Annotated in this window: 204 protein-coding genes, 1 tRNA gene, 5 pseudogenes and 1 riboswitch (2 of these 211 cut by a window edge); of the genes and pseudogenes, 88 read left to right on the forward strand and 122 right to left on the reverse strand. The window is 58.7% G+C overall.

Annotated elements, in window-relative coordinates; genetic code table 11:
- Together FHX08_RS24175 and FHX08_RS24180 are read left to right on the forward strand one after the other, a co-directional pair.
- Positions 1-119 carry the end of an ABC transporter ATP-binding protein gene (locus FHX08_RS24175; protein WP_132655884.1) on the forward strand. 1,720 nt of this gene lie to the left of the window's left edge, so the window shows 119 of its 1,839 coding nt (coding positions 1,721-1,839); the start codon falls outside the window, past its left edge; the stop codon is at positions 117-119.
- A gap of 254 nt (positions 120-373) precedes the next feature.
- Positions 374-1,705, forward strand: a complete 1,332-nt coding sequence (locus FHX08_RS24180) for a glucoamylase family protein (RefSeq protein WP_184327709.1) — start codon at positions 374-376, stop codon at positions 1,703-1,705.
- 97 nt (positions 1,706-1,802) lie between these two features.
- Here FHX08_RS24180 and FHX08_RS24185 read toward each other — a convergent pair whose 3' ends face one another.
- From FHX08_RS24185 to FHX08_RS24210, 6 genes are all read right to left on the reverse strand, one after another.
- Positions 1,803-2,840, reverse strand: coding sequence for an ABC transporter ATP-binding protein (locus FHX08_RS24185; RefSeq protein WP_132655888.1), 1,038 nt, complete (start codon positions 2,838-2,840; stop codon positions 1,803-1,805).
- Positions 2,837-4,504: an ABC transporter permease gene (locus FHX08_RS24190; protein WP_132655890.1), complete on the reverse strand. Its 1,668-nt coding sequence runs from the start codon at positions 4,502-4,504 to the stop codon at positions 2,837-2,839. Before FHX08_RS24190 ends, FHX08_RS24185 begins: the two co-directional genes overlap by 4 nt.
- Positions 4,505-4,668: 164 nt before the next feature.
- Positions 4,669-5,694, reverse strand: coding sequence for an iron ABC transporter substrate-binding protein (locus FHX08_RS24195; protein ID WP_132655892.1), 1,026 nt, complete (start codon positions 5,692-5,694; stop codon positions 4,669-4,671).
- Positions 5,695-5,896: 202 nt separating this feature from the next.
- Entirely contained in the window at positions 5,897-7,435 is a 1,539-nt protein-coding gene (locus FHX08_RS24200; protein ID WP_132655894.1) for an aldehyde dehydrogenase family protein, read from the reverse strand.
- A gap of 25 nt (positions 7,436-7,460) precedes the next feature.
- A complete protein-coding gene (locus FHX08_RS24205) occupies positions 7,461-8,744 on the reverse strand; it encodes an NAD(P)/FAD-dependent oxidoreductase (protein ID WP_132655896.1) in 1,284 nt (427 codons plus the stop codon).
- A gap of 69 nt (positions 8,745-8,813) precedes the next feature.
- The gene (locus tag FHX08_RS24210; protein ID WP_184327710.1) at positions 8,814-10,238 is read right to left on the reverse strand and encodes a VOC family protein; all 1,425 of its coding nucleotides are present in this window, start codon (positions 10,236-10,238) and stop codon (positions 8,814-8,816) included.
- Positions 10,239-10,322: 84 nt separating this feature from the next.
- Between FHX08_RS24210 and FHX08_RS24215 the strand changes: the two genes are divergently transcribed.
- The 3 genes from FHX08_RS24215 to FHX08_RS24225 all read left to right on the forward strand — a co-directional run bounded on the left by FHX08_RS24215 (position 10,323) and on the right by FHX08_RS24225 (position 12,808).
- The gene (locus FHX08_RS24215; RefSeq protein ID WP_132655900.1) at positions 10,323-11,231 is read left to right on the forward strand and encodes a LysR substrate-binding domain-containing protein; all 909 of its coding nucleotides are present in this window, start codon (positions 10,323-10,325) and stop codon (positions 11,229-11,231) included.
- A 70-nt stretch (positions 11,232-11,301) separates the two neighbouring features.
- Positions 11,302-11,538, forward strand: a complete 237-nt coding sequence (locus FHX08_RS24220) for an Lrp/AsnC ligand binding domain-containing protein (protein ID WP_007825394.1) — start codon at positions 11,302-11,304, stop codon at positions 11,536-11,538.
- A 103-nt stretch (positions 11,539-11,641) separates the two neighbouring features.
- On the forward strand, positions 11,642-12,808 hold the full coding sequence (locus tag FHX08_RS24225; protein WP_132655902.1) for a glycosyltransferase family 4 protein: 1,167 nt from the start codon (positions 11,642-11,644) through the stop codon (positions 12,806-12,808).
- 117 nt (positions 12,809-12,925) lie between these two features.
- Here the strand turns inward: FHX08_RS24225 and FHX08_RS24230 are convergent, their stop codons facing one another.
- From FHX08_RS24230 to epmA, 9 genes are all read right to left on the reverse strand, one after another.
- Positions 12,926-16,237: an oligosaccharide flippase family protein gene (locus FHX08_RS24230; RefSeq protein ID WP_132655904.1), complete on the reverse strand. Its 3,312-nt coding sequence runs from the start codon at positions 16,235-16,237 to the stop codon at positions 12,926-12,928.
- Between the two features lie 87 nt (positions 16,238-16,324).
- Positions 16,325-17,503, reverse strand: coding sequence for a glycosyltransferase family 4 protein (locus FHX08_RS24235; RefSeq protein WP_184327744.1), 1,179 nt, complete (start codon positions 17,501-17,503; stop codon positions 16,325-16,327).
- A gap of 46 nt (positions 17,504-17,549) precedes the next feature.
- The gene (locus FHX08_RS24240) at positions 17,550-20,024 is read right to left on the reverse strand and encodes a glycoside hydrolase family 2 protein (RefSeq protein ID WP_132655906.1); all 2,475 of its coding nucleotides are present in this window, start codon (positions 20,022-20,024) and stop codon (positions 17,550-17,552) included.
- Positions 20,025-20,040: 16 nt separating this feature from the next.
- Positions 20,041-21,021 carry a DUF1839 family protein gene (locus FHX08_RS24245; protein WP_184327745.1) on the reverse strand — a complete coding sequence of 327 codons (981 nt, stop codon included), beginning with the start codon at positions 21,019-21,021 and terminating at the stop codon, positions 20,041-20,043.
- Positions 21,012-21,920, reverse strand: coding sequence for an amino acid--[acyl-carrier-protein] ligase (locus FHX08_RS24250; RefSeq protein WP_132655908.1), 909 nt, complete (start codon positions 21,918-21,920; stop codon positions 21,012-21,014). Before FHX08_RS24250 ends, FHX08_RS24245 begins: the two co-directional genes overlap by 10 nt.
- 4 nt (positions 21,921-21,924) lie before the next feature.
- A complete protein-coding gene (locus FHX08_RS24255; protein WP_132655910.1) occupies positions 21,925-23,106 on the reverse strand; it encodes an acyl-CoA dehydrogenase family protein in 1,182 nt (393 codons plus the stop codon).
- Positions 23,106-23,357, reverse strand: a complete 252-nt coding sequence (locus FHX08_RS24260) for an acyl carrier protein (RefSeq protein ID WP_132655912.1) — start codon at positions 23,355-23,357, stop codon at positions 23,106-23,108. The genes FHX08_RS24255 and FHX08_RS24260 overlap by 1 nt, the downstream gene beginning before the upstream one ends.
- Positions 23,358-23,622: 265 nt before the next feature.
- Complete coding sequence (locus FHX08_RS24265) at positions 23,623-24,675, reverse strand: lysine-2,3-aminomutase-like protein (RefSeq protein ID WP_132655914.1); 1,053 nt, start codon at positions 24,673-24,675, stop codon at positions 23,623-23,625.
- Positions 24,672-25,736 carry an EF-P lysine aminoacylase EpmA gene (epmA, locus tag FHX08_RS24270; protein WP_132655916.1) on the reverse strand — a complete coding sequence of 355 codons (1,065 nt, stop codon included), beginning with the start codon at positions 25,734-25,736 and terminating at the stop codon, positions 24,672-24,674. Before epmA ends, FHX08_RS24265 begins: the two co-directional genes overlap by 4 nt.
- A 149-nt stretch (positions 25,737-25,885) precedes the next feature.
- Here epmA and efp point away from each other — a divergent pair, with 149 nt between their 5' ends.
- Positions 25,886-26,455, forward strand: a complete 570-nt coding sequence (efp, locus tag FHX08_RS24275; RefSeq protein WP_132655918.1) for an elongation factor P — start codon at positions 25,886-25,888, stop codon at positions 26,453-26,455.
- A 118-nt stretch (positions 26,456-26,573) separates the two neighbouring features.
- On the opposite strand, the gene FHX08_RS24280 is transcribed toward efp, so the two are convergent.
- The 6 genes from FHX08_RS24280 to metA form a co-directional block, all read right to left on the reverse strand.
- On the reverse strand, positions 26,574-27,302 hold the full coding sequence (locus tag FHX08_RS24280; protein WP_132655920.1) for an SIS domain-containing protein: 729 nt from the start codon (positions 27,300-27,302) through the stop codon (positions 26,574-26,576).
- A 12-nt stretch (positions 27,303-27,314) separates the two neighbouring features.
- Entirely contained in the window at positions 27,315-28,466 is a 1,152-nt protein-coding gene (gene nagA / locus FHX08_RS24285) for an N-acetylglucosamine-6-phosphate deacetylase (protein ID WP_184327711.1), read from the reverse strand.
- Complete coding sequence (locus FHX08_RS24290) at positions 28,466-29,497, reverse strand: SIS domain-containing protein (RefSeq protein ID WP_132655924.1); 1,032 nt, start codon at positions 29,495-29,497, stop codon at positions 28,466-28,468. The genes nagA and FHX08_RS24290 overlap by 1 nt, the downstream gene beginning before the upstream one ends.
- On the reverse strand, positions 29,494-30,267 hold the full coding sequence (locus FHX08_RS24295) for a GntR family transcriptional regulator (protein WP_132655926.1): 774 nt from the start codon (positions 30,265-30,267) through the stop codon (positions 29,494-29,496). The genes FHX08_RS24290 and FHX08_RS24295 overlap by 4 nt, the downstream gene beginning before the upstream one ends.
- 116 nt (positions 30,268-30,383) lie before the next feature.
- Positions 30,384-31,406: an aldose epimerase family protein gene (locus FHX08_RS24300; protein WP_132655928.1), complete on the reverse strand. Its 1,023-nt coding sequence runs from the start codon at positions 31,404-31,406 to the stop codon at positions 30,384-30,386.
- Positions 31,407-31,543: 137 nt separating this feature from the next.
- On the reverse strand, positions 31,544-32,467 hold the full coding sequence (gene metA, locus FHX08_RS24305; protein ID WP_132655930.1) for a homoserine O-succinyltransferase: 924 nt from the start codon (positions 32,465-32,467) through the stop codon (positions 31,544-31,546).
- Between the two features lie 47 nt (positions 32,468-32,514).
- Positions 32,515-32,592, reverse strand: a riboswitch (SAM riboswitch).
- Between the two features lie 148 nt (positions 32,593-32,740).
- On the opposite strand from metA, the gene FHX08_RS24310 reads away from it, so the two are divergent.
- Positions 32,741-34,579 carry an ABC transporter ATP-binding protein/permease gene (locus FHX08_RS24310; protein WP_132655932.1) on the forward strand — a complete coding sequence of 613 codons (1,839 nt, stop codon included), beginning with the start codon at positions 32,741-32,743 and terminating at the stop codon, positions 34,577-34,579.
- A 65-nt stretch (positions 34,580-34,644) separates the two neighbouring features.
- Here FHX08_RS24310 and FHX08_RS24315 read toward each other — a convergent pair whose 3' ends face one another.
- From FHX08_RS24315 to FHX08_RS24335, 6 genes and pseudogenes are all read right to left on the reverse strand, one after another.
- Entirely contained in the window at positions 34,645-35,274 is a 630-nt protein-coding gene (locus FHX08_RS24315) for a hypothetical protein (RefSeq protein ID WP_132655934.1), read from the reverse strand.
- A 154-nt stretch (positions 35,275-35,428) separates the two neighbouring features.
- Positions 35,429-35,827: a VOC family protein gene (locus FHX08_RS24320; RefSeq protein WP_132655936.1), complete on the reverse strand. Its 399-nt coding sequence runs from the start codon at positions 35,825-35,827 to the stop codon at positions 35,429-35,431.
- Positions 35,828-35,932: 105 nt separating this feature from the next.
- Positions 35,933-37,756: an ABC-F family ATP-binding cassette domain-containing protein gene (locus FHX08_RS24325; protein ID WP_132655938.1), complete on the reverse strand. Its 1,824-nt coding sequence runs from the start codon at positions 37,754-37,756 to the stop codon at positions 35,933-35,935.
- A 3-nt stretch (positions 37,757-37,759) separates the two neighbouring features.
- Entirely contained in the window at positions 37,760-38,416 is a 657-nt protein-coding gene (locus FHX08_RS24330; protein WP_245508326.1) for a thiamine diphosphokinase, read from the reverse strand.
- A 60-nt stretch (positions 38,417-38,476) separates the two neighbouring features.
- Positions 38,477-38,675 (reverse strand): annotated as a pseudogene (locus FHX08_RS31620) (OmpW/AlkL family protein); the annotation flags it as partial.
- 1 nt (position 38,676) lies between these two features.
- Positions 38,677-39,204, reverse strand: a complete 528-nt coding sequence (locus tag FHX08_RS24335) for a MarR family winged helix-turn-helix transcriptional regulator (protein ID WP_132655942.1) — start codon at positions 39,202-39,204, stop codon at positions 38,677-38,679.
- 116 nt (positions 39,205-39,320) lie between these two features.
- Here FHX08_RS24335 and FHX08_RS24340 point away from each other — a divergent pair, with 116 nt between their 5' ends.
- Together FHX08_RS24340 and FHX08_RS24345 are read left to right on the forward strand one after the other, a co-directional pair.
- Complete coding sequence (locus FHX08_RS24340) at positions 39,321-40,862, forward strand: MDR family MFS transporter (protein ID WP_132655944.1); 1,542 nt, start codon at positions 39,321-39,323, stop codon at positions 40,860-40,862.
- A gap of 384 nt (positions 40,863-41,246) precedes the next feature.
- The gene (locus FHX08_RS24345) at positions 41,247-42,791 is read left to right on the forward strand and encodes a M48 family metalloprotease (protein WP_132655946.1); all 1,545 of its coding nucleotides are present in this window, start codon (positions 41,247-41,249) and stop codon (positions 42,789-42,791) included.
- Positions 42,792-42,845: 54 nt separating this feature from the next.
- On the opposite strand, the gene FHX08_RS24350 is transcribed toward FHX08_RS24345, so the two are convergent.
- From FHX08_RS24350 to FHX08_RS24370, 5 genes are all read right to left on the reverse strand, one after another.
- Complete coding sequence (locus FHX08_RS24350; protein ID WP_007825441.1) at positions 42,846-43,709, reverse strand: RNA polymerase factor sigma-32; 864 nt, start codon at positions 43,707-43,709, stop codon at positions 42,846-42,848.
- 378 nt (positions 43,710-44,087) lie between these two features.
- Positions 44,088-44,660 carry a CarD family transcriptional regulator gene (locus FHX08_RS24355; RefSeq protein ID WP_003543775.1) on the reverse strand — a complete coding sequence of 191 codons (573 nt, stop codon included), beginning with the start codon at positions 44,658-44,660 and terminating at the stop codon, positions 44,088-44,090.
- Positions 44,661-45,057: 397 nt separating this feature from the next.
- Positions 45,058-45,396 (reverse strand): ferredoxin FdxA, encoded by a 339-nt coding sequence (gene fdxA, locus FHX08_RS24360; RefSeq protein ID WP_132655948.1) that lies wholly within the window; start codon positions 45,394-45,396, stop codon positions 45,058-45,060.
- Between the two features lie 195 nt (positions 45,397-45,591).
- Positions 45,592-45,996, reverse strand: coding sequence for an RNA-binding S4 domain-containing protein (locus tag FHX08_RS24365; protein WP_132655950.1), 405 nt, complete (start codon positions 45,994-45,996; stop codon positions 45,592-45,594).
- Between the two features lie 2 nt (positions 45,997-45,998).
- Positions 45,999-49,115, reverse strand: coding sequence for a helicase-related protein (locus tag FHX08_RS24370; RefSeq protein WP_184327712.1), 3,117 nt, complete (start codon positions 49,113-49,115; stop codon positions 45,999-46,001).
- Between the two features lie 847 nt (positions 49,116-49,962).
- Between FHX08_RS24370 and FHX08_RS24375 the strand changes: the two genes are divergently transcribed.
- From FHX08_RS24375 to FHX08_RS24385, 3 genes are all read left to right on the forward strand, one after another.
- Positions 49,963-50,118 (forward strand): DUF3309 family protein, encoded by a 156-nt coding sequence (locus FHX08_RS24375; protein WP_017962528.1) that lies wholly within the window; start codon positions 49,963-49,965, stop codon positions 50,116-50,118.
- A gap of 25 nt (positions 50,119-50,143) precedes the next feature.
- On the forward strand, positions 50,144-50,398 hold the full coding sequence (locus FHX08_RS24380) for a YMGG-like glycine zipper-containing protein (protein WP_132655954.1): 255 nt from the start codon (positions 50,144-50,146) through the stop codon (positions 50,396-50,398).
- Positions 50,399-50,590: 192 nt separating this feature from the next.
- Positions 50,591-50,737 (forward strand): hypothetical protein, encoded by a 147-nt coding sequence (locus FHX08_RS24385; RefSeq protein WP_165911938.1) that lies wholly within the window; start codon positions 50,591-50,593, stop codon positions 50,735-50,737.
- Between the two features lie 145 nt (positions 50,738-50,882).
- On the opposite strand, the gene FHX08_RS24390 is transcribed toward FHX08_RS24385, so the two are convergent.
- A complete protein-coding gene (locus FHX08_RS24390) occupies positions 50,883-51,608 on the reverse strand; it encodes a beta-ketoacyl-ACP reductase (RefSeq protein ID WP_132655956.1) in 726 nt (241 codons plus the stop codon).
- Between the two features lie 63 nt (positions 51,609-51,671).
- The gene (locus FHX08_RS24395; RefSeq protein ID WP_132655958.1) at positions 51,672-52,853 is read right to left on the reverse strand and encodes an acetyl-CoA C-acetyltransferase; all 1,182 of its coding nucleotides are present in this window, start codon (positions 52,851-52,853) and stop codon (positions 51,672-51,674) included.
- Between the two features lie 233 nt (positions 52,854-53,086).
- On the opposite strand from FHX08_RS24395, the gene phaR reads away from it, so the two are divergent.
- Positions 53,087-53,659 carry a polyhydroxyalkanoate synthesis repressor PhaR gene (gene phaR / locus FHX08_RS24400; RefSeq protein WP_132655960.1) on the forward strand — a complete coding sequence of 191 codons (573 nt, stop codon included), beginning with the start codon at positions 53,087-53,089 and terminating at the stop codon, positions 53,657-53,659.
- On the opposite strand, the gene FHX08_RS24405 is transcribed toward phaR, so the two are convergent.
- The 5 genes from FHX08_RS24405 to mtgA all read right to left on the reverse strand — a co-directional run bounded on the left by FHX08_RS24405 (position 53,654) and on the right by mtgA (position 56,765).
- Entirely contained in the window at positions 53,654-54,061 is a 408-nt protein-coding gene (locus FHX08_RS24405; protein WP_132655962.1) for a hypothetical protein, read from the reverse strand. The two genes, phaR and FHX08_RS24405, sit on opposite strands and share 6 nt — an antisense overlap.
- Positions 54,062-54,204: 143 nt before the next feature.
- Complete coding sequence (gene rpmF, locus FHX08_RS24410) at positions 54,205-54,390, reverse strand: 50S ribosomal protein L32 (protein WP_026186748.1); 186 nt, start codon at positions 54,388-54,390, stop codon at positions 54,205-54,207.
- 156 nt (positions 54,391-54,546) lie between these two features.
- The gene (locus FHX08_RS24415; RefSeq protein ID WP_132655964.1) at positions 54,547-55,194 is read right to left on the reverse strand and encodes a glutathione S-transferase family protein; all 648 of its coding nucleotides are present in this window, start codon (positions 55,192-55,194) and stop codon (positions 54,547-54,549) included.
- A 12-nt stretch (positions 55,195-55,206) separates the two neighbouring features.
- Positions 55,207-55,929: a DUF1868 domain-containing protein gene (locus FHX08_RS24420; protein WP_184327746.1), complete on the reverse strand. Its 723-nt coding sequence runs from the start codon at positions 55,927-55,929 to the stop codon at positions 55,207-55,209.
- Between the two features lie 98 nt (positions 55,930-56,027).
- A complete protein-coding gene (gene mtgA, locus FHX08_RS24425; protein ID WP_132655966.1) occupies positions 56,028-56,765 on the reverse strand; it encodes a monofunctional biosynthetic peptidoglycan transglycosylase in 738 nt (245 codons plus the stop codon).
- Between the two features lie 133 nt (positions 56,766-56,898).
- Between mtgA and FHX08_RS24430 the strand changes: the two genes are divergently transcribed.
- Positions 56,899-57,813, forward strand: a complete 915-nt coding sequence (locus tag FHX08_RS24430; RefSeq protein ID WP_132655968.1) for a polyprenyl synthetase family protein — start codon at positions 56,899-56,901, stop codon at positions 57,811-57,813.
- An 18-nt stretch (positions 57,814-57,831) separates the two neighbouring features.
- Here FHX08_RS24430 and ispG read toward each other — a convergent pair whose 3' ends face one another.
- The 3 genes from ispG to FHX08_RS24445 form a co-directional block, all read right to left on the reverse strand.
- A complete protein-coding gene (gene ispG / locus FHX08_RS24435; protein ID WP_184327713.1) occupies positions 57,832-59,079 on the reverse strand; it encodes a flavodoxin-dependent (E)-4-hydroxy-3-methylbut-2-enyl-diphosphate synthase in 1,248 nt (415 codons plus the stop codon).
- Positions 59,080-59,174: 95 nt separating this feature from the next.
- Positions 59,175-60,368, reverse strand: a complete 1,194-nt coding sequence (locus FHX08_RS24440; RefSeq protein WP_132655972.1) for an MFS transporter — start codon at positions 60,366-60,368, stop codon at positions 59,175-59,177.
- Positions 60,369-60,428: 60 nt separating this feature from the next.
- A complete protein-coding gene (locus FHX08_RS24445; RefSeq protein ID WP_132655974.1) occupies positions 60,429-61,205 on the reverse strand; it encodes a DeoR/GlpR family DNA-binding transcription regulator in 777 nt (258 codons plus the stop codon).
- A gap of 144 nt (positions 61,206-61,349) precedes the next feature.
- Between FHX08_RS24445 and FHX08_RS24450 the strand changes: the two are divergent.
- From FHX08_RS24450 to FHX08_RS24465, 4 genes and pseudogenes are all read left to right on the forward strand, one after another.
- A pseudogene (locus FHX08_RS24450) lies at positions 61,350-61,610 on the forward strand (EamA/RhaT family transporter); the annotation flags it as partial.
- Positions 61,611-61,761: 151 nt separating this feature from the next.
- Positions 61,762-62,535 (forward strand): amino acid ABC transporter substrate-binding protein, encoded by a 774-nt coding sequence (locus FHX08_RS24455; RefSeq protein WP_132655976.1) that lies wholly within the window; start codon positions 61,762-61,764, stop codon positions 62,533-62,535.
- 103 nt (positions 62,536-62,638) lie between these two features.
- Positions 62,639-63,319, forward strand: a complete 681-nt coding sequence (locus tag FHX08_RS24460; RefSeq protein ID WP_132655978.1) for an amino acid ABC transporter permease — start codon at positions 62,639-62,641, stop codon at positions 63,317-63,319.
- Positions 63,316-64,077 (forward strand): amino acid ABC transporter ATP-binding protein, encoded by a 762-nt coding sequence (locus FHX08_RS24465; RefSeq protein WP_132655980.1) that lies wholly within the window; start codon positions 63,316-63,318, stop codon positions 64,075-64,077. Before FHX08_RS24460 ends, FHX08_RS24465 begins: the two co-directional genes overlap by 4 nt.
- 44 nt (positions 64,078-64,121) lie before the next feature.
- On the opposite strand, the gene FHX08_RS24470 is transcribed toward FHX08_RS24465, so the two are convergent.
- From FHX08_RS24470 to FHX08_RS24480, 3 genes are all read right to left on the reverse strand, one after another.
- Positions 64,122-64,691 carry an NADPH-dependent FMN reductase gene (locus FHX08_RS24470; RefSeq protein ID WP_132655982.1) on the reverse strand — a complete coding sequence of 190 codons (570 nt, stop codon included), beginning with the start codon at positions 64,689-64,691 and terminating at the stop codon, positions 64,122-64,124.
- A gap of 169 nt (positions 64,692-64,860) precedes the next feature.
- A complete protein-coding gene (gene pyc, locus FHX08_RS24475; RefSeq protein ID WP_132655984.1) occupies positions 64,861-68,325 on the reverse strand; it encodes a pyruvate carboxylase in 3,465 nt (1,154 codons plus the stop codon).
- Between the two features lie 117 nt (positions 68,326-68,442).
- Positions 68,443-69,183 carry a LuxR family transcriptional regulator gene (locus FHX08_RS24480; RefSeq protein WP_132655986.1) on the reverse strand — a complete coding sequence of 247 codons (741 nt, stop codon included), beginning with the start codon at positions 69,181-69,183 and terminating at the stop codon, positions 68,443-68,445.
- Positions 69,184-69,499: 316 nt separating this feature from the next.
- On the opposite strand from FHX08_RS24480, the gene FHX08_RS24485 reads away from it, so the two are divergent.
- The gene (locus tag FHX08_RS24485; RefSeq protein ID WP_184327714.1) at positions 69,500-71,263 is read left to right on the forward strand and encodes a glucan ABC transporter ATP-binding protein/ permease; all 1,764 of its coding nucleotides are present in this window, start codon (positions 69,500-69,502) and stop codon (positions 71,261-71,263) included.
- A 136-nt stretch (positions 71,264-71,399) separates the two neighbouring features.
- Here FHX08_RS24485 and FHX08_RS24490 read toward each other — a convergent pair whose 3' ends face one another.
- Positions 71,400-71,639: a hypothetical protein gene (locus FHX08_RS24490; protein ID WP_184327715.1), complete on the reverse strand. Its 240-nt coding sequence runs from the start codon at positions 71,637-71,639 to the stop codon at positions 71,400-71,402.
- 418 nt (positions 71,640-72,057) lie between these two features.
- On the opposite strand from FHX08_RS24490, the gene FHX08_RS24495 reads away from it, so the two are divergent.
- A complete protein-coding gene (locus FHX08_RS24495) occupies positions 72,058-73,023 on the forward strand; it encodes a magnesium and cobalt transport protein CorA (RefSeq protein ID WP_132655990.1) in 966 nt (321 codons plus the stop codon).
- A gap of 50 nt (positions 73,024-73,073) precedes the next feature.
- Here FHX08_RS24495 and FHX08_RS24500 read toward each other — a convergent pair whose 3' ends face one another.
- The 10 genes from FHX08_RS24500 to FHX08_RS24540 all read right to left on the reverse strand — a co-directional run bounded on the left by FHX08_RS24500 (position 73,074) and on the right by FHX08_RS24540 (position 90,452).
- Positions 73,074-74,303: an OpgC family protein gene (locus tag FHX08_RS24500; protein ID WP_132655992.1), complete on the reverse strand. Its 1,230-nt coding sequence runs from the start codon at positions 74,301-74,303 to the stop codon at positions 73,074-73,076.
- Between the two features lie 102 nt (positions 74,304-74,405).
- Positions 74,406-82,922 (reverse strand): GH36-type glycosyl hydrolase domain-containing protein, encoded by an 8,517-nt coding sequence (locus FHX08_RS24505; protein WP_184327716.1) that lies wholly within the window; start codon positions 82,920-82,922, stop codon positions 74,406-74,408.
- Between the two features lie 542 nt (positions 82,923-83,464).
- Complete coding sequence (locus FHX08_RS24510; RefSeq protein ID WP_165911939.1) at positions 83,465-83,629, reverse strand: hypothetical protein; 165 nt, start codon at positions 83,627-83,629, stop codon at positions 83,465-83,467.
- Between the two features lie 131 nt (positions 83,630-83,760).
- A complete protein-coding gene (locus FHX08_RS31625; protein ID WP_132655996.1) occupies positions 83,761-83,949 on the reverse strand; it encodes a hypothetical protein in 189 nt (62 codons plus the stop codon).
- Positions 83,950-84,110: 161 nt separating this feature from the next.
- Positions 84,111-84,860 (reverse strand): ABC transporter ATP-binding protein, encoded by a 750-nt coding sequence (locus FHX08_RS24515; RefSeq protein WP_132655998.1) that lies wholly within the window; start codon positions 84,858-84,860, stop codon positions 84,111-84,113.
- Positions 84,857-85,690: an ABC transporter ATP-binding protein gene (locus FHX08_RS24520; protein WP_132656000.1), complete on the reverse strand. Its 834-nt coding sequence runs from the start codon at positions 85,688-85,690 to the stop codon at positions 84,857-84,859. The genes FHX08_RS24515 and FHX08_RS24520 overlap by 4 nt, the downstream gene beginning before the upstream one ends.
- The gene (gene nikC, locus FHX08_RS24525; protein WP_132656002.1) at positions 85,687-86,622 is read right to left on the reverse strand and encodes a nickel transporter permease; all 936 of its coding nucleotides are present in this window, start codon (positions 86,620-86,622) and stop codon (positions 85,687-85,689) included. Before nikC ends, FHX08_RS24520 begins: the two co-directional genes overlap by 4 nt.
- Positions 86,619-87,686, reverse strand: a complete 1,068-nt coding sequence (locus FHX08_RS24530; RefSeq protein ID WP_132656004.1) for an ABC transporter permease — start codon at positions 87,684-87,686, stop codon at positions 86,619-86,621. Before FHX08_RS24530 ends, nikC begins: the two co-directional genes overlap by 4 nt.
- Before the next feature lie 21 nt (positions 87,687-87,707).
- Positions 87,708-89,348, reverse strand: a complete 1,641-nt coding sequence (locus tag FHX08_RS24535; RefSeq protein WP_132656006.1) for an ABC transporter substrate-binding protein — start codon at positions 89,346-89,348, stop codon at positions 87,708-87,710.
- A gap of 45 nt (positions 89,349-89,393) precedes the next feature.
- A complete protein-coding gene (locus FHX08_RS24540) occupies positions 89,394-90,452 on the reverse strand; it encodes a dipeptidase (RefSeq protein ID WP_132656008.1) in 1,059 nt (352 codons plus the stop codon).
- Positions 90,453-90,663: 211 nt separating this feature from the next.
- On the opposite strand from FHX08_RS24540, the gene FHX08_RS24545 reads away from it, so the two are divergent.
- On the forward strand, positions 90,664-90,963 hold the full coding sequence (locus FHX08_RS24545) for an NUDIX hydrolase (RefSeq protein WP_132656010.1): 300 nt from the start codon (positions 90,664-90,666) through the stop codon (positions 90,961-90,963).
- Entirely contained in the window at positions 90,956-91,225 is a 270-nt protein-coding gene (locus FHX08_RS24550; protein ID WP_132656012.1) for a hypothetical protein, read from the forward strand. Before FHX08_RS24545 ends, FHX08_RS24550 begins: the two co-directional genes overlap by 8 nt.
- Positions 91,226-91,250: 25 nt before the next feature.
- Here FHX08_RS24550 and FHX08_RS24555 read toward each other — a convergent pair whose 3' ends face one another.
- The 3 genes from FHX08_RS24555 to FHX08_RS24565 form a co-directional block, all read right to left on the reverse strand.
- Entirely contained in the window at positions 91,251-92,276 is a 1,026-nt protein-coding gene (locus tag FHX08_RS24555) for an ABC transporter permease (protein ID WP_132656014.1), read from the reverse strand.
- Positions 92,277-92,309: 33 nt separating this feature from the next.
- Complete coding sequence (locus FHX08_RS24560) at positions 92,310-93,851, reverse strand: sugar ABC transporter ATP-binding protein (protein ID WP_132656016.1); 1,542 nt, start codon at positions 93,849-93,851, stop codon at positions 92,310-92,312.
- Between the two features lie 69 nt (positions 93,852-93,920).
- Entirely contained in the window at positions 93,921-94,850 is a 930-nt protein-coding gene (locus FHX08_RS24565; protein ID WP_132656018.1) for a sugar ABC transporter substrate-binding protein, read from the reverse strand.
- Positions 94,851-95,239: 389 nt separating this feature from the next.
- On the opposite strand from FHX08_RS24565, the gene FHX08_RS24570 reads away from it, so the two are divergent.
- Positions 95,240-95,743, forward strand: coding sequence for a DUF1993 family protein (locus FHX08_RS24570; RefSeq protein WP_132656020.1), 504 nt, complete (start codon positions 95,240-95,242; stop codon positions 95,741-95,743).
- Positions 95,744-95,750: 7 nt separating this feature from the next.
- On the opposite strand, the gene FHX08_RS24575 is transcribed toward FHX08_RS24570, so the two are convergent.
- Together FHX08_RS24575 and galE are read right to left on the reverse strand one after the other, a co-directional pair.
- Positions 95,751-97,292 (reverse strand): alkaline phosphatase family protein, encoded by a 1,542-nt coding sequence (locus tag FHX08_RS24575; protein WP_132656022.1) that lies wholly within the window; start codon positions 97,290-97,292, stop codon positions 95,751-95,753.
- On the reverse strand, positions 97,270-98,253 hold the full coding sequence (gene galE / locus FHX08_RS24580) for a UDP-glucose 4-epimerase GalE (RefSeq protein ID WP_184327717.1): 984 nt from the start codon (positions 98,251-98,253) through the stop codon (positions 97,270-97,272). Before galE ends, FHX08_RS24575 begins: the two co-directional genes overlap by 23 nt.
- Positions 98,254-98,509: 256 nt before the next feature.
- Here galE and FHX08_RS24585 point away from each other — a divergent pair, with 256 nt between their 5' ends.
- Entirely contained in the window at positions 98,510-99,154 is a 645-nt protein-coding gene (locus FHX08_RS24585; RefSeq protein WP_132656026.1) for a ThuA domain-containing protein, read from the forward strand.
- 54 nt (positions 99,155-99,208) lie between these two features.
- A complete protein-coding gene (locus FHX08_RS24590; protein ID WP_132656303.1) occupies positions 99,209-99,778 on the forward strand; it encodes a GNAT family N-acetyltransferase in 570 nt (189 codons plus the stop codon).
- A 77-nt stretch (positions 99,779-99,855) separates the two neighbouring features.
- Here the strand turns inward: FHX08_RS24590 and FHX08_RS24595 are convergent, their stop codons facing one another.
- Together FHX08_RS24595 and FHX08_RS24600 are read right to left on the reverse strand one after the other, a co-directional pair.
- Positions 99,856-100,110, reverse strand: a complete 255-nt coding sequence (locus tag FHX08_RS24595) for a DUF2934 domain-containing protein (protein ID WP_132656028.1) — start codon at positions 100,108-100,110, stop codon at positions 99,856-99,858.
- Between the two features lie 177 nt (positions 100,111-100,287).
- Positions 100,288-101,817 (reverse strand): MFS transporter, encoded by a 1,530-nt coding sequence (locus FHX08_RS24600; RefSeq protein ID WP_132656030.1) that lies wholly within the window; start codon positions 101,815-101,817, stop codon positions 100,288-100,290.
- A gap of 170 nt (positions 101,818-101,987) precedes the next feature.
- Here FHX08_RS24600 and FHX08_RS24605 point away from each other — a divergent pair, with 170 nt between their 5' ends.
- From FHX08_RS24605 to FHX08_RS24625, 5 genes and pseudogenes are all read left to right on the forward strand, one after another.
- Positions 101,988-102,911 (forward strand): LysR family transcriptional regulator, encoded by a 924-nt coding sequence (locus FHX08_RS24605; RefSeq protein ID WP_132656032.1) that lies wholly within the window; start codon positions 101,988-101,990, stop codon positions 102,909-102,911.
- A gap of 78 nt (positions 102,912-102,989) precedes the next feature.
- Positions 102,990-103,310: a hypothetical protein gene (locus FHX08_RS24610; protein ID WP_132656034.1), complete on the forward strand. Its 321-nt coding sequence runs from the start codon at positions 102,990-102,992 to the stop codon at positions 103,308-103,310.
- Positions 103,311-103,514: 204 nt separating this feature from the next.
- On the forward strand, positions 103,515-104,648 hold the full coding sequence (locus FHX08_RS24615; RefSeq protein WP_132656036.1) for a PspA/IM30 family protein: 1,134 nt from the start codon (positions 103,515-103,517) through the stop codon (positions 104,646-104,648).
- Between the two features lie 6 nt (positions 104,649-104,654).
- Positions 104,655-105,304 (forward strand): annotated as a pseudogene (locus tag FHX08_RS24620) (OB-fold-containig protein).
- Positions 105,301-106,998 (forward strand): flotillin family protein, encoded by a 1,698-nt coding sequence (locus tag FHX08_RS24625; RefSeq protein ID WP_245508327.1) that lies wholly within the window; start codon positions 105,301-105,303, stop codon positions 106,996-106,998. Before FHX08_RS24620 ends, FHX08_RS24625 begins: the two are co-directional and overlap by 4 nt.
- 213 nt (positions 106,999-107,211) lie before the next feature.
- Here the strand turns inward: FHX08_RS24625 and FHX08_RS24630 are convergent, their stop codons facing one another.
- Both FHX08_RS24630 and FHX08_RS24635 read right to left on the reverse strand, forming a co-directional pair.
- Positions 107,212-107,625, reverse strand: a complete 414-nt coding sequence (locus tag FHX08_RS24630) for a hypothetical protein (RefSeq protein WP_132656038.1) — start codon at positions 107,623-107,625, stop codon at positions 107,212-107,214.
- 126 nt (positions 107,626-107,751) lie between these two features.
- Positions 107,752-109,383, reverse strand: a pseudogene (locus FHX08_RS24635) (ArnT family glycosyltransferase); the annotation flags it as partial.
- Positions 109,384-109,432: 49 nt separating this feature from the next.
- On the opposite strand from FHX08_RS24635, the gene FHX08_RS32105 reads away from it, so the two are divergent.
- Positions 109,433-109,708 (forward strand): hypothetical protein, encoded by a 276-nt coding sequence (locus FHX08_RS32105; protein ID WP_184327718.1) that lies wholly within the window; start codon positions 109,433-109,435, stop codon positions 109,706-109,708.
- A 131-nt stretch (positions 109,709-109,839) separates the two neighbouring features.
- On the opposite strand, the gene FHX08_RS24645 is transcribed toward FHX08_RS32105, so the two are convergent.
- A tRNA-Ser gene (locus tag FHX08_RS24645) sits at positions 109,840-109,929 on the reverse strand.
- 304 nt (positions 109,930-110,233) lie between these two features.
- Here FHX08_RS24645 and rplU point away from each other — a divergent pair.
- From rplU to FHX08_RS24665, 4 genes are all read left to right on the forward strand, one after another.
- A complete protein-coding gene (rplU, locus tag FHX08_RS24650; RefSeq protein ID WP_007824851.1) occupies positions 110,234-110,551 on the forward strand; it encodes a 50S ribosomal protein L21 in 318 nt (105 codons plus the stop codon).
- 34 nt (positions 110,552-110,585) lie between these two features.
- Positions 110,586-110,855: a 50S ribosomal protein L27 gene (rpmA, locus tag FHX08_RS24655; RefSeq protein ID WP_113429721.1), complete on the forward strand. Its 270-nt coding sequence runs from the start codon at positions 110,586-110,588 to the stop codon at positions 110,853-110,855.
- A gap of 125 nt (positions 110,856-110,980) precedes the next feature.
- The gene (locus FHX08_RS24660; protein WP_132656040.1) at positions 110,981-111,637 is read left to right on the forward strand and encodes a GNAT family N-acetyltransferase; all 657 of its coding nucleotides are present in this window, start codon (positions 110,981-110,983) and stop codon (positions 111,635-111,637) included.
- A complete protein-coding gene (locus tag FHX08_RS24665) occupies positions 111,634-112,221 on the forward strand; it encodes a GNAT family N-acetyltransferase (protein WP_132656042.1) in 588 nt (195 codons plus the stop codon). Before FHX08_RS24660 ends, FHX08_RS24665 begins: the two co-directional genes overlap by 4 nt.
- A 35-nt stretch (positions 112,222-112,256) precedes the next feature.
- On the opposite strand, the gene FHX08_RS24670 is transcribed toward FHX08_RS24665, so the two are convergent.
- Complete coding sequence (locus tag FHX08_RS24670; protein WP_132656044.1) at positions 112,257-113,123, reverse strand: endonuclease/exonuclease/phosphatase family protein; 867 nt, start codon at positions 113,121-113,123, stop codon at positions 112,257-112,259.
- Between the two features lie 83 nt (positions 113,124-113,206).
- Here FHX08_RS24670 and obgE point away from each other — a divergent pair, with 83 nt between their 5' ends.
- From obgE to modC, 7 genes are all read left to right on the forward strand, one after another.
- A complete protein-coding gene (obgE, locus tag FHX08_RS24675; RefSeq protein WP_184327719.1) occupies positions 113,207-114,277 on the forward strand; it encodes a GTPase ObgE in 1,071 nt (356 codons plus the stop codon).
- Entirely contained in the window at positions 114,270-115,439 is a 1,170-nt protein-coding gene (gene proB, locus FHX08_RS24680) for a glutamate 5-kinase (protein ID WP_132656048.1), read from the forward strand. Before obgE ends, proB begins: the two co-directional genes overlap by 8 nt.
- Complete coding sequence (locus FHX08_RS24685; protein ID WP_132656050.1) at positions 115,432-116,715, forward strand: glutamate-5-semialdehyde dehydrogenase; 1,284 nt, start codon at positions 115,432-115,434, stop codon at positions 116,713-116,715. The genes proB and FHX08_RS24685 overlap by 8 nt, the downstream gene beginning before the upstream one ends.
- A gap of 37 nt (positions 116,716-116,752) precedes the next feature.
- Positions 116,753-117,352 carry a nicotinate-nucleotide adenylyltransferase gene (locus tag FHX08_RS24690; protein ID WP_245508333.1) on the forward strand — a complete coding sequence of 200 codons (600 nt, stop codon included), beginning with the start codon at positions 116,753-116,755 and terminating at the stop codon, positions 117,350-117,352.
- 491 nt (positions 117,353-117,843) lie between these two features.
- On the forward strand, positions 117,844-118,632 hold the full coding sequence (gene modA, locus FHX08_RS24695) for a molybdate ABC transporter substrate-binding protein (protein WP_132656054.1): 789 nt from the start codon (positions 117,844-117,846) through the stop codon (positions 118,630-118,632).
- Between the two features lie 74 nt (positions 118,633-118,706).
- Positions 118,707-119,408: a molybdate ABC transporter permease subunit gene (gene modB / locus FHX08_RS24700; RefSeq protein ID WP_132656056.1), complete on the forward strand. Its 702-nt coding sequence runs from the start codon at positions 118,707-118,709 to the stop codon at positions 119,406-119,408.
- Positions 119,405-120,475 (forward strand): molybdenum ABC transporter ATP-binding protein, encoded by a 1,071-nt coding sequence (gene modC, locus FHX08_RS24705; RefSeq protein WP_132656058.1) that lies wholly within the window; start codon positions 119,405-119,407, stop codon positions 120,473-120,475. Before modB ends, modC begins: the two co-directional genes overlap by 4 nt.
- Here modC and FHX08_RS24710 read toward each other — a convergent pair whose 3' ends face one another.
- Entirely contained in the window at positions 120,476-120,853 is a 378-nt protein-coding gene (locus FHX08_RS24710; protein WP_132656060.1) for a winged helix-turn-helix domain-containing protein, read from the reverse strand.
- Between the two features lie 208 nt (positions 120,854-121,061).
- Here FHX08_RS24710 and rsfS point away from each other — a divergent pair, with 208 nt between their 5' ends.
- The 6 genes from rsfS (at position 121,062) to FHX08_RS24740 (ending at position 126,802) form a co-directional block, all read left to right on the forward strand.
- Positions 121,062-121,505 carry a ribosome silencing factor gene (gene rsfS, locus FHX08_RS24715; protein ID WP_184327720.1) on the forward strand — a complete coding sequence of 148 codons (444 nt, stop codon included), beginning with the start codon at positions 121,062-121,064 and terminating at the stop codon, positions 121,503-121,505.
- A gap of 118 nt (positions 121,506-121,623) precedes the next feature.
- Positions 121,624-122,106, forward strand: a complete 483-nt coding sequence (rlmH, locus tag FHX08_RS24720; protein ID WP_132656064.1) for a 23S rRNA (pseudouridine(1915)-N(3))-methyltransferase RlmH — start codon at positions 121,624-121,626, stop codon at positions 122,104-122,106.
- Positions 122,107-122,260: 154 nt separating this feature from the next.
- Complete coding sequence (locus tag FHX08_RS24725) at positions 122,261-123,667, forward strand: murein hydrolase activator EnvC family protein (RefSeq protein WP_132656307.1); 1,407 nt, start codon at positions 122,261-122,263, stop codon at positions 123,665-123,667.
- Positions 123,657-124,979 (forward strand): S41 family peptidase, encoded by a 1,323-nt coding sequence (locus tag FHX08_RS24730; protein WP_132656066.1) that lies wholly within the window; start codon positions 123,657-123,659, stop codon positions 124,977-124,979. Before FHX08_RS24725 ends, FHX08_RS24730 begins: the two co-directional genes overlap by 11 nt.
- A gap of 76 nt (positions 124,980-125,055) precedes the next feature.
- Complete coding sequence (locus FHX08_RS24735; protein WP_132656068.1) at positions 125,056-126,255, forward strand: divergent polysaccharide deacetylase family protein; 1,200 nt, start codon at positions 125,056-125,058, stop codon at positions 126,253-126,255.
- Between the two features lie 13 nt (positions 126,256-126,268).
- Entirely contained in the window at positions 126,269-126,802 is a 534-nt protein-coding gene (locus FHX08_RS24740) for an RNA pyrophosphohydrolase (RefSeq protein ID WP_132656070.1), read from the forward strand.
- 92 nt (positions 126,803-126,894) lie between these two features.
- Here FHX08_RS24740 and bfr read toward each other — a convergent pair whose 3' ends face one another.
- From bfr to FHX08_RS31640, 5 genes and pseudogenes are all read right to left on the reverse strand, one after another.
- Positions 126,895-127,380, reverse strand: a complete 486-nt coding sequence (gene bfr, locus FHX08_RS24745; protein ID WP_184327721.1) for a bacterioferritin — start codon at positions 127,378-127,380, stop codon at positions 126,895-126,897.
- Positions 127,346-127,696, reverse strand: a pseudogene (locus FHX08_RS31635) ((2Fe-2S)-binding protein). Before FHX08_RS31635 ends, bfr begins: the two are co-directional and overlap by 35 nt.
- A 132-nt stretch (positions 127,697-127,828) precedes the next feature.
- A complete protein-coding gene (locus FHX08_RS24755; protein ID WP_132656072.1) occupies positions 127,829-131,302 on the reverse strand; it encodes an error-prone DNA polymerase in 3,474 nt (1,157 codons plus the stop codon).
- Complete coding sequence (locus tag FHX08_RS24760; protein ID WP_312862186.1) at positions 131,299-132,846, reverse strand: DNA polymerase Y family protein; 1,548 nt, start codon at positions 132,844-132,846, stop codon at positions 131,299-131,301. Before FHX08_RS24760 ends, FHX08_RS24755 begins: the two co-directional genes overlap by 4 nt.
- On the reverse strand, positions 132,758-133,702 hold the full coding sequence (locus tag FHX08_RS31640; protein ID WP_245508328.1) for an ImuA family protein: 945 nt from the start codon (positions 133,700-133,702) through the stop codon (positions 132,758-132,760). The genes FHX08_RS24760 and FHX08_RS31640 overlap by 89 nt, the downstream gene beginning before the upstream one ends.
- A 162-nt stretch (positions 133,703-133,864) precedes the next feature.
- Between FHX08_RS31640 and FHX08_RS24765 the strand changes: the two genes are divergently transcribed.
- Positions 133,865-134,302 (forward strand): metallopeptidase family protein, encoded by a 438-nt coding sequence (locus FHX08_RS24765; RefSeq protein WP_132656076.1) that lies wholly within the window; start codon positions 133,865-133,867, stop codon positions 134,300-134,302.
- 51 nt (positions 134,303-134,353) lie between these two features.
- Here FHX08_RS24765 and FHX08_RS24770 read toward each other — a convergent pair whose 3' ends face one another.
- Together FHX08_RS24770 and FHX08_RS24775 are read right to left on the reverse strand one after the other, a co-directional pair.
- Positions 134,354-134,560, reverse strand: a complete 207-nt coding sequence (locus tag FHX08_RS24770; protein ID WP_132656078.1) for a DUF1737 domain-containing protein — start codon at positions 134,558-134,560, stop codon at positions 134,354-134,356.
- Complete coding sequence (locus FHX08_RS24775; protein WP_132656080.1) at positions 134,560-135,465, reverse strand: CoA ester lyase; 906 nt, start codon at positions 135,463-135,465, stop codon at positions 134,560-134,562. Before FHX08_RS24775 ends, FHX08_RS24770 begins: the two co-directional genes overlap by 1 nt.
- A 114-nt stretch (positions 135,466-135,579) precedes the next feature.
- On the opposite strand from FHX08_RS24775, the gene FHX08_RS24780 reads away from it, so the two are divergent.
- The 3 genes from FHX08_RS24780 (at position 135,580) to leuD (ending at position 137,082) form a co-directional block, all read left to right on the forward strand.
- Positions 135,580-135,810, forward strand: coding sequence for a hypothetical protein (locus tag FHX08_RS24780; protein ID WP_007824784.1), 231 nt, complete (start codon positions 135,580-135,582; stop codon positions 135,808-135,810).
- A 111-nt stretch (positions 135,811-135,921) separates the two neighbouring features.
- Positions 135,922-136,341, forward strand: coding sequence for a glyoxalase/bleomycin resistance/extradiol dioxygenase family protein (locus FHX08_RS24785; RefSeq protein WP_132656082.1), 420 nt, complete (start codon positions 135,922-135,924; stop codon positions 136,339-136,341).
- Between the two features lie 132 nt (positions 136,342-136,473).
- The gene (leuD, locus tag FHX08_RS24790) at positions 136,474-137,082 is read left to right on the forward strand and encodes a 3-isopropylmalate dehydratase small subunit (protein ID WP_132656084.1); all 609 of its coding nucleotides are present in this window, start codon (positions 136,474-136,476) and stop codon (positions 137,080-137,082) included.
- A gap of 61 nt (positions 137,083-137,143) precedes the next feature.
- Here leuD and FHX08_RS24795 read toward each other — a convergent pair whose 3' ends face one another.
- Positions 137,144-138,076, reverse strand: coding sequence for a pyridoxal-phosphate dependent enzyme (locus tag FHX08_RS24795; RefSeq protein ID WP_132656086.1), 933 nt, complete (start codon positions 138,074-138,076; stop codon positions 137,144-137,146).
- Between the two features lie 179 nt (positions 138,077-138,255).
- On the opposite strand from FHX08_RS24795, the gene leuB reads away from it, so the two are divergent.
- Together leuB and lpxE are read left to right on the forward strand one after the other, a co-directional pair.
- Positions 138,256-139,368 carry a 3-isopropylmalate dehydrogenase gene (gene leuB / locus FHX08_RS24800; RefSeq protein WP_132656088.1) on the forward strand — a complete coding sequence of 371 codons (1,113 nt, stop codon included), beginning with the start codon at positions 138,256-138,258 and terminating at the stop codon, positions 139,366-139,368.
- A gap of 186 nt (positions 139,369-139,554) precedes the next feature.
- Positions 139,555-140,289, forward strand: a complete 735-nt coding sequence (lpxE, locus tag FHX08_RS24805) for a lipid A 1-phosphatase LpxE (protein WP_184327723.1) — start codon at positions 139,555-139,557, stop codon at positions 140,287-140,289.
- Between the two features lie 82 nt (positions 140,290-140,371).
- Here the strand turns inward: lpxE and FHX08_RS24810 are convergent, their stop codons facing one another.
- The 5 genes from FHX08_RS24810 to FHX08_RS24830 all read right to left on the reverse strand — a co-directional run bounded on the left by FHX08_RS24810 (position 140,372) and on the right by FHX08_RS24830 (position 146,692).
- Positions 140,372-142,258 carry an MFS transporter gene (locus FHX08_RS24810; RefSeq protein ID WP_184327724.1) on the reverse strand — a complete coding sequence of 629 codons (1,887 nt, stop codon included), beginning with the start codon at positions 142,256-142,258 and terminating at the stop codon, positions 140,372-140,374.
- A 181-nt stretch (positions 142,259-142,439) separates the two neighbouring features.
- Positions 142,440-143,708: an ABC transporter permease gene (locus FHX08_RS24815; protein ID WP_132656094.1), complete on the reverse strand. Its 1,269-nt coding sequence runs from the start codon at positions 143,706-143,708 to the stop codon at positions 142,440-142,442.
- Positions 143,705-144,394: an ABC transporter ATP-binding protein gene (locus tag FHX08_RS24820; protein WP_132656096.1), complete on the reverse strand. Its 690-nt coding sequence runs from the start codon at positions 144,392-144,394 to the stop codon at positions 143,705-143,707. Before FHX08_RS24820 ends, FHX08_RS24815 begins: the two co-directional genes overlap by 4 nt.
- A 6-nt stretch (positions 144,395-144,400) precedes the next feature.
- Positions 144,401-144,862 carry a hypothetical protein gene (locus FHX08_RS24825; RefSeq protein WP_132656098.1) on the reverse strand — a complete coding sequence of 154 codons (462 nt, stop codon included), beginning with the start codon at positions 144,860-144,862 and terminating at the stop codon, positions 144,401-144,403.
- Positions 144,863-144,943: 81 nt separating this feature from the next.
- The gene (locus FHX08_RS24830) at positions 144,944-146,692 is read right to left on the reverse strand and encodes an alkaline phosphatase (protein WP_132656100.1); all 1,749 of its coding nucleotides are present in this window, start codon (positions 146,690-146,692) and stop codon (positions 144,944-144,946) included.
- A 69-nt stretch (positions 146,693-146,761) separates the two neighbouring features.
- On the opposite strand from FHX08_RS24830, the gene FHX08_RS24835 reads away from it, so the two are divergent.
- The 3 genes from FHX08_RS24835 (at position 146,762) to FHX08_RS24845 (ending at position 149,131) form a co-directional block, all read left to right on the forward strand.
- On the forward strand, positions 146,762-146,992 hold the full coding sequence (locus FHX08_RS24835) for a hypothetical protein (protein ID WP_132656102.1): 231 nt from the start codon (positions 146,762-146,764) through the stop codon (positions 146,990-146,992).
- A gap of 113 nt (positions 146,993-147,105) precedes the next feature.
- The gene (locus FHX08_RS24840) at positions 147,106-148,140 is read left to right on the forward strand and encodes an aspartate-semialdehyde dehydrogenase (protein WP_132656104.1); all 1,035 of its coding nucleotides are present in this window, start codon (positions 147,106-147,108) and stop codon (positions 148,138-148,140) included.
- Between the two features lie 169 nt (positions 148,141-148,309).
- Positions 148,310-149,131 carry a lytic transglycosylase domain-containing protein gene (locus tag FHX08_RS24845; RefSeq protein WP_132656106.1) on the forward strand — a complete coding sequence of 274 codons (822 nt, stop codon included), beginning with the start codon at positions 148,310-148,312 and terminating at the stop codon, positions 149,129-149,131.
- Positions 149,132-149,194: 63 nt separating this feature from the next.
- Here FHX08_RS24845 and FHX08_RS24850 read toward each other — a convergent pair whose 3' ends face one another.
- From FHX08_RS24850 to pdxY, 3 genes are all read right to left on the reverse strand, one after another.
- Positions 149,195-150,805 (reverse strand): GGDEF domain-containing protein, encoded by a 1,611-nt coding sequence (locus FHX08_RS24850; protein ID WP_184327747.1) that lies wholly within the window; start codon positions 150,803-150,805, stop codon positions 149,195-149,197.
- Between the two features lie 84 nt (positions 150,806-150,889).
- Complete coding sequence (locus FHX08_RS24855) at positions 150,890-151,537, reverse strand: carbonic anhydrase (RefSeq protein ID WP_132656108.1); 648 nt, start codon at positions 151,535-151,537, stop codon at positions 150,890-150,892.
- A gap of 60 nt (positions 151,538-151,597) precedes the next feature.
- The gene (pdxY, locus tag FHX08_RS24860) at positions 151,598-152,473 is read right to left on the reverse strand and encodes a pyridoxal kinase PdxY (protein ID WP_132656110.1); all 876 of its coding nucleotides are present in this window, start codon (positions 152,471-152,473) and stop codon (positions 151,598-151,600) included.
- A 277-nt stretch (positions 152,474-152,750) separates the two neighbouring features.
- Between pdxY and FHX08_RS24865 the strand changes: the two genes are divergently transcribed.
- A complete protein-coding gene (locus FHX08_RS24865) occupies positions 152,751-157,529 on the forward strand; it encodes an NAD-glutamate dehydrogenase (RefSeq protein ID WP_184327725.1) in 4,779 nt (1,592 codons plus the stop codon).
- Positions 157,526-158,944 (forward strand): MFS transporter, encoded by a 1,419-nt coding sequence (locus FHX08_RS24870; RefSeq protein ID WP_132656114.1) that lies wholly within the window; start codon positions 157,526-157,528, stop codon positions 158,942-158,944. The genes FHX08_RS24865 and FHX08_RS24870 overlap by 4 nt, the downstream gene beginning before the upstream one ends.
- 43 nt (positions 158,945-158,987) lie before the next feature.
- Here the strand turns inward: FHX08_RS24870 and purH are convergent, their stop codons facing one another.
- From purH to htpX, 4 genes are all read right to left on the reverse strand, one after another.
- Positions 158,988-160,604, reverse strand: coding sequence for a bifunctional phosphoribosylaminoimidazolecarboxamide formyltransferase/IMP cyclohydrolase (purH, locus tag FHX08_RS24875; RefSeq protein WP_132656116.1), 1,617 nt, complete (start codon positions 160,602-160,604; stop codon positions 158,988-158,990).
- 92 nt (positions 160,605-160,696) lie between these two features.
- Positions 160,697-162,364: a heparinase II/III family protein gene (locus tag FHX08_RS24880; RefSeq protein ID WP_132656118.1), complete on the reverse strand. Its 1,668-nt coding sequence runs from the start codon at positions 162,362-162,364 to the stop codon at positions 160,697-160,699.
- Positions 162,365-162,466: 102 nt separating this feature from the next.
- Positions 162,467-163,858, reverse strand: coding sequence for an RsmB/NOP family class I SAM-dependent RNA methyltransferase (locus FHX08_RS24885; RefSeq protein ID WP_132656120.1), 1,392 nt, complete (start codon positions 163,856-163,858; stop codon positions 162,467-162,469).
- Positions 163,849-164,811, reverse strand: a complete 963-nt coding sequence (gene htpX / locus FHX08_RS24890) for a zinc metalloprotease HtpX (RefSeq protein WP_132656122.1) — start codon at positions 164,809-164,811, stop codon at positions 163,849-163,851. Before htpX ends, FHX08_RS24885 begins: the two co-directional genes overlap by 10 nt.
- 111 nt (positions 164,812-164,922) lie before the next feature.
- Here htpX and FHX08_RS24895 point away from each other — a divergent pair, with 111 nt between their 5' ends.
- Together FHX08_RS24895 and FHX08_RS24900 are read left to right on the forward strand one after the other, a co-directional pair.
- On the forward strand, positions 164,923-165,147 hold the full coding sequence (locus FHX08_RS24895; RefSeq protein ID WP_132656124.1) for a DUF1674 domain-containing protein: 225 nt from the start codon (positions 164,923-164,925) through the stop codon (positions 165,145-165,147).
- 48 nt (positions 165,148-165,195) lie between these two features.
- Entirely contained in the window at positions 165,196-165,636 is a 441-nt protein-coding gene (locus FHX08_RS24900) for a thermonuclease family protein (protein ID WP_132656126.1), read from the forward strand.
- Between the two features lie 32 nt (positions 165,637-165,668).
- Here FHX08_RS24900 and acs read toward each other — a convergent pair whose 3' ends face one another.
- Positions 165,669-167,624: an acetate--CoA ligase gene (gene acs / locus FHX08_RS24905; RefSeq protein WP_132656128.1), complete on the reverse strand. Its 1,956-nt coding sequence runs from the start codon at positions 167,622-167,624 to the stop codon at positions 165,669-165,671.
- Between the two features lie 234 nt (positions 167,625-167,858).
- Between acs and FHX08_RS24910 the strand changes: the two genes are divergently transcribed.
- Complete coding sequence (locus FHX08_RS24910; RefSeq protein ID WP_132656130.1) at positions 167,859-168,560, forward strand: DUF1013 domain-containing protein; 702 nt, start codon at positions 167,859-167,861, stop codon at positions 168,558-168,560.
- A gap of 68 nt (positions 168,561-168,628) precedes the next feature.
- Here the strand turns inward: FHX08_RS24910 and FHX08_RS24915 are convergent, their stop codons facing one another.
- Both FHX08_RS24915 and FHX08_RS24920 read right to left on the reverse strand, forming a co-directional pair.
- On the reverse strand, positions 168,629-169,564 hold the full coding sequence (locus FHX08_RS24915) for a flagellin (RefSeq protein WP_184327726.1): 936 nt from the start codon (positions 169,562-169,564) through the stop codon (positions 168,629-168,631).
- A 418-nt stretch (positions 169,565-169,982) separates the two neighbouring features.
- Positions 169,983-170,642, reverse strand: coding sequence for a YggS family pyridoxal phosphate-dependent enzyme (locus tag FHX08_RS24920; protein WP_132656134.1), 660 nt, complete (start codon positions 170,640-170,642; stop codon positions 169,983-169,985).
- 197 nt (positions 170,643-170,839) lie between these two features.
- Here FHX08_RS24920 and leuS point away from each other — a divergent pair, with 197 nt between their 5' ends.
- Genes leuS through holA form a run of 3 tightly spaced genes read left to right on the forward strand, consistent with a single transcriptional unit; the run spans position 170,840 to position 175,034 of the window.
- Positions 170,840-173,470 (forward strand): leucine--tRNA ligase, encoded by a 2,631-nt coding sequence (gene leuS / locus FHX08_RS24925; RefSeq protein WP_132656136.1) that lies wholly within the window; start codon positions 170,840-170,842, stop codon positions 173,468-173,470.
- Positions 173,460-173,981, forward strand: coding sequence for an LPS assembly lipoprotein LptE (gene lptE / locus FHX08_RS24930; protein WP_132656138.1), 522 nt, complete (start codon positions 173,460-173,462; stop codon positions 173,979-173,981). The genes leuS and lptE overlap by 11 nt, the downstream gene beginning before the upstream one ends.
- 12 nt (positions 173,982-173,993) lie before the next feature.
- Entirely contained in the window at positions 173,994-175,034 is a 1,041-nt protein-coding gene (holA, locus tag FHX08_RS24935; protein ID WP_132656140.1) for a DNA polymerase III subunit delta, read from the forward strand.
- Here holA and FHX08_RS24940 read toward each other — a convergent pair whose 3' ends face one another.
- From FHX08_RS24940 to hemE, 8 genes are all read right to left on the reverse strand, one after another.
- On the reverse strand, positions 175,035-175,916 hold the full coding sequence (locus FHX08_RS24940; RefSeq protein ID WP_132656142.1) for a ParB/RepB/Spo0J family partition protein: 882 nt from the start codon (positions 175,914-175,916) through the stop codon (positions 175,035-175,037). It lies immediately after the preceding gene.
- A gap of 32 nt (positions 175,917-175,948) precedes the next feature.
- Complete coding sequence (locus tag FHX08_RS24945; protein ID WP_184327727.1) at positions 175,949-176,743, reverse strand: ParA family protein; 795 nt, start codon at positions 176,741-176,743, stop codon at positions 175,949-175,951.
- A gap of 19 nt (positions 176,744-176,762) precedes the next feature.
- Entirely contained in the window at positions 176,763-177,380 is a 618-nt protein-coding gene (gene rsmG, locus FHX08_RS24950) for a 16S rRNA (guanine(527)-N(7))-methyltransferase RsmG (protein WP_132656146.1), read from the reverse strand.
- A gap of 27 nt (positions 177,381-177,407) precedes the next feature.
- Positions 177,408-179,282 carry a tRNA uridine-5-carboxymethylaminomethyl(34) synthesis enzyme MnmG gene (gene mnmG, locus FHX08_RS24955; protein ID WP_184327728.1) on the reverse strand — a complete coding sequence of 625 codons (1,875 nt, stop codon included), beginning with the start codon at positions 179,280-179,282 and terminating at the stop codon, positions 177,408-177,410.
- 65 nt (positions 179,283-179,347) lie between these two features.
- Positions 179,348-180,670 (reverse strand): tRNA uridine-5-carboxymethylaminomethyl(34) synthesis GTPase MnmE, encoded by a 1,323-nt coding sequence (mnmE, locus tag FHX08_RS24960; protein ID WP_132656150.1) that lies wholly within the window; start codon positions 180,668-180,670, stop codon positions 179,348-179,350.
- Between the two features lie 99 nt (positions 180,671-180,769).
- The gene (rho, locus tag FHX08_RS24965; protein ID WP_029868909.1) at positions 180,770-182,035 is read right to left on the reverse strand and encodes a transcription termination factor Rho; all 1,266 of its coding nucleotides are present in this window, start codon (positions 182,033-182,035) and stop codon (positions 180,770-180,772) included.
- 195 nt (positions 182,036-182,230) lie between these two features.
- Positions 182,231-182,767 (reverse strand): protoporphyrinogen oxidase HemJ, encoded by a 537-nt coding sequence (gene hemJ, locus FHX08_RS24970; protein WP_132656152.1) that lies wholly within the window; start codon positions 182,765-182,767, stop codon positions 182,231-182,233.
- On the reverse strand, positions 182,767-183,804 hold the full coding sequence (hemE, locus tag FHX08_RS24975; RefSeq protein WP_132656154.1) for a uroporphyrinogen decarboxylase: 1,038 nt from the start codon (positions 183,802-183,804) through the stop codon (positions 182,767-182,769). Before hemE ends, hemJ begins: the two co-directional genes overlap by 1 nt.
- Positions 183,805-184,206: 402 nt before the next feature.
- Between hemE and FHX08_RS24980 the strand changes: the two genes are divergently transcribed.
- Genes FHX08_RS24980 through dnaQ form a run of 5 tightly spaced genes read left to right on the forward strand, consistent with a single transcriptional unit; the run spans position 184,207 to position 187,832 of the window.
- The gene (locus tag FHX08_RS24980) at positions 184,207-185,028 is read left to right on the forward strand and encodes a pyruvate, water dikinase regulatory protein (RefSeq protein ID WP_132656156.1); all 822 of its coding nucleotides are present in this window, start codon (positions 184,207-184,209) and stop codon (positions 185,026-185,028) included.
- A gap of 34 nt (positions 185,029-185,062) precedes the next feature.
- Entirely contained in the window at positions 185,063-185,662 is a 600-nt protein-coding gene (locus FHX08_RS24985; RefSeq protein WP_132656158.1) for a Maf-like protein, read from the forward strand.
- Positions 185,655-186,512 carry a shikimate dehydrogenase gene (locus tag FHX08_RS24990; RefSeq protein ID WP_132656160.1) on the forward strand — a complete coding sequence of 286 codons (858 nt, stop codon included), beginning with the start codon at positions 185,655-185,657 and terminating at the stop codon, positions 186,510-186,512. Before FHX08_RS24985 ends, FHX08_RS24990 begins: the two co-directional genes overlap by 8 nt.
- On the forward strand, positions 186,512-187,123 hold the full coding sequence (coaE, locus tag FHX08_RS24995) for a dephospho-CoA kinase (RefSeq protein ID WP_184327729.1): 612 nt from the start codon (positions 186,512-186,514) through the stop codon (positions 187,121-187,123). The genes FHX08_RS24990 and coaE overlap by 1 nt, the downstream gene beginning before the upstream one ends.
- A complete protein-coding gene (gene dnaQ, locus FHX08_RS25000; RefSeq protein ID WP_132656164.1) occupies positions 187,116-187,832 on the forward strand; it encodes a DNA polymerase III subunit epsilon in 717 nt (238 codons plus the stop codon). Before coaE ends, dnaQ begins: the two co-directional genes overlap by 8 nt.
- A 57-nt stretch (positions 187,833-187,889) precedes the next feature.
- Here dnaQ and secB read toward each other — a convergent pair whose 3' ends face one another.
- A complete protein-coding gene (gene secB, locus FHX08_RS25005) occupies positions 187,890-188,372 on the reverse strand; it encodes a protein-export chaperone SecB (protein WP_132656166.1) in 483 nt (160 codons plus the stop codon).
- Between the two features lie 95 nt (positions 188,373-188,467).
- Positions 188,468-188,986 (reverse strand): FxsA family protein, encoded by a 519-nt coding sequence (locus FHX08_RS25010; RefSeq protein WP_132656168.1) that lies wholly within the window; start codon positions 188,984-188,986, stop codon positions 188,468-188,470.
- Positions 188,987-189,114: 128 nt separating this feature from the next.
- On the opposite strand from FHX08_RS25010, the gene FHX08_RS25015 reads away from it, so the two are divergent.
- The 5 genes from FHX08_RS25015 (at position 189,115) to gyrB (ending at position 194,439) form a co-directional block, all read left to right on the forward strand.
- On the forward strand, positions 189,115-189,819 hold the full coding sequence (locus FHX08_RS25015) for a Tim44/TimA family putative adaptor protein (RefSeq protein ID WP_132656170.1): 705 nt from the start codon (positions 189,115-189,117) through the stop codon (positions 189,817-189,819).
- A complete protein-coding gene (locus FHX08_RS25020; protein ID WP_132656172.1) occupies positions 189,812-190,927 on the forward strand; it encodes a murein transglycosylase A in 1,116 nt (371 codons plus the stop codon). Before FHX08_RS25015 ends, FHX08_RS25020 begins: the two co-directional genes overlap by 8 nt.
- Positions 190,927-191,496 (forward strand): Smr/MutS family protein, encoded by a 570-nt coding sequence (locus tag FHX08_RS25025; protein ID WP_132656174.1) that lies wholly within the window; start codon positions 190,927-190,929, stop codon positions 191,494-191,496. The genes FHX08_RS25020 and FHX08_RS25025 overlap by 1 nt, the downstream gene beginning before the upstream one ends.
- A complete protein-coding gene (locus FHX08_RS25030) occupies positions 191,493-191,870 on the forward strand; it encodes a helix-turn-helix domain-containing protein (RefSeq protein ID WP_132656176.1) in 378 nt (125 codons plus the stop codon). Before FHX08_RS25025 ends, FHX08_RS25030 begins: the two co-directional genes overlap by 4 nt.
- Before the next feature lie 133 nt (positions 191,871-192,003).
- A complete protein-coding gene (gyrB, locus tag FHX08_RS25035; protein WP_132656178.1) occupies positions 192,004-194,439 on the forward strand; it encodes a DNA topoisomerase (ATP-hydrolyzing) subunit B in 2,436 nt (811 codons plus the stop codon).
- Between the two features lie 60 nt (positions 194,440-194,499).
- Here the strand turns inward: gyrB and FHX08_RS25040 are convergent, their stop codons facing one another.
- Positions 194,500-195,096: a nitroreductase family protein gene (locus tag FHX08_RS25040; protein ID WP_132656180.1), complete on the reverse strand. Its 597-nt coding sequence runs from the start codon at positions 195,094-195,096 to the stop codon at positions 194,500-194,502.
- 191 nt (positions 195,097-195,287) lie between these two features.
- Here FHX08_RS25040 and FHX08_RS25045 point away from each other — a divergent pair, with 191 nt between their 5' ends.
- The 10 genes from FHX08_RS25045 (at position 195,288) to FHX08_RS25090 (ending at position 205,309) form a co-directional block, all read left to right on the forward strand.
- The gene (locus tag FHX08_RS25045) at positions 195,288-196,241 is read left to right on the forward strand and encodes a glutathione S-transferase family protein (RefSeq protein WP_132656182.1); all 954 of its coding nucleotides are present in this window, start codon (positions 195,288-195,290) and stop codon (positions 196,239-196,241) included.
- A gap of 181 nt (positions 196,242-196,422) precedes the next feature.
- A complete protein-coding gene (locus FHX08_RS25050) occupies positions 196,423-197,265 on the forward strand; it encodes a fumarylacetoacetate hydrolase family protein (protein ID WP_132656184.1) in 843 nt (280 codons plus the stop codon).
- Positions 197,266-197,472: 207 nt separating this feature from the next.
- Positions 197,473-198,747, forward strand: coding sequence for a polyhydroxyalkanoate depolymerase (locus tag FHX08_RS25055; RefSeq protein WP_132656311.1), 1,275 nt, complete (start codon positions 197,473-197,475; stop codon positions 198,745-198,747).
- A gap of 144 nt (positions 198,748-198,891) precedes the next feature.
- The gene (locus FHX08_RS25060) at positions 198,892-199,326 is read left to right on the forward strand and encodes a DUF2852 domain-containing protein (protein ID WP_132656186.1); all 435 of its coding nucleotides are present in this window, start codon (positions 198,892-198,894) and stop codon (positions 199,324-199,326) included.
- Between the two features lie 88 nt (positions 199,327-199,414).
- The gene (locus FHX08_RS25065) at positions 199,415-200,173 is read left to right on the forward strand and encodes a M48 family metallopeptidase (RefSeq protein WP_132656188.1); all 759 of its coding nucleotides are present in this window, start codon (positions 199,415-199,417) and stop codon (positions 200,171-200,173) included.
- 73 nt (positions 200,174-200,246) lie between these two features.
- Positions 200,247-200,915 (forward strand): phosphoribosylanthranilate isomerase, encoded by a 669-nt coding sequence (locus FHX08_RS25070; protein WP_132656198.1) that lies wholly within the window; start codon positions 200,247-200,249, stop codon positions 200,913-200,915.
- A gap of 2 nt (positions 200,916-200,917) precedes the next feature.
- Positions 200,918-202,138 carry a tryptophan synthase subunit beta gene (gene trpB / locus FHX08_RS25075; RefSeq protein WP_184327730.1) on the forward strand — a complete coding sequence of 407 codons (1,221 nt, stop codon included), beginning with the start codon at positions 200,918-200,920 and terminating at the stop codon, positions 202,136-202,138.
- Positions 202,139-202,144: 6 nt separating this feature from the next.
- Positions 202,145-202,984: a tryptophan synthase subunit alpha gene (gene trpA / locus FHX08_RS25080; RefSeq protein WP_132656202.1), complete on the forward strand. Its 840-nt coding sequence runs from the start codon at positions 202,145-202,147 to the stop codon at positions 202,982-202,984.
- Between the two features lie 38 nt (positions 202,985-203,022).
- A complete protein-coding gene (gene accD / locus FHX08_RS25085) occupies positions 203,023-203,925 on the forward strand; it encodes an acetyl-CoA carboxylase, carboxyltransferase subunit beta (protein WP_132656204.1) in 903 nt (300 codons plus the stop codon).
- 31 nt (positions 203,926-203,956) lie between these two features.
- Positions 203,957-205,309 (forward strand): bifunctional folylpolyglutamate synthase/dihydrofolate synthase, encoded by a 1,353-nt coding sequence (locus FHX08_RS25090; protein ID WP_184327748.1) that lies wholly within the window; start codon positions 203,957-203,959, stop codon positions 205,307-205,309.
- A 45-nt stretch (positions 205,310-205,354) separates the two neighbouring features.
- Here the strand turns inward: FHX08_RS25090 and trxA are convergent, their stop codons facing one another.
- The 12 genes from trxA to FHX08_RS25150 all read right to left on the reverse strand — a co-directional run bounded on the left by trxA (position 205,355) and on the right by FHX08_RS25150 (position 222,968).
- The gene (gene trxA / locus FHX08_RS25095) at positions 205,355-205,675 is read right to left on the reverse strand and encodes a thioredoxin (RefSeq protein WP_132656208.1); all 321 of its coding nucleotides are present in this window, start codon (positions 205,673-205,675) and stop codon (positions 205,355-205,357) included.
- Positions 205,676-205,750: 75 nt separating this feature from the next.
- On the reverse strand, positions 205,751-209,296 hold the full coding sequence (gene addA, locus FHX08_RS25100; protein WP_184327731.1) for a double-strand break repair helicase AddA: 3,546 nt from the start codon (positions 209,294-209,296) through the stop codon (positions 205,751-205,753).
- Positions 209,289-212,474, reverse strand: a complete 3,186-nt coding sequence (gene addB / locus FHX08_RS25105; protein ID WP_132656212.1) for a double-strand break repair protein AddB — start codon at positions 212,472-212,474, stop codon at positions 209,289-209,291. Before addB ends, addA begins: the two co-directional genes overlap by 8 nt.
- Before the next feature lie 3 nt (positions 212,475-212,477).
- Positions 212,478-213,209 (reverse strand): nucleotidyltransferase family protein, encoded by a 732-nt coding sequence (locus FHX08_RS25110; protein ID WP_132656214.1) that lies wholly within the window; start codon positions 213,207-213,209, stop codon positions 212,478-212,480.
- Positions 213,210-213,221: 12 nt separating this feature from the next.
- On the reverse strand, positions 213,222-214,733 hold the full coding sequence (gene tsaE, locus FHX08_RS25115) for a tRNA (adenosine(37)-N6)-threonylcarbamoyltransferase complex ATPase subunit type 1 TsaE (protein WP_184327732.1): 1,512 nt from the start codon (positions 214,731-214,733) through the stop codon (positions 213,222-213,224).
- Entirely contained in the window at positions 214,730-217,315 is a 2,586-nt protein-coding gene (locus FHX08_RS25120; protein ID WP_132656218.1) for a PAS domain-containing sensor histidine kinase, read from the reverse strand. Before FHX08_RS25120 ends, tsaE begins: the two co-directional genes overlap by 4 nt.
- 202 nt (positions 217,316-217,517) lie before the next feature.
- Entirely contained in the window at positions 217,518-218,918 is a 1,401-nt protein-coding gene (gene ahcY / locus FHX08_RS25125; protein ID WP_132656220.1) for an adenosylhomocysteinase, read from the reverse strand.
- A 168-nt stretch (positions 218,919-219,086) separates the two neighbouring features.
- Entirely contained in the window at positions 219,087-219,362 is a 276-nt protein-coding gene (locus tag FHX08_RS25130) for an HPr family phosphocarrier protein (RefSeq protein ID WP_132656222.1), read from the reverse strand.
- Positions 219,363-219,371: 9 nt separating this feature from the next.
- Positions 219,372-219,773 (reverse strand): PTS sugar transporter subunit IIA, encoded by a 402-nt coding sequence (locus FHX08_RS25135; RefSeq protein ID WP_007813746.1) that lies wholly within the window; start codon positions 219,771-219,773, stop codon positions 219,372-219,374.
- Between the two features lie 154 nt (positions 219,774-219,927).
- On the reverse strand, positions 219,928-220,368 hold the full coding sequence (locus FHX08_RS25140) for an HPr kinase/phosphorylase (RefSeq protein ID WP_132656224.1): 441 nt from the start codon (positions 220,366-220,368) through the stop codon (positions 219,928-219,930).
- Entirely contained in the window at positions 220,365-222,155 is a 1,791-nt protein-coding gene (locus FHX08_RS25145) for a sensor histidine kinase (RefSeq protein WP_132656226.1), read from the reverse strand. Before FHX08_RS25145 ends, FHX08_RS25140 begins: the two co-directional genes overlap by 4 nt.
- 75 nt (positions 222,156-222,230) lie before the next feature.
- Positions 222,231-222,968, reverse strand: a complete 738-nt coding sequence (locus FHX08_RS25150; protein WP_207896885.1) for a response regulator transcription factor — start codon at positions 222,966-222,968, stop codon at positions 222,231-222,233.
- A 338-nt stretch (positions 222,969-223,306) separates the two neighbouring features.
- Here FHX08_RS25150 and FHX08_RS25155 point away from each other — a divergent pair, with 338 nt between their 5' ends.
- The 3 genes from FHX08_RS25155 to FHX08_RS25165 all read left to right on the forward strand — a co-directional run bounded on the left by FHX08_RS25155 (position 223,307) and on the right by FHX08_RS25165 (position 226,090).
- Entirely contained in the window at positions 223,307-224,917 is a 1,611-nt protein-coding gene (locus tag FHX08_RS25155; RefSeq protein WP_132656230.1) for a phosphoenolpyruvate carboxykinase, read from the forward strand.
- A gap of 122 nt (positions 224,918-225,039) precedes the next feature.
- Positions 225,040-225,477, forward strand: coding sequence for an alternative ribosome rescue aminoacyl-tRNA hydrolase ArfB (arfB, locus tag FHX08_RS25160; RefSeq protein ID WP_132656232.1), 438 nt, complete (start codon positions 225,040-225,042; stop codon positions 225,475-225,477).
- A 1-nt stretch (position 225,478) separates the two neighbouring features.
- Complete coding sequence (locus FHX08_RS25165) at positions 225,479-226,090, forward strand: alpha-ketoglutarate-dependent dioxygenase AlkB family protein (RefSeq protein ID WP_132656234.1); 612 nt, start codon at positions 225,479-225,481, stop codon at positions 226,088-226,090.
- Between the two features lie 12 nt (positions 226,091-226,102).
- On the opposite strand, the gene coaA is transcribed toward FHX08_RS25165, so the two are convergent.
- The 8 genes from coaA to FHX08_RS25205 form a co-directional block, all read right to left on the reverse strand.
- Complete coding sequence (coaA, locus tag FHX08_RS25170) at positions 226,103-227,098, reverse strand: type I pantothenate kinase (protein ID WP_132656236.1); 996 nt, start codon at positions 227,096-227,098, stop codon at positions 226,103-226,105.
- Positions 227,095-227,418 carry a phosphoribosyl-ATP diphosphatase gene (locus tag FHX08_RS25175; RefSeq protein ID WP_184327733.1) on the reverse strand — a complete coding sequence of 108 codons (324 nt, stop codon included), beginning with the start codon at positions 227,416-227,418 and terminating at the stop codon, positions 227,095-227,097. Before FHX08_RS25175 ends, coaA begins: the two co-directional genes overlap by 4 nt.
- 16 nt (positions 227,419-227,434) lie before the next feature.
- On the reverse strand, positions 227,435-228,223 hold the full coding sequence (hisF, locus tag FHX08_RS25180; protein WP_112970649.1) for an imidazole glycerol phosphate synthase subunit HisF: 789 nt from the start codon (positions 228,221-228,223) through the stop codon (positions 227,435-227,437).
- Complete coding sequence (gene hisA, locus FHX08_RS25185; protein ID WP_184327734.1) at positions 228,223-228,969, reverse strand: 1-(5-phosphoribosyl)-5-[(5-phosphoribosylamino)methylideneamino]imidazole-4-carboxamide isomerase; 747 nt, start codon at positions 228,967-228,969, stop codon at positions 228,223-228,225. The genes hisF and hisA overlap by 1 nt, the downstream gene beginning before the upstream one ends.
- Before the next feature lie 5 nt (positions 228,970-228,974).
- Positions 228,975-229,535, reverse strand: coding sequence for a hypothetical protein (locus tag FHX08_RS25190; RefSeq protein ID WP_184327735.1), 561 nt, complete (start codon positions 229,533-229,535; stop codon positions 228,975-228,977).
- Positions 229,535-229,714 (reverse strand): hypothetical protein, encoded by a 180-nt coding sequence (locus tag FHX08_RS25195; RefSeq protein ID WP_132656246.1) that lies wholly within the window; start codon positions 229,712-229,714, stop codon positions 229,535-229,537. Before FHX08_RS25195 ends, FHX08_RS25190 begins: the two co-directional genes overlap by 1 nt.
- Positions 229,715-229,782: 68 nt before the next feature.
- Positions 229,783-230,433, reverse strand: a complete 651-nt coding sequence (hisH, locus tag FHX08_RS25200) for an imidazole glycerol phosphate synthase subunit HisH (protein WP_132656248.1) — start codon at positions 230,431-230,433, stop codon at positions 229,783-229,785.
- Positions 230,433-230,686: the 3' portion of a DUF2628 domain-containing protein gene (locus tag FHX08_RS25205; RefSeq protein ID WP_184327736.1), read on the reverse strand. Its footprint extends 217 nt past the window's final position; only the last 254 of its 471 coding nucleotides appear in the window; its start codon lies beyond the right edge, outside the window; it ends in the stop codon at positions 230,433-230,435. Before FHX08_RS25205 ends, hisH begins: the two co-directional genes overlap by 1 nt.

Consider the following 230,686-nt stretch of genomic DNA (forward strand, 5'->3'; position numbering starts at 1 on the left):
GCAACCTTGGCACCGACGAACTGAAAAGCCCTGTCCGCCCCTTGGGTTACGTCGCGCCCAAACGTCAGTACCGCGAGGTCGTAGCGGGTCATTTGGTACGGATGGAGGAAGCCGCCTGACTTAGTCCGGGAGGCTTAGGCGACAGAACGCGAAAGACAATAATGCAGGAAATGGGCTGCACCCCAGGGATGCGGTTTAATCCATTTTGCTGCATCGCTTATATTATTTATTCCAGATATTATTTCACTGAGAATTATTAACGCCAACCGTCGTCGTTTGTGCTCTCTTATCCCTGCGAATCAAAAAGGTTTGATTTGCCTGAGGGCAGCCACCATGTTGAAGCATGGACGATACAACAGTTGGGCAGGAGCACATGCTGCAACGGATTGAAGACATTGATGCCGCGCTAATCGACAGGCTGCAGCATTCAGCGTTCAAGTATTTCCTGAAATATTCCAATCCGGAAAACGGCCTTGTGCCGGATACGTCGATTCCTGGCGTACCGGCGAGCATCGCTGCGGTCGGCTTCGGGCTTTCCTCCTACCCGGTTGGCGTCGAGCGCGGCTGGATCAGCCGCGGAGAAGCCGCCGAGCGTGTGTTCAACACACTGCACTTCTTCGCCAACGCCAAGCAGGGCACGGAACGTCACGCGACCGGGCATCGCGGCTTCTTCTACCACTTCCTGCATGTGGATACCGGCAATCGGGCCTGGAACAGCGAGCTTTCGACCATCGATACCGCTCTGCTCGTCGCGGGCATTCTGACCGCTGCGCAATATTTCGACGGCGAGGATGAAACCGAAACCGAGATCCGCGCGCTCGCAAAATTCATCTACGAGCGCGTCGACTGGCGCTGGGCCCTGAACAAGGGCGATTGCATCTCGATGGGCTGGAAGCCTTCTTCCGGTTTCCTACGCTGGCGCTATCATGGCTTTGACGAAGCGATCATCCTCTACACGCTGGCGCTGGCATCCCCGACCTACCCGATTCCGCAGTCGTCCTACGACGCTTTCACGGCAAGCTATTCCTGGATGCTCTTCAATGAGCAACCCTATCTCTACGCTGGACCGCTCTTCATCCATCTCTTCTCCCATGCGTGGATCGATTTCCGCGGCATCCAGGACAAGCCGATGCTTGAGCGGAACTGGGATTATTTTCGCAATACGCAGGTTGTCATCAACGTGCAGCGTGATTACGCGGAACGCAATCCCGGCCAGTTCGTCGGCTACAGCAAGGATATCTGGGGCTTTACCGCTTGCGATGGTCCGCCGCCGACGCGGCGCATGCGCGGTGGCCGCAGCCCGAAGGTGTTGGGTTATGCAGCCCGCGGCGCTCCGCTCGGTCCTGATGACGGCACGATCGCGCCCTGGGCCGCACTTGGCTGCCTGCCCTACGACCGGCAGGCAGCCCTAGACGGCACCAAGGCGTTGCTGACCACCTATCCGAACCTGCTCCTGGAAGGCGGCTTTCCCGGTGGCTTCAATCCAACGGTCCAGACCAAGCGGCCGGAGGGTTGGGTCGACGACCGTACTGTCGCCATCGATCAGGGCCTCATCGTCATGACGGTCGAGAATGCCCGCTCGGATTTTATCTGGAGGCTGATGCGCAAGAACCCGGTGATCCGCCTTGGCCTCGAGCGCGCCGGTTTCACCGGCGGCTGGCTGGCGGAAGAGGAACCGGAAGAGCTGGTTCTGAAGGCAGGTTAAGCAATTTCAGCAAAAGTGCGTAAGGGTTTTGCGTCCGGAATTGCATAAAAAGGAGATAGAGCGTTACCGTGTTCGAGAAGACGGCAATGCTCTGGATTCATCGGACGAAAACGTGCGCTTTGCCCGCGATATCGAGGCGAACAAGATCGCCTCGCGTCGGCAGCGCCACACTTGACGTCTTGATCAGGATCGGCGGAAGGGCGACAGCCGCGAGCGACACCGCTACCGTGCAGGTTGCTCCGCCAAATTCCACATCCACGACACGCCCGCCATATTTCGCGTTCGCCTCATCAACAACGACGCGGATCTGCTCTGGCCTCAGCATGATTTCCGCCTTGCCCTGATGGGCTCCGTCGACGGGCACGCTGCCGAGCGCGCAATCGGCAAAACCGTTCTTGATGATCGCGGGCAGCATGACTGCATCCCCAAGGAAAAGCGCCGTCTCGCGGTCACGCGGCTTGAGATAAAGCGTTTGCGGCGTGCCGGCCTGCACGAGCTTGCCCTCCCGCAATACCGCAACCTGGTCGGCAAATGACAGGGCCTCGCCTTGATCGTGCGTTACGAGGATTGCCGTGATGCCCGCTGCGTGCAGCACGCGGGCGACTGCCTTGCGCATATTTTCCCTGAGGCCGGTATCCAGGGCCGAAAAAGGCTCGTCGAGCAGCATGAGGCGTGGCCGGCGGCCGAGCGCACGGGCAAGCGCCACGCGCTGCTGCTGGCCACCCGAGAGCTGGTGTGGACGACGCTCCAGCATGCCGCGATCGAGCTCCACCATTTCCAGGAGATCGATGATACGCTTTTGGCGATCCGGCGCGCCGCGCTCGAAACCAAAACCGATATTCTCGGCCACGCTCAGATGCGGAAAGAGCGCGCCATCCTGCGAGACGATGCCAATACCGCGCTTATGAGCGGGGACGCTTGCCGGGCCGTCAGCCAGAACCTCGCCATCCAGCGTCACCCTTCCGACATCAGGCTGCTCGAATCCGGCAATGATGCGCAGCAACGTCGTCTTGCCGGAGCCGGAGGGACCAACGACAGCCGTGCGGCTGCCCGCCTGCACTTCAAGCGAGATATCCTTCAGTGCCTGAACCGGGCCGTAACGCTTGCTGATATTGTCGATCGTAAGCAGCGTCATTGGCCGGCAGTCCGTTTCGATTGGGTATAGAGCATGAGGGTGAGCGGAAACGACAGCACGACCATCATGAAGGCGTAAGGTGCTGCCGAAACATAATCAATCTCGCTGGTCAGCGACCAGAATTTCGTCGCCAGCGTGTCGACGCCATTCGGCGAAAGCATCAGTGTCGCCGTCAATTCGTTGGTGATGCCGAGGGCGGCAAGCGCTACACTCGCAGCAGCACCAGGTGCTGCAAGCCGCATGGTGATCTGCCGCACGGCCTGTCCCGGCGTACGGCCAAGCCCCATTGCCGCCCGCTCGAGCTCGACAGGCGCTTGCGCGATACTGGCGCGCAGACCGACCATGGCACGCGGCAGGAAGAGCAGCACGTAAGCGACAAGCAGCGTCGCGAAGGTCTGGTAGAGCGGCAGGATGAGTCGAACGGTGATAGAAACCAGCGCCAACGCCACGACGACACCCGGCAGTGAGCCGACATAATAATGGCAGGCTTCGAGAATGCGCTGGAACCGACCCGGCGCGCGGACCGAAAGCCACGCCATCGGGGCCGCGGCAATCGTCGTCAGGACCCCGCCAGCGATAGCAAGAACAATCGTCTGCACGAAAGCACTTACGACCTGGATGCGCCAGATGCCGAGCCCGCCGAGATAGAGCCAGCGGCCGAGCGTGATCAGCGGCACGCCAAGCGTCAGCACTGCCAGGATGATCGGCAACACGAGGGCCGGGACCACAAACCAGCCGAGCCGTCGGCGATCGGCTGGACGCGCAGAGCCGGAGCCGACGCGCGCATATCGTTCATTGCCGCGCAGCAGGATTTCGAGGCCGAGCAGGAACAGGCAGCAGGCGACGAGCACGCCGCCGAGCATGTTGGAAGCCGGGCTATTATAGGAAGACTGGAACTGGTCGACGATCGCAGTCGCGAACGTGTCGAAGCGGATCATTACGAACAACCCGTATTCCGATAGCAGGTGCAGCGCGACCAACAATGAACCACCGCAGATAGCCAGGCGAAGCTGCGGCAGGATCGTGCGGAAGAAAACGCGCCACGGATCGAGACCGAGCGAGGCAGCGGCATCCTCGATCGCCGGATCGAGCCGGCGCAACGCCGCCGCGACCGGCAGATACAGGAACGGATAATAGGCAAGAACCGAAATAAAAACGCCGCTCTGGAGCCCGTACATGCCCGGAAGCAGGCTCACCCAGGCATAGGAATGCACGAAGGCCGGCACCGCCAGCGGCGCAATGGCAAGCCACGCCCAGAGCCGCGCAAGCGGGATATCCGTCCGCTCCGTCAGCCAGGCGAGCGTCACAGCCAGCACGATCGACAGCGGAATGGTAATTGATTCCAGGAGAACAGTATTGACGAGAAGCTCGCCGACGCGTGGGCGGAAGACAAGCGTCTTTACCGTCTCCCAGCCGACATCATAGGTCACCCAGGCGATGAAACCGAGCGGAACGAGGCTGAAGATCGCCACAACAGATGCGAGAAGAACGACGGAAGCGTGCGGCATACGCCCGCGCGGCAAAACCATTCGTGCGGCCCCTGGCGCCACCGGCGTGTCATTGCCGGATACGAGCAATCTATTGTTCTGCAGCAAGGCCGATGCCTTCACACGCTGAAAAAGGAAGGCAACCGCCTTTGACGAGCGGTTGCCGGATTTTGTCATGCCCTAAGGTTTTCTTGAGCCAAAAGCAATAGTTTTAGACCGAAGAAGACTGCGGCAGAAAGACTTAAAGCGCACCGCGATCTTTCAGATCGCTTGCCAGGCTTTAAGTCTTTGTTTTACGCTCGCCGTTATCGCAAACCGCGACACAGTTTTGCGCGACAGGCTTAGATGAGGCCGGCTGCCGTCATCAGTTCCACAACCTTCTTGCTGTCGAGGGTCGAAGCTTCAACCTTCGGCGCATTGAGATCGGCCAGCGGAGTGAGCTTGTCGTTGGAGGCAGCGTCCTTGCCGATGGCATATTCATAGGAATCGCCGTTCTTGAGAACGGCCTGGCCGGTCTTGCTGGTGATGTACTTCAGGAAAGCCTGGGCTTCCTTCATGTGCTGCGTGGATTTCAGAATACCGCCGCCCGAAACAGAAACGAAAGCGCCCGGATCCTGGTTCTTGAAATAATGCAGGCCGACATTCTTGCTGTTCTCGCCGGTCTTCGCCTGATCGCCGAACCAGTAATAGTGATAGATGATCGCGCCTTCGACTTCGCCGGCATTGACGGCCTTCATGGCGACGCTATTGCCCTTGTAGGGGGTGGCATTGTTCTTAAGGCCCTTCAGCCAGGCCTTGGTGGCCTCTTCGCCTTTCAATTGCAGGAGGGCGGCAACGATGGCCTGGAAGTCGGCGCCGGCAGGAGCCGCACCCCAGCGGCCCTTCCAGGCCGGATCTGCAAGGTCGAGCATCGACTTCGGCAGCTTGTCTTCCGTCAGCTTCGTCTTGTCATAGGCAAAAACTGTCGTCCGGGCGGCGATGCCGGTCCACATACCGTCGGCGGGGCGATACTGTTCCGGAACTTGGTCCAGCGTATCCTTCTCGATCGGCGCGAACAGGCCGGCACCGTCGACCAGCGTCATAGCCGGCGAATTTTCGGTGAGGAAGACGTCGGCAGGCGAAGCATCACCTTCCTGGATGATCTGATTGGCGAACTGCATGTCGCTGCCCTGACGCATGGTGACCTTGATGCCGGTCTCCTTGGTAAAGGCGTCGATCCATTCGCGGCCGAGGCTTTCGTGCTGGGCATTGTAGACGACGATACCTTCGGACGCCTGCGCATTGGCGCTGCTTGCCAGCGCGGTGGCGGCGAGAAACGAGGCGGCAACCGCGAGCGCGCCGGAAAGACGGTTAAGAGCAATTTTCAAGATGGCCTCCATGATGATGTCACCCAAGCCCCAAGGGCGATGGCAGGCGTATATTTTTGTTGACTGAATATTTCAAGTTTCGCGATCAAAAATAAGTTCACAATATCTTGACTCAATCTTTCATCTTCGGAGGAATAAATTCAAATCTCATAAAAAAAGCGACGCTGGTAAGGCGTCGCCTATTAGATTCCAATGCGTTAGCCTATTCGACGTCGAACTTGACGCCCTGCGCCAACGGCAGGGTCTTTCCATAATTGACAGTATTGGTAGAGCGCCGCATGTAAGCCTTCCAGGCGTCCGAACCCGATTCACGACCGCCGCCCGTTTCCTTCTCGCCGCCGAAGGCACCGCCGATTTCAGCACCGGACGGGCCGATATTGACGTTGGCGATGCCGCAATCGGAACCGCGCGAGGACAAGAAGGTTTCGGCTTCGCGCATATTGTTGGTGAAGATCGAGGACGACAGACCCTGCGGCACGGCATTATGCAGCTCCAGAACGGCGTCGAAATCGCTATACTTGATGACATAGAGGATCGGCGCGAAGGTTTCATGCTCGACCGGACCGGTCTGCTCAGGCATTTCGACGAGTGCCGGGCGCACGTAGAAGGCTTCCGCCGAACCGCTGTCGACGCGCTCACCGCCGACGACAGCGCCGCCGGCAGCCTTTGCCTGCCCGAGCGCCGACTGCATCTTGTCAAAGGCTTGGCCATCGATTAGCGGACCGACCAGCGTGCCGATCTCCAGCGGGTTGCCGATCGTCACCGAGCCATAGGCTTTCTTCAGCCGCGGCACGAGTTGGTCATAGACGCTCTCATGCACGAAGAGACGGCGCAGTGTCGTGCAGCGCTGGCCGGCCGTACCCATGGCCGCGAAAGCAACCCCGCGAAGTGTCAGGTCGAGATCGGCCGTTGGGCAAACGATCGCAGCATTGTTGCCGCCGAGTTCTAGGATCGCACGGGCAAAACGCTGCGATAGGCGCGGACCGACGGCACGGCCCATGGCCGTGGAGCCGGTTGCCGAAACGAGCGGGATCTTCGGATGATCGACCAGCACTTCGCCGATCTCGCGGCCGCCGATCAAAAGCGTCGAGAGATTTGCCGGTGCCTGGCCGCCTTCGGCCACGAACCGCTTCAGCGCTTTTTCGAACAGCGCCTGCACGGCGAGCGCCGTCAGCGGTGTCTTTTCCGAGGGCTTCCAGACTGTGGAATTGCCGCAGACGATGGCAAGAGCCGCATTCCAGGACCAGACGGCAACAGGGAAGTTGAAGGCCGAGATGATGCCGACAGCGCCGAGCGGATGCCAGCTTTCCATCATGCGATGTTCGGCACGTTCGGTCGCGATCGTCAGGCCGTAGAGCTGACGGGAGAGACCGACGGCGAAATCGCAGATATCGATCATCTCCTGCACTTCACCGAGGCCTTCGGAGGTGATCTTGCCGACTTCGATCGAGACAAGCCGGCCAAGCGCCGCCTTGGAGGCGCGAAGCTCTTCGCCGAGCAGGCGGATCAATTCGCCGCGCTTCGGCGCCGGAACGGCCCGCCATTCGAGGAAAGCTTTATGGGCCGCGTCGATCGCGGCCTTGGCATCCCCAACGGAATGCTCTTTCAGCTTGCCGATTTCTTTGCCTGTGATCGGCGAGGTGACGGAAAGCGTACCGCCGGTATAGCTTTTGGCATCTACGCCGAGATCGGCGAGCAGTTTGGCGGTTTCGGTAGCGAGATCGAGGACGGCGATGGTCATTGTCGTGGTTCCAGTCTTGTTGTTCTCAGAAACGGGCATCGGCAAAATGGGCCACCTGAGCGCCGGCTTCGTACCATAGTTCCTTGAGCGCGCGGAAGCTCGGCTCGCGAGGATCGGTCAGCGGCAGAGGCAGTTCTGCCTCAGTCATGCGGCCGAGGATGTGCTCCGCCAATGTGCGGCCAAACACTGTACCGGGCGCAATTCCGCGGCCATTATAGCCGGAAAAGCCGATGACATTGGGAGCGAATTTGTGGAAGCGCGGCAGCGCATTATCGGTCATGCCGATCTGGCCATACCACTCGCATTCGAATTCGACGTCACCGATCTCAGGGAAAAGCCGTTTCAGCGACCGTTTGGCCCACGCCTTGTGGACGGAGAGGCCGGTATTGCGCAGTGCCCCGACGCTGCCGAAAACGAGGCGACCGGCCTGATCCATCCGGAAGGACGAAAGGATTTCCTTCGTATCCCAGACACCCTCGCGATTGGGCAGGATCGATTGGCGGAGATTATGGCCGAGCGGCACGGTGGCAAAATTGAAATAGGGCAGAAAAACCTGCTCGTTGCGCACCTGTTCCCAGGGGCCGATACTGTAGGCGTCAGTTGCGACAATGATCCAGCTCGCGGTCACCTGCCCGCGCGCGGTTTTCACCACCCAGCGGCTACCCTGCCGTTCCGTCGCGATAACCGGGCTCGCCGTGTAGAGCTCGACGCCCGCCTTCTGCGCGGCGTGAGCAAGCCCACGCGCATAGGCAAGCGGCTGCAGTGTGCCGGCGCGCATATCGAGCAGTGATCCGGCATAGGCATTCGTTCCGATGCGTTTCGCGGTCTCGTCTGCGTCAAGCAGCATGACGGGCGCCCCGCGCGCCGACCATTGCTTGTAGCGATCCTCGACTTCCTTCAAGCCATCGGCACCAACGGCACAATGCAGCGTACCCTGCTTTTCGAGTTCGCAGGCGATGCCGTGCTTCTCGATCAGCTCCATCACCAGTCGCGGCGCATTGCCCAGCAGATCGAGCAGCCGCTCGCCGTAGACAGGGCCGAGCACGCCAGGCAGGTCATCGGGCATGACCCACATGCCGGCATTGATCAGCCCGACATTGCGGCCCGCCCCACCAAAGCCGATCTCCTTCGCTTCCAGCAGCACAACGCGCGATCCCGCCTCTGCCAGATGAAGGCTGGAGGAAAGGCCTGTATAGCCACCGCCAACGATGACCACATCGGCCTCTATAGCGCCGGCCAGCGCAGACGTGACGGGCGGCTGAGGAGCAGTCTTTTCCCATAAGCCGTGGGAGCGAGGATCATCGAGCATCGGATAGTCCAGTCAGGATCGAAATCGGTACTCTAGCGCCGCCTCCGCGCTCGCGGAAGCGGTCAAATATCAGGCGACCGTCTTCAACTTGAGGCCGGAGAGGCCGAGTTCTTCCATAGCCATGTCGAGTGAGGCAGCCTGCCGATCGGCATAAAGCACGAGTTCGTCCTGCACATCAGCGCCGAGCGCTTTCTCGAATGCCGCTCGGTTCGAGCGCGTCGCATAATTCTGCTGCTGGTCCGTGCCGAGGTTCGACTGGAAGATACCTGCCGCGCTCACGGGGAGGAAATCCTCATAGATGACAGGATCAAAGCGAAGATAGCCCTTGGCGATCAGAGCGTCCGGATCGGAAGGAAGCTGCCCTCTTGCTGCGATGCCGGCAGGAGTCGCCGAATAGTGGAAGAAAGCGAGTCCGTCGCGCCGCATCTCGTCCCAGCTGTCCGGAAGCGCCCTGAAGCGCTCGGCGAGTTCGGCATCGTAATCGCCGGCCTTGGCGCCGGATGCTCCGACCTGCACTTCACCGCGCACCGACGCAAGCAGCTGATCATAGAGCGCCCGGCCCTTTGCCGTCAGCGCGACACCACGCTGCTCGATCTCGCCGAATCGGGCTGTATGTGTGCCTGACGTGATCCCGGCAACATCAGCAAAGGCAATGGGTTCTTCAAGGGCCTTGAAACTCGTCTGTCTCAGCAGGATATCGCAATTGCGCCGTGGCGGGCCTTCGATGACGGCCTTGGGCGTGATGCCGCGTTCCGGCATGCGGCGCTGCACTTCATCGATATCAAGCGTGCGCGGCGTCAGATGGTTGATATGCGGCCCCTTGAAACTGACGACATCGGCAATGAGCCGATGGGCATCATGCAGGCGCTTGTAGGTCTCGGCACTGACGGTCGCCTCGCCATGCCAGCGGAAGGTTTCCAACGCCTCGGCGACGAATTCCGCCGCTTCCGCTTCCGTCAGTCCACCCGCCTTCTCATGCTGCTCGATAAGTTCGATGGCGTGCGGCGAGTAGATCTGCCGCTTGGCAAGGATATCAGCGGCTTCGGCGCGCAACCCCTCGTCCTCGATCAATTCGAGCCGCAGGAGCGAGGTGAAGACGCGGAACGGATTGACGTTCAACGCCGCTTCATCCACCGGCCGAAAGCAGGTGGAGTGCACGGGAACGCCGGCGACGGAGAGATCATAGTAACCGACGGGCTGCATGCCCATGACGGCAAAGAGCCGGCGGATCGTGAAGAGTTCCTCGGTCGTTCCGAGACGGATCGCACCGTGGCGCTCGACATCAATGCGTTCAAGTTCGCCTGCACGCCGAAGCCGCTCGCTGAGTTCCTGGTCTCTTGCGAGCACTTCGGCGTTGACCTCACCCACAAGCTCGATCAGCGTGCCGTATTGCGGCACCTCCGTCCGGTACATTTGCGACATGGCTTCGGTGAAAAGCGAACGGATACGGTCCGTGGAGACGAAAGCGCCGGGCATGAAGAACTCCGCGTTCATTCCGATTTTGCAGGATGAACTTCTTTACAAGGGCCTTCAAGCGATGAATATCGACGTTTCGGAAACAGCTCATTCTGAAATGGAATGATTATGCTTGCACCAAGGCGCTTTCTGCCCTCGACTGCTCACCTGGCCGCCTTCGAGGCAGTCGCTCGCACAGGCAGCGTAACCTCCGCCGCCCGCGAACTTGACCTCACGCAAAGCGCCGTGAGCCGCCAGATCAAGGCGCTTGAGGAACAGCTCGGCGTCGAGCTCTTCCGTCGCGAACGCCAGACTGTACGTCTTACCCTCGCCGGCGACGCCTACGCCCGCGAAATCCGCGAGGCGCTGCGGCGCATATCCAGCGCCTCCCTGAACCTGCGTGCCAATCCGCACGGAGGTACGTTGAACCTCGCGATCCTGCCGACTTTCGGCACACGCTGGCTGGCGCCGCGGCTTGGCCGTTTCCTCTCAAACAACCCGGGTGTCACGATCAATCTCGTCACCCGACTATCCTCCTTCGATTTCCGCCTCGATTCGATTGATGCCGCCATCCATTTCGGCCATCCGCACTGGCCGGGCGCCGAACTCGCCTTCCTGATGTCGGAGCGCACTCTGCCTGCCTGCAGTCCGGATTTCTTCAAGCGCAATGAGATCACCCGGCCGGAAGATCTGCTGACGGTGCCGCTCCTGCATCTGACAACCCGCCCAGACGCGTGGGAGCGCTGGTTTTCCGATAACGGTGTCGTCTTCGAAAGCGTGCATGGCATGCTGTTCGACCAGTTTGCCACCGCGGCGCAGGCGGCAATCGCAGGCCTCGGCGTCGCCCTGCTTCCGACCTTCCTGATGCAGGAGGAGTTGAAGCGTGGTGATCTTGTCGCGGCCGTCGATCGCGAGATGGAGAGCCGCGAGCGCTATTATCTCGCCTTTCCGCCGGAACGTGCCGACTATGCCCCGCTTGCCGCCTTCCGCGACTGGATCATCTCCGAAGCGGGGTCGGCTTCTGAAACATAAGGAAGGCTTGCATCGCAGCAGCGGTTTCGAGCATTATGCGCGCCATCAGAATTCGATGCAGGAAATTCCCATGAAGCCGATCTTCGTCCAGCTCCAATGCGCCCCCGGCAAAACCTATGAAGTCGCCGACGCCATCTACAAGACCGAACTGGTCTCGGAGCTCTACTCGACGTCAGGCAATTACGATCTGCTGCTCAAGGTCTATATCGAGGAAGGCCAGGATATCGGCAAATTCATCAACGACAACATCGCCAATATCCCCGGCATCGTCCGTTCGCTGACGACCTTGACCTTCAAGGCGTTCTGAAGCGATTAACCCTCTTGCTAATAAAGGCTGCAGCGGCGCGCCTTCATAAACCACCCCTTAAGTACGGACATGGCTGATAATACCCACAAAAAACAGGTGGGAAATGTCCGTCTCCACAATAGAGACCTTTGAGAACAAGGCGCAACCGCAAGCCGCACCCATTATCGTGCACGTCGTCCGGCAGTTCCTGCCGAACCGCGGCGGGCTGGAGGATGTGGTCGCCAATCTGGCTCGCCAGACGTTGAAACGAGGATATCGGGTTCGCGTTGTCACGCTCGATTCGCTCTTCACAGCTCCACAAAACAAGCTTCCAGCACACGAAACCATCGACAGTATCGAGGTCGTCCGGATCCCCTGGTCCGGCACCAGCCGCTATCCGGTCGCGCCACAGGTCTTTCGCCATATCGGCGATGCCGACCTCATCCACGTCCATGCCATCGACTTTTTCTACGATGCGCTCGCCTGGGGCAGCTTCCTGCACCGCAAGCCCATGGTGGTCACGACGCATGGCGGCTTCTTCCACACCAAGAAATTCCTGATCATCAAGAAGATCTGGTTCAGTACGCTGACACGGCTGTCGGCAATGGCTTATCGACAGGTCGTATGCTGCAGCGCTTCCGATCTCAGCCAGTTTATACGGATCGCTCCGGACGGCATCACCATCGAAAACGGCGCCGATATCGGCAAATTTGCCGATATCGCTTCGCGCACGCCTAAGCGGCGTATCGTCACGATCGGCCGTTTTTCGGTAAACAAGCGGCTCGATCACCTGCTGGATGCCGGGGTCGCACTAAACAGACGCAATCCGGAATGGCACCTCGACATTATCGGTGCCGAGTCTGATCTCAATGGAGCCGATCTCCGGCGGGAGATCGCTGCAAGAGCGCTGGAGAAATCAGTCACACTCACGATCTCGCCGGATAACCAGACGATCCGCGATATCATCGCCAAGGCATCTCTCTTCGCTTCCGCTTCGGAATATGAGGGCTTCGGCCTCGTCGCGCTGGAAGCAATGAGTGCCGGCCTGCAGCCGGTCCTGAATTCCAACGAAGCCTATCGTTCGCTGGCTGCACGGCATAAGGCGATCATCCTCACCGACTTCACAAAGCCGGAAGCCGCCGCGGATGCGATCGAAGAAGCCTTCCGAAAAACCGCCACTGAGGGAGCCGCGCTGCGCAAGAACCTCATGGAGGCCGCCGACGCCTATTCCTGGGATACCGTCGCAGAGCGCTATATCGACCTCTACCGGTCCATCGGCATCAGCGCTTAAAGCATTTCCGTTCTTCCTCGAACAACGGAAATGCTCCATCCATTTGTTTTTACACCACTCCAGCCGTAGAGACACTATACGCTTTGGCTGGAGTTGCTCTGGAAGATCAGGAAGTTCTCAAGCCTTCGCCAGCCGGACGATTTCGTCCAGCACCAGCTTGCGCGATTCCGGCGGTGTCAGATTGTGATCGGCATCCTGCAGCATCACCAACCGCACGTTCGGGTGCCGTGCAAACTTGTGCCCGCGCGGACCAAAGTGGAAATACATGTGGTCGAGACCGACATCGCCTTCGCTATAGATCAGCGTCAGCGGCACTTTCCGCTTGCCGAGCGCGGCGAAAGAGCGGCGCACCTGCCGCGCAATATGGCGGCGACCTGGGAGGAGTTCGACGAGCGGCGCGATGCGCGGCGAAAGCCGGCGGCCGACCGCGATGAAGATGTTCTGCAGCGCCGCGAAGACGTCGACCTCGCCGCGGAACAGCCGCTTGACCGTGTCGAGCCGCATCATCCGCTGACCATAATCATCGACGCTGCGCGGAACGGAGACGACATGCTCGCGCCGCACCGGCTTCTCCGGATCCCAGTAGTAGACGAAAGGATTGATGGAAACGATCGCCTTTAGCCGCTCATCCTCGATACCTGCGCGCAGCGCCACATAACCGCCGCTGCAGCGCCCCGCGACCATGATCGGACCGGCGGCGAATTCTTCCAGGAGATCGAGCGAGGCAAGCGCATCTTCGGTCTGCGTCGCGGAATAGAGAACCTGCTCCGGTGCATCCGGCCGCGGAACGCTGTCACCGACATTGGCGGAATCGAAACGCAGCGAAACAACGCCCTGACGCGCCAACTCGCGCGCCATGTCAACAGTCGTACGACCCCAACCGGCATGCCGATCATAGGCGGTCGACATGAAGAGAACGGCATTCCCCTTGATCTCACCCTGCGGCCGGCTAATGACGCCGATGAGATGCTGGAAGGCGCCGAAGCGAACCGGGATTTCCTCGAATCCGTCACCCACGAGCAGCTGATTTTCGATCGATTGCGGTGAGTGATCGGCAGATGCTGCAAGTGTCGTCGTTTCGACGAGCCATTCGGTCAGTAGCTTCACGACCGCCATCGGCGTCCTGGCGAAAAGCGGATTGGTGACCAGCTCGTCATAACCTTCGAAAACACGCTGCTCGACATTGCCGCCGAGTGCCTTCAATTCGTCAGCAAAGGCCGTATCGTCGACGCGAACCGGCCGTTCGAGAATGAGGTAGTTTGGCGCCGCCAGGTCCTGTGGCGAACTGATCTTGAGTTTGCCGATCTCTGCAGCGATCTCATCCGGCAGGGTCAGGCCGGCAATCTGCACCTGCGCATTTGGCACATGCTCCTCGCCGAGGCCCAAATCGGCATGGATGATCCGCGACCACATATTGATCTCGCGAAGATGCGCCCTGCCACTCAAGACCGGTGCGAGCAAGACGACACTGTCGACGCCCTCGATCGTGTGGCCGGTCAGATGAGCAAGCGTGCCGCCGAGACCCTGGCCGATGAGGATGATTTGCGAGCAACCGCTGAGAGCCTTCAGCTTTGCAGCTGCCGCGCGAATGGAGTTCTTCCAGATTTCCAGGCTCGGTGCCCGGTCTCCGAAATCCAGGGCGTCGCCCGTGCCGGTATAGTCAAAACGCAGGCTCGGGACGCCAATGTCGGAAAAATGCTCCGCCGCGACACGATAGAATTTTCGCGTGCACATTTCCTCAAAGCCCCAGGGGCTGACGAAGAGAACTGCAGCCGAGCGTTTCGCGACATCAGGCTTTTCCGGCATGAAGAGGCCGATCGCATCGTCGAAGGCGAGAGGAAGAGCAGCAGCACGGCCGGCGCCTTCTGCCGGCTCACGCGAGAATTCCTCGTTCTCAAGCTTTTTCACGTCTCCTTCGGGCGCAGGCGCGGCGATGAAATTGACCGCGCGTCTTGCGGAACCCTGCAGCAGGGAAGGCATCTTATCAAGGATCGAACGCAGCACCTGAATATCCTCCGCCGGAACGGCTCGAAAGACCTTCAGCGCTGCAAAATAGGTGAATGTGCCTGCGATAATTGCGAGGACAAGGCCAATCGGCCCGTGAATAAGGTCGAGCACGACAATCGCGCCGCAAGCGCAGAACACTGCGGCAACAGTAATCTTTGTAAGGCTGAGATAAAGGCCCGAAAGTTGAGCTCCGAATCCGGTTTGTCTGACCATCATTACCGACATCGCAACAAATACGGCTATGCGCACAAGCGCGGCACCTTCGGCGGCCAGACTAGGTACGATGAGTAAACAACCCACTACCATGAGGAGGCCACCTATCACACTGATTTTCAACCTTACATTGGCTTTCTCGATGGAAAGCAGGTATAGGCTGAGAACCTGCATGAAGGTGTAGGCCGGGGCGACGAGTGCAAGCAGGGCAACGACCCCGCCGCTTCGGTCGAAGGCCTCGCCAAAGACCACATGCACCAATTCGCTGGAGATCGCAGCCAGCCCGAGGCTCATGGGCAACACGATATAGGCCATGCTGCGGATAACAGCGGTGAAGGCTTCAACCGGAAATTTCGAGTCGGCGCTGGTATGCCGCCGCTCCGAATAATAGGGCAGCAGGCTGCCGCTCATCTGGATCGGGAGCTGCAGCGCGATATTGGCGATCGACAGGCCCGCCGCATAAAAGCCGACCATTTCCACCGACCAGAACTGCTGCAGGAACAACAGTTCGATACGGTTGAGAAAGATCGAATCGATGATGAACTGCATCGACAGGATCACGGAAGAAGAGGCCAGGTATTTGAGCGAGACGCCGCAGCGATCACGCCGAGCAAAAAGAATTGGCAAGGTTGCAACGAAAAGTACGAGCTGTCCGAGCGCATAGCCGACAAGCACACCTTCCACCCCGTAGAAGACGGCGCCGATCGCCACGCCCGCAAGCTGGAAGATCGACACAATCAACGTCAACCGAAAGAATGTGTCGAGCCGCTTTTCGCCGATGAGGTAGAATTTGACGAAGGAGCCGATCGCCTGAATGAAAAAGAGAATGCCAGTCACGAGCGCCACCGATGGCGCGGTGTCCGCCCAGTGCATCTCCTCCGAAGTCAGGAAGAACATTGCGTAGAGCCCGAGCAGCACCAGCGTGGAACAGACCATGAAGGTGACAAGGATCGAGGCAAATCCCCTGCGCCGTTCGAGGTTGTAGCCCTGTGCCGAAAGCTGCGGCAGCGTCTTCAAAAGGGTGATACTGGAGCCAAGTTCGGCAATCGAGGCGCCGGTGACGACGAGCCATAACGAGAAGGCAACGATACCGTTGGCCTCTGGCCCGAGCAGGCGTGCGGTTATGATCGAGGACACGAACCCCGTCACCAGAAGCAGCATGCCCGCCGCTGCATTCATCACTGAATTTGCAATTATGCCCTTCGACATCCGTCCATCCGCCAGAAGCCGCGCCGCGGCCGAGAACAAGCCATCTCTAAAGTGAAACCGTTAAAATAAGGGGCTGGCACTCTCGGCTCAGCTCGCCTGCATCGCGGAGAGGCGCAAAAGCGCCTTGTCATAGCTGTGCTCTGCGAGATGGCGCAGCAGATAGTCACGAGCCCCTTCCGCTTTCCGCTTTGCGGCCTCGCGATCGGAATAGATGCCCTTAAGAAGCGCTGCGGCTGCCACGGGCGAAGGATCGGCCCAGACGGCATCCTTGAGATCGGCAAATTCTGGATGGTCATCGACCACGGGGATGAGCAAGGGCTCGACCAGCCAGGTATTGTCAGGGTCGCAGAAATCAGCCGTGCCCGACCATGCGGTGGAGACAACAGGCGTGCGATGCATGATCGCTTCCGCGACTGTCAGGCCGAACCCTTCCGAACGGTGCAGCGAAAGATAGACGTTGGACTCTTTGATAATGCCGTTGATCTCAGAGCTCGCCAGATTGTCGGTAATGACCCTGATATTCCGATCGCCTTCGACGGATTGCATGAGCCTGCGAAGCGCTTCATCGCGAGCCGGGCTGCCGCTCGCCTTCATCAGCAGGAAGGCATCGGGGCATTCGGCACTGAACTGCCTGAAGGCTTCGATAGCCGCCTGCGGATTCTTGCGGTTGATCGACGAGCCGCCGCTGAAGATGAAAGACACTAGGAAGGCTTCCTCGGCAATCCCGAATTTCTGCCGGATACCCTCGGCCGCCGGCCGCTCGGACACCGGATGCGGCACGACGATGACGGGAGCCGAGGTAAGCGGCGCGATCGCCCGCCGAGTGAATTCCGAGGGTACGAGGATGGCGTTCATATAGTGCATGGCATTGCGCCATTCGGCGGGCACCACTTCGAGCTCCCAAGCCCAGTAGCCGATATTGAAGGCGCGGGCAAAATTGCCGAGACCCATCTTCAGGATCGCGCGCGGCAGCATCGGCGGATTGAGGTGCCATATCCGGCTTCCCGGCTGACCGTCGGAAGCGAGCGCCGGCGCCCATTCCACTAGCTTGCCCTCGTCAGGATGCGTGCTGACATCGGCAAGCATGATCTGCCGGCCTGCCTTGGAAAGTGCAACGGCACAAAGCCGAGCGGATTCTCCTACACCCGCCACCATCGATAGATAGCCGACGACTTCGACCGGCCTGCCAGGATTGAAGGCATACCGTGATTTGACGATGAGACGCTGCAGCAGATGCCCGCGCACACTCCGATAGACGCCTCGCAACGCTTCTTCTGCCTGCACTCGTATCGTCATCGCCGCTCTCTAGTCCTCATAACGAGAAGCGCCGCGAGCTGCCGACGCTTCTGATTACGCCCGTGGGCAACGCATCGGCGTCCGTGCTCGAAGCCGCGATCAACTTCACCCGCTTGGCGGGACCTGGCGCCAGATGGAACCAGTCCTCTTCTGCGCGATAGCCTTCGACATCGATATGCACAGACTGGGCGAGCTTGTCGGACACAAGCGTCATGAACCAATCGTCGCCCTCGCGAATGAAAGATGCCTCGATCGTCGCATCGTGGAAGGCCTTCGCCCGCCCGCGCGGAAAGTGGAAAGCCTGCGCCAGCAATGCACCATCCATGGCCGATCGCAGCCATGCGACGCTCACGTCATGCGACGGCGCGCCGAAACGGAACGCATAAGTCGCATCGAAGAAGCCACCAAAGAGATCGGTGCAAGCAATGCGCTCCACACTCCTCGGTCCGAGATTGAAAGCCTTGCTGCCGCTTGCCACCTGCTGGCGCCCATCGCGCAGGCAGGCGACGTCGAGTTCCAGTGCAATGACCTTGTCCGTTTCGTTGATGATATGGACATAGAGACCGTTCGTGCCTTCATCGGTAAAGACTGCCTGAACCGGCCGGAAGGCGCGTCGCATCGCGTGCCAAACCGGCTTTGGTTCACCGGTAGAATCGATGACACCCCAACCGGCACCCGGCAAAAGATCTTGCAGGGTCCAGACGAGCGCGCCGTTGCAGGAGGATCCCTTGCGACGCCACTCGGCAAATGTCTCTTCTAGAACCTCGCCGGTCACGGCACGCGAGAGGTCGAGATAACGTTCGGGGTCTTCGCGGCGGAGCTTGGCCGGATCGAGATCGTAAAGAAGCCCTAGATAGAAGTCTCTGACGTCCTCGAAATCCCAGGAAGCGCCGCGATCGCGCGGCACGCGCTCTTTCCAGAGCGGATTGTGAACTGACGGGACGTCGAGATGCCGCTGCAATGTCCGCTGCTGCGGCACATGCGCAAAGGCGAGGCTCTCAGCCGCAAAGCGCAATTCGGCACGACGCGCATCATCAAGAGGCCGCATATAGGCGCCGACGCCGTAGTAATGTGTAACACCGGCATTGGGTGAAAAAGGCATGGCGCCGCCATAGGGGGAGTTCGGCACATAGGGCACATCGGGACGCATGCGCTGGCAGATCGCCGGGATGATCTCGTCCGTGATGGGCCCGCTCCAGAAATCTGCCGGCAGGCCGAACATCGCCGCCTGCTGGTGAATTTCGCTACCGCCGCAGAGCACGGTTAGCGAAGGCGAAAGTTGCACGCCATGCAGGAACTCTTCGATCTCAGCATGTACATGGCCGACAAAGGCCTTGTCGTTCTTCGGATAATCGAAATTCGCGAACATAAAGTCCTGCCAGACCATCAGTCCCAGTTCATCGCAAAGTTCGAAGAATTCGGGTGTCTCATAAGCCATGGTCCCGCCGATGCGGATCATGTTCATGCCGGCCTCGGCAGCCAATCGCAGAAAAGGCTCATAATCCGCCCGCTCGCCCGGCAGGCGCACGATATCGGCCGTCGTCCAGACGGCCCCGCGGCAGAAGATCCGCTCACCGTTGACGACAAGTGCGAAATCATTGCCATCAGCGCCGTGGTCGGCCTCGATCCGCCGGAAACCGGTCTTGCCGATAGAGTGCTCTTCGCCATCGAGAATCAACGTCACGTCATACAGATGCGGCGTACCATGCGTATGCGGCCACCACGCCTCGATATCCGGCAGTTTGAGAATTGCCGAATAATGTCGCTCGCCGATCTTCTCAAATCCCTGTTCGACGCCAGCGCAACGCAGCGCCATGACCGGCTCTTCGCCATCAGTATGGAGTGAGACACTGAGCCGTCCCGCGCCGTTTTCATCCAGCGCGGCGCGGACCGAGACATTGTCGATCGAGGCCACACCTCGCCGCACCAGCGAGATCGAACGCCATGGCCCAATTGCATGAATTTCCGGGCACCAGCCGGGCATATGTCCGAGCAGAGTCGCGCGGACATTCTTGAGGCCCTGTGGCGTGATCATCTGCGGTCGCCAGCGGGCACGTGGTCCCGGTTCGGTAAGGTGCGGCCCGAGCGCCCGGAAACAGAGCGCCAATTCGTCGCCGCCCGTCAAGGTCACCGGAATCTCATGCGCGGTGAACATGCTCTCGGAAAACAGGATTTCCTGGCCGTTCAGGAAGACATGGCAGATCGTCGCCAGCCCCCGAAAGCGTAGGATCGCCTCACCCGGCTCCACATCAAAGAGGCGGGTCAGATACCAGGCGTCCTTGGTGTTCAGGGCCTGTGGATTTTCCCGGTCGAAAAGATCAGCTCGTTCGAGCGCGCCAGCAACCGTGCCCGGAACGGGCGCCGGAATGAACTGCGCAGAAAGATGGATATCGTGCGGTGTCGCGCAGGCGTCAGGCTCCGTCAGAACCAGATTCCAGCCTTCGGAAAGCAGGCTTTCCTCAGCCCCGATACTTGCCAACCGCCCCCGCATGGTCAGATCTCCGGCTTCAGGCTCGCCCTGCGAGCGATGCCATCATCGAATCCCATGCATCGGCAGCTGGATCAAGAGCTGCTTTCAACGGCTCGAACTTGCGGCGGGTGACAGCGCGGGCAAGCTGGAACTGGACCGACTTCGCCACTTCCGAGATCCGACGCGCCTCTTCGACCGCCGCGGTAAATTCACCGGTCGAAAGCCAGCTCAGATGATCGGCCGCGAGTTCGAAGTTCGCCCCGACCTGCCGCAGCGTGTTGAACGCATATTTATGGAAGAAGCCAAAAGGCCTGTCGGCCACCGCTTCGACCTGAAGCGGGAAGACTTCCGCAAAGGCACGGATCGGATTGGCACTTGGACGGCGACCGAAATGGAAGCCGAGCAGCCGGCGGGAAACTTCGCGCAGATACGCCTCGCCGACAGGGCTCTTCGGGAATTTGGCAAACTCCGTATAGGGCAGGAACGGCGCGTCCTCATCCGCCAAATGGGACTGGAACAGCCCCTCGAAGTCCTCGCCCTCAACGCGGAAATAGCCGGCGTTGTGGAAATAGTCGACGCGCTTGCCCGCGAAATCCAAGCGGTTGATCGCAACCGTGGTCTTGCCGTGCTCCTGCCGGTAGGCAGTGCCGCGCGTATCCGGCATGTAGAAGGAATCCATCTCGATGAGGCAAAGCCGCCCGCGGGCGATCTGCACCTCGACATGCCGCTCAATGCGATCATAGATCGCCAGTTCGGTGGCGCGGATGCCATAGAGCGCTTCGAGATCTTCCAACGGCACCTTGAAGAAGGTGAACTGGTCGCCCTCGAAATCCTGTGTCAGCGTGAAACCCAGCATGGCCTCCGGCGCAACGCCAAAGGTCGACAGCACCTCGATCCAGAGGTCGATATAACAATTGGTCTCTGGCCACATGCGCTCGCCGGAATGCAGCGCATGTTGTTTGTAGGTATCAGGATCGATACCCGCAAAGACCGATGTCATGGAATCGCTCAGCCCCACAGCACTTTCCGCACGTTTGCCGGCCATGTTTCAACATCAAGGCCGTGAGTATGAAAGAGCGCGAGCGCGATGCGCTCCAGGCCGAAACCGACGCAGGCCGTATGGGCCACGCTGCCATCTTCGAGATTCAGGCCCCATTTCAAGCCGAAGGAATCCTGATGGTAGTTGAAGCTCATGCAAGCCGTCGGTTTTGCTGCCGACGTGATCGGGATCAGCAGTTCGAACTTCAGGTTCTGGTCACGCTGGTTGTTGACCATCATCTTGCCGGCGCGGCCGAAGAACGGATCGTTGGCGACGTCGATGGTCACATCGAGGCCGACCTGCTTCATCATTTCCACACCGCGATCCATCCAGCTCTGACGGAAATCGCTAACATGCTGCTCGGTACCCATGCAGACATATTCGCGCATGCGGAAGAGCTGCTGGCGGGCCGGATCCTTGGAGGGCTCATGGCGGAAGCAATAGGATTGAAGATCGAAGAGGCCGCCCTTGGCCGGCAGGTTGCCGCGCTTGGCAACGGTCGGATAGAGCGGATAGCAGGCCGCCGGCGTCAGCACGATATCGGTTGCTTCCTGACCTTTGGTCCAGTCCTCGCCGACTTCCATACACTGCAGCAGGCTCATATGGTCGAGCTCGCTGCCGCAGAAGCTGTGCACCGTGCCGGCAAGCTGCGGAAAGCTCTTCATGTAGCCGCTCTTTTCGAAGAGCGCGCGGTTCATGCCGGGCGGGAAACGCATCGCCTCGGCGCCGTCGGCGCCGCCGAATTTGTCGATCAGCCGTTCGAAGGCGGCGATCACGTCTTCGAACTGGCCGCTGCGACCATAAAGGCCGTCAACACCCGTATCGATCAGCAGGCCGGACTCGAAGAGCCGGTCCAGAAACGATGTCTGCATATCCATGACTTTACCCCAGTAGGCTAGTGTCCTGCTTATGGACGAGGAGCATGCTCGACGTATTGCCGAGGATGCGGTCGTTCGAGATCATGAGCTGCGCGGAATGGGCATCGCGCAGATGGCGACCGAGGCTGAAGGGCGTACCGTTCTTGTAGCCCATGATGCCGCAGATCAGCATGGCATGATTGACGATTTCCAGGATCGTCTCCGAGGAGGCGATCTTCACGTTGTTCATCGCCACCGCAAAGCCCATCGAGGAGAGCTTGTCGCCATCAGCCTTCGCACCTTCATAGGCCTTGAGGCCTGCAACGACGTTCGATTTCACCATCTGCAGGAGGTTGGAAACCTCTGCGAGGCGAAGTGCTCCGGGCGGTGTGGCATCGGGAGATTTGCGAGCGGCAGCGCGCACGAATGCCTGCGCACGGGAAACGGCATCGACCGCGATGCCATACCAGACACCGCTCCAGAGCAGATGCGAGGACGCGAGCATCGATTGTGCAGCGATTTCAGCGAAAGGCTTCGGCAGGATCTGTACGGCCGGCGCTTCGCCCTTGAAGAGAAAACCGTCGGAGCAGGTGCCGCGCATGCCAAGCGTGTTCCAGGCATGCGTCTTTTCGAGCGTGTACTGATCCCTGAGGAAAGCGGTCAATACCTGGTCGGAAGAGGCGGCCTGCGGATGGCTGCGCGAGGTAATGAGGATGGCATCGGCATGCGAGCCGTAGGAAATGACGGTCGCGTCCTTTTCCAGCCGGCAGGTATCGCCATCGATTTCAATCGCGCAAATGCTGTTGCGCAGGTTGCCGCCTATGCCGCCCTCGGTGGTGGCGGAGGCGATCAGGAGTTGTTCGGCGACGATCCGACGCATGAAGGCACTATGCCATTCGCTGTCGGCGCCATGCTCGACGAGGCTCGAAAGCTTGATCTGATGCATAGCAAAGACCATCGCGCTTGCCGCGCAGGCCTGGCCGAGCATCGAGCACAATTCGGCAATATCGGTGGTGGAAGCAGCCTCGCCACCAAGGTGACGGGGAATCTGGATGCCGAGCAGGCGCTCGGCCTTCATCGCGTCCACGGCTTCCTGCGGGAACCGGCCTTCGAAATCGACGGCATCCGCATGTTTTGCCGCAATTTCGGCGACGCGGGCAGCCCTTGCGACAAGGCTGTCTTCCGTGATCTTGACCGGGAAGTTCATCAGGCGACCTTTCGGCTATCCCGGATGAGATCGACAGTCTTGGCGATTGCCGAGATGCTCGCGAAGGACTTGCGGTTCAGGAGATTGTCGGGGAATTCGATGTCGAACGCCTCTTCGATGCCGAGCATGAGCTGCACAGAGGCGAAGGACGTCAGACCCGCAGCGTAGAGATCCGCATCATCGGCAATCTGATCAACCGGAACAGGAAGCTTACCGAACTTGGTCACGAGGTCGCGGATTGTCTTGTTCATCCCATTCACTCCAGATTTTTAGTGATCCTGAGCCGGCGTTCATTGCCGTTTCATGGGAGTGCTTTTAGTAGGGAAAACAGAACATTCCGCTAATGTAATTAGTTAAATATGACCAAGACTCATACTTTGCATTTTACGAATTATACCAGCGCGACGCCTGATACTTGATTTCTATCAACAGCTTGAAGCAGGCTGAGAAAACCGGCCGCAAATGGCTAGCGCGGTGTCGAGTGCAGAAATGGCACGCTGAGCGCACGCTTTTGCGTTAACTGGCGGGTGGATAGGAATGTTCGCTGCCGCGATAGTCCGAAATCGAATAACACCCCTCACCGGTTGCCCTGACTGCGCTCTCGCCGATCACCGCCTTCCCGTAGCCGCCGGGAATATCGAGAATATAGGTAGGCTGGCAAAGGCCGGAGATGCGGCCGCGAAGCGAGGCGACGATCTTTTGTCCTTCGTCTATAGACAGACGGAAATGGCTGGTGCCGGGCGCAAGATCGGGATGATGCAGATAATAGGGCTTCACGCGCGTCTCGACGAAGGCCCGCATCAGTTCTGCCAGCACATCAGGATCATCATTGACGCCCCGCAGAAGCACCGACTGGCTGACCATTACGATTCCGGCATCCACGAGGCGGGCGCAGGCCGCCCGTGCTTCCGCCGTCAGTTCACGTGGATGGTTGGCGTGGAGCGCGACATAAACAGTCTTGCCGCTCGCTTTCAGCGCCGCGATCAGATCCGCATCGATCTTCTGCGGATCGACGACAGGCACCCGCGTATGAAAACGCACGATCTTCACATGCTCGATCGTTGCAAGTTGGCCGAGAATTTCGCCAAGGCGACGTGGCGAAAGCACCAGTGGATCGCCGCCGGTCAAGATGACCTCCCAGATCTCTTCGTGCTCGCTTATGTAGTCGAAGGCTCCAGACAGCGCCGCCGGATCGAGCGTACCGAGCCCCTGCGGCCCGACCATTTCGCGTCGGAAACAGAAGCGGCAATAGACGGGGCACACATGCACCGCCTTCAACAGCACGCGGTCCGGGTAGCGATGCACGATGCCTTCGACGGGACTATGGGCGTGATCGCCGATAGGATCGGCCCGCTCTTCGGCCGTCACGACAAGCTCTGCAGCATTGGGCACGAATTGCCGGGCAATCGGATCGGCCGGATCGGAATGATCGATCAGCCTCGCGATAGTTGGCGTCAATGCGATGGCATAGCGCGCGGCAACCTCATCGAGCGCCGGTCGCTCGGCTTCTTCGATCACTCCGGCCCCGACGAGATCGTCGACGTTCTTGATTGGACGTAGGACGTTCACCGGCCATACTCCGCAACCGGCGCCCAGAGCACCTGATCGATCCGTGTCGCACCTGTCGCCAGCATCACCAGCCGGTCGAAGCCGAGTGCAATGCCGCTCGCTTCCGGCATGATGGCGAGCGCTGCCAGGAAATCCTCATCTAGGGGATAGGCTTCGCCATAGACCCGCATCTTCTCCACCATCTCGATCTCGAAGCGGCGGCGCTGTTCGGTGGCATTGGTCAGTTCCCCGAAACCGTTGGCGAGCTCGACGCCGCAGGCATAGAGCTCGAAGCGTTCAGCCACGCGCGGGTCCTGCGCCGAAGGCCGTGCGAGCGCTGCTTCGGAAACCGGATATTCGTCGAGTATGGTGACGCGGCCGAAGCCCAGATGCGGTTCGACCTTCTCCACCAGCACCCGGCTGAAGAGATCCGCCCAATGATCGTCATCGGCGACACGCATGCCGACCCGCCGCATTTCGGCGGCCAGGTGCTCGCGATCCGTAGAGCCGTCGGCGTAAACCGATCCCAGAAGATCGATGCCGGCATGGCGGCTGAAAGCCTCGGCAACGCTTATCCGTTCCGGCCCGGCGAAGGGGTCGCACTCGGTGCCGCGATAGACGAGCTTCGCCGTCTTTACCGTTTCGGCAGCGAGCGCCAGCATCCGCACGCAGTCCATCATCAGGCTCGCATAGCTTTCGGCCGCCCGGTACCACTCGAGCATGGTGAATTCTGGATGGTGCAGCGGCCCGCGCTCGCGGTTGCGATAGACATGTGCAAAGCAGGCAATGCGCTGCTCGCCGGCCGCCAGCAGCTTCTTGCAGGCAAATTCCGGCGACGTATGCAGGTAAAAAGGCGCCGCTTGACCGTCCGTCGTCAGCGCCTGTGTGGCAAAGGCATGCAGATGCGCCTCGTTGCCCGGTGATACCTGCAACGTGGCTGTATCGACCTCGATGAAGTCCTCGCGCGCAAAGTACCCGCGCAGCGCCGCCTGGATCGCATTGCGCCCCATAAGGAAGGGACGGCGATCGGCATGCACTGATGGTGTCCACCAGGGAGACGCTTTGGCGCTCGTGAGGGTCATTCAACGCTTTCCTTGCCGGATTCGGCCGGAATGGGGTGGCTATTTCCGCGATTTTAGGTTAGTGCGCCCACGAAGAAAAACATTTTGCGTCTTCAGGGCCATTCCGACAGTCCTCTACGACGCCGAAAGCCGACTTACAAGGAAGTCTTATGGTCAAGATCATCGCCTCTTCCGTCCGCAAGGGCAACGTTCTCGAGGTTGACGGCAAACTTTACGTCGTTCTCACTGCACAGAATTTCCACCCTGGCAAGGGCACGCCGGTCACCCAGGTCGACATGCGCCGCATCGTCGATGGCGTGAAGGTTTCCGAGCGTTGGCGCACGACCGAGCAGGTCGAGCGCGCCTTCGTCGAAGACGTGAACTTCCAGTATCTCTATGAAGACGGCGAAGGCTTCCACTTCATGAACCCGGCAACCTACGATCAGGTGGTCGTCAGCGCCGAAACCATGGGCGACCAGAAGGCCTATCTCCAGGAAGGCATGACCTGCGTCCTGTCGATCCACGAAGGCGTTCCACTGGCACTCGAACTGCCGCGCCACGTTACGCTGGAGATCGTTGAGACCGAGCCGGTCGTCAAGGGCCAGACGGCATCCTCATCCTATAAGCCGGCCATCCTCTCCAACGGCATCCGCACCTCGGTCCCGCCGCATATCGATGCCGGTACCCGCGTCGTCATCGCGACCGAGGACAATTCCTACGTCGAGCGCGCCAAGGACTGATCGCATCGGTTTCCAGACATTCGAACGGCCTGAAGCACCCGCTTCGGGCCGTTTTCGTTTGGCACCAGGGATGATGAAGCGACGCGATTAGACCGGCAAAATGCCGGCCTCTTTTGCGCTAAAGGTGGGGATTGCGCGGTCGGTACTTCTTGACCAGCCTCTGGTTGATTTCCGCAGCACCTGGCATATTGGCACTGAGATAGACAGGCGCATCACCAGATTTGGAAAGCTCGGAAGCGACTTCCGCAAAAATGGCGTTGATCACAGTCACGCCGACGGCCGTTGAAACAGGCCCAACCCGAAGCCCCGTTCCGTCAAGGTCGAGAACGGCATCACCCGGCGGCAAGCCGTTGTCCAATACCACGTCAGCGACATCGGCCAACCGCCGACGGCCATTGGCGATCGCCGTCGAATAGGCAATGGACGTGATGGCGATGACTTTTGCGCCGATCTCGCGCGCAAAATCGGCCGCTTCGATTGGCGCGGCGTTCACGCCGGAATTGGAGGCGATAATGATGACATCGCCCGGCTGCATGCCGTAACGCTCCAGCACCGGCCGCACCAGGCCCTGGGTACGTTCATAGACCGAGCTGATGACCGCGCCCTCGTGCAGCATGGCCGAACCGACGAGGACCGGCACCGTAAAGGCAAGCCCGCCAGCGCGATAATGTACCTCTTCCGCCAACATATGCGAATGGCCGGTGCCGAAGACGTAGACGCGCTTGTCGCCACGAGCCGCCTCCAGGATCGCCTTCGCTGCCCGCGCCATCGGTTCGGCAAGTGCCTGCTTCAGATTGTCCAGCCGACCGATGAGATTGGAGAAATAGGCATCCGTGATTGCAGTCATCCGCTGCTCTCCTTAAGCCGCTTCGCCGCCAAGCCAAGTCGCCTTCACTTCGATTGTATCAGCGAAATGCACGAGATCGGCGCGCGCGCCCGGCGAAAGATGGCCTCGATCGGCAAGCCGCAGGAAACGCGCCGGATAGAGCGTTGCCATCCTCAACGCTTCGGCAAGCGTCAGTTCCAGATAGGTGACGCCATAGCGGATCGTTGACGCCATATCGACATCCGAGCCCGCCAGTGTACCGTCCGAAAGCACCAGCTTCGAGCAGAATCCGCCTCTTTCGCGCCGCACGGTGCGGCCATTCAGTGTAAAGGTATCCTTCTCCGAGCCGACGAGCGACATGGCATCAGTCACAAAGAACAGCTTGCCCTCGCCGCGCTTGGCGCGCAGTGCGGTTCGCAGCGCCTTCGGATCGACATGGTGTCCGTCGGCAATGATGCCGCACCAGACTGCTGGATGGTCGATCGCGGCCCCAACGAGCCCTGGCGCGCGATGCGCCAACTGGCTCATGGCATTGAAGAGATGCGTCACACCCCGCGCGCCGGCATCGAAGCGGGCTTCTGCCACTTCGCTGGTGCTATCGGAATGGCCGATGCTGACGATGACGCCGGCTTCGCTGAGCTCGCGCACCTGCGAGACCGTGATCTGCTCCGCAGCAATGGTGACAAGCAGGGTCCCGATCGCCTCACGCGCGGTGATAAAGGCCTTGATATCCTTGCCCTCAACAGGGCGCATCAGTTCCGCAAGATGGGCGCCCTTGCGAGCCGGCGCCAGATGCGGGCCTTCGAGGTGCAAGCCGGCGACTCCGCGATTGGCCTTCACGGCGACTTTTGCCGCTTCGATCGCCGCAGCCGTTGCGTCGGCGGTGTCTGTGATCAGCGTCGGCAGCAGTGCCGTCGTGCCGTAAGGGCGGTGCCCATCGGCGATCATGTACATGGAGTCCGGCGACGGTTCATCGTTCAGCATACGACCGCCGCCGCCGTTGACTTGCGCATCGATGAAGCCGGCAGACAGGACGCCGCCGTCAAGCGCCACGATCTCGCCTTCAGGCAGATCGCTCCGGCCGACGATCGCCTCGACGCAGCCGTCCTTGACGATCAATGCCCGCTCGTCATGAAAGCGCTCGCCATCGAAGATACGTGCACCGGTGAAGATCTTGCGGGTCATCAGACGGTCTCCGTCACCTTCAGCAGATTTGCTGGCTTGTCCGGATCGAAACCCTTGCGGCGGGTTACGGACTCGATCAGGCGATAATAGACGAGCAGCGAAACCAGGGGATCGACAAGACCGTTGCCTGTCGTCGGAACTTGCAAATTGACGCCTGCAAGCGGTTTTGTCGAGAAGGGCACGGTCGTCGCGCCGAGTTTCTGCAGCCGTTCCAGCGCCTTTACGTTATTGTTGAAGGCGGCATCTTCGGGCACGAAGCCAACAATCGGAAAGCCCGGTTGCACGAGGCGCATCGGACCATGCATCAGCTCGGCGAGCGAGAAGGCTTCTGCATGAAGGCCGGCCGTCTCCTTGGCCTTCAGCGCTGCTTCGAGAGCAATGGCATAGGCCGTGCCGCGGCCACCGGTGTAAAGCGATGCGGCGTTGAACAAAACATCTTCGGCTCTGGTAGTGTCGATACCGGACGTCGCAGAAAGTGCAGCCGGCAGCTTCTCCAGAGCAGCCTGCAATTCAGCCTTGTTACCGATTGCCGCCGTAACGCCAGCAAGGGCGGCGACCGACGCGATGAACGACTTGGTTGCCGCAACGCTCTTTTCAGCACCGGCATTGAGGCCGAGAACGATATCGGCCTGCTTGGCGAGCGGACTGTCGATGACGTTGACAACGGCAATCGTTGTCGCCCCGCCTTTTTTGGCCGCTTCCTGCAGCGCAACGATGTCCGGGCTGGCACCCGACTGGGAGACGGTAAAGTGGATGCCACTCTTCAGATGCAGAGGAGCGCCATAAACGGAAGCGATGGACGGACCGATCGAGGCGACCGGCACGCCGCAGGTGATTTCAAAGAGATATTTGAAGAAGGTCGCGGCATGATCCGACGAACCGCGCGCCGCCGTTGTCACCACGCTGGGGCGAGCGGACGAGAACAGCCGGGCGATTTCGGCGAAGACCGGTTTTTCCTTTTCGAGCAGCGTGGCGACCACCTCGGGCGACTGGCCCGCTTCCTGCAACATCAGCGACTGGTTCTCACTCATAGGTCATCTCCAATTCTCAGTTCAGCGACGAAATCATAGGCGTCACCACGATAATGCGAGCGGGTGTATTCAACGACGCGCTGGTCTTCCAGGCGCGAAACGCGTTCGATCAGAAGGGCCGGTGCCCCGACCTTGACGTTCAAGATAGCGGCCGATGAAGGGTCGAGCGTGACGGCGGTCAGCCGCTGCATGGCGCGCACCGGCTTGTGACCGTGAGCAGCGAGCGCATCATAGAGCGAGCCTTCGCCGCCAGCTTCCTCGCCCAAAAACTTGACCGGCACGACGGCGCGCTCGATTGCGAGCGGCAGCCCGTCGGCAAGGCGCAGGCGATCGAGCCGCAAGACCGGTTCATCCACACCAAGACCGAGCAGAAAGGATTCTTCCGGAGAAGGGTTATTGACTGTGCGCGACAGGATCTTCGCCGCCGGCGAGCGTCCGCGCGAACGCATATCCGCTGAGAAGGACGAAAGCCGCCACAGCGGCTGCTCCATGCGCTCCACCTTGCTGGAAACGAAGGTGCCGCTGCCGTGGCGCGATTCCAGTGCTCCTGACGTCATGAGATCGCGATAGGCTGTCCGCACGGTTACGCGCCCGAGCTTCAAGGCTTCCGCAAGATCGCGCTCGCCAGGCAGCGCCGTGCCGGGCTTCAGGAGACCTTCCTGGATGAGACCGGTCAACGCCAGCGCCAACCTCTTGTAAAGCGGTCCCGTTGCTGCTTCATCCCGCAGCCCACGGCCATTCAGTTCCGCTATCAGACTGGTTCTATCCATGGCCCAACAATAGAACCTATTTAGAACCAGACGGCAAGCCAGATTCGTATCGGCAAAAGAAAAACCCTCGCGGGACGGCAGCGAGGGTTTCATTGATCCTGATTGGACGAGCGAGTTCAGTTCTTCGTGAAGATATAATCCGTTTCCTGACGCAGCACTTCGCCGGGGCGCAGCACGGCATTCGGGAAGCCCTGATGATTGATTGCGTCCGGCCAGATCTGCGTTTCCAGGCAAAAACCGGCAAACGGACCGTATCTGCGGCCGTCGAGGCCAGGCACCGGTACGCTGAGCTTGAAACCGGCATAAAACTGCACGCCCGGCTCGGTCGTACGCACTTCCAGTGAAACACCGGAATGCAGGCTTCGGGCAAGTACCACGGATCGCTTGGCCGTACGCTCGTTCGAAAAGCAGAAATTATGGTCGTAGAGCGCCTGCTCGTGCCCGGCGAAACGCTTCATCGGCGCCATCTCGCGGAAATCGAATTCATTCCCCGCGACCGAACGGATCTCACCGGTCGGGATCTGCTTCTCGTTCGTCGGCAGATAGTGGTCAGCGGCAATCATGATGTCATGTGCGAGCGCATCTTCGCGGCCGTCGAGATTGAAATACGAATGCTGGCAGACATTGGCGAGTGTCGGTGCGTCCGTCGTCGTTTCGTAATTGACGGAAAGCTCGCCGTTCCCATGCACACGATAGGTCGCCTGGATGGTGCAGTTACCGGGATAGCCGGCGCGGCCATCGGGATCGACAATCTTCAGCACCACACGGTCGGCCTCGTACTCGACGATCGTCCAGACGAGCCTGCCGATATTATCGCTGCCGCCATGGAGATGGGTGACACCGTTCTCATTAAGCTCGAGTTGGTAGTCCTTGCCATCGAGCGTGAACTTGCCGTCGCCGATGCGGTTAGCGCAGCGTCCCGGCGTCGCGCCGAAGAAAGGCGAATGGTCGAGGTAGTCGTCAAAATTCTCGAAGCCGAGCACCAGCGGCGCATCATGCCCTTCGAGCCTTGCATCCTGGATGACCGCACCCCAGCTCAATACCTTGACCGTCAATCCGCCGCCGCGGATGATGACGCGATGAACAGTCTCCCCGTCCCTCGTCTGCCCGAAAACTTCTCGTTCCAACTTGTCCACCATGATCGCCGCTACTCCATCCCAAGGTTCAGGAACCGGAAACTGCCCCCATTTCCCGCAAACCGCAACCGGGCGGGGCTGGAAAACAAAACGCCGCCGCAAAAATGCGGCGGCGCATTTCTAAACCCAACCGGTGACCCTCAGATGTCCGAGCCGATCTCCTCGATATCGTAGGGCGTCGTCTGGTAGATCTCATTGATCCAGTTGCCGAAAAGCAGATGCGCGTGGCTGCGCCAGCGGTTCTGCGGCGCAAGCGCCGGATCATTATGCGGGAAGTAGTTGTGCGGCATCTTGATCGGCACGCCGGCATTCACATCGCGGAAATATTCCTCCGAAAGCGATGTAGAATCATATTCGACATGGTTGAAGATATAGAGCCGCCGCCCCTTCGGCTCGTGGACGAGACAGACGCCCATCTCGTTCGATTCCATCAGGATCTCAAGCCCGTCGACCTTCTCGATATCCGCGCGGCGCACCTCGGTCCAGCGCGACACCGGGACCTCGAAATTATCAGAGAAACCGTTGAGATAGACGGAGGAGGGCTTGAGGTTGTTGTGGCGGTAAACGCCGAAAGCCTTTTCCTTCAGTTCATACTTGGGCACGCCGTGGAAATGATAGATGCCCGCCATCGCGCCCCAGCAGACATTCATGGTCGAGTGGACGTTTGTCTGCGTCCAGTCGAAAATCTGCTGCATTTCCTTCCAATAGGTAACATCCTCGTAGGGAAGCGTCTCGATCGGCGCACCCGTGATGATGAAGCCGTCGAACTTGCGATGCTTCACTTCCTCCCAGGTCTGGTAGAAGGCGAGCAGATGTTCTTCAGGCGTATTCTTGGCCTTGTGGTTTCCGACGCGGATCAGCGAGAATTCCACCTGAAGCGGCGAAGCACCCACCAGGCGCGCCATCTGAACCTCGGTCTTGATCTTGTTCGGCATGAGGTTGAGCAGCCCGATCTGCAGCGGGCGGATATCCTGACGGATCGCCACGGTTTCGGTCATCACCCGCACGCCCTCGTTCACAAGCGTTTCGAAGGCAGGCAGCGTATCGGGGATTTTGATGGGCATTGCGGTCAACTCGATCAAAATAAAAAACCGGCGGCGAAAGAATCGCTACCGGTCCGCACGCGGCCCTTTAGCGACTTATTTAACGTGGCTGCAAGCCGGCCGGCCAAATCACCACGAGGTATCCTAGATAGCGCCAGTCCGGCTGCGAATCAACTGTCAATGCAGATAGCTACAAAAGCCATCACGCTTTCTTTATAGATGGTGGAATCTGTTGATGGACCAGTAACGCCCCCATGTTATTAATGTCAGGATGGGCGGATTTGGAAATTTGAAATGGCAAACGACGTAAAAAGGGGGAGGGGCATCCAGAGTCAGGACCGCGTAGGATATGATCTCAGCCTGACATATCGGCTTGGAGTGATGTTCTCCGCATTCTGGAATTCGCAGGTCCGCGGCAAGGTGCTGCTGCTTGCGACATCGCTTGTCATCATCATCCTGGCGACTGCCTATGGACAGGTGATTCTCAACGAATGGAACGCTCCCTTTTACGATTCCCTCGAACGCCGTGATCTTGGCGAGTTTTTCCGCCAGCTCGAAGTCTTCGTGATGATCGCCGGCGCATTGCTGCTGCTCAACGTGCTGCAGGCCTGGCTGAATCAGATGACCGCGCTCTACATGCGTGAGGGTCTCTCACGCGATCTCGTCGATCAGTGGCTGAAGCGCAAGCGTGCGCTGAAGCTCTCCGCCATCGGCATTATCGGCGTCAATCCGGACCAGCGCCTCCACGAGGACTCGCGCAACCTCGCCGAAAGCACCACGGGTCTTGCGCTTGGTCTCCTGCAATCGACCATCCTGCTTGTAAGCTTCATCGGCGTGCTTTGGGAGCTTTCAAGCGGCTTCATCTTCCGTATGGGCGGCCATAGCTTCTCCATTCCCGGCTATATGGTCTGGGCGGCGATCTTCTATGCCGCATCGGCCTCGGTATTGAGCCAGGTCGTCGGCAGCAAGCTCGTCAAGCTGAACGCCGACCGGTTTTCCAAGGAAGCCGAACTGCGCTTCGCTTTGATGCATGCCAATGAGAATATGCCGGCGATTACGGTGGCGCACGGCGAGGAGAACGAGCGCAAGCGCATCAACGCCGACATCAGCAACGTTCTCTCGGTCATCAAGCGTCTCGCCATGGCCAACACAAACCTGACATGGGTCTCGGCAGGTTACGGCTGGCTGGTTATCGTTATTCCGATCATCGTTGCGGCACCCGCCTATTTCTCCGGCGGCCTCACCTTCGGCCAATTGATGGTATCGGTCGGGGCCTTCAATCAGGTCAATACGGCGCTACGCTGGTATGTCGCCAACTTCGGCCCGATTGCCGAATGGCGTGCCACGCTGATGCGCGTCACCGATTTCCGCCAGGCGCTTCAGGAGATGGATGACGGGTTCGATGTAAAGGACGCCATCATCTACGAGGAAACCGCGCCCGACACCCTCACACTGAAGGATATCGTCATTATCGCGAAGCTCGGCGAGGATATCGATGACTGTGGCGGCTTTCGGATGCGCGAGACGGACGTGACGATCAAGGCTGGTGAAAAGGTCATGATCAACGGTGATCACAGCGTGAACCGCCGCCTGCTCTTCCAGGCGATGGCCGGTCTCTGGCCCTCTGGCAAAGGCACTATGGGGCTGCCGCCTGCCGCCGACATGCTGTTCATCCCGCAGGTCGCCTATATTCCTGGCGGCTCGCTACGCGAGGCGATCGCCTTCCCCGAAAAACCTGAGACCTATGATAATGCGGCGGTCGAAGCCGCGCTTGAAGCCGCTGGCCTGCATTCACTGATCGCACGCCTCGATACGAAGGCGCGCTGGGACAAGATCCTTGATAGCGACGAGCAGAAAGCCATCGGTTTTGCCCGCCTGCTTCTCGTCAAGCCGCGCTGGGCCGTTTTCGACGAAGTGCTCGAAGGCATGGAACCCGAGTGGCAGCATACGATGACCAAGCTGCTCGCAACGATGCCGGATACCGGCATGATCTATATCGGACGTTCGGAAGCCTATATGGAAGCACTGCATCCGCGCACGCTGCACTTGCTGGCTCTGCCTTCAAAGCCGAGCGAGGAACCACCTGCAGCGTCAGCGGGATCGAGCGCCGTGGCCGCCGCCCCGGCGCTCTAAAGTAGTTCCAGCATAGTCTTTGCAGTTCTGTGTCCGGAATTGCGTGAAAACAAAGTCCGGAAATCCTACATCGGCGGCATCACGCCATTGACGCCGATGGTGACTTGCGCGGCCGAGATGTTGCCGTCGGCCGCCTTCTCCGCCATGACGATCACGCCGGCGCCGGGCTTCAGGTCATCCTTGGTTGCCGCCGCAAATGTGACAATCGGTGTACCGTCGGCAATCGAGATGATCTTTTCCTTGCCCTGATAGGTGAGCGTGATCGTATGGCCGTCGACGGCCTTGACCGCATTGCTGACGGTCGCATTCGTCATCGAGCTGTTCGGCTGAACATCCCACGGGCGGCTGCCTTCGCCGGTGCCCTTCATCGCGGCCGGGAAGATCAGCACTTCGATTGCGCCGTCGGGCCCAGTGCCTTTCGGCAGCGAGGCCACGCCTACAAAATCGCCGACCTTGATGTCGTCGACCGAGGCCTTCTTGATGCCGGCGACCTTCCACCCCGATTTTAGTGCGACTGTCGCATCGCTGCCTTCGCGGGTCTTGACGATCAGCATGTCGCCGTTGAGGCTCTCGATGGTGCCGCGCACACGCACGCGCTGGTTTTCCTGAGCGCTCGCCGCCTGCGAAAAGCCGATCATGATGAAGCTGCTGGCGGCAAGCGCCATGAATATTCCGGTATAGGATTTGCGAGACATGTGACTCTTCCTTCTTGCCCTGGTCGGCGCGATCCCTATTGCCGGAGTGGCACTCTAAGCCGCTTGACGCAGCATGGGCCAATCAAGGAAAAGTGAGGAAGCGGGCTTCCGGCAACCGCGGGAGGCCCGATAAATATCTTGTGAAAATACCGGTTTAGCCGGCCGGGGACATATCCATGTACATGATTTCCCAGACGTGGCCGTCGAGATCCTGGAAGCTGCAGCCATACATCGGTCCCATATCAAGGATCGGCTTCCAGGGCTTGCCGCCAGCTGCCAGCGCCTTCTTGAGGTAATCGTCCACTTCGGCGCGGCTGCCGGCCGAAAGGCAGGTCAGCACTTCCTTGCCCCTGGACGTATCGGCAATATCGCCTTCGATGAACTGCTGGAAATGGCCATGGGTCAGCAGCATCACATAAATATTTTCCTCAACGATCATGCAGGCGGCATCGTCGTTGGTGAAGGCAGGATTATAAGAAAAGCCGAGTGCCGAGAAGAATTCCTTCGACTTGCCGAGGTTCTTGACCGGCAGATTCACAAAAATCATGCGCATGAAAAAATCTCCGTTATGACGTGATGGCACCATGCCGTTGATCACGTTCGGCTCAAAGACGGAGGGAAACCGCCGGATCCGACATTTCAGGAGATTTTTATTGGATCAGCCCTCCAGCTCCTCGCGCAGCATTTCAAGCTCCAGCCATTCCTCTTCCATTTTGGTCATGCTTTCCCGCAGCTTCTCCATCTCCGAGGCCAACCGATTGAACGTTGCCGGATCCCTAGTGAAAAGATTTGGATCGGCCATTTTCTCCTCGCGCTTAGCGATTTCGGCCGCAGCTTTCGCCATTTCCTTCGGCAGGTTTTCAAGCGCGAATTTTTGTTTGTAGGAGAGCTTGCCCTTAGAAGCAGAAGGAGAAGCGGCAGCGGCCTCCTGCGCCTTCGGCTTTTCCGCCACCTTCTCCGCCCTACGGCGTTCTTCTGCCGCACCCTTGCGCTGTGCCAACATGTCCGAGTAGCCGCCGGCATATTCGATCCAGCGCCCGTCCGGCGCCTCCGGATTTGCAGGCGCGATTGTCGAGGTCACCGTCCGGTCGAGGAAATCGCGGTCGTGGCTGACGAGGATGACGGTACCGGCAAAGCCGGTGACGATCTCTTGCAGCAAGTCCAATGTCTCGATGTCGAGATCGTTGGTCGGTTCATCAAGGATGAGCAGGTTTGCCGGTCGCGACAGGATGCGCGCCAGCATCAGCCGTGCGCGCTCGCCGCCGGAGAGATTTTTGATCGGCGTGCGCGCCTGCTCCGGCTGGAACAGGAATTCCTTCATATAGCCGGTCACATGCCGCTGCTCGCCGTTGACCAGGAGGTTCTCGCCGCGCCCATCCGTCAGGTAGTTGGCAAGCGTGTCCTCCGGGTTGAGGTCCTCGCGCTTTTGGTCGAGGGTGGCAATCTCGAGATTGGTGCCGAGCTTTACGGTGCCGCTATCGGACGCAAGCTGGCCGGTCAGCATCTTCAGAAGCGTGGTCTTGCCGGCGCCGTTAGGTCCGACGAGACCAATGCAATCGCCCCGATGTACGCGGACCGAGAACGGCGCGACGATTGGCCTGTCGTCATAGCTCTTGGTGATCTTGTCGGCCTCGATCACCAGCTTGCCGGATTCCTGCGCGTCTGAGGTCGTCGCCTGCACGGTTCCCTGCGGCCCCTTATGGCCGCGATATTGCGCGCGCATGGTCTGCAACTCGCCGAGACGACGCATGTTGCGCTTGCGCCGCGCCGTCACGCCGTAGCGCAGCCAGTGTTCCTCGCGCTCGATCGCCTTGCCGAGCTTATGCTGCTCCAGTTCCTCGGCCTCCAGCACCTGGTCGCGCCAGGCCTCGAAAAACGCAAAGCCTCTGTCGAGACGCCGCGATGTACCGCGATCGAGCCAGACGGTCGCCGTCGATACCTTTTCGAGGAAGCGGCGGTCGTGCGAAATCAGCACCAGCGCGCTGCGCGTCTTCTGCAATTCGCCTTCCAGCCATTCGATGGTCGGCAGGTCGAGATGGTTGGTTGGCTCGTCGAGCAGCAGAATATCGGGCTCCGGCGCCATTACGCGTGCAAGCGCGGCGCGGCGCGCCTCACCGCCGGAAAGGGTCTTCGGGTCTTCTTCGCCGGTCAATCCGAGATGCGAGAGCAGGTAGGTGACGCGGTAGGGATCGTCGCCCGGCCCGAGCCCGGCTTCAGCATAGGCCTGCACAGTCTCGAAGCCGGCAAAATCCGGCGCCTGCTCCAGATAACGCACCGTGGACGCCGGATGACGGAACACTTCGCCCGACTGCGCGTCGACAATACCGGCAGCAATCTTCAGAAGCGTCGATTTGCCCGAGCCGTTGCGGCCGACAAGGCAGATCTTGTCGCCGGGCCCCACCTGCAGGGCGGCGCCTGCCAGAAGCGGCGTGCCGCCGAAGCTCAGGAAAATATCGTCGAGTTTCAGGATAGGAGGCGCCAAGTATCAGACTCCGGAAAGATCATAGGGCCGCGCGAGCACGATGGCTCTGCCGCTGGCAAGCGAGAAGCGCACGAGGCCTTCCGCGACATTGGAAATGGTGCGTGACGAGCCGAAGGGCAAATGGAAGTCGGCGAGCGGATAGCGAGCATTCTCGATGAAAAGCCCGGTGAGTTCGCTGAACCCCGGCACGGAAAACAGGCTACCCGGCGGAAGATCGATCTCCAGCGAACCGGGAAGCAGAGGCACGGCTTCCTCGCTGCCCGAGGTTAGAAGAACGTCGAAGCCTTCTTGCGCCAGTTCGACACCATAAAGCAGATGCTGAAGCGCATGGTCGGAGCGTTCGCCGCCCAGCGCACCGGCAAGGATCAAGCGTTTAGCGCCACGCTCGATCGCTGCGGAAACGGCGATTTCACCATCCGTTGCAGCCTTTGCGGCTGGATAAGGCTGGCGTGGCACATTGGGAAAAGCACCATCAAGATCGGGCGGCGTCGAATCGAAATCGCCGACCCACAATTCCGGCACAACACCAAGCGCGGCTGCATGGCGCATGCCGCCGTCAGCCGCGATGAACCGGCTTTCCCGCACGGCGTCGCGCAGACGATCCGTCAGGATCAAAGCGCCGCCAAGCAGAATGGTGAAGGTGGATTGGCTCATGGGCATTGCCCATAGCGCAAACGGGGGGTGAAGGGGAAGAGGCGCCGGATATCTGGCACCTTTCTCTTAGAAGCGGTAAGTCACATCGGCGCCGATCAGCCAGGGATCGAGCTTTGGCTTGCCGCTGACATCGGCACCGCCGCGATCGCATCAAAAATTCGGGCGCAAGAAAATCTTCTTCACATCAAGGTTCGCACCCCGATGTTCATCGAACATGTAGCTCGAAGCCTGCCTGCAACGCGACACCGAAGGTGTTTTTCACGTCCTCAGCCTGGAGTATCCTTGTCGCGGGATAGGAAAATAGCTTCGTAGCCACTGATGAATTTCTCAAACAACACCGAGAAACTATCAATCTCTTCCTGGGGCCACTCACGCACGACTTCGGAGACGAAAGAGAGCTTCTGAGCTTGGATTTCCGCTAGTAGCTTCTCCCCAATCGGAGTCATGACAACGACGATGCGCCGCGCATCTGCCTGCGATGCCTCGCGGCGCAGAACGTTGCGGCCAACCATATCGGACACAACACGGCTTGCCCGCGACGGATCGATACGCAACATCTCGGCGATCGCACCGACGGTCACCTCGCCATTTTCCTGCGCGCGGCGCACGGCATCAAGCACATCGAGATGCGAGAGCTCCAGATCCGGTGCCACGCTCTGAATTGCCAGACGGCCGATCAGCCGGCGGCCTGTCATCATCCGCATGCGCGTCATGGTGCGGCCGATGCGCGGCACGCTATCCATGGAAACATCCTTAAGCTCTGTGGTTCTTGTCTCGGTCGGGGTCTCAATCATGACGGAACCATAACAGATCGGAATCGAAAATAGAATATGCTAACGTCAATATTATGCCATTGACAAATACGTGCTATTAGCACATAAAGCCTCGACGTAACGACATTGGTCCTCCCATGGATATGCAACTTGCCCCCGCGCCGCTCGTGACAGACCCCCGTAAGCGGCTCATCCTCTTTTTCTTTCTGATGACCGCAATGTTCATGGCGACGCTGGACAACCAGATCGTCTCCACCGCACTGCCGACCATCGTCGGGGAATTTGGCCATCTGGACCGTTTCGGCTGGGTCGGCTCCGCCTATCTGCTGGCGCTCAGCGCCGTCATGCCTCTCTATGGCAAGCTCGGTGATCTTTTCGGTCGCAAATATGTGATGATGACGGCAATCGCGATCTTCACAATCGGTTCGGCGGTCTGCGGCTTCGCCGTGTCCATGAACACGCTGATTGCCGCCCGCGTGCTGCAAGGTTTTGGCGGTGGCGGCATCATGGTTTCGATCTTCGCCGTCAATGCCGATCTCTTCGAGCCGCGCGAACGCGCTCGTTACCAAAGCTATTCCAGTCTCGTGCTGATGGCCTCGGGCGCGATCGGCCCCGTCCTCGGGGGTACGATGAGCGATCTCTTCGGTTGGCGCTCGATCTTCCTCGTCAACGTGCCGATCGGCTTCATCGTGCTGACCGGCCTTGCTTTCATGCTGCCCTACCGCAAGCCGCATCGTCGTCCGAAGATCGACTATGCTGGTGCATTGCTCCTGGCTCTGACGACGACCAGCATCGTGCTGGCAACCGACAGCAGCGAACTTTTCGGCGCGCTGCTCTCTCCGCAGAGCATCGGCATCATAGCCTTCGGCGCGGTCTGCGCCGTCACCTGGGTTTTAGTCGAGCGCCGCGCACCGGAACCGATCGTGCCAATGCAACTGTTCCGCAACTCCACCTTCAGTCTGTTGTTGGTGATCTCAATCATGGGCGGCGCAATCGCCATCGGCATGGTGAATTACCTAGCCCTCTTCCTGCAGACGACGACAGGTCTTTCACCCTCGGGCGCCGGTCTCCTTTTCATCCTCCTGACAGGCGGTCTCGTCGTCGGCTCTTTGAATGCCGGCCGCATTATTTCGAAGACCGGCCGCTACAAGCCCTTTGCCATCGCCAGCATGACCTGCAGCGCCATGGCATTCGCGCTGATCTCTCAGGTTCATGCCGGCACCCCGATTGTCTTCATCGGCGCGATCATGCTGCTGCACGGCATCGGCATCGGCCTTGCCCAGCAGGTTCCGGTCATCGGCGTGCAGAATGCCGCACCGGCCCGCGACGTAGGCGCGGCGACGGGTTCAGTCACGCTATCGCGCATGGGCGGCGCTTCGATAGCCATTTCTATCTACGGCGCGATCATCGCCTCGCAGCTCGGCAAGATCGGCGCCTCCATTCCCGGTGTGATAAATATCGAGGAACTGACACCGAAAATGATGGCAGCACTTCCCGAGGCTAGTCGTCACGCCGTCGCAGATGCCTATTCTGCCGCCTTCTCGCCGCTGTTCCTGACTTCCTGCGGCATCGCGCTCATAGGTCTGGTTGCAGCAATCATGCTGAAGCCTGTTCAGTTGCCCCGCGCAAGCGAACAGAAGACTGGCCACGCCAGCGTCGCCGAAGCTGCAGCGGAATAAACTGAGGCGCGGGACTTTCGCGCGCCTCATCATTTCAGCCGAAGCAAAAGCACTACTATTAATTGCACTCCTCGCGCGAGCGTTATAGTTAGTCGCGTCAGTCGACCTCTTGACCAATTTTTTCCGCAGTGTGGCCGGAATCTGCCCTTGCGATGGAACTTTCGCCATAATTTCATTGGAGCGAGAAAGTGCCTCGACAGGCGGGGCATTGCCGAAATGCAACGGCGCCACATTTAGATGAAGTCTCGCTATGCAACCCACGCGGAAATCAGCTACAGCAAAGACTTGGATCGGCCGATTGTGCAGCGCGAGAACCGAGGCGGAAGCCTATTGAATTTTCCTGGCAACGGCCGGCCCGAAAATGCGGCAGACCGGCGACTTATAATGATGCGGAGAGACAGACTGGACAGCATGACGACGTGGAAATCGCCCGCGCTTCCCAGTGATGTCTTTCGTTCGCCGCGCCGCTGGGCGCGCCGATTGCTGTTGCTTTCGGCCTGTGCCGTCGCGCTGAACGGCTGTGAGTCGCTGATCGAGCAGTCCTATCAGCCGACCGTCGGCCCGTCGTCCAACCCGCAGATCGTCGATGAGGTGCAGAAGAACGACCCGCGCGCCGCCATGGGCGCCCGCGAGCATCCGCGCATTGTCGCGAGCTATGGCGGCGAATACAAGGACGCCAAGACCGAGCGCCTCGTTGCCCGCATCGCCGGCGCGCTGACGGCGGTATCGGAAAATCCGAGCCAGTCCTATCGCATTACCATCCTAAACTCGCCCGCCATTAACGCCTTCGCGCTGCCCGGCGGCTATCTCTACGTTACGCGCGGCCTGCTGGCGCTCGCCAACGATGCTTCGGAAGTGGCAGCTGTTCTTTCGCACGAAATGGGGCACGTCACCGCAAACCACGGGATCGAGCGCCAGAAGCGCGAGGAAGCTGAAGTCATTGCGAGCCGCGTCGTCGCCGAAGTTCTGTCGAGCGATATTGCCGGCAAGCAGGCGCTTGCCCGCGGCAAGCTGCGCCTAGCCGCCTTCTCTCGTCAGCAGGAACTGCAGGCGGACGTCATCGGCGTGCGCATGCTCGGCGAAGCCGGCTACGATCCCTATGCCGCCGCCCGCTTCCTTGATTCCATGGCCGCCTACAGCCGCTTCATGTCGTTCGATCCGGAAGCCGACCAGAGTCTGGATTTCCTGTCGAGCCATCCGAATTCCGCCCAGCGCATCGAGCTTGCCCGCAACCACGCCCGCGCTTTCGGCCAGGAAGGCTCGGTCGGAGACAAGGGCCGAGATTACTATCTCAACGGCATCGATGGTCTTCTTTATGGCGACAGCCCGGAAGAAGGTTATGTGCGCGGCCAGACCTTCCTGCATGGCGGCCTCGGCATTCGTTTCGATGTGCCGCCGGACTTCAGTATCGACAACAAGGTCGAAGCGGTCATGGCGACCGGCCCTAACGATATCGCTATCCGCTTCGACGGCGTCGCCGACAATCAGAACCAGAGCCTGACGAATTATATCTCCAGCGGGTGGGTTACCGGACTCGATCCCGCAAGCATCCAGCCGATCAACGTCAATGGCATGGAAGCTGCGACTGCACGCGCCACGGCTGACCGTTGGGATTTTGATGTCACCGTCATCAGAAACAACAACCAGATCTTCCGCTTTCTGACGGCAGTGCCGAAGGGCAGCCCATCGCTGGAGCCGACGGCAGACGTCCTGCGCGCGAGCTTCCGCCGTATGACGCCAGAGGAAGCCGCTTCGCTGAAGCCGCTGCGCGTTCGGGTGGTCACGGTCCGCCCCGGCGAGAATATCACCACGCTCGCCTCCCGCATGATGGGCACCGACCGAAAGCTCGATCTCTTCAAGCTCATCAACGCTCTGCCGACGGGTGCTGCCGTTTCTCCCGGCGACCGTGTGAAAATCATCTCCGAATAAAAGAAAGCCCGGCTTACACCGGGCCAGTTTGTGCTGCTGGGGAGTAATCCCTGGTCAGGCATAGGCTGCCATATGCGGATCGGCACTGACGAGCGCGGTGCGAAGCTTTTCCATTGCCCGGCTTTCGATCTGGCGCACGCGCTCCTTGGAAATGCCGAGGTCGGCGCCGAGCTCTTCAAGTGTCGCTCCATCTTCGGCCAGCCGACGCGCGCTGATGATCTTCATTTCGCGTTCATTGAGATGCTTGAGGGCAGATGCAAGCCATACACGGCGGCGTTCGCCATCGATCATGTTGGAGACCTGCTCATCCGGCAGCGGCTCATCGCTGACGAGGAAATCCATCTTTTCTGCGCTGTCGGCATCCCCTGAGACGGAAGGCGCCTGCAGCGATGCGTCGTTGCCGGAAAGGCGCGCATCCATGGTCTGCACGTCGGCAAGGCTGACACCGAGGGCGGCTGCGATCTCCTGGTGAATGGATTGCAGCGTCAGCTGCGTGTCGCCCTTGGCGAGCTTGGCGCGCAGACGGCGCAGATTGAAGAACAATGCCTTCTGGGCCGAACTCGTGCCGCCGCGCACGATTGACCAATTGCGCAGGATATAGTCCTGGATCGAGGCGCGGATCCACCAGCTTGCATAGGTGGAAAAACGAACATCGCGCGCCGGTTCGAAGCGAGCTGCAGCTTCCAGAAGCCCGACATAACCTTCTTGCACGAGATCGCTCATCGGCAGGCCGAAATTTCGGAACTTGCCTGCCATGGAAATGACAAGCCGCATATGTGCCATAGCGATCTGGTTGCGGGCGCCGCGGTCTTCATGGTCCTTCCAGCGGATGGCCAGATTGTGCTCTTCTTCACGGGCGAGATAGGGAGCCGCCATTGCTATTTTGATCATGCGCCGATCTGCAGACATGTTCTTCATATCGCTCTCCTGAATTAGCTCGTGCCTAAAATGAACAAGCAAACATCGTTTCCGAAACATCGCTGCGCCGGAGCAAACTGGGGTCCTGAATGCATAAAGGCCTCGCTCCTGGACTTTTCAGGAGGAGGCCCTATCTCTCATCGTATGCCGGTAAGGCGGCAGGAATGGATCTGTTTCTCTGCATTGCCGGAAAGGCAAATTCTGGAAATCATGATCCGCTCCTCATCGAACGCTGACATCTTAGCGGAGTTCAAACCGAGCTTTATTGGCTCCGGTTAATTCCGCATTATTGCGTTAGAACGTCGCAGCGGCAAAAAAGTTCCAATAAAAAACCCGGCTCGAAAGCCGGGTTTTTTAATTAGAGAAAACAATGCGTTATTAAGCGGCTTCGTCCTGCGAGTCGTCTTCCTCGATCGCCTTGCCACGCTTCGGACCTTTGTTGAGATTGGTCTCGACGAGGCGGACAGCTTCAGTTTCGGACATCTTGTTGACGGCAGCGATTTCGCGGGCCATACGGTCAAGCGCAGCTTCGTAAAGCTGACGCTCGGAATAGGACTGCTCCGGCTGGTTTTCAGCACGGTAGAGATCGCGAACGACCTCTGCGATGGAAATCAGGTCGCCGGAATTGATCTTGGCATCATATTCCTGGGCACGGCGGGACCACATAGTGCGCTTCACGCGAGCCTTGCCCTGCACGACTTTGAGAGCGCGCTCGACAAAGTCGGTCTCGGAAAGCTTGCGCATGCCGATGCTCATGGCCTTTGCGACCGGAACCTTCAAACGCATCTTGTCCTTTTCGAAATCGATAACGAAAAGTTCAAGCTTCATGCCGGCGACTTCTTGCTCTTCGATAGCGGTGATGGTACCGACGCCGTGAGCGGGGTACACGATCGATTCACCAGTCTTGAAGCCGTGACGTGCGGTAGAAGGTTTTTTCTGCTGGGTCGTCATTCTAATCAAAAACTCCCTGTTACGCTCCCGGCAATGGCCGGAGCCGGGTCAGTCAGGCCCGGATGAGACGGTTAGATCCGTCGGGTGACTTCACTCTGGTTCCACCAGACAGAAGCAAAAGATATCCTCGCGCGCGATCTTGGGATCCGACAGCTCAAGTTATTGATATGTCACGGAAGCCGCGTGCGGATTTGTTTTTACTTTCGTGATGGTTTTGGGCATGCGTCATGCCACAAATGGAACAGTGTGTGAAAGCTATCACAAAAATATGAGGAAATCAATAATTTGCTTAACGTGAGTCATGTGGGCAACACATAGCGCCCATGTAACTCACGCGTATTTGAAACGTTTAAGCTGCCGCTGAACCCGGCTTCATGGGCAGCAGCGAGCTACAATATCAGTCGCCGCTACCGGGCTTTTCGGAGAAGTATTTCTCGAATTTTTCTGTCTGGCCATCCATCTCTTTGGCTTCGGCCATGGGCTCTTTCTTGACAGTGATATTCGGCCAGATGCTTGCATATTCGGCGTTGATCTTCAGCCACTTGTCGAGGCCTGGCTCGGTGTCGGGCTTGATCGCCTCGGCGGGACATTCCGGCTCGCAGACGCCGCAATCGATGCACTCGTCCGGGTGTATGACGAGGAAGTTCTCGCCTTCATAGAAACAGTCGACGGGGCAAACTTCGACACAATCGGTATATTTGCAGCGGATGCAATTGTCGGTCACGACATAGGTCATGAAGAACTCCAGGATTTCCATGCGGGCGGGGCCGGGCAACCTGGAACGTCGCGCCTGTCCCCATAGCCGGAGATGATGCGTGGGCAAGCTTGGGAGGCAAGCACGCTACCCGGCAGGTTGTGTGTGACGTATCGGCTTTGTAGCAGGATTTCAAGGACAAACGATCTTAGAAAGGCTGAAGGCAGGAAGAGTTTTCTAATCCTCGTCCGACATCAACTTGTCGATTGCGCGTCGTTCCTTCTTCGTCGGTCTGCCGGAGCCGGTAGCCCGGATTGCCTGCTCGTAAGGGGTGAGGCGTTTTGCCTCATCCGGAGACGGTGACAGGTCCTCATAGAGAAGCCGCGCTTCCTCGTATGGACCACGCCGGTCGCCTGGCAGCCGGACGACGACGATGACGTCCCGCCGCTCCAACGTCAGTTCCACGCGATCGCCGATCTTCACCGTCTGGCTCGGCTGTAAACAACGCGCACCATTGATGCTGACATGGCCGGATTGGATATGGCTCTGCGCTAATGAGCGGGATTTCACCAGTCGTGTAAAGAACAGCCATTTGTCGATGCGCTGGCGCGAACCGCTTCCTGGCTGTATCTCCCCACCCATGATTACTTCTTCATCTGCTCCTTGAGCGCTGCGAGCTTGGCGAAGGGCGAATCCGGATCGATCGGCTTCTCCTTGCGTGGCGGCTTGGCCTCGAAGCGCAGCGGCTGCGAATTGCCGCGGTTGTTATTGTTGCGATCACCGCGATCCTTGCGTTCACCGCGATCCTGGCGGTCGCCGCGCTGTTCGTTGCGGTCGTTGCGTGCGTGCTGCGGCCTGCCTCCGTCACGATTGCCGCCTTCGCGGTTACCATCGCGGTTGCGGTTGTTATGGCGGTTGCCATCACGAGCCTCGCCGCCTTCACCACCGCCAGGACGGCGATTGCGGTCGCCACGCTCCTGACCTTGGCCATGACGCTCGCCCTGACCCTGACCACCACGGCGGTCGCCATGACCTCGCACTTGGCGCTGATTCTCGTTCCGGCCACCAAGACGCCAGAGGAGAACAGGCTTCGGTTCTGCAGCCTCAGCCTCGCCGGCCTCGGTCGAGCCTTCGGCGGCGACGGGCGTTTCCACTGCCGCAGTCGCGGCCTCAGCGGCAGGCGTCTCTTCAGAAGCGCCATCTGCATCGTCATGGTCGGCCTTTTCGGCGGCTTCCTCTGCCGGAGCTTCGGCCGTTGCCGCAGGGGCCGATGCCGCATCCTGTGTCGCGAGGAATGCTGCGGCCTCGTCGGCCTTCACCGGGTCAGCGCGATAGCCGAGACCTTTAAGAATCTCCTCCATGTCTTCCAGGGTCGCGCCGAGAATGGACAGCATCGCCGTCGTCGTCGTGAAGCGGCGACCGTCGTAAGCGCCTTCCGGACGGCTGGCCTGACCCGGCTTCCACTGCAAGAGCGGACGGATGAGGTCGGCCAGACGCTCGAGAATGTCGATGCGCACCGCACGCTTGCCGAGGAACCGGAAGCCGGCGAGCTTGTAGAACATGCGCTCGAAGCTCGGATCGGTAACGACGGAGGTACGGCCCGCGGCCAGCACCGGAATGAGATCACCATACCCCGGTTTGTCGAGCCCATCGTTCTTCAGCGCCCAAAGCAATGTGATGAGCTCCGCCGGCGCCGGCTTCAGAAGCGCGGGTACAAAAATGTGGTAGGCGCCGAAGCGGATGCCATAGCGGCGCATGGAGGCGCGCGCATCCTGATCGAGCGACTTCACTTCTTCCGTCACGTCGCGGCGGAAGAGCACGCCGAGATTTTCGACGAGCTGGAAGGCGAGCCCCTTGGCAAGACCCTGCAGGTCTTCAGCGCGCGACAGATCGTCGAGCGGCTTCAGTACCGTGCTGATATGATGATTGACGAAACGCTCGATACGAGCGGCGACGTGATCGCGCGCATTGCCCGTGAGCTGTTCGTCAGCCAACAGAATGACGCGCGGACGCATCACATGATCGCTGCCGGAAAGACGACCGACGGGGTCGCCGAGCCAACGTACCAGTCCATCCGAGCCGATCGCCAGATCGGCATTGCCTGCCGCATGCAGGCGTGCAGCACGAGCTTCGAATTCGAGCGCGAGCGCCTTCTGCGACGCAGCCTGAACCGCCTTGGCATCCGGTCCGTCCGTTCCACCAACAGGTGTAAAACGGAACCCGGTCAACTGCCCCACATGATGTCCTTCAACAAAGACATCGCCATTCACACTGATTTCAGCTTCCAGCATCGCATTCTCTCTCAGGCGCTTCATGAGCACAGATGTCCTGCGATCAACAAAGCGTTTCGTCAACCTTTCATGTAACGCATCGGACAATCGATCTTCGATTTCCCGCGTCTTTTCCTGCCAGTGTGTCGGATCGGCAAGCCAGCCGGGCCGATTCGATACATAGGTCCAGGTTCTTATCTGCGCGATTCGCGCCGAAAGCGTGTCAATTTCTCCATCTGTCCGATCCGAGCGGTGAACTTGCTCCGCGAGAAACTGCTCGTTTACCGTGCCATAGCGCACCAGATCGGAAAAGAGGGTAGAGATAAGATCGGCATGTTGCGCAGGCGTTATGCGCCGATAATCCGGTAGAGCGCAAGCCTCCCAGAGCTTTTCGACGCGCGCCGGCGTGTCTGCGAGATCAACGATTTCTGGATATCGCGACAGATGATCGAGTGCCTGCTGGTCGACCGCAGGCAGCGCCCGCGTCAGACCCGGCACGCGCGGACCAGTCTCGAGGCTTGCTCGCAAAGATTGTATCGAGGAAAAATCGAGATCCTTGGTCCGCCACTGCAGAACCTTGATATTATCAAGTTCGTGGCCCTCAATGCGCTGCACCAGCTCCTCGTCGAACGGCGATACCTGCCCAGTCACACCGAAGGTTCCGTCGCGCACGTGGCGTCCGGCACGCCCAGCGATCTGGCCAAGTTCGCCCGGATTGAGATTTCGGAACTGGTAACCGTCGAACTTTCGGTCCTGCGCGAAGGCCACATGATCGACATCGAGGTTAAGCCCCATGCCGATCGCATCGGTGGCTACGAGATACTCGACATCGCCAGCCTGATAGAGCGCCACTTGCGCATTGCGGGTCCGCGGGCTGAGCGCACCGAGCACGACAGCAGCCCCGCCGCGCTGGCGCCGGATCAGCTCTGCGATCGCATAAACCTCGTCTGCCGAAAAGGCGACGATCGCCGAGCGCTGCGGTAGTCGGGTGATCTTCTTCTGTCCGGCATAAAGAAGGTGGGAAAGCCGAGGCCGCTCCGTGACCGTTAGTCCCGGCAGAAGTTGCTGGAGGATCGGCCGCATCGTGGCGGCGCCAAGCAGGAGCGTCTCATCGCGGCCGCGAAGATGCAGGATACGGTCGGTAAAGATATGGCCGCGCTCGAGGTCCCCCGCGAGCTGCACTTCATCGATAGCGACGAAAGCGGCTTTGGTTTCCCGCGGCATCGCCTCTACCGTGCAGACGGAGAAGCGCGCATTCGGCGGCGAGATCTTTTCTTCGCCTGTCACCAGCGCCACATTCTGGGCGCCCACCTTTTCAACTACGCGCGTATAGACCTCACGCGCCAGCAGGCGAAGCGGCAGGCCGATGACGCCCGTACCGTGCGCTACCATGCGCTCGATCGCGTAATGGGTCTTGCCGGTATTGGTCGGCCCGAGCACCGCGGTCACGCCGCGCCCGCTCAATATCATCGGCTGCGAAGTCAGGGTCATAGTCCATGCAAGTGAGGCGGCGGCGCCCCGGGTCAAGTCGGCTCCTGCGGGTGAAGCACAGAACACATGGACAGCCGAAGCTTCAAACGCAAGGGCAGAATTGAAATTGAGCTCGGATTGAGCATCGAAGTCACAGTCTGCTAAGTCCCTGATTTAAGATTCGGAACAGTCTGAGAACGAATCGGAGACGAATCGCTGACTCAGGCAGATTCAGCTTTCGTTCACGGCTAAGTATTGATTTTGAATCGTTTTTTTACACTATATGCTGAATCGGAAGATCCACCGGCAAGCAGATTCCTTCAACCGCGATCACGGCATCTCGCTGAACTGTAAGACAGCAAGATCCGACTCAAAATTAACCCTTCGATCAAAGCCGGAACGAATCAGAGACGAATCGCTGATATCAAAACATTCCCTTTTCGTTCACGGCGAGATCTTGTGCGCCCTTTGCTGTCGCCACCAAGATGCAGTTCTACCGACTCGACGGAGCCGACCTAAAGCACCAAATGCGTTAATCTTTTACATGCCGAATTTACGATGCCTTAGCCCCGGACCGGTCCCAAACCGGTGGACGATCAAAGCCGGAACGAATCGCTGACGAATCGGAGACATCACTGTTTTCCCGCTTTGTTCACCACAACCCATTGTATTCAAATAGGTTTTTAACCATAGAAACAAAAGACGGCAGAATTCTTCGCCGACTTGGCTTTTGGCGAACCGGCTAAACTCATCTCTGGAGAAACGACTGATAACGTCGCCGTGATTTTCCGCGAGATTAGCCGGGAACAAAAATCGACGATGCGTGTTTCTAGTCCAGTTGAAATGAGGATGAGGCAGGACAAACACCATGCTCGGCACGATACTTCTTATTATCCTTATTCTGCTATTGATCGGCGCCTTGCCAAATTGGGGTTATAGTCGTGGTTGGGGCTATGGACCTTCCGGTGGTTTAGGGTTAGTTCTCGTCATCATCATCATTCTTGTACTGATGGGCCGAATTTAAAGGCCGGCAACCTGGGGAGTTAGACATGAAAAAGATCGTTCTTAGCTGCGCCCTTATCGGCGCTCTCGCCTCCTGCACCCCGACGGAGCAGGGCACGGCGATCGGCGCCGGCACAGGCGCCATCATCGGCGGCGCCGTTAGCAACAGCTGGGGTGGCGCAGCAGTCGGCGCAGTCGCTGGCGGTCTGACCGGCGCTCTCATCGGCCATTCAGTCGAGCGCCAGGGCTACTGCATCTACCGTGACCGCTACGGTCGCCGCTACGAGGCGCGTTGCCGCTAATCGACACCCGGTCCATCGGAAATTTGAACGGGCGCTTCTGCGCCCGTTTTCTTGCGTCGTTTTTATCGTCAACGTGGCGTTGACGATTGGTCGCTGAAGTCAAATCTACCACGCCGCCGAGGCTGGGCGCATATTTCCTTCAAGATTGTATGGGTGGAACATATGTCTGCCACAGATGAAAAGGAACGCGCTATGGCTCAGATTCTGCTGAATTTTGCCGTCGCCGTCTTGATTGCCACGGCCTTTCTCACGACGGCAATCGCTGCGCTTCGCGGTCAAGACCACGCTGTTCAGAAGGTGCCCATCAAGACCAATCGACGGCATCATCCAAACGCTTGATACCATCAAAACGTAAGCAACGTAGCGGCAGCTGTCTGAGTGCCGTTCGCTGGCTCTACGCCCTCAACACAATTGCTCTTGCCGCCCGTGGTGCGGTTGCAGGTTCCTGTGACGTCGCCGGCAACCCGCAGGCGGGGAAGCAAGCTCAGACGAAGAATTGTCCGCCGTTGGCCGTCAGCGTCGAACCGGTAATGAAACCGGCATCATCGGAAACGAGGAAGGTCACGCAGCGCGCGATCTCCTCCGGTTCGCCGAGGCGCCCGACCGGGATCTGCGGAATGATTTTCTCATTCAGCACCTTTTCCGGCACGGCAAGCACCATCTCCGTTCCGATATAGCCGGGGCAGATAGCATTGACGGTGATATTCTTGATAGCACCCTCCTGGGCGAGGGCCTTCGTGAAGCCGAGGTCGCCGGCTTTGGCGGCTGAATAATTCGCTTGCCCCATCTGGCCCTTTTGGCCGTTGATGGAGGAGATATTGACGATGCGTCCGAAGCTCTGGTCGCGCATGCCGCTCCAGACGTGATGCGTCATGTTGAAGAGGCCGGTGAGATTGGTATTGATCACTTCGTGCCACTGCTGCGGTGTCATCTTGTGGAACATCACATCGCGCGTGATGCCGGCATTGTTGACGAGGATCTCGACCGGGCCAAGCTCAGCCTGAACCTTCGCAATACCCTCACCACAGGCGACATAGTCGGACACGTCCCACTTGAAGACCGGAATGCCGGTGACATCGTGAAATGCCCTCGCCTTTTCGTCGTTGCCGGCATAGTTGGCGGCAACCCTATAGCCGGCATTCTTGAGCGCCATCGAAATCGCCGCGCCGATGCCGCGTGTACCCCCAGTGACCAGAGCCACCCTGCTCATGTTCCGCTCCCCTGTTATTGTTCCCCCGCTCTCAGGCGGGCCTCAATATGCATCGCACGCTATTTACATTGCCTCAAAGCACATCGCGACGCCCATGCCACCGCCAATGCACAGAGTGGCCAGACCCTTCTTGGCACCGCGACGCTTCATTTCGAAGAGCAGCGTATTGAGGACGCGCGCACCCGAAGCGCCGATAGGATGACCGATCGCGATCGCGCCGCCATTGACATTGACGATGCCAGGATCCCAGCCGAGATCCTTGTTGACGGCGCAGGCCTGAGCTGCAAATGCCTCATTGGCCTCGACGAGATCGAGGTCGCCAACAGACCAGCCGGCCTTTTCCAACGCCTTGCGGGAGGCTGGGATCGGGCCGGTTCCCATGACTTGCGGATCGACACCGGCCGTTGCCCAGGAAACGATACGGGCAAGGGGTTGGATCCCGCGTCGCGACGCTTCCGCTTCGCTCATCAGCAGGGCCGCAGCAGCGCCATCGTTGAGGCCGGAAGCATTTGCCGCAGTCACCGTGCCGTCCTTGTCGAAGGCGGGCCGCAGCTTGGCCATCGCCTCCATCGTGGCACCGTGGCGGATGTATTCGTCAGAATCGACGGTTACATCGCCTTTGCGTCCCTGAATGACGAAAGGAACGATTTCGTCCCTGAAGCGCCCGGCCTTTTGCGCGGCCTCGGCCTTGTTCTGCGAGCCGACCGCAAACTGGTCCTGGTCGTCGCGCGAAAGCTGCCATTGGCGCGCGATATTCTCTGCGGTAATGCCCATATGATAGCCATAGAAAGCGTCGGTCAGACCATCCTTGATCATGGTATCGACCATCTTCATGTCGCCCATCTTCACCCCGCCGCGCAGATGCGCTGCGTGCGGCGCCATCGACATGGATTCCTGGCCGCCGGCGACGATGATCTTCGCATCGCCAAGCGCAATCTGCTGCATGCCGAGTGCGACGGCACGCAGGCCGGAACCACAAAGTTGGTTGACGCTCCAGGCTGTCGCCTCGTTGGGAACGCCGGCCTTCATCGCCGCCTGGCGGGCCGGATTCTGACCCTCCCCGGCCTGCAGGACCTGGCCAAGGATGACCTCGTCCACCTCTTCTGGAGAAACATTTGCCCGCTCCAGCGCGCCCTTGACGGCAGCCGCGCCAAGCTCGTGAGCAGGAATTGTGCCGAAAGCACCGTTAAACGAACCGACAGCGGTGCGCGCTGCACTGGCGATGACGATGGATGAACTGCTCATGGGATGGTTTCCTCGTTTCTCGTCACACATATAAGCGGAAACTGACAAAGCTGCAGGCCCGAGTCAAATGCCAAGACTCTTCCACCGTTTGCTGCGGTGCCCTCGAATGGATTTATCCGTACAGGGAAAGGGCTTGCCGCATCGCACAAAGAGATTGTCACCGCCCTTCTTTTGCGTCTACAGTCACAGGTGGAGGAGTATCCATACAATCAGACGGGGTTCGGGAGACTGATATGGCGAAGACCGAGGGTCAAATCGTAATCAAGAAATATGCCAATCGCCGCCTCTATAATACAGGCACCAGCACCTATGTGACACTGGAAGACCTGGCGGAGATGGTGAAGAAGGGGGAGGAATTTGTCGTTCAGGACGCCAAAAGCGGTGACGACATCACACATTCGGTATTGACCCAGATCATTTTCGAGCAGGAATCGAAAACCGGTAACACGCTCCTTCCTATTTCCTTCCTGCGTCAGCTGATCACCTATTATGGTGACCAAATGCAAATGGTCGTTCCAAGCTTCCTGGAGCATTCCATGCGCGCCTTCACAGAGCAGCAGTCACAGATTCGCGAGCAAGTGAACCGCGCCTTCGGCGAAACGCCGCTCGGGAAAAACCTTCAGCTTCCCATGCAGATGATCGAGGACCAGGTGCGCCGGAACACCGAGATGTTCCAGCAGGCCATACAAATGTTCTCGCCCTTCATGACGCCACCGCCCAAGGAAACCCGCAAGGCCGAGGCCAAGGACATCGACGAACTGAAGGAACAGCTTCGCGCGCTGCAGAACAAGCTCGACAGCCTATAGGCCGATGGAGATGTCCCGGTCGGCGCTGCGGATTGACACCGCAAAGCCACCGACCACGCCGATCAGCGAAATGGTCATCAGAATGAAAAAGACTTGGGTCGCCGCATCCTGGACGAGAAGAAACTCGGCCAGGAAGACGATGAAGACCAGCATCGACAGCGTGTGATTGATCAGACTGCCGGAACCGTTCCGGGTCGCCTTCAGGATCTCGAGGAAGAGAACAACAAGCGCCACGACGATGAAGAGATCGCCGAGCGCCATGCTCCAGATGGCGCCCGAAAGCATCGACAGCACGATTACATCATGCTGGAGCGCGGGAATTCCGCCACCGCCCATCAGACCCAGCATCGCCAGATTGTAAAGAATAAACGGAATAACCATCAGCGGTGTTACGGTCATCATACAGAACAATCTCCCCCGGCTCTCGGGAATACTGCCTGACATTGCTGCCCCGCTTCAAGGCATCGAAGATTGCAATAACTTGAAAAGAAAAAGGCTGGCGTCGAGCCAGCCTTTGGAACGCTATCGGAAATACCGCAAAGAAATTATGCGTTTTCCTTCGGCGTCAGAACCTGACGGCCACGGTACATGCCGGTCTTCAGATCGATATGGTGCGGGCGGCGCAGTTCGCCGGAGTTTTTGTCTTCGACGTAGGTCGGAGCCTTCAGCGCATCAGCCGAACGGCGCATGCCGCGCTTGGACGGGCTCGTTTTTCTCTTCGGTACAGCCATTTCTCTTACTCCACTTGCGGGCAAAACATGTCCACGGCCAGACTGGCGGCCGAAACGGACATGTCGCGATTTCGGAAATTTTGCGCGCTTATACATGCAAGGGGCGGTCTTGACCAGTCCCCATATGTATTTTTTGCGATGCCGATGATTCCCTGTTCAAACTTCGTCTTCCGACACGATCCAGGGCTCGGCGCGGGCTGCTTCCTCCCACTTCCGCCAGGCTGGATGTACCTTCATCGTACCTATATAGGCCAGTATATCGTCGTGACTGACAAGATCATAAATGTCGAAGCGGTTGACGACAGGCGCAAACATCGCGTCCACTCCGCTGAATTCACCGAAAAGAAATGGCCCACCGGACGTCTGCAGCAGATCGCGCCAGATCGTCTCGATCCGGCTGATGTCCGCCGAAACCCCGTCAGGCAGCGCGATCTTGCCCCTCGGCCGACGGATGTTCATCGGGCAAGCGCTGCGCAGCGCCCGGAAGCTCGACATCATCTCCATGGAAACCGAACGGGCAAGCGCCCGCTCGCCACGATCGCCAGGCAGCAATCCGGCTTCAGGAAAGAGCTCCGCCGCATATTCGATGATCGCGAAGGATTCCCAGATCTTCAGCACGCCGTGCTGCAGCACCGGCACATGGCCACTCGGCGAGACAGCCTTGATGTTGGGATTGCCGTTTGGATAATCGAAGGGGATCAGCACTTCCTCAAAATCAATGCCGACGCCCGTCAGCGCCATCCATGGCCGGAAGGACCAGGACGAATAGTTCTTGTTGGCAATGTAGAGCGTAAGCTTGTCCATGATGCGTTCCTGTCAGGGTTCGAAATCGAAGATCAGCAGTTCGTGGAAATGGTTCAGATCTTCGTACACGCAGAAGGCCGGCGGGTTGAACTCCAGCACAGGAGCAGCGCGGCGGATATCTTCAACAACTTCGTTGAGCATCGCCTGCCAGCGTGGCAATGCTTCATCTTCCAGCCGCTCCATCGCATAGGCGAAGGTCATGTGGAATTTATACTCCTCATGGTTGGGCTGACGAAAACCCAGGAGTTTGGCGAATGCATCGCGCCAGGCGCGCATCACCCTTCGGTCACCTTCTGTTGCGCCCTCAAGCAGCAAACCGGAAGGACGGGCTTCAACGATAGCGACATTGAAAGGATCGAACATGGAGAAGCCTTCGAGCCGAGCCGCCAAAAGCTCCGTCATATCATTCATTGGCGTATCGAGGGGAATATCATGAGGCCAGCGATCCTGCTTGCGCTCCGTCTCGATTACCCCGTCGAAAAGCGTCATGTGGAGGCTTGTGATCGGCGTGAAGAGAAACTTTGGTGCCTCAGGCATCGTCAGATATTTTTCACGCGCCTCGATCAGGGCCTGCTGAGTTTCCGAGCCTTTCACCGGGTGGCAGACGATCGTGTTGCCCTGCTCCGGTAAAAATCCCCCGACCTGGCGATAACGAGTGCCTAAATGCGCTGGCGGAGCGGGATTATGGGTCTTCGAATATTGGAGAAGCTCGGGCGAAAGTATTGTGGTGGTCATGGGGCGACTCAAGGGCTCTCGTTGGTACTGCGCTCGCCCTTATGGCAGAACCAAGAATGTCAGATGACGCTTGCCGCTTCCAACGACAAGTTCTGATGTCAGTCATAGATGCACTTGATGTAATCGCCGGAGCCCTGTGCCCGCCGTTCGATGACGACGGCCAGTCGGCGTAGGCCCCGGCCGGGTTTTCCGGCATTGCGGCCGATCGGGTTCGGCAGCGAAACTGCCAAAAGCGATGCCTGCCGGCGCGTCAGCTTCGAGGCCGGCACCTTGAAATGATATTGCGAAGCCGCCTCGATACCATAAACGCCAGGCCCCCATTCGGCGATATTGAGATAGATCTCCATCAACCGCCGCTTCGACCAGACAAAATCGGAAACGACTGCGAGCGGCAGCTCCAGTCCCTTGCGAATGAAGGAGCGGCTATTCCACAAGAAGAGATTCTTCGCCGTCTGCATGGGAATGGTGCTGCCGCCGCGCGTTTCCTGGCCCTTTAGAGTATCTTCCACCAGCATACGCATTTCGCCCCAGTCGACGCCACCGTGGAAACAATATTGCCCGTCTTCCGACATCATGACCGACTGGACGAGAACTGGCGCGATGTCGTCGATCGAGACCCACTGCCGGTCGTAACCACGCAGAAGCACGAGATCGCGCAGCATCAGCGTCGAAACCGGATGGATGAAAGGCAGCAGGTAGAGAAAAATCAGGACATAAGGCAAAAGCAGCAGGGCCAGCACAGCAAGAACGATGCCCTTCAGCACCTGGCGGTCTCCAAACCAGCGCCGGCGAACCGGCGCCTCGGCGCTCTCCATTGTCTCCGGCACTATATCCAATGTCCCAGTCCGTTTTCGCCCTGCCGTTGTCATACCGCCTGAAAACCTGCATTGCCAGAGCGGAGCGGAAATCTTGGTGCAGTGATCTACAATTCCGTTGCCAGCAGCGGTTCCGCCGTGCCAAAGAGCGCGCATGGACGCGAAACGGGAAACATTCGAGATACGGTTGAAAAACAGCGCCACCGAGATCGAGGCGCTGCTCGACGCGCTGCTCTCTCCCACCGTTCTTTCAGATGAGATCGCCCGCCCCGACCTTTTGCGCAACGCCATGCATTACGCTGTGCTCAATGGCGGCAAGCGTCTGCGCCCCTTCCTTGTCGTGGAAGCAGCCACACTTCTCGGCGGCAATAGGCAGGCAGCTCTGCGGGTTGGTGCGGCACTTGAATGCATCCACTGCTATTCGCTCGTCCACGACGACCTGCCGGCCATGGACGATGACGACCTGCGCCGTGGCAAACCGACGGTGCATATCAAGTTCGACGAGGCGACCGCCATTCTGGCCGGAGACAGTCTGTTGACCTACGCCTTCGATATCATTGCTGCCCCGGAAACGGATCTGCCGGACCGGAGCAAGACGGAGCTCGTTTTGGCGCTTGCCCGCGCCGCAGGCCTCGGCGGCATGGCCGGTGGCCAGATACTCGATCTCGCAGCGGAAAAACACGCGCCCGATGAAACCGGCATCATCCGCCTGCAGGCGATGAAAACAGGCGCCTTGATCCGCTTTGCTTGCGAAGCCGGCGCCATCATTGCAGGTGCTTCCTCGGAAGAGCGGCAGCGCCTGCGCCGTTTCGGCGAGAAGATCGGCCTCGCTTTCCAGCTTGCCGACGATATCCTCGACTTGACCTCCGATACCAAGACGATGGGCAAGGCGACCGGCAAGGATGCCGCCCGCGGCAAGGGAACGCTCGTTGCACTTCATGGCATGGAGTGGGCGGAAAAACAGCTGCGCCAGCATGTCGAGGATGCCGAGGAACTGCTTCACCCTTATGGCGAGCATGCTGCGATGCTGAAAGCGACGGCCCGCTTCATCGCAGATCGCAAGAGCTGAGACGGAAAGGCGGCACGATTACTCCGCTGCCGTCTTCTGACCGAAACGCTTCTCGATATAGTCGATGACGAGCGCTTCGAAATCCGAGGCGATATTCGGGCCACGCAGCGTCAAAGCCTTCTTGCCGTCGATGAAGACGGGAGCGGCTGGTGTTTCACCGGTGCCAGGCAGGGAGATGCCGATATCGGCATGTTTGCTTTCGCCTGGTCCGTTGACGATGCAGCCCATGACCGCGACATTGAGCGCTTCCACGCCCGGATATTTCTCGCGCCAGACCGGCATGTTCTTGCGAATGTCGTTCTGGATGTTCTGCGCAAGTTCCTGGAAGACGGTCGAGGTCGTACGCCCGCAGCCCGGACAGGCCGCAACAACCGGCACGAACTGACGGAAGCCCATGACCTGCAGCAATTCCTGCGCCACCTGCACCTCGCGGGTGCGGTCGCCGCCAGGTTCCGGCGTCAGCGAAATACGGATCGTATCGCCGATACCGTTCTGCAACACATAGCCCATGGCGGCCGACGAGGCGACGATGCCCTTCGTGCCCATGCCGGCTTCGGTCAAGCCGAGATGCAGCGCGTGGTTGGAGCGTTCCGCAAGCATCGAGTTGACGGCAATCAAATCCTGAACCTGGCTCACCTTGGCCGACAGGATGATACGATTGCGCGGCAGACCGATCTCTTCGGCGAGTTGGGCAGACAGCAGGGCCGACTGCACGATCGCCTCGCGCGTTACCTGCCGGGCCGAAAGCGGCGAGCCTTCGGCCTGGTTCTTGTCCATCAGCTGCGTCAGCAATTCCTGGTCGAGCGAACCCCAGTTGACGCCAATACGCACTGGCTTGTCGTAGCGGATCGCCATCTCGATGATTTCAGCGAACTGCTTGTCCTTCTTGTCCTTGAAGCCGACATTACCCGGATTGATGCGGTATTTCGCCAGCGCTTCGGCGCAGGCCGGGTGATCGGCGAGCAGCTTATGGCCGATATAGTGGAAATCTCCGATCAGCGGCACATCCATGCCGAGGCGCAGCAGGCGCTCACGGATCTTCGGCACGGCAGCTGCGCTCTCATCGCGGTCCACAGTGATACGGACAAGCTCGGAGCCTGCACGATGGAGGGCGGCCACCTGGGCGACCGTAGAATCCACATCAGCCGTGTCGGTATTGGTCATGGATTGCACGACGACCGGCGCGCCGCCGCCGACGATGACGCCGCCGACATCGACGGCAACGGAAGCGCGGCGCGGTTTCGGATCGAAATCGAAAGCAGACATGAAGAGCTCTTACACCCGGAAAAAAGAGCCTTTCAGGTGGATCAAGCCTGCGAGCTTGTCAACCGCCCCGCATATCACTTTTGTTTGGAGGCGGTTCAGTGACCGCCTCCGGAGACGCCGTCGGCATAATGTGCGAGCCGGGAGAAGGCGAGAACCACCAGTAGCAGCACCGGCAGCGCCATGAAAACGGCCGCAAAGCTGACATGCTCGGCGACGAAGCCGATGACCGAGGGTGCAACCAGCATGCCAGAATACCCCATCGTCGTAACGACGGAGATGCCGATACCGGGCTTCAGGCCGGGAATATTGCCTGCCGCCGAAAAGGCGATCGGCACCATGTTGGAAATGCCGATGCCGCAGAGCGCAAAGCCAAGGATGGCGATCTCGGCATTCGGTGCAAGGCTCGCGAGCAACATGCCGGCGATCGCAAACAGCGTGCAGATGCGTAGTGTTTTCACACCACCAAGACGGTCGCGAACCAGATCTCCGGCAAAGCGCATGATCGCCATGGTCGCCGAGAAGGCTGCAAAGCCGAAGCCGGACAGCGCGACGGATGCCTCCATTTCCTGCCGAAGATAAAGCGCACCCCAGTCGAGCACTGCGCCTTCCGGCACCATGCAGAACAGGGCCATCAGACCGAGCAGCCATGGCAGCGGCACCATCGGCAACCGGGTCTTTTCCTTCTTATCTTCGGGATGCGGCGGGTCGGCCAGGATCATCGGCCAGGCGATGGCAAGAAAGATGGCAGCCAGAACAGTTGCCAGTTCCGCATGGCCGAGAATGCCAAGTTTGGAGATCACCAGGCCGCCGAGACCGGAACCAATGAGGCCGCCAAGGCTCCAGAAGGCATGGCAGGACGACATAATGGCGCGGCGCATGGATTTTTCCACGGCCACCGCATTGGCATTCATCGCCACGTCCATCGCGCCTATGAAGCCGCCGAACAGGAAGAGCGAAATCGCTCCGGCGATGACATTGGGCGCCAGTGTCAGTGCCAGGAGCATCGGCAATACGCAGAGGGCCAGCACCCGCACGACGACGCGCGAGCCATGCTTGGCGATTTGCGCGCCGGCGACCGGCATCATGACCAGCGATCCGAGACCGAAGACGAGGATCATCAACCCGAGCTCGAATTTTGTGAGCGCTAGCCGTTCTGCGAAGTCAGGAATCTTCGGCGCCCAGCATCCGACGACGAAACCATTCATGAGAAAGAGCAGCGAGACCGCAACCCTGCTTCTGGTGATGAAGCCACTCCGTACCCCTCGAGCCGCGTTCACATTAGTGTCCATTTCCTTGTCTTTCCTCTTGATCAGGCTACCTGCCCGATCCCCATAACAGGCGGAACGGCTTTAGACCGTCTTGTCCGCAATGATCGTCCGGCACCCGCGTGCACGGTATTCCCCAAGCATGACGGCATCTGCGTCATGCTCCACGATAAGGCACTCGCAATGCGCGACAGGCAAAACGCTATGTGGCGCTGCTGTACCGAATTTCTCCGATGTGGCCGCAACCATGACCCGCTTGCTCCTGGATGTGGCGAACCGCTTGAACTCCGCATCCTCGAAGCCGAAGGTCGTCAGCCCTGCCTCCAGATCGACACCACAGGCGCCGAGAATGCAGAGATCGGGCAAGATCTGCTCCATGTCGCGCAGGGCCTTGGCGCCCAGCGAGCCTCCGGTCTGGCGATCGACCAGACCGCCGATCAGGATGACGTTGACTCGAGGCTTTTCGATCAGCGCTGCAGCGATCGCGGGCGCATTCGTCGCAGCCGTCAGCGGAAGATCAGTCGGCAAGGCATTGGCGACCGCCAGATTGGTGCTGCCGGCGTCAAAGAAAACCGTCATGCCGGCGGCAATTTCGCCCGCCGCCGCACGCGCTAGAGCCTGCTTTCTGTCAGCGGCAAATCTCATGCGCTGGCTTAGGCTCCCGCGCGCCGGTGAAACGGGCAACGCCCCACCATAGACACGCTCGCAGAGGCCCGCCGCCGCCATCTCGCGCAGGTCACGCCGCACTGTGTCTTCCGAGACGCCGAATTCGAGAGCCAATTCCGTAGCCAGCACGCGGCCATGCGTCTTAAGCCTCTCGGAGATAACCGTCTGGCGTTCTCGCAGTAAGAAATCTTGCATGTTTATACCGGATCAGTGTTTCCAATCCCCCAATCAAGCATAAACACTGATAATCGTGCATGCAATGTGAGCGATTACACGATTTCTGACGCTTTGAGACAAGCCGCTACTGCCAGGGCGAAACGTGGCCTATGGACCGTCCGCATCATGACCGGCGTGGCCGTTATCTACGCCTGGCAGACCCCGACCTTGACGCAACGCGGCATGCTCATCGGCACGGGCGTCATCGCCGGCTGTGTCCAGTCCGCGCTTTTCGAAAGCATGCGTCAGGCACCGGTCTCGGTGCTTGCACCCTTTTATCTGAGCCGACATTCCGAGCATGATGTCGTCGTCGGAGCCATCATGATCCTCGGTGCCGGTTTGATCATCGTCAGCGAAAGACTGCACCATCGGGCCACTGCCTGATACCGGTTTCAGCTGAATTCGGTGTTCGAATGGCAGCTTGAGAAAAATATTCGCAGTTGCCGCTTTTATTTGCAGTTTTCTACGCTTCCGTAGCCGCAATTTTCTGCGATGTATCGGCGATTGAACACCTCTTCCAAGGATGGAAAGAACAATGAACTGGTTGAAAACCGTCGCCGCCGCTGCCCTCATTCAGGCTGCAGCTCTTCTGCCCGCCCATGCCGGCGAAAATCTCAGCGCCATTAAGTCTGCCGGGGTCTTCAAGATCGGCACGGAAGGCACTTACGCGCCGTTCACCTATCATGACGAAAGCGGCAAGCTCGTCGGTTTCGACGTCGAAATCGGCGAAGCGGTTGCGGCCAAGCTTGGCGTGAAGGCCCAGTTTGTCGAAGGCAAGTGGGATGGCCTGATCGCCGGCCTCGACGCCAACCGCTATGACACTGTTATCAACCAGGTCGGCATCACCGATGCGCGCAAGCAGAAATACGACTTTTCCGAACCCTATATCGCGTCCAAGGCTGTTCTGATCGTTCGCGACGGCGACGACAGCATCAAGTCCTTCGCCGATCTCAAGGGCAAGAAGTCGGCTCAGTCGCTGACCAGCAATTTCGGCAAGATCGCCACGGAAGCCGGCGCCGAACTGGTTGGCACCGACGGCTTCGACCAGTCGATCCAGCTCGTCCTGACGAAGCGCGCCGATGCGACGATCAACGACAGCCTCTCTTTCCTGGACTTCAAGAAGCACAAACCTGACGCGCCGGTGAAGATTGTTGCCCAGCAGGAAAATGCCGATTACTCCGGTATCATCATCCGCAAAGGCGAGCCGGAACTGCTCGAGGCGATCAATAAGGCGCTTGCCGACATCAAGGCTGACGGCACCTACCAGAAGATCGCCGACAAATACTTCGGCCAGGACGTTTCGAAATAAGCCTTGGCCCGGCGGTTTCGCGCTGCCGCCATATCATCTATAGCTGCATGGAAAAGCGTTCGGCGAGCCCTTGCCGGACGCGTCTTTTCTTGAGGACTCGCCCTTGCCGCACTGGCTCCAATTGATGGTGGAATCGCTGCCCTCACTCCTATGGGCTGGTTTGATCTTCACCATCCCCCTGACGCTGCTTTCCTTCGCTTTCGGCCTGATCTTGGGCCTGATCACCGCGATTGCCCGTCTCTTCGGCCCGGCGCCGATTGCAGTCATTGCCCGCTTCTACGTCTGGGTCATCCGCGGCACCCCGCTGCTCGTCCAGCTCTTCGTCATTTTCTATGGCCTGCCGAGCATCGGCATCTTACTCGATGCCTTTCCGGCTGCCCTAATCGGCTTCACGCTGAATATCGGCGCCTACAGTTCCGAGATTATACGTGCCGTCATCTCCTCCGTGCCGAAGGGCCAGTGGGAGGCGGCCTATTCGATCGGCATGAGCTGGCGTCAGGCCATGAGCCGCACTATTCTGCCGCAGGCCGCTCGCGTCGCCGTGCCGCCGCTGTCGAACACTTTCATCTCGCTGGTCAAGGACACTTCGCTCGCAGCCGCCATCACTGTGCCGGAACTCTTTCAGGCCGCACAGCGCATCGTCGCGACCACCTATGAGCCGCTGATCCTGTATATCGAGGCGGCCCTGATCTATCTCGTCCTGAGTTCCGTGCTCTCGGCGCTGCAGCAGCGGCTCGAACGCCGTTTCGCGCGTTACGGCGGTATGCTGGAGGCAAATGCATGATCGAGCTCTCCAATATCGAAAAGCGCTTCGGCGACGCCGTCATCCTCAAGGACATCAGCATCCGCATTCCGGAAGGCAGTGTCACCGCCCTCGTCGGCCCGTCCGGCGGCGGCAAGAGCACATTGCTTCGCTGCATCAACCTCTTGGAGATCCCGACCGCAGGCACCATCCGCCTCGGCGAAGAGACGCTCTCCTTCGCGCCCGGCAAGCGTGTGGGCTGGCAGGCGATCCAGAAGATCCGCCGCCAGACCGGCATGGTTTTTCAGAATTTTCAGCTCTTCCCGCATCAGACAGCGATCGAAAACGTCATGGAAGGTCTGGTCACGGTCCTGAAATGGCCGAAGGAAAGGGCACGCGAGCGCGCCATGGAACTGCTGACCAAGGTCGGCATGGCGCATAAAACCGACGCCTGGCCCTCGACACTTTCGGGCGGTCAGCAACAGCGCGTGGCGATCGCTCGCGCGCTGGCCCCCTCGCCCCGTGTCCTGCTATGCGACGAGCCGACATCGGCTCTTGATCCGGAGCTTTCGGCGGAAGTGGTCGATGTGTTGGGCCAGCTTGCCCGGGAAGGCACGACCATGGTCATGGCGACCCATGATCTCAGGCTCGCCTCCAAGATCGCCAATGACGTTGTCTTTCTGGAAGCCGGCAGCGTGGTGGAAACGGGCACTGCCAGAGCGATCTTCAATTCGCCGGAGCGGGAGCGCACCAAGCGCTTCATCTCGACGATCAACGCAGCCCATACCTACGATATCTGAAGCAATACCGGGTCGCGACCATCCCGGTATTGCTGGCATTTCGATCAGCCCGTTGCGACGGCGCGCGCTGCCTTCAGCGCATTGCCCCACCAGGTGAGCTGATCGAGCAGATTCTTGGCTGCTTCGTTGAGATGCGCGTAGTCGCCTAGGCTCTTACCGTCCTTGAGAACGGCAAGATATTCGCTGAATGCGATATGGACTCCGGTCTTGACGGAAGCCGCGCTCATTTCGACGAAGACCAGGCGAAGATGCTCGACCGCGCGTGCGCCGCCGACACCGCCGTAACCGACGAAGCCGACCGGCTTCTGGATGAATTCGCCGAGATCGATCGCGTTCTTCAAAACAGCCGTCGGCGCATGATTGTATTCGGCCACGGTGAAGATGAAGCCGTCGAATTCGCGCAGCTTCTTCTTCCAGCGTTCGGCGGTCTCGCTTTCCGCAGTAGTGGCGCGCGCTTCACCAAAGAAATGCATGGGGTAATCGAGAAGATCGAGAACCTCGACCTCAAGATCAGAGCGCTGGCTGACGAGCTCGGCGATCCACTTGGCGGGATACTCGGCGAAGCGGCCTATACGTGTGCTGCCGACGATGACGGCAATCCTCAACTTGCTCATGGAGATGTCTTCCTAAATGCTCTTGGGGCTGGTGGCGGGAACCGACATCTATGAGAAAGCCTCCTCGCCCGGCAAGGCGAGAAGGCTGCTAACTCTCAGAAAAACCAGCTTTTTAGACGTCAGATCGTACACAATCAGGTGATATCGAAGACAAACAACCGTCCCCTACTCAACCGGCATAGACGACGAGCAGATCCTTGGCGTCGATCTGGTCGCCGGCCTTGACCAGCACTTCCGAGATCGTACCGTCCTTCTCGGCATGCAAAGCCGTTTCCATCTTCATCGCTTCGATGGAGAGGAGGACGTCGCCGGCATTGACCACCTGACCGGGCGCAACGAAGACGCGCGAGATGACGCCCGGCATCGGCGCGCCGACATGGACGGCATTGCCAGCTTCCGCCTTGCGCCGGGCCGCGGCCCCCGAGGCGCCATGCGCCCGATCCGGCACCTTGATGCGGCGCGGCTGGCCGTTGAGCTCGAAGAAGACGGTGACCATGCCCTGACTGTCGGTACCACTCATCGCCTGATTGACGATGACCAGCGTCTTGCCTTTTTCGATGTCGGCAAACAGTTCCTCACCATCCTTGAGGCCGTAGAAATAGGAGGGCGTCGGCAGCACCGAGACCGGACCATAGGTGTCCGCAGCCAGTGCGAAATCGGTAAAGACCTTGGGATACATGAGATAGGAGGCGAACTCGAAGTCGCTCACCTCCCGCTCGAGCTTGGCTTCGATCGCCTTGCGCTCCGCCTCGAGATCGGCATCCTCAAGCAGTGAACCGGGGCGCACCGTGTACGGCTGCTCGCCCTTCAGCGCCTTCTTCTGAAGCGCTTCCGGCCATCCTGACGGAGGCTGACCCAGATCGCCTTTCAGCATCGAGACCACCGATTCCGGGAAGGAAACTTCCCTATCCGGGCTGACGACATCGGCAACTGTCAGGTCTTGGCTGACCATCATCAGTGCCATGTCGCCGACGACCTTGGAAGACGGCGTCACCTTGACGATGTCACCAAACATCTGGTTGGCATCGGCATAGGCTTGGGCAACTTGGTGCCAACGAGTTTCCAGCCCCAGCGAACGGGCTTGCTCCTTGAGATTGGTGAACTGGCCGCCGGGCATTTCGTGCAGATAGACTTCGGAAGCCGGTCCCTTGAGGTCGCTCTCGAAGGCCGCATACTGATTGCGAACCGCCTCCCAATAGAAGGAGATGCGGCGGATCCATTCAGGATCGAGGCCCGGATCGCGCTCTGAACCTCGCAGCGCTTCGACGATCGAGCCGAGGCAGGGCTGCGATGTATTGCCCGAAAGCGCATCCATCGCAGCATCGACGGCATCGACACCGGCATCCACGGCAGCGAGAACCGTGGCAGCAGCAATGCCCGACGTATCATGCGTATGGAAATGGATCGGCAGGCTGGTCGCCTCACGCAGTGCCTTGAAGAGCACTTTGGCCGCAGCCGGCTTCAACAGGCCAGCCATATCCTTCAGTGCAATGATATGAGCGCCCGCCTTTTCGAGCTGGACGGCAAGATCCGTATAATATTTGAGGTCGTATTTCGGCCTGGCCGAATTGAGGATATCGCCCGTGTAGCAGATCGCCGCTTCGCAGAGCTTGTTCTCCTCGGCAACAGCGTCCATCGACACGCGCATATTTTCCACCCAGTTCAGGCAGTCGAAGACGCGGAAGAGATCAATGCCGCCCTTGGCGGCCTGGCGGACGAAATATTTCACGACATTGTCGGGATAGTTCTTGTAGCCGACGCCATTTGCGCCGCGCAGCAGCATCTGCAGCAGCAGATTGGGAGCCGCCTCGCGGATCAGTCCCAGGCGCTCCCACGGGTCTTCCGTCAGGAAGCGCATGGATACGTCAAAGGTGGCTCCACCCCAGCATTCCAGTGACAAGAGGTTCGGCAGCGCATGTGCATAGGTGCCGGCGATCCTGGAGATGTCATAGGTGCGCATGCGGGTGGCAAGCAGCGACTGGTGACCGTCACGCATCGTCGTGTCGGTTATCAGCACCTGTTTCTGATCGCGCATCCACTCGCCGAATTTCTTTGGTCCGAGCTGATCGAGCAGTTGCTTCGTACCATCGGCAATCTTGCCGTGGTCTGCATAAGGCACGACCGGTTTGGCGGCGTCCTCTGACGGGCGCGGACGATCCTTCGCTTCAGGATGACCGTTGACGGTGACGTCCGCGAGGTAGGTAAGCAGCTTGGTGGCACGGTCCTGGCGTTTGACCTGCTGGAAGAGTTCCGGAGTCGAGTCGATGAAGCGCGTCGTGTAGCTATTATCCTGGAACTTCGGGTGCGTGATGATCGCTTCGAGGAAGGTCAGGTTCGTGGCGACACCACGGATGCGAAATTCCCGCAAGGCGCGGTCCATGCGGGAAATGGCTTCGAGCGGATTGGGCGCCCAGGCCGTCACCTTGACCAGTAGCGGGTCGTAATAACGGGTGATGATTGCGCCGGTATAGGAGGTGCCGCCGTCGAGGCGGATACCGAAGCCCGATGCCGAACGATAGGCGGTGATACGGCCATAATCCGGAATGAAATTGTGCTCCGGGTCTTCCGTCGTGATACGGCACTGCAGCGCGTGGCCGTTGAGCCGGATATCCGCCTGCTTCGGCACGCCGGATTCTTCAGTGCCGATCGCAAAGCCGTCGAGGATGTGGATCTGCGCCTTGACGATATCGATGCCGGTGACGACTTCGGTAACGGTGTGCTCGACCTGGATGCGCGGATTGACTTCGATGAAATAGAATTTGCCGGTATCGGCATCCATCAGATACTCGACTGTGCCGGCGCCAACATAGTTCGTCGCTTCGGCGATCTTCAGCGAGTAGGCAGCAAGTTCCTGCCGCTGCGCGTCCGACAGATAGGGCGCGGGCGCACGCTCGACGACCTTTTGGTTACGGCGCTGGATGGAGCAGTCGCGCTCGAAGAGATGGACGACATTGCCATGCGTATCGCCGAGGATCTGGCTTTCGACATGACGGGCGCGCTCGACAAGCTTCTCGAGATAGACCTCGTCCTTGCCGAAGGCGGCCATCGCTTCGCGCTTGGCCTCCGTCACCTCACGGGCGAGGTCGGCTTCGGAGCGGATGACGCGCATGCCGCGCCCGCCACCGCCCCAGGAGGCCTTCAGCATGATGGGATAGCCTATGGCTGCCGCCATCTTGGCGACTTCGGCCATATCATCGGGCAGCGGCTCGGTGGCTGGCACGACCGGAACGCCGACGGAAATGGCGAGATTGCGCGCTGCGACCTTATTGCCGAGCTGACGCATCGTATCGGCCCGCGGACCGATGAAAGTGATGCCCGCAGCATTGCAGGCATCGACGAACTCGGGACTTTCAGAAAGCAGACCATAACCCGGGTGAATGGCATCGGCGCCCGAAAGCTTGGCGACGCGGATTACTTCGTCGATCGAGAGATAACTTTCGATCGGTCCAAGGTCACGGGCAAGATGAGGCCCGCGTCCGACTTGATAGCTCTCGTCGGCCTTGAACCGGTGCAGCGCGAGTTTGTCCTCTTCTGCCCATATCGCGACCGTTTTTATGCCGAGCTCGTTGGCCGCGCGGAAGACGCGGATGGCAATTTCGGAACGGTTGGCAACAAGGATCTTGGATATGGGCAATGTACTCTCCTCAAAGCACGAAAAACGGGCCATGCTGCACCCGCGAAGAGAATTCTTAACGTGCTGTTACAGAAAGTTCAATTTCCTCCGTTATGGCGAAACAGAATTTCTCAAAATCTAGGTAATCAGGCCATAGCGAAAAGCAAGCGCCACCGCCTGCTGCCGGTTTTTGGCCTTTAGCTTGTCCTGCAGGCCATTCATATACCAGTCGACCGTATGATTGGAGATCTTCAAATGCTTGCTGATCTCCATCGAGGTCATACCCTCGGCGAGATAATGCAGAATTTCCATTTCGCGCCGGGTCAGCTGCGTATCGCTGATCGGCACTGTTTCCAGCACCGCGGCCTCACCTCGCATATCAAGCAGCCGCCAGAAGGCCCTGCGGGCGATCGTCTCGAAAAGCGAGATCTCTGCCGATGAAAGCTCGGTCGGCTTGCCGCCAATGCTGAGGCTGCCAAGGATGCCGTTTCGCCCATAGATTGGGAATATGTAACCGTCTTCCAGCCCGTGGCCATAGGCATCAACCATCATCTGCTCCATGCGGCGCCAATGCGGATCATCCCTGAACGCCGCCATACTGTCGCGCCACCGGAAGGAGCGTTGCGCATGCGCAAGATACCGTATGGTCGGATCGACAAGCACGTATTTCTTCGCGGCATAAACGTGCTGCCAGCTTTCTGGCCAGCGGCCGGCCAAGGTCACACCCCATGGGTTGTCTCCATGCTTGGGATGACGAAGCAGTCCATAGTAGTCGAATCCGCCGGCGAGGATCACCTTTTCGAGTTCACCGATCACACTTTCAGCGTCGAAGCTTTCTTCGAGAATGATAAGGAATTGAATTAAAGAATGAATTTGCACAAAAACGCCCCTTGCCCGAATCAACGAGGCCGTCGGAGCAGGCTTTATAACCCGCCGCTGAACGGTCTTTTTAAAAAGCTACAACTCACGAACTGGATGGTGCGCTAGACGCTCCAGGTAATGCAAGCGGAAATTGTCGCCCTGTATGCCTAAGCAACAATTTAGAAACGATGGTCACTTGTTGCACTTCCGATGACAGGATGCACAAATTTCGAAGCCGGATTCCGAATCTGAAGGCCTCGTTAATCGTCGGTTCAGGTAGCTTTTCGTAGCATCGCATCATCCCGTTTTTCGCAGATGCAAAAGAGGTTCCGACGTGTCGTTATTCAAGGTCTATGCAAGAGCCCTGCGCTATCTTGGCGCCTACAAGCTCCGCGTATCCCTCGTCGTTATAGCGAACATCGTATTGGCGGCGATCACCATCGCCGAGCCGATCCTGTTCGGCCGTATCATCGATGCGATTTCCGGCAAGGGCGAGGTCAAGCCAATCCTTATGATGTGGGCGGCTTTTGCCGTCTTCAACACCATCGCCTTCGTTCTCGTCGCGCGCGAAGCCGACAGGCTGGCCCATGGCCGCCGCGCGACACTTCTGACGGAAGCCTTTGGCCGCATCATCTCCATGCCGCTTTCCTGGCACCATCAGCGGGGTACGTCCAACGCACTTCATACGCTGCTGCGCGCCTGCGAAACCTTGTTTGGCCTGTGGCTGGAATTTATGCGCAACCATCTTTCGACGGCAATTGCGCTTGTCCTGCTCGTCCCGACGGCAATGTCGATGGACTATCGCCTCTCCGCTGTCCTGATCCTGCTCGGCATCGCTTACTGGCTCATCGGCCGCGTGGTCATGAGCCGCACGAAGGATGGCCAGGCTTCGGTCGAAAACCACTACCATACCGTCTTCGGCCATGTCAGCGATTCCATCAGCAACGTCTCGGTGCTGCACAGCTACAACCGCATCGAAGCTGAAACTCGCGCGCTGAAGTCCTTTGCCGATCGCCTGCTGCAGGCGCAGTATCCGGTGCTTGACTGGTGGGCTCTCGCTAGCGCGCTGAACCGCATGGCCTCGACGATCGCCATGATGGTCGTGCTCGTCATCGGGACCGTGCTGGTCCAGAACGGCGAACTGCGCGTCGGCGATGTCATTGCCTTCATCGGCTTTGCCAACCTGCTGATTGCCCGCCTGGATCTCATGCGCCAGTTCGCTACGCAGATCTTCGAAGCACGCTCGAAGCTGGAGGACTTCTACGTTCTGGAAGATTCCGTTCGTGAACGCGAGGAGCCTGCCGGCAACGGCGAGATCAAGGACGTCAAGGGTGACGTCGAGTTCAACGACGTCTCCTTCGGCTTCGCCAACAGCTCTCAGGGCCTGCACAACGTCTCCTTCAAGGTAAAGGCCGGCCAGACGGTTGCGATCGTTGGCCCAACCGGCGCTGGCAAGACGACGCTCGTTAACCTGCTGCAGCGCGTCTACGATCCGCAAAGCGGTCAGATCCTTGTCGACGGTATCGATATCAGCAAGGTCACGCGCAAGTCGTTGCGCCGCTATATCGCCACCGTCTTCCAGGATGCAGGCCTGCTGAACCGCTCGATCAGTGACAACATTCGCCTCGGCCGCGAAAACGCTTCGGAAGAGGATATGCGCCGTGCTGCCGAAGCCGCTGCCGCGTCCGATTTCATCGAGAACCGCGACGAACAGTACGACACCCATGTCGGCGAGCGCGGCAACAAGCTCTCCGGCGGTGAGCGTCAGCGTATCGCGATCGCCCGCGCCATCCTAAAGGATGCGCCGATCCTGGTGCTGGATGAAGCGACCTCCGCGCTCGACGTCGAGACGGAAGCCCGTGTCAAGGCTGCGATCGACAACCTGCGCCAGAACCGCACCACCTTCATCATCGCCCACCGTCTCTCGACGGTCCGCGAAGCCGATATGGTGCTGTTCCTCGATAATGGTCGCATCGTCGAGAACGGCAGCTTCGAGGAGCTCAGCCACTCCAACGGCCGCTTTGCTGCCCTGTTGCGGGCCAGTGGCATCCTGACGGACGACGAAGTCCGCAAGGCACATACGACCGAAGCCGCCTAATGGCTTCGAGCGGGACAAGGAAAAGCCGGAAGGGCATCGCTCTTCCGGCTTTTTGTTGGGTGAGATTCCACGCGTAACACCGGCGGATACCGACGGTGTCCCTTCGCCCTGCCAGTGCGGCCATGCCTAGGATGTTCTAGGCCGCTTTTTCGTAAACTAGATCAGGCGCAACGATCCATTCGCCCGGTTTGATCGACATGACTTCGAGCCTGCCGCGGTCGTCTCTGGCGGCGACGCCGACAAAGCGATAGCGGCCACCGTTCGGGTCGATAACCACGGAACCGATTGGTTTGGCGCGAAGATGGCCGACCACGGGACCGTCTGCCTTGGTAGCATCGAGCAGAAAATATTCGTGAGGAATGTTCCGGCTAACCATCAAGCGCCCTTCGCTTCGGATAGCCAAACCGACATTCGGTGTTGCCCCTGTCTGTATTGCGGTAGTTGAGCGATTGATGTCAGCGGGAATCGATTTGCGGCGGATGTCATAAGCGTCGCGATCGGAGGAAATCAGGTCGAGTGGCAGGTCGCAAACTTCGCTGTGCCGGCGGCTGTTGGCGAGGATATCGGCTGGCGTCCTTGAGTTCGAAGTACGGCTTCGTGCTCCATATCAGTGGCATTGCCCTCTGTGATCGCAAATGGATCGACGCAGGTAACCGTTCCATTCGTGATAAATGGCTAAAAATCAAAATCTCGCAGTGATCGCGAGGCCTTGTCGTCTTGGCCCGTAACTGCACATTCTTGCCTAAGCGTCGCGAGATGACCGGATCGCAGACGCAGGATTGAGCGGAGCGTAAATGAGCATTGTTGCATCATATTTGTACCGCGATGGTCGGCGGGCGGAATCCTTCGACATCGAAAACGGCATTGTTCCGACGACGAAAAACGAATTCGTATGGATTGGTCTGCACGACCCCGATGAGCGGGAACTCTTTGCTCTGCAGAAAACCTTTGGGCTTCATCACCTCGCCGTAGAGGATGCCCTTAACCCGATCCAGGTTCCAAAGCTCGATATTTACGATGGACAACTTTTCCTCATCACCAAGACCGCCCATCTGGATGGCGACGCTATCGAATATGGAGAGACGGCGATCTTCATCGGCGATCACCATGTCGTCACCGTCAGACACGGTTCCGATCGCGGCCACAGCACGCTGCGCAAGCAGCTTGAAGCAGCGCCCGAAACGCTGAAGAACGGCCCGGACTATGTGCTGCACGGCGTGCTGGATTTCATCGTCGACGGGTACCTCCCCGTTGTGCAGACAATAGAGGATCATGTGCTGGAAATGGAGCAGCGTATGCTCGATGCTTTCCTAAGCCGCGATCAAATCAAACGGCTCTTCCGATTGAGACGCCAGATCATACGCTTCCAGCGCGTCCTCGGCCCGATGTCGGAAGTGTGCGGAAAACTGGTCCATCTCGATCTGCCGTGCATCGATACGGAGACGCGCAAATACTTCAGGGATGTGAACGACCACGTCCGGCGCGTCGAGACCACGACGAGCGGTCTGAAGGACGTCATTACCTCGGTCTTCGAGGCGAGCAATCTCCTGGAGCAGCAGCGTCAGGGCGTGATCACTCGACAACTTGCGGCCTGGGCTGCTATTGCAGCAGTGCCGACAGCCATTGCCGGCATCTACGGCATGAACTTCGAGAACATGCCGGAGCTCAAGACGGAATATGGCTACTACGTCGTCATCGCGATCATTTTAGGCCTCTGTACCATTCTCTTTTGGCGCTTCCGCAGATCGGACTGGCTTTAAGGGTGCCTGCGCCGCATAGGACGAGATTAAGCCTCAAAGCAAGCTCTTGCCTATTTGCGTTTGCCCTGGCCGTAGGTGTCGGTCGCTCTGCTGGCATGGACCGCCACCGGAATGGCCCCGACGGCAAGGGGCCGAGCCTTTTCCTGCTCTCTCTTGTATTCGAGATGATAGGCATAGGCGAACTGGGCGGCGATACCCACAAGCACGAAGAGCGGGCCGATGACCTGATCGCGATTGGTGATGTAGAGCAGCACCTGGCCTACCATCGCAAGGATAGTGCCGGCAACGAAGATATTGAGCGAGTGTCGGCCGAGGATTGTCAGCGGATGGTCGGCCGGGCGGCGGAAAGCCTGCGATATCGCCGGAATATTGATCACCAGATAGGTGAGGGCCAGCACATGCAGAAGGCGCGGCAGCGACAGGAAGGTCTTGTCAAAACCGGTCAGCACCGCCGGTAGACCGAGCGCTGCAAGATAGTTTCCTATATCCCATAGCTGGGCCGTGACCCAGACGAACGAGACGATGACATAGGCCAATGCCAGCGCAAAGAGCACCGGATGGCGTGGAAGCTTGCCACCGCGCTTGACATGCATTATCGAGACGATGCCGATCGTGAACAGGAACTGCCAGGAGAAGGGGTTGAGGAACCAATCTCCCTCGAGCAGCATGTTCTGCGGCGCGATCTGATAGATGCCGGCAATCAGCCAGACGGTGCCGGATACAGCCAGCGCCAACAGCGTACTCTTCTCGTTCAGGAGCAGGATCAGCGGTACCATCAGCATCAACGCGCCATACATCGGAAGGATATTGTTGTAGCCGATCTGATGGCCGAGCAGCAGCAGGGCCGGAATGCCCTCCTTCAGGTTCATTAGCACCGCCAGAATATTGATCTCGACCAACAGCCCCGGCCGGTGGAACAACCAGGCACCGCAAATGAAGAGCGCCAGCGTCACGAAGGTGGTGATCATATGTGCCAGATAGAGCGTGAAGGCACGCTTTGCTGCCTTGATCGCTATCTCCAGCCGCCTGCCGGGCTCGAAGCGCGAGCCGTAAGCGAGACCGACCGCAATGCCCGAAATCAGCACGAAGGCTTCAGCGGCGTCGGAAAAGCCGAAATTCTTCGTGGTAATATATTCGAAAATCTGTCCGGGAACGTGATTGATGAAGATTGTGATGAGTGCGAGCCCACGTAATACATCGAGTCTCGTATCACGCTTTGGCGCCGCCACTGAGATGGAGCGTCCTTGTGCTCCAATGGCCTTGGTCGGCAAGCTTGCCATCGTGTCTCTCCTGTCATCCGATTTTGCAAACGCTACGCCGGCCAAAAGGGTTCCCCCCCTCTGGCCGTGCGAATCGCCGGACATTCAGCGTGGAGAACGCTGTTATCCGACCGGATACCCCTCTTTTGGATCGGCGACTTCGCTGCCGTTGACGGACAGAGTGTAGCCTTGAGCGTTGGACGCTTTTGAGACCGAAATGCGGTATTTGTTTCCGGCCTGCTCAATCTCTGCCGCAAACCCGTCCCAATTGGAAGGCAGCGACGGATCAACAAAAAGTTTTCCACCCTTTAGCCGGGTACCGAGAATGCCTTCGACTGCCGCACGGTAAAGCCAGCCGGCCGATCCCGTGTACCAGGTCCAGCCGCCGCGCCCGATATAGGGTTCGTGCCCATAGACATCGGCCGCCACGACATAGGGTTCGACGCGATATTTCTCGGCCGCTGCCTTGTCGAGCGAATGGGTGATCGGGTTGAGCATCTGGAAGCAGCGCAGTGCATCATCGCCGCGTTTCATCTCCGCCAGTGCCATGACCACCCAGGTCGCGGCATGTGTATATTGGCCACCATTCTCGCGAACGCCCGGCGGATAGGCCTTGATATAGCCCGGATCCTTTAGTGACTTCTCAAAAGGCGGCGTGAAGAGGCGGACGATCCGCGCCTCCTCGTCCACCAATTCGGCGAGCACCGCATCCATCGCTTTGGCAGCCCGCTCCGGATCGCCCTCACCCGAGAGCACACTCCAGGACTGAGCGATCGAATCGATCAGGCATTCCAGGTTTTCCTTTGAGCCGAGCGGCGTACCGTCATCGAACGTGCCGCGACGATAATGTCCACCATCCCAGGCAGTGCTTTCCAGCGACTTCTTGAGTTCGACGAGGTGGGTCTTCCAGCGTTTGGCGCGGGTCCGGTCGCCCCGCTCCTCGGCATAGGGAATGAAAGAGCGTAGCGTACCGGCAAGGAACCAGCCGAGCCAGACGCTCGTGCCCTTGCCATCGATGCCGACGCGGTTCATGCCGTCGTTCCAGTCGCCGCCGAGGAAGAGCGGAAGGCCGTTCTTGCCCTTGCGGGTGATGGCGAGATCGAGTGCCAGCGCCGCATGCTCATAGATGCTGACGGTATCTTCCGAAATCTCCGGCTTGTAGAAGAAGTCGTGCTGGCTCTCCAAAAGGGCGGGGCCTTCGAGGAAGGGAAGCTGCTCATCAAGCACGCTCTTGTCGCCGCTGACGCTGCAATAATGATCGATGGCATAGGCGAGCCAGACGACATCGTCGGAAATCATGGTGCGCACACCGGCGCCCGTTCCCGGCAGCCACCAATGCTGCACGTCGCCCTCACGGAACTGGCGCGAGGCGGCATTAATGATCTGGCGCCGTGCAAGCGCAGGCTCCTGCAGCACGAAGGCGAGCGTATCCTGCAGCTGATCACGGAAACCAAAGGCACCGCTTGCCTGATAGAAGGCAGAGCGGGCCATGATGCGGCAGCCAAGGCTCTGATAGGGCAGCCAGGTATTGACGAGATTGTTCATGCCCTGATCCGGCGTCGATATCTGCAGCTTGCCGGTGAAGTCCTGCCAGAAGGCGCGATTCGTCTGCACAGCGTCATCGAACGAGCTGTTGCGAATATCAGCCAGCATAGCGCGCGCCTCTTCTTCCGTTGGTGCATCGCCAAGAAAAAAGATGACGTCGCGCTCTTCGTTCACGCCGAGTTCGATATCGACAGTGAGGATCGCCGCCGGATCGCCATCGAGGTCCGTGGAACCTGAGAGCGCTGCTACCGACATCACTGCGACGGGCATCTGAATTGAGCCGGTCTTGCCGATGAATTCGCGGCGGCTCGACGAGAAGCCGGAGATTGTCTCGCTCGCGGCGAAAAAGGCTGTACGGCCAGAATAATCGATACTGTAGGGATTGGTTGCAAACAGCGCACCGGTTTCCTCATCGCGCTTCGAGAGGACAAAGGATGCAGTCTTCTGCGGATTGTTACCGAGAATCCATTCGACATAGCCATAAATCCGGAGGCTGCGCCTTGCCGGGCCGTCGTTCCGCAGATGCAGACGCTGCATCTTCACAGACTTCTCGCCATGCACCGTCTGCGTGACCTCCAGCGCAATCTCATGTTGAATACTTGAGAAGATGGAATAGCCGAGACCGTGGCGCGCGTCGAAGCGGATGTCGTTGCGGCGCGACAACACCGCAAATGGGGTCATGACCGCACCGCTCTGGAGATCCGCTATATACAGTGCCTCCCCAGGTCGATTGATTACCGCATCGTTTGACCAGGAGGTGAGCTGGTAATCGCGTGAATTGACGCTCCACGTGAAACCGGCACCTTCCGCCGATACGTGAAAGCCAAACCGCTCGTTGGAGATAACATTGATCCATGGCTGCGGAGTGGCATCGCCGCCCGGTAGACGCACGACATATTCACGGCCGTCACGAGAAAAGCCGCCGATACCATTCCAGAAGTCGAGGTCGTCCTCCTCTATAGCGACAGTCTTGAGCGCTGGGGCCGGCAAAGGCGCTATCCGTTTGACCGGCATCGCCGAGCGCTCGGCCTTTTCCATATCGTCCGGCGCCTCATTGCCCAAGGAAAAGAACGAAACAGCGCGGTTGATCTGATCGATGACCTTGCCATTCCTGGCATGCAACGTGACGCGGGAGGCGGCGATCAGCGCCTGATAGGTGCTCTCTTCCATCAAATCCTTGCGGACTGCGAAAATATGCTGGCGTAAGCCGTCGGCCTGGCCCATACGGCGCACGGTTTCGCACATGGCGTCCAGCGCATGCTGCATATCTTGCGCATAGGATGAAGCTCGTTCGTTCATGATAACGAGATCTGCGGCTACGCCGCGTGAACGCAGATACTCCTGCGCCAACAACGCTTCGCGGGCGATTTCGAGATCCATGTCGTCGTCAATGCGCAGCGTGAAGATCGGGAAATCGCCCGAAATCGCCAGCGGCCAGAGCGCCGACTGCGATTGCATGCCGGCTCGGACAACGGTTTGATCGCCACGAAGCTGCATATCCGGATAGACGAGATAGCGGCCGAGATGCTGGAAGGCGGCCGCCTGCTGCGAGCTGACGCCGACATGGCGCATCTGCACCTGCGTGCGCGTCCAAGCCTGGATGATCTCATGGTTGAAAGCATCCGGATGACGATAGCGATCGACGGCCTTGTCCACCTCTGCACGGCTCGGGGCTGCGATCGTCCAGAAAATCACGCTGACTTTCTTTCCGGCCGGGACGCGGACGGTTCGGCGAAGCGACAGCACAGGATCCAGCGTGAAGCCATCAGTGCCCGAAAGTCTCGCGCCCGGATCGAACGCGGCGGCATTTGCGAGGTTACGGCCGCGGCCGAGGAACTTGCGCCGCTCGGTTTCGAATTCTGTAGGACGTGTATCACCGGCACTATCGACGACCAGATGCGCAATGCTCATATTCGGTTCATTCGGATCGCGTTTGTTGCGCTCGGCGCGGATGACGTCGCCACGCTTGTCGATCTCCGTCTTGACGAACATGCGGGCGAATGCCGGATGTGCATTGTCCGTATCATCGGAAGTTATGACCGGTTCGAGATAGGAGGTCACTTCAATGAAACGGTCTTCCGCCCCCAGGTTGAACAGCGTCAGGCGACGGGCTTCCGCATCATGTTCGGTTGCGACGATGCATTCGACCTCGCTCGAGAGCTCACCGAGCACCTTGTTGAAGACGGCCTTCTCGTCAGCGAATTCCACTCTGACCGTCTCACCCTCGACACTCTTCGGCTCCGATGTCGCCGACCACCATTCATTGGTCATCACGTCGCGTAGGAAGATGAAATTGCCCCAGCGATCCTCGGTCGGATCTGGTTTCCAGCGGGAAACGGAAAGACCGTTCCAGCGGGCGTAACCTGCACCGGTCGCCGTTAGCATGACGGAATAGTGACCGTTGGACAGGAAAACGAGAGCGCGGTCGTGCGACGCTGGATCGGCTATCGTGCGGATGACAGGTCGCATCAGCTCATCCTGAATGGCAGCAGGCGTGTGGGACTGGTCCCTGCCGCTCATGATCGGGATATCGCGCGGAGCCTTTTCCTGAAGCAGCAGTTCAGCCGCTTCGATGACGGGATCGGAGTGGAAGAGCTCACGCAAACAACCGTTGAACGCGACATTGGCGACGGCAGCAATCGACATGCCGTGGTGGTGAGCATAGTAGTTGTAGACGACAGCACATTGTTTGCCTTCAGGCACGCGCGTCGGTGTGAAATCGACCGCGTCATGGAAACCGAACTTACCAAGTGCGCCGAGCTTGCGAAGTTTCTGCAGGTTTTCAAGCGACGCCTCGGGATAATATTGGCTGGCGAGCAGTGAGGCATAGGGCGCGATAACGGCATTGTGGCCGAGACCACGCTTCAGGCCGAGCGTCGGCACACCGAAGTTCGTGTACTGATAGTTGAGGTTATGATCGCGGGCATTGAACGCCGCTTCCGAGATGCCCCAAGGCGTACCAAGCTTACGGCCATAGTTCATCTGCTCGACGATGACGAGATTGTTGGTCTGGTTAAGAATGCCTCCGCCACGCTCCTGGATGACGAGCGAAGGCATCAGATATTCGAACATCGAACCGGACCAGGAAACCAGCGCCCCACGCGAACCGACCGGCACCACTTGGCGGCCGAGTTTGTACCAATGCTCCGTCGGCAGGTCGCCCTTCGCGATACCGAAGAGCGACGTGAGACGGCATTCAGACGCGAGAAGGTCGTAGCAAGCCGCATCGAGATCACCACTTTCCACACGGTAGCCGATCGACAGCAGCCGGCGCTCCGCACGGTAGAGGAAGCCGAAATCCATCGAGAAGGCGAGATCGCGTGCCTTGTCGCGAAGCGCAATCAGCCGCGGGCGCAAATCATCGATATTCGACAGGTCGAAAGTGCTGTCCGAGATATGCGCCTCGCAGATTTTAACCAGCGAGGCGGCCCAGAGTGTGACTTCTTCCGTCTGCTTGGATTTCACCTCGTGATGCAGATTGCCGGCGAGCTTCTGAACGTCGCGTGCCAGGACTGCAAGGTTGATGACTCGGATGGAGGCGAATTCATGCTCGCGCTTGACCGCAACAAGCGCATTCTGGAAGCCGGCAATGCGCTCTTCCAGGCGCCGGCGCAAAGGACGCACCGTTTTGCGATCATCGGGAAGATCTGCCAGTACTTCGCCGAGGATACCGGCCGTATCGCCGACGCCATCGAGATTGCCTTGGATATGCGCGGAGGGCGCTTCTGCCCAATTGCGGCACGCTGAGGAAATGGCAATCAGGTGGCCGGCAAGGTTGCCACTGTCGACGGCCGAGACGTAGCGGGGGCCAAGTGTCTGCAGCGTGTCCGTGTGATACCAGTTGAAGAGGTGGCCACGGAATTTCTCCATACGATCGATCGTCGTGATGGTCTTCTCCAGCCTCTCGATGGCTTCCTCAAAAGAGAACCACCCGAACTGCCGGCCGGAAACGACCGACAGCAGATAGACGCCGATATTGGTCGGCGATGTGCGCGTCGCCACGATGATGTGAGGCGTTTCCTGAACGTTGTCGGGCGGCAGGTAGTTCTGCTCCGCCGTCGTGAAGGTCTCGAAATAGCGCCAGGTGCGGCGCGCAATCTTGCGAAGCTCTCCGGAGACGACTTCGGACACGTCAAGCCGATCTTCCGTCTCTGCCGACTGGCTCACATACCAGGCGACGGCAGGCGAACAGATCCATAATAGCGCGAAAGGAACACCAACCAGGAAGGCATCGTTGCCTGACAGTGCCGCAACGGCAACCGAAAGGATCGCCAGAACCGGCGCATGCCACATCGTCCGATAATAGGAAAGGATTGTACCCTGCTTGCCGGCGCCGACGCTGGCAGCGGTGCGCCATTGCAACAGCAGCTTATGGCTAACGAACAGACGGTACAGCGAACGGCCGATCGCATCGGCCATCATGCAGGCAGCGTCGGCAATGAAGACAATCCGCAGCGCCACCTGCGCATTGGCCGCTGTAATATCCAGCCAGACGGTGTGAAGATGGGCGCTAGCGACGATATCGCTGCGGCGCGGAATGATGCCCTTGATAAGCGACAGGGTGGGGGCCACGAACAGGCAGAAGATCAGCAGGATCTGCCAGATCAGCGCGCCAGACGGCTCCATCAGACACCAACCGAGCACGGAAGCGAAGAACCAGGCGATCGGTGTCAGCGATCGGCGCAGATTATCGAACATCTTCCAGCGCGCAAGCGCGGTGACCCGGTGTTTCGGATTGAGCATGTAAGGCAGGAGCTGCCAGTCGCCACGAGCCCAGCGATGCTGCCGCGAAGCCTCAACCTCATAGCGGACAGGAAAATCCTCTATGAGTTCAAGGTCGGTGACGAGCGCGCAGCGCGCCATAGACCCTTCGAGAAGATCGTGACTGAGTACCGAATTCTCCTCGATGCGACCTTTCAGTGAAGCCTCGAAGGCATCGACATGATAGAGGCCCTTGCCGGTGAACGTGCCTTCGCCGACAAGGTCCTGATAGACATCCGAAACTGTGAAGACATAGGGGTCGAGACCGCGGTTGATCGAAAAGACACGCTGGAAGACAGAAGCATCCTTGCCTGTCGTCAGCGACGGCGTCACGCGCGGCTGCAAAATGCCATAGCCGCTTTCGACTCGGCCAGTATCCGGATTGATGACCGGGCGGTTGATCGGGTGATAGAGCTTGCCGACCAGTTTGGTAACGGTATCGCGCATCAGGCGGGTATCGGCGTCGAGCGTCATGACGTACTTGACGCCGATAGGTACGGTATTGGCGCTTGGCAGGTAGGTCGTGTCGCGGTCGCCCCGCAGCAGCAGGTTCAGCTCGTGCAGTTTGCCGCGTTTGCGCTCCCAGCCCATCCACACACCCTCGGATGGATTGTAGAGGCGACGGCGATGCAGGAGATGGAAGCGCACCGTACCGTCATAGGCATAGCGAGCCGATAGATTGGCAATCTCCCGGCGCGCATATTCCAGCACCTCCAGATCAGCAGAGCTTTCTTCCATATCGCTGTCCGGCCAGTCGCCGAGCAATGCAAAATAGATTTCGCCACGTGGATTGGCGAGATAATGAACCTCGAGATTGCGCACCATCTCGTCGACACTGTCACGATTGCAAATCAGACAAGGTACGGCGACAAGTGTGCGCGCGGTCTCCGGGATGCCCCGCTTGAATTCATAACCGACGAGCCGCACCGGCGTGACGAAAAAAGAAAGCACGGTGTTGAAGAGGCCGCTCGCGCCCTCGGAGGCCGGCAGCGAAAATAGGATGAGCAGCAGAGCGATTTCGATCGGCCTCATGCCGGCACCAACCATGAACCCGCCGACGACCAGCATGGCGATGATCGTGATCAGCACGACCGGAACGGCGATCGCCATCCAATTCAACTTCCGTACCGCGCGGATGACATGCTGCGCCGGCGTTGGATGGTAATCCGCGCGCGCTTCAAGCTTCGGGCGTTCAGCGCCCATAATGAAGCAGCCGATATTGGGTTCTCGCGGTTGCGCCTCGCCAGAATGATGGACCTCGGCCACCATGTCGACGGCAAGCTGCGCGATTTGCACCTCGCTCAACGGCGAGCGCCTCGCCAGCTTTTCGATCTGTTTACGATAGCTATTGCGCGAACCGGGATCGAGATCGCCGTAGTCGGATTGGTTCCAGAGCAGCCTGTCGACATGGCTGACCTGCTCGACCCACACCGACCACTCCGCGTCGTTGATCTCACGTAGACTCCTGACGATGTTGCCCATTGTGACGTTGCCGGCGGAGAGGCGGCCATGCTCCGTCATCGTCGCTTCCTCGCTATCGCGCCCGAGCCGCTCCAAACGCTGATCCAACCAGGAGATCGCTTGGCTTGAAGTCTGCGAGCCATCGCGCAAGCGGTAGAGGAACTGCGTAGAGAATGTGTTGTCCGCAGCAAGCTCTTCCAGGGTCTCCAAATAGGCGGCAGCCTTTGCGGTATCGGCCAAGCGGATTAGCTCGTCGGCAGCCTCATTGGCGCGGCGGCGCATGTGACGGCTGCGCTCGACACGGCTTGAAATACGGCGAAGGTTCTCGACCAGCACGTACCGCACCAGAGACGGCAGAGCCCATAACTCACCGATTCTCAGCGTCTCATGCTGCTGGAAGCCGTCGACGAGTGCAGTCAGGCTTTCCTGCGAGGTGGTGCTGTGGGTATGGGCGACATAGAGCCAGGCCAGCGCAAGCGTTCGCGGAACCTCAACATCGCCGATATCAGTCAAGGGCAGTTCACGATAAAAGCGGCGCGGGAAGTCACGACGGATCTCCTGGATAGCTTCTTCAACGATGTAATGGTTGTCCAACAGCCATTCGGCGGCTGGCGTGATTGTCCCCCCGGCCTCGACGTCGGCCGCGGTCGTGCGGTAGACGCGCAGGATTTCCTTCTCGTTCTCCCTATGGCGCGCGAAGAAATCGAACGGTGCGAAACCCGGCAACTCGCTCACCGTGCGACAAGCGACGCTTTCACCCACGGCCCTGATGTCCTCATTGGACAGATAGGTTGATCGGATCGAATCACCGTAGTCGATCTGCTTCTTCTCAGACTCGCGGGGCAGGCTCGGAGGAGGATTGGCAATGGACATAGATTCGGTTCTGGATCCAGACGAAATTATTGAATTTGTACGGGCTTTCTGCACCGCTTGTGACGCCTCTCGTATGAACGGAACGATCCTCATTGAGATCAGCGAAAACAAAATAAGGTGCGCGCCGAGAGCATTGCTGCAGGGGACCACCCATATTCATGCCGTGATTTCGCGAGGTCACGGATGCCCGCTCCCTCCCTTCGAAGCCATTCGGGAAAGTTGGACAGGCTTACGATAATTCAAGTCGCGAGAACTATTTCTAAGTTGTCCAGCCTGCCGGCATGAAAAAGTGCACGGATGGCATCCACGGCATGGACAGCGTTATCAGCGCTTCACGCCTACTTTCCGGATAAGCTGGATTGCGTGGAATAGGGTTCGTGAGGAGGATCGGGGTACCCGACCATCACCGCAGGGTGCGCCCCTGAGCATTCTCCAAATTGGACACCAAAGCGTCAGGAGAATGCTGTTGCACCCCAATTTTCCAGACAGGGAAACGATTGATCAGGCGAGCGCCACAAGTTAGCGCCCGATACACATCGGCATCAGCTGACGAGGCCGAAGACCATTGCGACGACGAAAAGGAAAGCCGCCGTAAAAAACGTTGCATGGATCGCGGTCTGAATTCTGTGCCGCGTGGTGACCGGCTTCTTCGCCGGTACGGATCCGTACTGGTTCACGTGAGTATTCGACATACCCAAATTTGCCATGTGTCGCCTCCGTCTGTTTGTGTGCGGCTGGTCTACCAACTCGCTTTTATTTTCTTATATACCCTATCAAGTAGGTAGAGATAAATTTCCGTCCAGAGCAGATGGAAAAGAAAATCCAACCAAACTTGTACTCAGCAGAGCGTGCGCCATGCCCAGATCCAGGAACGCTCGATGGCACAGTCGTTCTGGGGTGCGTTGGGGGATGTTTCGAGCAACCGGCGATCCTTTTCCGCCGGTATTTTCACGGAGGTAGTTTCCCTCCGATCGGCATTAACAGGAGGATCGAGGTAACCCATGGTCATCCCACCGAGAAAGAACATGCCTCAACCTCCATCGATCACGAAAGCTAACGGTCGTTAACGGGATCATGACAGAACTAAGGCAGCTGTCAATAGTCTAGTCGAATGGTCGTGTTTTAGGGAAGCGTTATCCTTAACGCCGCGCCGCACGAGGTTTTTCAAAAGCTTGAAAACATTGACTTTCAAGCCTTCACGAATCCCTTGCTCGCGATCATGAGATTTCTCGTATACTCTTCATGAACCTTGCCGCCTGCAAGTTCGGCCGATGTCAGCCGCTCAACAACAGCACCCCCTCGCATCACGGCAAGCCTCTCGCACATATGGGTGACAACGCCGAGATCATGACTGACCATGACGAAGGTCAGTTTCCGGTCGCGGCGGATCTGTTCCAGAAGGTTGAGAACTTCAGCTTGGACAGAGGCATCGAGCGCGGATGTTGGCTCGTCGAGTAACAGGATCGATGGTTCGACGATCAACGCGCGGGCGATCGCCACACGCTGTCTCTGGCCGCCGGAAAGCTGATGCGGATAGCGGAAGCGGAAGCCATTGCCAAGGCCTACCTCATCAAGCGCACGAGCAATGCGCTTTTCGCTGTCACCGATGCCGTGGATCACGAGTGGTTCAAGAAGCAGCCGGTCAACGGTCTGGCGGGGATGCAGCGAACCGTAGGGGTCTTGAAAGACCATCTGAACGCTTCGATAAAAGCCCTTGCTGCGCTTCGAACCTTTTACAGCCTCACCATGAACGCGGACCGTCCCCTCGCTGACGGGCGCAAGCCCGGCGACAGCCCGCAGCAGCGTCGACTTGCCCGAACCGGATTCACCGACGAGGCCGAAGGATTCGCCACTTTCAATGGAAACGCTGACCTCTTTCAGCGCGTAAAAATGGTCGTAGACGACGCAGAGATGTTCGACAGATAACGCCGTACTCATGCAGCCCACTCCGGCTTGCGGTCGAGAACCGGCAGCGGATGCCTGTTTTCACCAATCTGCGGCATGCAATTGAGCAGGCCTTGTGTATAGGGATGTTTCGCATTTCGAAGCTCGGATGCTGCGATCTCCTCGACAATGCGCCCGGCATACATGACGATGACACGGTCGCAGAAGGAGGAGACGAGCCTCAAATCGTGGGATACGAAGATCAGGCCCATGCCGCGCTGGGATACCAACCGGTCCATGATCCTGAGAACATCGAGCTGAACCGTGACATCGAGCGCGGATGTCGGCTCGTCGGCGATCAGCAGCTCCGGACCGGCGATCAGCATCATGGCAATCATCGCGCGCTGGCCCATGCCGCCTGAAACCTCATGTGGGTAGAGATCGAAGACCCGACCGGGATCACGGATCTGCACGGCCTCCAGCATGGAAAACGCACGGTCACGCGCCTCGCCTTTGCCGACCTTCTCATGGGTGCGCAGCGTTTCGCAGATCTGCTTGCCGATGGTCATGACCGGATCGAGCGAATATTTCGGATCCTGCAGGATCATGGCGATACGTTTGCCGCGCAGCCTGCGCCGTTCCGAAGCCGAGGCCTTCAGGAGATCGATGCCGCTGAAATCGAGCGTATCAGCGGTAACGATGCCATGTTTCGGCGTCAGGCCCATGATGGCGCGACCGGTCTGCGATTTGCCTGAACCGGATTCTCCGACGATGCCGAGGCGTTCCTTGCCGAGTGTGAAGGAAACACCGCGCACGGCCTCGATGACACCAGTGCGGGTCGGATAGCTGACACGAAGGTTCTTCACAGTCAGAAGCGAACTCATTGACCGGCCTCCTTCGGATCGAGCGCATCGCGCAGACCATCACCTAGAAGGTTGAAGCCGAGGCTGACGATGAGGATGGCGACACCGGGCATGGCCGCAACCCACCATTGGTCGAGGATGAAGCGGCGGCCGGAGGCGATCATCGCGCCCCATTCCGGCAGCGGCGGCTGCGCGCCGAGGCCGAGGAAGCCGAGGCCGGCTGCCGTCAGGATGATGCCCGCCATGTCGAGCGTCACCCGCACGATCAGCGAGGAGATGCAGAGCGGCATGATATGGCGCACGATGATGCGCAGCGGAGAGGCGCCCATCAGCTTGACCGCCGAGATGTAATCGGAACGGCGAACTGTCAGCGTCTCGGCGCGCGCGATACGCGCATAGGGCGGCCAGGAAGTGATCGCAATGGCGATGATGGCGTTCTGGATGCCGGGGCCGAGTGCTGCGACGAAGGCAAGCGCCAGCACCAGCTTCGGGAAAGCGAGGAAGATATCGGTGATGCGCATCAGCGTCGCATCCACCCATCCGCCGGCATAGCCCGATACCGTGCCGACGATGAGACCGATCGGCGCCGAGATGATGGCGACCAGCACCACGACGAGCAGCGTCAGCCGCGAGCCGTAAACGAGGCGCGAGAAGATATCGCGGCCCTGATCGTCAGTGCCGAGCAGATAGCCGGCACTGCCAGGCGGCAACAGGCGCGCATTTTTGAGATCGCCGACAACGGGATTATGCGTGGCGATGACGTCGGCAAAGGCGGCAATCAGCAGCAATGCCACGATGATCAGCAGCCCGACGACAGCAAGCCGGTTGGCGGTAAACTGCCGCCATGTGACATAGGCGCGGCCGAGTCTCGCCTGCATGCGCGACTGCGGTCGGTCTGACAGCAGCCAATCGCGGCGGCTCATAGGTGTAGAAAGCGTGGTCGGAACCGTCATCGGTTGCGCGTCCTCGGGTCAAGTATCCGATAGAGAAGATCGGAGATGAGGTTGATGCCGACAAAGACCGTGCCGATGACGATCGTGCCGCCGAGCACGGCGTTCATATCGGCGCTTTGCAGCGAATTGGTGATGTAAAGGCCGATTCCGGGCCAGGAGAAGACTGTCTCGGTCAGAACGGAACCTTCGAGCAGGCCAGCGTAGGAAAGCGCAATGACGGTCACCAGCGGCACCGCGGCATTCCTTAGCGCATGGCCCCAAATCACCCGCGTTTCCGAAAGCCCCTTGGCGCGCGCGGCAACCACATATTCCTGCGACAGCTCATTCAGCATGAAGCTGCGGGTCATGCGGCTGATATAGGCAAGTGAGAAATAGCCGAGCAGCGAGGCCGGCAGGATGATATGGCGGAAGACGTCATAAAAGACGTCCCACTGCCCCTGCCACGCGCTGTCGAGCAGGTAAAAACCGGTGACCGGCGTGAAACTGTATTCGTAGACGATGTCGATGCGGCCGGGAAAAGCTACCCAGCGCAGCTGCGCATAGAAGATGACGAGCGAGATCAGAGCCAGCCAGAAGATCGGCACCGAATAACCGACGAGGCCGATGACGCGCACGATCTGATCGGCGATGCTGCCGCGGCGCACAGCTGCCAGCACACCGAGCGGCACGCCGATGACCGATCCGATGATCGTGCCGACGGTCGCAAGCTCCAGCGTCGCCGGGAAGACGCGGCGAATATCGACCATGACCGGATTGGTGGTCAGCACCGAATTGCCGAAATCGCCGGAGAGAATGCCTTTCAGGTAGATATAGAACTGCTCGTAGAGCGGCAGGTCGAAGCCCATTTCGTGGCGTACGCGTTCCACCACATGGGTTGGCGCGCGATCGCCGAGAATGGCGAGCACGGGATCGATCGGTACGACGCGACCGATGAAGAAGGTAACAGCCAGAAGGCCGAGATAGGTGGTTACGGCGGCAAAGAAAAAACGCCCAACCGCCTTCGCAAAGGAAACTGCACGGCCCTTGCGGGGCCGCGCCTCCTGTCTTGTTTCGACGATACTCACTGGATCAGCCTAGCCGGCTCATCACTTCGAGATCGGACCTACATAGTTCGTATCGAAGCTCGGCCCCAGTTTGAAATCCTTGAGGTTCTTGCGATATCCGGCCACTTCGATCTGCTGGAAGATGATGACGAAGGGGCTGTCGGCCAGGAACTTCTTCTGGACATCCTCGTACATGGCGGCGCGCTTTGCAGCGTCGCGTTCGAGCAACGCAGCCTTCGTCTCCTTGTCGAGCTCAGGTGCTTCCCAAGTATTGCGCCATGCAAGCGTCTTTACCGTGCCGGCATCGGAATTGTCCGGATTGGAGGTGAATGTATCCGCATTGGAGTTCGGGTCGAAATAATCCGAGCCCCACTGGCCGATATACATGTCGTGCGTACGGGCGCGGTACTTGGTCAGCGTCTGCTTGCCGTCACCGGGAATGATTTCCATCTTTACGCCGGCCTGGGCGAGCGTCTGCTGCATCGACTCGGCAATGCCGGTGACCGGCTGCGTGTTACGCACATCCATGGTGACCGAGAAGCCATCCGGCAGGCCGGCCTTGGCGAGCAGTTCCTTTGCCTTGGCAACGTCAAGTTTATAAGGATTGTCGTTCAGGGCGCCGAGCTGACCGGTCGGCAGGAAGGTCTGATGAATCTCGCCGATACCCTTGATGAGGGTTGCACCGATCGCGTCATAGTCGACGAGATATTTGAAGGCTTCCTGTACCTCAGGCTTCTTCAGATTCTCGTTCTTGCTGTTGAGGCTGACATAATAAATCGTGCTCTTTGGTGCATTCGTGGTCGCCAGATCCGCGTTCTTGGAAACGGCATCGAGGTCGCCCGGCTCGAGGTTACGGGCAATGTCGATATCGCCGGCTTCGAGCGCCAGGCGCTGGGCAGAACTTTCCTTCATGTAGCGGTAAATGACGCGGTTAAGCTTTGCCTTCTCACCGTAATAGTTGTCGTTGCGCTCCATGACGACGACTTCATTGGCGCGCCATTCACGCAGCTTATAGGCGCCGGAGCCGGCATAATTCGTCTTCAGCCATTCATTGCCAAAGTCGTTGTCGTACTTGTGGTCGGCATCGACGGTAACGGACTTCACATGGTCCATGACCAGCTTCTTGTCGACGACGGAAGCGACGGTCGCCGTCAGGCAGTTCAGCACGAAGCTCGGTGCGTATGGCTTATCGACGGTGAAGGTGAAAGTCGTGGGATCGACGGCCTTTGCCTTTTCAGTGACGTTGCCGCCGGTCAGACCGAACTGGGTGAGGATGAAGGCCGGGCTCTTATCGAGCTTGACGGCACGCTCGAAGGACCAGGCAACATCTTCAGCGGTGATCGGGTTGCCAGAAGCAAACTTCAGACCAGGCTTCAGCTTGAACGTATAGGTCAGGCCGTCATCGGAAACGGTCCAGCTGTCGGCGAGGTCGCCTTTGACCTTCGATGTGTCGTTCATGTCGAGGCGGACGAGAAGGCTATAGGTGTTGCTGGTGACCTCAGCTGTCGAAAGCTCGAAAGCCTCGCCCGGGTCCATCGAGATAATGTCGTCGATGGCGAAGCCTTCGACGAGCGTGTCCTTCGGCGTCTCTGCAAAGGCAGCAGGTGCTGCCACTGTCAGGAGCGAAAGGGCAGCCCCGGCGGAAAGAAGGCGGAAGCTGCGGTTCAGTTTGGTAATCATCATGGTCTGTTCCCCTGTTCTTGATTGATTACAAAGTCTTATTTGGCTTTAAGCGTCCTCTTCCCTCCACGCCTTAGCCAAGATGCGAAGCCAGTTTTCGCTGGCCATTTTCGTCAATTCCTCCGCACCATAGCCAGCTTGCCGGAGAGCGGCAATCAGCTTCTGATTACCCGCGGCATCGCCGATTTCCTCCGGGATCGTCGCGCCGTCAAAGTCCGAACCGAGCGCTACGCAATCGATTCCGACGCGGTTCACCAGATAGTCGATATGGCGGATCATGTCGGAAAGCGGCGTGTCCGCATCGGAGCGGCCGTCCGGACGCAGCATAGCCGTCGCATAATTTACGCCAACGAGGCCACGGCGCTCGCGGATCGCATCGAGCTGCCTGTCGGTGAGATTGCGGGCGACGGGCGTCAAAGCGTGCGCATTGGAATGGCTGGCAACAAGCGGCTGGTCGCTCGCCTTCTCGACATCCCAGAAACCTTTCTCGGTAATATGGGCAAGGTCGATCATGATGCCGAGGCGGTTGCACTCGCGCACCAGCGCGAAGCCAGCTTCCGTCAGGCCCGGCGCGGTATCCGGCGAACTCGGGAAGGCAAAGGGTACGCCATGACCGAAGATATTGTGCCGGCTCCAGACCGGGCCGAGCGAACGCAAACCGGCGGCATAAAAGATCTCGAGCGCGGCAAGATCGGCCCCAATAGCCTCACATCCTTCGATATGCATGACCGCGGCGAAGATGCCGTCGGCCATTGCCTTGCGGATATCCTTCACCGAGCGGCAGAGACGCCAGGCGCCGGCGTGATCGAGCCTCAGCGCAATCGCCGCCATTTCAGTGGCGATGGCGAGCGAAGGCAGCGGATCGAGAGGAGTCGCGAGCGGTGTCGCATAATGGCCGTTGGCATCAGGATCGGCAAAAACCAGATCACCCGAGGGAATGTAGATGGCGCAAAGACCACCAGCCAGTCCGCCGGCCTTTGACCGCGGAGCGTCTATATGGCCTGCAGTCGTACCGTCAGCGAATTCCGCGACAGGATCATTTCCGTCTTTCGCATGGGACCAGAGTCGAAGGAGAACGTCGTTATGGCCGTCGAATACGAGTTGCATCTGCTTTCCTGCGCTGCCCGAACGGGCGGATCGAAGCGGCAAGAATAGAAAAGCTGGCGGAAAGCGCCACCTATTTTTTTACAAATGCGCAATGTGGAAATCATGCAATTTTGCGGTGCAAAAGGGCGGCGCCGCAGATACCTTGCATACCCCGTTCCGCAGGCTCAATCATCGCAGAATGTCTTTTCTGCCAATGATCTGAAAGAACCAGATGATTGACGAAGTTTTCCAGGCATTTGTTCGACAATACCCGGATGCCAAGCTGACGGCGGCAGACCAGCCCTTGCCGGAAGCCGATTTTAAGGCGCAGAAACACAAGCACTTTTCCCGTCGGGCGTTGGGCGGAGCGATCGGCATCATCCACAATGCCAGAGGTCAAATCGTGCTCGCGAAGAGAAGCGGCATGCACGCGGGCTGGTCTCTACCGGGTGGAACGGTTGAAGAAGGCGAGGATTTTTCAATCGCATTTCGCCGCGAGATATCGGAGGAGATTGGCGTGTCCTTTGGATGACGTCGATCTGATCGAACTCGAGCGAAAAAGGTTTGTTTCACCGAAAGGCGAAACCTTTGCCTTCCTGCTTGCCGTTTTTGAAGCGCGTATAAGTGAGGAAGAACTGCCCGAACCGACCCATCACGCACTCGCTGAGGGGCTGGAAATCGCGCTCTTCTACCCGGCCGATATTCTTCACAAGATGATTCTCGGGGATCGCCAGAAACTCACGAGCCACCTGGAGATATCCGGCCCTCATTGTGATCCCTACCATTCTCCATAAACAGGGGCCGAGGCCCCTTTCCGGTTCAGTGCTTGGTGCGCTTCTTCTGTCTGTAGACGTCGACGACCACTGCCGCGACGATGATGACGCCTTTGACGATCTCTTGGTAGTAGGCATCGATCCTGAGGAAAGTGAAGCCGGAGGTCATGACACCGAGGATGACGGTGCCGATGACTGTACCGGTGATGCGCCCGACACCGCCAGTGAGCGAGGTACCGCCGATGACGGTCGCAGCGATCGCATCGAGTTCATACCCGACACCCATGCTGGCCTGCGCGGTTTCTGCGCGCGCCGCGGTGACGATACCGGCAAGACCAGCAAGCAATCCGGCGATTACGTAGACCTTGACGAGATGTGCCTCGATATTGATGCCGGAAACGCGCGCGGCCTGTGGATTCGCGCCGATCGCATAGGTGAACTTTCCGTAGCGCGTGTAGCGCAGCGCAATATGGAAGATCATCGCGACAACGAGAAAGACGACGACCGGCCATGCCTTGGTTCCGATGAAATGGAACTGTTCGGTAATCCCGGAAACCGGCTGCCCCTTGGTATACCACTTCGCAACACCTCTCGCCGACACGAACATGCCGAGCGTCGCGATGAACGGCGGGATTTTCGTGTAGGCGATAAGCGAGCCGTTTATGAGGCCGGCGACCGCCCCGATCAACAGGCCGATCATGATCGGTACGAGCGCCGGCAGGTCTGTCAGCGAGGGAAAAACGGCCCGACCCCAAGTGGAGGACTGGGCAAAGCTCGTCGCGATCATCGCTGTCATGCCGACGACCGAGCCCGACGAAAGATCGATGCCGCCGGTGATGATGACCTGGGTGACGCCGACGGCGATGATACCGATGACGGAGACCTGCAGGATCATGATCGTCAGGCGCTGTGAATTCAGGAGGAAGCTCTGGCCGATGAACAGCCAGCCCAGCACCTCATAGACCAGCGCGATGCCGACAAGCACGAGGAAGATGCTGAGCTCCGGCGGCATGCGCCGCCGCCTTGGCCGGGTTGCGAGCGGAGCCGGACTCTCTGCTGCCGTAGTATTCATGTCAAACCTCCCTTGAGTGATCGCAGGCGCGCATCACTGCGCAGCCAGTTCCATCACCTTGATCTGCGTTGCTTCATCGCGATTGAGGAAACCGGTCACGCGCCCTTCATGCATGACCATGATGCGGTCGCTCATGCCGAGCACTTCCGGCATCTCCGACGAGATCATGATGATCGCGACGCCGTTACGCGCCATTTCGGTGACCAGCCGGTGAATTTCCGCCTTGGCGCCGACATCGATGCCGCGCGTCGGCTCATCGAGGATCAGAATCTTCGGATGGGTGAGCAGCCAGCGCCCGATCAGCACCTTCTGCTGATTGCCGCCCGAGAGATTCTCGACGCGCTCGTAAAGATTGGGCGTTTTCACGCGCAGCCTTTTCGCCATGTCTTCACAGGTCGCCTCGATGGCACCCTGCTGCACGAAGCCGGCCTTGACAAATCTGTCCTGCAGGACGGCGATCTGCATATTCTCCAGAATATCGAGGATTAGCAAGCACCCCGTATCTTTCCGGTCCTCTGTCAGGAACGCCATCTGGTGGCGGATAGCCTCGGTCGGCGAGGAGATCGTCACCGGCTTGCCGAAAAGCTCGATCGAGCCGGAGCTTGCCGGGGTCACCCCGAAAAGCGTTTCAGCGACGTTCGACCGTCCGGAGCCGACAAGACCGGCCACGCCGAGAATCTCGCCGGCTCTCACGTCAAAGGAAACGTCGCGGAAAACCTTGTTGAGGCAGAGATCCTTGACGGAGAGCACGACCTCGCCGATCGGCACCTCTTCCTTGGGGAACATCTGGGTGATTTCGCGCCCGACCATCATGCGGATGATGTCGTCGCGAGTGACCTCGGTCGAGGCATGCGTGCCGATATAGCGGCCGTCGCGGAAGACGGAAAACTCGTCGGCGATCTCGAAGAGCTCATTCATCTTATGGGTGATGTAGACGATGCCGATACCCTGAGCTCTCAGATCGCGGATGATACGGAAAAGATGCTCGACTTCACGCTCGGTCAGCGCAGAGGTCGGTTCGTCCATGATGAGGACATCGGAATTGTAGGAAACCGCCTTGGCGATCTCGACCATCTGCCGGTTGGCGACCGAAAGGTACCGGACCTCGATATCGGGATCGATCGCGATATTGAGCCGGTCAAACAGTTCTTCGGTCATGCGATGCATCACGCCGTGATCGACGAAGCCGAAACGGTTCTTGGGCTCGCGGCGAATCCAGATGTTTTCCGCGACTGTCATGAATGGCATCAGGTTCAGTTCCTGATGGATCATGGCAATACCGTTCTCTAGCGCATCGAGCGGAGATTTCAGACGTATCTCGACCCCTTTCAGGCGGATATCGCCCTTGTCGGGCGTGTAGATGCCGGCCAGAATCTTCATCAGCGTCGATTTGCCGGCGCCGTTTTCGCCCATCAGCGCATGCACGGAGGCCCGTTTCAGCCGGAACTGGACGTCGTCAAGCGCGATGACACCAGGAAATTCCTTGCGAACGCCCTCGGCGCTCAAGAGATATTCCGCATTCGGAATTGCGCCGCTTGCGCGCACGGCGGCCATGGTTGTCGGGCTGACGGCCATATCATCTCCTCCGGATACGGACAGGCGGAAAGGATGCGGGCAGAGCCCGCATCCTGCTTGGCATTTGCCTCAGTTCTTGGCGACGAAGTCCTTGACGTTGGCAGGCGTGACGAGCTGGAAGGGAATGTAGACCTTCTTCTCGACCTTTTCGCCCTTGGCAATCGCGAGCGCCGTATCGAGCGCGCCCTTACCCTGCCCGGCCGCGTCCTGGAAGACGGTGACGTCGAGATCGCCCGCCTGCATGGCGGCAAGCGCGTCCTGCGTGGCGTCGACGCCGCCGATGACGATCTTGCTCATGTCCTTGCCGGCCGCCTTGAGCGCCTGGATGGCGCCGATCGCCATTTCGTCGTTATTGGAGATCACGGCGTCGAACTCGATACCGCTGGAGAGCCAGTTGGTCATCAGGTCGGCACCTTGGGTGCGGTCCCAGTTTGCCGTCTGCTCTTCGACGATCTTCAATCCCTTGCATTCGTCCGTCTTGATCACGTCATGAACGTCCTGAGTGCGCATGCGCGCGGCCTGGTTGGAGAGCTCACCCATGATGACGACGGCATTGCCCTTGCCACCGAGGATTCGGCAGATTTCCTTGGTTTCCAGCGTGCCGGATTCCTGCTCGTTGGAAGCAACGAATGCCTGCTTGTCTGGCAGCGTATCGACGTTGACCGGCTGGCGGTTCACATAAACCAGCGGAATGCCGGCGTCAGCGGCGAGCTTCGACATCGCCGTGGTCGCATCGGTATCGACCGGGTTGACGATGATCGCATCGACCTTTGAGGCGATGAAGTTCTGGATCTGGCTCTGCTGCTTGGAAACATCGTTTTGTGCGTCTTCGACCTGCAGGGTGACACCTTTAAGGGTCTTTGCATAATCGGTCATACCATTGCGCAAAACGGTCAAGAAATTGTCGTCGAATTTCGCCATCGAAACGCCGACCGTTTCGGCATGAGCGGCCGCCGACATGACGAGCGCCATCGCAGTGCCCAGGATAAGCTTTCTCATTTTATTTCCTCCACAAAGCGGTGCCCGGCTGCACCCTCCTCACGCCGGGGCCTCAGACATCCGTCCGCAGGCCTCAAAGCCGCGCCGCCTCTCCCGTGGCGGCCCCATTAAAACGGAACAAACAAACCGTAAAATTTGTTTCGCGGAATATTCATTCCATTTTATCGAAACGACGTCAAGCCTCTTTGCCGAATTCGGACACCATCACAGAGGGGGAAGGCTGAGCAACACGATGGACTGCGCGGATCGGTCTGTTGCAATCCGGCCATGACGGACGGGAAACCGTCACAAGTGCTTATTGTGATCGTCGTAGAAATCCCCATCTAGTCAGCGCCAGAACAGCCCGCGCACACGGGCTGCCTGTTTGGAGATTTTTGGAGACAGGACAAATGTCCATTTCGATGTATCGCCTTACCGTGCCCATGTTCCAGCGCGGCATTGCCAGCCTGAAAACCTACCTCGACAAGGCGGAAGCCTATGCCGAAGAAAAGAAGATCGATCCCACCATTCTCGTAAACGCGCGTCTCGCCCCGGACATGCTGCCGCTTTCCGGCCAGTATCAGCGTGCCAGCGACAGCGCCAAATTTGCACTCTCCCGACTGACCGCAACCGACGCGCCGAAGTTCGAAGACAATGAAACCACGATCGCAGATCTGCGCGAGCGCATGGCAAAGACGGAAGCCTATCTCGCCAGCTTCTCGCCGCAGGCTTTGGAAGGCAGCGACGTCAGGGATATCACCATACCTGGCCGCAATAGTTCGGTCGTGCCGGGCATCGAATATGTCGCGCTCTTCGCGCTGCCGAACTTTTATTTCCACGTGACGACGGCTCATGCCATCCTGCGCAATCAGGGTGCGCCGGTTGGCAAGCGGGATTTCCTCGGAAATTTCTGATGCCCGATCAGGGCCGGTGCGTCACCGGCCCTTTCTCCGTCAGTTCGGTATAGGCAAGCGTCTGATCGAGATGCCGCGCTCGAAGCGACAGCAGCCGTTCTGCATAACCGAGCCGTACCGAGGCATAGGCCGGATCGTCAGCAAGGTTGCGCAACTCCATCGGATCGTTGACGAGATCGAAGAGCAGCGCCGGCAGCGCGGCGAAATGCACATATTTGAACCGCTCATCACGGATGACGGCAAGATTCAGCTCGTTCGACCGAAGGCCGAAATGCTGCTCCGCTTCGCCATCGGCGATATCCCGGAAATCGAACTCCCAGAAGGCTTCGTCCCGCCAGGCCTGAACCTTGCCATCGAGGAAGGACGTCAGCGACCGTCCATCGATGCCGTTGGCCGGTCTGATCCCGAGCCGATCGCAGAGTGTCGGGAACACATCGGCAGCGCTGGTGAAATTCTGCACGGTGCCGCCGGCTGAAGCCGCACCGGGATCGCGGATGACAAGCGGAATATGATAGCCGCCGTCGAAATAGCCGCCCTTGCCGAGCGTCCAGTGGTCGCCCGCCATCTCCGCATGATCTGACGTGAAAACGATGATCGTGTTATTCCATTCGCTCACGTCCTTCAGCGCCTGCCAAATGCGACCGAGCTGATCATCCACCTCGGCGATCATTCCATAGTAGATAGACCTGATCGCGTCGAAATCGGCGGCATTCCATTCGCTGAGTGGGCCTTCCGCCCCATGGATGAAACTACCCTTGCCGACACGCGGCATGGCATAGGCAAGATAGGGATGGCTTTGCCGTTCCGTCTCGCAATCTGCCGCACGCGCGAAGGCCGGACCTTCACCCGGCTTGAACATCCGATTGAACGGCTCCGGCACCGAGAAGGGCGGATGCGGCCGCAAAAAGGAGATATGCGCGAACCACGGTGCATCCTGCTCGCTCATCCAACGGATGAATTCGCCGGTGAGGAAGGCAGTCTGCGTCTCTTCGCGTGAATAGGCTGTTGCCGCGTCGGAGATTTCCCCCGCTTCAGCGCCGACAGGAATATGGATATCACGGTTGACAGCGTCCTTATGGCCACGGGAGCGCAGCCAGGAAAGCCATTGTCTTTCATGTTCCGGCAGGAGCTGGCGCACCGTGAAGCCAGGCAATACACCTTCATAGGTTGTGAGATGCGGATCATTGGCATCCATATCCCTGGGATCGGGCGCCGTGTCCGTGTAGCCGAAGAGCGTCGGATCGTAACCCGCACGCCTTGCCGCAAGGGCCAAATTATCGAACCGCCGGTCGAGCGGTGATCCGTTGCGGCAGACCCGGTGGTTCATCTGGTAAAGGCCGGTATAAAGCGTGGCCCGCGCCGGCGAACAGGGCGCGGCACCGGCATAATGCCGCCGGAAGAGCGTCCCTTCTTTCGCCAGTGCATCCACATTCGGCGTCCTGACACAGGCATGCCCGACAGCCGAAAGGCAATCGCCACGCCATTGATCCGCCGTGATGATGAGAACGTTGGGTCTCGCGCCGCGTTCAGTGGTGATTTGATCTCGCATGCCAGTTCCAGGCCGATTGAATAATCTGCGAGAGATCATACTGCGGCACCCAGCCGAGCACGTCCCGCGCCTTGTCGTTATTGGCAACCAGCGTATGCGAATCGCCTTCGCGACGACCGATATATTCCACCGGGAACGGCTTATTGGAGACGTCTTCGATGGCGCCAAGCAGTTCCTTCACGGTGGTGCCGGTGCCGGTGCCGAGGTTGAGCGCAACGGACTCGCCGCCATCGAGCAAATATTGGACGGCGCGCACATGTGCATCGGCGAGATCGAGGACATGGATATAGTCGCGCACGCAGGTGCCGTCACGTGTTTCATAATCGCTGCCGAACACTTTGAAGCCCTGACGACGGCCAAGAGCGGCATCAATCGCCAGCGGGATTGCATGCGTTTCCGGCTGGTGCCATTCGCCGATCCGGCCTTCGAAATCAGCACCCGCGGCATTGAAATAACGCAGTACGACGGAACGGAGATTCTTGTAGTGGTCGTAATCGGCAAGCGCTTGCTCGACGATGTACTTGGTTCGGCCGTAGGGATTGATCGGCACCTGGCGATGCGTCTCATCGAGCGGCACGCTCTGCGGCAGACCATAGGTCGCGCAGGTCGAAGAGAAGACGAAGGCATTGATGCCGGCCGCCTGTGCTGCTGAAAGCAGCGTCAATGTGCCGATGACATTGTTCTCGTAGAAGGAGACCGGATCCTTGACCGATTCGCCGACTTCGATCAGCGCTGCAAAATGCAGGATCGCCGAAGGCTTGTGCTTCGCCAGCACTTCATCGAGCCTTGCGCGATCGCGGATATCGCCCTCTTCTGCCGGCCCCCATTTGACGAATTCGCGATGACCGTTGGAGAAGTTGTCGAAGACGACGGGCTTGTAACCCTTGTTCGCCAGATCGAGGCACGTATGCGAGCCAATATAACCAGCGCCGCCGACGACCAGTACGGTTTCACCTGCCATGCATCTACCCTTTTGCAAGCCACAGATGCACAGACCTTAGCCAAGTTACACGTCAGTAAAAAGTTATCTTGGTTACATATTTGCAAAAAGAAGAAGATTAGAGAGGCCTTGTATACGGACGCGCCTGCTGACAAGGCAATTGCCTTGTCGGCTCGCGGACATTCATTATGTAACTGGCGGTATTACCCATGAGCGCCATCTGGCCGTTTGATCGAAGAGCCATCGAAAACCCGCTGCATCAGATCTGGGAGGAAATATGAGAAAGGCGATCATTGTCTGGGGCGGCTGGCCGGGCCACGAGCCGGAACCCTGCGCGAATATCGTTGGGGAATTGCTGCGTGAGGACGGCTTTGCTGTCGAGATCACCAATGATCTTGGCATTTTCGGCTCACCGCAACTCGCCAGGGCCGATCTTCTGGTGCCGGTGATTACCGGTGAGAAACTGGAAAAGCCGCATGCGGATTCCCTTGTCGAAGCTGTGCGTGGCGGACTCGGCCTCGGTGGCCACCATGGCTGCCTTGCCACGTCCTTCAAGGAAAGTGCGCCTTTTCGCTACGTCTCAGGCGTCACCTGGGTTGCCCATCCCGGCAATATCATTGATTTCCGGGTAGCGGTCACACGACAGGACGATCCGCTGATGGAAGATATCCCGGACTTCGACTATCGGTCGGAGCAATATTATTTGCATTACGATCCCTCGGTCGAAGTGCTCGCGACGACCACCTTCACCGGCCAGTACGATCCCGCCGCGCGCAATGTCGCAATGCCCGTCGTGTTCAAGCGGCATTTCGGTGAGGGCCGCGTGTTCTATTCCGCACTTGGCCATGTCGCCGCCGAATTCGACCATCCCTATATGCCGCTGATCCTGCGCCGCGGTCTCGGATGGGCCGCCCGGCAGTAGCAGCGGCGGGGCGGTCGCTTGCCGATCGTCCACCCGCGCTATATTTTCCCCGGCATGCAGGATCGCTTCTCTTTCTTCCCGGCAACCGCCGATCGCCTGGTCGATATCGAATTGGTCTTCGACGATTGCTCCGGTGGCCGGAATTGCCGGTGCGCCTATTGGTATCGTCCGAATGCCGAGTACAAGGCGGGATGGGGCGAAGGAAACCGCAGCTGGTTCCGAAACTTGATTGCTGAGCCGCGCCCGCCCGGCATTCTCGGCTGCCACGAGAACGAGCCAGCCGGATGGTGCGGCGTGGCGCCGCGCGCGGCATTCGACCGGCTGCGCCGTTCGAAACCTTTCGCTCCGGTCGATGATAGGCCGGTCTGGTCGATCAATTGCTTCATCGTCCGCAAACCATTCCGGCGCCAGGGCCTTTCGCGCTTGCTGTTGGAACACGCCATCGAATTTGCAAAGGCGAACGGCGCCGAATGTCTCGAGGCCTATCCCGTCGATCAAGAAGCCCGCGCTTCGAACGGAGCCGAGCTCTATCCGGGAACCCTTTCGATGTTTCTCGATGCAGGCTTCACGGAAGTGACAAGACGCTTGCCGGCAAGACCGATCGTCCGCCTGGAATGCTGCTGACTATTTGTCGCTCCGGGAAGTGGCAAGCGGTCTCCTTATGCCTTTCCTGACACGAAGCCGCGTTCTTCTGACCTGTCTTAAAGCACTGCTTTCCGCTGCCGCTCGTCCTTGACTTCGAAGACCGGCTCCTCACAAACTCGCATCAGCCGCCCCGCTGCCTTCAGCTTCTCGATGAGATCGCTCCCATCGGCTGAAGCCTTGGTTGCTTCGAGCTGCTCGAATTCCCTGAGCGCCTGCGCCCAGTGGCTTTCACCCCGACCATGCGGCCGGCCTTCCCCTTCCCAGATGGCATATGCCCGTTGGCTAACCCAATCATCTCGATTACGACTCATTGCAAAACCTCAGCCGGTAAAGACGCATACGCAATATCAATATGAATAAAGGTGCCAGCTGGGACTTTAGGAGTCGTTACTGCCACATGTAACTTCGCAGGATAAATTGTGTCGGGAAGAGTAGTATTTCAGTAGCTATAGTTAAAAGGGCGGAAACATTCATCCGCCCTCATATGTTCAAACAGCGATAGACTCTTCGGCCATCTCGTCGGTTTCGCCACTACCTCGCCCCATGAATGTAAAAATGACGATTGCCGTCAGGATGGTAATGCCGGTCAGAAACCACAGAAGCAGGCTGAAGGCATTATTATAGGCATGGATGAGTTCCAGTTCGCCGATACCAGCGAGGGCCTGGCCTGCGCCTTTCAGGTCGCCGGTTGCCAATCGTTGTGCTGCTTGTGTCGCTTCATGGCTTGATCCGAGAAAGGATCGCGTCAGCGCGGACAGGGCAGCGCTGACGATGGCAAGCGCCACGCCTTCACCGGCAACGCGGGTCGTGCTGAAAATTCCGGTTGCCATACCGGCCCGCTCCTTCGGCACGACGCTGACCGCAAGTCCATCCATGAGACCCCAGGGCAGGCTGATGCCGATACCGATCGTTAGCAGAGGTGCGATAAGCACCACATGATCCGAACCGACGGGAATATGGGCGAGCCAAAAAAGACCAGCTGCCGAGATGATGAGACCGACGCTACAGATCGTCGCTGCCGACAGCCATCGGGTCAGCAATCCCGCCGCGATCGGCAGGATGAGAAGCGGGCCGGAAAGCGCGATCATCATCTGCCCGGCAGCAACTGCACTCAAGCGCTCGATACCGACGAGGCGCACCGGCAGCAGGATAAGCAGGACGACGAATGCATAAGCGGGAGCGGCCGCCAAAAGCTGCACACCGACAAAGCGAGGGTACCGGAAAAGCGTCAGATCGAGCATCGGTCGCTTCACGAGGTGCTCGATCAGGCAAAAGAGGGCCATTAGCAGCGCCGAACCGAGAAGGAGCCCAAGCGTGAGAACGTCACTCCAGCCGCTTTCCGGCGCCCGCAGCACGCCATAAGTAAAAAGCGACAAAGCCAGCGTGAAGCTAACCGCACCCGTCCAATCGAGTCCCCTTGCCTCGGGGTCGCGGGTTTCCGTCAGGAATATCGCCCCGAAAGCGAAGGCGATGATGGCGAGGCCGACAACGAGTATGAAGATCGCGCGCCAGCCGAAGGCTTCGATCATCATGCCTGACGCCATCGGTCCGAACGCCAGGCCAATGCCAAAACTTGCGCCGACGAGACTGAAGGCGCGCATGCGCTCCTTTCCATCGAATTCCTGCGCCAGCGATGCCATCCCGCCGGAAAAGGCCGCGGCCGAGCCGAAACCCTGCAGTGCGCGAAGGCTGTCGAACCAGACGATATCAGGCGAAAAGGCAAGCCCGCCGGAAAACAGGATGAAGGCTGCAAGGCCGCATAGGAAGATGCGCTTGCGGCCATAACTATCTGCCAAAGCGCCGGCGGCCATCAGCGTACTGCCGAAGGTGAGCATGAAGGCATTGGTGACCCAGTTATGGGCTATGGGACTTCCGCCAAGCTCGGCACTGATCGCCGGCAAGGCGACAGCAGGCCCGGTAAAGGTGAGCGGCATAGCCGCAGCCGCGGAACACACGGCGATTAGAACGAAGATTTTTTCTGCAATACTCGTTGGCTTGAACTTGTGAGTGACGGTCATGAGATATCCGCTGGTTCGAGGATGAGGACGCGCTTTGGAGCTGCGTGCGGAAGAGGCGTCGAAACGCCTGGACTTCGAATGCGGAAAGCAGCATAAATTGAGGATAATTCTTCGATAACCTACGGTTTGTTCCGGTCATAACGGAAGAAACTGCTCGAATGGATCTGTAAATGGATCAACCACTGAGTGGCTTGGCAGCCTTCGTCAGAACAGCCGACCTTGGGAGTTTCGTCGCTGCCAGCCGCGCGCTTGGCCTTTCACCCTCCGCTGTCGGAAAGGCTGTCACAGCGCTCGAATTGCAGCTCGGTGTTCGTCTGTTCCAGCGCTCAACGCGGAGTTTGCGATTGACGGAAGAAGGGCGGCTGTTTCATGAACGCTGCCGCCGCATTCTCGACGATCTGGAGGATGCGCAAGCTTCACTCGCTCAGGCTGTCGCCACCCCTCGAGGCCGATTGCGCGTCAGCGTACCGCTGGTCAGCTATCACCTGATCCTGCCGATTCTGCCGGAGTTCGTGAGCCTCTATCCGGAAATCGAACTGGATCTCGACTTCAACGACCGTATAGTCGACCTGATCGAAGAAGGCGTCGATGTCGCGATCCGCAGCGGGACCTTGCCGGACTCGAGATTGATGTCGCGCGCGCTTCGCCCTTTTCAGCTATTGCTATGTGCGGCCCCGATCTATCTGGAGAAACATGGCACACCGGATTGCCCCCGTGATCTCGAAGGCCATCTGAGCGTCCGGTTCAGGTTTCCGAATTCGGGAAAGCTGCAGCCTTGGCCGCTCAGCCTCTCACCCGACCATCCGGAAATCAGAACCCGCACCGTGCTCACATGCAACAATATGGAAGCCCTGCGCGGAGCCACCATTAGCGGAATGGGCATTGGCTGCATGCCGGATTTCCTCGCTCGCGACCCGCTGGCCGATGGCAGGCTGCGAACCGTACTGGACGCCCACATCGATGCCCCCGCCCAGTTCCATCTCCTCTGGCCATCCAACCGGCATCTCTCACCCAAGGTCCGCGTCCTCGTCGATTTCCTTAGCGAAAAACTGTTCTCCGACCGGTGTGAGAATTACGCGAAAGAAGAGCTATAGCCGCCATCTTTCGAAACCCTGAACGATTGCACCATTACAAATGACTGCATATAGCGACAGCAATCAGGGAGGAATAAAGTGCGTTTTATCAGGAACTGGGTCATTCCCATTCTTTGTTCGGCATTCTTTGCATTGATCGGCTTGATCCTCCTCGGGCTTCCGGGGGTAAATACAATCTTCACCCCCGATGGCGAGCCACTGGCCGATGGAGACTTCACTCCGGAACTGGCCAAGTCCATCATTGATGGGGGAAGAAAGTTCGACAGCTATCTCGATGTCTACGAAGTTCAGCTTCCCGGCGAGCCTTTATACTGGTCGATCGCCGTTCTCGCCCTTATGGCCTTCATTGGTTATCGCTTCGGAGCGATACTCAAAACGCCTAAGACAACTCGCACCTGAATCGTCAGCGTCCCTTACCTCACGAATGCCGATAGCCAGAGGTCGACCACCCGCTTTACCGTCATCCGTGAGAAACGTCTTACAAAGCAGAGCGAAAATCAGCGCGATTAAGATACACGCCTGCAGATTCTTCAGGAAATAAGTTTCAACCGAAGACTGAAAATATTCCTTGAAAGCACGAAAGCAGTGCTTTGTATTTCTGGCATGGCTCAAACAGCACATACATCGATTTTGCGCTACGATCTTTCGCCTGATCCTGAAGCAAAACACGCTCTCGACGAGACCTTCGCCGCTTATGCGGCAATGTTCACTGCGCTTGACGAGATGCTGACGGAAAAAGACGGGTCTAATCTCGTTACGCTTCACGAACTGGCTTATGAGACGATCCGGGAGAAAACCCGTCTGCCGGCTAGGCTGGTCACCCTCGGACTGCGCGACTTCGCAGCCAATCGCAACCATCCGATAACACCGGCAAGACTGCCTCTGGATGAAAAACTGTTTTCGATAAAGGGACCCACAACACTGTCGCTCGCTACCGTTCGTGGCCGAATGGTCGTTCCTTACGACGTGGCAGGCTACTCGAACGGGACGATCAGCATTTTTGCGGCTCAACTCGTCGCCGACGGCGGGGCCTATCAGATCGATATCGGCGTCACCCCGCATGCAAACCGAAGGGAGATCAATATCATGACAAGTGAAGGGATATTGTCGCGCGTCGGTCGTCTTATCGCCGGACTTGCGAATGCTGCAGTCGACAAAGCCGAAGGGATAAACAAGATCGCCGTCGTCGAACAGGCGCTTCGCGACATCGATTCTGCGGCCGATGAGGCCCGCGTGGACCTCGGTAAGTCCCGAGCGGAAGAATATCGCATCCAGACACGGCGCAGTGAGATAGAAGCTGATCGGCGCGCCCTCGATGACAAGATCCGTACGGCCATCTCGACAAGTCGGGACGATCTTGCGAAGGCAGGCGTTGCAAGACAGATCGATCTCGAGGTGCAGCTCGCAGCACTCGACAATGCCCTATCGGCCGTCAGAACGCAGCTTGATGAGGGCCAGCAGGCGCTTCACGCCATTCTGGCTACGCGCCGCGAGGCGGAAGAAAAGCTCGCGGCTTTGAAGCATCGCCTCCAGCACCTGCCTGAGGCTGCCGCAGCCGCATTCGGCCGAACCCGATCGACAGACGGAGCATCGCGCGCAGCCGCAGCCGTCTCCCGCCTCACCGGAGTTCCCTCCGAGGGGAAGGGTGCAAGTGTGGAATTGGAGGAACTTGACCGCCTGCATCGCGAACAGGCAATCGAAGCCCGGCTCGCACAACTCAAAGCAGGTCAAAATTAAACGCTGATGGACCTTTTCCTCGATCCTCACTCCGCCCCCTTTGCGGTGGCTGCGATCATACTGGCTGCGCTAACCGTGCTGGAAATGTGCTGCCTGCTGATCGGCTTTTCGCTAAGCGAATTGATCGGAAAGGCATTGCCCGACGACCATGGCGGCGGATTGTCGGGCCTCCTGTCATGGCTCAACTATGGCGGGGTTCCGGTTCTCGTCCTGCTGATGCTGTTCCTCGGTATGTTTGCCTAAACGGCTTCGTTCTTCAGGCGATAGCACGAACCATTTGGTTGCCCTTGCCGCCGCTCCTGGCTGCGGTGCCAGCCTTTCTCGTCGCTATTCCAGAAGTCCGGTCCCTGACGAGGATCGTCGCGCGGCTCGTGCCGCGTGATGAAACCTATGCCGTCGACCTCGCGGAATTCATCGGAAGGACCGGCGAAGTGACTGTCGGACCGCTTGATCACGGCCTGCCCGGCCGGATTCGTATCAAGGACCAGCACGGCAATTGGCATACATTCCGGGCTAAAGCTGCGCCGAACGAACCTTCGATGGCAACCGGCGCTCAGGTCCTCATTGTTGACCACGAATCCAATGTTTTCATAGCCATCACAGCGCCGTCAGACGTGTTGAAGGCGCCAGACACACATACTGGGGAGATACTATGATATTCGATCTGTTGTTGCCGGCCATTATCGGCTTGGTTCTGATCCTGGGCATTGGCCTGGTTTTCGCAACGCTTTATACCCGATCCAGCCGGGACGAGGCTTATGTGCGCACCGGTCTGGGCGGTCAGAAGGTCGTACTTGATGGAGGCTCGGTCGTCCTCCCGATCTTCCAGTCGATAGCACGCGTCAATCTCAAAACGCTGCGGCTCGAGGTACGGCGCGGTGAAGGTGATGCACTCATCACCAAGGACCGTATGCGGGTCGATATCGGTGCGGAGTTCTATGTCCGCGTCAAACCGGACGCCTCGTCGATAGCCCTCGCAGCGCAGACCCTCGGCAATCGCACCAATGATGCGGAACAGCTGCGGGTTTTGATTGAAGCGAAATTTGTCGACGGTCTTCGCTCTGTCGCAGCCACAATGAACCTCGATGCACTGCAGGAGCAGCGCATGGATTTCGTCAAGGCAGTGCAGGAAGCCGTCGGTGCTGACCTGCAATCGAACGGTCTTGAGCTGGAGTCGGTCTCTCTGACCCGCCTGGACCAAACCGACATCAAACATTTCAATGCCAACAACTTCTTCGACGCGCAGGGTCTCGCAACACTGACTCGCATTACCGAAAGCCGTAAGAAGGAACGCAACGAGATCGTTCGCGATACGGAAGTGGCCATTGCCCAAAAGGATCTCGAGGCGCGCCAGCAGTCGCTGGCGATTGAACGCACCAAACGCGAGGCGGAACTGAACCAGGAGCGTGATATCGCCAACAAATCAGCCGCAACGCGTGCAGAAACTGCCCAGCAGGAGCAGGCTGCAAAACGTGCGGAAGAGGAAGCTCGCATTACCACCGAACAGGCGATTGCCGAGCGTGAAGCTCTCGCCAAACAGGCCCGCGAAAGCGCAAATATCGACGCATCCCGCGCCGTCCAGCAGCGCGATACCGAAGCTCGGCGCGACCTGCAGATCGTTTCCCAGGAAAGCGCGATCGCCGTCGCCACAAAGAGCCGCGAAGAGTCCGAGGCGAAGGCAAAGGCAGAAGAGGCAAGAGCCCTGGCCATCGCGGCAGAAGAAAAGGTTTCGACCGCAAAAGCCGTCGAGATCGCCGAACGCGAACGCCAGATCGCCGTCATCGACGCCCGCAAGAAGGCCGAAACCGAAGCAACGGCCGTAACCGTCGGCGCCGAGGCCGAAAAGCAGGCTGCCGTCGACCAGGCGGACGCCATCAAGACGCTTGCGATAGCAGAAGCAGACGCTGCGGTCATCAAGGCGAAAGGCATTCTGGAAACCGGCAAAGCGGAAGCCGAAAGCGAAGCCTTGTTGAACGAGGCCCGCAACCGGTTGAGCGCAGCGATCATCGATTACGAAATCCTGCGCGAGCGCATCCGCATCATTCCGCAAGCACTGGCAGAGGCAGTAAAGCCGATCGAGAAGATTTCCGACATCCGCATCTTCGATACCGGCGGTATGTTGGGACGCGGCGGCGATGCTAAAGGCGGAAATATCGGGCTCGGCGATGGACTTGCCGGCCAGTTGCTGAACTACCAGGCGAACAAGCCTATTCTCGACCAATTGCTGAAAGAGGCGGGCTTCGTCGGAGACAATGTCGTTTCCTCTCTTCTTGGAAACCTGCAGTCCGGTTCGGTGACCCAGTCGGAACCCACTTTGCTCGATGCCGATCTTAAAATCGACGGTCTTTAAAACTGACCGGAAATTGGAAGCGGAAGGGCGGGTTGCCCCCGCCCTTTCTTTGGCGCGTCGCAATCCCGGCACATCCGATTATCGGCGCTTCAGCCGAGGTGCTCGCGCTTGATTCGGATCGAGGGCAGAAGCTGTGGCCTGTGGGCTTATATTGTGGTTGACGACGCATGACCTCGCAGAGGGCCGCGACGAGACGATGGCTTCTGAGCTAATCTACGGGTTTCCCTCGCATGAAATCATGTACTGGGTAACGGTCGCTTTATGATCGCTTCGAACGTATTGAGACTTCGCGTTCTCAATTAACTTAGACTGCGTCAGCGTCGTAAAACTCGATATCGAGTGGATCAGATAATGCTCCGTGGTAAAGCCGTCCTCACGTTCAAAGACATGCCCGCATAGAATACCGAGTTTGGCTTTGTCGTCATAGAACGACGCGCATATAAGCTCGATGGTCTCTAAGGTGCCGTCGTACGCTTTATAGCTAAACACCCCAGCGGAGTCTTTGACCAACAGAGCCTCCTGCTGGCCGTAGGGGTCATCTCCAATCCGCTTGCATATGAGTTCTGCGTTTGCGCTTCCGCCAGATACGAGCAGCAAGACGAAGGTTAGCACCCCTGTGAATTTCACCTTTTGCGTCTCCCATATAGTCTTTCGGAACTCCAACTGAATACCGCTTGTTGGTTCGGGATTTCACAATGGCAATAACGCAATTTGGGTGTCAACGCTCCAGCGCCCGCAGCGGCGTCGCAGCGCTCATGGACGGGTGATCCTGTAGATCAGCAAATCATCCGAATCCACAAGCTTGGTTGCAGTCCTGTCCAGATAGTTGATGACCCCCTCATGATGCTCGACGAACAGCCGGTTCTCCTTGTCGGTGGCGTTCTTCGCCGCGCCGAACAGATCTGCACCTTGCGCGCGCAGTTCCTCGAGCTGCGAGATCGCGGTGGCATCATCCGCGACGAATTTCGACCACTCGACATCGCCTCCGCCAGGCGGGAACACCCAGCCGCGCGCCCTGCTGTAGTAGATTGCGACAGGATCGCCGACCTCGGGTGCGATGGCGACGACGAGGTCGCCCGGCCGCGCCAACCGCGCCAGTTCCTCGCCGAGCAGCATGCCCTTCATGGCGACTGGCTTCTTCATCGCCCTGACGAGGGGAAAGGTGGACCAGACAAGCAGGACCGCCGTGATACAGATCGAGCGAAGCACGACCGCCGGCGTTAAAATTGTTCTCGATGAAAGCGTTGCCAGAAGAAGCGCGCCGTGGCCGCAGAACATCGCGACCGGCACATGGAAGATGTGGAAGTTCCACACGTTGCTGGTGATCTCTACCGCCGCCGCCGGATAGAGAATCGTGGCCGCAGCCAGCCACACATAGGGAATGGCCGAAAGAGTGCGCTGCTTCAGGTCTTCCGCAGGCCTTGGCGGCATCCACAAACCGACCACGAACAGCATCATGAACGGATATCCGTAGAACCATAGGACAGAGGTGTTCCATGCGGATTTTAAGTAGAACCTGTCTTTGACATATGTCCAGAAGCCGCCATCCCAGATATAGCCGCCAGTGCCGGCGACATGAAACGGCGGATAGCTGCGGCCGAGATAAATCGCCCAGCTGAAATAAGCGCCAATAATGGCCAGGCTCAAAACCCCCGAGAGGAAGACCCAGGTCGCCTGCTTTCGTTTCTTCTCCAGAATCCAGCAGGCCATCAGATAGAAGACGACCGCGCCAGCGGCGATGCCTGGTGGCTTCGACAGCGCGCCGAGCGAGAAGCTGACCGTGGCGAGCGGCAAGAGCCAGCCGCTGCCCCCTGCCCAGTATTTGGAGAACAGCCAGACACCAAGAGTCACCAGCGCCAACATTGCGGGATCAGGAAGAAACGAGCTGTCGATCATGATAGCCGCCGGCATCAGCGCGTAGGCAAGTGCCGCCGCGTGGGCGTGCATCTCACCCCAGCATAGCGCCGTTAGCCTGTGCAGCGAAAACACCGTCACCAGCCCGAAGAAGGCCGCAACCACCCGGCCGAACCAGTCGTGCCAGCCGAAGAGCTGGTAGAGCAGGGCGGTGAGATAGCTGACGATCTGGAACTCACGGCCCTGATAGCTTGGCCCAGGCCCGGTCCAACTGACCTCCGGAAAGAGGATGTTCCAGCTGCGCTGCTGAAAATTGTCGGCCATCATTGCAGTACTTGTCTCGCGCCAGCTGAAGCCGTCGACCAGCGGCAAGGTGATCTTGTGGAACCTGAAGACGATCGCAATAATCAGAATCCCCAGCAGAATAGCCGTGTTGAGGCTCAGGTAGCGACGAGCAGCCGTCTCCCTGCCAGCCATCTGCAGGCGATATTGCTGACCTTCGACCTGATTCAATTCCACGTCGTCCGTCATCTGAAATCGTATCCTCGCTGACGCCCGACACGGTATGATATGCGCCGGCATGGATCGAGAGGAAGATTGGGCTGAGCGGAATTTTGCTGCCGGCACGGCCGGCTGCGAAGCGGCTTGGAAGGCTTGCGGGGCGGCTTTGTCATGCCGGCAGTTCACCAGCATTGCCTGGAAAAGCAATTCGCCCAGATTGATTACCGATGCCATCCCTCCGTGCGAACATGACAAGAACATCAGCGAAGCGGCTGTCAAACATCCCCAACGTCAGATGAGAAACATTTTCAACAAGTTGATTTTATCGGAGAATTCGGTGTTTGGGCTTCGCTGAGGTGTTCAAAAACAGAAGAGCCGCCGCACCGTTGCACCATAAGCTGGGCTATCGCTGCGCATGGTAGCAGATGGTCCCGAACCATTAGATATTTCAGCAGCTTGATGGAAAATAAAGTGCTTGAAGCGTTATGGCGGAGAGGGTGGGATTTGAACCCACGATACCCTTGCAGGTATGCCGCATTTCGAGTGCGGTGCATTCGACCACTCTGCCACCTCTCCGCGGTCTTGGTCGGCGCTTGTTCGGCGCGGGCGTTCTCATAACGAGCAAATGACAGACTGGCAAGCCGAAATCTCAAGCTTTTCCATCCTTTTGCCTTGACACCTTTTTGTCACTCGCGTATCCCGCTTTCGCAATAGGAGTGGAGTAATCCGCCCCTTGCCCGCCTCGCGCTCGCGCGGGGTTTCACCGGCAGACCAGAGTTCCGGGCTAGTTCCCTGAAATCCCTGCTTAACTTCGACTGATAAAAAGACAGCCACCTGCCTTTTGCGGGGAGAGCTGGATCGAACATGAAAGGATAAAATAATGTTCGCAGTCATCAAGACCGGCGGTAAGCAGTATCGCGTGGCAGCCAATGACGTGCTGACCATCGAGAAGCTTGAAGCCTCCGCTGGCGACTCCATTGAATTCACCGAAGTTCTCGTGATCGGCGAAGGCGCCGACGCGGCGATCGGTGCGCCCTTCGTAGCCGGCGCCTCCGTCAAGGCGGAAGTCGTCGACCAGACCCGCGGCAAGAAGGTCATCGCCTTCAAGAAGCGTCGTCGTCAGAATTCGAAGCGTTCGCGCGGCCATCGCCAGCATCACACGGTTGTCCGTATCACGGACATCGTGGCCGCCAAGTAAGATCAACGGGTTTCAGGTTTAAAGGAGAACTCCAATGGCACATAAAAAAGCTGGCGGTTCCTCGCGCAACGGTCGCGATTCCGAATCCAAGCGCCTCGGCGTGAAGAAGTTCGGCGGCGAGAACGTCGTAGCTGGCAACATCATCGTTCGCCAGCGCGGTACCCAGTGGCATCCGGGCGCCAATGTCGGCCTCGGCAAGGATCATACCATTTTTGCGCTTACGGCTGGCAATGTGGACTACCGAACGAAGGCCAATGGTCGCGTGTACGTGTCTGTAATGCCGAAAGCGGAAGCAGCGGAATAAGCCGGTAGCGCTCAAAAACAGCCGGCGTCTCATCGACCCGGCTGACCGTACCAGGTTCAGTCCAGAAAACAGGGGAGATGGGGCGCCATCTCCCCTTTTTCTTTGTCCAAACAGGAGGACTGAACATGCAAGGCGAATTGATAAGGGTTGACCAATCACGGTCATCCCGGGAAGACCAGCGGTCTTCCATGGAACGGCTGAGGCCGGAGCGGTTAAGGACCGATTGCCCTGTCTTGTTATCGGAAAGGCTCGTCATGCGCGCGCCCCATGAAGAAGACATTGACGCCCTTGCCCATCTCGCCAACAACGCCAAAGTCGCCACCATGGTATCGCGTATGCCGCACCCCTATACCGCCAATGATGCCGCCGACTTTGTTTGGCGTACGCGAAATGGCGAGATTGGCAAGTGCGTCTATGCCATCACCAAGGCCGAGAATGGCGCCTTCATGGGCTGCTGCGGAGTAGAACCGCACACCGATGAGAGGACTGTCGAGATCGGCTATTGGCTGGGCGAGCCGTATTGGAACCAGGGTTATATGACCGAGGCATGCCATTCGCTCGTCGATATGGTGTTCAGGACAAGGCAGCAGGTCGAACAGATCGACGCCCGTTGCCGGGTCATGAACGTCGCCTCGCGCCGGGTCATCCAGAAGTGCGGCTTCCAGTTCCAGGGATCCGGCCTTGCCGCTTCGCTGGCGCTCGGCAGCAACGTGCCGGTCGAATGGTATCGGCTCGACCGCAAGACCTGGATGTCGCTGAGAAGCTGGGGGGCAATCTCATGAACGCCGTTACCCTGCAGAGGCCCAGGACCAAGCCCATGATGCCCGGCCCCGCGCCGGTCATCACGACCGCGAGGCTGACGCTCCGCCCCCACAGGTTGAGCGACGCTCCGGCGATTGCGGAATCGCTTTCCGATTTCGCGGTCACCAGAATGCTGGCCCGCGTTCCCGCCCCCTTCGACCGACAGGATGCGCTGGACTGGCTGATCCCGGTCACGTCGGGTGTAATGCCTGACTGGAACTTGGCGATAACTGGCAGTGACGACGTTCATATCGGCAATGTGTCGATCGAGCTTCGTCACGGCCGCTGGCACCTTGGCTACTGGCTGAACCGCTACTACTGGCGGCAAGGCTATATGAGCGAGGCGGCAGAGGCAGCGTTGGAGCGTTTCTCGCGGCGCATGCCCGACGTGCCGGTTCATTCGGGCGTCTTTGCCGACAATCCTGCATCGCTCCGGCTGCAGGAAAAGCTCGGTTTCCGGATGACCGGCTGCAGCGAAATCTATTCTTTCGCTCGCAACACGATGGTCGCCCATATCGAAACCGTGCTGCAGCCCGGCGCGCTGCAGCAGCAAAAGGTCGCCTGACATGGGAAGGGCGCCGCGTAAACTGCGGCGTCCTTTCAATCGCTGATCTCGACCTGCAGGGGAAAGTGGTCGGAGCCCGTGGAACTCGTATCGACGGCGGCGGATTTCAGCCGATCCTTCAAACCGCAACTGACGAAGCAGTAATCAAGATGCATGCGCCTGCCGCAATCCTTCGGGTCCATCCAGCTATAGCTTCCGGACGTATAGGCTCCGAGCGCCGCAAAGGCGTCGATCGGCGTGCCGATCCGCGCCGTGCGACCGTGAAACCGGTCGATCGATCCGGCAAAGGTGCAATATTCCTGCGATTCCGGCTCCATGTTGAAATCGCCCATAATTATGTAGTTCTCCGGCAGCGGCGGCTCCGGAAGTCCGAATTCGCTTGCACCGCTGAGCGAGGCGCCTTCCTGAATGAAGGCGTTGACGCGATCGCCGAGGTAGAGAAGCTGGGCGATACGCTCGTCGACGGAAACATGGTCGAGATGGACGGAATAGACGCGGACAGCGCCGCCCGGCAGGGCAATAACGGCTTCCGTTGCGCCGCGCTGCAAATTGATCTTGTCGACCGTACGGCTGCGCGGCAGAAGCAGCGTTCGCGTCGACAGGATAGGCCAGCGCGACAGAACCATATTGCCGAACTGGAAACGGGTGCCGCGCGGCAGGGGAATCTGGCCCTCCGGCGCCTCGACATGCATGTCGCAGGCTGGTCCATAGACCCAGAAATGGTCGGGAAACAGGGCCGCGATGATACCGGGCATGTCGGCATAATCGTTCCGGATGAAGCCTCTCGTCACCTCCTGCAGGGCGATGACATCAACGCCGTCGAGACTTTTGGCGATGCGTTCCAGATCGTATCTGCCATCGAGACCGAAGCCGTACTGTATGTTATAGCTCGCAAAAATCACGATATTCTTTGACCTCCGCCTGAACCGCCTATATCGAATGGGCCAAGAGGGGTCGCCCAAACGCACCGAGTACTGGAAGTAAAATGAAATTTCTCGATGAAGCAAAGGTCTATATCCGGTCGGGTGATGGTGGCGCGGGCAGCGTTTCCTTCCGCCGCGAGAAATTCATCGAGTTCGGCGGGCCTGACGGAGGCGACGGCGGGCGCGGCGGCGACGTCTGGATAGAAGCCGTCAATGGCCTCAATACGCTGATCGATTTTCGCTACCAGCAGCACTTCAAGGCCAAGGTCGGCATGCACGGTATGGGCAAGAACCGCACCGGTGCCAATGGCGACGACGTGACGCTCAAGGTGCCTGTCGGCACGCAGGTCCTCGAAGAGGACCAGGAAACGCTGATCTGCGACCTAACGGAGGAAGGCCAGCGCTTCTGCCTCGCAAAGGGCGGCAATGGCGGCTTCGGAAACGCCCATTTCAAGTCTTCGGTCAATCAGGCACCGGACTGGGCCAATCCCGGTCTGCCTGGCGAAGAAAAGACCATCTGGCTGCATCTGAAGCTGATCGCCGATGCCGGCCTCGTCGGCCTGCCGAACGCCGGCAAGTCGACCTTCCTTACTTCAGTGACCCGTGCCCGTCCGAAGATTGCGAACTATCCGTTCACAACGCTGCACCCGAACCTCGGGGTTGCCACCATCGACGGTCAGGAATTCATCCTCGCCGACATTCCCGGCCTTATCGAAGGCGCGCATGAAGGTGTCGGTATCGGCGACCGCTTCCTCGGCCATGTCGAGCGCACACGCGTGTTATTGCATCTGGTTTCCGCGCAGGAGGAAAAGGTCGGGAAGGCCTATAGAACGGTCAAACACGAGCTCGAAGCCTATGGCAATGAGCTGGCTGACAAGCCGGAGATCGTTGCGCTTTCGCAGATCGACGTGCTCGACGATGCGACCCTGAAGAAGAAGGCCAAGGAACTCGCCAAGGCCTGCGGCAAGACACCCTTTCTGATTTCGGCCGTCACCGCCAACGGTATGACCGAAGTGCTGCGCGCGCTGCGCGACATCATCGTTGAAGCCAATGCCGAGGAAAAGCCGGCCAAGACGCCGAAGCTGCGCCATCGCGACATGATCCTCACCGACGAGGACGAGAGCGATGAGTAGCCGTAAACCGCTGGATCGTTACCGAAGGATCGTCATCAAGATCGGTTCGGCTTTGCTGGTGGACCGCAAGACCGGCCTGAAGAAAGCCTGGCTCGATGCCATGTGCTCCGATATCGCGGGGTTGAAGTCCAAAGGTGTCGATATTCTCGTCGTATCGTCAGGCGCTATCGCGCTCGGCCGCTCGGTGCTCGATCTTCCCTCCGGCGCCCTGAAGCTGGAGGAAAGCCAGGCTGCAGCGGCGGTCGGCCAGATCGCGCTGGCACGCGCCTGGTCGGAAAGCCTTTCACGCGACGATACGGTCGCCGGCCAGATCCTGCTGACGCTCGGCGATACGGAGGAGCGTCGCCGTTACCTCAACGCCCGCGCCACCATCAACCAGCTTCTGAAGATCGGCGCTGTGCCGATCATCAACGAGAACGACACGGTCGCAACCAGCGAAATCCGTTATGGCGACAACGACCGCCTTGCCGCCCGCGTCGCCACCATGACCGGCGCCGATTTGCTGGTCCTTCTCTCCGATATAGACGGTCTCTACACCGCTCCGCCGCATCTCGATCCGAACGCGCAATTCCTGGAAACCATTGCGGAAATCACCCCCGAGATCGAAGCAATGGCCGGTGGCGCGGCCTCCGAACTCTCGCGCGGCGGCATGCGCACCAAGATCGATGCCGGTAAGATCGCGACGACCTCCGGCTGCGCCATGATCATCGCCTCGGGCAAGACGGAAAGCCCGCTTTCAGCAATCGAAAACGGTGCGCGCTACTCCTGGTTTGCGCCTTCGGGCACGCCCGTCACCGCCCGCAAAACCTGGATTGCCGGACAGCTTCAGCCAGCCGGCATGCTGCATCTCGATGAAGGCGCAGTCACGGCGCTCGGCGCTAGCAAAAGCCTGCTTCCCGCCGGCGTGCGCAGCGTCTCCGGCAATTTCGCCCGCGGCGATACGGTTGCGATCATCGCCCCCTCCGGCCGCGAGATCGCCCGCGGGCTGGTCAGCTACGACGCAGAGGAAGCCCGCCAGATCGCCGGCCGCAAGTCGGCTGACATCGAGGCGATCCTCGGTTATCCCGGCCGCGCCGCCATGGTCCATCGCGACGATATGGTCATGACGGCGCAGATCGGTTCGAAATCGGAAAGGCAGAAGAAGGACGCAAGCTATGCTTGATACGGTTGCGCTAAGCCCTGACATTGACGTGCTGATGAACGACATCGGCCGCAAGGCCAAGGCCGCCGCGCGACCATTGGGCTTTGCTTCCACCGATGCCAAGAACAAGGCTCTGAACGCCATGGCCGATGCCATCATGGCGAACAGAGCCCATATCCTTTCGGAAAATGCCAAGGATTTGAAGGATGTGGAGGGTACGGACATGCTCGCCTCCTTCATCGACCGCCTGACGCTGAACGACAAGCGCGTCACGGAAACGGCTGAGGGCATCCGTGCGATTGCCGCTCTTGCCGATCCCGTCGGCGAGGTCATCGCCGCCTGGGATCGCCCGAATGGCCTGAAGATCGAACGTGTCCGCACGCCACTTGGCGTCATCGGCGTCATCTTTGAAAGCCGACCGAACGTCACGGCCGATGCCGGTGCGCTCTGCCTGAAGGCCGGCAATGCGGTGATCCTGCGCTGCGGTTCGGATTCGCGCCGTTCCTCGGCTGCGATCCACGCCTGCATGGTGGAAGGCCTCAAGGCAGCTGGCCTGCCGGAACATGCGATCCAGCTCGTGCCCGTCACCGACCGCGCTGCAGTCGGCGCCATGCTGGGCGGGCTTGGTGGCGCAATCGACGTCATCGTGCCGCGCGGCGGCAAGAGCCTCGTTGCCCGCGTGCAGAGCGAGGCGCGCGTACCGGTTTTCGCGCATCTGGAAGGCCTCTGCCATATCTATGTCGATGCCTCCGCCGATCTCGAAATGGCGAAGAATATCATCGTCAACGCCAAGATGCGCCGCACCGGCGTCTGCGGCGCTGCTGAGACCCTGCTGGTTGACCGCGCCGCGATCAGCACGCATCTGGCGCCACTGGTCGAGGTTTTGCGTCAGGCCGGTTGCGAAGTCCGCGCTTCGGCAGCCGTTCTCGAGGTGATACCCGGGCTGAAGACTGCGACCGAAGAAGACTGGTCGACCGAATATCTGGATGCCGTCATTTCCGTTGCCGTCGTTGACGGCATTTCCGGTGCGATCGGCCATATCCAGAAATATTCGTCCAACCATACGGAAGCCGTGCTTGCGGAGGATCCTGAAGTCGTCGAGCGTTTCTTCACCGAGATCGACTCGGCCATTCTGCTGCACAATGCCTCCACGCAGTTTGCCGATGGCGGCGAATTCGGCATGGGTGCGGAAATCGGCATTGCCACCGGCAAAATGCACGCGCGTGGCCCTGTCGGGGTCGAGCAGCTCACCTCTTTCAAATACCGCGTTCGCGGCAGTGGACAGACGCGGCCCTGACGTGAACACAGAGCAGATAGACCGGCACTATCTCCGCATGCCGCATAGCGAACGGGGCATGATCGTCGGTCTGTTTGGCGGTTCTTTCAATCCGCCGCATGAAGGCCATGCGCTGGTCGCCGAAATTGCCATCCGCCGCCTGGGGCTGGATCAGCTCTGGTGGATGGTGACACCCGGCAATCCGCTGAAGAGCCGCAATCACCTGGCACCGCTTTCGGAGCGCATCGCCCGCAGCGAAAGCATCGCCTCCGACCCGCATATCAAGGTGACAGCCTTCGAACAGTCCTTCGGTGTCAGCTACACAGCCAATACGCTCGCCCGCGTGAAAGCACGCAATCCGCATGTGCATTTCATCTGGATCATGGGCGCTGACAGCCTGGAAAACTTCCATCGCTGGCAGAAATGGCAGGATATCGCGCGCACTTTCCCGATTGCCGTCATCGACCGGCCGGGCTCGACCCTCTCTTACCTCTCTTCGAAAATGGCCAAGACCTTCGCCTTTGCCCGCATTGACGAGGACGATGCCCGCATTCTCTGGAAGAAGCCGGCGCCCGCCTGGACTTTCATTCACGGGCCTCGCTCGACCTTGAGCTCGACAGCCATCCGCAACGGCGATCATCATAAAGCCGCGGAATAGAACGAATCGTCTGGAAAGTTTGCTGAAAATAAAAAGCCCGACGCGGGAGGAGGTGCGTCGGGCTTAAAACTTGATCGACAACTGGGAGGAGGAGTGTTGTCGATCCTATCGGACGGCTATGGGAGGAGGAGAAGCCGTCGGATGATTGTGTTTTACCACATTTGTTCAGAACGTGAATATATATCGGTGCATTGCAGCAATGCATTTAGCGCAAGTCTCGCGGAAATACAGTTGGACACGCTGCCATTTTAATCAGCAAAAACAGACGATTCAAACTTATCATTCTTTCGACCTGCCATTTGCCACCAGGAACTGCCACATTTTCGCCTCGGCGATTTCCGGCTCAAAGCGAGCCATGCATCTCGCGAATGCATGAGCATGCGGCGCGGCAAATCACGTCCAGCCACCGTTATATTTTAAGAAACGCAACCCTAGCCAAACCTTCTCTGTCGTTATATCCGTTTAAATATTTCGAACCCGGAGAGAAGATCATGCGTAACCGCCGCCACTGGATGAAACTGGCTGCCGCGATTTCGACCGTCTGGCTTGGCGCAGCAGCACTTTCTGCTCCAGCCGCAGCCGCCGAGAAGGTCACCGTTTTCGCAGCTGCAAGCGTGAAGGATGCGCTCGACGCCGCCAATGCCGCCTGGGCAAGGGAAAGCGGCAAGGAAGCCGTCGCCTCCTATGCGGCAAGCGGTGTGCTCGCCAAGCAGATCGAAAACGCTGCTCCGGCCGATGTCTTCATTTCCGCCGACCTGAACTGGATGGATTATGTTGCCGACAAGAAGCTGATCAAGGCGGACACGCGCTCCAACCTGCTCGGCAATCGCCTCGTCCTCGTAGCTGAAAACGGCAAGCAGAAGCCGGTCGAAATCAAATCGGGCTTTGATCTTGCTGGCCTTCTCGGGGATGGCAGGCTCGCTATGGGCGAACCGAAATCGGTTCCGGCCGGCAAATATGGTCAAACCGCGCTCGAGAAGCTCGGCGTCTGGAAGTCTGTAGAAGCCAAGGTTGCCTATGCGGAGAGTGTGCGCGCCGCACTCGCTTTCGTTTCGCGCGGCGAAGCGCCTTACGGCATCGTCTACCAGACGGACGCAGCCGCCGATAAAGGCGTCGCGATCGTCGGCACCTTCCCGGCCGACTCCCACCCCCCAATCATTTATCCGATCGCCCTGCTTGCTGAGAGTAAGAACCCGGACGCCGCCGCCTATCTCGACTTCCTGAAGTCGGACAAGGCCGCCCCCTTCTTTACCGCTCAAGGCTTCACGATCCTGAAATAATTGCGCAATTAGCGGCTACAGCTTAGCGTGAAGGCTCGCATCGCCGGCCTTCTATGTTTCGGAGAAGATGACGTTTGGATATGTTCGGTTTGCGCGACGAGGAATGGACGGCGATTCTGCTGAGCCTGCGCGTTTCCTTCGTCGCCATGATGGCGAGCCTCCTGCCTGGCATCTTTGTTGCACTGCTGCTCGCCCGCGGCCGCTTCTGGGGGAAGTCGCTTCTGAATGGCATCGTTCACCTGCCGTTGATTCTGCCGCCCGTCGTCACCGGCTTCATTCTCCTTATCCTTTTCGGACGCCGCGGCCCGATCGGCAGCCTGCTCGATCAATATCTCGGCATCGTGCTGTCCTTTCGGTGGACGGGCGCTGCGCTCGCCTGCGGCGTCATGGGCTTTCCCTTGATGGTCCGCAGCATCCGCCTGTCTATCGAGGCCGTGGACCGCAAGCTGGAGGAAGCGGCTGGGACGCTTGGCGCGAGCCCTATTTGGGTCTTCCTGACAGTCACGCTGCCGCTCACCATTCCCGGCATCATCGCCGGTATGATCCTCTGCTTTGCCAAAGCGATGGGCGAATTCGGCGCCACCATCACCTTTGTTTCCAACATCCCGGGCGAAACCCAGACGCTGTCAGCCGCCATTTATACGTTCACTCAGGTGCCGGGCGGCGATGCCGGCGCCATGCGGCTAACTCTCGTTTCCATCGTGATCTCAATGCTCGCTTTGCTTGCTTCGGAGTTCCTCGCGTATCTCGCCGGTCAGAGGATCGATCCGGAATGACGCTCATTGTCGAAGCAAGACATCGCCTCGGCGCCTTCAGCCTCGACGCCGCCTTCACCTCCGAGCGCGGCGTGACGGCGCTTTTCGGCCGCTCCGGTTCCGGCAAGACCTCGCTCATCCGCATCATCGCCGGCCTCACCCGCCCGGCCGAAGGCCGGGTCCTACTCGATGGCGAAACGCTGACAGATACGGCAAAAGGCATTTTCGTTCCTCGCCACCACCGCCGTTTCGGCTATGTCTTCCAGGAAGCGCGGCTCTTTCCGCACCTGAGCGTCCGAACAAACCTCTTTTATGGACGCTGGTTCGCGCCGAAATCCGTACACACGGAAAATTTCGACCGCGTCGTCGATCTGCTCGATATCGGCGAACTCCTTGCCCGCAGCCCATCCAAACTCTCGGGCGGCGAGAAACAGCGCGTCGCGATCGGCCGCGCATTGCTGTCCTCGCCGCGCCTGCTCCTGATGGATGAACCGCTGGCTGCGCTCGATGAAATACGGAAGGCCGAAATCCTGCCCTATCTCGAGCGCCTACGTGACGACATGGACATTCCCATCGTCTATGTCAGCCATTCGATTGCAGAGGTCGCACGCCTGGCAAACCAGGTCGTGGTCATGCGCGACGGCAAGGTGGAGGCGGCAGGTCCTGCGACGGAGGTCCTCAGTCGATCTTCGCTGCTCCCGGAAGACCGACGAGAGGCAAGCGTTGTGCTCGAGGGCGCGGTCGAGACCATCGATGCGGCCAAGCGGATCACAACGATCATGCTGAAATCCGGCCGAGTTTATGTTCCGGGTATTGCGCCGACTGTCGGCAAGCCCGCGCGGATCCGCATCCCCGCGCGCGACGTCATGCTGGCGACGCAGAAGCCGGAGGGCTTGAGCGCCCTCAACATTCTGGCAGGCACCATCGCCGAGCTTTCGCCGGCTGCGGATGGTACTGTGGAAATCCGCCTCGATTGCGCCGGCGACGCCGTACTTTCGCGTATCACCGCACTCTCCTGCGAACGCCTCGGCCTGCGCCAGGGCATGCCCGCTTTCGCCGTCGTCAAGACGGTTGCGCTGGAAGCCTGATCAGCCCCGACCATTCTGTTGAAGATTGCGGTTGTTCTGCAGCCAGGCGAGATCCTCAGCAAGGCTGTTACGCACCGTCTTTTCCATCTCGCGAAAGCGCGCCAGCAACTCTTCGCCGAAAGGCGTCAGCGCCGCACCGCCGCCCTTCTGGCCGCCGCGCTGCGATTCCACCACCGGGGCCCTGAACATGCGGTTCATATCGGCAACCAGCATCCAGGCGCGACGATAGGACATGTCCATTGCGCGGCCTGCCGCGGAGATCGAACCGGTCTCGCGGATATGTTCGAGCAGTTCCATCTTGCCGTGGCCGAGGCGATCGTCATCGGGAAACGTGATTCGCAGGACGGGCGTAAGCGGATTTTTGGCGATTTCGGTCATATCGATCGGAATTTGCAGAAGTCTTCATTACTTTACGCTCGACCGAAGACGCTGTACACAACTGCTCCATGTCGACCAAGGGTCGAAATCTCGATTTCGTCACGCCAAATACGGCTTTCCGCCGTCGCGCGCTGCGCCGCGTCTTGAAACGTTAATGGTTTGATGCCTATCTTAACCATGATCCGGTTGCGCCGGATTTGTGTTGTGCATGGTTTGTCATTCCAGGAAAGGGAAAGCACTGACAACAGTACACGCCAAGGGAAAAACGCTCGTCGTTGTCCCGAAGGGTTCGGAACGTGGCGCCGATGCCGCTGCCCGTGCTCTGGAAGCCGTCCTCGTCAGCCTCGAGGATTCCAAAGCTGAAGATATCGTCACCATCAACATTGCTGGAAAATCGGCGCTGGGAGACTACATGGTTGTCGTCTCTGGCCGCTCGAACAGGCATGTCATGGCGATCGCCGATCATCTTCTGACTGATCTCAAGGACGAGGGCTTCGGTACGGCCCGCGTCGAAGGTCAGGAAGGCGGTGATTGGATCCTGATCGACACCGGTGACATCATTGTGCATGTGTTCCGTCCCGAAATCCGCGAGTTCTACAACATCGAAAAGATGTGGGCGGCTCCAGATATGGACGAGGAAACGCGGCACTGACAGGCAGCTCGGCATCCGCCCGGCGCCTGAAGTGTGGTAACTGACCAGGCCGGCTTTCGATGGCGGGCCGGTAAATCCACATTGCGCTTCCGAAGCGCGGCAGAGCAGGAGCGGATGAATGCGGATTGGTCTTTTTGCGGTGGGACGGCTGAAGTCCGGCCCCGAAAAGGATCTTGCGGCCCGTTATTTCGACCGTTTTGCAAAGGCCGGTCCTGCGGTCGGCCTGGAATTTTCCCGTATTGCCGAAGTTGCCGAAAGCCGCGCCTCCAACGCCGAGACCCGCAAACGCGAGGAAGCGGCCATGCTGCTGAAGTCGCTTGCCGACGGCAGCATTCTCGTTCTTCTCGACGAACGCGGCAAGGCACTGGACAGCGAAGCCTTCGCCAATCTGCTCGGCGGCTACCGCGATCAGGGCAAGCGCGACCTGACGATTGCGATCGGCGGCGCCGATGGCCTCGATCCCTCGCTCTACGACCGCGCCGACATGACACTCTGCCTCGGCAAGATGACGTGGCCGCACCAGATTGTCCGAACCCTTATTGCCGAGCAGCTTTATCGCGCCGTAACGATCCTCTCCGGGCATCCTTATCATCGTGTCTGATACGGCCGGAAATGGTCACGCAGCCGTGTTTTGCCTCCTGGCCTGTTCTCCTTCAAACTTTCTGGCCAACGGGCCCAAATCAGCTTAGGTTCCGGGCGATTTTGAACGAGTAAACCCCAAACGTATGACGAGAGCTGCCTCCAAGCGATCACGCCTGTTCCTGCCGGCCATTGCCGCAGGGCTGAGTGCGGCCGTCACTGTCGTTTCTGGCCACTCGTCTTCAGTGCGGGCGCAGGACGCCCCCACGCCGCCCGCAGCCGAACCGGCAGCACCTGCAGCGTCCTCCGACCAGCCGCCGCCTGATCCCGCAGCCGAACTTGCGAAAAAGCGCGATGAGACCCGAGCCGAACTCGATAAGCTGTCGAAGACGATAAGCCTGTCCTCCGACAAAGTGACTGAACTTCAAAGCAGCATCGATAATCTGGAAAAGAGCACGGCAAACATACGCCAGGCACTGATCGATTCCGCCGCTCGCCGTAAATCGCTAGAAGGCAAGATTCTCGCTAGCGAAAAGAAGCTCGCCGAGCTCGGCGTGAAGGAAGACGGCATCCGCCGCTCCCTACACGAGCGCCGTGGGCTTCTTGCCGAGGTTCTCGCTGCCCTCCAGCGCATGGGCAGAAACCCGCCGCCTGCCCTTCTCGTGACACCGGAAGATGCGCTCGGCTCTGTTCGTAGTGCCATTCTGCTCGGTGCCGTGGTGCCTGGCATCCGCAAGGAGACCGAAAAACTCGCCGCCGATCTCGCCAATCTTTCGGCCCTGCAGACGGCAAGCGCCAAGGAGAAGGAAGATTTCGCCGCCACCATGGCAAACAGCCTGGAGGAAGAACGGCGCATGGACCTGCTGCTTGCCGAAAACGACAAGCTCAGCCGCTCGAACACCGCCGAGCTGGAGGCCGAGAAGCATCGTTCGCAGGAGTTGGCGGGCAAGGCGACGACGCTCGAAAGCCTTGTAGCCTCGATGGAAACGGAAATCGCCTCGGTGCGCGATGCCGCCGCAGCCGCAAGGCAAGCGGAAGAAAACCGCAAGCTGCTGACGGACGAACAGCGTGCCCAGGCGAAGGCTTTGGCTGACAGCGGTGTGCCCGATAAAAACCGCATTGCGCCCGCATATCCCTTCGGAGAATTGAAGACAAAGCTGGAGTTGCCTGTGGCAGGCGATATTCTGCGCCAGTTCGGCGATGCCGATGGCACCGGACACGAGGCCATGGGAATGACGGTCGCGACCAATCCGGAGACGGTGGTTACGGCCCCTGCTGATGGTCTGGTGGTTTTTGCCGGCGCCTTCCGTAGCTATGGCCAGATGATCATCCTCGACGCTGGCGACGGATACCACCTGGTTCTCTCAGGCATGGATACGATCAGCACCCGTCAGGGAAAATTCGTTTTCTCCGGCGAACCTCTGGCTGTGATGGGTGCGAAAAGAGTGGCAAGCGCAACAGCATTGGCGCTGGAAACAGATCGGCCGACGCTTTACATTGAGTTTCGAAAGGACGGTAAACCGGTCGATTCCCGACCGTGGTGGACCGCCAAAGACACTGGAAAGGCACGCAATGATTCGTAGGGCTTCTCTTGTTCTGGTCGGCGCACTGATGGGCGCGACCGCGATGAGCGTCATTTACTCCGCAGGCGTGCCTGCAGAGGCGGCTGGCGCATCGACTTATAAGGAGCTTTCGGTATTCGGTGACGTCTTCGAACGCGTGCGTGCGCAATACGTAACGCCGCCGGCTGAGGACAAGCTGATTGAAAGCGCCATCAATGGTATGCTGTCCTCGCTCGATCCGCATTCCAGCTACATGAATGCGAAGGACGCCGAAGACATGCGCACCCAGACCAAGGGTGAGTTCGGCGGCCTCGGCATTGAAGTCACGATGGAAGACGAACTCGTCAAGGTCATCACCCCGATCGATGATACTCCCGCCGCCAAGGCTGGCGTCCTCGCCGGCGACTATATTTCCGAGATCGACGGCCAGTCCGTCCGCGGCCTGAAGCTTGAAGACGCCGTCGAGAAGATGCGCGGCGCCGTCAACACGCCGATCAAGCTGACGCTCATCCGCAAGGGGGCTGATAAGCCGATCGAACTGACAATCATTCGCGACGTCGTTGCCGTCCAGGCCGTCAAGTCGCGCGTCGAGGATGATGTCGGCTACCTGCGTGTCATCTCCTTCACCGAGAAGACCTATCCGGATCTCGAAAAGGCGATCCAGAAGATCAAGGCCACCGTTCCGGCCGACAAGCTCAAGGGCTTTGTCCTTGATCTGCGTCTCAACCCCGGCGGTCTGCTCGACCAGGCGATCAATGTTTCCGACGCCTTCCTGCAGCGTGGTGAAGTGGTTTCCACCCGCGGTCGCAACCCGGATGAGACCCGCCGCTTCAACGCCGGTCCGGGCGACCTGACAGATGGCAAGCCGCTGATCGTTCTCATCAACGGCGGTTCGGCTTCTGCATCGGAAATCGTCGCCGGCGCCCTGCAGGACCTGCGTCGCGCAACGGTGCTCGGCACGCGGTCCTTCGGCAAGGGTTCGGTCCAGACGATCATCCCGCTCGGCGAGAACGGGGCGCTGCGTCTGACGACGGCGCTCTACTACACGCCGTCGGGCCGCTCGATCCAAGGTACCGGCATTACGCCTGACATCAAGGTGGAAGAGCCCCTTCCGGCCGATCTCCAGGGCAAGATGGTGACCGAGGGTGAATCCGCCCTGCGCGGCCACATCAAGGGTCAGAACGAAACGGACGAAGGTTCGGGTTCCGTTGCCTACGTCCCGCCGGATCCGAAGGACGACGTCCAGCTCAACTACGCGCTTGACCTGCTGCGCGGCAACAAGAGCGATCCGTCCTTCCCGCCGAACCCGGAAAAGGCCGTCGTCGCCAAGTAATTCACTGTTCTCAAGGCCGGGCACCGCTCGGCCTTGAGGCTTTCTGCTGTTTCCCGGTTTTGGAGCGGGCAAGGAATTGGGAACGGATTTGCATGCACCTCTAGGCCGCAACCGCAAGGCGGCGCGCAAGCGTCCTGGTATATTGCGGATCGGGCAGATTGCCGCGAGCATCTGTCTTGTCGCGATCGGCGGCTTTTCCCTTTACACGGCATTTCGAAGTGATGGCCTGGAACAGGTGAAGCCTCCGGCATCGCAGGACAGATCTGCCGCCCCGCCAACCGATACGATCCAGCAGCCGCGGACACCAGGCAGTCAGGCCGCAAACGGCATGTCACGCTCCGAACCCCAATCGGGTGCCAATGTGGAACGGATGGTGACCGGCGACGGCTCCGTCGTCACCAAATACAGCCCTCGTCCGCGCGATGGCAGCGGCCCGGTCCTGGTCGATGCCATGCAGATGGGCCAGGATCCGCGGATGGCCGCCATTCCCAACGAAACGTTGCTTGAGGATACGCCCTTCGGTCGACTGCCGATCACCGGACCGGATGGACGACGGCCAATGGACCAGTATGCGCGGCCATGGTCCGGCACGCGAGGTACACGCATCGCGATCGTCGTCAGCGGCCTGGGCCTCAGCCAGACAGGCACGCAGCGCGCCATACAGCAATTGCCGGAGGAGATCACCTTTGCATTTGCCGCCAGTGGCAACAGCCTGCAGCGTTGGATGCAGGATGCGCGGCGCGGCGGCCACGAAATAATGCTACAGATTCCACTGGAACCATTCGATTATCCAGCTAATGATCCGGGGCCGGGTACGCTGCTGACATCGAAATCCGTGGCGCGCAATATCGAAAACCTGCACCGGGCAATGGGCGAGATTACCAATTATACCGGCGTCATGAATTATCTGGGCGGGCGCTTCCTCTCCGATCCCCAGGCCTTGGAGCCAATCATGCGGGATATCGGCAAGCGCGGCCTGCTCTTCCTCGACGACGGCACTTCGGCGCAGTCCAAGACCGCTGTGGTCGCCAAGGGCACGGAGCTTCCTTACGCTTTCGCTGACCTGCAGCTGGACGGCCAGGTTGACGTGAGCGCGATCCTGCAGAAACTCGATGAACTGGAGCGCATCGCCCGCCGCAACGGTCAGGCGATCGGCGTTGCCTCGGCCTTCGACGAGAGCATTGACGCGATCTCCAAATGGAGCGAGGAAGCAACCATGCGCGGCATCGAAATCGTCGGCGTTGCGGCACTCGTCAATGACCCTAGGAATCCCTGAGCGGAGAAGAGCCATGAGCCAGGCGACCATAAGAGCCGAGGATCTGCCCTATCGCCCCTGCGTTGGCGTGATGATCCTGAACCGCCGGGGCCTTGTCTGGGCCGGGCGGCGCATTCCCGACGGCAATTCCGAGTATGATGGCTCCCCCCAGCTGTGGCAGATGCCGCAGGGCGGTATCGACAAAGGTGAGGATCCGCTGGATGCAGCCTATCGCGAGCTTTACGAGGAAACCGGCATAAAGACCGTGACCTTGCTTGCCGAGGCGCAAGACTGGATCAATTACGACCTTCCGCCGCAGCTGATCGGCATCGGCCTGCGGGGCAAATATCGCGGCCAGACCCAGCGCTGGTTCGCGTTCCGCTTCGAGGGCGATGAAAGCGAGATCGCCATCAATCCGCCGCCGGGCGGCCACGAGCCGGAATTCGATGCCTGGGAATGGAAGCCGATGGAAGACTTGCCCGGCCTGATCGTTCCCTTCAAGCGCGTCGTTTATGAGCGGGTCGTAGCGGAATTCAGCCACCTTTCCGGATTGATCCCGGAAGATTGATCACCGCATCGGCTGAAGTCTTCATCAATGCGCCCAAAACGAAACCGGCCGCCCCAGGGGCGACCGGCTGATATAACATTGCCGATGGCGAATTATTCGGCCTCGTTGGCCGAGTCTGCATTGAGTTGACCGTACTTGGTTTCGCCGATCTTCTCGAGCAGGTCGAGCTGCGTTTCGAGGAAGTCGATATGGCCTTCTTCATCTGCGAGCAGCTCTTCGAAGAGCTTCATGGAAACGTAGTCACCGGCGTCATGGCAGATATCGCGCGACTTCTTGTAAGCTGTGCGGGCGTCATATTCGCCGGCAAGATCGGCTTCCAGAACTTCCTTGACGTTCTGACCGATGCGCAGCGGCGCGAGTGTCTGCAGGTTGGGATGGCCTTCGAGGAAGATGATGCGCGCGACCAGACGGTCGGCATGGTGCATTTCTTCGATCGATTCGGCGCGCTCTTTCTTGGCGAGCTTGGTGTAGCCCCAATCTTCAAGGAGGCGATAATGAACCCAATACTGGTTGACTGCACCGAGCTCTAAAAAAAGGGCCTCGTTAAGCCGCTCGATGACTTTTTTGTCGCCTTTCAATGTCCGCTCTCCTGTTTTCTTCGTGGAATTCTCTCAGGCGGGACATGAAATCAAATATCTCTGATTCCGTCGAGTGGCGGCGAGCATGATAATCTTCGGTTGTCTTGATGATGATATCGACAACGTTAGGGAAGCAACCGCAGCAACGGCCGCGCTTGGCCATGGCATGATAGACCTTCGCAGGCACGATAAGCTGCCAGCAATCCTCATCGAGAAGATTGTTGATGACGTCCCGGATCTCTTTGTCGGTTATGTAATTGCAACTGCAGACGAGCACGTCTTCATTCCAAACATGACACTTACTATCTTATTTTATTCAAAAGAAGATTGAGACTGTCAAGAAAAATCCGTGACCGAACCCGTTCACCGCTACGCAGCTAGGCGTCATAGCCCAATGAGCTTAATCTAACTCTTTAAGAAAGATCGCTTTCCCGGATATCGGGGATCATCAGTGGAAATTCCGCCCACGCGGCATTACGCTTGCAGTCTCCGCTAGATCGCTATCCCTCTCCAGCGATCGTCCATCCGTAATCTTTCTGACAAGTCCATCCCTTGCCAGTGCATCAGTTCTTTTCTGCTGCCGATGATCCTGCGTCGCACGCAATACCTCATCTGAATGCTCGCTGACGCCAAAGCGCCTTGCCTCACGCTGGAGAATGCCGAGCAGCGGGGTCATATCCTCGATATGTTCAACGACCGTATGAATAACGCCACTTTGGCTTTGTAATTTGCCGTAGATTTTCACAAGTCGGGCGCCCATGACCACTGCGCGATATCGTTCGAAGATTTTCTTCCAGACGATGGCATTGGCAACACCGGTCTCGTCCTCCAGCGTCATGAAGATCACACCTTTCGCCGAACCCGGCTGCTGGCGCACCAGCACTAGTCCCGCGATCGTCACTCGCGTCCCATTCGCAACGCGGAGCAGGTCGACATTGCGTGTCACACCTGCCCTGCCTAGTTCTTCCCGCAGGAAGGAAACAGGATGCCCTTTCAAAGATAGCGACAGGTAGCGGTAATCCTCGATGACCTGTTCTCCCGGCAGCATGTCCGGCAGGTTCGCAGCCGGTTCAGGCTGAAGATCGATGTAACGGACCGTCTCGAAAAGCGGTAGCTCTTCAGTCGCGCTCTTCACATCCAGTGCCCGCACTGCCCAAAGCGCCTCGCGCCGTGACAGTTTAAGGGATTGAAAGGCGTCCGCATCTGCCAATCGTTCGATGACGGATTTCTGCAGGCCGGAGCGCAGCCAGAGGTCACGTACAGAATGGTAACCCTCGCCACGGTTCTCGACGAGCTGTTTCATATCTTTAGAGGAAACGCCCTTGATCTGCAGAAGGCCAAGCCGCACAGCATGGCGAGACTTGATGATGTCCCGCATTTCGTCGTGGCGGAAATCGACACTTGCCCGGTCAAAAACCGCTGCCTCAAGGGTGCATTCCCAATCCGAGCGATTGATATCAGCCGGCAGGATCTTCACCCCATGCTCGCGCGCATCCCGTACCAGCTGCGCCGGAGCATAAAAGCCCATCGGCTGCGAATTCAGCATCGCTGCGCAGAAGACGTCGGGATAATAGGCTTTCAGCCATGAGGAGGCATAGACGAGTAGGGCGAAGGAGGCCGCATGGCTTTCGGGGAAGCCATATTCGCCAAAGCCTTTGATCTGGTTGAAACATTGCTCCGCGAATTCATGGTCATAACCATTTTTGAGCATTCCATCCACGAACCGTTTTTGGAAGCTATCAATTGTGCCGGTTCTCTTGAATGTCGCCATCGACCGTCGGAGCCGATCTGCTTCTGCTGGTTCAAAGTCTGCTGCGGTAATGGCGATCTGCATGGCCTGCTCCTGAAACAGGGGAACCCCAAGGGTTCTTTCAAGAACAGTCTTCAGTTTCTCACTCGGATATTGGATCGGAATGCCCTTTTTATCGTCTTCCCGACGCTTTAGGTAGGGATGGACCATGTTTCCCTGGATCGGGCCGGGCCGGACGATGGCAACTTCGATGACAAGGTCATAGAATTTATCGGGCTTAAGACGCGGCAGCATGCTCATCTGTGCCCGGCTTTCAATCTGGAAGACACCAAGTGTATCCGCTCGCCACATCATCTTGTAAACCGGCTTGCCTTCCTCTCCATGATCCTTATGGCCGAGATCGGCGAGCGTCTTTTTTACCCGGTAATTTAACTCAAGCAGCGTGAAAGCCCTTCGCAGACAGGTCAGCATGCCAAGCGCCAGAACATCCACCTTGAGAATTTTGAGATTGTCGAGATCATCCTTATCCCACTCGATCATGTAGCGATCCGGCATAGCCGTCTTCATGATCGGAACCACCTCATTAAGCCGATCCTGCGTGATCACGAAACCACCGACATGCTGCGTAAGGTGCCGTGGGAAACTCAAAAGCTCGGAGGCATATTTCAGCACGTTCCGTGTTACTGGGTCTTTGATATCAAGGCCGGCCGCCTTCGCGTCCCGCTCCGAGAGATTATCCTCTGACCAACCCCAGATAAGACTACTAATCGCCGATTGGACATCTTCCGACAGACCGAAGGCCTTGGCGACTTCACGGCCTGCTGAACGGGTGCGATAGCTAGTGACAGCAGCCGCCAGACCGGCATGCTCACGGCCATACCTTTCATAAATAGATTGAATAACCTCTTCCCGTCGCTCGTGCTCGAAATCGACGTCGATATCCGGCGGCTCATGGCGATCCATAGAAATAAAACGGTCGAAAAGGAGCGTACAATCTTCAGGATTAACCTCTGTAATTTCAAGGCAATAACAGATGACCGAATTGGCAGCTGACCCTCGTCCCTGACACAAAACTTCAAGCACATAGCGAGCGTGTTGAACGATCTTGTGAACCGTCAGGAAATAGGAGGCGTAATTTTTCTCGCTGATGAGATTCAGTTCATAATCGATTTGCTTGGCTACTTTCTTGGGAATGCCATCGGGATAGCGTTTTGCCGCCCCCACTCTCGTCAGTCTTTCAAGCGTCTCCTGCGGCGTCTCGCCGGGGTCGTTTTCAGGCGGATAATTATGTTTCAGCTCATTCAGCGAAAAGATCAATTTGTCGAAAAAGACCTGCGTGTTCTCTATCGCGTCGGGATAGTCCCCAAATATCCTGGATATTTCACGTGAATCCTTGAGAAAGCGCTCGGCATTCGGCGCCAAAAGGAATCCGGCTTCCGATATCTGCACGTGTTCCCGGATTGCGATGACTACATCCGAAAGCGGCCGGCGCTCAGGATGATGATAGAGTGGTTGATTGGTTGCAATCAGCGGCACTCGGTTGCGGGCGGCAAGCATGGCAAGCACCGCAAAGGCCTGCCGATCGCGGCCGTCATAGGCTGGCGACAACGCCATGAAAAATGCCTTGCGGAACCGTTTGCGGAACCGCTCCAGATAGTCTTCGAGCGCCGCCTGTTTGGCTGGGTCATTTATAACGATACGATCCGGGATGAGGGCAAGCATCATCTCGTCGCCCCATTTCATGAGCTCCGCTTCCGTGAGGATGCAGGTTCCCTTGACGGCTTCCTCTTTCAGGTTTCCGGCGCTGAGCAGGCGGCAGAGATTTGCCCAGCCTTTCCGGTTCCGTGGATAGGCAAGGATATCAGGCGTTCCATCGGAAAAGACGAGACGGGCGCCCGGCTGAACCCGGATAGGATCGAGAATGATCTCCGTTTTTCCCTTCTTCTCTGCCTCGGCTAATATCGCATCCCTGTTCTTGTATCTCTCCACAAGCTGCTGTGCCTGCGCATGAGCCCGCACCACGCCGGCAACCGAATTGCGGTCAGCAATCCCGAGACCGCCAAGCTTCAAAAAAGCGGCCTGCACGACCATCTCTTCAGGTTTCGAAGCACCTTCGAGGAACGAGAAATTCGTCTTCGCGCCGATCTCGAAAAATGCGGGTTCGGGTCTCATGCAAAAACCCCGTGCATGAACCAGCGGGGATTGGGGTTCTCACGAAAGAGCCCCAGGCGATAGATCCAGAAGCGGTGTCCGGCCTCGTCCTCGATCCGAAAATAATCCCGCGTTTCGGCATCGTCTCCATCGATCCACCATTCCATGGCGATCCGTTCCGGCCCCTCGCTCTTTGCCACTTGATGCTGCAGACGTCGCCAGCGGAAAATCTGCGGTGCACCGTCAGGCACTTCGGCAAATGCAACCTCTACCGGTTCCGGCGTTTTAAAGAGTCGCAGAGGGCGCTCCTCGCGGAAGGGAAGGGCACTGTCCTGCTCCACCTTGCGCCGAGCCGGAAGGCTCTCCATTGCCGGCACCGTAAGCACGGCACGCTCCGGCACATGGCTCTCGCGAAGCTGGAAGCTTTGGAGGCAATCCGGGCCAAGCCGCGCCGCAACACGATCGATAAAACTCGAAAGCGAAATTTCCCCCTGCCGATCGCCTCCGAAGTCACCCTGCGCATCACGGAACGGGTCATGCCGCAGGACATTCAGACGCAGGATTTCGAAGCCATAGCCGGCATCGATATCGTCATAGATCACCTGCAGTTGCTCGGAAAACAGTCCTGCAACTAGCTTTGGTTCACGAAGCGGCCGCGAAGCGCCGACGGAAATGCGGAAAACCCTGCCATCGACACGAAACAGCACCAGCTCGAACACCCGGCCGCCGACGCCGCGCGCCTCCAGGGAGGGTTTCAGCGATATGGCAACCTGCCCGATGACGGCAAGGATCTGTTCTTCCGTACCAATCGGCTCGACCAGACGGCACTCGGACGAGAGGCTGGCGACGGGACGCCGGGGTGAAATCGGCTCCTCCTCGCGGCCAACCGCCTGATCGAGACGCAGAAGCAGCATTGGTCCGAAACGGCGGGTCAGCGGTGCCCGCGGCGCATGAATGACGTCACCGATATATTTGAGGCCGAGCTTTCTTAGGGCATCGACGGACTGTTCTTCCAGCCGTAAGGCTGCGACAGGCAGCGGCATCAATATGCGTTCCGTCTCCTCCTCTTCCACGACTCCGCCCTGCCCGAAGCGGGAGACGGCCCAGGAAAGACCCGGAGACGAGGAAATCGCTCCCCGTGCATCGAGCCCCATATGGAAGAGCCGCGACAGGATATCCCTCAGGAGCGTGCTTTCACCCCCAAAGAGATGGGCACAGCCGGTAATATCGAGAAACAACCCATCCTTGCCGTCGAGCGCTACCATCGGCGTGTAGCGGTCGCACCAGTCGGCGATCCCTTCCAGCAGCCTGCGGTCGGCTGCAGGGTCTTCTTCCACCACATCGAGTGCCGGATACATGGCGCGCGCCTCGGCAACGCCCTGTTCCTTCCGCAATCCCAGCTTCTCGGCAAATTCATCCAGTGCCGTCAGCCGCATAGCATTGTTGAGCTTGCCGGAACAGACGAGTGGCGGCTCCTCAGGACGCCCTTTCGAACGCCAGGAGAGCCCCCATCGCCTGCGGGCGATGCGGTCCGTTGCCAGATGCGGAAAGCTGAGCGCCAGAATGCGCTGACTGTTCGCCTGGAGGACGAGCGAAACTTGGTTCATCGACGGGGAGAAATTCGCGTTCATGGGGGTTCCACTCCAGAAGAAAGGAGAGCGGGGCCGGATTGCGGCTCTTCTCCAGCGTGAGACGGAAAATCGGATTGCCGATACTGCCGGAAAGTTTTGATCCGTCCGGCAGCGGCCGCAGATCGGACGGGGCCGGTTCGACATGCAGGCGGAAGGCAGCACTGCTCGCCTCCTCCTCTCCAGCCTGGCGGACAAGAAAAAGCGGACAGCAGACGGCACGTGCCCGGAGGCTGAGCCGGCGGCTTTCCGTCAGGCCGAAATGCAGGGGATTGCCGCGTACTTCGAAAACAACGGCCGAGAAAGCTGCACTTTCAATGGCAGCTTCCGCCAGCCAGAGCGCATCCTCCAGCTTGCGCGGCGCGGCGTGGAAAAACCGTTCCGGCTCCAGCCCGAAATCTTTGAGTCCCGGCGCATAAGGACGACCCGCCTCCAATGTGCCGACCGCATCGCCGATCCAGAGGAGCGGCAGTTGCCTGCCGGCATCTTCCTCCTGTCTCTGAAGGCGTGCCGCAACGGCCATCGCCAGGCCGCTTGCGGCCCCCGCATCGCGAGACGCTGCTGCACGGAACTCGGTAATTGCATCGAGCTGTAAGCCGCCCTCTAGTGCCTCATCGAATGGTTCCACACCGAAAGAAAGACGGGCGGGCGGGCGCTCCTGCCGCCGCTCTCGTCCTTCAGCCAGAGCTTCCCGTTCTGCCGCGGCAAGCGCCGGTGCAGGTTTGCCTTCCAATCGGGCGATGGTTTCGCGGAGCGCAAAAAGCCGCTCGCGCGCCAGGGCGGTCTGCGCCATGGCGTCCACTCCATTCATCTTGTTCCTGTTATGTTCTTATAGATTCCAGAGCTCTAATAGAGAGTCAACCGCCATTTTATAAGAATTTATTCCTGCCTCTGATTCCGCACTCGAAAATCGGCAATAAAGGTTCTATATGGGCCGGCAAAGGAAGGAATATTCATGGCCCACATAGACCAGAGCGATGATTGGCGGGACCGCCACGCGCCGACGATCAGCGCCTTCGAGTCGCTGGCAATGGAGGCCTACAGCCATCTGCCGGACGAATTTCGTAAGCTAACGACCAATCTGACCATCGAGATCGAAGATTTCCCCGATGACGAAATCTTCGAGGATATGGCGCTGGAAACGCCCTTTGACCTGCTCGGCCTTTTCGAGGGCCGCGGCATCTCGGAACGCTTTACCGTGGAAACCGGTGAGATGCCGAACCGTATCCGCCTTTATCGCCGCCCGATCCTCGATTACTGGGCAGAAAACGACGAGACGCTGGGTGATATCATCACCCATGTGCTAATCCATGAGATCGGTCACCATTTCGGCCTCAGCGACGACGACATGGAGCGCATCGAGGCGAGCGCCGAAGAGGCTGCTCAACGCTGATCCCAAAGCCTTCCTGGTCAGATTGGACCATTCTGCCGGAACAGGAAGGCTCTATTGCTCGGATAGCTTCATGTCCGGATGATAATCCTTGCCTTCGACTTCCTTGAAGACCGCCTGGCCGCATTGCATCTGGCCAGTCGCAGCGTTGAAGGCATAGGTGGGCGAACCAGACAATAACCAGCCCTTGTTCAGCGCCGCCGTCACTTTGTGGCAGAAGGAAGCGTCGTCGGGACCGGTCAGGAAGCGATAGAGTTTCATTAGACGGGCTTTCGTGCAGAAACCAGGCGAGCTTTATGGACCAGAGCCTCCGCCTGGACAAGATGCAGCCGCTCAATCATCCGTCCACTCGCATTGATGACGTTGAGCCCCTCGGTGGCGGGGTCGGCAAAGGCGGCAATAATGGCCTCCGCCTCCGCGATCTCTTCCTCACTCGGCCCGAATTGCCGGTTGGCGGCTTCGATCTGCGCTGGATGGATCAGCATCTTGCCCACAAAACCCATGCCGCGGCCCTGCCCGCATTCGGCGTCGAAGCCATCGGCATCCCGGAAATCGTTGAAGACGCTGTCCAGCGCATCGAGCCCGTAGGCCTTGACCGCCAGAATGACCTGCATCAGCCACGGCACCAGATAAGTCCGTCCGGTCTGCGGCAGAACGCCCGTCTCCTTGCGCAGGTCGTTGAGGCCGACGACGAGACAATCGAGCCGAGATCCCGGCGTGCGGCCGGATTCGGCAATCGCTGCAGCATTCAGCACGCCGCGCGGCGTCTCGATCATCGCCCAGATGCGGAGTTCCTCCGGCGCATAGGCCTCGGCAAGCAGATCGCCGATAGCCATCACATCCTGCGGCTCATCCACTTTCGGAAGCAGAACGGCATCAGGCGACAGCGCCTTTACCAGCTCCAGGTCTGCCAGCCCAAAGCCGGATGACAAAGAATTGATGCGAATGATCCTTTCCTTGCTCTCGAGCGGCGGCCCGGCAAAAAACGTCTTCAGATTATCGCGTGCTTCCGTCTTCTTCTCAGGCGCTACGGAGTCCTCCAGATCGAAAATAATCGCATCGCAATCAAGGGAATGGGTCTTTTCAAGCGCACGCGTATTTATGGCGGGCACGCTCAATACCGAGCGGCGCAGTCGCAGGGAACGGAGAGGTGGTGTTCGGCTCATGGGACCATTAGTGCCAAGCTTCGCAAAGCCCGGCAAGACAACAAAAAGCCATGCTTACCTTGCAGAGAAGAAAAAGAAGGACCACATTCCTTTCCGTAGAAAGGTCTCAAACCAATGCAGAACATTCGCTCCATCTTCTTCATGCTGGCCGGCGCCACCGTTTTTGTGGCCATGCTGCTTCTTACCTTCTCGGTCACGCTCGCCGTTGGCGGCATTCTGACCGTGCTCATGGTCGGCCGCGCCCTTTCGATGAAGATGAAGCCCGCTCCCGTCCGCGCTCGCGCTGACGGCAAGCGCGAGATGCGCATCTGGAACGACGGCCGCGGCACGATCATCGATCTCTGATCACTTTATCGCTGAAAATCCTGGCCGACATTGTCGGCTCACGTTCGCATGCTACGTCCTTGAAGCAGCCGGGCATTCAGCCGGCACTTTAAGAACGAATGGAGGACGAGCATGGATGCGATGGAGAACAACCAGACCAAGATGCCGCCGGTCAAGAACGGCCTGCTTCCCTATCTCACGGTTGACGGCGCGGTTAAGGCTGCGGAATTTTACAAGAAGGCCTTTGGTGCTGAAGAAGCCTATATCGTGCCGCCAGATGAAAGCGGCCGTACGATGCATGTGCATCTGTACATCAACGGTAGTTCGCTGATGCTGTCGGATGCCTACCCGGAATATGGCCATCCCTTCAAAGGTCATGAAGGTTTTGCCATCCAGCTTGTCATCGATGATATCGATTCTTGGTGGAACCGGGCAGTGGCTGCCGGCGCCGAGGTGGTCATGCCGGTCGAGCTGATGTTCTGGGGCGATCGTTACGGCCAGCTTCGCGATCCGTTCGGCGTCCTTTGGGGTCTGAACGCACCGTCCAAGTAAAGAGGCTCGCGCAATCGGCAGGCCGCGCGAAACGCGTGGCCGCCTTTGGCGAAAGATTCTTCTTCATTTCGGCGGAAAACTGGAATAGATGCAAATTCAGAAAGTACGTTTTGCTGAAATGGAGCATTGGTCATGGATAAATTCGTGAAGCTCACGGGCGTCGCAGCCCCTCTGCCGGTCGTCAACATCGACACCGACATGATCATTCCGAAGGACTATCTGAAGACCATCAAGCGCACTGGCCTTGGCAAAGGCCTTTTCGCCGAAGCCCGTTATAACGAAGATGGTTCCGAAAACCCGGATTTCGTGCTGAATAAGCCGGCCTATCGCGAGGCCAAAATCCTGGTTGCTGGCGACAATTTCGGCTGCGGCTCCTCGCGCGAACACGCTCCGTGGGCGCTGCTCGACTTCGGCATCCGCTGCGTGATCTCCACCAGCTTCGCCGACATCTTCTACAACAACTGCTTCAAGAACGGCATCCTGCCGATCAAGGTCAGCCAGGAAGACCTCGACAAGCTGATGGACGACGCCGAGCGCGGCTCCAACGCAGTTCTGACCGTCGATCTCGAAAACCTCGAAATCACCGGTCCGGATGGCGGCTCGATCAAATTCGATCTCGATGAATTCAAGCGCCACTGCCTGCTGAACGGCCTCGATGATATCGGTCTGACTATGGAAAAGGGCAAGGCAATCGACGAATTCGAAAAGAAGAACGCCGTTTCGCACCCCTGGGCTGCTTAGGCCTGACGCATTGCCTATCGATCAAGCCGGGCTTTCGCCCGGCTTTTTCTTTGCTCGCAAGTCAGAGAAACCTCCCTTTCCAGGCATTCAGTTTTTCGAGCGACACGCCGATGCCGCCGCAGACTTCGATCAGCGGATTGTCAAAACGCGACAGCAGATCGGCATGCACATCGGCAACGGCAAGAGCCGCGCCACAGGCCGGCTCGACTAGGATGCGTTGCGCATCGGCAAATTTTCGGCAGGCGGCCACAGCATCGGCATCGCTGACGAGAACGCTCTCGATCGGATGATGCTTCGGCAGGTCGAAAACGTGCTGCGCCACTTGCCGCGCCCCGAGCGACGTGGCAATCGAGGTGATGGCCGGAAGAGAGATGCGTTCATTGGCTTTCAGGCTGGCATGGAACGACGCGGCCCCCTCCGTCTCGACGGCAATGACGGGCACGTCTGCAAGCCCGTTCCGCTTCAGTCCCTCGACGATACCGGCAAGCAACCCGCCGCCGCCGACGCTGGTAATGACGCAATCGAACTTTGCGCCCTTCGCCACGACTTCGTCGATCAGCGTCCCATGGCCATCCCAAAGAAGCGGGTGATCGAAGGGATGCACATAGGTTGCCTTGCGGCTTTCTGCGAGAGCAATCGCATGGGCATTGGCCTCGTCAAAGACAGATCCATGGACCAGCACATTGGCGCCCGTTGCAGCAATCGTCTGGCGCACATCCGGCGCCGTCGTCTCGGGCACCACGATCGTAACAGGCACACCGAGCGCCCGTCCGGCATAGGCTGCCGCAATGCCTGCATTACCACCGGACGCACAGAAAATCTCGCGTGCACCATTTTGAACCTCATGCTGGCAAAGCCGGCCGACGCCACGCAGCTTGAAACTGCCGGAGGGCTGCAGCGCATCGAGCTTCAGCCAGAGCGGCTTGCCGCTGGCGCTGTAATCGGGTGCCGTCTGGATGAGGGGCGTATCGAGATGAAGTGGCGCGAAAGACATGGGAGAATCCGAAAAAGAATAGACAGCGCTGCCGTTCTAGCCCGGTTGCCGGTACCGGGGCAACCTTGTCAGGGATCACAGGACGCGGGGGCAAGCGTACCGATTCACCCGTTCTCTCGCTTGAAATGGCTATTTCCGAGGTCTAAGAAGCCGCAGCTTGTTTTTCCGCGGAGGGTTTCATGACAGCGCGCAATCTTTTCCTGCTGCCGGGTGACGGCATCGGTCCCGAGGCCATGGGCGAAGTCCGCAAGATCATTGCTTACATGAACGAGGCGATGAATGCCGGCTTCGTCACGGACGAAGGCCTGGTTGGCGGCTGCGCCTATGATGCGCATGGTGCTGCAATCTCCGAAGACGATATGACGAAGGCACTTGCCGCCGATGCCGTGCTCTTCGGCGCTGTCGGTGGTCCGAAGTGGGATAGCGTTCCGTACGAAGTACGCCCGGAAGCAGGCCTCCTGCGCCTGCGCAAGGATCTGGAACTCTTCGCCAACCTGCGCCCGGCAATCTGCTATCCCGCACTCGCCTCCGCTTCATCGCTGAAGCCGGAGCTGGTCGAAGGCCTCGATATCCTCATCATCCGCGAGCTGACGGGCGGCGTCTATTTCGGAGAGCCGAAGGAAATCATCGATCTCGGCAATGGTCAGAAGCGCGGCATCGATACGCAGGTCTACGATACCTACGAGATTGAGCGGATTGCCGGTGTTGCCTTTGAAATGGCCCGCACCCGCAACAATCGCGTCTGCTCGATGGAAAAGCGCAACGTCATGAAGTCTGGCGTGCTCTGGAACCAGGTCGTGACCGAGACGCATAAGGCGAAATATTCCGACGTGCAGCTGGAGCACATGCTGGCCGATGCCGGCGGCATGCAGCTCGTGCGCCAGCCGAAGCAATTCGACGTCATCGTCACCGACAACCTCTTCGGCGACATGCTGTCCGACGTTGCCGCCATGCTGACAGGTTCGCTCGGGATGCTGCCGTCAGCCTCGCTTGGCGCACCTGATGGCAAGACCGGCAAGCGCAAGGCGCTCTATGAGCCGGTGCACGGCTCGGCACCGGACATTGCCGGCAAGGGCATTGCCAACCCGATCGCCATGATCGCCTCCTTCGCCATGTGCCTTCGCTACTCCTTCAACATGGTCACGGAAGCCGACAATTTGGAAAAGGCGATCGCCAACGTGCTCGACAAGGGCATTCGCACCGGCGATATCATGGCCGCGGGCAGCCACCAGGTCGGCACCGTCGAGATGGGTGACGCCATCCTCGATGAATTCAAGGCTCTTTCTGCCTGATATTTCACGTGAAACGCTTTTCGGCCCTTCGCACTTGGTGCGGAGGGCTTTTTATTGAAGCAGGGACAGTTGGAGTAGTCGTTATCAAGATTGCTCAAAATTATCTGTCGAAACACAGTGCCTGTCGTAATCTTGTGCATTTTTTCTGCCTATTCGTTACCCCCTAGGGTTATCCGGATAGTATAAATGCGGGCACTTTTAGTCTCTTTGGACAGGCGCCGGCGCAGAAGCCGCCGTGCGATGCCATCATTGCGGTGGCGTGCATGCCTTTTCATTACGCTGAACGCCGTCATCCTTTCCATGCTGATATTCGATGCCCCGATTGGTGCCGGCCGTCAACCGGAGCCTATTCAACGTTTCGGTGAAATGTTGACGGATTTTGGAAATTCCGCCTGGCTGATCCTCACCAGCGTCCTGCTCTTCTTCCACGGCAGAGCTGGTTACAAGCTCTTAAAAAGCGCAAGAGCAAAGGCCCAGGCACTCTATGTGAGCTGGATCGGCGCTTATCTTTTCACGACCGTCGTCTTTTCCGGCCTGCTCGCAAATCTCCTGAAACGGATGATCGGCCGCGCCCGCCCCGAACATTTCCAGGATCTCGGCGTGCTTTCCTTCACACCCTTCTCCGGCCATGCAGCACTGGAGAGTTTCCCATCAGGCCATTCGACTACGGTGGGGGCCTTCTTCGCTGCCTTCGCCCTGCTCTTTCCGCGCTACCGGGTTCCCTTCATCGCCTGCGCGATCTGGCTCAGCATGACGCGTGTCATGGTCGGCGCGCACTATCCAAGCGATGTCATTGCCGGCCTTGCTTTCGGTGCCTGGTTCTCGCTGCTGACGGCCATCGTCTACGCCCGTTATGGCCTGCTTTTCAAACTTGCGCCGGATGGCTGGCCGATGTCCAAGCGATACTTCCCAGATGCATAAAAATTGCGCATGAGGAAATAGTGCATGAAAAACCCGGCGCCTTTTGAGCGCCGGGGCTTTGTTTTCAAGATAACCGTGCGCCTTAATCCATCGCGTGAATATCACGGTTCTTCGTTTCCGGCAGGAACAGAACGCCGACAACCAACGTGATTGCTGCGAAGACGATTGGATACCAGAGGCCGTAATAAATGTTGCCAGCAGCCGCGCTCATCGCAAAGGCTGTTGCGGGCAGCAAGCCACCAAACCAGCCGTTGCCGATATGATAGGGCAGCGACATGCCGGTATAGCGAATGCGGGTCGGAAAGAGCTCGACCAGCAGGGCCGCGATCGGGCCGTAGACCATCGTCACGTAGAGCACGAGCACGAACAGGATGGCAGTCGTACCAACCCAGTTGACGCGAGCAGGATCGGCCACCATCGCGAACGACCCACCGCCAGGGATCGTGAAGACGGCCATATCGGTGATTCCTTTCGCCTCATCCGCCGTCAGCAACTTGCCGGCAACGAGCTTGTCGGCTGGCAGTGTTTCCTTCTGGCCGGCGCGTATCGCATCGGCGTTGAGAGCGAGTTCGGGATTGGCGGCGATGAAGGCATCGAGCTTGGCATCGGCAACCCTGGCCGCACCGCGGTTCAGCGGATAGCCAGCATCATGAAGAGCAAGATTGACGCTCTTTTCGAAAGCCGCATTGGTCTTGGCCGCATCGGCACCGGCTGCGATGGCATCGAAGCTGGTGATCGTGTGGTCACCGATCCTGACGGTTGCCGGCTGGCCAACCGGCCCCGGCACCACGTCATAAGGCACCGAGTTCTTGGTCAGAAACGCGGTTGCGATATCGCAGGAACTGGTGAACTTGGAGGTGCCGGTCGGATTGAACTGGAATCTGCAATCCGCCGGATCGGCCGTTACCGTTGCCCGGATCGTCGCCTGCGCCTCAAAGAGAGCTGGATTTGCCGTATAAGTCATCGCCTTGAACAACGGGAAGTAGGTGACCGCTGCAATCAGCAGGCCCGCCATGATGATCGGCTTGCGACCGATCCTGTCCGACAATCCGCCGAAGATGACGAAAAATGGCGTGGCGAGGAAGAGGGCGATCGCCACCATGACGTTGGCCGACTGCAGATCGACCTTCAGCACGTTCTGAAGGAAGAACAGGGCGTAGAACTGACCGCCGTACCAAATGACCGCCTGACCCATGGTAGCGCCGAGAAGCGCAATCAATGCGATCTTGGCATTCCGCCACTGGCCGAAGGCTTCCGTCAACGGCGCCTTCGATCCCTTACCTTCCGCCTTCATGCGCTGGAAGGCGGGCGATTCATTCATCTTCAACCGGATCCAAACGGAGATGCCGAGCAGGACGACGGAGACGAGGAACGGAATACGCCAGCCCCAGGCTGTAAAGGCGGGCGCGCCCATGATCGACTGGACCGTGACGATGACGATCAGCGACAGGAAGAGACCGAGCGTTGCCGTCGTCTGGATCCAGGATGTGAAATAGCCGCGACGGCCATGCGGCGCGTGCTCGGCAACGTAAGTGGCCGCACCACCGTATTCGCCGCCGAGCGCTAGGCCCTGCAGCAGGCGCAGGCCGATCAGGATGATCGGCGCGGCAATGCCGATGGAGGCAGCACCGGGCAGAACGCCGACCAGGAAGGTCGACAGACCCATGATGAGAATGGTCACCAGGAAAGTGTATTTGCGGCCGACGAGATCGCCGAGACGGCCGAAGACCAACGCGCCGAACGGACGCACCAGGAAGCCGGCAGCAAAAGCGAGCAGCGTGAAGATGTTACGCGTCGCTTCCGGATATTGGGTGAAATAGGTCGCGCCGATATAGGTGGCGAGCGAACCGTAAAGATAGAAATCATACCATTCGAAGACCGTGCCGAGCGACGAGGCGAAGATGACCTTCTTCTCCTCGCCTGTCATCGGACCGGCTTTCGTACCGTCGACGCTTGCGACATTTGCCATTGTCTGTCCTCCACAGAAGTGATGAGCAACGGTCGCGGCCTACCCTCCTCAAAGTATGCTGCTAGCCACGACACGCCTGATGAGAGTTTGACAGAAAAGGCAGGTCAGAAAGAGGGATGCTTTGGGATTATGACTTTAGTCTAAGCAACGGCACGCAGGCGCGCGCGCGAGGCCATCACGATCAGGCGCGTAGCGCTTGGGCAGGAGATTGTCTGTAGGCAAGGACTGCCGGCAAAGCAGCCAGGATGGCGGCGAAAGCGAGCAGGACTGTTGCGAGCACCCTGTCTTCGCGGGTGAAGCCGACTGGCAAGGCAACGCCGCTGCTTTGTGAGAAGAAGCCTGAAAGCGCAAGCGCGGCACCATAGCCGAACGCAAAGCCAAGGCCGATGCCGATCGCGACCAGGGTGAAAAACTCCAGCCAGACGATGCCGAAGATTGCACCGCGGGGCGCCCCGAAGGCACGCAGCGCGCCAATCTGGCGGCGACGCTGGCCGATATGGATAACCGTCACGAGGATCAGCGAGGCGGCGACAAGCGCCTGCGCACCGGAGGCGACGGCAACAAGAATCTGCTTCGCATCGCCGAGCGTCGCATAGAGATTGGTCAGCACTTCGCCCGGAAACACCGCGATCGTCGTGCCGTTGCGATAATCCTGCCGTAGCTTATAGGCATCGGCAATGGTCTTTGGCTTGACGAGAATGGCTGGCAGACCCGGCGTTCCCGCTGTCCAGTTTTCGTTCAGACCCGCATGGGGATCGGGCTCGGCATGATGGTGACCCTGCTCATGCCCATCTTCCGCATGTGCCGCTTCACCAGGCTCTTCGTGATCATCATGTTCTTCACCCGCTCCCAGCCCGTGGATGTGCCAGACAGCCTGGATAGGAACGAGGATAGCGCGATCCCACGCAGTACCTGTCGGCTGCAGGCGACCGGTGACCTGATAGGCAAGTTCCGTATGCGTATGGCCGCCCGTTTCGACCGTACCATGCATCGGCTTGATTTCACTGCCGATTGCGAGATTGACGGCAGAGCCGATAACTGCCTCGCCTTCGTTCGAGAAAACCTTTCCCTCCGAAAAGCTGCCGGAGATCCTCTCGGTCAACGCCCGTGTCGTGCCGACGATCGGATGGCCGGAAAACGAATCTCCGAAGCCGACGGGGGCCGCCCACTCGACACGCGGATCGGCGGTAAGCTTCACAAGAATATCGCCAGACATCAGCGGCAGCGCGGATGGCTGCAGGAAGACGGAAGAGAGCACGAGCTGGGTCTCACTACCACCCGCGCCGACCACGAGATCGAACTTGTCGGCCGCACGCGCGCTGCCAAGACGCAGGGCCCGCTCCTCAAGAATGACGGAGACGCCGAGCGCGGTCGCAATGGCCACCAGCAGCACGACAACCAGAGAACCGGCCCAGAGACGGCGAAGATCGGCGAGGATGAAGCGGATCATGCGGCCGGCCCCTTGATGGTCGAATCCTCGACGATGCGGCCAGACCGAAACGTCAGGCGGCGATCGAGACGGCTGGCAAGGCGAAGATCGTGAGACACGACGATCAGCGTGCTGCCTTCAGCAATCGCGAGATCGAGAAGCAGATCGCCAACGGCATCACCACTTTCAGCATCGAGACTGGCCGTCGGCTCGTCGGCAACGATGACGCCGGGTTTGCGCAACAACGCCCGAGCGATTGCGACGCGCTGCATTTCGCCACGCGACATAGTCTCAATCCTCTGTCCGGCGCGGCCAAGGCCGACGATCTTGAGGAGATCATGCGCGCGCTCGATGATCGCCGACGTGGCAGCGTTGGCAAGACGCGCGGGCAGCAGCACGTTTTCGACGGCCGAAAGGCCAGGAAAAAGATGAAACTCCTGCATGACCAATCCGATATTGGCAGCGCGAAACCGGTCACGGCGAGTTTCAGAGAGTGCAGCAATATCCTCGCCATTCCAGCGAATGCGGCCTTCGAGCACCCGCTCCAGCCCGGTGACGACGTTGACGAAGGTGCTCTTGCCGGAACCCGAGGCGCCGGTCACGGCGATACGGCTGCCGGCATCAATCGACAGATGATCGATAGCGAGCGCAGGCGCCGATAGGCCGGAAAAGGTCATGATCAGTTGTTCGATTTCGAGGGCCAGCATCGATGCTCAAACGGTGGAATATTCGGCCTGGCGGATGCGCAGCAGGCTCACAAACCCAGTTTCCGGATCCTTCCAGGAACCATATTCGAGCGTGCCACGCACTTCGATCGTCTGGCTCGGCTGCACGAAGGTCTGTTTCTCGCCAAGATAGACGACGACGATATTGTCAGGCCAATCAGCATCCCAGGAGCAGAAAGGGCACAGCGACATCGGCACTTCGGTCAACACGAAGAATTGCGCTTCTGCTTTCAGCGGCGGTGCCATGAAGCCCTTCATGCTGATGTCCCTGCCGGCAAGCGTTTTTACCTTGTCGGAAAACTCAAGCCCGAGGACGCCGAACTTGCCATAGAGTTCGTCGAAGGTAAGCGAGGCATCGGCCGCGCGGGCAGCGGAAGCCGCAAAAGGCATGAGGCCCAACGCCCCGATAAACCCCCGACGGGTGAAGCGCAGGGAAGAAAGCTTTTCCATATCGGTCTCCAGCAAGCGAATCCCCGGCCACGTAGGCCGGGAACATGATTGGCGAAGAGTGAGGGCCAAAGCCCTGACGGATCAGTTCGTCTGCTTGGCGCCGAGAGCGAAGGTATCGGCCAGCACGCGGTAGACGTCGCTCTGTTCCATGTAGCCCTTAAAGCCTTCAGAGCCGGGGCCGGTCGCCTGCAGGATGACGTCATCGACCGTGTGGGCGCCGGAAGCCTGGCTCTTCGGCAGATTGCCCTGGACGAAGACGGCGCCGGGTATGTCCTTGTAGGCTTCGTTGGCGACGAACTCCTTCTTCTCGTTCTGGACTGCGGGGGCGAACGGGTTGTCCAGTTTCGGGCGGAAGGTTTCGTAATGGTCCGGATAGTTCGAGACGAACATGGCGAGGCGCTTGGAAACGTCGAGATTATCCGGATAGCCATCATTGTTGGCGTCGACATAATTGGTGAAGCCGCGGCCAGCGACCTTCTCACGCATATCGGTGCCTTCGACCGTGTCATCGACCGTGCCGACGATCGTGATGCCGTGTGTGTGGTCGCCGGTAACGACGATCAGCGTGTCGGGGTTCTTGGCGGCGAATTCCTTCGCAAGGCCGACGGCCTTGTCGAACTCGATCGTATCGACGACGGCGCGCTCGTTATCGAGCGGATGTGTCATCTTGTCGATATTGGCGCCTTCGACCATCAGGAAGAAGCCTTCCGGATTCTTCGAAAGCGTGTCGAGCGCGACCTTCGTCATCTCGACGAGGCCAGGCTGGGCAGGAAACTTGCCGACGGTGCCCTTCTTCAGGAATTCGCGGTCGAGTGTCGTATCCATGTTGCCGGTATGGAACAGGCCGAGGATCTTACCGTCATTGGCGCCAGCAGCCGCAGCAAGTTCCGTCTTGTCGATTGCGAGCTTATAGCCGGCGTCCTGGAACATCTTCACGTAGTCCTTGTCGTCCTTGCGCTTCGAGCCAGCAGTTGCCTGCGGCAGGAAATAGGCCGAGCCGCCGCCGAGGATGACATCCGGCTTGACGTCGAACAGCATGCCGGTGATCTCAGCCTTGTCGTCGCGGCGACGAGTGTGGGAGACGACGGCAGCCGGGGTCGCGTCCTGCACTTCCGAGGTCGTTACCACGCCGATCGACTTGGCGGTCTGACGGCGAAGGGCTTCACCGAGGGTTTCGACGCGCGGATCGTCCAGCGTGTCGAGCGTGCGGTCGGCATAAACGCCTAACGAGTTGATGGCACCCTTATGGCCGCTCATATAGGCGGACATGGTGTTGGCGCTATCGGTAGTAATTGAGTCCGTGGCAGACGTGCCGATGAAGGCCATATGGTCGAGGTCGTCCATGTTCAGATAGCCGTTCACCTTGCCCTCTGTCATGCCCTTGGACATGATGCGGGCGGCGGTTCGGTGAGCGACGGAAAGGCCGTCACCGAGGAAGAAGATAACGTTCTTGGCCTTCGGCTGCGTGCTCGTGCCGTAAACATCCCAAGTCACGGCCTTCTTTTCGTCGCCCGCGGCGACTTCAATCTTGTAGGTGCCTGGAGCGGCGATCTTCAGGCCGCGCAGAATGAGCGCGGAACCGAGAGCTTTGTCGTCCTTGCCCTTTTCCAGTTCTACAAACTTGGCCTCGCCCCCGAGGACAGTTTTGTAATCCTGGCCGTTGACCGTGATCTTTACGTCTTCCGGCTTGACCTGCTTGGAGAGCTCGACCTTGAAATCGAATGGCGAGCCGCAAAGAATCGTGGCACGATCAAGCGGATAGATCGAAGCTGCCTGAGCAGCGCCGGCAAGAATGGTGGTGGCCGCGAAAGCAGCGAGAAGCATACGCATGGAAAAACCCCCGTTTTTCGTTGCAGTCGTTACAACGTGGCCGGGATACCGCCCGGCAGTGACAGGGGGATGACAAAACGCCGCAGCATTGCAGTGCCGTGCTCCTATACCGATCGCACGAGCAAAAACCTTGACTCCTGTGGAAAACCTTTTATGAGCAACGACGGAAAAGGAATATCCATGGTTCGCCACGAGCACGCCATCGCTGAGCGCAATAACCTGGCACAAATTGCCAGGCTGGATTTTGCCATTCCGGTTTCTTCCAAAACCAAGGCCAAAACGACGACGAAAACCGTCTGACGTCTCTGGCCTGCCGCTCTCTCCCCGGCCCGGCCGGGGACAGGAAGCCGCGATGATGTCGCAGCTTTCCCCCTCACTGGACAAGAGGAGAGAAGAGAAAGAGAGCTTGAGAAATGGGTTTCAAAGTTGCAATCGCCGGAGCGACCGGAAATGTCGGGCGGGAAATGCTCAACATTCTCTCCGAGCGCGGTTTCCCGGCTGATGAAGTCGTAGCACTCGCCTCCGCCCGCTCCCAGGGCACCGAGGTTTCCTACGGCGACCGGACACTGAAAGTCTCCAATCTGGAGAATTATGATTTCTCCGATACCGATATTTGCCTGATGTCGGCCGGCGGCGAAGTTTCCAAGCGCGTCTCTCCGAAGATCGGCCAGCAGGGCTGCGTCGTCATCGACAATTCCTCGGCCTGGCGCTACGACGCCGACGTGCCGCTGATCGTTCCGGAAGTGAACCCGGACGCGATCTCGCTCTTTACCAAGCGCAACATCATCGCCAACCCGAATTGCTCGACCGCCCAGCTCGTCGTCGCGCTGAAGCCGCTGCATGACTTCGCCAAGATCAAGCGTGTTGTCGTCTCGACCTATCAGTCGGTTTCCGGTGCCGGCAAGGACGGCATGGACGAGCTCTTCAATCAGACGCGTGCTGTCTTCGTTGCGGACCCGATCGAAAATAAGAAGTTCACTAAGCGGATCGCTTTCAACGTCATCCCGCACATCGACGTGTTCATGGAAGACGGCTACACGAAGGAAGAATGGAAGGTTCTGGCTGAAACCAAGAAGATGCTGGATCCGAAGATCAAGGTGACCTGCACTGCCGTGCGCGTTCCCGTCTTCATCGGCCATTCGGAAGCCGTCAACATCGAGTTCGAAAACGAGATCACCGCCGATCAGGCGCGCGACATACTGCGCGAGGCACCGGGCTGCCTTGTCATCGACAAGCGCGAGGACGGCGGCTATATCACGCCTTACGAATCCGCTGGCGAAGACGCGACCTACATTTCGCGCATCCGCGAGGACGCAACCGTCGAGAACGGCCTCAACATCTGGGTGGTCTCCGACAACCTGCGCAAGGGTGCCGCTCTCAACGCCATCCAGATTGCCGAGCTGCTTGTCAACCGCGGTCTCGTCAAGCCGCGCAAGCAGGCAGCCTGATACCATTTGTGAACCATCAAATGCTAAAGCCCTGCTCGACGAGCGGGGCTTTTTCGGGCATATGCGGCCGTATAAGCGCTCGCTAAAAGGTGATCGTGACAAAATCGAGCGTGGCTGGCATTCTCTTGCCCGGCTTAAAAACTAGGCAGATCGAGAACGGGGTTTCATAATGCGCATGATAAAGTTGTTTCTGGTGGCCGCCGCGGCAATGGGCGTCCTCCATGCGGTACCGGCATTTGCGCAGGGCCCGCAATGCGGCAATACCAGTGCTGGTTTTGATGCCTGGGTTGCCGACTTCAAGCAGACGGCAGCAGCGAACGGCGTCAGCCAGTCGGTCCTCAACCGCGCCTTCGCAAATGTCAGCTACAATAGGCCGACGATTTCAGCCGACCGTGGCCAGAAGAGCTTCAAACTGTCCTTCGACGAGTTCATGAAGAAGCGCGGCGGTGCTGCCGTCATCTCTCGTGGCCGTTCGATGAAAGCCGCCAACCAGCCGCTTTTTGCCTCTATCGAGCGCCGTTTTGGCGTTCCGGCCGGCCCGCTGATCGCCATCTGGGGCATGGAAACCGGCTTTGGCAGCTATATGGGTAACCAGCATACGATGTCGGCCGTCTCCACCCTCGCTTATGACTGCCGCCGTTCGGAATATTTCACCGATCAGCTTTATGCAGCCCTGCAGCTCGTTTCAGAGGGCTACCTCAGCCCGCAAGCCCGAGGTGCTGCCCACGGCGAAATTGGCCAGACCCAATTCCTGCCGCGCAACGTCGTAAGCTACGGCGCCGACGGTGACGGTGACGGCCGCATCGATATGGTCGGATCCCGCGCCGACGCCCTAGCGTCGACCGCCAATTTCCTCAAAGGCCATGGTTGGCGTGCCGGCGCCGGTTACCAGCCGGGCGAGCCGAACTTCGTTGCCATCCAGGGCTGGAATGCCGCGACGGTCTATCAGCAGGCAATCGCCTATATCGGCCAGCAGATCGACGGCAATTGAAGAGACAATAAGAAGCTAATGTGAGCGCCGCATGAGAATGCGGCGTTTTCATATGCAGAAATCCTAGGTGCTGTCGGCAGCATTACGTCGCCCCTCGTGCGAGGAGGCCGTGGGAACGACCGGTCCGGCGACGACGCAATTGCGTCCTGAAGCCTTGGCTGCATAAAGCGCCAGGTCGGCGCGCTTCACCAGATCATCGAAATTGCGGTTGCTCGTGGCATTTGCACGACCCGCGCAGCCAAAGCTCGCTGTAACTCGCAAAAGCTCGCCGCTCGGCAGCTCGATATCCGCAGCCTCGATGGCCAATCGGACACGTTCCGCGACGGTGGCCGCATCCTCGGGCATCGAATCCGGAAGAAGTGCCATAAACTCCTCTCCTCCATGGCGAACCAGAAGATCGAAGGAGCGGAAATTTTCCCGTGCGATGCGGGCTACCTGCTTCAGCACTATATCGCCGGCATCATGGCCATGCGCGTCGTTGATCTTCTTGAAGTGATCGAGATCGAATAGCACGACGGAAATCCAGCGTGATCCATACTCAGCTTGCGTCAGGAGCGCTAAAGCGGCAGCTTCGAAACCACGGCGATTGTAAAGGCCTGTCAGAAGATCGGTTTGGGCGGCATTGCGCAGCTCATTGACAAGCAATTCACGCTCTTCGGTGACACGAGCGACGAGACGAACGCCCCGAACTGCAAGCACTGCAATAAGGGCAACAAGCAGCACCAATCCGGATGACAGCGCAAGCACGACTGTCATGTGAATATGCGAGCGCATCGACAGCTTCTGCCCGGTCACATGGATGTCGTCGGTGACGGAATCGATCTTCTGTCTCAGAAAATCCAGCCGCTCATTCTGGATACCAAGCCATTTGTCCCGGATCGTTTTATCCGGCCGCAGCGCACCGGAAACCATGGCCTGGGTGAGGGTATCGGCCCAGACCTCGTCAGGTTGGGCTCGATAGACAAGAATTTCCCGCACGACGGACGAAGAAGATTGGAAGCGCAGGCGATCCATGCCGTTACCGAGCATCATCTCGCCCTGGACGAGCTGCCCATGCGACATAGGTGAGAAATCGGCGCGGTCGAAGTAACGCTGCCCGAGGCTACCGATCAGCCGCTCGCCATAATAGGTCAGCAAGATGCTCATCAGCTCGTTAGATTTGCGCAACAGCACGGGGTCGTGGATCCGTGACGAAAGTGATTCGACAAGGCCAAGTTGCTTCAGCCCAGCCTGACCATAGATGTGAACCGGGTTGCCATCCTTGCCGTAATACCCCTGATCGACCGCCGAACGGGTGGCGATGATGCGGCTATAGGCGAGGCGGAGATCGGAAAGCTGCGACTGCAGGCCGAGATCGAGCGTTCCGATAGGCGGAATGCTGGCGTTGAAATGCGCGCGTTCGCTGTCGAGCGCGCTGCGCCTTTCCTTCATGGACGCCTTGGTCGCCTCGTCGGGATTGTTAACATAGATTCGCGTCGCAACCAGTTCTGCTAGGATCTCATTAGCGGCAATTGATCCTCCACGAGCAAGAACATCCGCAAAGAGGTGGTCATTTTCGAGCGCCTGGTATTGCATGAGCGAAGAGCGGATCAACACCACTCCTTCGGCAACCATGAAGACGAACGGCAGCAGGATAGCGACCAACACTGCCCTGCTTGTGTTCTTGAATTTCACTGATTCGAAATTCATGACCAATCCGCGCGCGTTGCACCTTGTAAGCGAGCTTATTGGAATATCTTAAAAAACCGATAAAGCTGCCTATCCCAAGATTTCGGGACGGATGAAGTCGAGTGTCTCAGAATCCATCACCCAGAGCTCGCCGGTCGAGATATCGAACCATGCGCCATGCAGCTCCAGCTTGCCTTCCTCCTCGAGCGCCTTGATATCAGGAAAAGTCCTGAGATTGCTGATCGAGTTGCGGATGGAGACCCGCTCCAGCGCCGTCTGCCGCTCGGCAGCTGTCATGACGTTGTTGCTGCCGATCTGTTCGGCGGCGGGGCGAACAAGCGACATCCAGCGACCGATGAAATCGCCCGGCGACAAAGGCTCGGCATCGGGATCGAGCGCGGCGCGGATACCGCCGCAGCGACCATGGCCCATGACGACGATGTTCTTGACCTTCAGCGCCTGAACGGCAAATTCGAGAGCCGCCGATGTTGAGTGAAAATGGCCGTCCGGTTCATATGGCGGCACCATGTTCGCAACGTTTCGGATGACGAACAGCTCACCAGGCCCTGCATCGAAGATCAGTTCTGGAGCCGCACGCGAGTCGCAACAAGCAATGACGAGCGTCGTCGGATTCTGCCCGTTTTCCGCAAGCTGCCGATATCGGTCGCGAGCGTCGGCATAGCGCCCGCTCATGAAGTTGCGATAACCGTCCAAAAGGGAGTTGGGAAAGCTCATCATGCCCCTGGATTAACGCGTGCGCGAGCCAAGATCAACTGCTGCGCTGCAATAGAATGAGAGCTATTTTTTTCGTCGTTGGACAGGATGGACGAGATGGCGCATTTGCACCATTGCCATAGGCGTCGAAAGGCTCGAAGCATCGCTTGCCAGCATCAGTTCGTTACTGCCGCGCTTGACGGCACGCGCCAGCACTTCGAACACGCTTGCCGTGGCAAGCTGCAACGCCTGTTCGTCCTCCATTCCCGAGAGCAAGCGGGACAGGAAGAGGGCGGCGAGCAAATCGCCGAGGCCATTCGGTGGGTTCTCGACGACACGATGTTCGGCAAGCAGGGCATGCTTTCCGGAGAGATAGAGGTTACCGGTGCTCCCCGTCATCATCGGCACCGCCGACGTGACCAGCATGCGTGAAGGGCCGAGCGCGAGTGCAGCTTCCATGACCGCTCCGTTATCATCGAGTGCAGCGCCCGAAAGCCAGGCGAGCTCGTAACGGTTCGGCGTTGCGAGTGAAGCAAGCGGTATCAAATGATCACGGATCGCCTCGGCCGTTGCTTCCGGCACGTAGAGACCACCGAGATCGCCCATGACCGGATCGCAGACATAAAGCAACTCCGGATTCTTCTCACGCAAGGACGCAACGAGTTTCGCAACGGAGCGAGCCTGGGCCGCATTGCCGAAGTAGCCTGACAGGACGGCTTTGACCTCGCCGATCCACGGCGCACGGATGAGATCGTCGATCGCCGCCTCGAAATCGGCCTCTGCAAAAGTGAGTCGTGTCGATCGGCCGTGACCGGGGTGCCAGGGCAGCACGATCGTGGGCAGCGCCCAGACCTGATGGCCAAGCGTTTCCAGCGCGAAGACCGCGGCCCGATTTCCGACCGATCCGCGCACGACATGGCTGGAGATGACGATGACTGCGCCTGCTGCGTTTTCCGACATGACATCCGAATCCGAATTCTGACCGCCGTTGATGATCTTTTTGACGAGGCGCTGTCAACCATTCTTCACGCGAGCGTGGAAATGTGCCTCGGGGCGAAAAAGCCGGATAAGGACGCTTTGCCCTCCATCGACACAAAACGACCCAAAAACTTTCGAAATCTCTCGCCAGCATAGTCAAAAAAGCACGAAAACTACTTTTCGAAGCCCCTTTTTAAAGATTCTTTCGAAGAGCCTTCTGCTAACTTGCCCATATCAAAACAAATCGGGGGGATGATCCATGGCTGCCAGAAACAATCCAAAACGGGAAAAGCAGATCGAAAGCGCGCGCAAGATCGCGGCTACAACCGGCGAACCCCATCTCGACCCCGAAATCCTCTTCGGCCGGGCCAGCGGCGACGACCTCGAACTCTACACACCGGAAATGCTTGCGCTTTCCGCCGTGCATTCGGCAGCCGAAATTACCGCCTGGAACCGCAAGACACCTCGTGTCAGCATCGACACGGTCGCCGATGTCGCCCCCGATGGCATCGCAGTCTCCATCCTTTCGGTGACGGATCACAACAAGCCCTTCCTGTACGAATCCGTCATGGGCGAGGTGACCAGCACATATCGCGACATCTGCATGGCAGTTCATCCGATCCTGATCCTGGAGGACGGCAAGGGCCCTGAACTCTATTCCGCCGATGTACCGAGCGACCCGGCTAAGCGGGTCAGCCACATCCAGCTTCATATATCACCGCTCAGCCCCTCACAGGCCACCGATCTGATCAAGCGGATCAAGGCAGTGCTCGAGCAGGTAGAGCTTGCCGTCTCCGATTGGAAGCCGATGCTTGCCCGGGTCGATGAAGTAATTTCAGAGCTTTCGAACTATAACGCCAGCCGCAAGAAGGTCGATCGCGACGAAGCAATCGCCTTCCTGACCTGGCTGCGTGACGAGAACTTCACCTTCCTCGGTATGCGCGACTACATCTATTCCGGCAAAGGCCCGGATGCGAAGGTCGAACGCGACAAGGGAACGGGCCTCGGCATTCTCTCCAATCCTGAAGTTCTCGTTCTGCGCACCGGCAAGGACGCCGTCACGACGACGCCCGAAATCCTCGCCTTCCTCGATGGTCCGGACTTCCTGATCGTCACCAAGGCCAATGTGAAATCCATCGTCCACCGCCGTGCCTATATGGACTATGTCGGCGTCAAGCGCTTCGACACCCAGGGCAACGTGACAGGGGAGTTGCGCATTGTCGGCCTTTTCACGTCAACTGCCTACACCTCTTCGGCCTCTGAAATTCCGCTGCTGCGATCCAAGATCGAGAAGGTGAAGGAGCATTTCGGCTTCGACCCGATGAGCCACTCGGGCCGCATGCTCGATAACACGCTAGAGTCCTATCCGCGTGACGATCTTTTCCAAATCGATACCCCGCTGCTTGCGACCTTCGCCGAGCAGATCAACGACCTCGCCGATCGCCCGCGCGTGCGAGTGCTACCGCGCATCGACCATTTCGACCGCTTCGTCTCCGTCATCGTCTTCGTGCCGCGCGAGGAATATGACTCGATCGTGCGAGAGCGGATCGGCACTTATCTGAAAACCGTCTACGACGGCCGCGTTTCGGCCTACTACCCCGCCTTCCCAGAAGGTGGGGTGGCTCGCGTTCACTTCATCATCGGCCGCTCGGGCGGTAAGACGCCGCGTATCCATCAGGCCAAGCTTGAGGAGACGATCCGCCAGATCACCGCACGCTGGGACAGCCGCTTCGAGATGCTCGCCGGCCCCAAGGCGCCGAAGCTCGGCGTCAGCAATGCCTTCCAGGAAGCCTTCACGCCGAATGAAGCGGTCGGCGACCTCCCCGACATCGCCGCATGCGCCGCCGGCGAACCGATCCGCATCGAATTCTACTATCGCCAGGACGATGAACGCGGCCGCATCCTGTCTCTGAAGATCTTCCATTCCGGCGAGCAGCTGCCGCTGTCGCGCCGCGTGCCCCTGCTTGAAAACCTCGGTTTCAACGTCCTGAGCGAACGGACCTTCGATATCGAAGTTCCGGCCGCCGACGGCACCATCAACATCGTGGTGCTGCACGACATGGAACTCGAAGCGCGCAGCGGCGCGGACATTGACCTCGCACGTTTTGGCGCACCGCTTGAAGAAGCCTTCGTTGCAGCTTTCAACGACACGATCGACAATGACAGCTTCAACCGGCTGATCCTGTCGGCCGGCCTCTCGGCCCGCGAGGTGAATGTGCTGCGCGCCTATGCGCGCTATCTGCGCCAGGCCGGCATCGCCTATTCACAGGATTATATCGCAACCACCCTCGACAAATATCCTTCCATCGCCGTCTCGATCTTCCGCCTCTTCCACGACACACTCGATACGAAGCTGTCGGAAAAGGCTCGTATCAAGAAGCTTGCCGAACTGCATCAGGCAATCGAAGCCAAACTTGCCGACGTGCCGAGCCTGGATGACGACCGTATCCTGCGACGCTACGTCAACATCGTCGATGCGACTCTGCGCACCAATTATTTCCAGCGTAACGCCGATGGGACACCGAGGGCAATTCTCGCCTTCAAGCTCGACCCGCATTTGGTCGACGGTCTACCGGAGCCGAAACCCTTCCGCGAAATCTTCGTCTATGGCGTGGAAGTGGAAGGCGTGCATCTGCGCTTCGGCCGCGTTGCCCGCGGCGGCCTGCGCTGGTCGGACCGCGCCGAAGACTACCGCACCGAAGTTCTGGGCCTCGTGAAGGCGCAGCAGGTCAAGAACGCCGTGATCGTGCCTGTCGGTGCCAAGGGCGGATTCTATCCCAGGAAACTGCCGGTCGGCGGCAGTCGCGAAGAGATCTTCAATGCGGGCAGGGAAGCTTATAAGACCTACATCCGTACGCTGCTCTCCATTACCGACAACATTTCCGGCGCCGACATCATCCCGCCCGATAATACGGTGCGGCTCGATGGCGATGACCCTTACTTCGTCGTCGCGGCCGATAAGGGCACGGCAACCTTCTCGGATACCGCCAATGCCCTCGCTCAGGAAGCCGGCTTCTGGCTGGACGACGCCTTTGCATCGGGCGGCTCGGCTGGCTATGACCATAAGAAGATGGGCATTACCGCCCGCGGCGCTTGGGAAACTGTGAAACGTCACTTCCGTGAGATGGATATCGACATTCAGACGACGCCCTTTACGGTAGCAGGCGTTGGCGACATGTCGGGTGATGTTTTCGGCAACGGTATGCTGCTCTCGCCGAAGATCAGGCTGCTGGCCGCCTTCGATCATCGTGACATCTTCATTGATCCCGATCCGGACATGGAAAAGACGCTTGCCGAGCGCCAGCGCCTCTTCAATCTGCCACGTTCGAGCTGGCAGGATTTCGACAAGTCTGTGCTGTCTAAAGGCGCGATGATCATTTCACGCTCTGCGAAGTCGGTCACGCTGACGCCGGAGGCCGTGGCTGCCATTGGTATCGACAAGGCGGTTGCCACACCTTTCGAGATCATGACGGCGATCCTCAAGAGCCCCGTCGACCTTCTCTGGTTCGGCGGTATCGGCACCTATGTAAAGGCGGCATCAGAGACCGATACCGACGTCGGCGATCGTGCCAACGATCCAATCCGCGTAACGGCCGACGAAGTACGCGCCAAGGTGATCGGCGAAGGCGCCAACCTCGGCGTTACCCAGAAGGGGCGCATTGCCTATGGCCTCAAGGGCGGACGCAGCAATTCCGATGCCATCGACAATTCTGCCGGCGTCAACACCTCGGACGTTGAGGTCAATATCAAGATCGCGCTGGCAAACGCCATGCATGAACAGCGCCTCAGCCGCGCCAAGCGCGACCAGCTTCTCGGCAGCATGACCGATGAAGTAGCGGGCCTCGTGCTCCGCAACAACTACCTGCAATCTCTGGCAATCTCGCTGACAGTCCGCAAGGGAACAGCAAACGGCCTTGAGCTCGGTCGCTTCATGAGCGTGCTGGAAGCAGCCGGACAGTTGAACCGCAAGGTGGAAACGTTGCCCGACGAGGCTTCCCTGTCCGAGCGCTATACCGCCGGCAAGCCGCTGACGCGGCCGGAGATCGGCGTGCTGCTTTCCTACGCCAAGATCGTACTCTTCGACGCAGTAATCGCCAGCGAGTTGCCCGACGATCCGTATTTCGTCAGCACACTGTTCAATTACTTCCCTGCCAAAATGCAGAAATCCCACGCATCCGACATCGGCAGCCATCGGCTGAAACGAGAAATCATCGCGACCGTGCTTGCAAACGAGGCAATCAACCGCGGCGGACCGGGTTTCGTCGTCAGCATGATGGATGCGACCGCAGCCTCCGCTCCTGAGGTCGTGCGCGCCGCCATCGTCGCTCGCGATGGCTTCGATCTCAACCGGCTATGGGCTGAAACGGATGCCTTGGACAACAAGATTTCAGGTGAGGTCCAGAACAGGGTCTATGAAGAGATCGGCAACAGCTTCGTGGTACTGACGCGGCTGCTGCTGAAGACCGGCATGACCAGGGGCGATCTGGCCGAAATCATTAGCCGGCTGCAGGCGGCGTTGAAAAAACTCAAGCCTGTCTTTGCCGATCAGGCTGGAGCCGATGCCGCTGCACGCCGGCAGGATTATCGGCAAGCAGGCCTGCCAGAAAAGCTTGCCGCTGAAATCACTGCTCTTTCGACATTCGCCCTCGTGCCGGAAATCATGCAGATCGCCGACAGGACCGGTGAAGCGCTGACGCGTGCCGCCGAAAACTACTTTGCCTTCACGCAGACCTTCCGCGTCGGCCGGCTGCTTGCTGCCGGCAACCGCATTATCACCTCGGATCACTACGAGAACCTCGCGCTCGCCCGCAGCATCGATCAGATTGCCAGTGCCCGTCGCGATATCGTGATCTCCGCACTCGCGGACCACGGCAAGGAGAAACAGCCGGTTCAGGCTTGGCATGCGCAGGACAGGATTCGGATCAACCGCATCGTCGAGGAGCTCACAAGCCTCAGTGACGGCGCCGATCCAAACCTCGCACGCATTACTGTCGCCGCCGGCATACTGACTGATCTTGCGCGCGACCGGGCGAGATGAGACAGTCCGCTCCAAAAAGGAGCGGACGCTTGAATCGCATTGACTGGACAGGTACGCAGCCGCCGAAGGCCACGGAGAAGGGCATATGGGGCTGGATGCTCTTCGATTGGGCAGCCCAGCCCTTCTTCACTGTGGTAACGACGTTTATTTTCGGTCCCTACTTCGTCTCGCGGCTGACGGATGATCCCATCGCTGCCCAGACGACGTGGAGCAATATGGCGACGATCTCCTCTGTGATCATCGCCATCCTATCTCCCATACTGGGCTCCATTGCCGACCAATCCGGCGCGCGCAAACCCTGGATCGCTTTTTTCGCCGTCATCAAGATTGTCAGCCTCTTCTGCCTATGGTTCGCGGCTCCCGGCTCGCCGGTCATCTACCCGGTCATCTTCATGATCCTCGCCTCGATTTCGGCGGAGTTTTCGATCGTTTTTAATGATTCCATGATGCCGCGCCTCGTCAGCAAAGACGAGGTCGGCAAACTTTCCAACACCGCTTGGGGTCTCGGTTATCTCGGCGGTATGATCGTGCTGATCGCGGTCGTCGCACTGCTGGCCGGCAGCCCGGAAAACGGCAAGACCATTTTGGGGCTCGATCCACTCTTCGGCCTCGATCCCCATACGGGCGAGGACGCGCGCATAACCGGTCCGATCTCGGCTGTGTGGTATCTGATCTTTATCCTGCCGATGTTCTTCTTCACACCGGATGCCCGCAAAGGCCTGCCTTTCAGCTTTGCCGTACGCTTCGGTCTCCAGGAATTGCGCAACACGCTTGGCGAACTGCAGACGCGTCACAGCATCCTGAGGTTTCTCATCGCCCGAATGATCTATCAGGATGGTGTCAACGGCCTGCTGATCCTTGGCGGCGCTTTTGCGGCAGGCATGTTCGGCTGGGCTACGATCGAGATTGGCATTTACGGCATCATCCTCAACATCGTGGCGATATTCGGCTGCCTGATTGCCGGCCGCATCGACAAAGGCATCGGCTCGAAGATGACCGTCGTCATCAGCCTCAGCATGCTGCTGCTGGCCACGATCGGTGTCATTTCCACCGGGCCTGGCTACACCTTCTTCGGCCTGATGCCACTTTCGAATGCCGACAGCGGCGGCCTTTTCGGCACGGCAGCGGAAAAGGCCTATATCCTCTACGGCTTATTGATCGGCCTAGCCTTTGGCCCGGTCCAGGCCTCATCACGCTCCTATCTGGCGCGCAGCGTCAGCCTTGAGGAAGCCGGGCGCTATTTTGGCATCTACGCGCTCTCCGGCCGGGCCACAAGCTTCATGGCGACGCTGCTGTTTTCGATTATGACTTATTTGACGGGATCGGCGCATCTCGGCATGTCGACCCTGATCCTGTTTCTGGCCGGAGGCCTGGTGTTGTTGATCCGGACACCCTATCCGGCGGACCGGACGTAACGTCCCCGGCCCCAAGACCCCGGGGACAAACCGGTCGTTCCGCTCAGTGGCGGAAGTGGCGCATACCGGTAAAGACCATCGCGACATTGTGTTCGTTTGCTGCCTCGATCACCTCTTGGTCACGCATCGAGCCGCCGGGCTGAATGACGGCGGTGGCGCCGGCAGCGATCATCGACAGCAGACCGTCGGCAAAGGGCAGGAAAGCCTCCGAGGCGACCGCCGAACCATGCGTCATCGGAACGGCAAGGCCGAGCGCCTTGGCGGCTTCTTCGGCCTTCAGCGCCGCAATACGGGCGGAATCGACGCGGCTCATCTGACCGGCACCGATGCCCGCTGTCTGTCCATTCTTGGCGTAGACGACGGCATTCGACTTCACATGCTTGCCGACCTTGAAGGCGAACTTCATGTCTTCCAGCTCCTGTGCCGTCGGTGCACGGTTGGTAACGATCTCGAGCTCGAGGTCTTCAACCATCCCATTGTCTCGGCTCTGGACGAGCAGGCCGCCGGAAACCGTCTTGGCAGTGATGCCCGCCGCACGCGCATCCGGAAGGCCACCTGCAGATAGCAGGCGCAGATTCGGCTTCCGCGCAACGATCGCCTTTGCCTCGTCGGTGACGTCAGGAGCGATGATCACCTCGGTGAAGAGCTTAATGATCTCTTCGGCTGTTTCGGCATCGAGAGTCTGGTTCAGGGCAATAATGCCACCGAAAGCAGAGACTGAGTCGCAAGCAAGCGCCCGCTTATAGGCTTCGAGAAGCGTCGGTCCGGTCGCAACGCCGCAGGGATTGGCATGTTTGATGATGGCGCAGGCCGGCGACTTCTCCGGCAGGAACTCGGCAACCAGCTCATAAGCCGCATCGGTGTCGTTGATATTGTTATAGGAGAGCTGCTTGCCCTGCAGCAGAACCGCCGTCGAAACGCCCGGGCGCCTTTCGCCGGTCACGTAGAAAGCAGCCTTCTGGTGCGGGTTCTCGCCGTAGCGCATCTCTTCCTTCAGCACGCCGCCTATGGTGCGGTGGCGCGGCGTATCGATGGACAGCGCTTCAGCAAACCAGTTGGAGATCGCGGCGTCGTAAGCGGCCGTACGCGCATAGGCCTTGGCCGCCATACGCTGACGGAATGAATAGGCCGTCTTACCGGCATCGGCCGAAAGCTGCTCCGTCAGCTCGGCATAATCGGCCGGATCGGTGATAACGGTGACATAAGCGTGGTTTTTGGCAGAAGCACGAATCATCGCCGGACCGCCAATATCAATATTCTCGACCGTCGTCGGGTAATCGCCACCGGCAGCGCGCACATCCTCGAAGGGATAGAGGTTGACGACAAGCAGGTCGATACCGTCAATGCCATGCGCCTTCATGGCTTCCTGGTGTTCGGCATCGTCGCGGATCGCCAAGAGGCCGCCATGCACCTTGGGATGCAGCGTCTTTACACGGCCATCCATGATTTCCGGAAACTGTGTCACTTCGGAAACGTCGGTCACCGCAAGACCTTCGGCCGCGATTGCCTTGTACGTACCGCCGGTCGACAGCAGACGCACGCCACGCGCCGAAAGCGCGCGGGCAAGTTCGATGATGCCGCTCTTGTCGAAAACAGAGAGTAGCGCGGTCTTGATCTCGACCTTGTCTGGGGCGGGGATTTTCTTGGAAATGACGGCCATGAACCTTCTCCGTTCGGGCTTCGGGAGACATCCGGGCGAGGGACGTTTGACGGGGCCGCGTTAGCACAGCTTGGAGCCGTCGCAAACAGCCGCTAGCCCTTGCGTGATAAAAACCAGCGAATTTCGGGTTTCTGCGCAAGATCGAAGTCGATCTCGATCTGGTCCGAGCTGCTGATGCCGGCGCTATCGGCAAAGAAAATATCTTCCGAGATCAGCACTTCATTGCCCGGAGAGGAAAACAGCCAGCTTTCGCCATCCGGCGCCGTCAGTAATACCGATTCCGTATCGTTCTGCCGCGGCACGATCGCCGGATGAATGTGGAAGCGGGCAACCGCCCGCAGCGGACCCTCGCTGTGATATCGGTCATCGGTAACGAAACGGTCCATACCGGTGACGATGGAGCCGGCGGCGTTCAGTGTCAGCTCCCGCTCATGGATAACGCCGAAGGCATCGAGATAGCCGTCATGGCTCGCTTTGATGCCTTCACGGCCATCCTCTGTCTCCAAACGCTCGGCGATGACCGTTTCTACGGGCTCCGTCATCATATGGGCCAGAAAAGCCGAGGGAGAAAACCGGCTGGAGGACGTATCGTTCAAAACGACGGTGGAATGGGCGGCCGTGGTGCGCGCCATCTGCACATATCGCTGGCCAGCGAATTTCGGTGATCCTGAATTGACGATGAAGCGGTAGCGACCGGAGGACATTTCAAAGGAGAGACTGCCGGCATGCGCCGTTCTAAAACAGTGGGGCGAGGGCGGTCCGGTATCAGCGATGATCACCGTCTTGCCGGCCGCGAGCCGCTGGTAGCGCGAATGCGGCAGCGCCTTGAAGGGCTGACCCGCCGTCTCGTCATAACGCAGCACGGACATCAACTCATCCGCCAGTGTCGAAGTGGCCCCGTTGAAGAGTGCGAGATCACCGTCCTGATGACGGAAGAAGCGCAGCGCAGGATACATGCGGTCAATACCCGAAATCAGCTTCTGCGGCAGATCATGGCCAAGATTGACGTAGGTCTGCCGGAGCGGCAGCAGGTCGAGCAGCAACTCCAGCCCAACACGCGGGTTACGAGAGATATGGCCGCCATCAGGCAGAATCTGGCTATCGAATTCGCGATCGAGCGCCTGGGCTGCCCGCCGCACTATCGACGCACGCACCGGCATCGCGACAGAGGCCGTAGCGAGTGCTATGCGGAGACGAAAGCGGACCTCGCCGGCCGAATAGGGCGCCATGCGGCGCAGGTAGCGGATATGAAAAGCCAGCGATTTCATGAAACGTCGATAGAAACCGCGATCGGCATTTTGCAGGACGACCGGAGAATGCGACAACCAGGCAATGACACGCTGCGAGACGACATCAGTCTCCCAGGCGATACCTTCAATACGGCCTCCGTGGATCGAGAGCCAACTATCGACGATCATACGAGCGACGGCCGAACCGCGTTCGCTCTTGTTGGCCCGCATATGCCGCAGCCAGCCGAAGCTATGGAGCCTGATCGCGAAAGCGCGTGACGGAAGGGTCAACGTGAAAGGGGATTTTCCGCCGGTTTCCAGCATACGTCCGGCAAGCGGAAAACGGCCGTCTATGATTTCCTCTGCAACATGTGAATCGATGCCTCTCAGATCCGTCGGCGCGACGATCAGGCGCTCCGGCACTGGGACAGCATGGCGGGAGAAACGCAAACGCAGAAGTGCGGCACGGCGCGTACCGCGCCGCCAAGCTTCCCGAACATACATGCTCGCAAGACGCCGACCGGACTGCATATCAAATGTCTATTGACCCTCGTGGTTAAGAATAAATGAATCAGAACCGATTTCATTAGCCACGATGTATTATTTTGTGATGAAATTAGAATATAATAGTGCTCAAATACGCCTAAGCACGGCTGCGTAGAAGCCATCGAGGCCCGACGCAAAGCCATCAGGCATATCCAGCATTGTAGGAAGCGTGCGGAACTCGCCCAGCGGTGTAATCGCCTGACTCATACCGGGCCATTTTCCTGCATCGATCGGCACACGTTCAATGCTCCTCACATCTTCGAGAACGCGCGCCACGACCATCTCGCCTTCCTGCGGATCAAGCGAGCAGTTGGAGAAGACGAGCAAGCCGCCGGAGTTCAGCAGCGTAATGGCATGGCGCAGAAGACGTTCCTGCAGTGCTGCGAGCTTGGCGATATCCTCGGCGCCCTTTGTCCAGAGCACGTCGGGATGCCTGCGGGTCGTACCCGTCGACGAGCAAGGCGCGTCGAGAAGAATCGCGTCGAAGCGCTCGGACGATTCGAATTTCGTAAGATCCACCGCAATCGTCTCAGCCTTCAGACCAAGCCGCTCGAGATTTGAGCGCAGACGCTTCAACCGGTTTTCAGATTGGTCAATTGCTGTCACCTTACCGCCGGCAAGGATGAGCTGCGCAGTCTTGCCGCCTGGCGCGGCGCACAAATCGGCTACACGTTTGCCGGTGAGATCACCGAAGAGCTTTGCGGGGATGCTTGCAGCCGTATCCTGGACCCACCATTCACCTTCTTCGAAACCGGCAAGCGAAGGAATGCTGCCTTCAAAAGCGGAAAGCCGCACGCCGCCGGTCGGAAGCACGATGCCATTGAGACGGCCAGCCCAACCTTCTGCGTCGGATTTCACCGTGATATCGATGGCCGCCGGCTCAAGCTGGGATTCGGAAACAGCGAGCGCCGGCTCTTTTCCATAAGCTTTTGCGAGTCGCTCGATGAACCAGGCAGGCATGGGCGGAATGTTTGCGACATCTGCAAGGATGCGCTCTTTCTCACGGCCGACACGACGCAGAACAGCGTTGACGAGCTTGGCAAAACGCCGATTACGCGGATCCTGATTGGCCTGCTCGACAGCGAGGTCGACAGCCGAGTGATCGGGAACATCGAGGTAGAGAATTTGCGCTGCGCCGACGGCAAGCAGATGGTGAAGCGCGCGAGCACCTTCAGGCAGCGGCGTTTCAAGAAGCGAGGCAATGGCCGCATCGATGCGTGGCAGATGCCGGAGCGTCGTATTCAGGATCGCACGCACCAGCGCGCGGTCGCTTTCCCCAAGCGCTTTGTAAGCCGGATTTCCATGCTCATGATCGAGCGCGCCATCGAGCGGCAGTTTCTTGTCGACGACAGCGGCAAGGATCTTTGCGGCAGCGGCACGCGCCAGCAGGCCGGGTTTTACCGGTGCCGGTGCTGAGCGTTCTGCGGAAGGTTTAGGTTTGCGAGCTGGCTTCTTCCTGCCGTCTGAATTCAAGACCACGGACCCTTTGGCGGTTGCGAGTCACCGCGGCCCGAACCGGTATTCGGGACCGAGCGCGATTTGCGGGTCGGATTAGCAGCGCGAACCGGCGGCGTCGAGAGGTCGAAGCCTCCGCGCGCCATTTCTTGCAGGGCCGCGATACGGTTTTCGGTGTCCGGATGGGTCGAAAACAAGTTGTCCATACGCTCGCCGGAGAGCGGGTTGATGATGAACATATGCGCTGTAGCCGGATTACGCTCCGCATCGTAGTTCGGCACATGCGCCGCGCCGCGGGCAATCTTGCCAAGCGCTGAAGCCAGCCACAAGGGATTGCCGCAGATCTCGGCTCCACGCCTGTCGGCCGAATATTCGCGCGTACGGCTGATCGCCATCTGCACCAGCATGGCGGCAAGTGGCGCGACGATCATTGCGACAAGCACGCCGACGAAACCAAGGGGATTGTTGTTATTCTCGCGATTCCCGCCGAAGAAGAACGCGAAATTGCCTAGCATGGAGATCGCACCGGCAAGCGTGGCGGTGATTGTCATCGTCAGCGTGTCGCGGTTCTGGACGTGGGCCAGCTCATGCGCCATCACGCCTGCGACCTCTTCCGGCGAAAGGGCAGCAAGCAAGCCGGTCGACGCGGCAACCGCGGCATTTTCGGGGTTGCGGCCAGTTGCAAAAGCATTCGGCTGAGGGTTGTCGTAGAGATAGACCTTCGGCATTGGCAGACCGGCGTTACGAGCGAGATCGCGCACGATCCGGTAAAATTCCGGGGCATTGCGCTCATCGACCTCCTGGGCACGATAGGCTGACAGCACCATTCGGTCAGCATTCCAGTAGGAGAAGAAATTCATGCCGGCGGCGATGAGAAAGGCGATTATCATTCCACCTCGGCCGCCGATCAAAAAACCGACAAACATGAAAAGCGCCGTCATGAAGGCAAGCAACATGGCAGTACGCATGAGGTTCATGAGAGATCTCCATTTCCTTGATTGCGGCACGATGCTTTAAATCCTGGCGCCGGCGCATTATCATTTGGTTATTCGCCAGCCATTTTCAATATTTTCAGGCGGGAGAGCAGTATGCAGACGGCCGATAATGACAACGCAGAAGTTCCGGTGCCCGAGGGTTCCGAGCCGCCACGCAAGATGCTTTCCCCTGCCGCAAGGCGTGCGCTGGCCGAAGCCGAAGAACGCCGTAAAAATGCCAAGCCTGTGGAACTGCCGCCGGAGATTGGCGGACGGGGCGGGGCGGAACCTTCCCGGTTCGGCGACTATGAAATCAATGGCCGTGCGATCGATTTCTAAGCAAATATTCCTATTGACTTGGGAGCATAATGGGAATTTATTCCTTTTATGTTCAAATTCCCGATTTTCCTTTTGTGCCTCTCAGCCGTACCGGCCCTTGCCGCGCGGGACGAGATCGACGGGCCGGTTTCGGCCAGGATTATCCGGATCATCGACGGAGATACGCTGCTGGTCGCCGCGACACCCTGGCCACAGCAGACGATGGAGGTCTATGTCCGCATCCGCGGCATCGATGCGCCGGAGATGCATTCGAGCTGCCCGGCGATCAGAAAAGCTGGCCTGGATGCGCGCTCCGCACTGGAGCAGATGACATCGGGCATCGTGGATATCAAACTGACCGAAATCAGCGGCGACAAATATTTCGGGCGTATCCTCGCCAACGTCACATTCGCAGACGGACGAAATCCCGCACAGGACCTTCTTACAGGAGGCCTAGTCCGCGCCTACGATGGTGGCCGCAAGCCACGGATTCCCTGTGCGGAAGAATAGGGCCGCCCTGGGTAGTAGAGCGGCCACGAAACTCAGGCCGTAGCCTTGTTCTGCCGATTGGCGATCAAATCGTCCACGACGGCCGGATCTGCCAACGTCGAGGTGTCGCCGAGCGAACCAAAATCATCCTCGGCAATCTTGCGCAGGATACGGCGCATGATCTTGCCGGAACGGGTCTTCGGAAGGCCCGGGGCGAACTGGATCTTGTCGGGTGCGGCGATCGGCCCAATTTCGGCACGCACATGCTTGACGAGTTGCTGACGCAGTTCATCCGTCCCCTCATTGCCCGCCATGAGCGTAACGTAACAATAAATGCCCTGACCCTTGATCGGATGCGGGTAACCCACAACGGCGGCTTCCGAGACGAGATTGTGCGAAACGAGAGCGGATTCCACTTCCGCCGTACCGAGGCGATGGCCGGATACATTCAGAACGTCGTCGACGCGGCCCGTGATCCAGTAATAGCCGTCCTCGTCGCGACGGCAGCCATCACCCGTGAAATACTTGCCCTTGTAAGTGGAGAAATAGGTTTGGATGAAGCGCTCGTGGTCGCCATAGACCGTGCGCATTTGGCCCGGCCAGCTATCGGTGATGCAAAGATTACCGTCGGCGGCACCTTCCAGCACCTTACCCTCATTGTCGACGAGTTGCGGCTTGACGCCGAAGAAGGGCTTCGTGGCCGAACCGGGCTTGAGATCGGTGGCACCCGGCAACGGCGTGATCATATGACCGCCGGTTTCCGTCTGCCACCAGGTATCGATGACAGGGCAGCGCTTATCTCCGACAACGTTGTAATACCATTCCCAAGCTTCCGGATTGATCGGCTCGCCGACGGTGCCGAGCAGGCGCAGGCTTTCGCGGGAAGAGCGCGTCACGAAATGGTCGCCGGCGCCCATGAGCGAGCGGATGGCCGTCGGTGCCGTGTAGAAGATATTGACCTTGTGCTTGTCGATGATTTCCCAGAAGCGGCCCTGGTCCGGGAAGTTCGGCACGCCTTCGAACATCAACGTCGTAGCACAGTTCGCGAGCGGCCCGTAGACGATATAGGAATGGCCGGTGACCCAGCCGACGTCGGCAGTGCACCAGTAAATATCACCGGGGTGATAATCGAAGACATATTCATGCGTCATCGCCACATAGACGAGGTAACCGCCCGTCGTATGCAGGACACCCTTCGGCTTGCCCGTCGAGCCCGAGGTGTAAAGAATGAAGAGCGGATCTTCGGCCTTCATCTTCACCGGCGGGCATTCAGCCTTCACCGTGGCGATTTCCTGATGGTACCAGAGGTCACGGCCTGGCGCCCAACCCGTCTTGCCGCCGGTGCGGCGCACGACAAGAACCTTGTTGACCGTCACATGCTGACGGGCGGCAATATGGATGGCCGTATCCGTATTGTCTTTCAGCGGCACCGGCTTTCCGCCCCGGATACCTTCGTCGCAGGTGATGACGAACGTGGATTCACAGTCAACGATACGGCCGGCCAGCGCTTCCGGCGAGAAGCCGCCGAAGACGACCGAATGCACCGCACCGATACGCGCGCAAGCAAGCATCGCATAGGCCGCTTCCGGAATCATCGGCATGTAGATGGTGACCCGATCACCCTTCTTGACACCATGCTTCTTCAAGACGTTCGCCATGCGGCAGACATGCTCGTAGAGCTCGTTATAGGTGATCTTCTTGTCGATATAGGGATTGTCACCTTCGAAGATGATGGCGGTCTGGTTGCCGTTCGTCTTCAGGTGACGGTCGATGCAATTGTAGGAAACATTGGTCTGGCCGTCTTCGAACCACTTGATCGAGACTTTTCCGGTGAAGGATGTATTCTTGACCTTGGTATAAGGCTTGAACCAGTCGATCCGCTTGCCGTGTTTGCCCCAGAACTTGTCGGGGTTTTCAATGCTTTCCTCGTACCATTGCTCGTACTTCGCCTGATCGATCAGCGCACGGGTCTTCACCGGTTTGGAAACCGGATAGATCTTCTCCGACATGGAACTCCTCCTCACAAGGCTATGCAACGGCCGACGGTTTCGACGCAGCGGCCGGGACTCGAATTGCGCAATTCATATCAGGTAGTCTGATGACGGCAATTAGACAAAGGTCATTTCATTTCTGAAGAATTGCAATTCTGCGACAGTGCGATTATATAGCGCCATATTTCCCGGACATTGTGGTGACAATCCACGGACCGCGACACCGGCGCGGACGACAGAAGGACTATATCCATGGCTCAACAACTGCTCATGCCGAAGGCGACTGCCATCTGGCTCGTCGACAATACAGCCCTGTCTTTCGACCAGATCGCTCAGTTCTGCAAACTGCATCCGCTCGAAGTCAAGGCGATTGCCGATGGTGAAGCCGCGCAAGGCATCAAGGGCCTGGACCCGATCGCAACCGGCCAGCTTTCCCGCGACGAAATCGCTCGTGCCGAGGGCAACCCGAACTACAAGCTGAAGCTTTCGGAGCCGAAGGTCCGCGTGCCGGAATCCAAGCGCCGCGGCCCGCGCTATACACCGGTTTCCAAGCGCCAGGACCGCCCGAACGCCATTCTCTGGCTGGTTCGCAACCATCCGGAACTGAAGGATGCCCAGATCTCGCGTCTCGTCGGCACCACCAAATCGACGATCGAGCAGATCCGCGAGCGCACCCACTGGAATTCCGCAAACCTCGCACCGATGGACCCAGTCACGCTCGGCCTCTGCAGCCAGATCGATCTCGACCTGGAAGTGGAAAAGGCTTCCAAGGGCCGACCGCTCCCGACCGCTGCCGAACTCGGCGCGACGCTGCAGTCCGCTCAGGAAACCGAGCGCCTGACGCCGAGTTACGAGCGTGAGGAAGAAAAGGAAATCGATGCCGATGCCGTCTTCCGGAAGCTGAGCTCGCTGCGCTCGACCTCCAAAGACGAGGATGAAGACGATAAGTTTTAAGATCGTCAGATCCTGAAAAATAACCCCGCCAATGGCGGGGGTTTTTGTTGGAGTTCTCCCGCCTGCCTTTAGCTGCGGAAGAGCGAGAGAATATTTTGGGCAGAGGAATTCGCGATCGAGAGAGACTGGATCGCAAGCTGCTGTTGCGTCTGCAGCGCGGAAAGCTTGGAGGATTCTTCTTCCATATCTGCGTCGACAAGGCGGCCGATACCGGAGTCGATAGAATCACCCAGTGCGCTGACGAAGGTTTCCTGCAACTGAATTCTGGTCGAAATCGAGCCGAGCTGCGAGCCTGCATTCGTCATGGCCTGGAGCACGAGTTCTACGCCTGAGAGCGCTCCATCGAGCTGGCCTTGCGTGAAGCTGGTGATATCGAGCGCGTAGATCGATGGCATGACAATAACCGTGCCGCCATAGGTCCCGTTGAACGCAGTGCCGATGATGCCGCTCGTCGTCTGGATCGTGCCATTGCTGTTCATCCCAAACAGGACATTGCCAAGCGTGCCGTCATTCAGCACATAGTCCGTCATCTTGACGGAAACTGCATTCGAACCGTCGCGAACGAAGGAGGAGACGACGCTCTTCGTGCCCGAAGCGCCAGCAACCCAGTTTTCGCCGGAGAAAGATGCCGACTGGGCAATGCTCACGAGCTGCTCTTGCAGCTGATCGATTTCTTCCTGAACTTTGGTCTTGTCGACACCCTTTTCCGTGGCCGCGACGATCTTTGCCTTGATTTCCGTGACGACGTCGATGGCGTTGTCCATGGCGGTATAGGCAGTGTCGACCTTGGCAGCACCGAGGCCGAGAGCGTCAGAAACAGCCGAGAGAGCCTTGTTGTCCGAACGCATGGTCGTTGCGATCGACCAATAGGCAGCGTTATCAGCAGCCTTGTCGATGCGATAGCCGGAGGAAACGCGGCCCTGAGTGCCCTTGAGGCTGTCGTTTACGCCGCGCAGGGTCTGCAGCGCTGCCATAGCAGCGTTGTTGGTAAGGATGCTTGTCATGTTCCGTTTTCCGCGATCGAAGTGAAAGGGGTCATCCGGACAAGTCCGGTAACGGCGACGCTTCATGCAAAACCCGAGAGAGCTGGGTCATTGCCGTTAACGAATGGTTGCACCCAACATAGTTAATAATTCCTCAATTAGGCTTGCGGAAAATTTAATTTAAGCTCTCGTTAGGGCTTGCGGCAGCAATCGATCGGCTTTGGAAAAGCGCGAGGGATCATCAAAAATTTTTCAATGATTAAAAAAGCTTAGAATATCACCACGAGGATTGCTCGGTTTGGCGTTAACCAGAGAAATCGCCTCCTTAAACTTTTCTTCGTATTAATGAATATTATCGCTTTCCAAACAACGGCAGCTGGATACCCACTTGAATCATGAAGGCTCCTTCTGATTCGCAGAGTGCCTCTTCCGCTATTCGTTAACGTGCGCCGAAAATCGCCGAACCAACGCGTACGCTGGTGGCGCCGAACGCAATGGCAGTTTCATAATCGCCGGACATGCCCATCGAAAGCTTTTTGACGCCGCATTTTTCGGCAAGCTTGGCGAGCAGGGCAAAGTGCGGACCGGGATTTTCTTCCGCCGGCGGGATACACATGAGCCCCTCGATGGCAAGGCCGAGCTCATCGCGGCAGAAATTTACGAAAGCCGCTGCGTCGTCCGGCGCTATGCCGGCCTTCTGTGGCTCGAGCCCAGTGTTGACCTGCACATAGAGACGCAGCGCCTTGTCCTGCCGCTTCATTTCCTCAGCTATGACGCGGGCAATCTTTTCACGGTCGACGGTTTCGATGACGTCGAAGAGCGCAACTGCTTCGGCAGCCTTATTGGATTGCAGCGGACCGATGAGGTGTAGCTCGATACCAGGTATTTCTTTTTTCAGGTCCGGCCATTTTCCCTGGCTTTCCTGAACGCGGTTTTCTCCGAAGACGCGCTGGCCCGCCTCGATTGCCAGGCGAATGGTATCGGCCTCAAACGTCTTTGAGACAGCCACGAGCTCGACGGAGCGTGCAGCGCGACCGGCATCCCGCTCTGCTGCGGCGATCTTGGACCGCACTTCGTTCAATCGCTCTTGAAGTTCCATCGCTCTGCCCCGACATCACGCATAATTCCACTGCCAATGCACTAATCACCCGCAGTGGCCTTGCCAAGACTTGTCTCCACGAAATCGCTCCACAGCCGAGATCGAACACCTGAAGCGCCCGCAAAACTTGACGCTTGGTTGGTTTCATGGTGAAGGTCTCGACCAACCTCCCCTGATTTTCCGGAAATTCTGATACTATGGCTACCGAACGTTACAATCCGCGCGATGCTGAGCCCCGCTGGCAGCAAAAATGGAACGAGGAAAAGGTCTTCGAGACCGACAACTCCGATCCGCGCGAGAAATATTACGTCCTCGAGATGTTCCCGTATCCGTCGGGCCGTATCCACATGGGCCATGTTCGCAACTATGCGATGGGCGACGTGGTGGCGCGCTACAAACGCGCCCGCGGCTACAACGTCCTCCATCCGATGGGCTGGGACGCCTTCGGCATGCCGGCAGAAAATGCGGCGATGGAGCGCGGCGTACACCCCGCCTCGTGGACTTATCAGAACATCAGCTCGATGAAGGCGCAGCTGAAGGCCATGGGCCTGTCGCTGGACTGGTCGCGCGAATTCGCCACCTGCGATGTTGAATACTATCAGCAGCAACAGCATCTCTTCCTGGATTTCCTGGAAAAGGGCCTCGTCTATCGCAAGCAGTCCAAGGTTAATTGGGACCCGGTCGACAATACCGTCCTCGCCAACGAACAGGTCATCGACGGCCGCGGCTGGCGCTCTGGCGCGCTGGTAGAACAACGCGAGCTGACGCAATGGTTCTTCAAGATCACCGATTTCAGCCAGGATCTGCTGGATGCGCTCGACACGCTCGACCAGTGGCCGGAAAAAGTGCGCCTGATGCAGAAGAACTGGATCGGCCGCTCCGAAGGTCTGACGATCCGCTGGGAAATCGTTCCGGAAACTGCGCCTGCCGGCGAAACCGAGGTGACGGTCTACACAACGCGCCCCGATACGCTGTTCGGCGCTTCCTTCCTGGCGATCGCTGCCGATCATCCGCTTGCCAAGGAGATGGCGGGCAAAAATGCTGATATCGAGGCTTTTTGCGAGGAATGCCGCCGCGCTGGCACCTCTCTTGCCGCGCTCGAGACGGCCGAGAAGAGGGGTATGGATACCGGCATTCGCGTGAAGCACCCGCTCGACCCATCCTGGGAGCTGCCGGTCTACGTCGCCAACTTCGTTCTGATGGATTATGGCACAGGCGCCATCTTCGGCTGCCCCTCCGGCGACCAACGAGACCTGGATTTCGCACGCAAATATGGTCTGCCGGTCGTACCGGTCGTCATGCCGAAAGACGGCGATGCCGCAACCTTCACCGTCGGCGAAGTCGCATACGACGGCGAGGGCCTGATGATCAACTCGCGCTTCCTTGATGGCAAGACGACAGACGAAGCTTTCCAGATCGTCGCCGACAAGCTGTCTTCCACCCTGCTCGGCAATGCACCGCAGGGCGAGCGCAAGGTCAACTTCCGTCTGCGCGACTGGGGCATTTCCCGCCAGCGTTACTGGGGTTGTCCGATCCCGGTCATCCATTGCGAGGATTGCGGCGTCGTGCCGGTTCAGAAGAAGGACCTGCCGGTAAAGCTGCCGCAAGACGTGACCTTCGACCAGCCCGGCAACCCGCTGGACCGTCACCCGACCTGGCGTCACGTCGCCTGCCCGCAATGCGGCAAGGATGCGCGCCGTGAAACGGATACGATGGATACCTTCGTCGATTCGAGCTGGTACTTCACCCGCTTCACGGCACCCTGGGAGAAGCAGCCGACCGACCCGGCTGCCGCCAATCGGTGGCTGCCGGTCGACCAGTACATTGGCGGTATCGAGCACGCGATCCTGCATCTGCTCTACTCGCGCTTCTTCACCCGCGCGATGCGTGAAACCGGACATGTAGATGTCAAGGAGCCTTTCAAGGGCCTCTTCACTCAAGGCATGGTGGTCCACGAAACCTATAGCCGTGGTGCCGGCATGCACCGCGAATGGGTTTCGCCCGCCGACATCCGCATCGAGGAGATCGACGGAAAGCGCAGCGCCTATCTGCTGGAAGGTGGCGAGGAAATCACCATCGGCTCGATCGAAAAGATGTCGAAGTCGAAGAAAAATGTCGTGGATCCCGATGATATCATTGCATCCTACGGCGCCGACACTGCCCGCTTCTTCGTCCTGTCGGATTCTCCACCAGAGCGCGACGTGATCTGGTCGGAAGCCGGTGTTGAAGGTGCTCATCGCTTCACACAGCGTCTGTGGCGCCTGATTTCCGAAGCAGCCGAAGTACTCTCTGCCGTGGAACCGAAGCCGGCGAAAGAAGGCGAGGCGCTGGCAATTTCTCAGCTCGCCCACAAGACGCTGAAGGCGGTCCAGAACGACTATGACCGGCTCTGGTTCAACAAGGCTGTCGCGCGTATCTACGAACTCGTCAACGCCTTGGCGGGCCCACTGACGAAGATTGCAGCCGGCGAGGGTGATGCAGCCTATCGGGCTGCGATCCGCGACGCGGCCGAGATCCTGATTCAGATCGTCGCACCAATGACCCCGCATTTGGCGGAAGAATGCTGGATGACGCTCGGCAACAAAGATCTGATCGCCAATACGGCCTGGCCGCACTATGACGAAGCCCTCGTCGTGGAGAACGACGTGATCCTTCCTGTGCAGATCAACGGCAAGAAGCGCGCCGAATTGACAATTTCTCGCGACGCAGATCAGAATGCCGTCACCGGAGCCGTGCTGGAATTGGACGCGGTGAAGAATGTCTTAAACGGTCAGGCACCGAAAAAAATCATCGTGGTTCCACAAAGGATTGTAAACATTGTCGTCTGATTTCGCCCGCAAGCTTGCGCGCCGCGCCGGCATCGTAACGATTCTCGTCTCCACGGCATTCCTTTCCGCTTGTCAGGTTCGGCCGCTCTATTCCGAAAGCACGGGCGTTACAGCGAAGCTTGGCTCTGTCGGCTTTTCCGAAGCAAGTACGCGTGTCGGGCAAGAAGTTCGCAACCATCTGATCTTCCTGGCCTCCCGCGGTGCCGGTGAACCTGAGAAGCCCGATTATATGGTTGATATGCAGGTTTCGTCCTATGTTGCCGACACCTTGCTCGTTCAGTCCTCGGATACGTCCCGTGCAGGACGTGCCACGGTGACAGTCAGCTATACGTTGCGGACGACGAAGGACAATCGGATCATCAAGGCAGGCAGCCGTTCTGCAACGTCTCTGCTTGACTTTCCGAGCCAGGAATTCGCTAAGCAGAGAGCAATTCTCGATGCCGAAAATCGCGCCGCCAATCAGGCGGCCGAGTTCGTAGGAGCGGATCTGGCCGCCGCGCTCAGCCGCTAAGGGAGCGGCGGCGTGGCGGAAATCAAATCTCATGAGTTTGAAGGGTTTCTGCAGAGATCTGCGCGCCAGTATCGCATTTATCTGATCTATGGTCCAGATCGCGGGCTCGTTTCCGAGCGGGCTGGCATACTCGCCGGAAAGACGGGTATCGATCAGAACGATCCCTTCTCTCTCACCAAGCTTGATGTCAGCGATCTTCAGAGAGAGCCTGGTCGCTTGGTCGATGAAGCCCAGTCCATTGGCCTTTTCGGCGGTGAAAAACTGATATGGGTGAGGGGGGCTGCAAACGAGAAACATCTCATCGATGCTATCGCCTTTCTAGGCGGCACTTCCCTGGAGGCAGCCAGTATCATCGTTGAAGCAGGCGACCTGAAGAAGGGGTCAGCCCTGCGTAAAACGGTCGAGGCCGCGCGGACCGCTGTCGCTATCCCCTGCTACGCCGACGATGGCCGCGCCTTGAACGCGGTAATCGACAGCGAGCTCTCCGCTGAAGGATTGGGTATAACCCCCGCCGCTAGACAAGCGCTCGTCGCGTTGATCGGCGGAGACAGAATTGCCTCCAGAAATGAGATTCGGAAACTCGCTCTTTATTGCCGGGGCATGGGAACGATCGATGAACATCACGTTACCGAAATAATTGGAGACGCTAGCGCCATTTCCGTCGATGATGCCGTGGATGCGATATTGAGTGGTGACGGCAACAGCTTCCTGCATGCGATGCAGAAAATCACCAGCTCCAAGACCTCGGTTTTTCTGGTTCTTCAAGCCTGCCTTCGGCAATTCCAGCTTCTCGATACGATGCGTGCGGAAATGGACGAGAAGAAACTGCAACCTACACAAATCATGCAGACGCTGGGCAGACATCTTCATTTCCGCCGCAAGCCAATTGTGGAACAGGCGTTAAGAAACTGGAGCGCCGACGCTATCTCCCGTGAGACAAAACGTCTGCAGGCAGCTGTCCTGCAAACAAGACAGCGTCAAATCCTCGAAGACAGCATCGCCATGCAAACGTTGCTTTCCACACTGCAGTCAGGAAGACGCTCCCAAGCTTGATCAGCGGCGCTCCAGAAGCCGGCAGACCTCCTCGAGCTGTTCCAAGGATTTATAGGAAATACGGATCTGGCCGCCGTAGGTCTTGTGATTAATGGACACATCAAGCCCAAGCGCATCCGACAGCGTCCGCTCCAGCGCCAATGTATCGGAATCCTTCTGGTTCTTCTGAACGGGCGCCTGTGGCTCGGACTGCGCCTTGATGTCGTGCTGCGCGAGCTTCTCAGCATCGCGTACTGACATACCCTTGGAGACGATTGTGCGCGCGAGTGCGGCGGGATCCGACGTGGAGACCAAAGCGCGCGCATGACCAGCGGAAAGACTCCCAGCAGCCAGCATGTCACGGACCGGCTCAGGCAGCTTCAACAGGCGCAAAGAATTGGCGACGTGGCTGCGGCTCTTGCCGATGATCTCACCGAGATCATTTTGAGTATATCCATACTCAGCGATGAGCTGCTCATAGCCCAGCGCTTCTTCGAGAGCATTGAGATCGGAACGTTGGACGTTCTCAACGATCGCAATTTCCAGCGCCGTTTTGTCATCTACATCCCTGATGATAACAGGAATTTCGATCAAACCCGCCAACTGAGCGGCACGCCAGCGTCTTTCGCCGGCTATGATTTCATAGCGATCCCGCGCGAGTGTTCTGACGACGATCGGCTGAACGATGCCGTGCTGGCGAATCGAGCTCGCGAGGTCGTGAAGCTCGGCATCATCGAAGAAACGGCGAGGGTTGCGAGGATTGCGAGTGACGAACTCGATGGGGATCATTCGGTCGGCGCTGACCGCAGTCCGTTCCGCATCTGCCGGAACGGGCTGATCCATTTCACCAATGAGGGCTGCAAGGCCGCGGCCAAGCCGTCTTTTCGATGTATCGTCATTCATGTTTAAAACTCGCTCACGATGTCATGCACTCTTCAAGCTGCCAATCTCTGCCGCTCCCGCTGGATGACTTCTGACGCGAGCTGCAAATAAGCTTGACTGCCGGCACACTTGAGATCGTAAAGAATCGCCGGTTTGCCGTAGGAGGGCGCCTCTGAAACACGAACATTACGCGGGATAAGTGTGTGATACACTTTCTCCCCAAGGTGAGTGCGCACATCATTGACGACCTGCTGCGCCAGATTGTTACGAGCATCGAACATCGTCAGCACGATGCCCTGGATATCGAGCTGCGGGTTGACCGTACGGCGCACCTGATTGACAGTCTCCAAAAGCTGACTCAATCCCTCGAGCGCGAAGAACTCGCATTGCAATGGCACCAATACGGAATGGGCAGCCGCCATAGCATTCATTGTCAAGAGATTGAAAGAGGGCGGGCAGTCCAGGAGAATGTAAGAAAATGATAGGGCCTCGGCGGAAGACAGGGCCTTTCTGAGCTTGAAGACGCGATCGCTCTGCTGAGAGATCTCCATTTCCACCCCGAGAAGATCCATCGTCGACGGAACAATGAACAGATTGGGAACGGCCGTCTCCAAAGCGGTCTCAGCAACACCAGCGTCTGCAACCATCAGGTCATAAGAGGAAAGCTTGCGATTGCGACGATCGATACCCAAACCAGTGCTTGCATTTCCCTGGGGGTCAAGATCGATGATCAGCACCCGCTCGCCGATGGCAGCAAGAGCGGTAGCCAAATTAATTGCGGTGGTTGTCTTGCCAACGCCGCCCTTCTGATTTGCGATGGTGATAATCCGATTACGTTCGCCAGCCATTGCCGCAATATCCGCTTTGTTAAACCAAGCGCCGAAGGTTTGATATTTCGAGAATTACAGAATCTCGCTCAACGACGCTATTGTGTTCTACCAGATCGAACGCCCAGCGACTATGAGCTTTCTGAATTTCCCTCTGGTAATCCCGACCTTTATGAAAATAGGCACGATTATTTCCATTGCCGACCATCCAAGGCGATGCATATTCGACCAGCTTGTTGAGATCAGCGAGGGCCCGAGCGGAGACAGCGTCGCAGGAAGGGACAATAGCAAACGCATCTTCGATACGAATGGCATGCACCTCACCCCGCGCCTCGGTTTCCCTTAAGGCTGTTCGTAGGAATGCCGCCTTTTTATTATTGCTTTCAACCAGATGGACCCAGCCAGCCTGCTGTTCCGCCAGAAAAATCGCGGTAATCACACCGGGGAACCCGCCACCACTTCCAAGATCGACCCATGTCTGTGGCTGAGGGGAGATCTGGAATATCTGTGCGCTATCCGCGATATGCCGGTTCCACATGTCGTCCAACGTGGAGGGAGCGACAAGGTTGATAGTCTTGGCCCATTTTGTGAAGAGCGCCGCGAAATGCTGCAAACGCTCTTGTGTTTCACGTGAAACACGTAGTCCGTTCAATTCCATCCGAGAGACTCTCAAACCCTGCAGCAATTATGCGACTTGCTTACCGGTACGGTCGTGGCGGCGTAGATGTACCAGCAAGAGAGAAATCGCCGCCGGTGTCATGCCCTCCACTTTAAGGGCCTGGGCGATATTTGCAGGCCTCTGTACGCTGAGCTTAATTTTCAGTTCGTTCGAAAGCCCCGACAAGACGCTGTAATCGAAATCGACCGGGATTAGGCGCGCCTCGTCGCGTCGCTGCACCTCGATAGCAGCAGCCTGACGATCCATATATACGGAGTAACTTGCTTCGATCTCTAAGGCTTCCATTACCTTTTTCGAAATAGAGCCCAAGCCTTCCCATACTTTGCCCAAATCCTGGAAGCCATATACAGGGTAGGAGAGAAGTTCATAGGCCGTCCGCCGTTGGCCATCCAGATTGAGATTGAGGCCGGCCCGACGTGCTTCACTAGGTGTTACTGACAAAGATTGCAGCAGCGCTCTCGCATCCTGAAGCGCGCCCTGGTATGCGAGGAATCGCTTGCGCCGGTCCGCGGAAATGCATCCAAGTTCAATTGCCGCTGGCGTAAGTCGTGCGTCAGCGTTATCCGCCCGGAGGGTCAATCGGTACTCGGCCCGCGACGTGAACATTCGATACGGCTCCGTAACACCTTGCGAAGTCAAATCATCAATCATAACGCCAATGTAGGAGTTTGTGCGGCTGAATACGAAGGGAGCGGAGTTGCCACTTGATAGAGCTGCGTTGAGACCAGCCGCCAGCCCCTGCGCGCCGGCCTCTTCATAGCCGGTGGTGCCGTTGATCTGACCAGCAAGAAAAAGCCCTGGAAGCTTTTTGACTTCTAGTGTCGCCGATAGCTCCCGCGGATCCACATGATCGTATTCAATCGCGTAACCGGGATGCAAGATCTCTACCTGTTCGAGTCCCGGGATTGTCCTGATAAACGCAGCCTGCACGTCGGCTGGAAGTGATGTCGAAATGCCGTTGGGATAAATCGTATCATCATCTAATCCCTCTGGCTCCAGGAAGATTTGATGCCCGTCACGCTCACCGAACTTGACAAGCTTGTCCTCGATTGACGGACAATAGCGGGGGCCTACACCCTCGATCTGACCGGAATACATCGCCGATTTATGAAGATTCTCCACGATGATCCGATGAGTTGCCTCGGTCGTGCGCGTAACCCCGCATTCGACTTGTTGATTCACAATGCGGTCCGTCATGAAAGAAAAGGGAATCAGCTCATCGTCAGCCGCTTGACGCCCCACCGACTCCCAGTCGACCGTTTTTCCATTCAGACGCGCCGGCGTCCCGGTCTTCAGCCGCCCCAGTTTCAGACCCAACCGAGCAAGTGTCGCCGAAAGCCCGAGGGAAGGCGCCTCACCCGTTCGACCAGCAGGAGTCTTTTCAGTTCCGATATGAATAAGACCGCGTAAGAACGTGCCTGTCGTGATAACGACGGACGAGCTCGCGAAAAGTCTTCCATCCTTCATTATTACGCCTGCGACTCGATTGTCTCTAATATCGAGGTCAAACGCATCGCCCTCCACTATTTCAAGGGTGTCGATCGCCTCAATGGCGCCAAGCATTGCGAGGCGATAGAGTTTGCGATCAGCTTGGGTCCGCGGTCCGCGAACTGCCGCACCTTTCTTCTTATTCAACATACGAAACTGGATGCCGGCTGCATCGGCAACACGGCCCATGAGACCATCCATTGCGTCGATCTCACGTACCAAATGTCCTTTACCGAGCCCGCCAATGGCTGGATTGCAAGACATGACACCGATCGTGTCGCGACGATGCGTGATCAACGCAGTTTTTGCACCCATTCTTGCGGCCGCTGCCGCTGCTTCCGATCCCGCATGACCGCCGCCGATCACAATAACATCATAACTATTGGCGCTCATGCGCTACTCCAAAAGGTTTCACGTGAAACCATTCACAGTGAACAGGGTTTACTGTTCCACGTGAATCATTTCCCGATACAAAACTCCGAAAAGATGACACCAAGAAGGTCTTCGACATCAACATGTCCGGTAATGTGCCCCAAATGATCACCAGCAAGCCTCAAATATTCGGCCCTGATCTCTAGGCTCATCTCGTTATGATCAATTGCTTGCGATAGGGCGGCCAAGCATTTCGAGAGCGAATCCCTGTGCCGCTCTCGTGTCGGAACGGACAAGGATAATCCCCCAAACTTCCGTTCGATGAACGATGAAACATAATCCCTCAGTTCCGGAAGACCCTGGCCCGTCTTTGTGGAAATCTCAAGGCCATACGATCCTGTCGATGGATATAGATCGTGCTTGGTGCCAACAATAACATGCGATGAAGCGCGTTCCAAGTCGGCAGGATCGACCGGTTGCGGGGCTCCTTTGTCGATCAGAAAGAGAACAAGGTCCGCATCGTTCAGCGCCATCTGCGCTCTTCTGATACCCTCTCTCTCTACGACATCAACCGTGTCGCGCAGGCCGGCTGTATCGTAGAGCTTGACCAGATAGCCATTCAGATTGATGTCTACATGGAGCACATCACGCGTGGTTCCAGCGATCTCAGTAACGATCGCCACGTCCCTTTGCGCAAACCAGTTCATCAAGCTTGATTTGCCCGCATTCGGCGCCCCGGCAATCACTACCCTGAAACCATCGCGAACGACTTCGCCCACGTCGGCATGCGACAAATGATCTTCCACCTCGCTCCGGAGCTGAGCCAGCGATGTCCAGACCTGATCAGAAACAGATCCGGGAACGTCGTCTTCGTCCGGAAAATCAAGTTCGGCCTCTATCAGGGCGCGAGAACGTGTAATTCGTTCCGCCCACGAATCATATAGTCGCGAAAGGCCACCTCTGCTCTGTTCAAGCGCCAAACGACGCTGCATTTCAGTTTCGGCTGCGATAAGGTCCGCTAATCCCTCAACTTCCACGAGATCGAGCTTACCGTTTTCAAAAGCACGCCGACTGAATTCACCTTCCATCGCCAGCCGGGTCTGCGGGAACGACGCCAACTCCCTCAAGAGGGCCGATATCACAGCTTTAGAACCGTGGACCTGGAACTCCGCCGAGTCTTCGCCAGTGAACGAGGCCGGACCCGCAAAAAAGAGGACCAATCCGGCGTCGATGACTAAATCGTTCCGCGAACGAATCGTTCGGTAGGCGGCCGATCGTGGTGAGGGGACATCACCGATTAACCGTTCCAGTATCTGACGGGTCTGCGGACCGCTGACACGAACAACAGACACGCCTGACGGCGGAGCGCCACTAGAAAGCGCAAATATGGTATCGTTCCACATTTCCATCTTCTGCCTACTAGTTCGTTTTCGAATCAATCCGAAACAGAAAAGGCTGGCGGTCGCATAACGACTCACCAGCCTCAATCTGAGGGATCCGGCTAATAATCAAGTATTCATCGAGTCGAAGAAATCCCCATTATTCTTCGTCTGCTTCAGCTTGTCGATGAGGAACTCAATCGCGTCGGTCGTTCCCATCGGAGCGAGGATGCGACGCAGGACAAAAATCTTCTGAAGATCCTGCCGTGGAACAAGAAGATCTTCCTTACGCGTACCGGACTTGAGAATATCCATGGCCGGGAAGATACGCTTGTCGGCCACCTTACGATCGAGGACGATTTCCGAGTTACCGGTACCCTTGAATTCTTCGAAGATGACTTCGTCCATACGGCTTCCGGTGTCGATCAGCGCTGTCGCAATAATGGTCAGCGAACCACCTTCTTCGATATTGCGTGCTGCACCGAAGAAACGCTTCGGGCGCTGCAGGGCATTCGCGTCAACACCACCAGTCAGAACCTTACCCGAAGAGGGAACCACTGTATTATAAGCACGACCAAGGCGGGTAATGGAGTCCAGCAGAATGACGACATCTCGGCCGTGTTCCACAAGGCGTTTGGCCTTTTCGATCACCATCTCGGCGACCTGGACATGGCGCACCGCTGGCTCGTCGAATGTGGAAGAAATGACTTCGCCGCGGACCGAGCGCTGCATATCCGTGACTTCTTCCGGGCGCTCATCGATCAGCAGAACGATCAGATAGCATTCGGGATGGTTCGCGGTGATCGAATGAGCAATGTTCTGCAGAAGAACCGTCTTACCTGTACGCGGCGGAGCGACGATCAGGCCACGTTGTCCTTTGCCGAGAGGTGCCACGAGATCAATGACGCGCGGCGAGAGATCCTTGGAGGTTGGAACATCGAGTTCCATCTTGAAACGCTCGTTCGGATAAAGCGGCGTCAGGTTGTCGAAGTGGACCTTGTGACGGATCTTTTCCGGATCGTCGAAATTGATCGTGTTGACCTTCAGAAGCGCAAAATAGCGTTCGCCTTCTTTCGGACCGCGGATCGGACCCTCAACCGTATCGCCCGTCTTCAGCGAGAAACGGCGGATCTGCGAAGGGGAGATGTAGATATCGTCCGGGCCGGGCAAATAGTTCGCATTTGCGGAACGGAGAAACCCGAAACCATCCTGAAGGACCTCAACGACGCCTTCGCCGATGATTTCGATGTCCTGACTGGCAAGAACTTTGAGGATTGCAAACATGAGCTCCTGCTTGCGCATAGTGCTCGCATTCTCGACCTCGAGCGATTCGGCAAAAGCCAGAAGATCAGTCGGGGATTTACTCTTAAGTTCCTGAAGCTTCATTTCAGCCATGAAGTGACCAATACTCTTTATTTTAGAAGGGGAAAGGCGATGTTGGGTCGTATTCGGTACTGCGAAGGGCTCGCAGGCGACTGAACTCTACACACATGCCACGAAGATGAGATGGGCGGAAAATAGCGAGTCGGGACCCGCCCCGCAAGGGGGTTGCTTAAAATCCCTGAAATTTAAGCTGTACCATCTCTCGCCTCAAAAAGGCTTTACCACAACAAGGATCACGATGAGGATCATGAGCAAAGTCGGCGCCTCGTTCATGAAGCGCCAATAGCGAGCCGAACGACGGTTTTCATCCCGTTCAAACGCCCGCACAGCCCTGCTGAAAAAGACATGAACGATGGTCAGAAGGACAACCAGCGCAATCTTTGCGTGCAACCAGCCGCCCTGAAAACCATAGACGGACCAGGCAAGATAAAGACCAAAAATCCAGGTCAGCATCATGGCCGGGTTCATGATAATCCTGAGCAACCGGCGCTCCATCACCTTAAAGGTTTCGGATTGAACAGAGCCGGGTTCTGCATCTGTGTGATAGATGAAAAGCCGCGGCATGTAGAAAAGCCCAGCCATCCACGAGATCACGGCAATGATATGGAGCGCCTTGATCCAGAGATAGAGATTGTCCGGGTTCCAAACGAAAAGCCCGACGGCCAGAAGTGCAAAGAAAATTAGCGCAAAATGCGCCCGCCGGCGGGCGTAGGCGCCCGACCTTTCATCGGCCTGCCTCTCCATCACGAAACTCCCGTGCCGCGCACGCGCTCGACAAGCAGTCGTACATTCTCCGGGTCTGCCTGTGGCGTGATACCATGACCGAGATTGAAGATCAGCGGTCCATTTCCAAGCACCTGGAGAATATCGTCGATACCTTCCTCGAGTGAACGACCACCGGCAACGACACGCATCGGATCGAGATTGCCTTGAACTGGTCCATCCTTCTGCAGTTCGGCTGCAAAGGTGAGTGGGACGGACCAGTCGAGCCCGATTGCATCCGCGCCCGTCTTCTGCCGGTAGGTCTTGAGCAGGCAGCCTGCACCCTTGGCGAAGGCGATGATCCGCGCCTGTGGCCGACGCGCCCTGATGGAAGCAATCATGCGGGCAACGGGGCGGACAGCAAAAGCTTCAAATTCCTTCTCACCGAGAACACCGGCCCAAGAATCGAAGATCTGCACTGCATCAGCACCCGCATCAATCTGCGCCACGAGGTAGTCAGCTGAAACATCGGCAAGAAGCATCAGCAAATGTTCGAAAGCACGCGGATGCTTATAGGCAAAGAGACGGGCAGGCGCCTGGTCCGGCGTGCCATGACCGGCAATCATATAGGTAGCCACTGTCCACGGCGCTCCGCAGAAACCGAGAAGCGTCGTCTCCGCTGGAAGCTCGTTTCTCAGCCGCCTCACGGTCTCCAGGACCGGCTGCAGGTAATTGACGACATTCTCTCCATCGAGACCCGCAATACCCGCCTCATCAATCGGATCCATTTCCGGACCGTGTCCTTCGGTAAAGCGCACGTTGCGCTTCATCGCATCGGGGATCACCAGAATATCGGAAAACAGGATGGCAGCATCAAAGCCGTAGCGTCGTATTGGTTGGAGCGTAACCTCAACGGCATGTTCCGGCGAATAACAGAGGTCGAGGAAACTTCCCGCCTTGGCGCGCGTTTCTCTGTACTCCGGCAGATAGCGGCCTGCCTGTCTCATCAGCCAGAGAGGAGGTGGGCTCAGTGTTTCACCGTCGAGAACCCGCATGATTTTCCGGCGCATTTTGTTCAAGCGCTTCTTCCCTATAAAAATCCAAAGATATTTTAAAAGATTTCTATTTCTTAGAGTCGGTGTCTATCAAGGATTAATATCGATCCACCGACAGCGCTATTTGTCACGGCGAACGCGAGTAGCAGGTACAAAAATTGCTGGATGATCTCAAAAGCCGAGGAAAGCCGAAATCTGATAAAGATTTTAGAAGCTTCGTCTGGTGCAATTTGAAATCCTCTTTGTGGATAAGTTGTGAATTCCGGCAAAGCTTTTGGACATGGTCCACATCCTCCACAAGCAGCTAGAAGATGACATCGCCAAATCCGGAATGTGGAAAAGGGGGCATGTTTTCCCTTGCCTCCATCCTGGCTCGCCCATTAGCTCTTCGCTATCCAGTCTTTTCAACAGGCAGCGGAAAATAGCGTGGAGAACAGAACCAACTTCTTTCATCTGCATTTGATTTCTGACTCCACCGGAGAGACTCTGATCTCGGCCGGCCGAGCCGCATCGGCGCAATTCAAGTCCGCCCAGCCAATCGAGCACGTCTATCCGTTGATCCGGAATCGCAAGCAGCTGATGCCGGTTCTCCAGGCAATCGACAATGAACCGGGCATCGTGCTCTACACGATTGTTGACCGCGATCTTGCTAGCCTCATCGACGAGCGTTGTGCGGAAATGGGGGTTGCATCCGTCAACGTCCTGGAGCCGGTCATCGGCGCATTCCAGATCTATCTCGGCGCCCCGTCAAGACGCCGCGTCGGCGCGCAACATGTCATGAATGCCGGATATTTCGCCCGTATCGAAGCCCTAAACTTCACAATGGATCATGACGACGGTCAGATGCACGAGGATTATAACGAGGCCGATGTCGTCATTGTCGGCATCAGCCGCACATCAAAAACGCCGACCAGCATCTATCTCGCAAACCGCGGCATCAAAACTGCCAATATACCGATCGTCTACGGTGTGCCTCTCCCAGAGGGTCTGCTGACCGCAACCAAGCCTCTGATCGTCTGTCTCATCGCCACCACCGACCGGATCTCTCAAGTTCGGGAAAACCGTCTGCTCGGAACAACACCTGGTTTCGACCGTGAGCACTATACCGACCGCGCGGCAATCTCGGAGGAACTGAAATATGCGCGCTCGCTCTGTGCCCGGCATAATTGGCCGATGATCGATGTAACGAGGCGTTCGATCGAAGAAACGGCGGCAGCCATCGTTGCCCTGCGACCGAAGCTGCGTTAAGCGCTGAACAACCGAATTGCTGTCGAGGACTTGGATGAAACCGAAGCTCGTTCTTGCATCGTCGAGTCCGTTCCGGCGTATGCTGATGGAAAATGCCGGCCTCACATTCGAAGCGCATGCCGCCCAGATAGATGAGCGGGCAATCGAGGCGCCTTTGGAAAAATCGGGTGCAACGCCGGATGAAGTGGCGCTCGTACTGGCGGAAGCAAAGGCGAGATATGTCAGCCAGCAGTTCACCGGTGCGCTGACCATCGGTTCGGATCAGACGATGTCCCTCGTCTCGCAGGTCTTTCACAAACCACAAGACATGGCTGATGCTGCCAATCATCTGCGTACCCTCGCGGGTAAGACACATCGCTTGAACAGCGCGGTGACAATCATCAGAGATGGTGAGGTCTTATGGCGGCATATTTCTCACGCTGAGCTGACCATGCGGCCGCTAACAAACGATTTCATTGCGCGCCATCTGGAGCGCGTCGGCACGAAGGCACTGGCGAGCGTCGGCGCCTATCAACTCGAAGGGGAAGGGATCCAGCTGTTCGAGAAGATCGACGGCGACTATTTCACGATCCTCGGCCTGCCGATGTTACCACTCCTTGCAAAACTCCGGGAACTGGATGCGATCGATGGATGATTCACGTGAAACACTGGGACCGAAAGCGTTTGTCACGGGCTTTCCCGTCAGGCATTCGCGCTCGCCATTGATCCACGGTTACTGGCTGAAGACACTCGGTCTGCCGGGCAGCTACCGCGCCCATGAGGTCGCTCCGGAAAACTTTGAGAATTTTATCGCCTCCCTGAAGGACGGCAGCGCCGGCTTCATTGGTGGCAACGTTACGATCCCTCACAAGGAATTGGCCTTCAAACTGGCCGATCAGCCGGATGAACTCTCAGAAGAACTCGGCGCCTCGAATACACTGTGGCTGGAGGACGGAAAACTTCTCGCCACCAACACGGATGGCCGCGGCTTCACCGCCAATCTCGATGAACGGCATCCAGGCTGGGACCGGCACGACAGGGCCGTGATCTTCGGCGCCGGCGGCGCAAGCCGCGCCGTCATCCAGGCGGTCCGCGACCGCGGCTTCAAGGAAATCCACGTCGTCAATCGCACGGTCGAACGGGCGCGGGAACTGGCCGACCGGTTCGGTCCGAAGGTTCAAGCCCATCCGATGGCAGCCCTCGGTGAAGTGATGAAAGGGGCAGGGCTGTTCATCAACACCACCTCTCTCGGCATGGACGGCGAGGCAGCACCTGCGATCGATTTCTCGCCACTGGCTCCGGATGCCGTCGTCACCGACATCGTCTACGTGCCGCTGAAAACCCCGATCCTCGCCCAGGCGGAGGAACAAGGTTTTGCCATTGTCGATGGACTCGGCATGCTGCTGCATCAGGCCGTGCCGGGATTTGAAAAGTGGTTCGGCAAACGGCCCGTCGTCGACGAGACCCTGCGGGCTTTGATCATTGCGGATATGGAAAAACATTAATGCTGAAGATCGGCCTCACCGGCTCCATCGGAATGGGCAAGTCGGCGGCAGCGAAGCTTTTTGCCGAAGCTGGTGTCCCGGTTAACGACTCAGACGCGGTTGTCCATGATCTCTATGCTGGCGAGGCAGCCCCATTGGTTGATGCCGCGTTTCCCGGCACGATGAAAAACGGTGCCGTCGACCGCCAGGAGCTTGGCCGACAGCTGGCACAGAATCCTGACGGTTTCAAAAGACTGGAGCAGATCGTTCATCCCCTGGTGCGCAAACGGGAAATCGAATTCCTGCAGCGTGAGAAGGAAGCGGGGGCTGAGATGGTTGTCCTCGATATCCCCCTACTTTTCGAAACCGGCGCCGAGCAGAGGGTCGATGCTGTTGTCGTCGTCAGTGCCGATCCACAGATTCAGCGCAAGAGGGTGCTTGCGCGCCCGAACATGACGGAAGAAAAATTCAATATGATTCTCTCCCGCCAGATATCAGATGCGGAAAAACGCCGTCGCGCTGACTACATCGTGGACAGCAGCCATAGCATTGAGACGGCAAGGAAACAGGTGGCAAATATCATAGCCGAATTGAAGAAGCGGATTGCGGAGGAAGAAGGCCCACATGCGTGAGATTATTTTCGATACGGAAACAACCGGCCTCGATAACCGCATGGACCGCATCATCGAAATCGGCGGCATCGAACTCCTCAATCATTTCCCGACCGGCAGGACGATCCATCTCTTCGTAAACCCCGGCGATCAGAAGGTTCATCCGGATGCGCTGGCCGTCCATGGCATCACCGACGAGTTCTTGAAGGACAAGCCTCCTTTTGCCGACGTCGTCGAGCAGATCCTGGACTTTTTCGGTGACGGCAAATGGATCGCCCATAACGCGACCTTCGACATGGGCTTCGTCAATGCTGAGCTTGCCCGCCTCGGCCTGCCCCCGATCCTGCCTGATCGTGTGGTCGATACGCTGTCGCTTGCCCGGCGCAAGCATCCCATGGGTCCGAATTCTCTCGACGCCCTTTGCCGGCGTTATGGCATCGACAATTCGCACCGGACAAAGCACGGAGCCCTGCTCGACTCCGAACTTTTGGCTGAAGTCTATATCGAGATGATCGGCGGCCGACAGGCTGCACTCGGCCTCGGCGTGGTCGGATCGGCTAGCCAGAACAAGGGTGACGACCTGGTGGAAGAAGTCATGGTGACGGCCATCATGGAACGGCCGAAGCCTCTGGCGCCACGATTGACCGAAGCGGAGGTGCAGGCGCATGACGCCTTGATCGCCAAGCTTGGGTCGAAAGGGATCTGGTCGAAATACGACCAGTTCTCCTGAAATGAAAATGCCCGGGTTTCGCCCGGGCATTCGAGTTTGAGAGCCTGTAAGCCCGACTTAATTCGGAACGGCCTGAACTTTGGAACGGGCCTGCTCTTCGGCAACACGCTGCGCGAACATCTGCGCAAAATCGATCGGATCGATCATCAGCGGCGGGAAGCCGCCATTGCGCGTCACGTCTGCGATAATCTGGCGGGCAAACGGGAAAAGCATGCGCGGGCACTCGATAAAGAGAACCGGCAGCATATGCTCCTGTGGGAAACCCGCAACGCGGAACACGCCGCCATAGACCAGCTCGGTGTGGAATACCGTCTTGTCACCATCCTTGGCTTCAGCAATCAGCGAGAGCACGACGTCGAAATCCGTTTCGGACAGCGGATTGGCATTGACGTTCACATTGATGTTGATCGCCGGCGCCTTGTCACGGGCCTGAAGAGAGCGCGGTGCGCCCGGATTTTCGAAGGAGAGATCCTTGACGTATTGGGCAAGGATCGAGAGTGTCGGGCTTGTTGCACCGTTGCTGTTATTGTCGTCTGCCATGGCTGTTCCTCGAGGGCATTGGTAGTGCCGCCATCTAACATTTCGCGGATAGGCTTACAACCCTGGGCCTCCGGGGCAGGAAACGTGCGGCGGCCTCAGTCGCCGAGCTTTTTGCCGGACCAGGGTGACTTTTCGTTCGGTTCGCGATGATAGTCCTCTTCATCGAGATCGACTACCTTTGAATCGCCAGACTTGCCCGGTCGGCTCCGAAATTCCGGACGCGAGGATGCGGAGAAGCCGTTACCGCTCGTGTCGACCACGACGAAGCGCTTCGCGATCGATCGCCAGAGCAGATTGCGAACCTGGGGGATGAGGAGCAGAATCGCTAATATGTCGGAGAGAAAACCCGGGATGATGAAGAGCAGCGCGGCGATCACATTCATCGCCGGATTGAGTAGTTCCCGCCCGGGCATGGCGCCGGTACGGCCCTCCGCAGACATGCGACGCAGGATGCCTATACCCTGCCTGCGCAGGAGGAAGGAGCCGACGACAAAGCCCAGCACGACGAGGGCAAGCGTTGCGGCAAGCCCGACCGCACGGCCGACAATGACGAAACCGGCAATCTCTGCAAGCGGCAGCAGCAGAACAAAGGCCGGCAGCACGGAAAAACGCATCTCTCTATCCCGAGCGGCTCGGGCTCCTCTTGGCACTGGTGAAGATAACGGCCATGATTTGAATCATCCGTATAGCCGGACTATATGGGGGTAGAAATCAGGGATGTTAACAGCGACAGCGGCGGGATATGAGTTCAAACGACTTCATTACATTGTTTTTTCTGGTAGCGGCGGTGCTGATTTTCTTTCAGCTTCGTTCTGTTCTCGGACGCCGCACAGGAAATGAGAAGCCGCCGCGTGATCTCTATACGCCACGGGATGCCGTGCAGAACGACAGCGCCGATGCCGGCAAGGTCGTAACCCTGCCCCGGCGCGATGTGAATGGGGAAGAGGAAGACCACTTCTCCGCCATCGACGCTTTCGCACCGGCCGGCACGCCGCTGAATGAATCTCTGCGCGCGCTCAACAGAGCTGATCCCTCCTTCGACCCGAAGGAATTCCTGAACGGCGCCCGCATGGCCTACGAGATGATCGTCATGGCTTTCGCCGATGGCGACCGTAAAAGCCTGAAGAACCTTCTCTCCCGTGAAGTCTATGACGGCTTCGATGCAGCAATCAACGATCGCGAGAGCAAGGGTGAGAAGATAAAATCCACCTTCGTCGGCATCGATAAGGCCGAGATCACCCATGCCGAAACCAAGGGCAGCGAGGCGCAGATCACCGTGCGCATCATCAGCCAGCTGATCTCCGCTACCTACGACAAGAACGACGTGCTGATCGAAGGCGACGCCGAGAATGTCGCCGAGGTCAACGATCTCTGGACCTTCGCTCGCGATACCCGCTCGCGCGATCCCAACTGGAAACTCGTCGCGACCGAATCGGAACATGAGTGACGTAGCGGACTTCGCCCTCAAGGCAGTCAGTTTCGACGCATTGGAAGGCTGGGGGAGTGACGATCCCTCCGTTCTTTTTGAAGTCATGGCCTCCTGTCGCCGGCATATTTCCGAGACGAAACCTTATCGTACCGGGTCGCTGGGCCTGACGTCAGCCGACCTCCTTCCATTGCTGGAAGCGGCGGAAAAGTTTCGTCCGTCGTCGGCCGAGGCGGCGCGGCTCTTCTTCGAGAGTCATTGCCAAGCCTTCCGGATCGTCCGAAGAGATGGCGGGAGCGGGTTTGTCACCGCATTCTACGAACCGGAAATCGACGTTGCCGACAGACCGGATGAGGACTTTCGCTTTCCGATCTACCGTCGTCCCGACGATCTGATCGATCTTGACGATCAAAACCGTCCAGCAGACCTGGAACGTTCCTATGCTTTCGGACGCCTTGGTGATGGTCTGATCGACGCCTACCCCGATCGCCGTGCCATCGACCAAGGCTGTCTCGAAGGTCGCGGTCTCGAAATTGCTTGGGCGAGATCGAAAGTCGATCTCTTTTTCGTGCATGTGCAGGGCGCGGCTCGTCTGCGTTACGCCGATGGCAGAATCGGCCGCATCACCTATGCTGCGAAAGCGGGTCATCCCTTTTCGGCGATCGGCAAGTTGCTGATCGATCGCGGTGAGATCGACCGTGCGGCTGTTTCCATGCAGTCCATCCGCGCTTGGCTTGCTGCCCATCCCGACAAGGTCGACGAAGTCCTTTGGCATAACCGATCCTATATTTTCTTCCGCGAAGCTGCGGTGGAGGATCCGAGTGCCGGGCCGATCGCTGCGGCAAAAGTACCGCTGCTTGCCGGACGTTCGCTTGCCGTTGACCGCCTGATCCACACTTTTGGCTTTCCGTTCTTCATCCGCTCCGAAAGGCTGACTCATCTTGATGGTGGCAAGCCGTTTCAGCGATTGATGCTCGCGCTTGACACCGGTTCGGCAATTGTCGGGCCGGCGCGCGGCGATATTTTCACCGGGTCGGGCCATGCTGCCGGTGAATTGGCGGGGACTGTGCGCAACGATGCGGACTTCGCAATTCTCATTCCGAATGCGGCCGCGACGAGGTTCGGCTGATGGCGAAGGACCGCAAGCTCAGTTCGGACGAGAGAATCCTATGGGGCAGGGTGGCTCGCAGTACGCGGCCGATGCCCGGCAAGACAGATGAACTGACTGCGCTCGATACATTTCTGGTCGAGGCCGAGGCGGCGGCTGAGCGGGAGAAGGTCGAAAAGCAGAAGGCGATATCACCTCTTTCGCAGCAGTCCGTAGTGCCGACTCCGGCAAAACAGCCGTCGGGCATCCACCATCCGCTGGAGCGACCGGTCAAGCGCAAGATTGCCAAAGGGAAGTTGGCGCTCGAAGCGCGCGTTGATCTCCACGGAATGGTCCAGAGCGAGGCACACTCCTTCCTGCTTGATTTCCTGGTTCGCGCCCATGAGCGCGGCATGCGGCATGTTCTGGTCATCACCGGCAAAGGCAGCTCCATGGGCAGCGAAGGCGTCTTGAAACGCGCCGTGCCGCTCTGGTTCTCCAAGCCGGAATTCCGCTTTCTGATATCGTCCTATGAGCCTGCGGCCCAGCATCATGGCGGCGAGGGAGCGCTCTATATCCGCCTCTCGCGCCGCGCCGGGGAAAAGTCGTGACCCCGTTTGCTGAAGCAGTCCGCAAGCTACGCGCCCGGAAGGGCGTGACGCAAAAGCAGATGGCTGCGGCCCTGAATGTGTCGCCCGCCTATCTCTCTGCGCTCGAGCATGGGAAACGCGGCGTGCCGAGCTTCGATCTCCTGCAGCGTATCGCTGGCTACTTCAACATCATCTGGGACGAGGCGGAAGAACTCTTCCTCATTGCCGGCTCGTCCGACCCACGTGTGGTCGTCGATACCTCGGGCCTGCCGTCTGAACACACAGAATTTGCCAATCGTCTGGCCAAGCGCATCCGCAGCCTTGACAGCGCAGATATCGCCCAGTTATCCGCGCTTCTTGAAAATGGCGGCAAAGGGGACGGAAAAGCGTCATAATCCCCTGTTTTATGCCTTGTTTTGGGGCCTTGCCATTGGGAACTCGCTGCAAAAAACCTATATTCGACATTGAAAAAGCCGGTGATTCGCAAGGCGCGCCGTTGCTGACTACAACAGGGAAAATCTCGACAGAATGACCGATGCACCCGCGACGGAAAACGGCGTAAACACCGAATATGGCGCAGACTCCATCAAGGTCCTGAAGGGCCTTGATGCCGTGCGCAAGCGCCCCGGCATGTATATCGGCGATACCGACGACGGCTCGGGCCTTCACCACATGGTCTACGAAGTCGTCGACAACGCGATCGATGAAGCGCTGGCCGGCCACGCCGATCTCGTTACCGTTTCGCTCAATCCGGACGGCTCTGTAACCGTTACGGATAACGGCCGCGGCATTCCGACAGCTATCCATAGCGGTGAAGGCGTGTCGGCGGCCGAAGTCATCATGACCCAGCTGCATGCTGGCGGCAAGTTCGACCAGAACTCCTACAAGGTTTCAGGTGGTCTGCATGGCGTCGGCGTTTCGGTTGTCAACGCGCTTTCGGTCTGGCTGAAGCTGAAGATCCGTCGTCACGGCAAGATCCATGAGATGAGCTTCACCCATGGAGTTGCGGATGCACCGTTGAGGGTAACCGGTGAAGCCGGCGACGAGACAGGCACGGAAGTCAGCTTTATGCCGAGCTCTGGAACTTTCACCATGACGGAGTTCGACTATGGCACGCTTGAGCACCGTCTGCGTGAACTGGCCTTCCTCAACTCCGGCGTCCGTATCCTGCTGACAGACAAGCGTCATTCCGACATCAAACAGGAAGAGATGATGTATGACGGTGGCCTCGAGGCCTTCGTCTCCTATCTCGATCGCGCCAAGAAGCCGCTTGTTGAAAAGCCGGTCGCGATCCGCGGCGAGAAGGACGGTATCACCGTCGAAGTGGCTATGTGGTGGAACGATAGCTACCATGAGAACGTGCTCTGCTTCACCAACAACATTCCCCAGCGCGATGGTGGCACGCACATGGCCGGTTTCCGCGCTGCGTTGACACGCCAGATCACCTCCTATGCCGATACCTCTGGCATCACCAAGAAGGAAAAGGTGACGCTCACTGGTGACGATTGCCGCGAAGGCCTGACCGCTGTTCTGTCGGTAAAGGTACCGGACCCGAAATTCTCGTCGCAGACCAAGGACAAGCTCGTTTCCTCCGAAGTGCGTCCGGTCGTCGAAAGCCTCGTCAATGAAGCGCTGAGCACTTGGCTCGAAGAACATCCCGCTGAAGCCAAGGTTCTTGTCGGCAAGGTGGTGGAAGCTGCTGCCGCCCGCGAAGCCGCCCGCAAGGCGCGCGAACTGACGCGTCGCAAAGGCGCACTTGATATCGCTTCGCTGCCCGGCAAGCTCGCCGACTGCTCCGAGCGCGATCCGGCCAAATCCGAAGTCTTCCTCGTTGAGGGTGATTCGGCAGGCGGCTCGGCCAAGCAGGGGCGCTCGCGCGAAAATCAGGCAATCCTGCCGCTGCGCGGCAAGATTCTGAATGTCGAGCGCGCCCGTTTCGACAAGATGCTGTCGAGCCAAGAAATCGGCACACTGATCACGGCACTCGGCACCGGCATCGGCAAGGATGAGTTCAACGCCGAAAAGCTGCGCTATCACAAGATCATCATCATGACGGACGCCGACGTCGACGGCGCCCATATTCGCACGCTGCTGCTTACCTTCTTCTTCCGCCAGATGCCCGAGCTGATCGAGCGCGGCCATCTCTATATCGCACAGCCGCCACTTTATAAGGTTTCACGCGGCAAGTCGGTGCAGTACGTCAAGAATGAAAAAGCGCTGGAAGATTATCTGATCGGCCAAGGTCTGGAAGATGCGGCGCTGAAGCTTTCGAGCGGCGAAGTCCGCGTCGGACAGGATCTGAATGAGGTCATTCACGATGCCCTGCGTCTGCGCGCCTTGCTCGATAACCTGCATTCGCGCTACAATCGTGCCGTCGTCGAACAAGCGGCTATCGCCGGTGCCCTCAATGCCGAACTCGTCAGCAATGCGGATCGTGCCCAGGAACTGGCGAATGAAGTCGCCAAGCGACTCGATATTATCGCCGAGGAAACAGAACGCGGCTGGGAAGGCAACCTCACCAGCGAGGGCGGTATACGCTTGGAACGCATGGTTCGCGGCGTCAAGGAAGTCATCGTGCTCGACATGGCGCTGATCGGTTCCCAAGATGCCCGCCTTATCGACCAGCTCACACCGCGTCTGAAGGAAATCTACCAGACGCCACCGGCATTGAGCCGACGCGACGGCGAGGTTGAAATTTCCGGCCCGCGCGCGCTTCTCGATGCTATTTTCGCCAGCGGCCGCAAGGGCCTGACCATGCAGCGCTACAAGGGTCTCGGTGAAATGAATGCCGAACAGCTCTGGGAAACGACGCTCGATCCGAACGTCCGCTCGCTGTTGCAGGTCAAGGTCAGCGATGCGACTGATGCCGACGGCCTTTTTGCCCGCCTGATGGGCGATGAAGTCGAGCCGCGCCGCGAATTCATCCAGGACAACGCACTGAGCGTCGCAAACCTTGATATCTGACCGAAAACCGGTCACGAAAAGCCTCGCAGTCATCGGGCTAGCGGGGCTTTTTATTCGTGATCAATCCTTGCCGACGAAGCGACCGTTGAAGGCGACTTCAGAGAGTGGCTTGCGCTGGCTCGGAAATTCACGCTCCCGATTCCGTTCGGAGAGAGTGCTCTTGTCGGCAATGCGTCCGACGGCAATACCAGCTTCGACGCGATAACCATCTGGCACTTCGAGCTTTTCTTTGATTTCATCATGTTTGATGCCGCCCATGCCATGGGCATAGAAGCCAGAAATGCGAGCCTGGATGGCAAGATGGCCCCAAGCGGCGCCGGCATCAAAAGAGTGCGTATAGCTTGGGCGTCCCTCGCTGCGAGCGCCGGTGAAGCTGCGCGAGACCACGAAGATCAATGCCGAAGCGTTCTTCGCCCATTCCTGGTTGGATTCGACGAGCAGGCTCACGAATTCTTCCCAATGCTTCGAGCCTTTCAATGCGTAGAGGAACCGCCACGGCTGCATGTTTGCCGATGATGGCGCCCAGTGCGCAGCGTCGAGCAGCGTCAGAAGCTGGGCTTCTTCGATGATCTCGCCGGTAAAGGCGCGAGGCGACCAGCGGTCGAGAAACATCGGATCGATTGCATATTCGGATTCGCGGCTATTGGCTTTCGTCATGCTGGCTTCCGGGAGTTGGCGATGGATGGGATTCCATTGCAGAGATTACTTTAGTGATATTTCCGCACCCGCTTGCTTGGCAAGCGCAGTTTGATTGCAGCCGGTGCACGATCTGTTTCCAGAAACTGGCCTTACGCGCGCGAAGAACTCCCGGTAAAGCGGCGTAAATACGATCGATCAGGAGAAGCGGCATGCTGGTGAGTGGCAAATGGACCGAGGATTGGCAGCCGGTCCAGGCAAAGGATGAGAAGGGTGGCTTCGTCCGTCAGATATCGAGCTTCCGCAACTGGGTGACGCCTGACGGCAGTGCAGGCCCGACAGGTGAGGGCGGTTTTGCCGCGGAAGCCGGCCGCTACCATCTCTACGTCGCCTATATTTGCCCCTGGGCTTCGCGCACACTGATCGGCCGCAAGCTCAAAGGGCTGGAAGATATCATCTCGGTTTCGATTGTCGAACCGGCGCTCACCAAGCAGGGCTGGCGTTTTGGCGATTATCCCGGCGCGACTGCAGATGAGGAGAACGGCGCCACCTACATGCACGAGATCTACACGAAGGCGGATGCCGATTTCACCGGACGAGCGACGGTCCCAGCTCTATGGGACAAGAAACGCGCGACAATCGTCAACAACGAATCGTCCGATATTCTGCGCATGCTGAACAGCGGTTTTGGCGATCTCGCCCGCGGCAACATCGATCTTTATCCGGCCGCTCGGCGCAATGCGATTGATGTCTTCAACGAGCGCATCTATCCGTCACTGAACAATGGCGTTTACCGCACCGGCTTTGCGACGACGCAGATTGCCTATGAGGAGGCCTTTGCCGAGGTCTTCGGCTGCCTGGACTGGATCGAACCGCAGCTCGAAGACCGCAAGTTCCTCTTCGCTGACCACCCGACGGAGGCCGATATCCGCCTGTTCGTTACGCTCGTGCGTTTCGATGTCGCCTATCACGGGCTTTTCAAGTGCAACCTGCGGCGTCTGTCCGATTACCCCAACCTCAAGGCCTTCTGCCGGCGGATGCTGGATTGGCCCGGCATTGCCGAGACCGTGAATTTCGATCACATCAAGCGCGGTTATTATTCGATCGAGAGCCTCAACCCCACGCGCATTGTCCCGGTTGGACCGCAACTCGCTGAAATTTTTTAAAGCAGCTCCGGCAAAGGTGCGCAGCGGTTTTGCGCGAATATAAAGCGCTGGAGCATTTTTGCGTTTTGAAGAAAAACAGAAATTCTCTGAGCAGGCGTACCGCTTCCTCGGAAAGGCATAATGACACCGATGAATAATTCGTTCATAGGTGGCGCACTCGCTTTCCATGAGGAGGATATTCATGAAGCTGATGCGCGTTGGAGAAGCGGGCAGCGAAAAGCCGGCCCTGCTCGATGCCGATGGCAAGATCCGTGACCTTTCTGCCCATGTCGCCGATATCGGCGGCGAGGCAATCACGCCGGCAGGCCTTGCAAAAATCGCAGCCCTCGATCCGAAGAGCCTGCCCGAACTAGCCGCCGGCCGTATCGGCGCCTGCGTTGCCGGCACCGGCAAATTCATCTGCATCGGTTTGAACTATTCTGACCACGCAGCAGAAACCGGCGCCACCGTGCCGCCAGAGCCCGTCATCTTCATGAAGGCGACATCGGCGATTGTTGGTCCGAACGACAACGTCCAGATCCCGCGTGGTTCGGAGAAGACCGACTGGGAAGTCGAACTCGGTGTCGTCATCGGCAAGACCGCGAAATATGTTAGCGAAGCCGAAGCGCTGGATTATGTCGCCGGCTACTGCGTCTCCAACGACGTTTCCGAACGCGCCTTCCAGACCGAGCGTTCCGGCCAGTGGACCAAGGGCAAGTCCTGCGACACCTTCGGCCCGATCGGTCCGTGGCTCGTGACCAAGGACGAAGTTGTCAATCCGCAGAACCTTGGCATGTGGCTCAAGGTCAACGGCCAGACGATGCAGGACGGTTCCACCAAGACCATGGTCTACGGCGTCGCCTTCATCGTTTCTTATCTCAGTCAATTCATGTCCCTGCAGCCTGGCGATGTCATCTCGACCGGCACGCCTCCTGGCGTTGGGATGGGCATGAAGCCGCCGCGTTATCTGAAGGACGGCGACGTCGTCGAACTCGGCATCGAAGGGCTCGGCACTCAGAAGCAGCTCTTTGTAGCGGACCGTTAACGGCTTCTCCTACTGAAAAGCTTGAGCTTTATCCAACAAGGTAATGCCGGAGATCAATTTTCCGGCATTTTTCTTTCAGACTGTAATGTTATGTTGCTGTGCAACAAAAACCTGCTAGCCTACGTTGATGTGCCAGCGTTAACGGAAAGAGTCCGGCGCCCTTCAATTGGCGTCGTCTTTGCCGGATAGAGAAAGGTGGCGCCCTTCATGTTCTACCAGCTTTATGAATTGAACCATGCAGCGCTGGCTCCCTTCCGCGCTGCAGCAGATATTATGCGTTTTGCCTATGCCAATCCGCTGAACCCCTTTTCGCAAACCCCGATGGGGCGCACCATTTCGGCCGGTCTCGAAATGTTCGAGCGCACCACGCGCCGTTATGGCAAGCCGGAATTCGGGCTCGACGAAACCCTCGTCGACGGCAGGAAGGTCGTTGTGCGCGAGGAAGTGGTTTGGGCGCGTTCCTTCTGCAATCTCCTGCACTTTTCCCGCGATGTCCCAGCCGGTCACAGTGGTGATCCGCGCATTCTCATAGTAGCACCCATGTCCGGCCACTACGCGACCTTGCTGCGCGGCACCGTCGAGGCACTGCTGCCGAGCGCTGACATTTACATCACCGACTGGTTGGACGCGCGCATGGTGCCGATGACCGAAGGCACCTTCGACCTCTCGGATTACATCGATTACGTCGTCGAGATGCTGCATTTCCTCGGCCATGACACGCATGTTATCGCCGTCTGTCAGCCCTCCGTGCCGGTGTTGGCCGCTGCCGCCATCATGGAAGAGGCCAAGGATCCGCTTGCGCCGTCGTCCATGACCCTGATGGGCGGTCCGATCGACACCCGCATCAATCCGACGGCAGTCAACAAGCTTGCCAAGGAGCGGCCGCTCGAGTGGTTTGCCGATAATGTCATCATGAATGTCCCCTGGCCGCAGCCGGGTTTCATGCGGCCTGTCTATCCAGGCTTCCTGCAGCTTTCCGGCTTCATGTCGATGAACCTTGACCGGCACCTGATCGCCCACAAGGAATTCTTCATGCATCTCGTGAAGAACGATGGCGAGCCCGAAAAGCACCGTGATTTTTACGACGAATATCTCGCCGTCATGGACCTGACTGCGGAATTTTATCTGCAGACCGTTGAACAGGTCTTCATGAAGCATGCGCTGCCGAAGGGTGAACTTATGCATCGCGGCAAGCGCGTCGACCCTTCGGCGATCCACAACGTCGCCTTGCTGACGGTCGAGGGCGAGAACGACGATATCTCGGGCGTCGGTCAGACACAGGCTGCACAGACCATCTGCGTAAATATCCCTAACGAGATGCGCATGCATTACCTGCAGCCGGATGTCGGCCACTACGGCGTCTTCAACGGTTCCCGCTTCCGCCGCGAGATTGCGCCTCGTATCGTCTCCTTCACGCGACAGCATTCCCGCGCGAAGAAGCCGCCGGTCCAGCGTGTCATCAAGGGCGGCAAATCAGCCTGAATTAGGAAACGCTGATTTAATGCTGCCAACTCAAGACCTTGTCCGATTTAACCTGAAATCGTCTTGAAGGCCGGTTCACCGGTAACCATCTGCTTTTTCAGCACTCGGCATCGTGTCGGGTGCTGAACGCGAGGATACCGCACGATGAACCAGTCAGCATTGCTTCGCCCGGATTGGACTCCGGCTACCGTTGCCCTGATGATCCTCGGCTTCATGGTTTTCTGGCCTCTGGGGCTGGCCATGCTTGCCTATATCATCTTCGGCGAGCGGCTGCGTGGCTTCAAGCGTGACGTCAACCAGGCGACGGATGGCTTCTTTGCAGGCTGCCGCCGTTCGCATGGCCGTCACCGCCCGCATTTCTCGACGGGCAACGTCGCCTTCGACGATTGGCGCAAGGCCGAGCTCGATCGCATCGAGGAGGAACGCCGCAAGCTCGATGAAATGCGTCAGGAATTCGATGCCTACCTGCGCGAGCTTCGCCGCGCCAAGGATCAGGAAGAATTCGACCGCTTCATGCGCGAGCGCAAGAACGGCAGACGCGACGACAATGGTCCGGTCGCCGAATACCAGACGCCGTAAGGCAAACACAGAAAGTCTACGGCCGGCATCGCTTCCGATGCCGGTTTTTCTTTGCCCGGATTTCCTCCGAATCGTATAGAAAACTCCTATGTTTCCGCTCCCGAAGATCCGTCGTACGACGAAAAAACCGGCTCCGCCCGAAAAGCGGACGCTGGATGTCGCCGGCCGTCTGATGCCCCTCACGATCAAGCAGCATGACCGGGCAACCCGGATCACACTGCGTATCGAGCCAGGCGGCCGGGCGTTGAAGATGACGGTGCCGAAGGGGCTTGCCGCTCGAGAAGTCAATGCTTTCCTGGACAGGCACCAAGGCTGGCTGCTGACCAAACTTGCGAAATTTTCCACCGATACGGGTCTGTACGATGGCGGCGACATTCTCTTTCGGGGCGTCAAACATCGTATTCAGCACACCGGTAGTCTACGTGGGCTGACCGAGGCCGTCATGATGGACGGTAAAGCAGTACTTCGCGTCAGCGGCATGCCGGAACATATCGGCAGGCGCATCGCCGCCTTCCTAAAAAAAGAAGCGCGCGCCGATCTCGAGAAATTGTCACGCTTGCATGCCGGTTCCATCAAGGCGCCGATACGCTCGATTTCGATGAAGGATACCCGCAGCCGCTGGGGCTCCTGCTCCTCGGAAGGAAACCTGAGTTTCTCGTGGCGCATCGTTATGGCGCCGCCTTCCGTGATCGATTATCTCGCTGCCCATGAGGTCGCGCATCTCAAGGAAATGAACCACGGCCCGCACTTCTGGGCGCTCTGCAAGAAACTTTGCCCGCATATGGAAGAGGCGAAGTCCTGGCTGAAGCGTCATGGCAGCCAATTGCACGCCATAGACTTCGATTAAGTGGACCCGCTAAATGCGGCCGGCATTTGCAAATTGGCTCGACTCTTCGCGCATTTCATGTCACTCCGCTGCCATGAGACCAGATATCAAGATCTGCGGTTTGAAGACGCCTGAGGCCATCGAACGCGCACTGAAGCGCGGCGCGACGCATCTCGGCTTCAATTTTTTCGAAAAGAGCCCGCGCTACGTCGAGCCCGATATTGCCGGCAAACTTGCCGAGCCGGCGCGCGGCAAGGCTAAGATAGTCGCTGTCGTGGTCGATCCGACCAATGATGATCTCGACGAAATCGTTGCGCTTTTGCGTCCCGATATGCTGCAGCTTCACGGCAGCGAGAGTCCCGAGCGCGTGCTGTCCATTAAGGCAGTCTACGGCATCCCCGTTATCAAGGCATTGGCGGTTCGTAGCGCCGACGACCTGAAGCGTGTCGAGGCCTATATAGGCATCGCAGATCGTTTCCTTTTCGATGCCAAGCCGCCGAAAGGGTCCGAACTGCCGGGCGGTAACGGCGTTTCCTTTGATTGGAGCCTGCTCACCTGGCTTGACGGAAGCGTTGACTACATGCTTTCCGGCGGGCTCAACAAGACAAATGTCGGCCAGGCGCTGGCAATCTCCAAGGCGCCGGGTGTCGATACCGCCTCCGGTGTCGAAAGTGCGCCGGGCGTGAAGAGCCCAGAGATGATCGATGAGTTTTTCGATGCGGTTGAACAGGCATGCATGCCTGAAACGACCTCAGGGAGTTGAAAGTGAACAAGACGCCTAAACCGAATTCCTTCCGCGCCGGCCCGGACGAAGACGGCCGCTTCGGCATTTACGGGGGCCGCTTCGTGGCCGAAACCCTGATGCCCTTGATCCTCGATCTGCAGGAAGAGTGGAACAAAGCGAAAGACGATCCGGAATTCCAGGCGGAACTGAAGCATCTCGGCACCCACTATATCGGCCGCCCGAGCCCGCTTTATTATGCTGAGCGCCTGACCCAGCATCTCGGTGGTGCCAAGATCTACTTCAAGCGTGAAGAGCTGAACCATACCGGTTCGCACAAGATCAACAATTGCATCGGTCAGATCCTGCTCGCCAAGCGCATGGGCAAGACGCGTATCATCGCCGAGACCGGTGCCGGACAGCATGGCGTGGCTTCCGCCACCGTCGCCGCCCGCTTCGGCCTACCCTGTGTCGTCTACATGGGCGCCACCGACGTCGAGCGTCAGGCACCGAATGTGTTCCGCATGAAGCTGCTTGGTGCCGAGGTAAAGCCGGTGACTGCCGGCAGCGGCACGCTGAAGGACGCTATGAACGAGGCTCTGCGAGATTGGGTCACCAACGTCGACAGTACCTACTATCTGATCGGCACCGCTGCCGGCCCGCACCCCTATCCGGAAATGGTGCGCGATTTCCAGGCCGTTATCGGCATGGAGGCCAAGCAGCAGATGCTCGAGGCCGAAGGCCGCCTGCCAGATCTCGTTATTGCTGCAGTTGGCGGTGGTTCGAATGCGATCGGCATCTTCCATCCCTTCCTCGATGACAAGGACGTCAAGATCGTCGGCGTTGAGGCCGGCGGCAAGGGCTTGCAGGGCGATGAGCACTGCGCTTCGATCACCGCTGGCTCGCCCGGTGTTCTGCACGGCAACCGCACCTATCTGTTGCAGGACAATGACGGGCAGATCAAGGAAGGCCATTCGATCTCGGCTGGCCTCGATTATCCCGGCATCGGCCCGGAACATTCATGGCTGAACGATATCGGTCGTGCCGAATATGTACCGATCATGGATCATGAAGCGCTCGAAGCCTTCCAAACGCTGACGCGCCTCGAAGGTATCATCCCGGCGCTCGAGCCTTCGCACGCGCTTGCCGAAGTCATCAAGCGCGCGCCCAAGATGGGCAAGGACGAGATCATCTTGATGAACCTCTCCGGCCGCGGCGACAAGGACATCTTCACCGTCGGCAAGATCCTGGGAATGGGTGAGTAAAGAAACATGACCGCACGTATGGATAAACGCTTCGCCGATCTGAAGGCGGAAGGTCGCCCGGCACTCGTAACCTATTTCATGGGCGGCGATCCCGATTACGAGACCTCGCTCGGCATCATGAAGGCGCTGCCGGAGGCTGGCTCCGATATTATCGAACTCGGAATGCCCTTTTCCGACCCCATGGCTGACGGCCCGGCAATCCAGCTCGCCGGCCAGCGCGCGCTGAAGGGCGGCCAGACGCTGAAGAAGACGCTGCAGCTTGCCGCCGACTTCCGCAAGACCAACTACACGACGCCGATCGTCATGATGGGCTACTACAATCCTATCTACATCTACGGCGTCGAGAAGTTTCTCGATGATGCGCTGATTTCCGGCATCGATGGGTTGATCGTCGTCGACCTTCCGCCGGAAATGGATGACGAACTCTGCATTCCTGCGTTGAAGAAGGGCATCAATTTCATTCGCCTTGCAACGCCGACGACGGATGAAAAGCGCCTGCCGACGGTTCTGAAGAATACGTCCGGCTTTGTTTATTACGTCTCGATGACCGGCATTACCGGTTCCGCCCTGCCTGACACATCGCTGGTCGCGGGCGCCGTCAAGCGCATCAAGGAGCATACCGACTTGCCGGTTTGTGTCGGCTTCGGCGTCAAGACGGCAGAGCATGCGAAAGTCATCGGGGCCTCAGCCGACGGTGTGGTTGTCGGTACCGCGATCGTCAATCAGGTAGCCAATACCCTCACAGCGGATGGAAAGGCGACGGCTGATACGGTTCAGGCCGTGGCGACGCTGGTTCGCGGTCTTTCCACAGGAACGCGTTCGGCGCGCCTTGTTGCTGCCGAATAGTTTCCCCACATTGGCACGAGTCAATAGGAGTATTCGAGTTGAACTGGATCACTAACTACGTTCGCCCGCGGATTAATTCCATGCTGGGTCGTCGCGAAGTGCCGGAGAACCTCTGGATCAAGTGCCCGGAAACGGGCGAGATGGTCTTCCACAAGGACCTGGAAAGCAACAAGTGGGTCATTCCCGCCTCCGGCTATCACATGAAGATGCCGGCAAAGGCGCGTCTTGCCGACCTGTTCGACAATGGCGAATACGAGGCCTTGCCGCAGCCGAAAGTCGCTCAAGATCCGCTGAAGTTCCGTGATTCCAAGAAATATATCGACCGTCTGCGCGACAGCCGCCTCAAGACCGAGCAGGAGGATACGATTCTCGCTGGTCTTGGCAACGTACAGGGTCTGAAGCTCGTCGCGGTCGTGCATGAATTCAACTTCATTGGCGGCTCGCTCGGCATGGCCGCCGGCGAAGCGATCATCAAAGCCTTCGAACGCGCGATCGCCGAAAAGTGCCCGCTCGTCATGTTCCCGGCTTCGGGCGGCGCGCGCATGCAGGAAGGCATCATGTCGCTGATGCAGCTTCCGCGCACGACGGTTGCCGTCGACATGCTGAAGGAAGCCGGCCAACCCTATATCGTGGTTCTGACCAACCCGACCACGGGTGGCGTGACCGCATCCTACGCCATGCTTGGTGATATTCATTTGGCCGAACCGGGCGCCGAAATCGGTTTTGCCGGCAAGCGCGTCATCGAACAGACGCTGCGTGAAAAGCTCCCCGAGGGCTTCCAGACCTCGGAATATCTGCTGGAACACGGTGTGGTCGACATGGTCGTCAAGCGTCACGACATTCCCGAGACGCTGGCGCGTCTCCTGAAGATCCTGACCAAGAAGCCGGTTTCGGCTGCAAATGATGCCAATGGGGTGATTGCTCTGGCGGCGAGCGCCTGAGCAGCAGACCTCACAAGATAGGGCGAGGCCGATTACAGACAGAGGCCAGATCGCGGCGAGTGAGGCAGCACAGGAGATCGAAAAGCTCATGGGGCTGTATCCCAAGGGCTACGATCTTTCGTTGGACCGCATCAGGCGCCTGATGGAGGCACTCGGCAATCCCGAGCGCCTCCTTCCTCCCGTAATTCACATCGCTGGCACCAACGGCAAGGGTTCGACATCGGCCTTTTGCCGCGCACTGCTGGAGGCTGGCGGCTACAGTGTTCATGTCCATACGTCCCCGCATCTCGTAAACTGGCACGAGCGCTACCGTCTGGGTGTCGCTGGCGGGCGTGGCCAACTGGTTGACGACGGCGTCTTTGCCGAAGCTTTAAGACGAGTGGTAAAGGCCAATGGTGGTGAGAAGATCACCGTCTTCGAAATCCTGACGGCCGTGACGTTCATTCTGTTTTCCGAACATCCCGCCGATGTGGCGATCATCGAAGTCGGTCTCGGCGGTCGTTTCGATGCGACGAACGTCATCGAGGATCCTGCTGTTTCGGTCATCCTGCCGATTTCACTGGATCATCAGCCCCATCTCGGTGATCGCGTGGAGCTGATTGCTGCGGAAAAGGCCGGCATTATGAAGCGCGGCCATTCCGTCGTCATCGGGCATCAGGAGTATGATGCGGCGCTCGACGTACTGATGTCGACCGCCGAGCGGCTGAACTGCCCGAGCGCTGCCTTCGGCCAGGATTTCATGGCGCATGAAGAATACGGCCGGCTGATCTATCAGGATGAATTCGGTCTCGCGGATCTGCCGTTGCCGCGCCTCCCCGGCCGTCATCAATATGCCAACGCTGCTGCCGCCATCCGTGCCGTCAAGGCTGCTGGCTTCACCGTCACCGAGCCGATGATGGAAAAAGCGATGGGGACGGTGGAATGGCCAGGCCGTCTGCAGAAGCTGACGAAGGGCAGGCTGTTGAGCCATGCACCCGCAAAATCAGAAATCTGGGTCGATGGCGGCCACAATCCAGGGGCCGGTGAAGTGATCGCCGAAGCCATGGCGAATTTCGAAGAGCGTCAACCCCGCCCGCTGTTCCTGATCTCGGGCATGATCAACACCAAGGATCCGGTCGGCTATTTCAAGGCTTTCGCCGGATTGGTGGAAAAGGTCTATTCCGTGCCGATTCGCGGCAGCGAAGCGGCAATCGATCCGGTCATTCTTGCCAACACCGCTTACGATGCCGGCCTCGTAGCAGAACCCATGTCATCCGTGACCGACGCTCTGGATGCAATCGCCTCGGCCGTTGACCCGGCGGCCCCACCGCCCCGCATTCTGATCGGTGGCTCGCTGTATCTCGTCGGCGATGTGCTGGCGGAAAACGGGACACCCCCCAAATGAAAAGCCCGGCATTTGCCGGGCTTTCGCATCCAACTGTCGAGATGTTTAGGCTGCGCTGGAAATCCAGCTGGAAAGCGCCGTCTTCGGCTTTGCGCCGATGGAGATGTCGGCAACTTCGCCGCCCTTGAAGATTGCGAGCGTCGGAATGGAGCGAACGCCGAACTGGGCCGCCAGTTCCGGGTTTTCATCGATGTTGAGCTTGGCAACCTTGACTTTGCCGGCCATTTCCGTGGCGATTTCCTCGAGGCTCGGAGCAATCATTTTGCACGGACCGCACCATTCGGCCCAGAAATCGACGACGACGGGTTCTGCGGATTCCAGAACCTCCGACCGGAAATTGTTGATATCGACCTTAACGGTAGCCATAGGCTGCTCCTTTACCGGGATTTGCTGTTGGACAAGATGTGAGGGTGCGGTGCCGGAATTTCAATGTCCGATATTTCACTTTGTGTTGAGTCCCGCAAGTGCAGATGCCAGGGCCTGCTCACTGAGCGTATGGATGGTGGCATTTTCCGTATAAACCAGCATGCAATCAATCCGTTTGGCCGGATAAAGCGGCTTCAGGATTTCCCGATAGATCGCAAGCTGCGCCTTGTGGGCAAAGGGGATCTTCTCTTCGGACACAGGCGGTACGCGGTTCGTCTTATAGTCCATGATAACGACGCTGTCGGTCAACACGGCAAGCCGGTCGATCCGGCCGGAAACTGCATATTTACGGCCTTCCAGCGTCAAGGTTCCCATGATCGAAATCTCGGCCTGCGCATGGATACTGAAGACAGTCTGGAGCCTTTCGTCCCGCAAAAGCTTCACAACCGAATCGATCAAAGCCTGTCGCTCAGCGGCTGGCCAGAACCGTGCGGCGCGTTCGGCATAACGCTTCGCCGCCTCGGCCCGCTCCTCCGCTGGCATGTCCGGCAGGGCCTGCAGCATCCTGTGAAGGAAACGGCCCTTTTCCAGAGAGCGATCGCTGCCTGCCTGGTCGCCGAAGAGCGGCGAGACGACCAGCAGATCGTCAGCCTCATCATCGATGATCGTGCCGGCGCCGGAAGGACTGAGCGGCCGCGGCAATTGTTTCTGTGGTGGCAGTGGCTGGAACAGAACCGGCGGGACCGTTTCGACGGTTGCCTGTTCCTGGCTGCGATCCATCCGCTCGAAGCTGCGCTCAACCTGTGGCACGCGCCAGCGGACGCCTTCCCATTCTCCATCAGGACCTGAGAAGCTCGCTTTCTGGACGTGCGGATGGTCCCCGCTGAGCGCGGTGGAAATCATCATGTGCCAGGTATCGTTGTTCAGCCGCACGCCGCGATAACCGCAGACGATCAGCCGGTCGGCGGCGCGCGTCATCGCGACATAGAGCAGGCGCCGATATTCCTCTTCAGCAAGAAGCTGGATACGGGCCGCATCGCTCAGCGTAAGCGAGTTGCCGAGATCGCTGACCGGTATCCAGACCGGTATCGGCGGTTCGTCCGGTCCGGCATCGATAAGCCTGAGCTTTGGTAGATGCGTGTGAGTAAAGGCCTTGGAGCCGCCGTCAACGAGGAAGACGATCGGCGCTTCGAGACCCTTAGAGGCGTGCACCGTCATGATGCGCACCTCGTTTCTTCCTTTGTCCTGCTCGCGCTTCACTTCCGGAGCTTCGAGTTCCAGCGTCGATATGAAGGACTGCAGGCCGGGAAGCGCTGACGTCTCGTAATCGAGCGCAAAGGTCAGGAATTCGTCGAGGATATCGCTGACTTCGGTGCCGAGCCGCGCCAGGAATTGCCGCCGCCCGCCATGGCTGCCGAGAACGCGTGCATAGAAGTCATGCACCGAAAGGCTTCGGGACTGGGCGAGAAAAAGCTCCATCCGCGTGACGGCTGATTGGAACCGTTCATTACCGTCGGCGGCATATTTGCGGAGATGCTGCCAGACACTTTCATTGTCGCCGCGCAATGCGGCAACTCCAAAAATATCTTCTTCCGCGAGATCGAAGAGCGGGCTCTTGAGGACGGCGGCAAGCGAGAGATCATCTTCCGGTAGGAGCAGAAAACGGCCGAGCGCCATTAAGTCCTGTACCGCGATATGGCTGGTAAGCACCAATCTGTCGGCGCCGGCCACCGGAATGTCGCCGCGCCGTTTCAGCTCGCGCGTCAGCGCATTGACGAATGCATCGCGTTTGCGCACCAGCACGAGGATATCGCCGGCCTCGATGAAGCGCTCCTTGCCCTTCTCGATAATCGTTTCGCGGCCAACGAGGTTGCCAATCGTATGGGCGATGCGCCGTGCCAGGATAGCGGCCGGGGCGCTTTCGGGCGTGGCGTCAAACGGAGCGGTCCAGTCCTCGTCCTTAATGACGACATCGGGCACGACCATGTCCCAGAGATCGACGGCGCCCGGGTGGCCGATACGGCTCGAACGATGGACGACCGGTTCCATGCCGAGACCCCGGGCGTTATCCGGCGGGGTGAAGATATGATCGACGGCGTGGAGAACGTCGGATGTTGAGCGGAAGGAGAGCGGCAGGCGGACAGTCGAGAAGTCACGGCCGCTGTTCTGTACCCGGCGCTGCGTTCGCTCCTTCTCCTCGGAAAACCGTTCAGGCCGTGCTCCCTGGAAGGAATAGATCGACTGCTTTTCGTCGCCGACAGCAAACAACGTGCGAACCACGGGCCGTGCACTGTCGCCGGAGAAGAAATCCTCCGCCAGAGACTGGATGACGCTCCACTGGATGGGGCTGGTATCCTGGGCCTCGTCGACAAGAATATGGTCGATGCCTTGGTCTAACTTGTAGTGAATCCACGGGCCGACGCCGCTCTTGGTGAGCAGGTCGGCGGTGCGGGTGATCAGGTCTTCGAAGTCGAGATGGCTGCGTTGCTTCTTCAATTCCTCGTAATCACGGTTCAAGCGATCCGCGAGTACGAGAGCGGCGTGGGTTGCCGTGTACATCCGCATCATCTTCAGCTTATCGCGGCAGTTGACGATATGCGCGCGTGCGGAGGCGATCATGTCGGCAAGCTGCGGCGCTTCAGCGAGCATTGCCTTGACGAAGAATTGCCCGTCCGTCTTCGGTTCGCCCTTCGCGGTCAGGAAAACCTTCTCCAGAATTTGCGAGCGGGCAGTGGCGTCGCTTTCTCGCGCCGCCCGCCTCAGCCCTTCAGCAACGTCCTGCGCCTTCGCTCCGCCCTTTCCCGTGGCGAGCGACAGGTAGAGTTCCAGCGCCGCGCCGGTGAGGCTGGGCAGAGGCCAATATTGCTCGATTAATCCCTCTTCCGTATCATCAGGCGCTATTCTGAGCTTCCGCCGCAGCCATTGGTCGACGTTGCCATGCTGCTCGGCTGCGAGCGTGAAGCGGCGGATCGCATTGCGGTTGGCAACGATCTCGGCGAGCAGGTTTTCGAGCCCCGATTCATCGCCGAGATTGAGCACATAAGCGAAGGCATCAGCAAGATCGCGATCCTTCTCCGGTGCCGTTGCCGTCAGCAGGGAGCGGCGTGCATCGGCGAGCAGCGTCGCGGCCGCTCGATCGTCGAGAACCGAGAAATGGCCGGCGACATTTGCTTCCAGCGGAAACTGGTGCAGCAGAGCTTCGCAGAAGGCGTGAATCGTCTGGATTTTCAGTCCGCCCGGTGTTTCCAGCGCCTTGGCAAATAGGCGTCGTGCTTCCGCAAGCTTTAAGGAATCCGGCTCATGACCTTCAATCTGGGTAATGCGCTCGGCAAGTTCCTCGTCCGGAAGAACCGCCCATTCAGCCAGCCGCTCGAAAACGCGATTCGACATCTCGGAAGCGGCAGCCTTGGTATAAGTGAGGCAAAGGATCGCGGAAGGCCGCGCCCCAGCGAGCAACAGCCGGATGACTCGCTGCGTCAGGACATGCGTCTTGCCTGAGCCAGCATTGGCCGAAACCCAGGCGGAACGTGCGGGGTCGGAGGCAATCGCCTGCTGGATCGTTGTCCAGCTGATCCAGGTGCCGGGATCATCGGCTCCCGGGAGCGCGGTCGGATCAATCATCGCCGCCTCCTTCCGGGTCAGCTGTCGCCCATTCCGCAACGCGGGCGAGATGGTCGTAGTCACCACCAAAATCGAATTGTTGGGCGGGAATTAGCCGTGAGGTAAAGCCCTTTTCGCCCGACTGCAGCAGGGTAACGAATTTCACCAGTTGATCGATCGATTCCTCGGCGAGTTGGATGGCTGACTTTGCCTTGTCGCTATTCGCTTCCTCATTGTTGACCTTGTCGACCAGAAAACGTGTGCCCGGCCGCAGGCGAACATAAAGAAGATCATTGGGAACAAGGCTGCCTGCATCGCGGAAGGCACCGGCCTGAAGTGCCGCCGCCTCAAGGGCAAGTTGCGGGTCGAGCAACGCGCGGGCCTGTGTCGGTGAGGGGTTATAGCCGGTCTTGTAATCAATGATATCGGCGCTATCAGGTCCTTTGATATCGATGCGGTCGGCCACCCCTGTGAGCCGGATATCAATCCCATCAAGCTCAACTCCGCCTCTTACTTCCGTCAGCCGCTTCTGGACATCGGGCTGACGCCCGGCTTCCCACTTGAGGAAGGCACGTGCGACTTCGCGGAAGCGTGGCCGCCAGACGGCGTCGATATGCGGCGGCAGCTTTTCCATGTCGAAGAGCTCGGTCAGAATGACTTCCATCGCCTCTGCCGCTTGCGTCGTTCCGGCGATATGACCCTCGCGGACAAAGCGGTCGATGATCTTATGGTAGAGTATGCCGCGTTCTGCCGGGCCAGGATCGCGATTGAAGGCGTCGACAGGGTCAAGCCGCAGCACACGCCGCGCATAGATCGCATAGGGGTCGCGGCGCAGCCGGCCGACTTCACTGAAGGAATAGGATTTCGGCTGCAACTCTAGCGGCGGTCTGGGCGAGGGCCTTTGCGCCGGTTTCTGGCTATCGCCATGATCGATCTGGCCCGCCCAATGGACGAAACGTGCGCCACGCTCGCGCAATTGCGCTTCGAAACGCTCCCCGCCGAGAGCAAGGAGCCGCTGCAGCCATCGAGAGGCGACGGTCGGTGTCGAGCCTTGACGTAACGCACGTGAATAGATGAGGTGGCGCGTGCCGTTCGCCATCTCGAAATCATGCGCCAGCTGGCCAATACGCCGCTCCGGCGGCTCCAGCCCGATCTCCGTTTTCATCATGCGGGAGATGAAGGGGTTGTTGGCGGTCTGCCCCGGCCATGACCCCTCGTTGAGGCTGCCGAGGATCAGCGTGTCGACATTCTGCAGGCGGGCTTCCAGAGTACCGAAGATAAAGAGACGCGGGTGGCTGAGTGCGCCGGGTTTGACGGCATGTCCGGCCGATAGCGCCTGCATGATATCGATCCATTGCGGCCCATCCGCTTCCATCTGGCCGTCGGTATCGATAATTTCGGCGAGCAGGCCTGCCAGGGCATCGCCCGCCTCGCTGGACCAGAGGCTCGCCAGATTGCCTTGTTCATCGGCGGCGACACTTTCCAGCGCGCGCCCCGTTCGTTCGGCCCATTGTGAGAGCGTGATGCCTTTCGTCTGGCCATCGTAACCGTCTCGCCGCGCCAGCGCCGATGCGACTGGCTCCAGGGCGTGTTGGACCTGCCGGGCAAGTTGTCGAGCCATATCGATTGCCGCTGAGGGAAGCGATTTGCGCCAGACCGGCGCATGCCTGTCGAGCGCTTGTTCCGCAAGCTGGTGGTCGAGCAACGGTTCGAGCGATCCGATATTCACTTCCGCCACACCGCCGCGCAGCGCCAGAACCTCCAGCGCCTCCACGGCGGCGGTCAGAAAGTCTCGCTCCAGCCTGAAGCGGGCAAGTGGATGTTTGAGCAGCGAAACGATGGCAACGGGATCGCCGGGGCGTAGCGTCGCCTCCAGCAGTAATTGCAGCAACGTGCCCTGCGGCGTTGCCGAAAGTGGCGTACCAGCCGAGTCGTCGGCCAGAATGCCGAAACGAGAGAGCTCCGCCATAACCCGGCGCGCAAGATTGCGATCTGGCGTGATGAGCGCAGCCCGGCTTTCGCCCTCCTGGCCCGGCCGCTCGAGCGCAAGCCGCAGGGCAACGGCAATCGCTGTCGCTTCCTCGCGTTCATTGGCCGCTTCGATCATTGAAACATCCGCGAATGCGCTGGTGACCGCTCCCTCGGGCAGATCCCTTTTCCAAGCGCCCCATCCGCTCGTTGCTTCCGACGGCGTGAGCGCGCGGGAGAGCACCTCGGCACGGAACCGGAGGTCAGAATCCGGCTCTTCGATCGGCTGCACATCCTCGCGGGTGAGTTTCAGGCGCTTCAGCAGCACAGCAAGTCCATATTGGGGATGTGTGCGGCTTGCCGGGTTCGCTCGCTGGCCCGGCAGAAGATCGGGGGCGACCAGGCGCCAATGTTCCTCCGGCATGGAAAGATCAAGGCCAGGCAACACGATCACGCCCTCGCGCAGATCTGCCACGGCACGGATAAGGTCGGCAGTGGCAGGAAGGGAGCCGGTCGAACCGGCAATGATGATCGGTCCCGCAGGCTTCACGGTTGAGAGCCGGCCGGCTTCGGCACGCAGGATGGCATTACGATGGCGCGCCGGCGAGGAACGACCGAGCTCGACAAGGCGATCAGGCCAGAAGGCGCTGGCGATCTGAAGAAATTCGGCCGTCAGCTGCCACCAGGCTGCATAATCGCCGGTATCGAGCTTTGCGAGCTCGTTCCATGCAAGGTCCTCGGTTTCGATGGAATCGATCAGTTCCGCCAGATTGCGGGCAAGCCAGATGGCATCGGCCGGGCTCGCGGGGGCGACGAGCGGTGACTCCGAATGGATATGCCGAACGATCTCAGGCAGCTTGTTGCGCCAGGCGAGGATCAGCCGCGCCAGTTCCAGAAGCCGTGCGGTATTGGAAAGCGGCTGGGCAAGATCGATCGTTGCGGGCAGCGCCTCGTCGAAATAGCCGCTATCGTCATCCGTCTCGCCAAGCGGGCGAATGATCGGCAGGATTGCCGATCGGCCCCCGAGCAGATCGACGAATTCCGAGCGCAGGACACGCACTGCGCGTCGCGTCGGCAAATAGATTGTCACCTTGGCAAGTGACAACGGATCGGAAGGGTCATGCCGGAAGAGCGGCGTGAGGCGACCATCGCAAAGCGATGCCGCCAGCGTTCTCAGGAAAGGAACGCCAGACGGGATCGTGAGAATGCGTGGCTGGTGCCTTCCCGCCATCCGTTATGCAAACGTCCGGAACCGCCGGATCGTTTCCTCCGCTTCGTCAATCGCCTCGGGTGTGCCAACAGTCAGCCAATGGCCGTCCATCAACATGCCGAAGAGCCTGCCGCGGGCGATCGCCTTGTCGAAATAGATGTTGAGGTTGAAGGCATCTTCGGGCGCATCGTCAAGCAGCGCAGGGCTCATGACGATCGCACCGGCATAGACGACCGGATTGGAAGGATCGTCGCGGTAGCGGGTCAGCCGGCCGTCGGCGCCAAGGCTGAAGTCATTCTTGCCATTATGCCCTGTCGTGTTTTCGATGCGCACGCAGAGCAGCGCCATATCCATTTGCTCGACATCGAAGAATCCGGCTAAGCGCCTTAAGTTGCTTGGCTGCCCTCCGGGCTCGCCGATCCAGAACAGGTCGGCATTCATAACGAAGACCAAATCGCGATCGAGCAGCTTGAGCCCTTTTTTAAGGCCGCCGCCGGAGTTCATCAGCGCATCGCGCTCGTCGGAAATAAGGATATCGAGCCCACGATAGTTTCTCAGATGGTCTTCCATCTGATCGGCGAAATGATGGACATTGACAGCAGCGCGCTCGACGCCGGCTTCGACCAATGAATCCAGCGTATAGTCGATCATCGGCTTTGCACCGATCTTCACCAGAGGCTTCGGAATCGTGTCGGTAATCGGGCGCATCCGGATTCCGAGCCCCGCGGCCAGTACCATGGCTTGTCTGATAGTCATGCTGATTCGATCTTATGATTCGACGGGTACTATTCCAGCCCTTGCGCACCATTCACGCAAGGGGGCAAGCGCCTCGTGTTGCAGCGCCACCTTCAGGTAAGACAGCGTGCGTGGCATATGTTGCAGATAGCCGGGTTTGCCGTCTCGCTGCAAGAGCCGCACCCAGAGACCCGCAAGTTTGCAGTTGCGTTGTGCCGACATAATGGCCCATGCCTTCATGAATCCGACCTCGTCGAAAACACCTTGGCTCTGCCGGAGCGAAAGATAGTCGTCCATCAGCTGACGGAAGAGATCCGGTTCGATCGTCACGCGCGCGTCTTGGACGATGGAAGCGAGGTCATAGGCGGTCGGTCCGATCATCGCATCCTGGAAGTCGATAATGCCGATCTTGCGAATGCCGTTTTCATGTCCTCGCCAGATGATGTTAGGCGAATGGAAATCGCGCAGCAGCAGGTTCGTTTCAGCTGATTGCAGCGCATCGATCAAGCGATCCCAGATCGCAAGATATTCCTCGCGCTCGGCATCTGTGGGTGGGCTGCCGCGCTTCCAGGCAATATGCCAGTCTAGAACCAGGCGCACCTCCATCTTCATCGCCGTGCGATCGAAGTCCGGAATATGATGCGTGTGCGTGGCTGTAACCGGGATATCATGCGGGATTTGCATCGAATGAAGATGGGCAAGGCAGGCGACGCTTTGCCGATAACGCTCGGCGATTGGCCTCCCGTCGTCATCGAGCACACCGTCGGTGCCGAGATCCTCGATCAGCAGAATGCCCTGCTCGTAATCGACCTTGTAAATCTCCGGTGTTGCAAAACCCCGTGCGCGCAGTGCGTCAGCGATTGCCACGAAAGGATAAGCATTTTCTGCAAGGTGCGCGACTTTGGGGTAGGGCTTGCCGTCCAGAACGGGCGGACCGTCGGGCAACGGCGGCCAGTCCATCAGGATCTTGCGATCGCCCGTCTTCGGATAGATCGATTCATACGCGCGAAGCGATGCGTCGCCGATAAGAAACCGTCGCTTCGCGTCACCGTAGCCGGCATCGGCAAGGAAGTTACGTATCGCCAGCACACGACGGATACGAGCTGCAGTCTTTTCGGGTGCCGTGAGCGTGGCGCGACGGCCGGCGCCTTCATGTTCTAGTCGCAGCGAGACGCACGTTTCAGGCAGTTCACCTTCTGCCATTTCGGGCCACTCGACGAGGCAGATGCCGTTTTCGAGCGCTTCTTCAAAGCCGAGCTCCGTCAGCTCCGAGGGATCGCCGAGCCTGTAGAGGTCGAAATGTGAGACCGGAATGCGCAGCTCGTAGGATTGCACCAGCGTGAAAGTCGGGCTTGGAATCTCCAGCCCATCATCGTCGGCCATGGTGCGCAGAAAGGCACGCGCAAGCGAGGACTTTCCCGCCCCGAGATCACCTGAAAGCGCCAGGCAATCGCGGGCCTTCAGCGCAAGCGCGAGATCGTTGCCGAGGCGGTTGGTTGCCGCCTCGTTTTCCAGGAAAAGCGAGATGACGTCGCCTTGCGTCATTCGGCGGCGACGGAATGCGGCAGGTTGATGGAAGGGATGCGGCAGGTGACTGTCGTTCCCTTACCTGGCTCGCTGTCGATGCTGACCTCGCCATTATGCAGGCTGACGAAGCTGTCGACGATCGAAAGGCCAAGGCCCGCTCCGCCGCGTTTTCCGCTCTTGGCGCCGGTCGCGAAGCGATCGAAGACCGTAGCGACCATCTCCGGAGAAATGCCGGGGCCACGATCCCGGACGGAGAAGACGAAATCCGTACCTTCCCGGCGGCATTCCAGCGAAATGGATGCGCCTTCAGGTGAGAAATTGGCAGCATTGGTGAGAAGCTTCAGCAGGATCTGCTTCAGCCGTTGCGGATCGGCAACGATCGAGCCGAGATAGGCGGGTGCCGTGATCTCAAGCGAGACGCCGCTTTCCTGCAGCCGGTCGGCGATCTGCATGGAAACGTCGTCGAGGAGATCGGCGAGATCGATTTCCGCGTAGTTAAGCCGCATGATGCCGGCATCGACGGTCGCGAGATCGAGAATATCGTTCACAAGGGTCAGCAGCACCGAAGACGAGGTCGCGATATGGTCGATATATTCGGCCTGCCGTTCGTTCAGCGGGCCGACGCCCGGCGTGCGCAGAAGATCGGTAAAGCCGATGATGTTCGTCAACGGTGAGCGCAATTCGTAGGAGACGTGCTGCACGAAGTCGTTCTTCAGCTCGTCTGCCTTTCGCAGAGCCTCGTTCTTTTCTGTCAGCGCCCTCTCGGCACGAACGCTGTCGGTCATGTTGACGAAGGTCAGCATCGTCTGAGCATTCGGGAGCGGGGTGACGGCAAAATCGAGGACGAGGCCAGACAGCAGTTCGAGCGTTCCCTGGCTGGAACGGCGTTCGTCGTCGAAGCTGGTGATCAGCTCGGCAAAGGTCTTCCAACCGTCCGGCTGGTCATAGGACGGCGCGCAGGCTTCGCCGATGGCGCGGATATGCGTGCCGGGTTTAGCTTCCGATTCGGTAACGCCCCACAGCGCCCGGAAAGCCGGGTTGGAGAGACGGATGCGGCCATCGGGGCCAAAAACGGCAACACCTTCCGACAGATGGTCAATCGTTTCGCCCTGGACTTTCACCAGCGTATTGTAGCGCGTTTCGAGATCGACCTGTTCGGTCAGGTTCTCGAAAACCCAGGTCGCACCGCCCTGCGGATGCGCGGTGGCAAAGACGCGGAGCGTCTGCCCGTTCGGCAGGTGCCAGAGATCGGATTGCGTATCGAGCGAACGATAGACGGAAAGCGCCGTTTCCTTCCACGATTTCCAATTCAGCTGGTCGGGCAGTTTCTTGGCCGCGCGCAGGCGTTCGAGAAGTTCGCTATTGTCGGGCTTGCTTTCGAGGAAAGCGATATCGAACTCCCAAAGCGAAACGAAGGCCTGATTGTAGAACTGCAATCGGCGATCGCCGTCGAAGATGGCGACGGGCGTTGCCAGATGGTCGAGCGTCTCGGCATGGCTTTTCAGCGTCCGCTCCAGCTCGGCCCGAACAGCCTCGACATCGGAGACGTCGACAGCAATACCCGCTGAACCGCTGGGAACCTTGACATCGACCACGTCGAAGAATGTCCGGTTGCCGCGTACGACCGTCGAAATCGTATCATGGAAGGGCGATTCCGGCGTTGCGGTAGCGCGGATGCGCTCACGGGCAACCGTCGTCAGGATTTCACGGCCTTCGGTGACGGCTTGATGAGGCGATTGCGCTTCGACGGCATCGCCATAGGCATGGTTTACCCAGGTCAGCCGTCCGGCAGTATCGCGCTGCCAGGCCGGCATGTCGATGGCGTCGAGCATGGTTTGGAAGGCGGAAATCGAGCTCATCAGTCGATCGCGCTCGATCTTCAGTTCTGCCAGTTCCGCCCGCAGATTGTTGAGTGCAACAAAACGGACAAAAGCACGGCCGCCGGAAACCCGACCCTGCGCCTCGAGCACCTCGTCACGGATGGTCTCGACCACCATGTCGAAGCTTTCCGCCTGCTCGCGAAGACGACCGATTGCCCGCTCCAGCTCGGAAGCCGATCGCGCCTTCAGCCAGAGACCGAAGGCAAGGAATTCATTGTCCTGCGGCGCGCCGGTTTCTGGCGGAAGCTGGCCGAGCAGTTCCGGACGGGCGACGCCGTCCCAGATGACGATGCGCCGATTCTTGTCGGCAATGAGCGCCTGATATTGCGAAATGCGCTGCTGAGCATCCGAAAGCGCAGAGCGGATTTCTCGGCTTTCATTTTCGAGATTGCCGCGCTGACGCACCAGCCACAGCGTCGAAAGCAGCGCAGCCGAAATCACGCCGATGACGACGGAAAGACCAACGACCTGCGAGGAGGTAAACAGATGCGCCGATGCGCCGACATTGGTCGCCGGCTGGGTCAGAGCCGGCCATGCCGGAGTGGCAACAGCGGTGCCGGCAGCGCATAGCTTTGCAATACGTGCCAAAGACCATTGTTTTTGCCTTGCGGTCACAGGGGCCGCGGCAATCTTATATTTTTGGCCTGCCTGAAGCGGGCGGTCAGCGGCGTGAGCGCTATCCTCCGCCTGGCCGGGCAGGCTGTGTTTCATTTCCGACATCCGCGGTATGTCTCCGTCCTTCAATGTGCCGCATTACGACAAGACATCCCATTTTCGTGGAAAACGGAGAGCTCCGACGCCACGAATCAAGTCTCAAAACAATACTTCGTTAGGGAATCGTCGGAAAGAGATCGTCCAAAAAATAAGCTCCGGCATTTGTCAATGCCGGAGCTACCACATCTTGTGGATATTGAAGGTGAAATCAGTATCTGTAGTGGTCGGACTTGAACGGACCCTGCGGCTTCACGCCGATATAGGCAGCCTGCTCTTCGCTAAGCTGGGTAAGCTTCACGCCGAGCTTGTCGAGGTGAAGGCGCGCAACCTTCTCGTCCAGATGCTTCGGCAGGATGTAGACCTTGTTCTCGTACTGACCGGGCTTGGTGAAGAGCTCGATCTGGGCCAGCGTCTGGTTGGTGAACGAGGCCGACATGACGAAGGATGGGTGGCCTGTTGCATTACCGAGGTTGAGGAGGCGGCCTTCGGAGAGAAGGATAATGCGGTTGCCCTTCGGGAACTCGATCAGGTCGACCTGCGGTTTGACGTTGGTCCACTTGAGGTTACGCAGCGCCGCGACTTCGATTTCGTTGTCGAAGTGGCCGATATTGCCGACGATCGCCATGTCCTTCATCTGACGCATGTGATCGATCCGGATGACGTCCTTGTTGCCGGTCGTGGTGATGAAGATATCGGCGGAGGAAACGACATCCTCGAGCAGAACGACTTCATAGCCGTCCATGGCGGCCTGCAGGGCGCAGATCGGATCGGCTTCCGTGACCTTGACGCGGGCGCCGGCGCCGGAGAGCGAAGCGGCAGAACCTTTGCCGACGTCGCCGTAACCGCAGACGACGGCGACCTTGCCGGCCATCATCACGTCGGTGCCGCGGCGGATGCCGTCGACCAGCGATTCCTTGCAGCCATACTTGTTATCGAACTTCGACTTGGTGACGGAATCGTTGACGTTGATTGCCGGGAAGGGCAGCAGGCCCTTCTGGCTGAGCTGATAGAGGCGATTGACGCCCGTGGTGGTTTCTTCGGTGACGCCCTTGATGGCATCGCGCTGCTTGGTAAACCAGCCAGGCGTTGCTGTCAGCCGCTTCTTGATCTGGGCGAAGAGAATTTCTTCTTCTTCGGAATGGGGGTTCGAGAGAACGTCCTCACCGGCTTCGGCGCGGGCGCCAAGCAGGATGTACATGGTGGCGTCGCCGCCATCGTCGAGGATCATATTGGATAGGCCGCCATCAGCCCACTGGAATATCTTGTCGGTGTAGTTCCAGTAGTCGACGAGGGATTCACCCTTGATGGCAAATACCGGGATACCGGCGGCGGCGATTGCCGCTGCGGCATGGTCCTGGGTCGAGAAAATGTTGCAGGAAGCCCAGCGAACTTCGGCGCCGAGGGCGACCAATGTCTCGATGAGAACGGCGGTCTGGATCGTCATATGCAGCGAGCCGGTGATGCGCGCGCCCTTCAGCGGTTGGGATTCACCGAATTCAGCACGGGAGGCCATGAGGCCCGGCATTTCGGTTTCGGCGATGGTGATTTCCTTGCGGCCGAAATCTGCAAGGCCGATATCGGCGACGACATAGTCTTTTTCAGTGCTCATAGGGTTCTCCAGGCTGAAAACGTCTCAAAAACATCGCAAGGACGCGACGTGACCGCGCGACGGATCAACGCGTGCGGAATGCACAGCATGTTCGCCGTTTAGCAGGCTTCAACCGGAATGGCAACGGAGATATAAAGAAGTCTTTATATCTTTATATGGCTCTGAAGATCAGATTTCTTCGCCGAACTTGTTTTGGATGAGCTGGTCAAGCGCATCCAGTGCTTCGGCGGCCTGGTTGCCGGTGGCAGAGACGACGACGCTGGAGCCGGGGCTCGCCGCGAGCATCATCAGGCCCATGATGGAGGTGCCGCCAACCGTCATACCATCCTTGGAAACGGTGATCGTCGCGTCGAAGGCGTCGACGGTCTGAACGAATTTCGCGGAGGCACGCGCGTGCAGACCGCGCTTGTTGATGATGAGCAATTCCCGGGAGAGCGACGTCATGAAGGCTTTCTATTTTCCGCTCAGCACCCGGCTCGCGACATTGATGTATTTGCGCCCTGCCTCGGAAGCCTCGGCGAGCGCCTTTTCCATATTGTTTTCGCCGCGCACGCCGGCAAGCTTGATCAGCATCGGCAGGTTGACGCCGGCGATAACTTCGGTGTGGCCGCTGCTCATGACAGAGATTGCGAGATTGGAAGGTGTGCCGCCGAACATGTCGGTGAGAATGACGACGCCGTGGCCATCGTCTGCGCCGGAAACAGCTTCGAGAATGTCCTGTCGTCTTTGGTCCATATCGTCTTCCGGTCCAATGCAGACCGTTTCGATGAATTTCTGAGGACCGACGACGTGCTCTACGGCATGACGAAACTCTTCAGCCAGCTTGCCATGAGTGACAAGCACAAGTCCGATCATGATATTACTGCTCCCAATGGCATACGCAAACGGTGGCCCCAATATCGCAACGCAGCAATTACGTCCACCGGTGGGGGCACATCTTGGCGATCAAAAGCCGAAGTGCAAGATAAAAATATAAATATATAGGCCGTATAGGGCCGTCCGGAAGACCTCAGCTTCCGATTTCCGGCGCTTTTGCCATCAGCACCGCAAGGGGCAGAGAGAGATGGGGCAACAACCGCAATACAGGCAGCTCGAAACCCTCGGCGAGGATGGTGGTTTCCCCCTCTGGAGGGAGCCTGTTCTCACCCGTCGCGCTGCCTGGCAGGATCGCGAAGTGCATCGCCGCCTGGACAATATGGTCATGCCTTATGATGCCGGTTCCGCGCAATTCGATTAGTCCGGCAATGGCAGGCGGGCAGGTGGCAATAAGTGCGCCGTCCTGCTTCGAAAGAAACACCTGATCGTCGGCCACGAGGGCAGAGAAAAGTCCCTGCCTTCGCGCCTCCGCCATGCAGATAAAAGCGGTCATCGACTTGCCCCAGCCTGAGGGGCCGGTGAACAGCAACCCAGTCTTTCCAATGACAATTGCGGTGGCGTGGATGTTGATCATGCCGAGGCATCGGCCGGAAGGGCAAGGATGAAGCGGGCGCCAAGCAGCTTGCCGCTTTCATCGTCGACGATGTTTTCAGCCCGTAACGAGCCGCCATGCGCCTCGGCGATCTGTCGGCTGATGGAAAGCCCGAGGCCGGAATTCTGGCCGAAGCCTTCGGATTCCGGCCGGTCGGTATAAAAGCGCTCGAAGATGCGGTCGATATTCTCGGCCTGGATGCCCGGCCCGTTGTCTTCGATATAGACGACGCAACGGGAGCGGGTGCGGACCAGACGCACAGTGATCTTGCCGTCCTGCTCCGGCACGAAGGAGCGGGCGTTCTCGATAAGGTTAGTGATGATCTGTCCAATACGCAGGTCGTGTCCCTTGACGACGAAGCGCGTCTTGACGTTCGACTTGCGATCCACGACATATTCGATCTCGACCTTCTTCTTGTTGCTGCGGATCTGGCGCGACACCTCGATGAGGTCGCGCAGAAAGACTTCCAGATCCACTGAGCCAGCATCGACGCGCGCAAGCTCGGCATCGAGACGAGAAGCATCCGAGATATCGCTAATCAGACGGTCGAGGCGGCGGACATCGTGCTGGATGACGTCCATTAGCCGCTTCTTGGAATCGTCGGATTTGGCGAGCGGCAGGGTTTCGACGGCGCTGCGCAGCGAGGTCAGCGGGTTCTTCAGCTCATGGCTGACGTCGGCTGCAAAGCTTTCGATCGCATCGATACGGTCGTAGAGAGCTGTCGTCATTTCGCGCAGCGCGATGGAAAGGTTGCCGATCTCGTCCTGACGTACGGAAAAATCAGGGATTTCCTCGCGCTCCTTCGCGCCGCGACGCACCCGGATAGCGGCGGCCGAAAGGCGGCGCAAGGGATTGGCGATCGTCGAGGAGAGAACGAGCGACAAGAGGACGTTCACGAGCGTCGCGACGCCGAAGACGCGCATGATGGCGAGACGCTCGGCATGGACGATATTGTCGATATCGCCAGCCTGCGTCGACAGCAGCAATACGCCGAGCACGGCCCGGAAGCGCTGGATCGGCACCGCGACCGAAACGATCAGCTCGCCCTTTTCCGTCGTGCGCACGACTGCGCCGCGCACACCCGTCAGTGCATTCATCACTTCGGGATAGATAGATCCATCGCCGCCCGGCGCCTCCTTATAGACAGGCAGATTGCCCGGCTGCAGTGCCTTGTTGAAGAGGGCGGTGAACCATTCGCCCCAAGTCTGCTTTTCCTCCTCCACCGGCGGCAGGTCGAAACGCAGAACCTGCCCACGAGAATAAAGGTGACGGGAATCGAGCAGCAGATTGGCATCGGCATCGAAGATGCGGGCGCGCGTGCGGGTCGGCGAGATCAGCCGACGAAGAACAGGCGCTACCTTTTCCGGATCGATCGGGAATTCCAGATCCTCGTCATTTGGCACCGGCGTAATGCTCTGGCCGGCCTGCAGCTCGAGCAGTTTCTGCGGATCGATGGTGATCGAATTCGTATCGACGGAAGCGGAAGCTGAAACCGCACCGGCGATGATTTCGCCCTGCGTCAGCAGACTTTCGACGCGCGCGTCAATCAGCCCCTCGCGAAACTGGTTGAGATAGAGAATACCACCGACGAGAACGAGCAGGGCCGCGAGGTTGAAGAAGACGATGCGGCGCGTCAGGCTCGAGAAAACGGCATTGCCGAAGATACGGCGGATCAGGGTGAAGGGATGCGACCAACGCCGGCCCTTGACGCGGCGCGTGCTTACGCCCTCCGCATCATCCAGATCCCTTTCCTGCACCAACTGTGCCAATGACACCCTTTCGGAGGGCGGGGCCAGCCTGGCAGGCCCGCCACCCTCAATCGTCTCTTGCTGCGCCTTTCGGCGTCAGGCTGCTTCGCGGAAGCGGTAGCCCACTCCGTAAAGCGTTTCAATCATATCAAAGTCCGTATCGACCATCTTGAACTTCTTGCGTAGCCGCTTGATGTGGCTGTCGATGGTGCGGTCATCAACATACACCTGTTCGTCATAGGCGGCATCCATTAGGGCATCGCGGCTTTTCACCACACCCGGCCGCTGCGCAAGCGAATGCAGGATTAGGAATTCGGTAACGGTGAGGGTGACTGGCTCGCCCTTCCAGGTGCAGGTATGGCGCTCCTGGTCCATGACGAGCTGGCCGCGCTCGAGTGAGCGGGCTTGCTGAACCGCGCCGGCCTTCGGCGCGCCAACGACGGCGCCGCCGCCGGCCGCTGCCGCCTCTCGGCTCGACGCGCGGCGCAGAACGGCGCGAACGCGCTCGACCAGCAGGCGCTGGGAGAACGGCTTGGTAATGAAATCGTCGGCGCCCATTTTCAGGCCGAACAGCTCATCGATCTCTTCATCCTTGGAGGTGAGGAAGATGACCGGCATGTCCGACTTCTGGCGAAGGCGGCGAAGCAGCTCCATGCCGTCCATACGCGGCATCTTGATATCGAAGATCGCCAGTTGCGGCGGGCGGGCAAGCAGACCATCCAGCGCCGAAGCGCCATCCGTATAGGTCTCGACCTTATATCCCTCGGCTTCCAGTGCGATCGACACGGAAGTGAGAATATTGCGGTCGTCGTCAACGAGCGCGATTGTCGGCATGGTATTCATCTCCGTCATCAGTGCGCAATCTCCCGGATTTCGTCTCCCCAGGCGGTCTTTAGGACCGGTTGCGCTTATGGAGGATAAAGGTGGAACAAATTGTGGCAAAGATAAAGGGGTAGATTGCCAGCGCTGATCAGGCCGCAATCGTAAGTCGTGCGACAAGTTGTTTCAACAGGACGCCTTCAAACGATTTAAAATGAATTCTCCAGATTTAAATCGATTAATTATCTGATATTGTTATATTTTCTGAAATTATATCTATTGCCATTTAAAATTTCTCCTCTTACTTTCGCGCATATTTTAACGGCCAAGGCGCCTCAGCGAAGGGAAAAGCTATGGAGACGTTCGGAGTTCACAACCAGGCAATCGAGCTGGCGACGATCGGTTTCAGCGACGTACGGAGCGTCCGTTACAACCTTTCCGCCGCTCTTCTCTACGAGGAAGCGATTCGCCGAGGAGAGGCCGAACTGACAGCCCAGGGCGCTCTTCGAGCCACCACTGGCCAGCACACGGGCCGTTCTCCGCGCGACAAGTTCTTCGTCCGCGATGAGAATACGGATGGTCAGATCTGGTGGGACAACAACAAGCCGATGTCGCCGGAGCATTTCGCCCTGCTGCATAAGGACATGTTGGCCCATGCCGTCGGCAAGGATCTTTTCGTGCAGGATCTCATCGGCGGGGCCGACGCGGGCCAGTCGCTGCCGACGCGCGTCGTGACCGAATTTGCCTGGCACTCGCTCTTCATCCGTAATCTGCTGATCCGTCCGAAGGCCGATGCGCTTGCAGATTTTGCGCCGAAGCTGACGATCATCGATCTGCCGAGCTTCAAGGCCGATCCGGAACGCTACGGCTGCCGCACCGAAACGGTGATCGCATGCGATCTGACCAACGGTATCGTTCTGATCGCCGGCACCTCCTATGCCGGCGAGATGAAGAAATCGGTCTTCACTGTGCTGAACTACCTGCTGCCCGCCAAGGGCGTCATGCCGATGCACTGCTCGGCCAATGTCGGCCCGGCAGGTGACGCTGCGGTCTTTTTCGGCCTGTCAGGTACGGGCAAGACGACGCTCTCGGCCGACCCATCCCGCACGCTGATCGGCGACGACGAGCATGGCTGGGGCGAAAACGGCATCTTCAATTTCGAAGGTGGCTGCTACGCCAAGACCATCCGTCTGTCGGCGGAAGCCGAGCCAGAAATCTATGCGACCACTCAACGTTTCGGCACCGTGCTTGAAAACGTCGTCCTCGACGAGAAGCGCGAGCCGGATTTTGACGATGCGTCGCTGACGGAAAATACCCGCTGCGCCTATCCGATGGACTTCATTCCGAACGCATCGGAAACCGGCCTTGCCGGTCATCCGAAGACCATCATCATGCTGACGGCTGATGCTTTCGGCGTGATGCCGCCAATCGCCAAGCTGACACCGGATCAGGCCATGTACCACTTCCTGTCCGGCTACACTGCCAAGGTGGCGGGCACGGAAAAGGGTGTCACGGAGCCGGAAGCGACTTTCTCGACTTGCTTCGGCGCACCTTTCATGCCGCGCCATCCGGCCGAATACGGCAATCTGCTGAAGGAGCTCATCCGGCGCCACGGAGTCGAATGCTGGCTCGTAAACACCGGCTGGACCGGCGGTGCTTACGGTACCGGCAAACGCATGCCGATCAGGGCAACCCGAGCACTGCTGACGGCGGCCCTCTCCGGCGAGCTCGCAAAGGTTGAACTCCGTACGGATCCGAATTTTGGATTTGCCGTTCCGGTTGCGGTCGAAGGCCTCGATACGGGCATTCTCGACCCGCGCTCGACCTGGGCCGATAAGCCGGCCTACGACGCGCAGGCTGAAAAGTTGGTCTCCATGTTCATCACCAACTTCGCCAAGTTCGAGGATCATGTCGACGGCGGCGTGCGCGACGCAGCGCCAGGTGTCAAGGCCGCCGCCGAGTAATTCGCCAATAAATCCTTGGCGATTCACGTGAAACCCGGTGTTCCTAGCGCCGGGTTTCCGGTCGCCCAGTCGCCGGATTTCATCCGCTTTCAATTTGCAGCCATTTTGCGCTAGAAGGCGGTATGGCCAGCGACGCGCTCTATATTAACGACAGGATCACCATCGCAGGATGGGAGCTGACGGAACAGTTCGTTCTGGCAGGTGGCCCTGGCGGTCAGAATGTCAACAAGGTCTCGACCGCCGTCCAACTCTTCTTCAACATTCCGAATTCGCCTTCGCTTAACGAGCGGGTGAAGGCCAATGCGATCAAGCTTGCCGGCCGGCGCATGTCGAAGGACGGCGTGCTGATGATCGAGGCCAGCCGCTTCCGCAGCCAGGAGCGCAATCGCGAGGATGCGCGCGAGCGGCTGAAGGAATTGATCCTCGAGGCCGCCAAGTCGCCACCACCGCCGCGCAAGAAGACCAAGCCGACCAAGGGTTCGGTCGAGCGGCGCCTGAAGGAAAAATCCGGCCGCTCGGAAGTCAAGAAGATGCGCGGCCGCCCGGCCGGCAGCGAATGACATGCGGGAGCTTCTAAGCGGCATCCGCCATCTTCCGGAATATCTGGATCGCAGCCGCCAGGACGCGTTGATCGGCATCATCAGGATGATCGTCGCTGAAGCGCCGCTCTACGTGCCGGTCATGCCTGGCACCGGCAAGCCGATGTCGGTGCGCATGACCAATTGCGGTTCGCTCGGCTGGGTGACGGATAAGGAGCGCGGCTATCGCTATCAGCCGATGCATCCGGCGACAGGCAAGCCGTGGCCGGCGATCCCTCAGGAATTGCTGGAAATCTGGAACGACGTATCGGGCTACGACAAGCAGCCGGAGGCCTGCCTCGTCAATTTCTATTCGGATGAGGCGCGCATGGGCCTGCATCAGGATAAGGATGAGAGTGACCTAAAGGCACCGGTCGTCTCGATTTCGCTCGGCAATGCCTGCCTGTTTCGCGTGGGTGGACTGAACCGGAACGACAAGACCATGTCCCTCAAACTGTCGAGCGGTGATCTCGTCATTCTCGGCGGGGAAGGCCGGCTCTGCTTCCACGGCGTCGACCGCATCTATCCGGCGACCTCGACGCTTTTGAAGAACGGCGGCCGCATCAACCTGACGCTCCGCCGCGTGAACCCCTGAATCGTTCAGATTCTACAGCTTGCGCAGAGCCACCTGTTCGATCAGATGATCCTTGCCCTTGCGCAGGATGAGATCGGCACGCGGTCGCGTCGGCAGAATGTTCTGGCGCAGGTTTTTCAGGTTGATATTCGCCCAGAGGTCCTCGGCGATCGCCATGGCTTCCTCCTCGCTGATCGATGCGTAGCGATGGAAGTAAGAATTCGGATCTCGGAAGGCCGTTTCCCGGAGCCGCATAAAACGCGTTACATACCAGTTGTGGATCTGCGTTTCCTCGGCGTCGATATAGATCGAAAAGTCGAAGAAGTCGGAGACCATCGGCACGATCTTGCCGTCGGCCGGCAGGTCGCGTGACTGCAGGACATTGATGCCCTCGAAGATGAGGATGTCAGGCCGGTCGACGATCTTGTATTCGTCCGGCAGCACGTCGTAGACGAGGTGCGAATAAGAAGGCGCCTTCACATCCGGCAGGCCGGCCTTGATCGCCGACAGGAAACGCAGGATCGCGCCTGTATCGTAACTTTCCGGAAAACCCTTGCGCTGCATCAGGTTCTCGCGCTTCAGTACAGCGTTGGGATGAAGAAAACCGTCTGTGGTGACAAGATCGACCTTCGGGCTGGAAGGCCAGCGTCCGAGCAATTCTTTCAGAATACGCGCCGTCGTGGATTTGCCGACGGCCACCGATCCGGCAATGCCGATCACGAACGGCGTCTTGGTCACATTCGACAGGCTGAGGAACCGGTTGCGCTGCTTGAACAGCAACTGCGAGGATTCGACATGCGCTGAAAGCAGGCGTGACAGCGACAGATAAATGCGCCTGACTTCATCAAGGTCGATAGGGTCGCCCATGGAGCGAAGTCGCTTGACCTCATCTCCTGTCAGCGTCAGCGGCGTATCGGCACGAAACTTTGCCCACTGATCCGAGCTGAAGAAATGATAGGGAGAATAAGAAGCGGTCTGGAAGTCATCCACCTTTTCCGCCACTCCGATAATCTGCGTTGCGATACTCATGAACTCTGCCGGCTGGCCTTTTCCTTGAGGCCGGTTTGCGCGGTTCGCCGCGCAAGTTCGGTCATGACATTCTCTACCGGTATTTCAGCAATCTTCAATACGACCAATAGGTGATAGAGAACGTCGGCTGCTTCGTAGGTGAGGTTATCGCGGTCATTGGCGACGGCCGCCATAACCGCTTCAATCGCTTCTTCGCCTAGCTTCTTGGCTGCTTTCTGCTGTCCGCCAGCCACCAGCTTGGCGGTCCAGGATTCGTCCGGGGAGGCCTTCGCCCGCTCGTCGACGATCCGCTCGAGGTCGGAAAGGGAAAATCCGCTCATGGTCCTGCTTTCAAACTCAGTCGAGGCGCATCGCGATGCCGCGCTCGGACATGTAGTGTTTTGCTTCGCCAACGGAATAGGTGCCGAAGTGGAAGATTGATGCGGCGAGCACCGCATTGGCATGGCCTTCCTTCACGCCGGCCACGAGATCGTCAAGATCGCCCACACCGCCAGAGGCGATGACGGGCACGCGGACGGAATCGGCTATCGCCCGTGTTAGCTCCAGATCATAGCCGATCTTCGTGCCGTCGCGGTCCATGGAGGTGACGAGCAATTCGCCGGCGCCGCGGGCGACCATCTTCTGGGCGAATTCCACCGCATCGATACCGGTCGCGTTGCGACCGCCATGCGTGTAGATTTCCCAGGCGCTGAGATTGTCGCCGCCAACCTGTTGCGTCAGCCGGCGCTTGGCATCGATCGACACGACGATGCACTGGTCGCCGAACTTATCGGCGGCTTCGGCGACGAAATCCGGATTATTGACAGCTGCTGAATTGATCGAGACCTTGTCGGCGCCGCAAAGCAGCAGCTTGCGGATATCGGCTATGGTGCGAACACCACCGCCGACGGTAAGCGGCATGAAGCACTGTTCGGCGGTGCGCGCCACGACATCGAAAATCGTCTCGCGGTTGTCCGAAGAAGCGGTGATGTCGAGAAAGCAGAGTTCGTCGGCACCGGCCGCATCATAGGCCTTGGCCGCTTCGACAGGATCGCCGGCATCGACCAGGTTGAGGAAGTTGACGCCCTTGACGACACGGCCGTCCTTGACGTCGAGGCAGGGGATCACTCGGGCCTTCAGGCTCATTATGCAGTCTCCTTCGCCCGTTCAGCCTTGATGAGATCGAGCGCCTCTTTCGGATCGATCCGACCGTCGTAGAGGGCACGGCCGGAAATGGCGCCTTCGAGCTTGCGGGCGTCCGGCCGCAGCATGCGCTTGATATCGTCGATCGAGGCAAGGCCGCCCGATGCGATAACCGGAATGGAAACGGCACCCGCCAGTTCCAGCGTTGATGCCCAGTTGATACCCGTCAGAATACCGTCGCGGTCGATATCCGTATAGATGATCGCGGCAACGCCAGCGCCTTCGAATTTCTTCGCGAGTTCGATGATGCCGAGTTCGGATGCCTCAGCCCAGCCTTCGACGGCTACCTTGCCGCCCTTGGCGTCGATACCGACAGCAACGCGGCCCGGAAACTTCTTGCAGGCTTCAAGGACGAGCGCCGGGTCGCGCACCGCAACTGTGCCTAGGATCACGCGGCGCAGCCCGCGCGACAGCCAGCTTTCGATATGGTCGAGCGTGCGGATGCCGCCACCGAGCTGAACCGGGTTCTTCGTGGCCTTCAGAATCGCCTCGACGGCGTCGCCATTGGCCGAATGTCCCGCAAAGGCGCCGTCGAGATCGACCACATGCAGCCATTCGAATCCCTGTTCTTCGAAGGATTTCGCCTGGGCGGCCGGATCGGTGTTGTAGACCGTTGCCTGTTGCATGTCGCCGAGCTTCAGGCGAACGCATTGTCCGTCCTTCAGGTCGATCGCGGGAAAAAGGATCATTCGTCTCAAGTCCGTAACATCATGGGCACTATCAATGCATTCCACGCATCTACGATATCCGAACGGAAAAAGACAGCGGCAATGGTGGCCGCGGCGAAAAGCGCGATCAGCAGCAACGTCACGGTGAAGCCGACCCGGACCTGGCGCCAGAAGCCGGTGCGCCTTTTCACAGACTTTTCGATATCGCGCACCTGGCGCAACGCCTCGCTGTTGGTGGCGACGAGCTGAATCTGCGGTTCCATGGCCTCGACATAGGTCTCGGCATAGCTCGAAAGGATCTGCGATGCGCGATCGCGCAGCGTATTGCGCAAATCGGCCGAGAGATAGTTGCTTGTCACGGCCGCGATTTCTGCTTCGTTCGGCGAACGGCCGGCATTGCGCTTGCGATGGCTGACGATGAAATCCCGCTTCTGGCGCTCATAGAGTGCATAGGCGAGCAGGCCGATCAAATCGTCTTCGCCTTCGATGTAAAATTCCAGCACCGCTTCGGCGAGATCCACGGCGCTGACGCTGCCGTTCGACCGCAACATGGAATTCTCGTTTCCGGGGAAGCTTTCATGCATCATCAATCGAGCCTCTCTTTGAGCGCCTTGGCGGCATTGGAGAGCGCTTTGCGATGGATCGCCTCGTCGACCTGCCGGATAGTCGTTCCGCCCGGCAGCTTGATATCGACAAAAGGCGGCTGTCCCTCTCTGGAAGGCCGCAGCATGTAAAAGATCTTGCCTGATTTCTGCGAAGCCGGCATCGAGCGCGCTCCTGTCCTTGGCTTTTCAATTACAAGGGAAATAAGGCGCCGATATTAAAAGCCAGCCCTTACGGCGCCCAGCGCAGGAAATTCGCGATCAGCGCCAGCCCGAGCCTCTGGCTCTTCTCGGGGTGAAACTGCGAACCAGCCATATTGTCCCGCCCGACGAAGGCGGTCATCGGCCCGCCATAGTCTGTGGTGGCGATCACGTCACCAGCATTTTCAGCAGCGAGATGATAAGAGTGCACGAAATAGGCATGCAATCCATCCGGCCCGGTCGGAATACCGTCGAAAAGCGGGTGGGTGTGCTGGAGATCTAATGTATTCCAGCCGATCTGCGGGATTTTCAGTTCCGGATCGGCAGGCGTCATCTCGACGACGTCACCGCGAATCCAGCTAAAGCCCTGCGTCGTCGTTTTTTCGAGACCGCGCGAGGACATGAGTTGCATACCGACGCAGATGCCGAGGAAGGGCCGCGCCTTCTTCTCGACGCCTTCAAGCAGGGCTTCCGTCATGCCGGGTACAGCGTCAAGTCCATGGCGGCAATCGGCATAGGCGCCAACGCCTGGCAGAACGATACGGTCAGCCGCTGCGACAATCTCCGCCTTGTCGGTGAGATTGATCTCCGCCTCGATGCCGGCTTCGCGGGCCGCACGTTCGAAAGCCTTCGTCGCCGAGCGCAGATTGCCCGAGCCGTAATCGATAATTGCGACGCGCATTATTTGCGCCCTCCATCAAAGCCGAAGAGACCGAGCGACGTGGAATGTCCAGACCACGCCTGCAGACCGGCAGCCTGGTTCCATTCAGGCGCCTTGGTATCGGCACCGGTCTCGATGTTGGAAAAATAGATCTCTTCCGCAAGCTCGAGTGAGGGCGCGCCGATCGCCGCATCCTCTCGCCAGCCGCGGAACGCGAGATTGCGGATGCGGAAATTCTGTCCCTCGAGTCCGACGAACAGGTTGACGGCAAATG

The sequence above is a fragment of the Rhizobium sp. BK529 genome, from assembly GCF_014194105.1.
In the GTDB taxonomy this organism is placed as follows: Bacteria; Pseudomonadota; Alphaproteobacteria; order Rhizobiales; family Rhizobiaceae; genus Rhizobium.

Coding starts and splice junctions, on each gene's coding strand:
- FHX08_RS24180 (WP_184327709.1), top strand. CDS start 374: ATGCTGCAACGGATTGAAGACATTGATGCCGCGCTAATCGACAGGCTG.
- FHX08_RS24185 (WP_132655888.1), bottom strand. CDS start 2,840: ATGACGCTGCTTACGATCGACAATATCAGCAAGCGTTACGGCCCGGTT.
- FHX08_RS24190 (WP_132655890.1), bottom strand. CDS start 4,504: ATGACAAAATCCGGCAACCGCTCGTCAAAGGCGGTTGCCTTCCTTTTT.
- FHX08_RS24200 (WP_132655894.1), bottom strand. CDS start 7,435: ATGACCATCGCCGTCCTCGATCTCGCTACCGAAACCGCCAAACTGCTC.
- FHX08_RS24205 (WP_132655896.1), bottom strand. CDS start 8,744: ATGCTCGATGATCCTCGCTCCCACGGCTTATGGGAAAAGACTGCTCCT.
- FHX08_RS24210 (WP_184327710.1), bottom strand. CDS start 10,238: ATGAACGCGGAGTTCTTCATGCCCGGCGCTTTCGTCTCCACGGACCGT.
- FHX08_RS24215 (WP_132655900.1), top strand. CDS start 10,323: ATGATTATGCTTGCACCAAGGCGCTTTCTGCCCTCGACTGCTCACCTG.
- FHX08_RS24220 (WP_007825394.1), top strand. CDS start 11,302: ATGAAGCCGATCTTCGTCCAGCTCCAATGCGCCCCCGGCAAAACCTAT.
- FHX08_RS24225 (WP_132655902.1), top strand. CDS start 11,642: ATGTCCGTCTCCACAATAGAGACCTTTGAGAACAAGGCGCAACCGCAA.
- FHX08_RS24230 (WP_132655904.1), bottom strand. CDS start 16,237: ATGTCGAAGGGCATAATTGCAAATTCAGTGATGAATGCAGCGGCGGGC.
- FHX08_RS24240 (WP_132655906.1), bottom strand. CDS start 20,024: ATGCGGGGGCGGTTGGCAAGTATCGGGGCTGAGGAAAGCCTGCTTTCC.
- FHX08_RS24250 (WP_132655908.1), bottom strand. CDS start 21,920: ATGGATATGCAGACATCGTTTCTGGACCGGCTCTTCGAGTCCGGCCTG.
- FHX08_RS24255 (WP_132655910.1), bottom strand. CDS start 23,106: ATGAACTTCCCGGTCAAGATCACGGAAGACAGCCTTGTCGCAAGGGCT.
- FHX08_RS24260 (WP_132655912.1), bottom strand. CDS start 23,357: ATGAACAAGACAATCCGCGACCTCGTGACCAAGTTCGGTAAGCTTCCT.
- epmA (WP_132655916.1), bottom strand. CDS start 25,736: ATGACCCTCACGAGCGCCAAAGCGTCTCCCTGGTGGACACCATCAGTG.
- efp (WP_132655918.1), top strand. CDS start 25,886: ATGGTCAAGATCATCGCCTCTTCCGTCCGCAAGGGCAACGTTCTCGAG.
- FHX08_RS24280 (WP_132655920.1), bottom strand. CDS start 27,302: ATGACTGCAATCACGGATGCCTATTTCTCCAATCTCATCGGTCGGCTG.
- nagA (WP_184327711.1), bottom strand. CDS start 28,466: ATGACCCGCAAGATCTTCACCGGTGCACGTATCTTCGATGGCGAGCGC.
- FHX08_RS24290 (WP_132655924.1), bottom strand. CDS start 29,497: ATGAGTGAGAACCAGTCGCTGATGTTGCAGGAAGCGGGCCAGTCGCCC.
- FHX08_RS24295 (WP_132655926.1), bottom strand. CDS start 30,267: ATGGATAGAACCAGTCTGATAGCGGAACTGAATGGCCGTGGGCTGCGG.
- FHX08_RS24300 (WP_132655928.1), bottom strand. CDS start 31,406: ATGGTGGACAAGTTGGAACGAGAAGTTTTCGGGCAGACGAGGGACGGG.
- metA (WP_132655930.1), bottom strand. CDS start 32,467: ATGCCCATCAAAATCCCCGATACGCTGCCTGCCTTCGAAACGCTTGTG.
- FHX08_RS24310 (WP_132655932.1), top strand. CDS start 32,741: ATGGCAAACGACGTAAAAAGGGGGAGGGGCATCCAGAGTCAGGACCGC.
- FHX08_RS24315 (WP_132655934.1), bottom strand. CDS start 35,274: ATGTCTCGCAAATCCTATACCGGAATATTCATGGCGCTTGCCGCCAGC.
- FHX08_RS24320 (WP_132655936.1), bottom strand. CDS start 35,827: ATGCGCATGATTTTTGTGAATCTGCCGGTCAAGAACCTCGGCAAGTCG.
- FHX08_RS24330 (WP_245508326.1), bottom strand. CDS start 38,416: ATGCCCATGAGCCAATCCACCTTCACCATTCTGCTTGGCGGCGCTTTG.
- FHX08_RS24335 (WP_132655942.1), bottom strand. CDS start 39,204: ATGATTGAGACCCCGACCGAGACAAGAACCACAGAGCTTAAGGATGTT.
- FHX08_RS24340 (WP_132655944.1), top strand. CDS start 39,321: ATGGATATGCAACTTGCCCCCGCGCCGCTCGTGACAGACCCCCGTAAG.
- FHX08_RS24345 (WP_132655946.1), top strand. CDS start 41,247: ATGATGCGGAGAGACAGACTGGACAGCATGACGACGTGGAAATCGCCC.
- FHX08_RS24350 (WP_007825441.1), bottom strand. CDS start 43,709: ATGAAGAACATGTCTGCAGATCGGCGCATGATCAAAATAGCAATGGCG.
- FHX08_RS24355 (WP_003543775.1), bottom strand. CDS start 44,660: ATGACGACCCAGCAGAAAAAACCTTCTACCGCACGTCACGGCTTCAAG.
- fdxA (WP_132655948.1), bottom strand. CDS start 45,396: ATGACCTATGTCGTGACCGACAATTGCATCCGCTGCAAATATACCGAT.
- FHX08_RS24365 (WP_132655950.1), bottom strand. CDS start 45,996: ATGGGTGGGGAGATACAGCCAGGAAGCGGTTCGCGCCAGCGCATCGAC.
- FHX08_RS24370 (WP_184327712.1), bottom strand. CDS start 49,115: ATGACCCTGACTTCGCAGCCGATGATATTGAGCGGGCGCGGCGTGACC.
- FHX08_RS24375 (WP_017962528.1), top strand. CDS start 49,963: ATGCTCGGCACGATACTTCTTATTATCCTTATTCTGCTATTGATCGGC.
- FHX08_RS24380 (WP_132655954.1), top strand. CDS start 50,144: ATGAAAAAGATCGTTCTTAGCTGCGCCCTTATCGGCGCTCTCGCCTCC.
- FHX08_RS24385 (WP_165911938.1), top strand. CDS start 50,591: ATGGCTCAGATTCTGCTGAATTTTGCCGTCGCCGTCTTGATTGCCACG.
- FHX08_RS24390 (WP_132655956.1), bottom strand. CDS start 51,608: ATGAGCAGGGTGGCTCTGGTCACTGGGGGTACACGCGGCATCGGCGCG.
- FHX08_RS24395 (WP_132655958.1), bottom strand. CDS start 52,853: ATGAGCAGTTCATCCATCGTCATCGCCAGTGCAGCGCGCACCGCTGTC.
- phaR (WP_132655960.1), top strand. CDS start 53,087: ATGGCGAAGACCGAGGGTCAAATCGTAATCAAGAAATATGCCAATCGC.
- FHX08_RS24405 (WP_132655962.1), bottom strand. CDS start 54,061: ATGATGACCGTAACACCGCTGATGGTTATTCCGTTTATTCTTTACAAT.
- rpmF (WP_026186748.1), bottom strand. CDS start 54,390: ATGGCTGTACCGAAGAGAAAAACGAGCCCGTCCAAGCGCGGCATGCGC.
- FHX08_RS24415 (WP_132655964.1), bottom strand. CDS start 55,194: ATGGACAAGCTTACGCTCTACATTGCCAACAAGAACTATTCGTCCTGG.
- FHX08_RS24420 (WP_184327746.1), bottom strand. CDS start 55,929: ATGACCACCACAATACTTTCGCCCGAGCTTCTCCAATATTCGAAGACC.
- FHX08_RS24430 (WP_132655968.1), top strand. CDS start 56,899: ATGGACGCGAAACGGGAAACATTCGAGATACGGTTGAAAAACAGCGCC.
- ispG (WP_184327713.1), bottom strand. CDS start 59,079: ATGTCTGCTTTCGATTTCGATCCGAAACCGCGCCGCGCTTCCGTTGCC.
- FHX08_RS24440 (WP_132655972.1), bottom strand. CDS start 60,368: ATGGACACTAATGTGAACGCGGCTCGAGGGGTACGGAGTGGCTTCATC.
- FHX08_RS24445 (WP_132655974.1), bottom strand. CDS start 61,205: ATGCAAGATTTCTTACTGCGAGAACGCCAGACGGTTATCTCCGAGAGG.
- FHX08_RS24455 (WP_132655976.1), top strand. CDS start 61,762: ATGAACTGGTTGAAAACCGTCGCCGCCGCTGCCCTCATTCAGGCTGCA.
- FHX08_RS24465 (WP_132655980.1), top strand. CDS start 63,316: ATGATCGAGCTCTCCAATATCGAAAAGCGCTTCGGCGACGCCGTCATC.
- FHX08_RS24470 (WP_132655982.1), bottom strand. CDS start 64,691: ATGAGCAAGTTGAGGATTGCCGTCATCGTCGGCAGCACACGTATAGGC.
- FHX08_RS24490 (WP_184327715.1), bottom strand. CDS start 71,639: ATGGTTAGCCGGAACATTCCTCACGAATATTTTCTGCTCGATGCTACC.
- FHX08_RS24495 (WP_132655990.1), top strand. CDS start 72,058: ATGAGCATTGTTGCATCATATTTGTACCGCGATGGTCGGCGGGCGGAA.
- FHX08_RS24500 (WP_132655992.1), bottom strand. CDS start 74,303: ATGGCAAGCTTGCCGACCAAGGCCATTGGAGCACAAGGACGCTCCATC.
- FHX08_RS24505 (WP_184327716.1), bottom strand. CDS start 82,922: ATGTCCATTGCCAATCCTCCTCCGAGCCTGCCCCGCGAGTCTGAGAAG.
- FHX08_RS24510 (WP_165911939.1), bottom strand. CDS start 83,629: ATGGCAAATTTGGGTATGTCGAATACTCACGTGAACCAGTACGGATCC.
- FHX08_RS31625 (WP_132655996.1), bottom strand. CDS start 83,949: ATGTTCTTTCTCGGTGGGATGACCATGGGTTACCTCGATCCTCCTGTT.
- FHX08_RS24515 (WP_132655998.1), bottom strand. CDS start 84,860: ATGAGTACGGCGTTATCTGTCGAACATCTCTGCGTCGTCTACGACCAT.
- FHX08_RS24520 (WP_132656000.1), bottom strand. CDS start 85,690: ATGAGTTCGCTTCTGACTGTGAAGAACCTTCGTGTCAGCTATCCGACC.
- nikC (WP_132656002.1), bottom strand. CDS start 86,622: ATGACGGTTCCGACCACGCTTTCTACACCTATGAGCCGCCGCGATTGG.
- FHX08_RS24535 (WP_132656006.1), bottom strand. CDS start 89,348: ATGATGATTACCAAACTGAACCGCAGCTTCCGCCTTCTTTCCGCCGGG.
- FHX08_RS24540 (WP_132656008.1), bottom strand. CDS start 90,452: ATGCAACTCGTATTCGACGGCCATAACGACGTTCTCCTTCGACTCTGG.
- FHX08_RS24545 (WP_132656010.1), top strand. CDS start 90,664: ATGATTGACGAAGTTTTCCAGGCATTTGTTCGACAATACCCGGATGCC.
- FHX08_RS24555 (WP_132656014.1), bottom strand. CDS start 92,276: ATGAATACTACGGCAGCAGAGAGTCCGGCTCCGCTCGCAACCCGGCCA.
- FHX08_RS24560 (WP_132656016.1), bottom strand. CDS start 93,851: ATGGCCGTCAGCCCGACAACCATGGCCGCCGTGCGCGCAAGCGGCGCA.
- FHX08_RS24565 (WP_132656018.1), bottom strand. CDS start 94,850: ATGAGAAAGCTTATCCTGGGCACTGCGATGGCGCTCGTCATGTCGGCG.
- FHX08_RS24570 (WP_132656020.1), top strand. CDS start 95,240: ATGTCCATTTCGATGTATCGCCTTACCGTGCCCATGTTCCAGCGCGGC.
- FHX08_RS24575 (WP_132656022.1), bottom strand. CDS start 97,292: ATGCGAGATCAAATCACCACTGAACGCGGCGCGAGACCCAACGTTCTC.
- galE (WP_184327717.1), bottom strand. CDS start 98,253: ATGGCAGGTGAAACCGTACTGGTCGTCGGCGGCGCTGGTTATATTGGC.
- FHX08_RS24585 (WP_132656026.1), top strand. CDS start 98,510: ATGAGAAAGGCGATCATTGTCTGGGGCGGCTGGCCGGGCCACGAGCCG.
- FHX08_RS24590 (WP_132656303.1), top strand. CDS start 99,209: ATGCAGGATCGCTTCTCTTTCTTCCCGGCAACCGCCGATCGCCTGGTC.
- FHX08_RS24595 (WP_132656028.1), bottom strand. CDS start 100,110: ATGAGTCGTAATCGAGATGATTGGGTTAGCCAACGGGCATATGCCATC.
- FHX08_RS24600 (WP_132656030.1), bottom strand. CDS start 101,817: ATGACCGTCACTCACAAGTTCAAGCCAACGAGTATTGCAGAAAAAATC.
- FHX08_RS24605 (WP_132656032.1), top strand. CDS start 101,988: ATGGATCAACCACTGAGTGGCTTGGCAGCCTTCGTCAGAACAGCCGAC.
- FHX08_RS24615 (WP_132656036.1), top strand. CDS start 103,515: ATGGCTCAAACAGCACATACATCGATTTTGCGCTACGATCTTTCGCCT.
- FHX08_RS24625 (WP_245508327.1), top strand. CDS start 105,301: ATGATATTCGATCTGTTGTTGCCGGCCATTATCGGCTTGGTTCTGATC.
- FHX08_RS32105 (WP_184327718.1), top strand. CDS start 109,433: ATGGATCGAGAGGAAGATTGGGCTGAGCGGAATTTTGCTGCCGGCACG.
- rplU (WP_007824851.1), top strand. CDS start 110,234: ATGTTCGCAGTCATCAAGACCGGCGGTAAGCAGTATCGCGTGGCAGCC.
- rpmA (WP_113429721.1), top strand. CDS start 110,586: ATGGCACATAAAAAAGCTGGCGGTTCCTCGCGCAACGGTCGCGATTCC.
- FHX08_RS24660 (WP_132656040.1), top strand. CDS start 110,981: ATGCAAGGCGAATTGATAAGGGTTGACCAATCACGGTCATCCCGGGAA.
- FHX08_RS24665 (WP_132656042.1), top strand. CDS start 111,634: ATGAACGCCGTTACCCTGCAGAGGCCCAGGACCAAGCCCATGATGCCC.
- obgE (WP_184327719.1), top strand. CDS start 113,207: ATGAAATTTCTCGATGAAGCAAAGGTCTATATCCGGTCGGGTGATGGT.
- proB (WP_132656048.1), top strand. CDS start 114,270: ATGAGTAGCCGTAAACCGCTGGATCGTTACCGAAGGATCGTCATCAAG.
- FHX08_RS24685 (WP_132656050.1), top strand. CDS start 115,432: ATGCTTGATACGGTTGCGCTAAGCCCTGACATTGACGTGCTGATGAAC.
- FHX08_RS24690 (WP_245508333.1), top strand. CDS start 116,753: ATGCCGCATAGCGAACGGGGCATGATCGTCGGTCTGTTTGGCGGTTCT.
- modA (WP_132656054.1), top strand. CDS start 117,844: ATGCGTAACCGCCGCCACTGGATGAAACTGGCTGCCGCGATTTCGACC.
- modC (WP_132656058.1), top strand. CDS start 119,405: ATGACGCTCATTGTCGAAGCAAGACATCGCCTCGGCGCCTTCAGCCTC.
- FHX08_RS24710 (WP_132656060.1), bottom strand. CDS start 120,853: ATGACCGAAATCGCCAAAAATCCGCTTACGCCCGTCCTGCGAATCACG.
- rsfS (WP_184327720.1), top strand. CDS start 121,062: ATGGTTTGTCATTCCAGGAAAGGGAAAGCACTGACAACAGTACACGCC.
- rlmH (WP_132656064.1), top strand. CDS start 121,624: ATGCGGATTGGTCTTTTTGCGGTGGGACGGCTGAAGTCCGGCCCCGAA.
- FHX08_RS24730 (WP_132656066.1), top strand. CDS start 123,657: ATGATTCGTAGGGCTTCTCTTGTTCTGGTCGGCGCACTGATGGGCGCG.
- FHX08_RS24740 (WP_132656070.1), top strand. CDS start 126,269: ATGAGCCAGGCGACCATAAGAGCCGAGGATCTGCCCTATCGCCCCTGC.
- FHX08_RS24755 (WP_132656072.1), bottom strand. CDS start 131,302: ATGAGACCCGAACCCGCATTTTTCGAGATCGGCGCGAAGACGAATTTC.
- FHX08_RS31640 (WP_245508328.1), bottom strand. CDS start 133,702: ATGGCGCAGACCGCCCTGGCGCGCGAGCGGCTTTTTGCGCTCCGCGAA.
- FHX08_RS24765 (WP_132656076.1), top strand. CDS start 133,865: ATGGCCCACATAGACCAGAGCGATGATTGGCGGGACCGCCACGCGCCG.
- FHX08_RS24770 (WP_132656078.1), bottom strand. CDS start 134,560: ATGAAACTCTATCGCTTCCTGACCGGTCCCGACGACGCTTCCTTCTGC.
- FHX08_RS24775 (WP_132656080.1), bottom strand. CDS start 135,465: ATGAGCCGAACACCACCTCTCCGTTCCCTGCGACTGCGCCGCTCGGTA.
- FHX08_RS24780 (WP_007824784.1), top strand. CDS start 135,580: ATGCAGAACATTCGCTCCATCTTCTTCATGCTGGCCGGCGCCACCGTT.
- FHX08_RS24785 (WP_132656082.1), top strand. CDS start 135,922: ATGGATGCGATGGAGAACAACCAGACCAAGATGCCGCCGGTCAAGAAC.
- leuD (WP_132656084.1), top strand. CDS start 136,474: ATGGATAAATTCGTGAAGCTCACGGGCGTCGCAGCCCCTCTGCCGGTC.
- FHX08_RS24795 (WP_132656086.1), bottom strand. CDS start 138,076: ATGTCTTTCGCGCCACTTCATCTCGATACGCCCCTCATCCAGACGGCA.
- leuB (WP_132656088.1), top strand. CDS start 138,256: ATGACAGCGCGCAATCTTTTCCTGCTGCCGGGTGACGGCATCGGTCCC.
- lpxE (WP_184327723.1), top strand. CDS start 139,555: ATGCGGGCACTTTTAGTCTCTTTGGACAGGCGCCGGCGCAGAAGCCGC.
- FHX08_RS24810 (WP_184327724.1), bottom strand. CDS start 142,258: ATGGCAAATGTCGCAAGCGTCGACGGTACGAAAGCCGGTCCGATGACA.
- FHX08_RS24815 (WP_132656094.1), bottom strand. CDS start 143,708: ATGATCCGCTTCATCCTCGCCGATCTTCGCCGTCTCTGGGCCGGTTCT.
- FHX08_RS24820 (WP_132656096.1), bottom strand. CDS start 144,394: ATGCTGGCCCTCGAAATCGAACAACTGATCATGACCTTTTCCGGCCTA.
- FHX08_RS24825 (WP_132656098.1), bottom strand. CDS start 144,862: ATGGAAAAGCTTTCTTCCCTGCGCTTCACCCGTCGGGGGTTTATCGGG.
- FHX08_RS24830 (WP_132656100.1), bottom strand. CDS start 146,692: ATGCGTATGCTTCTCGCTGCTTTCGCGGCCACCACCATTCTTGCCGGC.
- FHX08_RS24835 (WP_132656102.1), top strand. CDS start 146,762: ATGACAAAACGCCGCAGCATTGCAGTGCCGTGCTCCTATACCGATCGC.
- FHX08_RS24840 (WP_132656104.1), top strand. CDS start 147,106: ATGGGTTTCAAAGTTGCAATCGCCGGAGCGACCGGAAATGTCGGGCGG.
- FHX08_RS24845 (WP_132656106.1), top strand. CDS start 148,310: ATGCGCATGATAAAGTTGTTTCTGGTGGCCGCCGCGGCAATGGGCGTC.
- FHX08_RS24855 (WP_132656108.1), bottom strand. CDS start 151,537: ATGATGAGCTTTCCCAACTCCCTTTTGGACGGTTATCGCAACTTCATG.
- pdxY (WP_132656110.1), bottom strand. CDS start 152,473: ATGTCGGAAAACGCAGCAGGCGCAGTCATCGTCATCTCCAGCCATGTC.
- FHX08_RS24865 (WP_184327725.1), top strand. CDS start 152,751: ATGGCTGCCAGAAACAATCCAAAACGGGAAAAGCAGATCGAAAGCGCG.
- FHX08_RS24870 (WP_132656114.1), top strand. CDS start 157,526: ATGAGACAGTCCGCTCCAAAAAGGAGCGGACGCTTGAATCGCATTGAC.
- purH (WP_132656116.1), bottom strand. CDS start 160,604: ATGGCCGTCATTTCCAAGAAAATCCCCGCCCCAGACAAGGTCGAGATC.
- FHX08_RS24880 (WP_132656118.1), bottom strand. CDS start 162,364: ATGCAGTCCGGTCGGCGTCTTGCGAGCATGTATGTTCGGGAAGCTTGG.
- htpX (WP_132656122.1), bottom strand. CDS start 164,811: ATGAACCTCATGCGTACTGCCATGTTGCTTGCCTTCATGACGGCGCTT.
- FHX08_RS24895 (WP_132656124.1), top strand. CDS start 164,923: ATGCAGACGGCCGATAATGACAACGCAGAAGTTCCGGTGCCCGAGGGT.
- FHX08_RS24900 (WP_132656126.1), top strand. CDS start 165,196: ATGTTCAAATTCCCGATTTTCCTTTTGTGCCTCTCAGCCGTACCGGCC.
- acs (WP_132656128.1), bottom strand. CDS start 167,624: ATGTCGGAGAAGATCTATCCGGTTTCCAAACCGGTGAAGACCCGTGCG.
- FHX08_RS24910 (WP_132656130.1), top strand. CDS start 167,859: ATGGCTCAACAACTGCTCATGCCGAAGGCGACTGCCATCTGGCTCGTC.
- FHX08_RS24915 (WP_184327726.1), bottom strand. CDS start 169,564: ATGACAAGCATCCTTACCAACAACGCTGCTATGGCAGCGCTGCAGACC.
- FHX08_RS24920 (WP_132656134.1), bottom strand. CDS start 170,642: ATGGAACTTCAAGAGCGATTGAACGAAGTGCGGTCCAAGATCGCCGCA.
- leuS (WP_132656136.1), top strand. CDS start 170,840: ATGGCTACCGAACGTTACAATCCGCGCGATGCTGAGCCCCGCTGGCAG.
- FHX08_RS24940 (WP_132656142.1), bottom strand. CDS start 175,916: ATGAATGACGATACATCGAAAAGACGGCTTGGCCGCGGCCTTGCAGCC.
- FHX08_RS24945 (WP_184327727.1), bottom strand. CDS start 176,743: ATGGCTGGCGAACGTAATCGGATTATCACCATCGCAAATCAGAAGGGC.
- rsmG (WP_132656146.1), bottom strand. CDS start 177,380: ATGGAATTGAACGGACTACGTGTTTCACGTGAAACACAAGAGCGTTTG.
- mnmG (WP_184327728.1), bottom strand. CDS start 179,282: ATGAGCGCCAATAGTTATGATGTTATTGTGATCGGCGGCGGTCATGCG.
- mnmE (WP_132656150.1), bottom strand. CDS start 180,670: ATGGAAATGTGGAACGATACCATATTTGCGCTTTCTAGTGGCGCTCCG.
- rho (WP_029868909.1), bottom strand. CDS start 182,035: ATGGCTGAAATGAAGCTTCAGGAACTTAAGAGTAAATCCCCGACTGAT.
- hemJ (WP_132656152.1), bottom strand. CDS start 182,767: ATGGAGAGGCAGGCCGATGAAAGGTCGGGCGCCTACGCCCGCCGGCGG.
- FHX08_RS24985 (WP_132656158.1), top strand. CDS start 185,063: ATGAAACCGAAGCTCGTTCTTGCATCGTCGAGTCCGTTCCGGCGTATG.
- FHX08_RS24990 (WP_132656160.1), top strand. CDS start 185,655: ATGGATGATTCACGTGAAACACTGGGACCGAAAGCGTTTGTCACGGGC.
- coaE (WP_184327729.1), top strand. CDS start 186,512: ATGCTGAAGATCGGCCTCACCGGCTCCATCGGAATGGGCAAGTCGGCG.
- dnaQ (WP_132656164.1), top strand. CDS start 187,116: ATGCGTGAGATTATTTTCGATACGGAAACAACCGGCCTCGATAACCGC.
- secB (WP_132656166.1), bottom strand. CDS start 188,372: ATGGCAGACGACAATAACAGCAACGGTGCAACAAGCCCGACACTCTCG.
- FHX08_RS25010 (WP_132656168.1), bottom strand. CDS start 188,986: ATGCGTTTTTCCGTGCTGCCGGCCTTTGTTCTGCTGCTGCCGCTTGCA.
- FHX08_RS25015 (WP_132656170.1), top strand. CDS start 189,115: ATGAGTTCAAACGACTTCATTACATTGTTTTTTCTGGTAGCGGCGGTG.
- FHX08_RS25020 (WP_132656172.1), top strand. CDS start 189,812: ATGAGTGACGTAGCGGACTTCGCCCTCAAGGCAGTCAGTTTCGACGCA.
- FHX08_RS25025 (WP_132656174.1), top strand. CDS start 190,927: ATGGCGAAGGACCGCAAGCTCAGTTCGGACGAGAGAATCCTATGGGGC.
- gyrB (WP_132656178.1), top strand. CDS start 192,004: ATGACCGATGCACCCGCGACGGAAAACGGCGTAAACACCGAATATGGC.
- FHX08_RS25040 (WP_132656180.1), bottom strand. CDS start 195,096: ATGACGAAAGCCAATAGCCGCGAATCCGAATATGCAATCGATCCGATG.
- FHX08_RS25045 (WP_132656182.1), top strand. CDS start 195,288: ATGCTGGTGAGTGGCAAATGGACCGAGGATTGGCAGCCGGTCCAGGCA.
- FHX08_RS25050 (WP_132656184.1), top strand. CDS start 196,423: ATGAAGCTGATGCGCGTTGGAGAAGCGGGCAGCGAAAAGCCGGCCCTG.
- FHX08_RS25055 (WP_132656311.1), top strand. CDS start 197,473: ATGTTCTACCAGCTTTATGAATTGAACCATGCAGCGCTGGCTCCCTTC.
- FHX08_RS25060 (WP_132656186.1), top strand. CDS start 198,892: ATGAACCAGTCAGCATTGCTTCGCCCGGATTGGACTCCGGCTACCGTT.
- FHX08_RS25065 (WP_132656188.1), top strand. CDS start 199,415: ATGTTTCCGCTCCCGAAGATCCGTCGTACGACGAAAAAACCGGCTCCG.
- FHX08_RS25070 (WP_132656198.1), top strand. CDS start 200,247: ATGAGACCAGATATCAAGATCTGCGGTTTGAAGACGCCTGAGGCCATC.
- trpA (WP_132656202.1), top strand. CDS start 202,145: ATGACCGCACGTATGGATAAACGCTTCGCCGATCTGAAGGCGGAAGGT.
- trxA (WP_132656208.1), bottom strand. CDS start 205,675: ATGGCTACCGTTAAGGTCGATATCAACAATTTCCGGTCGGAGGTTCTG.
- addA (WP_184327731.1), bottom strand. CDS start 209,296: ATGATTGATCCGACCGCGCTCCCGGGAGCCGATGATCCCGGCACCTGG.
- addB (WP_132656212.1), bottom strand. CDS start 212,474: ATGGCGGGAAGGCACCAGCCACGCATTCTCACGATCCCGTCTGGCGTT.
- FHX08_RS25110 (WP_132656214.1), bottom strand. CDS start 213,209: ATGACTATCAGACAAGCCATGGTACTGGCCGCGGGGCTCGGAATCCGG.
- tsaE (WP_184327732.1), bottom strand. CDS start 214,733: ATGACGCAAGGCGACGTCATCTCGCTTTTCCTGGAAAACGAGGCGGCA.
- FHX08_RS25120 (WP_132656218.1), bottom strand. CDS start 217,315: ATGTCGGAAATGAAACACAGCCTGCCCGGCCAGGCGGAGGATAGCGCT.
- ahcY (WP_132656220.1), bottom strand. CDS start 218,918: ATGAGCACTGAAAAAGACTATGTCGTCGCCGATATCGGCCTTGCAGAT.
- FHX08_RS25130 (WP_132656222.1), bottom strand. CDS start 219,362: ATGACGTCGCTCTCCCGGGAATTGCTCATCATCAACAAGCGCGGTCTG.
- FHX08_RS25135 (WP_007813746.1), bottom strand. CDS start 219,773: ATGATCGGACTTGTGCTTGTCACTCATGGCAAGCTGGCTGAAGAGTTT.
- FHX08_RS25140 (WP_132656224.1), bottom strand. CDS start 220,368: ATGATCAACATCCACGCCACCGCAATTGTCATTGGAAAGACTGGGTTG.
- FHX08_RS25150 (WP_207896885.1), bottom strand. CDS start 222,968: ATGCCGACAATCGCGCTCGTTGACGACGACCGCAATATTCTCACTTCC.
- FHX08_RS25155 (WP_132656230.1), top strand. CDS start 223,307: ATGGAGACGTTCGGAGTTCACAACCAGGCAATCGAGCTGGCGACGATC.
- arfB (WP_132656232.1), top strand. CDS start 225,040: ATGGCCAGCGACGCGCTCTATATTAACGACAGGATCACCATCGCAGGA.
- FHX08_RS25165 (WP_132656234.1), top strand. CDS start 225,479: ATGCGGGAGCTTCTAAGCGGCATCCGCCATCTTCCGGAATATCTGGAT.
- coaA (WP_132656236.1), bottom strand. CDS start 227,098: ATGAGTATCGCAACGCAGATTATCGGAGTGGCGGAAAAGGTGGATGAC.
- FHX08_RS25175 (WP_184327733.1), bottom strand. CDS start 227,418: ATGAGCGGATTTTCCCTTTCCGACCTCGAGCGGATCGTCGACGAGCGG.
- hisF (WP_112970649.1), bottom strand. CDS start 228,223: ATGAGCCTGAAGGCCCGAGTGATCCCCTGCCTCGACGTCAAGGACGGC.
- hisA (WP_184327734.1), bottom strand. CDS start 228,969: ATGATCCTTTTTCCCGCGATCGACCTGAAGGACGGACAATGCGTTCGC.
- FHX08_RS25190 (WP_184327735.1), bottom strand. CDS start 229,535: ATGATGCATGAAAGCTTCCCCGGAAACGAGAATTCCATGTTGCGGTCG.
- FHX08_RS25195 (WP_132656246.1), bottom strand. CDS start 229,714: ATGCCGGCTTCGCAGAAATCAGGCAAGATCTTTTACATGCTGCGGCCT.
- hisH (WP_132656248.1), bottom strand. CDS start 230,433: ATGCGCGTCGCAATTATCGATTACGGCTCGGGCAATCTGCGCTCGGCG.